The sequence below is a fragment of the Pontibacter sp. LHS2 genome (genome assembly GCF_058932845.1).
In genome coordinates this window covers 1-230686 of sequence record NZ_JBZYWG010000002.1, presented here as the reverse complement: position 1 = coordinate 230686, position 230686 = coordinate 1, and the positions used below count along the sequence as shown (strand labels likewise).

Here is a 230686-nt window from a genome sequence, read left to right as displayed (position 1 = left end):
CTGTTCCGGGCACACCCGCTTGTTTGTCCCACATACCGATGGCAGGACCGGCCCCGTGTCCGTGGTAGCCGATTGGATGGGAATAGATGCTGGCCACAATATTCTCCTGCTTTGCCTGTGTTAGTGTCGCCTTCAAAGCCTCATTACCGGTTCGGCCAGGTTTCATGTGGCTGGTCAGGATATCCTGTAGACGGTTGCCGGTGGCCAGAGCTTTCTTAAGGTAATCCGGCGCATCGGTTTCTCCGGGTTTGAGCACGTAGGATAGTTGCTGTACATCGGTGTTGAGTTTGAGGTAAGTGATGCCCAGGTCACAGTGTACCAGATCGCCGGGCATAATCGTTTCCTCCGACGGTCGCTGGGCAAAAGAGCGTTCCGAGTCACCGGCTCCTGCATTAGCCCGTTGCACATCCACGGTCGGGTGAAACCAAGCTTCCAGCTTCAGTTCCGCGATGCGTTCCCGAAACCACCACACTACATCATCGGTCGTGGTCGTGCCAGGCTTGATCACCTTCTCAGAGAAACCTTCCGCAATAATACTGTGCCCGATCTGGCTGATCTGTTCATACAGTTCCAGCTCCGTTTCGGTGCGTACCTGCAGCCAGTCCACCGCAAGCTTTTCGGCCGACACGACACGTTTCTGTTGTGCTTTTGGCAGAGCGCGTATCAGGTTGTCCCATTCTGTTTTTGCCAGCCCATCAGCATGGCCGAAGTGAGGAGAGTAGTTCAGCCCGATCTTCTTCGGATTGCGCTCGGCAATAAGGGCCGCAAGCCGCATCCACTGGTCAGGCTCCTGCTCGGGGTTCCAGGCGCCTTTGAACAGGTTGCCAACATCGTAGCGGGCCACAGCCAGGCGCTCCACCGTTTTGCCATTATCAAAGAAGAGCAGAATCGTTCTGCGGCGGGCTGCCAACCAGGTGGCGGGCAACATGGTTTTGATCACCGGGTCTTCGTTGTATTCCCGCGCAATGATCAGCCACATGTCTATACCTTGTTTGCGCATCAGAGTGGGCAGTAGGTTGTCGAGTCGTTCCTGTAGCAGTTTGTCTTCCAGGGTGGCCCGTTCCTGCAGGGGCAGTATAGCGGGCATCTGTTGGGCGAAAGAGGGAACTGCCAAGCTTAGGAATAGGAGGAGGGGTAAAAGCTTTCTCATAGATGGGCTTCATTAAGGCTACTAACAAAGATAAAAGAATTGCGCAGATTTGAATTGAGTAATCACAGTTCTCTGCCTGGATGTAGTAGATATCAAGTATGAACGTCCGCTAAATAACAAAGGCAGCTCTGTTCGAACTGCCTTTGCATTAGGTATAGTATTTTCGATCAGACCATGATCAGTATGAACAGCCATTTATGAACTTAGTGTGATACCATCACCATCTGGCGTTTTTCAAGGTCAGGCCTACAGCCGCCAAACGCTGCCCATCATGGAAGCTTTGAACGGAGCCTCTGAGTCCGAAGGTAAGGTGCTGCTTGGCTTTCACATCCAGGTTAAGCGCTAACATATAGCCTGCCTGCAAACCATTTCTGGAGCGCATTTCGGGCTTAAAGTCTGTGATGCCGCCCTGCCCATTGTACTGAATGGAAAGACCGTACAGTTCCCGTTCGCTGGCATACCTTAGCACCGGACCTACAGCCGGGTAAATCTGGACAGGACCAGCATTGATAAACAGGTTATAAGCTGCTTCAAGCGCTACACCATTTGACTTTTGAAAGGTCTCGTATCCCGTACCCCAGCGACGGGTCTGCTCAATGTAAGTGCCTGTTGCCAGTATCTCAAAACCTGAGCGATTCGTGATTTGCGTCTGAATACCACCAATAAACCAGTGACCGGGGATGTCGCCGTTTCCGGCATACACCGTGCCGTAGCCAACTTTGGGAGTCCACTTGTCCTGTGCCATTGCAGAAAAGGAGAAGCTGAAGAGAAGTGCGAGCAGTAGAAGTTTGATTTTCATAAGCTTGAATTTTAGGTAAGCGTTAGAGATGAAAAGAATGTTACAGGACCTGCATTCAATATATAAAATATTATATAATTTTTTATAACAATATATGTGCCAGTATAAGTGCGAATTTAAAATTTGCAGTTAGAATGATAGGTATAAAACAACAAAGGCAGCCCCTAAGGGCTGCCTTTGCAATTGTTATAGCAGTAGTTAAAATTAGCTTCTCGTTCTGCGCTCCGGTGCTTTGAGCGTAAAATCCGAAGTAGCCTTGCCGCCATCGGCTGTCTCTACTTCCACGGTGTACTTTCCTGGTTGTAGGTAGATCGTTTTGTTATCGGCAGCTTCTACTTTCACGGCTTCTTCACCGTCTTTCTTGCTGCCGTTCAGAGCGGTTTCGTAGGCTTTGGCATTGGTTTCATCTACTGAGAAGTTGTAGCTCACGTAGTTGAGGCCACGCTCATTCTCATCCTTTAGTTCTTTCAACAACTGGCCTTTATCCGTTTTGATGCGGATGGTCGTCGTGCCTGCCTGGGCAGTGTAAAACGGAATTTCGAGGGAGCTTTCGGCAGTTTCACCCCAGGCACCCCACGACTGTCCCCAACGCGGGTTGTAATTGGTTGGCTGGAAGGCGAACAAATGCAGCTTCTGGTTCTGAATTTCTGGTGTCAGTTGCTGCAGGTGCTCTACGTTGGCAATGTAGATGGAGCGGCCATGCGTGCCCACGATCAAGTCGTTGTCGCGTGGGTGTACCACCACATCGTGTACCGACACGGCTGGCATACCGTTGCGCATCTGCATGAAGGTTTTGCCGCGATCAAGCGAGATGTACAGACCATGGTCGGTGCCTACATACAGCAGGTTCGCATTTTTCGGGTCTTCTTTTACCACATTGATAGCTTCGGCTGGCAGGTTCGTGCCGAGGCGCTCCCACTTCTTGCCATTGTCCTCCGACACGTACAGGTATGGGGTGAAGTCATCCCAACGGTAACCGTTCAGCGAGGTATACACGCGGTTTTCGCTGTGGTTAGATGCCACTACGGTCGACACCCACATGTTCTGCGGCAGCTTCCTGGAGATATTCTCCCAGTTGTTGCCACCGTCTTTAGACACATGGATCGCACCATCGTCCGAGCCGGTATAAAGCAAGCCGAACTTCAGCGGAGACTCGTCAATAGACGTCAAGGTGCCGAAGCCCACGTCGCCTTTCAGACCACCGTTGGTCAGGTCGCCGGAGAGAGTTTGCATCTCTTCACCCTTTTTCATGGAGCGGTGGAATTTGTTGGAGCCGAAGTACAGGATGTCCTGGTTGTGGCGGCTCAGGTGAATCGGGCTCTCCCAGTTAAAGCGGAGCGGCGTTTCGCCCAGTTCGTGCGTTGGCTTCACGGAAACACGCTGTCCAGTGCGTTTGTCCACACGAGCGTAGTTACCATACTGCGAACCCAGGTATACCGTGTTGTTGTCGCGGGTGTCGATCTGCACCATCATGCCGTCACCGCCGCCTAAGCGTTGGTACGGATAGCGGCCGTTCTGTGTCCAGGAGGTGCTGGCCTTGTAGTTACTCGGACCATACCAGGTACCGTTGTCCTGCAGACCACCATACACATTGTAAGGTTTTTCCATGTCCACGGCTACTGCATAAAACTGCCCTACTGCCGGGGTATTAGCAATCGCCCAGGTCTTGCCATCGTCATACGTGATGTTCAGGCCACCGTCGTTGCCGTTGATCAGGTAACCAGGCTTGTCTGGGCTCACCCACAGGGCCTGGTGGTCAGAATGCACGTTGTCACCTTCAATATTGCGGAACGTCTTGCCACCGTCATCCGACGTCAGGATCGGCACACCCAGAATGTAGATCTTATCCGGATTATGGGGCGCTACACGCACTACCCCAAAGTAGTAGCCGTAGCTCGAGTACATGTCGTCGATCGGCTTTTCGTGTGTTTTCTTCCAGGTTTTGCCAGCGTCGTCGGAACGGTATACCTCAGCGCCTTTCACAGGAGCTTCTGTCGTTACTGCCAGCGGGTCTTCCAGGTAAGCAGCCAAAGCGGCTGGTTTGATCTTGCCACTTTTCACGTCGGCCTTCACAGTCTTGGCCGTGTATTTAGAAGGGAAACGGTTGCTATCCAAAAAGCTGTTCAGGTCCTTATCGTCCAGGGCCAGGAAAGCATCTGTCGTCATCCCTTTGAACTGGTCTTTCTGCAGTTCACCTGCTTTCGGCTCCTTTTTCTCTACCTGACGCAGGTCCTGGTTGTCGAGGAAAGCGTAGATGATGTTCGGGTTACCCGGGTGAATGTCGAGACCGATACGGCCTACGCCAGCGGAGGCCGGAAAGCCGCTGCCTTCGGTGCTCACGCGGGTCCAGGAGTTACCACCATCTGTTGACTTATGGATGCCGGAGGTCTTGCCGCCTTCCACAAAGTCCCAGGCGCGGCGCTCGCGGTGCCACATGGCTGCATACACGTTGTTGGGATTCTTCGGGTCGATTACCAGGTCAATGGCTCCTGTGTTATCATCGATGTACAGGGTCTTCTTCCAGGTCTTGCCGCCATCAGTGGTTTTGTAAATTCCGCGGTCTTTGTTTGGCGAGTACAGGTGACCAACGGCCGCTACCCATACCGTGTTCGGGTCAGTCGGGTGCAGGATGATGCGACCAATGTGGTGCGTGTCGTCCAGGCCCATGTGCTGCCAGGTTTTGCCGCCGTCGGTGCTCTTGTATACACCCACGCCGGAGTAAGACGAACGGCTGGAATTGCTCTCGCCGGTACCGATCCAGATGGTTTCGTTATTCTTCCAGTCCACGGCAATATCGCCGATGGTCATCACCGCCTCGTTATCGAAGATCGGCTCAAAGGAAATACCATTGTTGATAGTCCGCCAGAGACCACCCGAAGCATAGGCCGCGTAAAAGTTGCTGGGATCTTTCGGGTTTACATCCAGATCGGTGATGCGGCCGCTTTGTACGGTGGGGCCCACATTGCGGAAGGCCACATTGCGTGCCAGGGAATTTTGCTCGAGTTGCTGACGCTTTTCTGTTGTCTGCAGCCTTTCTTTGGCAGGTGTGGAGGCCGGCTGCTTGGGTGCTTTCTTCTGTGCCTGCACAGCGCCCCCGCTCAGGGCCACTAGCAGCGCTACAGAAAGTATACGCTTTTGCATTGTGTAGATGTAAGTATAGTTTAGAGTAGATTATTTGAGTTTCTAAAGCTAAGGAATTGTACCGGATTTTGGAAGGACTCGAAGAGCTGTAAAACATTTGTTATATTGGATACTGAATATTCTTAATCCATCACAAGAAAGATTTAAGTCCCATTCGGGCCTATAGCAACTGGTGACAAGGTCAAATTCTCTGATAGGTTATACCTAAAAAATAAGAACTATATAAATTGTTTGCCAAATGAAAGTCAACTTACGGGTTTATGTTCTATTGCTGTTAGTAATAGGTAGTTTCCAAGCCTGCGACCAGGCAGATAGTTTCTCGCGCGCACAGACTGAGGCAGAACCTTCACGCATCCTTGTCTTTTCCAAAACAGCGGGATTTCGGCATGCGTCCATCCCATATGGCAAAGCGGCTCTCCTGAAGCTAGGGAAGGTGCATCAGGTAAATGTGGATACAACCGAAAACGCAGCCTATTTTGTGGCTGATTCACTTAAGCAATATCAGGCTGTAGTCTTTCTGAATACGACCCTGGATGTTTTGAACCCTGAGCAGCAAGTGGCATTCGAAAATTATATTCGTAACGGGGGCGGCTTTGCAGGTATACACGCTGCCTCGGATACGGAGTATGACTGGCCCTGGTACACGAAGCTGGTCGGGGCTCAGTTCGAGAGTCATCCTGAAGTGCAGCGGGCTGTGGTTGCTGTCGTTGATAAGGATCACCCTGCAACCAGCACGCTATCTGACAGGTGGGAGCGTACCGACGAGTGGTATAACTTCAAGAACATGAATTCAGAGGTGCAGGTATTGGCCAAACTGGATGAATCAACATATGAAGGCGGTAAGAACGGGGAGCATCACCCGATTGCCTGGTACCATGCCTATGATGGCGGCAGGGCTTTTTATACGGGCCTGGGCCATACTGTAGAAAGTTACAGCGAACCAGCGTTTCTGCAGCATATGTGGGGCGGCATTGCTTATGCCATGGGGAAAGAGAACGATTAAATTCATTCATCTTACGTACTAGTAGTCTCTCATAAACATCAGCACTCTGCTTTCATCACAACCAGGCACGTTACAGTGAACAATACCCTAGACATACTCATAGTAGGCGGTGGACCCATCGGGCTAGCCTGCGGACTGGAGGCAAAAAAAGCCGGATTGAGTTACCAGATCATTGAGAAAGGTACCATTACCAATTCCCTTTTCAACTACCCGCTTAACATGACCTTCTTCTCAACGGCAGATCGGCTGGAGATAGGCGGTTTTCCTTTTCCATCTATCCATTCAAAGCCCAATCGCAGTGAGGCGCTGGAGTATTACCGACGCGTGGCTGATAATGGCGAGTTGAACATCCGACTGTTCGAAGAGGTGACAGGTATAAGCCGGGAAGGAGAGCTATACCTGACGAGCACCAGCAAGGATACTTACCAGTCGCGGTACGTGATCCTGGCAACCGGCTTCTATGACATTCCCAATATGCTCGGTATACCTGGAGAGGAGTTGCCTAAGGTGAAGCACTACTATTACGACCCGCATTACTATTACAAACAAAAGATCGTGGTGGTAGGCGCCAACAATTCTTCCGCCGATGTGGCCCTGGAAACCTGGCGGAAGGGGGCCGAGGTAACGATGGTGATAAGAGATGCGGAACTTGGCCGCATTAAGTACTGGACCAAACCGGACTTGGAAAACCGCATTGCCGAGGGCAGTATCAAAGCTTATTTCAGTTCTTCCCTAACCGAGATACGAGAGCTCGAAGTTGATATCCAGACGCCGGATGGGAAAGTGACGATCCCCAACGACTTTGTGATGGCCATGACCGGCTATCAGCCCAACTTTGCATTTCTGGAGAAAGTCGGAGTGAAGCTGTCCGATGATTTTTACCGGCACCCTTTCCATAACCCGGAGACCATGGAAACGAATCTGCCTGGCCTATACCTGGCGGGTGTGGTATGCGGAGGAATGGAAATGCATGTGTGGTTCATCGAGAACTCACGCGAGCATGCCGTGAAGATTATACAGGATATCGTCAATAAATAGCTTATCGGTCAATCCGCTTTTTGCGGCTGGAGTTATTGCGGCTATCATAATGCCTGCCACCTGTGCTTTTCGGGGAGCCGCCTGTTCGCTTTGGTTTGCTACCGGTTCCAAAGCTGCTTCCCGCGATCAGGCTTTTCAATTTTTCTACTTCCTCACCTGTCAGTTCACGATATTCACCAGGCTGCAACTCACCCAGACTAAGCGGACCGATGGCCGGACGGATCAGGCGTAGTGTCGGGAAGCCCACAGCGGCTGTCATACGACGTACCTGCCGGTTCATGCCCTGCGATATTTTGATCTCTACCCAACTTGTAGGTATTTCTTTTCGGAAGCGGATCGGTTTGGAGCGTTCCCATACCTGCGGTTCTTTCTCTAGCAAATTGGCTTTCGCCGGGGCTGTCTTTATGTTTTTGATCAGCACGCCACGACGTAGTTCTTCCAGCGCCTCTTCGGTAGGTAGACCATCCACCTGCACCCAGTAGGTCTTCTCGATCTTGAACTTCGGGTCGGAGAGACGGTGCTGCAGGGTTTTGTCATCGGTCAGCAGCACTAGCCCTTCACTATCATAGTCCAGGCGGCCAACCGGGTAAATGTTAGGGACAGGCACAAAATCTTTGAGCGTAGCACGGCCGGCTTCGTCCGTAAACTGAGTCAGGACTTCGTAAGGCTTGTTGACGAGGATGTATTTCAAGGGAGTTTAGGAGTTTAAGAGTTGAGGAGTTAGAGAGTTCTTTGAGTTATTAATGTAAAAAGTATAGCTTATACTGTCATCTCGAAAGCATTGAGAGATCTGGATTATTACAGGGCAACGGACTATTTTAGATTTCTCCTAAATAGAGGTGCCCCTACCTCGATCGAAATGACAAATAAACCTTAATTTGATGGCATTTGGTTGTGAACTGGACAATTATGCACTAGCAACCATCAACAATTTAGCCATTCAACCCAATTGTTATTTATACCTTCTCAGGCTGATGAATCTGATACTGAAGGTTCCAAATAGGCTTGAGGCGGTCATAGTCTGAGCGGATAATGGAATAAAGAACAGAGTCTTCGTTGATGCCATCGACAACATAATGCTCCCGGATCACACCTTCCAGCTGCATCCCAAACCGCTTGAGCAGCTTAATGGAGGGAGTGTTGTAGTCAGCGGCCATCGCTTCGATGCGACGCAGGCCCATCTCCTCAAAACCATAGGCGATAACGGGACCCAATGCTTCGGTCATGTAGCCTTTTTGCTTGTAGCTGTCGTCGAAAAGCACATAGCCTACCTCAGCCCGACGGTGACTCATAATCCAGGTGTGATAGCCGCAGCGGCCCAGCACAGTAGCGGTCAGCTTGTCTATGATCCGGAAGTTCCTGAAGCTATGGAAATACGTGGTGAGCCCTTTGCTGAATTTGTCTTTTTCTTCGGCCAGCTCCGCTTTGTTCTTCAAGCCAAGGTATGCCATGATTTCCTCGTCGCTGCTGACTGTAAAAAGGTGCTGGTAGATAGCAGGTGTCAGTGCGCTCAGGTATAAGCGCTCTGTCTCTATAACTACGGGATGGGGGAAGTCCGGATTTTCCATAATACGACATCTAAGGCTAATAACTTCCATTATACTTCCGCACAAACCACTCTGTACAAACCAGCGCCAGAATCACAAAGAACAACCATTTCAGGTCTACCAGGTCATTGAGTGACTCGGAGCTATAGATCAGATCCTTGTGCTCAGCCTGCAGGATGTCCTGCTCTAGTTGCTGCAGCTGAGTCGGGTAATACAGCTTAGAGCCGGTATTGGCGCCTAGTTGGTATAGCAGGTTGTGATCAGCCACGGCGTGCAAGGCTTCCAGTTGTTGCTCCTCCACCACAAACTCGCCCTTATCCTGCTGCAATGAGCCATTGATGCGGGCAGAGGCTGTGTAGGTATAGCGGCCGCCTGGCAATGTGCCGATGTTCACGCCGGACTGATTCTCGCCATTGGCAAACTCAAAGGACTTTTCGGCTCCTTCGGCATCCTGTATTTTAAGGGTAATGTTCTGTCCGTAGATCGGCTCAAGGGCTTCGTTATAGGCCTCGGCCGCAAACCGAATTTCGTCGGAGCTGCTGTACTCGTTTAGTTGCGGGTATACGTTGAGGCGCTTCTTATTGCGCGGCGCTGTGAGCAGCTGCACCAGATTCGTGATCAGCTTGTCGTACACGGCGGCGTTTTCGTGGTTGGCTGTTTCGGTGAGCCGCCACTGCCAGGTACCGGATGCCAACAGGGCCGCATTGCGTTTGTCACCCACGGTCTGCACGGTAAGCAGTGGTTTGTTTGTGCGGACGCGTCCTACTTGCTGATAGAGTACGGTTTCAGTGTTAGGCGTGAGCTGATAGTCGCCATAAGGTACAGAAGCTGGCGGGTACTGCTGCAGACGCTCGGTGGCTTCTTCTGCTACTTTGAACGTGCTGAAGTTCGGGTTGATCACACTAGTCACTTCGTCGGACTGTCCCGGCGTATTGATGCGGATACCCACATTGAGGCGGTTGAAATTACCAATGTCGCTCTGCGGACCTATTATATACAGGGCAGGCAGGTTTTTCTGGCGCACCAGGTTAAGGGCAGCCTCGCCTCCGGCTGTGCGACCCGGTAACTGGTGCAGCACCGCCACATCATAGTCCTGCTGCTTGAGGGTGGTCAGGCCAGGTATAAACAGTTCCGTTTCGTAGTTCTCGTTCGATTCAATGGCAGCACGTAGTGCCTTGATATCCGGGTGAGGCGAAGCGGCGGCCACGAGCACTTTTATCTTGCCTTTCACAACATCGATGTAAGCACTGCGGGCGTTGTTGAGCTCTGTGAATTCGCCTTGCTGCGGAATTACCTCCACTTCATAGTGGCGCTTCCCCAAACCATTGGCCATTACCTGAAAAGGTACCTGCTGTAGTGGCTGTCCAGCTTTGAGCGTCACAGTTTTGCGGTCGATCACCTTCTTGTTTTCCTTCAGCTGCACCGTAACGGATGCACCGTCAAAGCCCTGCTGCTGCAACTCTGCCTCCAACGGGAAACGGTTGCCGCTGTAGTTTACCTTGTTGTAGCGCAGCGAAGCCATTACGATGTCTTTCTTTGGCACGGTATCGCCTACAGCTACCGGGTATATGGTATAGTTGTAATTGGCATAAGTAGGAGAGGTGCCCTGATTCACAATGCCGTCCGAAAGCAGCACGACGCCAGCCAGATTTTGCTGCTCAAAGTCACGCTGCACATTTGCAAGCAGTTGACTCAGATTGGTCGTTTCAGCCTCGTACTGTAGCTCACCCAGGTTCTGTGGCGCATCGGATTCACCCAGTACACGCACCTCGGTCTGTATACCTTGCTCCTGCAGTTTGTCGCGCATTGCCTGCAAGCCTTGCTGTGCCTGCCGGAGCTGCACCGAGTCTGAGAACAGCGCCACCGACTGTGAGTTGTCTACCGCAAACACGATAGTAGGCGCCTGTGTGCTGTTGCTTACATACCGCACCAAAGGCCCGAGCAGCAGAAAGCACAGAAAACTCACCACTACAAAACGCACCGCCGCCAGGGTATAGTTGATACCTGCAGTCCAGGGCGTGCGCTTGCTGTACAGCAGCCAGGCGTAAAGCGCACCAACGGCCAGGCAAGCCAGGATCAGCCAGGGTGAATAAGTCGTTATGAGGCGGAAGGAATCCAAAGAAGTTTAGGAGTTAAAGAGTTTGAGAGTTTTAGAAGTGCTACTTCTAAAGAATCAAATAATTTCAGAATTAAAGATAAAAGAAAAAGACCAATGCTACTAACGTAAACGCTAAAGCATTGGTCTAATATTATAATTGAAAGTCTGGGGCGAGTGAGCAATTAACTCTCAAACTCCTACACTCCCAAATTCTCAAACTTATTAGGTTAGCATGCCGCCATCTACCTGCAGCACCTGGCCGGAGATGTACGACGACTGGTCAGATGCCAGGAAGGCTACGGCATTGGCCACGTCTTCCGGCGAACCGCCGCGCTTCAACGGAATTGCCTTTCTCCATTCATCTACCACTTTCTGGTCGAGTTCGCCCGTCATTTCTGTTTCGATGAAGCCAGGGGCGACTGCGTTGCATCGTATGTTGCGTGAGCCAAGCTCCAGTGCCACAGACTTGGTGAAGCCGATGATGCCTGCTTTAGAAGCAGAGTAGTTGGCCTGGCCGGCGTTTCCTTTTATACCTACCACCGACGTGATGTTGATGATCGAGCCGCTCTTGGCACGCATCATGTGCTTGGTGGCACCTTTTGTTAATGCAAACACAGATTTCAGATTGGTATTGATCACCGCATCCCACTGCTCTTCGGTCATGCGCATCAGCAGACCGTCACGCGTGATGCCGGCGTTATTCACCAGGATGTCGATCTTGCCAAACTCAGCTACTACATCCTCGATCAGCTTTTCAGCCTGCGCCATGTCAGAGGCGTCAGAACGGAAGCCTTTGGCTTTGCCGCCGTTGGCAGTTAGCTCCTGCTCCAGGGCCTGGCCTTTTTCTACGCTTGAGAGGTAGGTGAATGCTACCTGTGCGCCCATCTCTACCAGTTTCTCGGCGATGGCGCGACCTATACCTTTTGATGCCCCGGTTACAAGGGCTACTTTTCCTTCTAGTGCTTTCATAGGGGCCAAAGTTATAAAAGATTTTTTTATTCAGAAGAGCCGCTGCATCCTCCTGTTTTATTTAACCGCAATTTTCTGATTTTAAGATGGTTAAGTTGTAAGCTGTATGCTAATGTGCAATTGCGGTTTAGCCTGATAAGCGCCTTTGGTGCTATATTATGTTTCTGAAATAGGATTGCAACATATTTATAATCTGAATATTGTATTGTGAATGATTTTTATTTCTATCGGTTAAACCATATTTTCGTGCCATTCTTCCAACCAAAGGTACCTTGTAATGTTCAAACGTAGTGTCGGACTAGCCATCCTGATCGCGGTGTCGATGTTCGTGTTTATCACGGCAGCGCAAACAATAAGCTTTAAGAATTTCAATTTTTCGACAGAAGAAAAATCAGACGAACCGGAACCCGAACCGGAGGTCACAGTTAAAAGACCAGCCCCTGTTATCTTTGGTATTCCCACCGACACACTCGAAATAGTAGAAGGTACTGTAGAAAGAGGGGAGAACCTGTCGCAGATCCTGGCAAGCTTCAACATCTCGCCTGTCACCATCGACCAGCTGGCCCGCAAATCAAAAGAAGTATTTGACGTGCGTCGCATCAATGCCAAGCGTGACTACATCATTCTGCACGCCCAGGACTCCGCCCAAACAGCCCGTTATTTTATCTATGAACCAAACGAGGTGGAGTATGTGATCTACGACCTCAACGGTGAGTTAGACGTTCGCCTTGAAAAGCGTGAAGTTGAAGTTGTGGAGCGTGCGATTGCCGGCTTTATTGAGCATTCCCTGTTTGAGTCCATTCTGGCTGCCGGCGGATCACCACAACTGGTGAACCACTTCGCCGACATCTACGCCTGGCGCCTCAACCTAAGCCGTCTGCAGCCCGGTGACCATTTCAAGCTTATTTATGATGAGAAGCAGGTAAACGGCAACGTGATTGGTTTCGGCAAGATCAAGGCTGCTTACTTTGAGCACGAAGGCAAGCCGCTCTACGCCATCGCTTTTGAGCAGGAAGGCCAGAAAGCCGGTTACTACGACCAGGACGGCAAGAGTCTGAAGAAAGCTTTCCTGAGAGAGCCGTTGGAGTACAGCCGTATCAGCTCCCGCTTTACCATGAACCGCTTCCATCCGGTGCAGAAGCGCTACAAGCCACACCTGGGCACCGACTTTGCTGCCCCGCGTGGCACACCGATCAGAACAGTAGGTGATGGTGTGGTACTGGAAGCCGCCTATACCCGAGGCAACGGCTACTTTGTGAAGATCAAGCACAACAATACCTATACCACCCAGTACCTGCACATGTCCAAGTTTGCGAAGGGCATCAAACGCGGTTCTCGTGTAAGTCAAGGTCAGACGATCGGCTATGTGGGCAGTACCGGCCTGGCAACCGGACCGCACCTGTGCTATCGCTTCTGGAAAAATGGCAAGCAGGTTGACGCGCTGAAAGTGCAACTACCATCTGCTCACCCAATTGAGAAAAAATACCGAACTGCTTTTGAAGAAGTGAAGACGGAACTGGAAGGCAAGCTGATGGCAATAGAGCCAAAAGGTGTAAAGCAGGATTTGCTCGCCTCCGATCAGAAAAATAAAAGAAACGAAGACGAGGTATAACGTTTATTATATGTGAAAAGAAAAGGGACGCTGCAAAGCGTCCCTTTTTTGTATGTGTTGTCGAGATTTTTATTTAAGTTATATCTAAAGATAACTGGTTCAGGTATAGAAGGAGCAGCTTTGTCGTCGCTCGCGTTTTGCGAGTTTCCCATATCGAGATATACAAAAACAAACCCCTGTCCCTCTTGAGAGCAGGGCTGTTTCATTCTAACACATGCTTAAAGTATTCTGTCATTCTGTAAAGAAACTTGGTTGAAAGGGAGGGTCCCGACCCCCTGGAGGTTAAGCCGATGCTACTTGCGGGGGTAGGGGCCCTATTTACAAAGATCCTGACAGGATGACAATCGTGAACGGCAGCAAGAGTACAGCCCAACATCTCACATTCGCGGGGCACGATCGAGGCTTATAGTGTCTGCTTACTTAGCCGGTTTCGTAGAGGAAACCGAGTTCTGTCCGCAATACTCTTTCAAATACGCTTCTGCTTCTTTCACGCCCAGGTTATTCGCTTTTACCCAATCTTCGCAGGCGCCGCTTACATCACCGCTGGTATAGCGAGGTGCTCCCCGGTTATAGTAAGCTTCTGCGTAGTCGGGCTGCAGGGTGATGGCGCGACCATAATCAATGATAGCGCTGCGGTAATCTTTCAGGGCAAAGCGCACCAGACCACGGTTGTTGTAGGTGCGAGCCTGCTTTTGGTCAATCGAAACGGCATTATTGAAATCGATCAGCGCACCTTTGTAGTCCTGTAGGTTGTACTTCGAGAGGCCACGGCTTACCCAGGCTTCCACATATTTGGGGTCGAGCGCCAGGGCTTTGTCAAAGTCAGCAATGGCACCACGGTAGTCCAGTATGCGGTCGCGGGCAATACCACGATTGGTCATGGTTACAATGTGCTCGGGCTCCTGCTTCAGCACTTCGCTGTATTCTTTTATGGCCTCAGTATACTTACCCGACTTAAACTTTTGGTTACCTGCGTTGAAGTGTTGCAGTGCCGTTTTCTGTGGGGCAGACTGTGTCGCAGCCTTCTGGGAGAAAGCCGGGAGAGCAAAAAATACAGCTATGATGAGTTGTAAAAGTGTTTTCATGCAGTAGGGGTTACCTCATGTTATGGCGCGCAAAATACAACAGTTCAGTCCAATACGGAATAGGTATGCGTTTTTTTGTGGCGATTCTTAGTATTGTGAAGGAATAGACTTTGTATAGTACCACTCAGAATACAGATAACGTTGAGGCAGAAGTGGTTTTGTGAAGTTGGGATTATCGTTTAATTTTGCTCAGCATTTAAAAAAGAGAACTATGGCATCAAAATACGATTTGGTAGTGCTGGGTAGTGGCCCAGGCGGATATGTGGCGGCCATCCGTGCGTCGCAACTGGGTTTGAAAGTAGGCGTGATCGAGCGTGAGTCGCTGGGCGGCATTTGCTTGAACTGGGGTTGTATCCCGACCAAAGCATTGCTTAAGAGCGCGAACGTGTTCGAGTACATCAACCATGCATCAGATTACGGCATTACAATCGGAGAGGCCTCTGTTGACTTCAACGCAGTGATCAAGCGTAGCCGCGGTGTAGCTGACGGCATGAGCAAAGGCATTCAGTTCCTGTTCCGCAAGAACAAGATCGACGCCATCATGGGTACCGGTAAAGTGGTTGCGAAGGGCAAGATCGAAGTGACGGATGCAGACGGCAAGAAAGACACCGTAGAGGCGGATCACATCATCCTGGCGACAGGTGCCCGTTCACGCGAGCTGCCTAACCTGCCAATTGATGGCAAGAAGATCATCGGTTACCGTCAGGCCATGGCCCTTGACAAGCAGCCGGAGAGCATGGTAGTAGTAGGTTCTGGCGCCATTGGCGTGGAGTTCGCTTACTTCTACAACTCTATGGGTACGAAAGTAACCATTGTGGAGTACATGCCGAACATTGTGCCGGTAGAGGACGAAGAAGTATCACGTCAGCTGGCCAAGTCTTTCAAAAAGGCAGGTATCAATATCATGACCGATTCTTCTGTAGAGTCTGTGGACACGAGCGGTGACATCTGCAAAGTGAAAGTGAAAACAGCCAAAGGCGAAGAAACCCTGGAAGCGGAGGTTGTACTTTCTGCGGTAGGTATACAGACTAACCTCGAGAACATCGGTATCGAGGAGCTGGGCATCAAGGTGGACAAAGGCCGTGTGATGGTAGACGAGTACTACAAAACCAACGTGGACGGTATCTATGCGATTGGTGACATTGTGCCGGGCCCTGCGCTGGCGCACGTAGCGTCTGCCGAAGGCATCATCTGTGTGGAGGCGATTACAGGTCACGATCCGGAGCCTTTGAACTACGCGAACATACCAGGCTGTACGTACTGCTCTCCTGAGATCGCTTCTGTTGGTCTGACCGAGAAAGCCGCCCGCGAGCAAGGTTTGGATATCAAAGTTGGCAAGTTCCCATTCTCAGCTTCTGGTAAGGCAAGTGCCGCCGGTGCGAAAGATGGTTTCGTAAAAGTGATCTTTGACGCGAAATACGGCGAATGGCTGGGCGCGCACATGATCGGTGCCAACGTAACGGAGATGATCGCTGAGGTAGTAGTAGCCCGCAAGCTGGAGACGACTGGACACGAGATCATCAAGTCGGTGCACCCGCACCCGACCATGAGCGAAGCCGTGATGGAAGCCGCTGCTGCTGCTTACGACGAAGTAATTCACTTATAATTTATAAGAATAGCAACCTGATTAAGAGGCTGGCCATCAACATGGTCAGCCTCTTTTTTTTGGTGTGTTACAGGGGATTTAGTGTTCCTTGCAGCCCTTAGTGCCGTTTTGGGGTCTATCTTCTATATCGTATAACTTAATCCCAACCAACTATGAAGAGGATTCTCCTTTTAGCCATTGCCACACTCATCACGTCCTATGCAAGCGCCCAGACCGACACCCTAAGGGTCACATCCAAACATTTGAAAGTAAAGCAACTAAAACCAGGAACAAGGCAATATTTAGTCACTGTCCAGACGCCAAAGAACCCCAAGGTGCTCAGGCAGAGTCTTTGGACCCGGAATGTGAGCTTTGAGGAAGTGGCGGGCAGGGAACAGCTGGTCATACGGCAAAACTGGGTAGGGGCAGATACCCTGACCAACAGGCAACTTTACTCTATCTGCGAAAAGGACTTCAGACCTGTTTTCCATACAGGTACCTCAGCCAGAGGTACGGCGGCCTTTAATTTTGAGCCAGATAGAGTTGTCGGAGCCGATACTGTATTAAACAATGGCTTCAAAGGATTTAGTATAGCTGCTGAGGCGGCTACATTTAACTGGGAGCTGGATATGGAGACTTTCGAGAGCCTGCCATTGAAAGCGAACACCGTATACCTGATTAATTTTTACCACCCGGGCAGCAGAACCGCACCGCAATATTACAGTTACAAGGTAACCGGCTCAGAAAAGCTGCTCACAGTCAACAACACCTCCGTCGACTGCTGGATGCTTCGGATAGATTACAGCGATACCAACTACGGCACCTTTTGGATAAGCAAGAAGACGCATGAAGTGCTGAAGATGGAAGAACTCTTTGATGGGGTGAAACGCTTCAAAATAAAGCTTGGAACGATAGTTCAGGTATAGGCCTGGCAGATAATCAAGTGCCAGTAAGCCTGACCGGGAATTATCTGGTCAGGCTTTTTTTGGTTCTGTTGATCAATACTTATAGAAATTTCAGGTCTTTTATATAATTCATTTTCGAAACCCAGTATTATCTGAATTTATTTGATAATGACTATATTGCAATCTTAAACAAGAAAATAAATCCTGCGTTTTTCAATTTATGAGAACAATAGGAAGCTGAAGTCGGCAAATCATGAGCTGAGGTTTGGCAACAGAGCATCTGAACTTTAATACACCAGATTCTCTTTTATATAAATATCCTCGATTCGCTCTCTGTGCCCTGCTGCCCCTACGCGTGAGTTTTGATTTATCACACAACATCCTAGAACTATGAAGCTGCAAAGCAAAGTCAAATTTGTCAATAAAGATAAAAGTCTTTTCTTCCCGACCCTCCGGAAGCGTGTAGATGCCTACTTCGCTGAAAACAATATCCCAAGAACCGCCAATACAACCATGATCGTGAAGAGTGTAGTGCTGTTGCTAGCCTACATTTTGCCATTTTTGGCACTGCTGGCTTTTCAACCGGCTTTTCCGCTTAGTCTGCTGCTGTGGTTCGTGATGGGGCTGGGCGTGGCAGGTATAGGCATGAGTGTGATGCACGACGCCAACCATGGCGCCTTCTCCAGCAGCAAGCGGGTCAACGATTTGATGGGCCATACCCTGAACCTGGTGGGCGGCTCCGCTTTTAACTGGAAGCTGCAGCATAACATCCTACACCATACCTATACCAACGTGGTGGAAATGGATGAGGACATCCAGGACCGTCTGGTGCTGCGTTTTAATCCCCATAGCAAAGTGAAGTTCTTTCATAAAATACAATGGGTATACGCTTTCGTGTTCTACGGTCTGCTGACGCTTTATTGGGTGGTGGCAAAAGACTTTGTGCAGTATGCGCTTTTCAAAAAGAACGGCGTGAACAATAACTCACCTGCCGAGAACCGCACATGGCTCGCCAGGCTGATTGCCATGAAGGCCCTTTACTTTTTCATCGTACTCGCTATACCATCACTGTTCTTCGGAATTCCGTTTTTAGAGGTGCTGCTTGGCTTTTTCATCATGCACTTTGTGGCAGGCATTGTCCTGACAGTTGTATTCCAGTTGGCGCATACGGTGGAGGGTACGAGTCACCCGAGACCAGATGAGCACGGCGTTATTGAGAATGACTGGGCCATACATCAGATGAATACAACGGTGAACTTCTCCCGTCATAACAAGATCCTTTCATGGTATGTGGGCGGTCTGAACTTCCAGATCGAACACCACCTGTTCCCGCGTGTTTGCCATGTGCATTACCCGGCTATCGCGGATATTGTGAAAGAGACCGCAACAGAATTCGGTATACCTTACATGGAGAATGAGACATTTGGGAAAGCCGTGCGCTCGCACATAGCTACGCTGCATCGCTTTGGCAGACTACCGAGTCTGAACGAGGCCATTGGTTAAAAAAATCAAATAGGCACCAAAAGCTGATAGTATCCCGTTTCCCTCTATATTTGCACCCCAATTACGTATATGCGTGCTTACTTTATCTTCTGAAAGTTTCAAATTGCTGAAACAAAAAGAGATGCAACCTGCTTTTAGCTAAGCTCGCCTAAACACATGACTTGCTGAGTCGTAAAACAATTTTTGGAGTGTGCGTACTTTTTTAGATTATCAAGTAGATTAAATGAAGCTTAAAGGCAAAGTAAAATTCGTTAACAAAGACAAAAATTTGTTTTTTCCGACGCTCCGCAAACGTGTGGACGCTTATTTTTCAGAGAACAACCTGCCCAAATATGGGAACACCAGCATTATGGTAAAGAGCATTGTACTGCTCTTGCTCTATGTAGTGCCCTTTGCGGCCTTGCTCACCTTTACTCCGAATATCGCGATAAGCCTCGGGCTGTGGCTGGTGATGGGTATAGGCGTGGCTGGTGTGGCCATGAGCGTGATGCATGATGCCAATCACGGTGCTTTTTCCAAAAGCAAAACCATGAACTACCTGATGGCGCATTCCGTGAATCTCTTGGGAGCCTCTGCCTTTAACTGGAAATTGCAGCACAACATTCTGCACCATACCTACACCAACGTGGTAGACATGGACGAAGACATCGACGACATGGTCGTGCTGCGTTTTTCCCCACACTCAGAAGTGAAGTTCATCCATAGGTTGCAGTGGGCATATGCCCTATTTTTCTACGGCCTGCTCACACTTTACTGGGTAATTCTGAAAGATTTTGTACAGTTCTTCAAGTACATCCGGAATGGGGTAAACGCCAATTCCAAATCAGCCAACACCGTTGCTTTCTCTAAGATAGTAGCCTTTAAAATACTCTATTTCTTCTCGATTCTGGTAGCGCCGACGCTTATATTCGGTATACCTTTCTGGGAAGTACTGGTAGGTTTTCTGCTGATGCACTTTGTGGCGGGCATCATCCTATCCACGGTATTTCAGTTGGCGCACACGGTGGAGGGGACGAGTCATCCGCTGCCATCCGAGGGCGGCATCATTGAAAACGACTGGGCCATACATCAGCTGAGCACTACCGCGAACTTCGCCCGCAAGAGCAAATGGCTGTCGTGGTACGTGGGCGGTCTGAACTTTCAGATCGAACACCACTTGTTCCCGCGCATCAGCCACGTACACTACCCGGCCATCGCGGATATCGTCAAGCAAACTGCTACAGAGTTTAACCTCACATACATTGAGAGCAAAACCTTCCTGCAGGCTGTGCGCTCGCACTTGAATACCCTGCACCGATTTGGTAGATTACGCTTGCCGAACCTGAATGAGGTGATGGCTTAGAAAAGAAAAGATAAATTGAGAGCCTGCTCGAAGAAAATTCGGGCAGGCTTTTTTTATATGGTTTAAAAATATATTAAGCATAGGTTTTATTTAATATTTGGCACAGTACTTGATTATGCGATGAAAATTGCGGCGATTAAACCTGTTTGGTTCAGTGAAGCAGCAACGTGCTATACCAGAATACACTTGTCAAATAAATAAAACTATGAAAAAATTACTCCCTTTTGCGCTTGTAACTTTAGCGCTTGCGTCTTGCGACAAAGAAGAAAGAACAGTAGAACCGATTGCTATTGAGCATGTAACCATTAACCAATCTTTTAAAATTGATGAGCCTCTTTATCTGGATGTGAACAAGGATGGAAGAAATGACTTTGCGTTCAGTAACGTGCTTGTATCTGATGACCGTGGGGTGCACAATCTGTTTTACATAAACTCCCTGGACGGTAACGAAGTACTCTTAGACAAGCAACCCTTAAAGCCGCATATCGGACACTGGCATGTAGGTCTGCAGGAGGGCGAGACAGTGCTCGAAGACAAATCTTCAAACCATGTGTGGAGCTCTGACAAAGCCTATCTATTGGATATTCGAAAGCCAGATGAAGTGTTTACTTACTTTGAAGGTCCGGCAGCCAGCGAAACCACCCCGTATGTTGCCATCCGGTTAAAAGATGGCGATGGCTATAAGTCAGGCTGGATTAAATTGAAGTACGAGACAGGTGATGATAAGCTTCAGGTGATGGAGGCAGGGATTTCCAAAATTGAAAACCAAGTACTCAAAGCCGGAAAGGGGAAATAGCTTCGATTGAAAATTGCAAGAAAGGCAGGTGCTATACCTGCCTTTTTGAGTTTAAGGGTGGGTGGGTTTTAGGAACTGAATAGGCATAGGTCTACTTTTGCAGCAAAACCATTTTTCAGAAGATAAGCGTATTTAACGAGCTACTTCAGCTTTGCTCTGATTATTTCAGTTTTAGAAGAGTAAGCGAGACAGAATTATGATTTCATTTCCCAACACCGCATTTTGCGCATGACATTCCACGACCTACACCTAATTGCTCCTGTCCTGCAGGCGCTGGAGGAAGAAGGCTATACCCAGCCCACACCCATCCAGATGCAGGCTATACCTGAAGTGCTGCAGGGCCGCGACCTGCTGGCCACCGCCCAGACAGGTACGGGCAAAACAGCGGCCTTTGCTATACCTATACTGCAGCTCCTGCATGGGCAAGCTATACCTGAGCCGCGAGCCGTTCGGGCACTGATTCTCACGCCCACGCGTGAGCTGGCCAGTCAGGTAGGGGATAGCTTTGCGGCTTATGGCAAGCATGCAGGTTTGCAGCATCTGGTAGTGTATGGCGGCGTGCCTTACAAAGTACAGACGGAGGCGTTAGCGGCAGGTATAGACATTCTGGTAGCTACGCCCGGTCGCTTACTCGACTTGCTGGACCAGGGGTTTATCAATTTGCAGCAGGTACAAGTACTGGTGCTAGACGAAGCCGACCGCATGCTCGATATGGGTTTTCTGCAGGATATCCGGCGTGTGCTGCAGGCTATACCTGAAAAACGGCAAACCCTGTTCTTTTCGGCTACCATGGCCCCGGAGGTAAGCAAGCTGGCCAAGAAGATATTGACGGACCCGGTAAGTGTGGAGGTTACACCTGTTTCGTCAACGGCGGTTACCATCAGGCAGGAGCTCTATTATGTAAGAAAAGCGAATAAAACACCTCTGCTGCTGCACCTGTTACAGCACGCAGGTATAGACCGCACGCTGGTGTTTATGCGCACTAAAGAAGGAGCCGACAAACTGGCCAAAGAAATCAACACAGCAGGTATAGCCGCCGAAGCCATCCATGCAGACCGGGCCCAGCGCGACCGTGAGCGGGTGCTGGAGAGCTTTAAGAGTAAAGAAACCAAAGTGCTGGTGGCAACCGATGTGGCTGCCCGGGGCATTGATGTGGAGGCACTCTCGCACGTGATCAATTATGAACTGCCTTTTGAGCCCGAAACCTATGTGCACCGCATAGGCCGCACAGGCAGGGCAGGAGCTGCAGGTGTAGCCATCACCTTTTGCGGCGCCAGCGAAACGCCGCTGCTGATCGCCATCCAAAACCTGACTGGCAAAGCTATACCTGTAGTAGACCAGCATCCATTTCCGCTCACCGCTCAGGATTTTATGGAAGCGGCTGCCTCGTCTGCAACTAAAAACGGGAATAAGAAAGGTTCAGGAAGAGGCGGCAAAGGAAAGCGTGGGAGGAGATAAACTTAGACCTCACAGTGTCTTCCAGACCTGTGAGTGTCAGTTCGACTGCTGCAGAAGCTCAAGCTCTAGCACACGAGCGGTAAAATCCGGGAAAGTAAGATAGGAAGGTGAATGCGGTTCCAGGATAAGCAAGAGCTACAAGGCAAGATAAAAGAACAGGCTGTCGGTTTTCCGACAGCCTGTTCTTTTATTCCAGTCAGGTATGCTATACCTACCGCTCGAGTTGGTCGCGATTTTCGCGGTTATCCCGATTTCGCTGTCGCTCTTTCTTTTTGTCTTTTTTACGGCCAATGGCACCGCCGCCCACTGCACCGGCCGCACCACCTATCACAGCACCTGAAGTGCCACCCACGGCAGCACCTGTTGCGGCACCTGCAGTGCCGCCTATCACGGCGCCTTTCTTTTTACTGCTCCAGTTATCTGAACCAGCACAACTACCTAGTAGAAATGCTGATAATATTGCAAAGGATAATATTCTTAAGTGTTTCATAAGTTGTTGATTGTAAGCGAGTATTATACGGTTTAGGAGATGGTGATGTTTGCGAAGTGCTTTAGGTGAGTACAATTCTGGGTCGTAGAAAATACCTGATTCACAGTGATTTGAAAACTGGCTGCTGATTGGGATTAGAAATTTAATGGCATAGTCAGCACAAAAGCAGCGTCGCAACAGTATATAGGCAAAAATAAATTTCAATTTCCAACGATACATGACCGATATTGCCATTACGCCCTGCACACTTGCAGACTTATCTGAATTGCACGACATCGCAGTAGAATCCTATAATGACCACTATACCTACCTTTGGCACGATGGGGGGGAATGGTACGTGAACAGATGCTTCACCGAGGAGGCCTTGCGCGATGATATGGCTAACCCTAATTCCGTTTATTTTCTGATCCAGTACAAAGACGAGTCGGTGGGGTTCATGAAGTATAACAGGGACCAGGCGCTGGAGGGCTACACCGATGCTGAATGCATCGAACTGGAGCGGCTATACCTGGTGGACCGGGCCTCCGGTATTGGAATCGGGAAGTGGGCCGTGGACTTTACGGTGCAGTATGCGCTGGAGAGCGGCAAGCGCATCATCTGGCTCAAAGCCATGGACAGCAGCCGTTCCGTGGATTTTTACAGGCAAAACGGCTTTGTAGATTGCGGCACCTACGAACTTGACTTTGAGCAGATGAAGGAAATGTACCGCGGCATGGTTGTAATGAAAAGAGAACTAGCCTGATGCGCCAAACCGATTCTCTTTATAACTTTGGGTTTGACAAAACCACACTACATGAAGCTTCGCCTTTTAGTTGCCTTATACCTGTTCGCGCTCACGGCCTGTAATCAGCAGGAAGAAGAGCAGTATGAGCGAATTGAGCAGGGAAACGCTACTTATGACCTGAACAGTTGGGTGAAAGCAGACCTGCAATGCGAGGAGATCCAGAATGCTGACGAGGATAATCCATTGTCAGTGGTATACCTGAGTCAGATGGAAATGCAGTACGTGCTCGACACGATTTATACCTGCTCCGTGATCGCTCCACAGATGTACACCTCCTTTGGCGTGCCGCGTCAGGCCTTGTCAGCCTGTGGCGGCTGGTGGGGTGGAAAAGGAAACTTCTACTACACGCTGCACGAAAGCGACAGCATTACCGTGATGCACGCCAGACCCGTGCAGAGCGACACCGTGGACTTCAGCTATACCTTGCTGCGCCGTATACCTATCGTGCAAAGCACGGCCGATCTTCCTGAAGAAAGCTATATGCCGTAGTCCGAAATACTTTAGGCCACTTTCTGCGCCACATGCTGTTTGGTTCTGCTTACCAGGTATACACCCGCGAATATCAGGAGCGCATAAAAAGCTTTTTGTAGAGTGAATACGTCTTTGCCCACCCCAACCGCGATCAGGATAGCCATAACCGGCTGCAGGTAAATATAAGCGCCTACCAGGGAGGGATTGGCATAACGCAGTGCCCAGGTATTGAGCAGGTAGGCGATGATCGTAACAGCGAATACCATGAATAGAATTGCCAGCCAGATAGACATTGGAAAGGCGCTGTAGTCAGGCGTCATAAGTTGCTGCCAGCCAAAGGGAATCACCAGCACGGCCCCTACCGTGAAGATGCGGCTCACAATCGTGATGGCCTGGTACCGTTGCATGAGTGGCTTGACCAGCACCAGGTATAGGCCAAACGAAGTGGCATTCAGAATGATCAGGAGGTCACCCCACAGATTACCAGTAGCCTGCTCTCCTCGAGAGGAATAAATTAGCATAAATGCACCTGCGCAAGCCAGGGCTATACCTGACACTTTCCGCTTGCCGATGCGCTCCCGCAGCAGCAAGGCCGAAAAAACGAGCACCACTACCGGTACGATGACCATCAGGAGCGCCGCGTTGATAGGAGCGGTGAGGTTCAGTCCGGCAAAGAAGCACAGTTGGTTCACGGCTACTCCGGTTATCCCACAGAGTATCACCCGGATATTGTCGGCACGTCCTACTATCTTCTCTTTCACGACCAGGCGGGCAAATATGCCAAAAAACAGCGCCGCCGACACCACCCGAATCACGATCAACCCGAAAGGACCAACGTATTCCGGCATCACCTCCTTCGCAATACTGTAATTGCTTCCGTAAATAAGTGCCACCAAAAAAAGTGAGGCATGCACCTGTATTTGTTTACTCATGCTGCAAAATTACGTGCTTATTCGGTTTGTGCCGTATAAGGAGATGCAATTAAAACCTACACGCTCAAACTACTTTATTGCATGAATCAAATGCCAATCACGGTCCGCCGTGCCATTGAGGTCACAGGACTCTTTTTTCTGGGCTGGATCATTGTATTGGGGCGCGACTTGCTGGCTCCATTACTTGTTGCCTTTTTCATCAGCATCATGCTGCTGCCCATCTACCGCTTCTTCCATAAGCGCAAGTTCCCCGACGCTGTGTCCATTGGCATCAGCCTGCTCACACTGATTGTCATACTGGGCGGCATCATCTGGTTTTTTTCTTCCCAGATGCGGGTGCTGATTGAGGACTTTCCAATGATCCAGAAGAACGTGATGAAACACCTGACCGCCCTGAGTGAGTGGGTCAGTAGTAAAACGCCTTTCTCGACAGCAGAGCAAACCAGCTTCATCAAAGAGCAAAGCAACAACCTGCTTACCTATGCGGGCAATCTTTTAGGCGGCGTGGCAGGTGGCGTAACGGGCACGGTGGTTTTTCTTGGCTTGCTTCCCATCTACATCTTCCTGTTGCTGTTTTACAAAAACCTGCTGCTGCGCTTCGTATTTCTTTGGTTCCCGCGGGAAAAGCACGAAAAAGTGGAGGAGACCTTGAGTGAGATGCAAGTCATCATCAAAAGCTATCTTTTCGGACTGCTGATACAGATCACGTACATGACCGTGCTGCTGGGCGGCCTGCTCATGATTATCGGGATCAAACACGCACTGCTCATCGGGGTGATCTTCGCCTTCCTGAACCTGATACCTTATGTGGGCGCTTTACTGGGCAACATCATCGGTGTGTTGCTTACCCTGGCATCTTCTGAAGAACTCTGGCCTGTACTGGCCGTACTGGGTACCATCGCCGCCGTACAGTTTCTGGACAACAACATCCTGATGCCCCGGATTGTGGGTTCCAAAGTGAAGATCAACGCATTGGCAACGATCGTGGGCGTGATCGTAGGTGGGGAGATAGCAGGTATAACAGGTATGCTCTTGTCGCTGCCCATTATTGCCATGCTCAAAGTAGTGTTCGACCGCACTGACCAGTTTAAGCAATGGGGTGTGCTCTTCGGTGACGAGCGGCCTGGCCTTAGCCCCATGGCTATACCTGTGCTGCGGTGGAATACCAAGGAAGTTCGCCGGAAACTGGAAGAGGAAAATGACATAGAGCCGCCACATGAAGGTGAGGAAGGGGAGAAGAAGGGGGAAACACGCTAATTCCCTGCTTCGGCTTTGCCCTCAAATTCGTAACTTTGTTTAGACCGACTTCTGAAGAGAGATATAGAGCAGATGATTCACCCAAACATACCTTTGGCCGAGCGCATGCGGCCACATAACCTGGATCAATATTACGGACAAAAGCACCTTGTAGGGCCTGACGGTATCCTGCGTCGCTACATCGAGGGCGGCGTGATACCCAGCATGATCCTGTGGGGACCTCCGGGCGTGGGTAAAACCACGCTGGCCAATATCATTGCCAACCAGATGAAAGTGCCTTTTGTAGCCTTGAGTGCCATCAACTCTGGTGTGAAGGACATTCGTGAAGTGATCGATCAGGCCAAAAAGCGGCAGGGTACCGTGTTGTTCATCGACGAGATCCATCGCTTCAACAAATCGCAGCAGGACGCCTTGCTGGGAGCTGTAGAGAAAGGTACCGTCACGCTGGTGGGCGCCACCACCGAGAACCCATCTTTTGAAGTGATCTCGGCCTTGCTGTCCCGCTGCCAGGTATACATTCTCAAGCACCTTACCAAAGACGAACTCATCGAGTTGGTGGACAAGGCACTGGAGCAGGACGAATGGATGCGCCACCGCAAGGTGCGCATAGAGGAGTACGAAGCCCTGCTGACCATTTCAGGTGGTGATGCCCGCAAGCTGCTCAACCTGCTCGAGATCGTGGCCGAAGGTATAAAAGCCGATGAAGTGGTCGTGACGAACGAACTGGTGAAGCAGGTAGCCCAGCAGAACATCGTGATGTACGACAAGTCGGGCGAGATGCATTACGATCTGGTGTCGGCCTACATCAAGTCCATCCGCGGCTCTGATCCCAATGCGGCTGTCTACTGGCTGGCCCGCATGATCGAGGGCGGCGAAGATCCTAAGTTCATTGCCCGTCGTTTGCTTATCGCTGCTTCTGAAGACATTGGCTTGGCCAACTCCAACGCCCTGCTTATGGCGACTTCCTGCTTTCAGGCGGTGCAGATGATTGGCTACCCGGAGGCGGAGATCATACTCTCCCAATGCACGGTATACCTGGCTACTTCACCAAAGAGTAACGCCAGCTACAAAGCCATCAAACAGGCCCGCCAACTCGTGCAACAGACCGGCAATTTGCCCGTGCCACTACACATTCGCAACGCCCCGACCAAGCTGATGAAAGAGATCGGCTATGGCAACAACTACAAATACGCCCACGACTACGAAGGCAATTTCGTGGCGCAGGAGTTCATGCCACAGGAACTCACCAACACCGCTCTTTACCAGCCCGGCAATAACGCCCGCGAACGCGACATGCTCAAGCAATTGCAGGCGCAATGGGGCAAGAAGTATCGATATTAGTTAGTTAGGGAATTTGAGATTTTAGGAGTTTAAGAGTTATAGAAGAAAGAAGTGAATAGAACTGTTTATGTGATTTTATTGGTGCTGCAAGTTGTATTCTTCTTCATTTGGCGGCACTTGGATTACAATTACGGTGGGGCGTATGTTTTTCTCTCAGGAATCTTGCTCATCTATTGCCGCAGACGCTTTCTGAACATGAAGCCATATTGGGGCGGCGATCTCAGTGATATTCCTAAGTACTTCATCAGAAAGTGAAAACCAGAGACCAGACAGGTAAAGCAAGGAATAAATTCTTCTTTGATAAGCGTTGCTCAATTTCCGGCTAACGCCTTTGTGAGCAGTCTGTCAGACTTTGGCATCTTTTTTTATACCTGCCGGCACAAGTGGAAGGGCGCCACTGGGTGGCTCATACTCGCGGGGCATAAGCGAAGGCTACGGGGAGAAGCAAAGTTTAAAGCCTGGCCCGGATAGACCGTAATCTTTCTAGATAAACCGTAACCAACAAAACACCCTAAACTTTACCTTTTTGACTTTATAACTCCTCAACTCCCAATCTCTTAAACTCATAAACTCCTTCGTCTATGAAATGGACCGATTGGTCGAAATTGCTGTTTATTGGGGTTCGGTATTGAACTTTAAGCGCTATTTTTGTTTATTGTATGCAGGGACCTATATTTTAGTGACCTTAAAAAAAGAACCTTAACCCTAACTAGAACCTATGTTGAATTTCCTCCGATATGTGCTGGCTACCATTCTTGGCCTGTTCATATTTTTCTTTCTGGGCTTGCTTATCATGGTCGGCATTATTGCCGCATCCGCCTCCAAAGGCGACATAACAGTATCTGAGAATTCGGTGCTGGAGCTCAAGCTAGACAAATCGATTGTAGAACGGGAGCAGGAGAATCCTTTTGGTGATTTCTCTATAGGCTTCTTCTCTATGAATAGCAGCGACGGACTTGACCAGATCAAAGCGTCTATTCGCCGCGCCAAAACAGATGATAATGTAAAAGGCATCTTCCTGAACATGCGCTTCGTGGATGCCGGTATGGGCAAGCTGGAAGAGATTCGCAACGAACTGATCGACTTCAAAGAGTCAGGGAAGTTCATCGTTTCTTATGGCGACATGACAAACGAGAAGGCCTACTACCTGTCTTCCGTAGCCGACAAAATATACCTGAACCCTATGGGTACACTGGAGTTCAATGGCATTAGCTCTGAGGTTTTCTTCTTCAAAGGCACACTGGAGAAACTGGACATTGAGCCGACGATCTTCAAAGTAGGTGAGTTCAAGAGTGCGGTAGAGCCTTTCTTCCTTGACAAGATGAGCGATGCCAACCGTCAGCAAATGACCTCATTCCTGAACTCGATCAATGACTACCAGCTGCGCAAGATCGCGGAGGCACGTGGTAAGACCTACGAAGAGTTGAAAAAAGTATCAGACGAAGTGCTCGTGCGTGAGGCCGAAGACGCTAAGACCTACGGTTTGGCCACAGACATCGGTTACTACGACGAGGCCGTTAATTACATGAAAGAGCAGCTGGGAGTTGAAAAAGACAAAAAGCTGCAAATGGTTAGCCTTGCGAAGTATAAGAATGTGAAGGACTCTGCAAAGAGTGGTTCCGCTAAAAACCGCATCGCTGTGATCTACGCCGAAGGTGATATCGTGGATGGCGAAGGTGGTGACGACGAGATCGGCAGCATGCGCTATGCAGAGGCCATCCGCAATGCCCGCATGGACAAGAACGTGAAAGCCGTGGTGCTGCGCATTAACTCTCCGGGTGGTAGCGCACTGGCATCAGACGTGATGTGGCGCGAGATTCAGGAGACGCGTAAGGTGAAGCCTGTCATCGCTTCTATGTCTGATGTGGCAGCCTCTGGCGGCTATTACATGGCCATGGGCTGTGATACCATCGTGGCACATCCAAACACTATCACAGGTAGTATAGGTGTATTTGGCATCGTTCCAAACTTTGAGAACTTCTTCAAAAATCAACTGGGTATCACTGTGGACCGCGTTAGCACAGGCAAGCATTCTGACCTGCCAACTGTTACACGTGCTATGACGCCGTTTGAGAAAGAGATCGTGCAGCGCGAGATCAACAAGATCTACGAAGTGTTCACGCAGAAAGCAGCCGACGGCCGCGGCATGTCACAGGACCAGCTGAAGGAATACGCCTCAGGTCGTGTGTGGTCAGGTATAGAAGCCAAGGAGCGTAACCTGGTAGACGTGCACGGTGGCCTGGAAAAAGCCATCGAGATTGCCGCTGCCCGTGTAGGTATAGAAGATGATTACCGCATCAAAGAACTGCCACGCCGCAAAACTTTCTTTGAAGAGATGTTTGGCGAAGCTGGTTCGCAGGTAAAAGAGCGTGCCGTGAAGGCAGAACTTGGACAGCTGTACCCTGTGTATAAGATGTACAAGAAAGTGGAGAACATGCAAGGTATACAGACTCGTATGCCGTTTGAACTCACGATTCAATAAGGACGAAAAGCAGGTATAGCCTGCTACGGATTTAATAGCTGAAAGCCCGCTGGTGCAAACCTGCGGGCTTTTTGTTTTAGGTCCGTTTCTTTTTTTGCAAATTGCGGAGGTGAGTAATGTATAAAGTTCAAGAGAACACATGATGAAAATCATTTATTCTGTCAGAATAAATAGCCTATTTCGCGTACCAAAAAACAGCGTATAAAACGATGAACAATATGATGCAGCAATTACGAGAGTCCGCCTCTTACATACAGAACCAGACGGGCAACTTCCAACCTGAGTTCGGGATTATCCTGGGCACAGGCTTGGGCGCTTTGATCAAAGAGATTGAAATTGAATATAGCCTCAACTATGCCGACATTCCGCACTTTCCGGTTTCCACAGTAGAGAGCCACTCTGGCCGCTTGGCCTTTGGAACACTGGCAGGGCGTCGTGTGATCGTCATGCAGGGGCGCTTCCATTTCTACGAAGGCTACACCATGAACCAGGTGGTGCACCCCGTGCGTGTGATGAAACTGCTGGGTGTACAGAAGCTCTTTATTTCCAATGCCAGCGGCGGTCTGAACCCAGCCTTCAATACCTCTGATCTGATGGTAATAACGGATCACATTAACTTACAGCCTTCTAACCCTCTGATCGGTCCGAACCTGGACGAACTGGGGCCTCGCTTCCCGGATATGAGCGAAGTGTATGACGAGAAAATGGTGCGTCAGGCCATGGTGATCGCAGAGGATGCCGGTTTCACCTTGCAGGAAGGCGTGTACGCCAGCGTACCTGGACCTATGCTGGAGACACTGGCAGAGTATAGCTACATTGCCCGCATTGGTGCTGATGCCGTAGGTATGTCCACCGTGCCGGAGGCTATTGCCGCCCGCCACATGGGGATGAAAATATTCGGTATCTCGGTGATCACAGACATGGGGACACCGGATCGGATCAAGAAAGTAATTCTGGCTGATATTCTGGAAGCAGCTGCCGTAGCCGAGCCGCGCATGACCCTGCTGATCAAAGAACTGGTGCGTCAGCAATAGTTCTTGAGCCATAAAATCAACGAGTTCACAAACAGGGGCAGCCAAATGGCTGCCCCTGTTTGCTTTAGCACATCTTATAGCGCTAAATAGGTGAGAGCCAGTAATAGGGCGTTAAAAAGGCTGTGTCCTATGATTGCCCAGGTCAGGCTGAAGCGGAGGCGGATATAACCCCAGAACAGGGCACCGATGAACTGTGGCACAACCAGCAAAGGTATCAGTGCAAAGGGTAGGTGCAGGTTGTCGTAGTTAGCCAGGTGTACCAGCGCAAATACAGTCGTGAAGGTATAGAAAACAATCCCGAAATGCGTTTCCCAGAAGCGCCGAATATACCAGGCACGCATGTCTGAGAGTACTACCCAGATAGCCAGCATCAGGGCCACGATCCAGATCAAAGCACTTACAAGCGTGCTAATGCGAAGCATTTCGAGAAGCGTAGGCAGTATAAAAAAGATGATGGTCAGGAAAGCGACGAAAAGCCGCATGCGGGTATAGCGGAGCGGGGCACGAAAGAAAAACTCTTCTATAGCGGGAGCGATTACAGCTATGGCTAAAAACACAAGCAGCGGATTATTATCCTGTAAAAAGTAGCGAAGCCGGTGACTGGCAAATGGATTGTAGCCCATCAGCTTGATCAGGCCAAAGACCAGTGCTGATGCCCCCAGGCCCAGCACTAGCTTAAGCAAAAAGAGTTGCAGAAACGGCTGCCATACCTGAGCGGGCTGTTGATGCAGGGCCTCCAGCTGTTTTGGGGTTTTGATAAAGCGCCAGAATGCCAGCGCAGTTTCTTGTAAAGTGGGCTTTGGGTTTTCTTTAACCCGATCAGGAGGTAAAGGTGCTTCCATCTTCACGGTTTACTTCTCTATTATCACCCTTTTGCGGTTGTAAGAGAGGTTCGTGAATATACCGATTCCTCCTTTCACCGAAGACACAATACGAGAGGGCTGGGCAAAGGGATTACCATTGGCATTTCGTGCATCCGAAATAGAACTCAGGAAGTCGTAATACTGCTTTTCGATGTGGAAAAGTGAAACGATCAGTGTATCGCCTTCCTCATAGTCATAACCTGAGCCGTAAGATACACGCTGTCCATTGGTGAGACGGTCGCTGGACACGAAATCACGCTGGGAGGAATTGGAGAGGCTGTCACGGTGCACCATGTAGCGATAATAGTTCTCAGCATCCGGATCGTCCTGGTAAGAGGTGAGCAGATAGGCTTTGTTTCTCTCATTGAACTTCCATTCTACTGCTTCGATCGGTACTTTGCCTATGATGGTGGTGGTGCCAGTCACGTGACGCCCTTTCTTATCTTTCACTTCCAGCGTGACTACCTCACCGGGCTTGAAATTTAGCTTCTCACTTTTGCGGTGGGTATAGTACTTGCCAGTCTCTTTGTTTTGGATAGGGCTGAAAGGCAGCTTGATCGTTCTGCCCTGGTAGGTGATAAAAACCTCGGCGTCCGGTACAAGCGGTAGTTCAGGATCGTTAAAGTAGCTTACGCTCTCCAGCACGACCGCTCTCAAGGGTTTACCAGCTTCCAGGTAGCACTCTACTACCAGCTGTGATTCATAAGGTGGTAGTTTGATTTCCACTTCCTGCTCCATGTCGCAGGACGCCAGCAAAAGGAGCAAGGGCAACAGGAAGGTATAGATCGGTCGTCTGGTCTTCATCAGAACTTGAAATTATAGGTAACAGAAGGTATAACCGGGAAGAGCGACACTTGCTTGGCACGGAAGCCAAGTGTTTCATTGTCTTCCTCGTCCTTCACCTGTTCAAAATACACAAAGTATGGGTTGCGGCGGTTATAGGCGTTGTAAGCGTTGAAGGTCAGGTCGGCCTCGCCGCGTTTAGGCTTGAGCTTGAGCACCAGGCCCAGGTCCAACCGGTGGAATGCATCCAGCCGGAAGCTGTTGCGGTCGCTGTATACGGGCACCACGGTAGCCCCCTTTCCCTGCACATCCTGAAACGCGAATCGGGCGACAGGTAGCGAGTAGGCATTGCCGGTGCCATACACAAAGGCGCCAGTCAGGTGAATGCGCTTGCTTAGTTCGTGCAGCAGCACCACACTCAGGTCGTGGCGGCGGTCATAGCGGGTCGGGAAGCGGCGGCCATCGTTGATGTCATCGAACTGGCGGTAACTCCACGACAAGGTATAGCCTATCCAACCGGTGGTGCGCCCTTTTATCTTTTCGAGGTATATCTCATTGCCGTAGCTTTCGCCTTTGCCAAACAGGAACTCCCCTTCCAGGTTATCATTCACAAACAGATTGGCCCCGTCACGGAAATCGATCTGGCGGTGCATCCACTTGTAGTAAAGTTCATTGGTGACCATGTAGCGGCCTCCGCCGAAGAGGTGGCTTATACCTGCTGCTACCTGCTGGGAACGCTGTGGTTTTACATAATCATTGGAAGGATACCAGATGTCGGTCGGCAGCGAGGCACCTGAGTTTGCTACCAGGTGGATGTACTGCATCATACTGGCATAACTGGCCTTCAGGGACGTGTTTTCGCTGAGGCTATACCTGGCAGAAGCCCTTGGTTCGAAAGCGCCATACGTTTTGCCTCCGCTATTGAAAGCCGACATGCGCAATCCGTAATTAAGCGAAAGCTGGCTGTTCACCTGGAAGTCATCGGCTACGTATGCAGCGGCTTCCGTGGCTTCGTAGTCATTGCCTGCCCCAAAGCTGATGCGGTCATCGTCTGAGTCGAAGTTGAGCCGGCCGATTGTGAAGTTGTGTCGGGTGGCCATGGCACCGAACTGCAAGGTATGTCCTTTGTCCAGGATAAGGCTGAAGTCGGTCTTGAGAGCAACGTCGCGGATATCAGAGGTCAGGTTGAAGCTGAACACGTCGATCTTATTGCTGACGTTGTATTGGTAACTACTACCTGAGAGTGTTGTGTTTACCTGAAAGCGTGGATTGAACTTGTGCTGCCAGCGCAATGCACCTACCTTATTGCCCCAATCGAAGCCAAACTGAAAGTCTGCATCGTTAAATCCAAAAAAGTCACGACCAAAATAACCACTTATAAACAGTTCGTCTTTCTCACCGAGCTTGTAGTTTGCCTTGCCGTTGAGGTCGTAGAAGTAATAGTCAGGTATAGGATTGAAGTCTTCTTTGCCTTCCTGTATGCGGTTGATCTGGCGTGTGAATACATCAAAATAGGTGCGGCGTCCGGAGAGAACAAACGAGGATTTGTCTTTTACAATAGGCCCATCCACGGTCAGGCGAGAAGCAATCAGGCCGATGCCGCCGGTTACGCCAATGCGCTCATTGTTGCCCTCCCGCATCTTCACATCTACTACAGACGACAGCCTGCCGCCGAACTGCGCCGGGAAGCCTCCTTTATAGAGCTCCACACTCTCCACTGCATCCGGATTGAACACCGAGAAGAAGCCGAACAGGTGAGAGGCGTTATAAACCACGGCATCGTCGAGCAGCACCAGGTTTTGGTCAGGCCCACCGCCGCGCACATACAGACCTGAAGCGCCTTCGCCCCCGGATTGCACGCCGGGCTTGAGCTGAAGCGTCTTGAGCAGGTCGACCTCTCCGAAGATAGCTGGCAAAAGCTTCGCCTCTCTGGTGGTCAGCGTCTCGACACTCATCTGGTTGGCATTGAGTTTCTGCTGGAGCGAGTTAGCCTCGATCACGACTTCGCGCAACTGGCTGTTGGCAGGCAATAAAGCAAAGTTGATGGTTAAGTCACGATCTGTAACCTCGATGGTACGGTCGGCGGTTTCGTAGCCAATATAAGTGGCTTGCAAGGTATGGCTGCCTTCCGGTAGTTGTAGGGTATAGAACCCTTTTGCATCCGTTACAGCGCCTGTGCGTAGCTCAGGAATTGATACGGTGGCCCCGATAAGGGCGCCCTCGCTTCCAGTGCCCCGTACATAGCCACTGATGGTGTAAGTGCTCTGAGCAAACACATCGGCGGCAAAGAGGCAGAGTAAACTGATAAAGGATACAGCAAAAGCTGGTAAGCGCATCTAACTAAAATTAAAACCGGGGGCTCTGAAAATCAGGCACAAAGTTACACACAATAAACCTGAACTGCCCTTATAAAACGATCATTGTCAGATCATTTAAGCAGAAATTATTTTAATGAAACAGCGCTGTTCTTAAATTGTTCCTTCAGGCCTTAGATTATTAAGGCATCGTTTCGTTTAGCCAGGCGGCACGCAGGCGAAGCTGCCGTTCAGAAGGAGATGCTACTGGCTCGAGCAGGTGAAGGACTTCCCGTTTGACAGCAGTCACTTTACCATTCAGCTGTTTTGGCTTTACATTGCCCTTCGCGTCCTTACGACCTACAGTGATCTGTATTTTACTGCCTGGCTTGGCCTGTTGCAGCTCTTCGCCTATGATTTCCCGGATGTTCATCGGAGTTACTTCTTTGCCGTTGAAGGCTAGCAACTGGTCACCTTCCTTAAAGCCCATTTGCTTCCCGAACTCGTCCATATCATCCGCCTCGGCCACTGTGATCTTGTCGGCCTCTCGGTCATAGCCGGGCACAAATCCACCATAAGAGTTGACCAGCTGTTCTGAAACCGGCTCGTATTTGACACCTACTTTGTTGAACAATTCTCCTAAAGGCAGCCGCTCACTGCCCTCCACGTAGCGGGTAAAGAAGGTCCGCATTTCGGGGTAGGTAAGCTCGGTTATTTTGTCGAACAGTTCATCGTCTTTGAAAGGACGGCCTTTACCGTAGGTCTTCGCCAGATCCTGCATCAGGTCTACCAGCCCGTACTTGCCATCTGACAAGTCGCGCAATTGTATGTCGAGTGCCATCCCGATCAGGGCGCCTTTCTGGTACACATTGCCATATTGATTTTCATACTCGTCCAGCACCTTAGCGCTCATCTCTGTGAAGGGCAGGGTATCGTTAAAGGCCATCGAACTGAAAATATACTCCCGGATCTTCTGCATGAACTCGTCTACCGGAATGAGGTTTTCGTGCACCTGCACATGCGAGGCAAAGTATTCTGTCACCCCTTCGTACAGCCACAGGTGCTTTGACATGCGGGGATTGATGAAGTCAAAATCGTGGATCTCCTCAGACTGAATGGAAAGCGGTGTCACGATATGAAAGAACTCGTGGGCCGCTACGTCACGCATTGTGCTGTTGAAACGCTCCTCCGGCATTTCAGGCAGGTAGTAAACCGACGAGTTGGAATGCTCGAGCGCCCCATAAGAGCCTGATTTGCCCGGTCGCTCCGGCACGTAGATCAAAAAAGCATACTTATCGACGGGTAGGGTACCGCCCAGGTAGCTGCGCTGTGCTTCCAGAATATCACGGATGTTGTCGGCGATGGGCTTGGAAGTAACCCGACCGGTAGGGGAGTAAACAGAAACCAGAACTTTGGTTCCGCCCAAATTCAGTACCGTTGTGTCAGGTTGGTTGTACATCAGCGGCGAATCGGCCAGCTCTACGTAATTTGGCACCAGGTACGTGTCAGCAGTGGCAGTGCTCGAAGTGGCTTGTAGCGCCGTAGAGCCATAAAAACCGGTAGGTCTGGTAACGGTAAGCTCGTAAGGTACCTGCTTGAGTCCGTCAAAATAACCCACGAAGCCGAATGTGTTGAGGAGGTAGTTCTTGCCTTCTTCGATATTGGTACCACCCGGCTCAAACACCACATCCTGTCGGCGGGCTGCGTCGAAGGTGTCGTCCACCCAATATGTGATCCGATCCAAGTTCTGGGCCTGCATGATACGCCAGCGATTGGTGTCGATCCGTTCTACGGGCAGTGGCTTGCCCTGCTTGTCCAGCGCCTGAAACTCTGACACGAACTTGCCAAAGTCAGACACGGAATAAGTGCCGGGCACAATCTTGGGCATGTTGTAAATCGCTTCGCCTTGCTTAATGGCTGGAGGGCGCAGGCTTACCGGTACCTTATCACCTTTTACCTGAGTGAGGTCGATCGTGACGGCATAGCGAGGTTCTGAACTCGACTGTGTAGCAACCGAAGAGCATCCGAAATGCAGACTGAACAGCAGCAACAGAATGATTTTGGTTAATTTCATGTAGTGCGGACGTGAGTTAACAACTAGTTAACGGTCACAGGCTGCTTTTGGGTTTGTACTTGCCTTTTCTCTATCAAAGAATCGACAGAAAGGGGGCCTGCACCGTTGAACAGGTAAAAGAAACCTGCGAAAATAAGCTCAGCAGCCGGATAGTATTGCGGAAACGACTGTCCGATGTGCACAATCACGATAGCAGCCGTGAAATTGATGATCAGTAGCAGACCGGCGATCCGGACACCCCAGCCTAGCAGGAGCATCAAGCCAATCAGAAACTGGGTATAGACCGACAAGTGAGCCGCCACCAAGGGATAGGGTACTCCATGGGCCTGCAAAAAATCCCGGAACTCCAGCATTCGCTCCCAACTAAATACATTGTCCTGCACGCCATAGATCAAAAAAATCCCCATGGCAAAGCGCAGGAAAATGACACCATAAGCTTTATGGCGGCGGAAAAAGGCAAAGGGAGTCCTTGTCATCGGCTAGCGAAGGGCACTGATGACTTTGTTCTTCTCGTAATCAGAGCCAATGGTATTAGCTGCTTTCTCCACCTCTGCACGCAAATCTTTATTATCGGCAGGTATAGCACTGGCAATATTGCGGAGCACTTTGCCTTTCTCGTAGTCAGAGCTTATGCGGCTTACGACCGGCAGCAGCTCTTTGTACTGGGCCTGTGACAGTTTGTGGTTCTTTACAACCGCGTTGATGATTTTCGCCTTCTCGTAGTCTGATGAAAATTTATCGATGATGGTAAAGGTCGGTTTGTAGTTGTGCTGGATGAAGTCAGACTGTTTGGAGAGCTGCTGCAGTACTTTGGCTTTTTCATAGTCCGAGGATATTTTGCCAGTTTGCTCCAGCGCCATGGCCATACTCTCTTTGCTCAGATCCGGTGTCTCCAGCCAGTAAAGCAGGGCCTTGCGACGCTCGTAGTCAGAATTGATCTTGGCGCTCACCTGCAGGTAGCTGCTTACCACGTCCTTGTTAGTCAAGTGTGAGGTTGTGACAGTGCCCAGCGCTTTGCGACGCTCATAGTCGGAAGATACGTGCTTGTCCACAAACTGCAGCGACTGTTTCACATCAGCAGGTTTTAGGCCAGGTTGCTGAAACAGATGATTTACAAAGCGCATCTTCGCATGATCGCTAGCTGCTTTTTCAGCTTCAGCTAACACTCCTTTTGCGCCAGCCTTACCATAAAGGTCTTTTACCAACTCGGCTATACCTATGCCCGTGTTGGCCATCAGGTCGGGCATCACCTGCTGCAGCCACTCTCTGCCAGCCGGCTCATAAGCCACCTTCTTGCCGTTTTCCGTGTAAGTACGGGTCAGGTTGCCGTTCGCATCGCTTGTGATCTCCAGTCGCCTGGTGTCGTCATTAACCGAGCGCATGTACTTGAGGTAGCCGTTCGGGGAGATGCTTTTGATGTCCTTCAGGTCATCGGTGAGGGTGACAGTGCCCTGACGTTTCAGTTCCTCCCGCGTGTTGTTATCTGTGTTGATGTATACCTGCTCGCCATCCTTACCGTCCTTTGCCTTGCCACCCACCTGAATCCGGACGGTCTCGTTCTTCTTCTTTGTCTTCACGGTATCCTGCTGCATTACCTCTACACCGGTTATGAGGCGCAGACTGGTAGAGGCGGCAGGGCGCAGGTCAAGCATGCTCAGTACGCCAGCGGCAAGTGAGGCAAAAAAGATAGTAGATGGCTTTGTCATAGTTTTTATCTTCAAAGATGCTTTTTGTTGAGAAAAGGATGCTTCAGCGGGTATCTTTTTTTGACAACCCGCTGAATTCACCTTCAATTAACAATACAAACACAAACTCAATTATATTACTCCGAACGCAGGGCCCTTATGGGGTCTGCCAGTGCTGCCTTCATTGCCTGATAGCTGACTGTGGCCAATGCTATAGTCATGGCGGCCAATCCAGTTGTCACAAATACCCACCAGCTAATCTCGATGCGGTACGCAAAGTTTTGCAGCCACTTATCCATGCCATACCACGCAATAGGTATAGCCACTACTATGGCAATAAGAACCAGCAGCGCAAAGCTTCTGGATAGGAGTAGCACGATTTCTGACACCGATGATCCTAACACGATCCGGATTCCTATTTCCTTTGTCCGTTGCTCTGCCATGTAGGCTGATAATCCGAACAAACCCAGGCAGGCAATGATTATCGTCAGGATGGCGAAATAGGTGAAGATGATCAACATCTTTTCTTCTGCACGGTACTGCCGCTGAAAACTCTCGTCCAGAAACTGGTATTCCATCGGGAATTCCGGGAAGTGTTTCTTCCATATTTTATCCATATCCGCTAGCGTGGCAGAAAGATTAGCGTTGGTATTTACACGTGCCAGTAATTTTCCGAAGTGCGGATCTAATCGGATGATGAGAGGCTCAATCTTGCTATGCAGCGATTTATAATTGAAGTCCTTAACAACCCCGATCACCTTGTTGGTGAGTGTGTCGTCTGGAAATTTAATGCGTTTACCCAATGCATCTGTCCAGCCAAACTCTCTGGCGGCAGCTTCATTTATAAGGTAGCTATGTGTTGCATCTGTGCGAAAGTCACGCGAATAGTTGCGCCCTTCGGCTAATTTTATTCCCATCAGATCTATATAGGCATAATCGACACTAATATTATTAATGGACCTGGTGACCATCTTGTGATTAATCTCCACCTGAAAGTCAAATGGTAAGACTTTATCACCAGGCAGTTGCTGGGCACTGGAGGTATAAGAAACCTGGGGCAACTCAAGCATCTCCTTCTTGAGGAGAGCCAGCTTTTCTTTCTGTCTCACCCAGCCAATAGATGGGATATTAACAGAAATGACTTGCTCTTTGTCGAAGCCAAGATGCACGTTTTTTAAGTGCTGCATTTGGTTAAACACCACCACTGTGCCAATAATCAGGATAAGCGATATGGTAAACTGCAGCACGACCAAAGCCTTACGAAGCCTGGCAGTGCTGCTGCTGGGAGTAGCATTTGCTTTAAGCGCTTCAACGGGTTTGTAATTGGACAGATAAAAGGCCGGATATCCGCCTGCCAGAAAGCCTACACAAACAACGATGCCGAGTATGAACAAACCTACTTCGGGTTTCAGGATGAAGATCGTGTCAATGTTTCTTTCGGTCAGGCTATTGAACAACGGGAGTATTAACTCGACAATGGAGAGCGCCACGAAGACAGCAATCAGAGTAAGCATGAAAGACTCAGCCAAAAACTGCTTGACTAACTGACTGTGGGTGGCTCCGATGGTTTTGCGGAGGCCCACTTCCTTAGCTCGTTTGGCAGATCGTGCTGTAGCTAGATTTATGTAGTTGATGGCAGCGATGAGCAGAATGAACACCGCTATCACGCCGAAGATATAGATGTAGGTGATATTGCCTACTTCTCCAACCGGATACTCCAGGTCTTTATCCAGGTAAGCGTCTGTAATAGGTTGAAGGTTGTAGGCGGTAACAATAACACCATCCGCCTGTTGGTTTGGCTTTGCTTTTCGGTTGTACAGTTCTTGCAATTTTGACTGAAGTACCCCAGCCTGCTCAGCCTTATAGAGTTTAACATAGGTATAGCCACCCACCATCTGCCACTGATTCAACATGTATTCTGTGTTGGAATCAAAATGCAACGGTAAAACAGCTTCGATCTGTAGGTGTGACGGCCGTGGATGTGAGATTACTCCCGTAATCAGAAAAGTGCTGGCGATATAGGTAAGTGGTTTGCCTAATGCAGAGTCGGCACTTCCAAAATACTTTCGGGCCAGCTCTTCGGTGATAACAACCGAAGATGGGTTTTGCAGTGCTGTAGCGGGATCGCCAGCTACAAAGGGGAAAGGCATTACTTTAAAGAAATTACTATCCGCGTAGTAAATGCCTACAGTAAAAGCATTTTCTGTTGAACGGAGGAAATTCTGGCCCATATCCAGTAGAAAGGTGGCTTGCTCTACCTCTGGATACTCTTCAGTTAAGGTCTGGGCCAAAGGGCCATGGCTGAGGGCTGTTTTCTTAGCCTGTCCGTCTCGGCTTCGATCGCTTGTAACTCTATACAGCCTGTCGGCATCACTAAATCTCTGATCGTAACTCAGCTCATGTTGCAGGAACAGGTATATGAGTATGCAGGAAGCTATACCTACAGCCAAACCAATGATATTGATGGCAGCATGTGTCCTGTTTCGTGTTATGTTGCGCCAGGAGGTAAGCCAGTAATTCTTGATCATGCTAAAGTGTTAAGGATGCACTGTTTATACCTGTTGTGCCTGACAAGTCATGGTCAGCGCATTTGCATTCATATACTTCAATTAATTACTCCGTGCGCAAGGCCTGCACCGGGTCCTCCAGGGCGGCACGTGTGGCTTTGAAACTCACGGTCAGGATAGCTATGAGCAGCGCCAGCAGACCCGATACAATGAATACCCAGGCACTGATCGGGGTGCGGTAGGCAAAGTCCTGCAGCCACTGTTGCATGCCGTACCAGGCGAGTGGACTCGCGATCAGAATGGCCAGGCACACCAGCAGGGCAAAGTCTTTGGTTAATAGCACCACTATACCTGAGATAGAACTGCCCAGCACTTTGCGGATACCAATCTCTTTGGTGCGTTGCTCTGTTGTAAATGAGGCCAGCCCAAACAGACCCATGCAGGCGATGACGATGGTGAGGAAAGTGAAATAGCCAAATATGGTCAGCATCTTCTCTTCCGCCCGGTACTGCTCATTGAAGCTGTCATCCAGAAAGAAGTAGTCCATCGGGTGTGAAGGAGCCAGGCGCTGCCAAACACTCTCCACATGCGCGAGAGTTGCTTCCATGTTTTCAGGGGTGATGCGTGCCATCAGGTAGCCATTGTTCTGTGGGGCGAGCATGATCACGAGCGGCTCTATCTGGCTGTGCAACGAGGTATAGTTGAAGTCTTTCACTACACCGATCACCTTGGCCCGGGTAGTGTCGGAGCCGCCAATGCGCTTGCCAACAGGGTCAGTCCAGCCCATCACTTTGGCGGCTGCTTCATTCACCATGATGCCGTACTGCAGGTCCGTGCTCATGTCTTTTGAAAAGTTTCTGCCTGCCACCACAGGTATAGCCATCAGGTCGAAGAACTCATAATCCACCCAAATGGTGTTGAAGGTCTTCTCGACCATCTGGTTGTCACGCTCTACATTGAAAATAATAACGCCTGTGCTTGCCCCTGGAATCATGGCGCTGGTAGTCGCGCTGGTGATATTCGGGTGCTTTAGCAACTCGGACTTCACAACTGGCATTTTGTTGACAATGGTCGTGTCGCCGCTGGGAATGTCTACTACCAGCACTTGTTCTTTATTGAAGCCGAGGTCTTGCGTCTTGAGGTAGTGCATCTGGCTGTACACGACCACCGTCCCAATGATCAGGACCAGCGAAATAGTAAACTGCAGGACTACAAGTCCTTTGCGCAAAAAAGCACCACTGCCTGTTGGCATTTTGCCAGTCTTCAGGATGTCAACAGGTTTGAAGTGTGACAGCACAAGCGCTGGATAGCTCCCTGCGATCAAGCCAATGAAAAGGGCAATACCAAGCAGCGTCAGTGCAAATGGAAGATCAAGGAAGTAAGTGCCAGGTATGTTCTTGTCAGCCAGTGCATTGAAAGTGGGCAGCATCAATTCCACCAGCATAAGGGCCAGCAGTACGGCTATCAAGGTCATCAGGACTGATTCGCTGAGGAACTGGGCGATGAGCTGTGAACGGTTGGCCCCCACCACTTTGCGGAGCCCTACTTCTTTTGCCCGCTTCGTAGCACGTGCCGTTGCCAGGTTCATGTAATTGATGGAAGCGATCAGGAGAATGAACAGGCCAACAAAAGAGAAAATGTAGATGTAGGATTTCTTCCCAACCGGAAACGCCTCCCACAGATAGTCGGTATTCAGGTGAATGTCTGGCAAGGCCTGCAGGTGCAGTTTCACGCGTTCTGACGTGTTAGGTCGCCCCGTCGTTACACGACGATCCACAAAGGCGGGTAGTTGTGACCGGAGTGCCGTCACATCACCAGCATTTCTGAGCAGCACATAGGTATAGCTGTTTGTGTTGCCCCAGTTGGTGCGCATGTTATTGCGAGCCTCCGCAGGTATGGTGCTGAAAGAGGTAAGCACGTTGGGTCGCATATGGGCCGCATCCACAGGCTCAAATATACCTGTCACTTTATAGGACTGGCTGCCAATGCGGATAGTGCTGAACATGGCCTCCAACGGATCATTAAAGAACTTCGTCGCCACATCTTTCGAAAGCACCATAGTGTTCGGCTCCATCAGGGCTGACTTAGGATCGCCCTCCAGCATGTTGTAGTCAAAAAGCTGGAAGTAATTACTGTCTGCCCAAAAGGTATGGTCGATGGAGATGGCTTTTTCATCTAAGCGGAGCACCTGCTTGCCACGGTTGATCATGCGGGTAGAAGCTTCCACCTCAGGGAAGTCTAATGCCAGGGCAGGGGCCAGGGCCGCGTGGGTAACAGAGGCCTTCTCTACCTCATCTTCTACAATCAGGTCGTTGACGACGCGGTAAATTCTGTCATGCTTCGAAAAAGCCTTATCATAACTAAGCTCATGCTGCACATACAGGTATATCAGCAAGCAGGACGCTATACCGATGGCCAGACCTACAATATTAATGGCAGCATACACTTTGTTTCGTGTCATGTTGCGCCAGAAGATGAGAAGGTAATTCTTAAACATGGATCTTTACCGCTTTAGTCACTCAATTGATTTGGTCAATAGCCCATAGCTATACCTGCCTCTTCGGTGAGGTATTGCCAACACAGGTAGCAGGAACTTAAAGCAGCTCGGCAGCGTGCTTTCTGGCATTGAGGCTCTCTGTCACGATCTGCCCGTCAAACAGGTTCACGATACGGTGTGCGTACTCGGCATCAGAAGGAGAGTGTGTTACCATCACCACTGTGGTACCTGCGTCGTTCAGTTCAGAAAGCAAAGACATCACTTCTCGGCCGTGTACCGAGTCCAGGTTACCGGTCGGTTCGTCAGCCAGGATCAGACTAGGGTTAGACACCGTGGCACGGGCAATGGCGACACGCTGCTGCTGACCACCGGATAGCTGCTGCGGGAAGTGTGCATGGCGGTGCGCTATACCCATGCGCTCCATAGCTTCTTTCACACGCTTGTCAGCCTCAGCACGTGGAATGCCCAGGTAAGCCAGTGGTAAACCAATGTTCTCCTCCACCGTCAGCTCATCGATCAGGTTAAAGCTCTGGAACACAAAGCCCAGGTTATGCTTGCGAATTTTGGCACGCTGGCGCTCTGAGGCCTGGCTGATGTCCTGACCCAAAAAGCGGAACGTACCGCCCGAAGGACTGTCAAGCAAACCAAGGATGTTCAGCAGCGTGGATTTGCCACAACCGGATGGACCCATCACCGCCACAAATTCGCCTTTGGCAATGCGCAGGTCTACACCCGCCAGGGCAGTCGTCTCAACCGTATCGGTGATGTATTTTTTTTCTAACTGCTGGGTCTCGATGATAAATTCTTCCTTGCTCATGGTATGTTGAATTTTTGATTGCGTATTGTTAGTTGTTAAATTGTTTTAATACTTGATAGTTAAAAGGCCGCTCAGGTGCGACCATTTAACCTTTATTCTACTTCAACTCCAGCCGGTCTATGTCGCCGTAGCTCTCATAAGAGGAGAGGACCACTTTCTCACCCGGCTTCAGGCCGTCAAGAACTTCGTAATGCTTCGGGTTCTGACGTCCCAGTTTGATAGAGCGCTTGGTTGCATGATCGCCCGACTTATCCACCACGAATATCCAGCTGCCGCCTGTGCTCTGGTAAAATCCGCCGCGTGGCAGGAGCACGGCTTTGCCACCATCATTCAGGTTTAGTCTGATCTGGAGCGTCTGACCGCGGCGTATACCTTGAGGAGTGGCATCCTCGGCAAATTCCAGGTCTACCTGGAAAGTACCGGCCTGTACCTCGGGGAATACCTTGGCTACTTTCAGTTTATAGTTCTGTCCGTTGAAGTCGAAGTTGCCCTCCAATCCAGGGTAAATGCGGGAGATGTAGTGCTCGTCAATGGAAGCCCTTACTTTGTAACCGCTCATGTCGTCTACCTGGCCGATGTTCTCGCCAGCGCCTTTAGACTCACCTACCTGGGCTTTCAGCGTGGAGAGCTGACCGGATATAGGAGCGGTCACATACAAGCTGTTCAGCGTGTTGCGGGCCATGTTGATGTTGGCCTGCATCCTTCTGATGGACTCATCCAGCTGGCGCAAGCGGTCATCCAACAGCTTTGCGTCCTGCTTCACGGAGCGGTCGCCAAGGGTCTTGCGTTTTCTGAGGTACTCGTACTGTTCTTTAGATGCCTGGAATTCCTCCTGTGAGATCACCTTTTCCTCAAACAGTACTTTATTCCGGTTGTAGGCCCGCTCAGCTGTGGCCAGGTTATATTCTATCTCAGCTAAATCATTCAACTGCCTGATCTGGTCCTGCTTCATCGTGATTTCAGAGTTCTGACGCTCGTTCATCAGATCGTAGAGCTGCGTTTCACGGGTCATGAAGTCAATCTGGAGCGTCGTGTTGGAAAGCTTCAGAATCGTATCTCCTTTTTCCACCATGCGACCGTCATCGGTATAGATTTTCTCCACACGGCCACCCTCTGATATGTCCAGGTAAAATGTTTTGAGAGGCTCCACCGCACCATCGATGGCGATGAACTCCTGAAACACACCGTTCTCTACTGTGCCCAGGGTAATGCGCTTGCTGTCGACGTTGAGTTTAGAGGAGTGTTCTGCAAAAAGTAAGTTGTATAGAATCACCACCAACAGCAGGGCAGCACCGGCTGCAGCAGCGATTTTCTTAGGAGTGAATTTTTTCTTTTCTATGACGCGATCCATAGTGGGGAAGGAGTTTCTGTGTAATGCTGAAAAGAGATTGCCAATAAATGTGCCATTGTAATTAATGTATTGATTTACAGTGATTTGAAATTAAGTGTATTCATGATTTTGAGCTTAACTGTTCGGTATCGTACACTACTTTGTCTGTATGCGAACACTTGAACACACGAGTAAAAATACTGTGATTTTTTCTTTCTGAATTTCCGGCGGGACACAAGATGATAACTTTTGGTATTCTGAAACAGAAAGTATTTCTTTACCCCGAAGAATTTGTAAAGTCCTTGCAGCTCATGCGGAAAATCGATTGTAAAATACTGGTGGTAGATGACGAAGAGGATATCCTGCTGGCAAGCAGACTGCTGCTCAAGCAGCACTTTGCTACGGTAGTGACAGCTTCGGATCCCTATAGCATTCCGACTTTGCTGCAAGAGTACCGTTTTGATGTAGTGCTGCTGGATATGAACTACAGTACCGGCGCTACCTCCAGCAAAGAGGGACTCCACTGGCTGAAACAAATACTGAAACTGGCACCCTCAGTTAAGGTGATTCTGATGACGGCCTATGGCGATATCGAACTGGCTGTGCGTGCCCTCAAAGAAGGGGCCGCCGATTTTGTGCTGAAGCCCTGGCAAAATGATAAACTCGTGGCTATCCTGAAAACCGCCTGTCAGCAAAATAGGGGAGTAGGGAAACGTGGTGCGGAAACAGCGGAGCAAAACCAGACCGCCTTTCACTACGCCGGTTTTATTGGCGTGTCGCCAGCCATGCAGCGGGTTTATCAGACGATCGAAAAAGTAGCCGGTACAGAAGCCAATGTATTGATACTCGGAGAGAACGGCACAGGCAAGGAGGTGGCAGCACGTGCCCTGTACCGTAAGTCCAAACGGGCCGATAAGATCTTTGAGAAGGTGGACCTGGGTGCCATCAGCGAAACACTTTTTGAAAGTGAGTTGTTCGGTCACGCCAAAGGTGCCTTTACCGATGCCAAGGAAGATCGCATGGGACGTATAGAAGCTGCGAATGGCGGCACACTTTTCCTGGACGAGATTGGCAATCTGTCGCTGCCGCTACAGGCGAAGCTTTTGTCAGTACTGCAAAACCGCCAGGTGATTCGACTAGGTACCAACAAGCCACGCCCCATCGATATCCGCCTGATCTGCGCGACCAACATGCCGCTGTACGACATGGTGCGGGAAGGCACTTTCCGGCAGGACCTGCTGTACCGGATCAACACCGTAGAAATACACCTGCCTCCCTTGCGGGAGCGACGGGAAGATATCCGGCTATTAACCCAGCACTTCCTACGCGTGTATAGCCAGAAGTACGAGCGTGAAGAGCTAGGTATAGCGCCGGACACGATTCGCCGACTGACTGAGTACCGCTGGCCTGGCAATATCCGGGAGCTCGATCATGCCCTGGAGCGGGCCGTTATTCTCTGTGACCAGCAGGAACTGCAACCGGAGGATTTTTACTTCGCTCCGGGGGACGTATCGCCTAAGGCCACCGGTAAAGAGCCTGTTTTAGAAAGCGACTATACCTTGGAGGCACTGGAAAAAATGATGGTGCAGAAAGCCCTTGTTAAACATGCCGGCAACATTACCCATGCAGCAAAAGAACTTGGCATCACCAGAACGGCACTTTACCGCCGCATAGAAAAACATGGTTTATAACCGCTTCAGAACGAACCTGCTGCTGCGGGTGGCGCTGTTGATCATCAGTATTATCGGCATCACCCAGGTCCTTTACCGCACCGAATGGTACATGACCGCCGTGTGCATCGGGTTGCTGCTGCTGTTTCAGCTCTACGATTTGGTGCATTTTGTAGAACGCACTAACCGCGATATCTCCAGTTTTCTGGAGGCCATCCGGCACTCAGACTTTACCCAGCGCTTTGCCGTGAAAGAGGGCAACAAAGCATACAAGGAACTTTACCAATCATTCAACGAGGTGACCGATGCCTTTCATGGTATCAAAACAGACAAGCAGGCTCACCACCTATACCTGCAGGCGATCGTGGAGCATGTCGGGATAGGCATTGTTTCTTTTGATGAAAATGGCAAGGTGCACCTGGTGAATCACGTGATAAAGGAAGTGCTGCATATGCCCTATCTGGAGCACATCAACACACTAGACCGTATCAGTGAAGAATTGGTGGAGGTGATGCGCAGTATTGGGAACAACGAAAAAAGACTCGTCACGGTGCAGGTACGCGAAGAGCAGCTTCAGCTTGCACTCCATGCCACTACCCTTGTCTCGCAGGGGCATACGCTCAAGATCGTGTCGTGCCAGAATATCAGGTCGGAGCTGGAAGAGCAGGAGCTGCAAACCTGGCAGAAGTTGATCCGGGTGCTCACCCATGAAATTATGAATACCATCACACCAGTGATCTCCCTCACAGCTACTGTTTCGGATCTGGTGGAAGAGGAGGTAGTCAGGAAGGCTGTTGCCGGAGAAATGCCCGAAGAGGAGGCCCTGGAAGACATCCGGGCTGGCTTACGCACGATTGAAAAACGGAGTACCGGGATGCTGCATTTCGTACAGAACTACCGCCGCCTGATGCGGGTGCCGACGCCGGAAATCCAGACTGTGAAAGTAAAGGACCTGCTCAAAAATGTACAGACCCTGCTGCAGCCTGAAATGGAAACGAAGCGTACGAAGCTCTCAATCTACCTGCTTGATGAAAGGGCGGAGTTGCAAATAGACCCGGAACTGATCGAGCAGGTGCTGATCAACCTGATCAAGAATGGGATGGAGGCGAGTCAGCAGGCTGCGAATCCGAAGGTGGAAGTTGTCGCTTATCAGGAGGAGCAGGACAGAAATCGTTTCCGGATGGACGTGCAGGACAATGGGAGTGGTATTCTCCCGGAAGATCTGGATAAGATCTTTATCCCTTTTTTTACTACCAAAAAGCATGGATCAGGTATAGGCCTTAGCCTCTCCAAGCAAATTATGCGGCAGCATGGAGGCAGCATACGTGTCAGCAGCCCAACTGGCGGCCCCACCACTTTTAGCCTGATCTTTCAGGGCTAAAAGGTAAGCATGCTATCGTTGGAGACTTACTGCCTCCCTACAGATTTTGCTGGATGATTTGGTTGAGCTGATGTCCCGGTACGGCACCCGCCTGTTTCCAGACAACTTGCCCGTTTTTGAAAAGCATAAAAGTAGGCACGCCCTGCACACGATACTGCTGGGCAGCGGCTTGGTTCTTGTCCACATTTATTTTGACGACCTTCAGCTTGCCTGAGAATTCCTTAGCCAGCTGCTCCACCACCGGGTTCATCATTTTGCAGGGGCCGCACCAGTCGGCATAAAAGTCCACAAGTACCGGCATACCCGGGCTTTTGATCAGTTCAGCGAATGATTTCTTTGCCATAGCTCTGTTGTTTAATTGTTTTTACGGGCTGCAAAGCTAAAAGATAAACGCTTCAGACTGAAAATGGCCGTAAGAAACCTCCCTAATAGTACTATTGCAGCTTGCCAAGCACCCAAGCCAAGGCGTTCCTTAGTTACAACATGGAATAGGGTTATATCTTTGTCTGCATGCCGGGAACTATAGACGGCGCGGGTTTATTATGGTAATGACAAGATTCACCCGTACAACATGACGAACCTGAAATATAAGCTGAGACACTGGATCAGCTCCCTGGCAATTGCCGTCCTATTGGTAACAACCACATTCCCGCTCAACTCCTGCAGCAAAAGCGATGCAGCTGTCCCTGAAAATGTAGCAGAGCGCGAACTGCTCGTTTCGTCAGAGAAGGTGGGCACCCTGCCGGCCGCCATGCTCAAGCAACTGGCCGGTGCCTATGCCGGTAGCTTCCAGAACCAGATCAAATACGATGTGGCGATTTACAAAGTAAATTACCGCACCACTTTCCAGGGCCGCGAAACCGTGGCCTCAGGCTTAGTCGCCTTACCCATGAACCTGACGGCACCTGCACCCGTGCTGAGCGTACAGCATGGTACGATCTTCAGGCACGACGAGGCGCCCTCTGCCACAGGCAACGGCCTGACGGGTTTCGAGGTATTTGCCTCCGGTGGCTACATCACGCTTATACCTGACTATCTGGGGTTCGGGGCTTCCAAAAACCTCCTGCACCCTTACTACCACCAGCAGTCTTCAGGTATAGCCGTGGTCGATTTGATCAAGGCTGCCAAGTCGCTGTATGCCCAGGAAGGTATGACTGACAATGGGCAGTTGTTCCTGGCTGGTTACTCTGAAGGAGGCTATGTAACAATGGCTGCACAAAAGGAGATTGAGACGAATCCGCAGCACGGCCTGAAAATCACTGCCTCCGGCGCCGGAGCGGGCGGGTACGACCTCACTGAAATGCTGAACGATGTGAAATCGGGGAAGCCTTATACCTATCCGGCCTACCTGGCTTATGTGCTGATGAGCTATAACAAAACCTACGAGTGGAACCGTCCGCTCACCGACTTTTACCAAGAGCCTTACGCGACCCGACTAACTGGTTTATTTAATGGCCAGCACAGTGGCGGCGCCATCAACAAGGAACTGACTACGCAGACGGAGAATCTGTTTACGGCTACTTTCCTGGAAGGGCTCCGTGGGAATGGTGAGCAAGCGCTCAAGAAGGCTTTGCAAGACAATAGCTTTAACAATTGGGTGCCAAAGAGTCCAACGCGTTTGTATCATGGTACAGCTGATGTGATTGTGCCTTATGCTAATTCCAGGCAGACGTATGATCGGATGAAAGCAGCGGGTGCTCCGAGTTTGGAGCTTATACCTATACAGCATGGAAACCATGGGAGTAGTTTGATTCCGATGCTTACTGATCTGATTCCCTGGATGCAGTCGTTTAAAGCGAATCCGTAGTAGCGGTTCAAGTTACTTCTCTTTCATCTCTATTATTTCTTTGTCATTTCGAAAGAATTGAGAAATCTGGATGATTTCCAAAGTCTTTGAAATGCTTTTGCTGGTGTAGCGACCTGATTTGTTTCATAGCTTGCCCTGGCCGGGCGGGCCTTCCTTTTTTCCTTGATGAAAAAAGGAAGCAAAAAAATCAAGACGCTCCAAACTCGCTGAACGCTCAAACAGTGGAGTGTCGCAAAGTGCACCTGGCAAGAGTTATTTATTTCATAGCTTAAGGGTCAAGTTACCTTTTCAATGCGTGCCAGTGGTATTTGCGGTCTTCGAACTGGCAGTTACTAATTCCCCTCTTGGGAGGGGCAGGGGTGGGTTAAATTAGGGGGATTGTTAAAAAACTTCGACTAAGCACTTATACCTATCAAATAGCAGTTACTGGCTCCCCTCCTTAGATAAGGAGGGGTAGGGGTGGTTGGATCCGGTTTCTGCTGCAGTCACTACAGCACTTATAACTATGAATTGGCAGTTGCAGAAAAGTCCCCCTTCGAAGGGGGCAGGGGGATGACAATCGTGTAAGAAAATCCTGCTAATCCGTGGGGGAAGGGGCCCTATATAAAGATTCAGACAATTTATACTTCTTAATTAGCAGGGACAGAAAGTCCCCTTGTAGTGGGGCTTGCTCAATAAGTAGAATCGCTTGCAAGAAAAAGGCGCATCGTTCAGCCAAACCGGCCAGCGAAGCGCCTTTTTTATTCAACTTGTGCAAGCCCTACACCACCTTAGTACATTTCAAACTATACATCATCGGAATCAGGTTTTGCAAATGCTTGATGCGCCAGTAGCCGTCGGGGCCTTGTACGGTGTGGCTGAAGCAGTTGTAAGGGGAGTAGGGGAACTCGTGGAATAGCTCTAGTTTTAGCCCTTGATTTAGCAGCGCTGTGATCACTTCGCTCAGGCTGTGGTTCCATGAGTATTCTTTGTACTGGATTGGGGCATCCCGGTCAGCGTAGGTGCCTGTGTTTTCTTCCACTATCGGCTCCGGAGTGTTGTGGTAAGGGTACTGCACTTGCGTAAAGTCATTGTCGAACATCCATACCACTGGATGGAACTCTGCCATGTAGAAGGTGCCGCCCGGCTTCAGGAAATGCGCGACCACTTCGGCCCAGCGGTTCAGGTCGGGTAGCCAGCCGATCACCCCGTAGGAGGTAAACACAATATCAAACTGCCCCTGCAGGTTTTCTTTCAGATCATACACATTGGAGCACACAAAGCGTGCGTTCAGCCCAAGCTCGTCGTTCAGTTTCTCCGCCTCTTTGATTGCCTCGTCCGACAGGTCTATACCTGTAGCATCTGCCCCCAGCCTAGCCCAGGAGAGGGTGTCCTGGCCAAAATGGCACTGCAGGTGGAGCAGGCTCTTGCCGGCAACTGGTCCCAGCTCTTCCAGCTCTATGGCATTGAGGCTGGACTTGCCTGCCTTGAAACTGGCGACGTCATAAAAAGCCGAATCTTTGTGCACCGCAGTACGCAAGTTCCAGGCTTGTCTGTTCGCTTCAAAATATTCCTGTTCCATCCCTTCTTTTTGTGAAGTGTAAGATTATTTAAAAGATAAAAATACTATAAATTGCTTAATCTAAAATTCTCTATATTTACATTTAATCTTACCTACGAACAAATTACGATTACATGAAAGTCACAGGAAACGAGGGCGGGCCAATTGACCGTGCTCAGGCAAAGAAATGGACAGCCAACTACAGAGCAAGTGGCCGTGGTAAAACGAACTCACACCTTTTCGGGGCGGATACAGTAAGAGGGCTGCTGGAGCAGGAGGGATGCGTAGGTATGCGGATTTATTATGCACTGGATGATAATGGAGCGCAGCAGTTGCTGCTGGTAGGAACAGATGAAGAAGGAAGTGATATGACAGATGGACAAATTCTGGACATGTCCAGCCCTTGTCCTCCCGATTGTTCAGTAGGTAATGAATTAGCTGGTTAATGGAGTTTTTTATAGGACATATTTATCCTTGGTTAAAGTGGGTAGCTGTTTTGAGTCCCATTTTGCCTTTTGTAATAGGGCTATGGTTAATGCGAAAGCAAAAGGACACGAGATTTAAGCTGCTCTTTTTGTTCATAACCATAGGTGTGATGACAGAAGCAATATCAATGATTACAGTATGGTCTGGTACAAAAAACAATCTTTGGCTGGCTCATTTGTATACCCTGTTCGGCTTCAGTGTGTTGGCAGGTATATTTTACTATAGCTTTGACAATCTCCTGCTAAAAAGAGCCATTATTGGAGCGGTAGTTGGGCTTTGTATACTGATTTATTACGATGCATTCATCACAGACGGAATTACAAAGATGAACTCAGTGTCAAGGGTCGCAGCTAATGCGATGTTGATTATAATGGCAATCACATACTTTTATAAGGTCGCAAACAATGCTAAAATCATTTACCTGGACCGCGATCCTATGTTTTTATTGAGTTGCGTGCTCCTTATTTATTATGCTGGAACAAGTATGTCATATGCCATTTTCAATGAGGCGCTGGCAATTTCATTCGACACAGCACGTATCTGTTTAGCCATCATCATGGTGCTGAATATACTGTTTTACATTAGTCATGCATTTATCTTAAAGAGAATGTCCGCATGATAGAAACCTTAACCCCATTGCTGATTATCACGCCGGTACTGCTAGTGCTGGCCATTGGCATTATCGTGTTTGTGTTTGCCTACCAGCGGCGCATGCTGCAGCATCAGGAGCACCTGCGCGAATTGCAGGAACTGCGCCAGCGGCAAATGCTGGAGGCAGCCCTGGAGGCGCAAGAAGAAGAGCGCCGCCGCGTAGCCCGTGACCTGCACGACGAAGTAGGCGGTATGCTGGCCCTTATCCGACTCAACATCGGTCAGGTAGAGCGCAAGTGTGCTGAAAATGAAGCAGCAGCCGAAACAGCTCACCGGTCCAAAGCATTACTCGACGAGGCAATCCAAAGCGTACGCCGTATTTCGCATGATCTCCTGCCTGTGGTTCTCGATAAGATGGGGCTGGTGCAGGCGATCAATAGTTTGGTGAATTCCGTGCCCCCCGATAGTGGACTAGAGGTGAAGTTCAGCCACAACCTCGAAAAATATAGGTTGGAAGCCCGGCAGGAATTGCTGCTGTTCCGCATCCTGCAGGAACTCGTGAACAATACCCTGAAGTATGCCGAAGCGACACGAATCACGATCGAACTGCACCGGGAAAACGATAAGCTGACCCTGCGTTACTCCGACAATGGCAAAGGATTCAACTACGACGCCACCCTGGATGCAGGCGGTGGAAGCAGTGGTCTGGGCCTGAAAAATCTGCAGAGCCGCGTGGACTTGCTCAATGGCGCTATTAACTTCTTTTCGAAGTTGGGAGCTGGCATAAAAGCTGAAATAGTTATCCCTGTTGCTTATATTCTCGTTATTATTTATAACTTTGGTTCGCTAACCTAAGCTTTACTTTATGGAGCTGCAGCCACTTACACTCGCGATCGCTGATGATCATACCCTTTTCAGGAAGGGCGTAATCGAAATTCTAAAGAATTTTGAGGAGATCACTGTGATAAGTGATGCAGCCAATGGTACAGAACTGCTCGAGAAGATTGAAGTCAATCTGCCGGATATCATCATGCTGGACCTCGAAATGCCCGATATGGACGGCATTGCCGTGTCACGCTATGTGCTCAGCAAATACCCTAAAGTAAAGATTCTGGTCGTGTCGATGTACGGGGAAGAAGAGTTGGTAAGAAAACTGCTCGAAGAAGGCGTACACGGTTACCTGCTCAAGAGCGCCGATCCGGAGGAATTGCGGGAGGTACTCCAACTGCTCCGGAATGGTAAAACACACTACCCGGTCTTCTCTCAGAATTTTTTCACGCTATTACGATAATAGAAAAGCCGCCCTTACGAGCGGCCTTTTTTATACCTGTCAGCCTACCGCCCGGATGCGGCTCACGACCCACACGGCCACCAGTGTCGCCACACTTGCCATGATACCTACCCAGTTGAAATGGGTTAAGGTGCCATTAGCTGTTTCCTGCACAATGAGCCCACTCACAAAGGCGGCTATACCTGCCCCTAATTGCTGTACTGAAGAGTTGATGCTCATGAAGCTGCCGCGCAACTCCGGCTCCACACTGGAGGTGATCAGCGACATAGCCGGCACAAAGCGGGCTCCAAAAAAGATAAAAAAGATCGTAGAAACTGTAAGCGCCAGCACCATACCTACAGGAGGCAGGTTGGTTATCAGCACGATCGGGATAATGGAAAGGATAGCGGCCCACCGGAAAATAAACTGCTTCCCATACTTATCCGCCAGTCGGCCCGCCCACTGGGAGGTAAAGACCGTCGCCAGTCCCCCGAATAAATAGATGTAGCTCAGGTCACGCTCTGTAAAGCCCACATTGGCTACCATGTAAGGGCTGATGAAGGGCACCACCAGGAAGCCAGCCATCGTGAGTGTAACGGTAAGTGCCATGGCCCACTGCAGGTTAGGCTGCACCACCATGGCTCTAAGCGCACGGAACGGATTGCCGGGTCTGGCATTGGTCAGATGTCCACGCATGGCTGGCAGAAAACGTACCGCTACCAGCAAAATAAGCATACTCAGGCCCACAAGCAGGTAAAACGGAGCATGCCAGCTCATCTCACTTGCCAGGTATAGCCCGATCGGTATACCGGCAATAGAAGCCACCGAGAAGGCAGCCATCACACGGCCGGTAGCCGCACCACGGCGCTGCTCCGGTATAGCATCACCGATAATGGCCAGCACCAGCGCACCCAGCACACCCCCGAAGCCGCCTGCCACCACTCGGGCCAGTAGTAAGAGACCGTAGTTAGGGGCAATGGCACAGCCCAATGTACCTATGATAAAACCCAGGTATAGTGCCAGCAAAGCATGCTTGCGGTCGAAGCGGTCGATGAACAGGGCGCTCACAAAACCAGCGATGGCCGCACTGAAAGTATAGGCCGACACCAGCAGGCCGAACTCACGGGGAGAGATGCTGAATACCCGCATCAGCTGCGGCCCCAGCGGCATCATGATCACAAAATCCATCATGTGCGTGAACTGGATCGCCGCCAGCATAAAGATCAGCAGGCCCTCCCGGATCTGCACTTTGGGTACCAAAGGCTCCTGTACGGGAGCGGTTATCGGAACAGGATTACTTTCCTGAAATCTATTCATAGTTTAAACACTGAAATCAAAACAGGGCGCCAATGTACAAATAATTTGCGGACCCTTAAGGCAATTTTATTTCTGTTTACAAGCTGTCATACCAGGGTAATTGCTGCCTTGCTGTTTAAAGAACCTTGTATATACGCGATTAAGAACTTGACCGTCATCCCGATTCTACAGATACTTCACTTGGCAAGTAAACCAGCAAATGAATATAGCTGGCATGGAACAATGGAGGCTGAGCGCAAGGCTTTTAAACCTTGGGAGCGGTATAAATGTTTTAGGCAGAAGAAGTAGAACAGCTATCCCTTCGAAAATAGAGTAGAGGACTTCTACTATAAGTGGTCAGAGGCTATTTTTATAAGAAGCACAAGCGAAGACATGCGTGCTCTATACCTTTGTGACCTTGGTAATGCGGTTTGTAACTGAAAGCTCACGCCCTAAGTAAAAAACCTATGGCAAAGAATGAGGAGGAACTGGTCTGTGAACTGTGCGGCCGGGAGGTGCAGTACCTTACCCGGCATCACCTCGTGCCCCGGGAGGAGGGGGGCCGCTACGGCGCTACGGCCGAACTATGCCAGCCCTGCCATAGCACCCTGCACCTAACTTACAGCAATCGCGAACTGGCCACCTTATACAACTCTATACCTGCGCTGCAGCAAGCCGAGGACCTGCAGAAATACCTGAAATGGGTGCGCGGCAAGCGCATCGAGCGCATCTCTAACAGGCGCGGCCGCAGACGCTAAGGTATAGTCCTGCTAAAGTGCTTGCCGGTCTTTCAGGGCAGTCTCTCCTTTTTCGCGGATGGCCAGTACCAGGTCGGTTTTGAACTGGTGGAAGCCAGTCTCCAGACCAGCCGGATAGCTATGCGGGTTCAACAGTCGGCGGATGCTTTCATGCAGCTTGCTGATCTCTGATTCGCGATGCTTGCGAATAGCTTTTAGGTCAGGCAGCTCCTGTACGAGTTTTCCTTTTTCTAGCACAGGCAGCAACAGGTCTCTGTAAGAAGTACCTTCCGGCACAGATTTGCGACGGGTGCTGTCAAGCGGACTCACAATAAGCACTTTCTCCGGTAGAGGTTCTGCTTCGTTGTAGATCATGTCAGCCACATACCCCTGCTCATCATAAAAGCGGCGCACCTGCTGTATACCTGGGTTGGAAGTTTTTTCGAGTTGCTCAGACAGTTTCAGGCTATAATTCCAATCCCCGTCTTCCTTCTTAAAAGCTGCTAGTTTGTACACTCCGCCCAAGGCTGGCTGGTCATAAGCTGTCACCAGCTGCGTACCGATTCCCCAGACATTTATTTTGGCGCCCTGCTGTTTCAGGCTGCTCACGATGTTTTCGTCCAGGTCGTTGCTGGCGACAATGCTGGTGTCGGTCATGCCGGCTTCGTCGAGTAGCTTCCGGGCCTCTATACTCAGGTAGGTCAGGTCGCCGGAGTCCAGGCGGATGCCGTTGAGTTTAAAACCAGTGGGCTCCAGCTTTTTGGCTATCTCAATGGCTTGCCGCACGCCTTCCAGCGTGTTATAGGTATCCACCAGAAACACAGAGTCGTGTGGGAAGGCCTTGCCGTAGGCTTCGAAGGCTTGCGCTTCGGTCTCAAAAGTCTGTACCCAGCTATGGGCATGGGTGCCTCGCACCGGTATATCGAACAGCTTGCCTGCCAACAGATTGGAGGTGGCATCCACTCCTCCCACATAGGCGGCTCGGGTGGCAGACAACGATCCGTCTATACCTTGGGCACGGCGCATCCCAAACTCAATCACCGTGTCGCCTTTTGCTGCCTCTTTGATACGGGCCGCTTTGGTCGCGATGAGTGTTTGAAAGTTCACAATCGTAAGCAGGGGAGTTTCCACCAACTGCGCTTGCAGGAGCGGGCCTCGTACCCGGATCATGGGCTCACTCGGAAACACCACGCTTCCTTCAGGTATAGCATCCACGTCGCAGGTGAAACGCAGGTCACGCAGGTAATCTAAAAAAGCCTGCTCAAACAAAGGCTCGTTCCGGTTACCAGTCAGGCTGCCCAGGTAGGCCAGGTCTTCCTCTGTGAATTGCAGCTGCTGCAAATACTCTACTGCATGGGCTAGTCCGGCCGCCACGGTATAGCCTCCTTTGAAGGGGGGCTTGCGGAAATACAGATGAAATACTGCTTCACGCTCTGCTATACCTTCTTTCCAGTAGCCATAGGCCATGGTGAGCTGATACAAGTCGGTTAGGAGGGAAAGGGAACTGCGGTATACCTGTTGGAGAGTAGACATGGGATGTGTATGTTGATACTGCTGTATGTAAAACGAAAGCCGGGGCAATTGGATGTACCATGAGTCCGGCGTACCTGCCTTGCTGTGATGAACGCCCGAATTTAAGGGATGATGTCAGATTTAGCTATATTTAGCGCATGATAAAGCGACAGTTTATACCTTTTGGCGAAGTAAAAGAGAAAAAAGCCATCATCGTAGACAGTATGCACCCTAACGGACTGGTGCTTTCGCACTGGCGGGGCGCTCCTGCTCCGGCTGAGGTGCGCGACGATACCAGCGCTGCCATGGTGCTGCATGCCCTGCGACTCAACCTACCCGGCCTGGAGCTGCCTTATGTCACGGCCAACCATTTCGACATCGACGGCTTTGTGGGCGTATGGAGCTTGCTGAATCCTGAGGTGGCGCTGGAGAATGAGGAACTGCTGCGGCTGATGGCCCACATAGGCGACTTCCGCGAACTCGACCTGAATCACCCGCTGGCAGGGGAAGCGCTGAAACTGGTTTGCTGGCTCAATACCCGGGAGCGTGACATGTTTTACGCTCCTTTTGCAGCCGACGAATCCGAAGAAAAAGAAGCGAAACGTTGCGTGGATAAGTTCAGGTATTTCCTGAGGGAGTTTGGCCGCGTGCTCCAGGATCCTGACTGGGAAAAGCCAGTCTGGGAAGAGGAAGTGGCCGATGTGCTGCTGGGCTATCGCGATATGTACAAGCCTGACACCAAACTGCAGCGTTATCCTGAGCTTGGTCTGATCGTGATCGATACACAGCGTCCGGTTCACTACTATGCCCTCTTCAGCCGCACTATTGGTTTCGATATGGTACTGAGCTGCTACGAAGGCAACCGTTACGAACTGGAGTATAAGTATACCACCTGGGTCGACTTTGCCTCCCGGCCAACACTGCCCCGCATCAGTATGAAACCACTGGCCGAACAACTCAATGCCCTGGAAACCTCCGGCTATACCTGGACGGCAGACAGTATAACTGAAACCGGCCCGCTGCTGCGCCTCGAAGGCAAGGACCTCTCACGTATGGAGCGCTACGATCATCCGACCAGCCGCGAGATCTACGCCTCGTCCATACCTGCCGATCAGATGAAGCAACTGGTAGTGGACTACTTCCGGGAGAAGTACGCAGGTATAGCCCCGAAGCGCTACTGGACCTGGGATGAGGTAAAAGGACTGAACAAAGAAATAGGCAAATAGGATAGCAGCTCTCTGCAGGATTGGCCTGAGGCTATGTCATTCTTTTTATTTTATCCTGCAAGGATCTTGGTGATAGAGGGCCACTACCCCCGCAGATAGCAGTGGCTTAATCTCCCGGGGATAAGCCAATGGAGGAGGGGGATTTAGTATGAGGTGATGCAGGTCATTTTTATTGTCGGGATTAAAGCACATTTTTGCTTCGACACGTATACATAGTGAATCCTGGATATAGAAAGTTCAGCCAACCACCAAACGCCATGAAAAAAATCCTTTGCCCGACCGACTTTTCTAAAACAGCTGCCAAAGCGTTAGAATACGCCGTACTGATCGCCCGTCAGTCCGGAGGCCACCTCACGCTGTTGCATGTGGTGCACCTGCCTATTGTTGATACTTCTGAAACGGCACTTGTGGCCAGCGAATTGCTCGGGGAGCAGATGCGGGATGCAGAAGAGCGGCTAATGAACCTGAGTCGCGAACTGGAGGAACGCCATGGGGCAAACAGAGATGGTGAGTTTACCTGCGATTTTATTCTCAAGGAAGCGCTACTGACTGACATCACCGAGCACTTAACCAAAACCAGTGGCTACGACCTGATCGTGATGGGTACGACGGGTGGCGGCAACGCCCTGGAGGAACTGCTCATCGGCAGCAATGCAGAGGCGGTGATGGAACAGGTGAAATGCCCGGTGCTTTCCGTGCCTTCTACGGCAGGTCATCCGCGCATCGATAAGATCGTATATGCATCGGATTATGCCGCTGACGATATAGCGACCCTGCGTGAAGTGCTGGACTTTGCAAGCATGTTCGGCGCCAGGGTTGATGTCATCCACGTCAACAAAGAAGGCCGCACAAGCAGCGACAAGAAAGGCCGCTTTTTGCAGGACCTGGAGCAAGCCTTCCCGGGTGCTCCTATTCACTTTGAAGAAGTAGTGAGCAAGCACCGCACCGACGGTATAAAAGAATACTATGACGCTTCCGGCGCTGACATGGTAGCCATCCTCCGACGCGAAAAAGGCTTCCTGCGTGAGCTTTTCTCACAAAGTCTTGCCGAAAAGATGACCTACCAGGCAGAAGTGCCTTTGCTGGTATTGAAAGGAAGGAAATAAGGTATAGAGCACATAAAAAAAGCGGCAGCCTCTTTCGGGGGCTGCCGCTTTTTTATTTACTGTCAGTTTTCTCTAATTATCGCCAAGTCCTGTTTCCATGCGCACGGCATTTTCATCAAATACGTAAGCCAGATCGGCACTACAGGTTTCGCAGTTGTAGCGGTCAAAGGCCTCCACGGCACGCGGCAGCGTCAGGTTGCGAAAAGTACTCGCGCAGCTAACCAATACCGGGCAGTCGTGCTTTTGGTGAAAAAGGTCATCTGTTGGGTCCATACAAATGTAGACCCGCTTTTTCTCCACTCCCTTAAATGAGTAGTTCTCAGGCTTTGGTCGGGGAGCTCGCTGTGTCGTGTCAGCAACTGCAGTGGTCTCCTGCGCTTCAGTTTGTTCTGTCTGTGCGTTGTCGGGCGACTGGCAGGCAGCCAGTGAGATGAGCAGGCCACACATACCTGCCAGGGTCTTTTTAAACATATAAATGATGTGTTGAATAGAATGCGGAACCTAAATTAGGCGGAATTATTTAGGGCTGCAAGTTTTATCAGCCCGTCGGTTGTGTTGCCGGATCGCTTCGGCTTCTGTAACAGTGAGCACCTGCTCTTTGCAGCGCTTCAGCACGGAGCAGTCTTTGCTATAGTGGTAAACCGAGGAGCCGGAACTGTCGCACAAGTATACCTGGCGCTTGGTGGCACCGGCAGGTATAGCGGCTTTGCTGTTGTCTACAGGTTCAGGCTTCTGCTTCCGGAAATCCCAGGGAGCCACTGGATTGGGGTCCTGCCAAAGCCCTCTTTTGAAACGACGTGCGTCTGCTTCCAGGTTGGCCAGGTTCTTATCTTTAGAATAGGCGGTGTAGTGCCAGGCATAGCCTTCGCGTACCAGCTCTTCGTTCAGGTTGCGGCCATCAGGCAGTATGATGGTGCCCACGGTGCGGCCGTAGCGGTCCTTGTTATGCTCGATCAGGCGCACGTTTTTGCCAAAAGCCAGGTCAGAAGCAAATTGTTTGGCTCGCTGCCCGTAGGCCTGGTTTTTCTCGGGGGTATCTACTCCAAAGAGACGTACCGTGACCGTCTGTCCGTTGCGCAGCAGTTCGAAGGTGTCGCCATCTTTCACCCCTACGACGCGATCGCCAGGTATAACAGGGCTTTCGGCTTCCGGCGCGGCGCGGGTATTGTCTGTTGGAACCACAGCCGGCCGCTCGGGGTCATCGGATGGGGTAGTGGCGGCTGGCTCCACAGGATGCTCAATGGCCCCACGGCGCTGGCGGAATTCCTCACGCGCCTTTTCATTGTCTTGCTTACAAGCTGGAGTGGCCAGCAAACTGGTAAAGGCGAGAAGGTATAAGATGAGCTTGTTCATGGGGCAAAGGTGCTGCTATTCTCTTTTTACCGCAAATAGAAGTATTTGTTTTTATAAGCGCTTACATATAAAAGGCTACCTCTTGTCAGAAGCAGCCATCCTGGAGCTCATAAGGTATAGCCCAATAAAAGACTAGGCTAACTGCAGTTGTTTGATTGCCTTTTCTTCCTGCTCAGGAGGCGTATTTCCTTCCTGATCATTTTTCTCAATGGAGCATGGGAGCGTGAACATGAAGGTACTGCCTATACCTGGTGCGCTCTCCACCCAGATCGAGCCGCCATTGTGCTGCACAAAGTCTTTGCAAAGCGCCAATCCCAGGCCGCTGCCTTTTTCGTTGGCAGTACCCCGGCTGGAATAACTGCTGCCTCCAAAAAGCTTCTGCTGCACTTCCCGTGTCATGCCTATACCTGTGTCTTTTACAGATACCAGCACATGATTGTCCTGCACTCTGGCCGAAAGCGTCACAGTGTCGCCGGCTTTACAGAACTTGATGCCATTGGAGATCAGGTTTCGCAATACCAGTCGGATCATTTCCTTATCTGCATATCCTGTCAGGCTCGGGTCAATCGTATTATCCAGCACGACTTCTTTGCTGCTGGCGACCGGCTGTAGCAGGCGGATGTTCTCGTCAGCCAGTTCCCGCAAGGGCAGCGGTTTTGGGTCGGCTTCGAAGCCCTCCATTTGCGCCCTTGCCCAGTCGAAGAGGTTGTCCAGCATCCAAAGCACATTCTGTTGGCCTTTCACCAAACTGTTAAAGAGTCCTTCCTGCTTATCGGCAGGCACTTTACCCATGGCCATCACGTGCAGCAACCCCTTCAGCGCAACCAGCGGACCACGTAAATCGTGCGCTATAACTGAGAACAGTTTGTCTTTGATGGTGTTGAGCTGTGTGAGTTTTTCCTTCTGTATGTTGAGCTGCTCGGCCTGTTCTGTCAGGGCTTTCTGATGCTGATTCAGTGCCTCGTTCTTATGCATGATCAGTTCATTCTTCTGAGTCAACAGCTTGTTGATGCGGCTCTGGTGCTGCCTTCCTCTAAAAAACACATAGGCCATAGCACACACCAAAAGCAGCAAGGCAATGGTGAAGTACTGTATGATGCTGCGCTGCTCCAGTTTGCGCAGGTTCAACTCCTGTTCTGCGCGGAGCAACAGGTTTTCCTTGTCTTTCTGGGCTGTTTCGTACTTCACACGTTCCTGCGCGATACGATCTGCCGCCCGTTCGTTATGCAAACTATCGTTGTAGGCGGTGTGTAGTGTCAGGTAGTGGTGGGCCATTTCGTAGTTGCCCATGGCAGCATAGATGCGGTCCAGAACAGCGGCATTTTCCTTGAGCACATACTTGCCTTCATAAGCTTTGGCGAGCTCCATGCTGGCTAGAGCGTTGTCAAGGGCCTTTTCGTATTTTTTGGCTTTCAGGTATGACTCCGCTTTGCCGCGCAGCACATACACCTCGTCATGCGGACTGCCCAGTTCATTGGCAATCTGATGGGCTTTGTTGAAGTAGGAGAGAGCTGTCTGATAATCGTTTTTGCCATTATAGGCATCCCCTATATTGATCAGTGAGATCAGTATTCCCTGCTTATCGTCCAGTTTTTCCTGAATGGGAAGTGCTTCGCGGTAATAAACCAGCGCCAGGTCGTACTTCCCCTGGTCCAGGTATACGCCGCCTATGTTGCTCAGGGCACTGCTCATGCGCAGGGTGTCCTGTGCTGTGGTGGCAAGCGAGAGTGATTTTTTGTAAAGTGGGAGCGCCTCTTTGTGGTTGTGCTGGTCGGCATACACGTTGCCGATGTTGTTGTAACTGGCACTCAGGTCTGACGGATCGCCTAACTTCTCGCGGATGCGAAGCGCCATATAGTACAACTGAACGGCCTTGTCGATATCGCCTAGCAGGTAATGGCCTGAGCCGGTTTCGTTGTAAGCCAGCGCCAGTAATTTATCATCGCCGGCCTGTCGCGCCAGAGCAACAGCCTTGTTTCCGTAGGAAATAGTGGTCTTCGGATTGATGCTTTTGTGCACCTTGCTCAGCTCACAGTACAGCTCTATCTTCCGGGTAATATCCTCTGTGTGCTCCAATTCAGCTTTCAAGTCCTGTATGATGACTTTTTGCTGTGGTTGGGCAACAGTAATAAGAAGGAGAATACGAGTCAGGAATAGTAGAAGCATAGGTACCTCTCTACAGTTTTAATTACCGTAATTAATTCAGTATTAGGAAGCAATATAAGTATTTAATGTATAAAAATGCTAATCTGAATTTATGAATATAAAGCCAGTTTAGAAAAATACAATTCGCTCCAAACGGATACGCCGCCATGTCATCACGGGAGTGAACGATCAACAAATTTGAGTGAATGTAGTCCTATGTTATGGCGCGCCCGGCTCAAGGCTCAGGTCAACCCCTTACTCGGATGGAGCTCACGCCGCCTGGCTTTTTGGTGACAACAATCTGCGTGTGGATACGCTCTTTGAGTGCTTCCACGTGTGAGATGATACCGATCGTTTTACCGGCTGCGTGCAGATTTTCCAGGGTCGAGATGGCGGCATCCAGCGTTTCGGCGTCCAGGGTGCCAAAGCCCTCGTCGATGAAAAGCGAGTTGATCTGGGTGCGACGACCGGCCAGATCAGAAAGACCCAGTGCCAAAGCCAGACTTACTAGAAAGCTCTCACCACCTGACAATGTATTCATTGGACGCACGGCCTCTGCCTGGAAGGTGTCTACGATCAGCAACTCCAGGGCTTCGTCCGATGACTTGAGTATGCGGTAGCGGTCGTTAAGCTTCAACAAATGCTTGTTGGCCAGTTCCACTAGCCGGGACAGGGTAAGGCCCTGTGCGAATCGGCTGAACTTGGAACCGTCCGCAGATCCGATCAACTCGGCCAGTTGATTCCAGCGGTGGTATACCTGCTGCTGCAATTTTAGCTTTTCAGCCAGTTCTCTGTTCTTCTCGCGCTGCTGGGCGTCTTGCTCCAGTAATTGCTGGTGGCGTGCGCGCTGCGAAATAAGCTCCCGCTGCTGGGCTGTTTTCTGCTGATGCTGCTCCTGCAGGGCTGCTATACCTTCGTCGGTCAGCTGCTTTTGCTGCAGTTGGGCTAATTCCTGTTGCACGTCGCTCAGGGTTTTGCGCAGCTCGGTCAGGTGCTTTTCGGTCTGTGCCTTCTGGTTGGCAAGGCGGTCGGCCTCGTCACGGTGCAGCAGCATCTGGCTCAGGGCTTCGATGGTCTCAATGCCTTTCTGTTGCAGCACATCCAATAAGCCACGGCGAAGTTCTTCCAGCACTGAGGTATTCTGCTGATGCTTTTGAAGGCACTCCGTCTGGCGGGTACGGGCCTCCTGCAGCTCCTGCTGTTTCTGGAGCTGCATACGCCGGGCCTCTTCGGCCTGCTTAGTTCTTGCGCTCAATTCTTCACTGGCCAACTTGCGTTCCCGATCCGGGTCCTTGTCGCCGAACAGGGTATGGCGCTCGGCCTTGAGTTTCGTCAGCTGTTCGTGCTCTTCTTTCAGCCCTTGCTGTCGCTCTTCCAGTTCTTTCGTTTTCAGCGCTTTGTTGGCAGTCAGGTTTTTGACGAGCTGCTGTAGTTCTATGTATTTCTCGCGCATACCTTCCAGCGCCAGCTGCTTTTGGGTATAGGCTGTTGCCTGCTGCTCCAGTGTTTGCAGCAAGGTATGGCGTTCCCCGGGCTTATACTGGAGATCAAAGGTAGCGGCAAATGACTCGGCGGTTTCGGTGTGGGCCTGCTGCTGCTCTTGCTCGTCGGTGAGGTTGAGTTGGAGTTTATGCAGCTGGGTCTGTAGCAACTTATCAGAGGCCTGCAATTGGTTAAAGGTAGCCTGTGCTTGCACCTGTGTCTCGCGGAGTTGCTGTAGTTGTTGATTTATACCTTCCAATTCGCGACTCAAGGCGCGTGCCTGTGCCAACTGCTGTTGCAATGCCGTTGCAGAAGCCTGTTGCTTCTGGAGTAATTGTGTCAGCTGTTCAGTATCGGCTATACCTATACCCTGCGGTAATTCTTGTGAGAGTTGAGCAAAGGACTCGAGCAGGCGCTTTAACTCGGTATCAACTTCATTTTTGGTGGCAAGGCCCAGCTGCTGTTGCTGCTCCAGTGAATTTAACTGAAGCTGTAGCTGCTGGGCGTTCTGGCTCAGTTCTTTTACCAACTCCTGCTGCTTGTCCCGCTTCAACACTTCTTCAGGCAGGTCGAAGGTATAGCCGTTTTCGGCAAAAGGGTGGTGGATAGAACCGCAAAGCGGGCAAGGCTCGTCCTGAGTTAAGGTATGGCGGGCCTCTTCGTATTGTTGAATCTGCTGCTGCAAAGCCACAAGTTTCTGAAGCGCCTGCAAGTGCTCTTCGGCCTGAATATACCTGGACTGAAACTCCTGAAGCTTAGCTGTAGCTACTTCGCGATGCTGTTGTAATTGTGTTAGTTGCGCGGCTATACCCTGGCTTTTCTGCTGCTGTGCTGCATGCTGCCAGGACAGTTCCTGCAGGCGCTCAAAGCGGGCCAGCAAAGCCGGCTGCGACTGGGCTTCCTGCTCCAGCTCTTCCATGCTTTTGGCAGCCAGTATACCTTGCAGGGCGCTTAGCTTTTCCTCTCTTTGCTTTTGCAGGTGTTCTTGCTGTAGCTTCTGCTTGGATTGCTGTTCCTGTAAGGCTGTGAGTTGCGCTGCCTCATGCCTGCGCTGCTGGTTCAGTTGCTCTTCCTCCTGTCGGATACGGCGAATGCGCTGCTCCACCTCATGCAGGTCGCGCAGCGTGGCTTTAAACTCTGGGAGGTGTTCTTTTAAGTCCTGCAGCTTCGCGTTTTGTGCCAGCCAGTTCTTTATACTTGTCGCCTCTTCTGTGAGTGTGTCCAGTTCCTTTTGCTTCGTCTGCAGTTCTAATTGCTCCTGCTTCAGCTGCTGCTCAAAAGTGACGTAGGCATTTTTGTTTTTGGTGTAAGCATCCCGGATGCTGCCGAGCTGGTGGTCGAGTCGGGTAACCTGCACCAGAATCGGCTCCAACTTGTGGATAGCTTCCTCCTGTTGCTGACAGGCTTTGGTCGCCTCGATGGCTATTTGTCCGGCCGCTTCCAATTCAGTCTGCAGCACCGGCACGCGTTTCTGCAAGGTCGATAATTGCTCCTGCACTTCGGTGACCTTGTTGTTAGCGCTGCGGATTTCGGCCAGCTCACCCACAAACTGATGCGCCTGCTGGTGTTGGGCCAGTTTGATGAAGTCCGGCTGAAGGTTCGTCAGTTTCTGCTCCTGCTCTACCAAGGCCTGTTGGTGCTGCTGCTGTCTGGTTTGTAACTGGGCCACCTGCTGTAGCCACTGCACTTTTGCCTGCAGTTGGGTCAGGTCACCCTGAAGCGCTGTTTCCTGTACGGTCAGTTCCTTGATGCTTTGCTCGTAGGCTTCCCGCTGCTCATCGGGCAATAGTTGTGTGTTCTGAAGCAATTGCCCCAGTCCATCGTATTTCTGTCTTTCCTGTTTGGCTTTCTCAAAAGCGAATTTTGAAATATCGGAGTAGATGCCTGTGTCGGTGATCTTTTCCAGCAGGCTGCTACGGTCTTTTTCGTCTGCTTTCAGGAAGCGTGCAAAGTCACCCTGCGAGAGCATCACCGAACGCAGAAACTGGTCATAGTCGAGTCCGCAGATCTCAGCCACTTTACCCGGTACCTGACTGGGTTTCAGGTCAAATATTTCGTCGTTCTGCGCATCATAAAGCTCCATGTGCACGGCCTGAATTCGGCCATCCACTTTACCGCGACTGCGACGCAGGTGCCACTTGGAGCGGTATACCTTGCCACTGGCCTCAAACTCCACTTCCGAATAACACTCCGCGGTGTGGCGGGTCATCAGCTCCAGCGGACGGTCGTTGCTGTGCCGGTGTGCCAGCCCATAAAGTCCCACCGTGATCGCATCCAGAATAGTGGTCTTGCCCGCCCCGGTCGGACCGGTAATCGCAAACAGCCCCGCATCAGCCAGCGGACTCTGGTCGAAACGGATCTCATGCTCACCCTTCAGCGAGTTCAGGTTCAGGAAACGGACAGCGAGGATTTTCATAAGGGAAATGAGAGTTAATTACTACTAGTTGCCTTCACTTGTAGACGTCATCATAGTTTCATTTACAGTGAGGAAGTGAGGAATGTACAGATTATTGTTCTTTTGAGATGCCGTCCAGTAATAGAGGTAAACAATTATACCTGACAAATACACAGCAGATACTAGAATATACGCAGTTATAAACCTATCATCGCCGAACCTGTCGATCATTGATAGACTTAACATGATCATGAACAGATACAGCCACCAGCATCGACGGAGCCTATTTTCGACTAAAACCCTAAAGTAGATTTTGGAGGATAAATTATAAGTAGAAGTTTGGATCATTTTGGAGTCTTTCTAAAGGCTCATTCATTCCTTTGGGTAGTGTAGAGAAAATATCTGAGGATGTCTTAACATCACTAACTCTCAGCTTCCTCCCGCATCAGCTCCAGCAACTCCGAGAAAGTAGTCCGCAGCTCTGTATGATCACTTTCCGGGAAGGCGCTTTCGCAGCGTTTCAGGAACACGTCTTTCTCAGTCAAAGTATGGAGGTCCACTTCTTCGCGTACCTGCTGCTCCAGTGTTTGACGGGCTGTTTTGATGATAGGCGGACGATGAATCAGCAGTTGCAGTTCGTCGCTTTTCAAATTTAGAATTTCTTCCAGTTGCTGGTTGAGGTCAGGTATAGGCGCTTCCAGCTCTACCTGCAGTTCGGCCCAGGCCGGCAAGGTATAGCTGCTGTTATCATATACCGCGATTTTCTGTTTGATCGCTTCCAGTTCGCCCTTAAAGCGTACCAGTTTGCGGCAGACAGGTATAGCGATCTCTTTCAGGTCGGTGAGTTTTCCCTCCTCAAAGTCCAGCACATAGACTACTTTTTTGTCGGCCACTTCGCTGAAGCTAAGCGGAATAGGGGAGCCGGAGTAGCGGATGTGGTGTGACTTGTTGACCTGCTGCGGACGGTGCAAGTGACCGAGGGCCACGTAATCGAATTCCTGCGGGAACTGATTAGCGCCGATCTGGCCAAGGTTGCCCACGTGAATCTCCTTTTCACTGTCAGAAGCGGAGCCACCAGCAGCAAATAAGTGACCCATCGCCACGACAGGTATAGCTTGTGTTTTGTAGGGCTGTACATGCGGCACAAAGGCAGCGTAATGCGCAGCTATACCTTGTTTGATGCGCTGCTCCCGCTCCTCGTAGCTTTCGCCTGACACGGAGAGGCGCACGTCGCGGTCGCGCAGGAAAGGCACGGCGCAAACCACCATTTCCAACTCTCCTTTTTTATCGCGTAGTTCGATCAATTCGTCCAGCAAGTCAGTCGTCGCGCCGCCTATCACTTTTATGTTAAAACAGTCGAGGAGTTCCTTGGGTGCATTGAGCGTGGAAACAGAGTCGTGGTTGCCGCCCGTGATAATAATGTGGCGACAACAGGTAGCGCATACCTTTGTCAGGAAGTTGTAATATTGCTTAAGAGCGGTATTAGAAGGAGCACCCGTGTCGAATACATCGCCGGCCATCAGGAGCACCTCAACTTTTTCGGATTCAATGGTTTGCAGGAGCCAGTCCAGGAAATGCTGGTGTTCTTCGGTTCGTTCGAGGTTGACGAGTCGCTGGCCGAGGTGCCAGTCTGAAGTATGTAGTACGCGCATATCCCTAATCCTTTCTCCTTTGCACTTACAAATTACATTAAGGTATACCTATACTGCAAGTTTATTATATAATTTTTTCTTGATAAGGTATAGAGGTTTTGCAATATTAGGTCGGGAACAAGGGGATTATGAAGTCTTGCGCGATCTTCCACTTGCAGATCAAACCTTATCTAAATGCTGTCATTCTGCTTGAGAATGAAAAAGGCATAAGTTTCACCCAAGCAACTAAGCCGGAAGCTTTAAAACGATAAAAAAGAGAGGATAGGTAAAGTGATCTTTCCTTATTCGTTTATCCAGATGAGGGCTTCTTTCTGACTGGAGAAGTTTCTGAATAAAAACTTATTAATATTCTGTGCTTCTGCACGGGTAGCAACTGCTTCCAGGGCCAATTTTGAGAAAAGGCTGTCAGGCAATACGCGGGCTAGTTTCTGAAGGGGTGTTTTAGAAAGCAATTCGTAAAAAGTCGTCGACATCCATTCCTTGGTAGGAGCGTCCAGCATAACAAGCCGCTCTCCATTGGCCACTGCTCTCGTGATGCCCGTATCACGCAGCGCCTCGTACAGTTTAGTGCCTCCTATAATCATCTCCTCTTTACTTACCGACCTTTGCCATTCTGCTAGCAACAGATTGTTCTCCTGATCAACTTCTATTTTGTAGAAATCAGAAGAGTAGATGGTTTGGAGAGGGCTGGTTTGTAAGAGCATGCTATCAGATAAATCATGTAAAGATACGCATAAATACCCACTATCGGACAAGCTGCTCCGTGTATTTAGCAAACTATTCTACTATAGGCAGTCCGGCTGCTTTCAGTTCCTGGTAACCGCCAATGTTGTATACCTGTTTAAAGCCGGCTTCTTCCATCAGTTTGGCCGCTTTACCGCTTCTGTTGCCGCTGGCACAATACAGGTAGTAAGTTTTGTCTTTGTCCCAGTTTTGCATTTCCTTTTCGAATTCCCCGCTTAGGAAGTCGGCGTGCTGCGTTTTTTGGAGGTGTCCTGCTTCAAACTCAGCAGGAGTGCGCACATCAACCAGCATAACTTCTTGGTTGTCGATTTTTTCATGGTGGGCTTTATATTCTGTAGCTGTGATTGTTCTGACTTTTGCATCGCCCTGCTGTGGGCTGGTGCAGCTCATCAGGCTGGCTGCTAAAAGGGTCATCAGGAATAATTTCATATAAATAGCGGTTAACCTTTGTTATAATAAACGTAAGCACATTGGTTTTGGTGCCTCAGAAACTGGAAGGTCCGATACCAAAAGTAATGATATGAAAATAATTTCATTTTTATATACATGCTTACTGCACAGGTTTGCAGCCTTTGATGCACTCAATGATATTGGAGATGCTGGAGTCCGTTAGAAAATAGAACACATTTTTGCCCTGACGGCGTGTTTCCACCAGACCCTTGTCACGCATGTTGGTGAGGTGGTGGGACAGCAGAGACTGTTCAATTTCTAGCACTTCCTGTAACTGGCTCACGGTGAGTTGGTCTTCTTGCTCCAGCAGATCAATGATACTGATGCGCACCGGATGGGCCACGCACTTGAGCACATAGGCAGTTCTTTCCAACTTCTTTTTGTCTACCCTTACTTTTAGGTCGGTCATGCAGGTTTAAATAATAGGTAATTGCAATACATGAACATTTATTCATGTATAAATTTTAATACAATTTTAATTGGCATTAGGTTCCGGGTATAAAACAGAAAAACCGGCACAGGGCCGGCTTTTCCATAGCACAAAATACAGTGTCAGTATTAGTTAGCGTGTACGGTGCCGCCCGCAAAGGAGCTCACATCCACACCCAATCCCTGCGCAACGCCCAGTCCGAGACCAATGTCTGCGCGGAAGAAGTGACACAGCTGACGGTTTATAATCTCTGCCCGCTTCGGTCCGTCTATACCTTGCATGGCTCCCACGATGTTGCTAATAGTGTTTTTCTTCTCTTCCGGCGTCATCAAACGGAACAGGTCACCCGGCTGGGTATAGTGGTCGTTCTCGCCTTCGGCGTTGCGGTCGTACCAGTCAGCCACCACGTTCGTGCCCAGGTTTTGTGCTGGCTCCTTGTAGCTCTCATCTGCCTTGATGTTGTCGAAAGAGTTCGGGAAGTAGTTTGGTGTACTGCCTCCGTTGCCGTCCACGCGCATGGCGCCATCGCGCTGGTAGTTGTTCACTGCAAACGGACAGCGGTTCACTGGAATCTGCTCGTAGTTGGCGCCGATGCGGTAACGGTGCGCATCCGGGTAAGAAAGAATACGACCCTGCAGCATGCGGTCAGGTGAGAAGCCGATGCCATCCACCAGGTGCGCTGGCGCAAAAGCGGCCTGCTCTACGTGCGCAAAGTAGTTATCCGGAATCTCGTTCAGTTCCAGCACGCCCACGTCGATCAGCGGATAGTCTTTTTGCGACCAAACCTTGGTCAGGTCAAACGGATTCCACTTATAAGAAGCAGCCTCGGCTTCCGGCATGATCTGCACTTTCATAGCCCAGCGTGGGAAGTCACCTTTGTCGATGGCCTGTACAAGGTCGCGCTGCGCCTGATCAGGATCCTGACCTTTCAAAACGGTGGCCTCCGAGTCAGTAAAGTTCTTAATGCCCTGCAGCGTTTTGAAGTGGAATTTCACAAAGAAGCGCTCGTTGTCTTGGTTGATGAACGAGAAAGTATGACTACCGAACCCGTGCATGTGGCGATATGAGAACGGCGTACCACGGTCGCTCATCAAAATCACTACCTGGTGTAAGCTTTCCGGGTTCAAGGACCAGAAATCCCACATCATGGTTGCGCTCTTGGTATTGGTGCGCGGGTCACGCTTTTGGGTATGAATGAAATCCGGAAATTTCTTCGGGTCTTTGATGAAGAAAACCGGCGTGTTGTTACCTACCAGATCCCAGTTGCCTTCTTCGGTATAGAATTTTACGGCAAAGCCTCGTGGGTCACGCTCCGAGTCTGCACTGCCTTTTTCGCCGCCCACTGTGGAGAATCGCAGGAAAACACGGGTCTCTTTACCGATCTCATTGAACAGTTTGGCTTTGGTATACCTGGTGATGTCGTGCGTAACCGTGAATGTACCGTAAGCGCCGGTGCCTTTGGCATGTACCACACGCTCCGGGGTGCGCTCACGATTGAAGTGCGCCAGTTTCTCGTGCAGAATAAAGTCTTCGAGCAAGATCGGGCCACGTGGACCTGCGGTCATGCTGTTTTCGTGCTCGTAGTAAGGTTTGCCAGAGGCGGTGGTTAGTTTCTGATGTGGATTCTCGTTGCTCATATAGCGAAGGGTTTTGAGGTTTCTCCTGAATTGATGCCTCAAAAGTATAGCCTTAAACTATATAGTTCAAATCGATAAATTTTATGATATGATAGCTTTTGTCTATAAGGGTGTATGATTAACCCAAGCCATAAATAATAGCAAGCGATACCGCAGATATGATCAGCCACAAGATAACACCTTGCCAAAACGGCTTTGGACTGATGGCTTGCAAAGCACTTAAGCTAATGTTAGCACCGATCAGAAAAAGGCTAAGCAACAATCCTTTTTTAGCGAGCATGACGATGGTAGGAGAAACAATTTCCATAGCAGGTATAAAAGTGCTGATGACTGATGCCAGCACAAAGAGCAGAATAAAAGCCGGGACGCTCAGTTTCTTTTTTCCTTCCTTGAACATCAGACTGGAAACCAAAACAAGTGGCACGATCCAGAGCGCCCGCGTAAGCTTGAGGGTGGTGGCGATTTGCAAAGCTTCATCGCCGTAGCGGGTCGCGGCACCCACGACCGAACTGGTATCGTGTATGGCGATGGCAGCCCAAATACCAAATTGCTCCTGCGACAGACCCAGCAGGTTGCCAATAGGCGGAAAAATGAAAAGCGCCACTGCATTGAGCACAAACACAATACCCAAGGCCACTGATATCTCCTGGTCTGTGGCTTTGATCGCGGGCGCTACAGCTGCTATGGCACTGCCACCGCAGATCGCCGTTCCCGAAGAAACGAGGTGGGTAAGACGGGGAGGGGTATAGAAAATCTTGCCCAACAACAAGCCGATGACCATGGTAGCGGATAAGGACAAGAGGGTATACACTATACCCATTAGCCCGGTTTCAGCCACCTGGTACAGGTCTATGCCAAAACCCAGACCTACGACTGCTGCCTGCAATAGGTATTTTGAAATCTTACCGGTATGCGCTTTAAATGGATTACCCAGTACAAGTCCTACTACCAAACCAGCTCCCAAAGCCATTGCCGAATTAAGTAGCGGCGTGAAAAGGATCAGGAGTACAAAGCCTACAAATATCGTTTTCTGGAGCAGGGGAGAAGGACGCGGAAACAGCTTGGACATGCTTTGTGGGCGAATTGGCTTATCGCAAGCAAATTTACGTTTCTTTGAGCTTTCTGTATGTGAATTTGTCGCATTTAGCCAGACGATGAATTTGTAAGGCTTTGCTGCAGGTATAACAGGATTAAAAAGCTTCCCCAATCATCACATAAAAATTCACCCCTTCGCGTCCATACCCGATATCTGCCCGGATGTTGAGCTTTTGCTCCGGGTTGAGCGCATAGCGTAAACCTGAGCCGATAGAATATTTGAGTGTAGAGAAGCTGACGTCTTTTGGTTTGTCAAACACATCGCCTATACCTGCAAATGCAGCCATGCCAAAGCGCCAGAACAATGGGAAGCGATACTCCAACTGCGTGCCAGCAAAGTTGTCTTCCAGGAAGCGGTTCTTCGCATAGCCGCGCAAAATGCGGTCCCCGCCGGCCATGGCCATGCGCATGACCGGTATTTCACCGTTGTTGAGGTTGAAACTGGTGTTATGCGCCAGGATATGATTGGGCTTTAGCTGGAAATATTTGCGGAAGTCCAGGTTGAAATTGTTGTAGCCAAAATCCCCCCCGAAGGCACTGCCAAAGCGGTACCCAGACATTTCGAGGTAAGTGCCACTGCTGGCAAAGGCCACATTATCACGACTGTCGAGCAGGAAGACAAGTCCCAATCCACTGTTGACGCCGCCCTGATACCCTGGAATCTGCTGGGTGAGCAGTTGGCTTTCCCGGTCTTCGTTAATGGGGTTGAGTTCTGTGTTGTAGTAATTGGCAATCTGAAAGTCAGGCCCAAGAAAGGTCTTGGCGCCTACTTTCTTCAGAGCAGCCAGACGGGCACTCACATAATCATATTCATAGATTTCCTCATCCGACAGTGGCGTGTCATTACCGATGCCATAAAAGCGGTCGGTATAGACCCGATGCCGTAGTTCGCCGCGCAGCAGAAACTTTTCGTCACGAGTGAATATGGCCCAGTCCAACAGTTGGTCGGTTTGTTTGCGCAAGGTATAGTCTACAATCAGCCGTGCTGTGGAAAGACGGGTATAGCCTTCGCCATCGCTGTTTTGCAGTTTAAAGAAACCTAATAGTGCGGCGCCAAATCCGAGTCTTGTGTCCGGAGTATAATAGAGTACCGGTATCGGAATGACGCCCCGGGTTTTTTCAGCTTTCGGTGGGGTGGTGTCAGGTATAGCGTCGGCTGGTTGGTCCTGCGCCAGCACACGGTTAGCCGTGCCCAGCAACAAACAGAGCCCCAGCAAGCAGCTGGCAAGTACATGTGGTTTCATAAAGCTGAAGGTATAAGGTGAGAGGGGGCAGGTTCTGTGTTATAACAGGTATAAATCAGGACTTTGCCAGTAGAAATGTAGGGAAGTTTAAGGGATATTTACTAGCGAGAGAAGGGATTTTTTTATGGTGTTAGGTTTACATTGTAAATGATGGCTTTTCTAGTCTAGCGCATCTGCAGGAAGGATAACTAAACCCTGAAATCTTTCTTAATTGTAGAAATCCTGCTCCTAAAATGCTTCTCCAATCATCAGGTATACATTGAATCCTTCACGCCCATAGCCTACGTCCACGCGGGTGTTGAGTTTTTGGTCGGGACGGATGGCGTAGCGTAGGCCTGTGCCGATGGAATATTTGAGGGTTGAGAAGCTCACGTCTTTGGGTTTGTCGAACACATCGCCAACACCTGCAAAAGCGGCCATGCCAAAGCGCCAGAACAGCGGGAAGCGGTATTCCACCTGGGAGCCTACGAAGTGGTCGTCGTGGAAGCGGTTACGGGCGTAGCCGCGAAGGAGTTTGTCACCTCCGGCAGTAGCCAGACGTTGTACCGGTACGTCCCCTTCGTTGAGTCGGAGCATGGTGTTGGTGGCCAGCACCCGGTCATTGCCTAGTCCATAATAACGGTTAAACTCCAGGTTGAAATTGTTGTACTGGAAGTCGCTAGTGAAGGTCTTGCCAAAGTGATAGCCCGATATCTCCAGATAAAACCCTTTGCTGGGATAAGCCGTGCTGTTGCGGTGGTCGATCAGGAAGATGGCCCCCAAGCCCACGTTGCGGCCCGTTTTATAGCCCGGAATCTGTTGGGATAGCAGCTGACTGCCTTCTTCTAATTGCACATCATAATACTCTGTGAACTGCAGGTCCGGCCCCAGAAAACTGCGGAAACCCACGTTTTTGAGCACCGCAATCTTCGCGCTGATCATGTCATAGTCATATAGCTCACGATCCTCTTCACGTGTGTCGTTGCCGATGCCATAAAAGCGATCGGTATAGATGCGGTGACGCAATTCGCCGCGCAACATCAGACGCTCTTCCCGGGTGAAAATATTCCAGGACAGCCATTGGTCCGTTTGTTTGTTTAAGGTATAGTCTACTACCAGACGGGCCAGGGAAAGGCGGGTATAGGTGGTATCGGTATAGCTGCGGAGGCGAAAATAGCCTAACAGGGAAGCGCCAAAGCCAAAGCGGGTATCGGGTGTATAGTACACCACAGGAGCGGGAATAAGGCCTTTAACACTTCGTCTTTCCGGATCAGATGGATTTGCCGTCTTCTCTTCGGTAGTTTGCTCCTGCGCCATCACAGGGACAGATTTTAAAGTCAGCGCAGCAAGCAGCAAAAAGGTCAGGTATAGGTATAAGCGCATGCAAAGATTGTTTGTACAACTATTCTTAAAATATCAGGAGTACATACGTAAAGCACTGATTCAGGTCTATGCCAGGTAACAATGACCAGCCGCATGCATGTCTATACATCAATAAAAGCCTTTTTATGGTGAGCCTGAATATTTTAAAGACCTATTGCATGGATATTTAGAGGGAAGATGGCTATATTGTGTGTTTAAACCTAAACTAAACTATACTTCACCTTCACAGAACAATGAGAAAAATCTTAACCATTGCAGCCTGTCTCGCTTTGGGAGCAGCAGGCAGTGCGATGGCGCAGGAGACCTTTCCGCGCAATGGCGTGTATGACGAGCGCACCGGACTGGTGGCACTCACCAACGCCACCATCCACACCGATTACAAAACCAAGATTGAAAACGCCACCCTCCTGATCCGCAACGGAAAGGTGGAGGCCGTGGGCACAAAGGTACAGGTGCCGGCCGGCGCTGTGGTAGTTGATGCCAAAGGCAAGCACATTTATCCGGGCCTGGTTGATATGTTCACCAGCTACGGTTTGCCCGAAGTGAAGGTAGACCGCCGCAATTGGATGTCACCACCACAGGAGGAATCCACCAAGCAGGGGGCTTTCAACTGGAACCAGGCGATTCGTCCGGAAACCAACGCCGTAGAGCTTTTCAAAGTAGATAAGAAGCAGGCGGAGGAAATGCGCAAACTGGGCTTCGGTACCGTATTGGCCGTACACCGCGACGGCATTGCCCGTGGTACGGCTACCCTGGTAACACTGGCTGACAAGCGCGAGAATGAAGTGATCCTGCTCGACAAAGCGGCAAGCGCACTTTCGTTTGAGAAAGGCTCTTCGCCACAAGATTACCCGAACTCACTGATGGGCTCTATCGCCCTGTTGCGCCAGACATACCTGGATGCGCAGTGGAACAACATGAACCCGGGCCGTGAGCAGAATATTTCGCTGGCCGCTTTCACGGGTTCCAATAACTATCCGCAGATATTTGAAGCCAACAGCAAGCTGAACGTGCTGCGTGCCGACAAGGTGGGCGACGAGTTCAAGAAGCAGTACATCATCAAAGGCGGTGGTGACGAGTACCAGATGATCAAAGAGATCAAGGCAACCAATGCTCCGATCATCGTCCCGTTGAACTTCCCGGAGGCTTATAATGTGGAGGACACCTACGATGCCCGTCGTGTGCCACTCGACGCCATGAAGCACTGGGAAATGGCCCCAGCCAACCCGGCGATGCTGCAGAAGGCAGGTATACCTTTTGCCTTCACCACAGCCGACCTGAAAGACAAAAAAGATTTCCTGCCGAACCTGCGCAAAGCCATTGAGTACGGCCTGTCAGAAGAGGAAGCCCTGAAAGCACTGACCGCTACACCGGCCCAGCTTTTGAAAGCCGACAAGCACGTGGGCAGCCTTGACAAAGGCAAACTGGCCAACTTCATCATTACCAGCGGCAACCTGTTTGCCGAAGACAATGTGATCCTGGAGAACTGGGTGCAGGGCAATCAATACAAGATCACGGATGTGCCAGCTGATTACCGTGGTGTTTATACCCTGAAAATCGGTCAGCAGCCAGAGAAGAAACTGCAGATCGCTGGTACACCGGATAAGCCGGAACTGAAAGTAATTGGTCAGGATACGGTGACGGGTAAGATCACCTTCAACGGTAACCTGGTGACGCTTTCTTTCAACAAAGACAAGAAGAGCAAAGAGACCGTGCGTCTGAGTGGCTGGTACGCTGACAAAGCTTTGCAGGGCGAAGGCCAGATGCCGGACGCTACGCCAGTGAAGTGGAATGCGAAGTTCTCCGAGGCCATGACTGAGAAAGCGAAGAAAGACGCTGCCAAAGAGAAACAAGCAATAGAGCTCGGCAACATGATCTATCCTTTCCAGGCTTTTGGTCAGGTAGAGCTGCCGAAGCAGGAGACAGTACTGATCAAGAACGCTACTGTATGGACGAACGAGAAGGAAGGTGTACTGCAGAACACGGACGTGATTTTGAAGAATGGCAAGATCGCCAAAGTAGGTAAAAACCTGTCGGAGTCTGGTGCCCGTGTGATTGATGGCACAGGCAAACACGTCACAGCTGGTATCATTGATGAGCACTCGCACATTGCGCTGCAAGGCGTGAACGAAGGTACGCAGGCCGTAACGGCTGAAGTACGCATGATGGACGTGGTGAACCACGAAGATCCGAACATCTACCGTCAGTTGGCCGGTGGTGTTACTACTTCGCAGTTGCTGCACGGCTCTGCCAACCCGATCGGCGGGCAGTCTGCCATCATCAAACTGCGTTGGGGTAAGAGCCCGGACGAGCTGTTTGTTGAAAATGCAGATGGCTTCATCAAATTCGCTTTGGGTGAGAACGTAAAGCACTCTAACCGCCCTCCAGCGCACAATGTTCGCTTCCCGCAGACCCGTATGGGCGTGGAGCAGGTATACGTAGACGCTTTCCAGCGTGCCAAAGAGTATCAGCAAACCTGGGCGAACTACAACAAACTATCCAAGAAGCAGAAAGCCGCCGCCGGCAAGCCTCGTCGAGACATCGAACTGGAGACATTAGTGGAAATCCTGAACGGCAAGCGCCACATCACCTGCCACTCTTATGTGCAGTCTGAGATCAACATGATGATCAAAGTGGCCGACCAGATGGGCTTCAAGGTGAACACCTTTACACACATTCTGGAAGGCTATAAAGTAGCTGACAAAATGCGTGACCATGGTGCAGGCGGTTCAACGTTCGCTGACTGGTGGGCTTACAAGATGGAGGTAAAAGACGCCATCCCGCAGAACGCCGGTATCATGCACAAGCTGGGTGTAACAACTGCCATCAACTCTGACGATGCCGAAATGGCCCGTCGTCTGAACCAGGAAGCGGCCAAGAGTGTAAAGTATGCTGGTGTGAGCGAAGAAGAAGCCCTGAAAATGGTGACCCTGAATCCTGCTAAACTCCTGCACCTGGACAACCGCATGGGCAGCATCAAAGTGGGCAAAGACGCTGACGTAGTGCTCTGGAATAACCACCCACTGTCGATCTATGCTCGTGCAGAGAAGACCTTCGTGGATGGCATCGCATACTACGACCTGGAACGAGACAACCAACTGCGCACTGACCTGGAAAAAGAGCGTATGCGCCTGATCCAGAAAATGCTGCAGGCCAAAACGTCTGGCGCCAGAACACAGGCTCCTCCAAGAACTAGAGCTTCTGTGGTACACTGCGAAGATGTAGAGCATCACCAGGAAGAAGAGTATCTGGCTTACTAAATTGTTAAATTGTTTAATGGCTAAATTGCTGTTTTGAGGATTGTGAAAATCGCGCTGCGAACCAACAATATGACAAGGCAGTAATGCAACATTTAAAAAGATGAAAATTCACAAAAGATATATTTCAGCGATCGTAGCCTTTATGCTGAGCGTCCCTGCCTTTGCGCAGGTGCCGGTACCAGCTGCGAAGCAAAGCAAGCCGATATTGCTGACGGGCGCTACCCTGCACGTGGGCAACGGCAAGGTAGTAGAGAATGCCGCCGTTGGTTTCGACAATGGCAAGATCACGTATGCAGGGCCGATGAATGGCGCTAACCGCAATGGCCACGAAGTAATTGACGTGGCCGGACAGCACATTTACCCAGGCCTGATTCAGCCAAACTCACAGCTGGGTCTGAACGAGATCGAGAGTGTGCGTGCTACCCTGGATATGCGTGAAGTAGGGCAGTTTAACCCAAACGTGCGCGCCGTTGTCGCTTATAACACTGACTCAGATATTGTGCCGACCATTCGTGCCAATGGGGTTCTATTAACGCAGGTAACGCCGGTAGGAGGTACTATTTCTGGTTCTTCCTCTGTCGTGAATCTGGATGCCTGGAACTGGGAGGATGCCATCGTGAAAGCGGATGTAGGTATTCACCTGAACTGGCCGAACATGATCATCAACACAGGTGGCGCTCCTAATCCGCGTATGGCTACTATGGGCCAGCAGCGTGAAGAAGCGATTGCGGACCTGGGTCAGCTTCTGCGCGATGCGTCTGTATACAAGCAAGCCAAGAACGAGAAAGAAAACCTGAAGCTGTCTTCGCTGACCGGTCTGTTCGATGGTTCACGCAAGCTCTACATCCACGCTAACTACGGCAAAGAAATCATTGAGAGCGTAAACTTCGTGAAGCAACACGGTGTGAAGGACATCGTGATCGTTGGAGCAGGCGACGCTGTTGCTGTTGCTGACTTCCTGAAGGCCAACAATATTGCTGTCATTTACTCGGGTGTGCATGCGCTGCCTTCCCGTTCGGATGAAGATGTGGACATGCCGTACAAGACGCCATACCTGTTGCAGCAAGCTGGTATACCTTTCGCACTGGACTATGACCTGAGTACGCATGGTATCCGCAACCTGCCTTTCATAGCAGGTACAGCCGTAGCGCATGGTCTGGACAAGGAGCAGGCACTGGCTGCTATTACCTTGAATACTGCCAAAATTCTGGGTATAGACCAGCAGGTAGGTTCAGTTGAAGTGGGCAAAGATGCCACCATCGTAGTTTCTGCTGGCGACATTCTGGACATGCGTACGAATAATGTGACGCACGCTTTCATCTCTGGTCGCAAGATCGATTTGAATGACAAGCAGAAGTATTTGTACGAGAAGTTTAACGGGAAATACCAATCTGAGGAACCTGCAACTACAGGTCCTAAAGCTCAGAAATAAGAATTTTTACTATCTCACCTTAAGCAGAAAGCGCTGTCATGTTGTGACAGCGCTTTTTTTTGTGTCGCACCTATGGTGGGAGCGTCTACGCTTGTGACGGTTATAGAGGGGCCTTTGGCCAAGGTATAGCTGCTATACCTACAGTAACCTGACTTGTTCTATAGCTTCGCCTGTGCGGCGGGCACCTACTTTTTTCCTTGATGAAAAAAGTAGGCAAAAAAATCAAGACGCTCCAAACTCGCTGACCGCTCGAACAGTGGAGCGCCGCAATGTGCACTTGGCTGAGGTGATCTGTTTCATAGTTGAAGGGGCGAGTAAGTATTTCGATGCGTGCCAGTGGTATATTTATTCGCTGAACAATCAATATAATGCTTACACCTGTGACTAGTAATATCAGGGAAATCCCCTCTCGGGAGGGGCAGGGGTGGGTTCATTTGCAAGGAGTATTATGAAACTTAATCAACGCAGCAGCACCTGTTAAATAGCTGTAGCCAAATAAAAACTCTCGCGAGGGGCAGGGCTGTGTCAATCATGCACGGGAATCCTGTCAATCCGTGGGGGTAGGGGCCCTCTTTAAATCCTGAAAATCCTGATTCAGACAAGCCACTACAACTCTACCACTAAGGCCCCACGTTCCGCCATATCATAATACACAATACCTGCCTCGGCCAACTGGGGCTTTAATCGTTGTAAATACCAAGGCGCATTAGACGCGTCGAGGATTAGTTGCTTAAACCGGAATAATTGAAGCTCTTCGGGCTTGATCCGCACGTTCTGTGTGAGCAGCAGATAGTCTACCTCAAAATTTTGTGAGGGCTGCATCTTGATGGGTTTTGAAACGACGAAGAAACGTTTGCCTTGCCAGACATACAAATTGTTGCTGTCAGGTAACAGGGCGTGACTGATGCCTGCAACAGGCGCATCCATAAGCGTATATTGCTTGGCTTGCTGCACTCCTTTGTGCCAGAGATAAGGCTGTATATTGTAGGTATAGTTTTGCGGAGCCAATGGCTGATTGCTCACAACCGTCGCCCGTTGCCCTTGCAGGAAGCTGAGAGCGGTGGCGTTTCGCATATTGTATACCACCAGGCTTCGCTGATTTTGTTGAGCTGCTATTTCCATGATCTCCTGTGTTGCCAGTATGGCCACCACAGCAGTTGCCATCCCAAAATAGCGGAGCTGCTTGTAGGCGAAGAACAGGATTAGCAGCAGCAACAAGGTATAGAGTAGCCAGGTTTGGGAGATACTGATGTCGATGCCGTTGATCACAGCTTGCGGCAACTGGTTAACCCACAAATTAAACTCATTCATACCCCAGGTAATGGCGAAGTGAAGCTTGAACAGCACAGTGCTGAGCAGTGGCACCCAAGAGAAGAACAGGGCGGCAACACCAGAATAAAGCACCAACGTAGCGGCAGGAACTACGAGCAGGTTAGCCAACCAGAAATATACCGGGAACTGGTGGAAGTAATACAGCCCTAGCGGAAAGGTGCCTAGCTGTGCAGCCAATGCCGCTGTGAAAAGTGCCCAGCCTTTGTCAAGAATTCTGTTGTCAAATTCGAGCAATTTATAGAATCTTGGCTGCAGGTATACGATGGCGAGCAGCGCCAGAAAGGAGAGTTGGAAGCCGACTTCCAGTAGGAAATATGGGTTATACCATAACAGCACGAAAGCGGCAATGGCCAGTGTGTTATAAATGTTGTGTGGCCTCTTGGATACCATGGCCACCGTGATCAGGCTGAACATGAAAGCGGCACGAAGCACAGAAGGAGAAAGGCCTGTGATGAAAGCGTACAACCAGAGCACACCTAGCATCACGGCGGCATAAACGATGCGCTGTTTGGTGGTTCGCTTGAAGCCAGCCAGCAGAAAGGCCAGTATCCCATAGATCAGTCCAACATGCAGACCCGACACAGCCAGCACGTGCATGGTGCCCGTTTGGGCATAAGCATCGCGGATGGAGTTGTCGAGTTCGTCTTTCACACCCAAAATCAATGCAGAGGAAATGCCGTACTCCCGTCGCTCATTAATAGATTCTTTTAACAAGGCATCTAATTGGCGTCGTAAGTAAATGCTGAAATACAGTACCGGATTCGTCGGGTCCGAATCGATTTTTAGGAACTGGTGCGCCTGCAGAAAATGGCGATGATGGACCTGCTTGTTGGCTAGAAAAGCGCGGTAGTCGAACTGGTTTGGATTGGCAGGTGGAGGTACAGGTATAGCAGCTCCTTTAATCAACAAGCGGTCACCATAGCCTAACTCATACGTCCGTTCTGAGTCATGTGGAACCGAGATTTGTACCTTGCCTTCGACTGCTTGCCAATGGTCGTTAATCTTTACTTGCTCTACCTGCAGTACTGTGCGCTGGTAGCCTGACTTTTGTATGACATAGTCATCAACCACACCCACATAGTGTGTCGGAATACCTGTGAGGTTGTTTAAGTGGGAAGGATGGTGGGCAGCCGTGTGCAAGTCCGTGGTCCATATACCTCCGGCAGCGAAGCACAGCAGGCCGGCTATACCTGCCAGTGTGTTGGCTTCCACTGATTTCAACTTGCGTGCTGTAAGGTATAGCACCAGGTATAGGGCAACAAAAAAGGCAAAGAGCTCAAGGCTATACCTGAACTCTTTGCCTGTGTACAGGTACACGAGTATACCTGCTATAAAGCTAAGGGCTATGCGAACAAAAGGGTAGGGAGCCCACCGTTTCATCAGCCCTTATAGACCATCTTATAGTGCTGTATGTCGCACTCCGTGAACATGTCGCCCTCGGGTATGAAGCCATGGCGCTTATAGAAGTTTACGGCCGGCAGCTGTGCGTTCAGGTATACCTTGCTATTGGCATGATCGTGTTGCACATCTTGCAGCACGGCTTGCAACAGCGCAGCACCTACCTGTCGGTTACGGTAGTCAGCCAGCACAGCAAAGCGCTCCAGTTTGACACCCTGGTCCGTCTGGCGCCAGCGGGCAGCACCGCAAGGTATACCCTCGCAGGTAGCCAGGTAGTGGCGGGCAGTCGACTCAAACTGGTCACGTTCCGCCTCACGGGGTACCTGCTGCTCTTCTACAAAGACCTGTTCACGTATGTTGAACGCGGCAGACCTATCCTGCTCGCGTTCAGCACGTATTACCTCAATCATCCTGTGTTACACGCTCTCTGGTTAGACCTTCTTTGTGCGGCCGTTCACTTTCACAGGCGTACCTGCTTCAGCAGCTTCGGCTTCGAGTTTGGCCGTCTGACGTGCCTCGTCTGCCTGGGTATAGGCATCTACGATGTCACGTACCAGGCGGTGACGCATCACATCCTCCGGCTGCATCTCGATAAAACCAATGCCTTTTACATTACGCAAGGTATGCAGGGCATCGATCAGGCCAGACTTCTGTCTGTGCGGCAGGTCAATCTGCGAGCGGTCACCGTTGATCATCACCTTCGAAGTCGGGCCCATACGGGTCAGGAACATCTTGATCTGGGCTGGCGTCGTGTTCTGTGCCTCATCGAGCAGCACAAAGGCATTGCTCAGGGTACGTCCACGCATATAGGCCAGCGGCGCGATCTCAATAATCTTGCTTTCCTGGTAGTATTTGAGCTTTTCCATCGGGATCATGTCTTCCAGGGCATCGTAGATCGGGCGCAGATACGGGTCTACCTTCTCCTTCATGTCACCCGGCAGGAAACCCAGGTTTTCGCCGGCTTCCACCACAGGGCGGGAAATGATGATCTTCTTTACCTCTTTGTTTTTGAGGGCGCGCACAGCCATCGCCACCGAGATATAGGTCTTGCCGGTACCTGCAGGTCCCAGCGCAAACACCAGGTCATTGTTCTCCACCAGGTCCACCAGTTTTTTCTGGTTAGGCGTTTTGGCTTTGATGATACCTCCTTTACTGCCATACACAATCACGTCTGGCGAAGTCACGATCACATCCTCATCCGTAAAAGGATCAGAAGAAAGGTATCTATTTACGCTGTTATGCGTAATCTTCCCGAACTTGTGATAGTGGTCGATCAGTGAAGAAAGGATCTCATGTATCTTGGTGATCTCAGGCGTTTGGCCCTGAATCTTGATCTCGTTGCCTCTGGATATGATTTTACTGCTTGGAAAAGCAGCAGCCAGTTGCTTGATATTCTGATTCTCTGTCCCCAGAAAATCTATCAGAGAGATATTCTCTAAAGTTATTACTTTCTCTACCAAATGTTTATGTTATATATAGTACGTTGGTAATATATTCTGTAAATTAGCTAAAATTGTTACATATAGATTACAAATCTACTCAAATTATAGTTCGCTCTATGGCTGTAATTACATTCACTTCCGACTTTGGTTATACGGACCATTATGCGGCTGCCGTAAAGGCTGCGATGCTGTCACTGCAGCCTCAGGCTACTATTGTAGACATTTCCCATGGCATTGAGCCGTTCAACATCCCGCAGGCGGAGTACGTGATCGGGTCTGTGTTCCGGGAGTTTCCGGAAGGCACCGTGCACCTGATCGCCGTAGACACCCACGGTTGTAAACAAGGCAAATACCATGCTGCAAAATACAAAGGGCATTACTTCCTGATGGCCGACAACGGGTTGCTATCGCTTATCACCGATGGGGAGGCTGAAATCGTGGTAGAGTTGCAGACTGATGAAGAAATGCTGCCTTTCCCGGCTAAAGAACTACTGGCTCCTGCTGCGCTCTTCCTGGCGAAGGGCGGTGACATTGATGTGCTGGGCGAGCGCACGACCAGCTACAAGCAGCTCCTGAACCGGCAGTTGCGCCTCAATGACCACTCGATAACAGGGCACGTCATTCATGTGGACCGCTATGGCAACCTCATCACCAACATAACCAAAGACAGCGTGGACACCATTGCCCATGGCCGTACCTATACCGTGCACTTCGGCCGTGAGACCGTGGGACGCATCCATCAGAACTATAGCCAGGTAGAAGACGGCGACTGCTGCTGCCTTTACAATCACTTGGGGCAGCTTTGCATCGGCATCAACAAAGGCAATGCCGCCGAACTGCTCGGACTAGGCTTCGACTCGCAAGTGGATGTTCGGTTTTATCCGGGAGCTTAGTTTTGGGTTGCGTGAATGAGTGATCAATTTATTTTTGAAGGAGTGGATGAGTGATTAATTTTGACTGAAAATTCAGTCAGTTATCAGCAATCCAAAATTCTCTTATTGAGAACTCACTGAATCACTCATTTACTAACTCAAAACTAAATACTATGCTCATTCGCATCGTCCGCATGACCTTTCAGCCGGAAAAGACCAACGATTTTCTGGAGATTTTCCGTACGTCCAAAGACAAGATTCGCGCTTTTGAAGGCTGCAACCACGTAGAGTTGCTGCAAGATCTCAACCATCCCAATATCTACAGCACTTACAGTCTCTGGGATTCCGAAGAACACCTCAACAATTACCGCGATTCTGAGCTTTTTGGTCAGGTATGGAAAGCCACCAAAGCTTTATTTGCCGATAAGCCACAAGCCTGGTCCCACCGCTCAGTTGACATCTAAACAGCCGTTCAGCTTAGTTAACACAGAGCTATTGAATTTACTAAAGTGGAATACAGCAAGAGCAGAAAGAGAAATCGGCTTTTTCTGAAACTAAAACTCCGGGATATCTAAAATTAAAATTATTCTAAGTTAATCTTTTAAGATTAAAGGTAATGCGCTGTTAATTACCAAATTACCTTTTAGGCAATTTGTTATTTTTCAAAAGATGGCTACCTTTTTACAGAAGTTGTAAGTTGATTATCTCAAGCTTATTTAGAATTAGTTTAAATAATCAATACTTTTGCACGAGTAAATAAGATTAAGCTTTGGATACGGAACTCTGGGAGAAGATAGCGCAAGGTGATCAAGAGGCATTTTTGAAATTGTACCATAGTCAGTATCAAAAATTGTATGCGTTTGGTTGCCGGGTATGCACTGATCGTGAAGTAGTAAAAGATTGCATTCACGAAATGTTCTGCGAACTGTGGACCAAGCGTCATCAGGTGCAGAAAGTTGAAAACAGCCGTGCCTATCTGTTTACCTACCTCAAACGAAAGCTCCTGAAGGAACTGCAGCGGGTGGGGCAAGTCGCACCTGCTGAGAATCCAGAGCCAACAGGCCCGAAACTCTACGAGCTTTCTTATGAAGAGATTCTGGTGAGGTCGCAGGCTGATGAACACACCAAGGCAAAACTGCGCGCCGTACTACAGCGGTTGACCAAAACACAGCTTGAGATCATCGAACTCAAGTTCTACCGCGAACTTAATTACAACGAAATAGCCTCCCTGCTCTCGCTGCAGCCCCGTACGGTGTACAACCAGGTATACGAAGCCCTGAAACAGCTCCGCAAATACATGAAGGTGTTCTTGCCCATCGGATTGAGCGCTACAGAGTTATTTAAAATATTTTTGAAATAAATCCGGTAAAAATCCGGGAATCCAGACACTGCTATTTAAAGACCTTATAGCATTCCTGGATCAGATGGATTACACCCTTTACAAAGCAGAAGATTTTGCGGCAGACGAATCATTTGTCAGGTACTACCTCGGTACCGATCCGGACGCTATCGCCTTTTGGGAACGATGGATCAGCCTGCATCCGCATCTGTTGGACGAGGTCCTGACAGCAGAACATCTGATTGATTTGATGCAGGTACGCCTGCCGGAGGAGGAACTTCAGCAGGAAACACAGCGACTGAAGTCCTTCCTGAAGCAGCCTGAACAGACACCTGCCTCCCCATTCGGCAACGATAATTCTGAGGCTATACCTGCCGTTAAGCGGCGTGCTAACATAAGCCGTATGGCTATCGCGCTGAGTTGCTGCCTCGCACTGGCTTTCGGCTTTATCTTCTATTTCCAGACAAAAGACACACCATCACAACAAGCCCCGGTAGAATGGTTGTCTTCCTCAAACCCAGTGGGGCAGCGAAGCATTCTGGAGCTGAGCGACGGCTCTAAGATTACCCTGAACGCGGGGAGTACCCTGTCTTATCCGGAGACATTTAGCGATACGCTGCGGGAAGTGGTGCTGGAAGGAGAGGCCTATTTCGAGATTGCAAGCAACCCGGACAAGCCTTTTGTAGTGCGTTCTGGCAATCTGCTAACCACGGTGCTCGGTACCAAATTCAATGTGAAAGTGCTTCCGGATGCAGGGCAAATACAGGTGGCGCTGGTAGAGGGCAGCGTGAAAGTAACGGGACTTGAGCGGAAAGAGGGCGTGATGCTGGAGCCAAAGCAATTGCTGACTTATTCGGAGAAAGATCGCACGGTGACCACTTCTACATTTGATGAAGAAGAACTGTTAGCCTGGAAAGACGGTGTACTGCTGTTCCGCCATGCCTCCTTCGAGGAAGTGGCCGCCAAACTATACCAAACCTATGGAATCACACTACGCAACGAGAGCCAGCAGCAAAGCTGGAGTTACAGCGGCCAGTTTAAGCAGGCAGACTACCTGACAGTGGTTAAGAGTATCTGCTTTGCAAAACGCCTGACTTATGAAGTGAAACAGGATACCATCATTTTCAGATAAGATATGGGAGTTTTTACAGACCAACTACTCCGACTAAACAGATACTCGCTCATAGCAGGTATATGCTTTTGTGTGTTGCTTTGTCAGCCCGCCAATGCACAGGTGCGTGACTGGAAAAATGTGAACGTACAGGTTGCGGCAGAGGGTAAGCCGCTGCGCGACATAATAAAAGAACTGGAAAAGCAGGTCGGCTCGGAGTTCAGCTATGACGAGTCGGAGCTGAATCTGGACCAGCGAATCTCCTTTCGATTTGAAGGCTCCCTGCATCAGGCCTTTCAGGAGCTAGGCCGACTGGCTAGTCTTGATTTTTTGCAGACCTCCCAAGCCATTACCATCCGACACCGCAGAGCCACACTGAATGTGACAGATGCCCGCATGATCAATGGTATAGTATACGATCAACAGGACAAAAGCCCCCTTCCTGGTGTGACTGTGATCGTGAAAGGCACTAATAAGGCCACCATGACCAACATGAACGGAGAGTTCGCTTTTCGGTTGGTGAAAGAGAATATACCTGCCACAGTGCTCGAGTTCCGCTTTCTGGGCATGCGGCCAAAAGAGGTACTGGTCGGCAGCCAGAGCAAGTTTGAAGTTGGGTTAGAACAGGCAACTAACGCTATCCAGGAAGTAGTGGTAACAGGCGCCTACACCGGTGAGCGCCGCCGCGAAGAGGTGGTAGGCAGTATCAGCCAGCTGACCAGCCGTGAGCTGCAGGTAGACCGCCCGATCGAAAGCTTCGACAAAATGCTGGAGGGTATGGTGGCAGGTGTGCAGGTGGAGACAACCACGGAATTGAATAAACCTGTGAAGATCAACATTCGGGGTCAAAACTCGCTGACCAGTATTGCTGGTGGGAGATCTACTTCTACGCAGCCCCTTTTTGTGGTAGACGGCGTGCCCATGTATGAGCAGCAGAAAGGTGACGGAGCCGGCAACTTTAACAATGAAACTTTACTGAACCCGCTTTCCAATATTAACCCACAGGATATTGAGTCCATCTCAGTGCTGAAAGATGCGGCTGCGGCAGCACTCTACGGTGCCGATGCAGGCAATGGGGTCGTGATTATCACAACAAAAGCGGGTGTGGCAGGTAAGACCAAGATCAATGTCGATTACCGCTCAGGGGTGTCCATGTTCATCAACCAGTTTCACTACCTGAGCGGGCCGCAGTACCACGAGCTGCTCCGCGAAACCCTGATAAATAGCAACAGAACAGAAGCTCAAGCAAATTTGCTGGCAGGAAGCAGTACCATCGACACAGACTGGTTTAACCTGATTAACCGCAACGGCACCTATCACAGCACCAATTTCCAGATGTCGGGCGGTAAGGACGGTACCACCTTCCGGTTCTCCGGTGGTTACATGGATCAAAAGGCCAGCTCTATCGGGAACGATTTGCAGAAGCTAAACTTCCGTCTGCGCATCGACCATGCAATCAGTGACAAGCTGAAAGTGGGAGTGAACCTGAGCCCGTCTTTTAACTGGCAGAACGCGCTGAACAACTTTGGTGGCATTGTGCTTCCGCCAAACATTGAACCTTACGATAAGGATGGAAATTTCAACGAGTTCCTCAATGTGTCGAATCCCTTGGCAGAGCTTAGCCAAAACGAAAACTACCACGAAGGCATGGCCTTTACGGGCTCAACCAATGCACGCTACCAGTTAACGGACGCCATCAGCTTTTCCGGCACAATCGGTTCCGACTTTTATACCAACAGACAGACCCGCTTCGAGTCGGCGCGGAATGCCAGCGGGCGCACCGCTAACGGCAGGCTGAGAATATACGACAGAAAGAACATTGGCTGGATCGGATTTGTGCAGGGTATGTATGACAAGACATTTGTGGAAAGACATACCATAAACCTGCTGGCTGGCACGCAGGTGCAGGACCAAGCTACGAACCTGCTCTACGGGTCGGGCAGCAACTTTTCATTTGACAGGATTCGGGAGCTTAGACAGGCAGGGACCCGTGACGCTGCTTCTTCCAAAAACGAAAGCGCCACAGTGTCCTACTACTCACAGCTCGGCTATGACCTGGACAAAAAGTACTTCCTGAACGTGAATGTGCGCGCAGACAAGTCCTCCATGTTTGGCGGCGACAAGCAGGTGGCTATGAACGGTTCCGTCGGCCTGGGCTGGATCCTGACCAAAGAGTCTTTTCTGCAACCAAATAGTGTGCTGAATCACCTTCGCCTGCGCACCAGTTACGGCTCAACAGGCAACTCCCGTATCGGTTCTTATGCGGCACGCGGCCTGTACCACTTCCGTACTAACTACAACGGTAATACGGCCTCTCTGCCCGAAAACACAGGAGCACCGAATCCAGGTTTGGGATGGGAGACCTCGCTGAAATTTAACTTCGGCATGGATATGACCTTGCTGAACCGCATTAACATCACGGCGGAGGTATACCGCAATACGATTAAGGACCTGATCACTTCGGTGAATGTGCCGCTAGAAACTGGTTTCGATAAGATTTCGGCGAACACCGGTACCATGCAGAACCAAGGCTTCGAGCTGACCATCCATAGCGCCAATATCGAAACACCCGACCTGCGCTGGAACACGACACTGAACTTCGGCCTCAATCGCAACAAAATCACCGCCTTGAATTTGGCCTCTACGGGGATGTATTCAAGTGCTGACGATGCCGCTGTCACACGGGTGGGCATCAGCACGGGCAGCATCTGGGGATTTCAGTGGGCGGGTGTAGACCCGATGACCGGCGTAGAACTCTTTTATGACAACAATGGCAACATCATTAGCGCCGACCAAGCCCGAGCGCTAGCAATTACAGAAGGTACCGTGCTGGGCGACAGACTACCGAAGTTTGAGGGCGGTTTCATCAACTCTTTCGGGTATAAAAACCTGACCCTGACGGCCAATCTGGTTTACTCTTACGGCGCCAGTTTATTGGCCTCCTATACCAAGCATGCAGACGGCAGAAACCTCGACCATAGCAACCAGAGCGTGAACTTGCTCGACCGCTGGCAAAAAGAAGGTGACGTGACGAACATGCCGAAGCTGCAGGTCTCGAGCAAAATCTTGCGTAACTCGTCTCGTTACGTGCACGACCTGACTTACATCAAGCTTTCGAATGTGTCACTGGACTACCAACTGCCCGAGAAACTGACAAAAGCCGTGCGCTTGGACAGGGTTTCCATTTTCGCCAATGCCACCAACCTGCTGTACTGGTACCGCGAAGAGAGCCCGGAGGGCCGAAACGGAGTAGCGGAACTACGATTTACATATCCGGAGATGATGAATATGACCGGTGGTGTGAGAATAGGCTTTTAAATAGAGAATCATGAATCTGAGAAAATATACCCTGTTACTGCTTATACCTGCTTCCTTGTTCGTGCTTACCGGCTGCGAGGATATATTGGACAAAGAGCCGACGGACAAACTTTCGCTGGAGGAGACATTCAAAGATCTGGAGGGTGCCAAAACAGCTCTGCTGGGCAGTTACCGTTCGCTTGTACAGCTCGATCACTACCTGCACAAGATGATGGCCTACCCAGATTTGGCAGGAGGGAACATTAAGTATGGCCGTGAAAGGTTTTTACCGCTGGAAGACTTGTACAACTATGCGCAGACAGCCGAAGACGGCTCGATGAACAATACCTACAAGCAGCTATACATCACGTTGAACAACCTAAACAATGTGATCGAATACACGCCAAATGCACTGCACGGTACCCAACAGGCCAAAAACAGATTGATGGCTGAGGCGATGGCCTTGCGGGCGCTTCTTCACTTTGACCTTGTACGGCTGTACGCGCAACCTTATGGCTTTACGCCGGATGCCTCGCATCCGGGCATTGTGCTCAACCTGAAGCCCCGCCTGTATACCGACCCGCTGCCCAAGCGAGCCACTGTAGCCGAAACCTACGAGGCTATCACCAAAGACCTGACAGAGGCGATGGCGCTTTTTGACAACAGTACGGCAGTGTTCAGCGGTGGGAGCAGCAAAACTTATATGAGCAAAAACGCTGCGAAGGCGCTCCTGGCTAAGGTATACCTCTACAAAGGCGATTGGCAGCAGGCTTATAAACAGGCTGATGAGGTGATCAATTCCAGGCAGTATACCTTGCTAACAGCACAGCAATATATGGCCAGCTGGACAACGCGCACGCCAAGTTCCGAATCCATTTTTGAACTGGCACTGGAGACGAACTTCTCTGGTACCAGTCTGGGAAGTTTCTATGACCTGACCAGCGGCGAACTGGCCTACGCTGCAACTGAGGACCTGCTGACCACCTATTCCGAAACTGACATCCGAGGCCGCGGAAATCTGTACAACACCAAAGTAGTGTTAGGCAGCACTTATTACTTCACGAAGAAATACGCAACCGGCGGCACGGCCTCCACCAATATCAAAATACTCCGCCTCTCCGAGCTATACCTGATCCGGGCCGAAGCTGCCGCTGAGTTGGGCAGTTTGGAGCAGGCAAGCCAAGACCTGAACACCATTCGCTTGCGTGCGGATGCGGAGCTTATACCTGAAGAAGGGATGAACCAGTCTGCCTTGCGCGATGCCATCCTGCTGGAGCGGCGCAAAGAGCTGGCCTTCGAGGGCAACCTGTACTTTGACCTGCGCCGCCGCATGCTGCCCATCACCCGCACTGACTGCACGGCACAGGTATGCAGCTTGGAGCCAACAGACCGGCGGCTGGTGCTGCCGCTACCCAAAGCCACCACCGATGTGAACCCAGACTTAAAACAGAACGACGGATATTAACTGATACTTAAACCTAATCTTTACCACCTTTAAAAATTACATTATGATGAAAAGAATCAACTCCTTAGTGTTGCTACTTGCCGTTCTGTTCACGGCTACTTCATGCGAGAAAGAAGAAGGACCTGAGCCTGTCAAAAGTGTAGGTATAGCTTTTGCAAAAGATGGTGACGCGATTGACCTGAACACGGCCGAGCGCACCGTAACAGTTGAAATTTTAGTAAATGCCGATATCACAAAAGAAGAGCTGGAGCAGCGCCTGAAACTGAAGCACGACTCTGAGACAGCCAAAGAAGGTGTCGATTATAAGATCAAAAGCACTACATTCAGTGAGAATCCGCTGAAGGCGACACTGGAGATCGAAGTGTTGCCAAGCCTGGCCCGTGAAACGCAGGTAGTCGAAATCTCTTTTGACCAGAGCATGCAGCCGATCACACTGGGCGCAATCAGTACCTATACCTTGACCATCGAGCCATACTCACCGGTAAGAACCTGGCACAAAGATGAAGCTTACCACCAGCCAAGCGTTTACTTCGACAACAAGGAAACAGGCAAGTGGCAACTGGTAGGCGGGCACTTCTCAGTGGCCTCCGAAGACGATGCTGCCGTGATGGGCTTCGTAAACAATTATGTAGCCGAGAGTGGTGTGCCTTTGTTCAACATGCACAGAATCTACAGTGAAGAAATCGGATCAAGCAATGCCAAGACGGCCAAGATCAATGTAGACGAAGTACTGGAGTTTATACCTGCTGCAGCGGGTGCTAAGCGTGGTGTTGTGAAAGTGATTCCACAGGATGTAACCGTTACACGTTCTGACGCCTCCACTTTCAAAATCGGCATTAGCGGTCAGGGCACTTACGACGAAGAAACCGGCCTGATCGATCTGGTAGTCGACTTCAATGAAACAGCTATAGGTGGTCCTGCCAAAGTATCGCATACCTACAAACTGAGCAATGTAAGGCTCACACTGTAAGGCCTATGAAGAAATTCTCAAAAGTAATTCTACTGGGGTTGACGGTGATCTCGATGGCCACCGCTTCCTTCGTAGTGATCGACAAAGAACCTGCTTATACTCTGGAAGACCTGCGGCGCATCTACAGTGGCGGTGACCAGAGCAAGTGGCCGAAGCCTGACCTTGACCCGCAGGCGGCCAAGGGTTTTCAGGATATTGGAAAGCTGGGCGATATGGAGTACCCGGCCGAAAATCCTTACTCCAAAGAGAAGGAAGCGCTGGGCAAGATCCTGTTTTTTGATCCGCGCCTGTCACTGTCCAGGCAAATTGCCTGTGCCTCCTGCCACGACCCGGAACTGGGCTGGGGCGATGGTCGTCGCGTAGCCTACGGGCACGACCGCCAGACGGGCAAGCGCAACTCCATGACCATTCTGAATGTGGGTTACTACAAAACATTCTTCTGGGACGGCCGCTCGCCTAGCCTGGAGGATCAGGCACAGTTCCCGGTGAAAGACCCGGTAGAGATGGCCCAGAGTCTGGATGCCATGGTATCCAACATCAGCGAGATAGAAGGATATAGGCAGTACTTCAAAGAGGCTTTTGGCTCGGAAGAGGTGACGCTGGACCGCATCCAGAAGTCCATTGCGACCTTTGAGCGCTCCGTCACCAGCAAGAGCAGTCGTTTCGACTCTTTTGTGTCGGGCAACAGCAAGGCATTGAATGATCAGGAGCTGAAAGGCCTGCACCTGTTCCGCACCAAGGCCCGCTGCATCAACTGCCACAACACGCCGTTGTTTTCGGACAACCAGTTCCACAACGATGGCCAAACGCTGTACGGCTCCAAAATGGAGGACTTCGGCCGATATAACGTGACGAATAAGAAAGAAGATATCGGTGCTTTCAAGACGCCTTCGCTACGAGAAACGGCACTGACCGGCCCGTGGATGCACCACGGTAATTTCCCGTCGCTGAAGGATGTGGTGGAGTATTATAACTTGGGCAATCCGGCCCCGATCCAGCGGCACGTGCAGGTGGACGAAGCCATGCGCCCTGTCACCTCACCTATGCTGCGTAAGCTCAACCTTTCACTGGAGGAGCAACGTGACCTGGAGGCTTTCCTGGGTGCTATCAGTACCAGGACGCAGCGCGTGAACCCGCCAAAGCTGCCGATCTAGTAAAATAATGCTGTTTGTTTACTACAGCCGCCGTCATGCGCTCAGTATGTCTGCGGCTGTTTTTATCTGTAATAGCCAACTCCCCTAAACAATCCGTCCGCTTTTCCTGTACCTTTGCTAGGTATACCTGCTATTTGATTACTATGACTATGAATTACTTTGAGTTTTACCATATACCGGAGAGTTTCCAGCCAGACGAGAAGGCGATCAAGCGCCGTTACTATGAGCTGAGCCGGGAGTACCATCCGGACTTTTATGCCAACGAGGACCTGGGCACCCAACAGAAGATTCTGGAAATGTCTACGCTCAATACCAACGCTTATCGTACCCTGAGCGATCCGGATCTGCGCATGCAGTATATCCTGAAAGAGCACGGCTTGCTGGAAGAAGGAAAGAACGAACTGCCGGGTGATTTTCTGATGGAGATGATGGAGCTGAACGAGGAGCTGATGGAGCTGGAGTTCGATTTTGACGCTGCCAAACTGCATGAAATAGGGGAGAAGAGCACCGGAATTATGGCGCAACTCGAAAATGATGTTTTGCCGGTGCTGCAGCGATACCCTGAGCTTCATGGAGTTACCAAAGAAGAGGCCCTGCAGGAGGTAAAAACCTATTATCTGAAGAAAAAATATCTTTTGCGTATTCAGGAAACTTTATCTAAGTTTGCAGCACGATCCTGATAGTCGATCAGGAGTGAAGTAATGCCTTGGTGGCGGAATTGGTAGACGCGCTGGTCTCAAACACCTGTGAGGTTACACTCGTGCCGGTTCGACTCCGGCCCAAGGTACATTTAAATAATATAAACCCCTGTAAATTAAGCTTTTACAGGGGTTTATTGTTTTTAGGGGACGGTATAGGGGACGGAATGATTAAATATTATTGCATGTAACGCTCCTCGTGTAAAATGTGGGCAAGGCGCAACCGAAGCCTATATTATAAACTTTGTTGTGTGAAGAAGTTCTTTAAATTACTTCATTTTGTTCACATATTTGAATTAAACGCCCGTGTTTGTCAAACTCAAGAAAGTAGTAGTCAATTGATCTGTGTCTCCTATATGCTATGACTTCTACAAAGTAGCTTTCACCAATCTGTTTTCTGGGGAGAACGAATACTTTAATCCTATTTGACTTTTTCCTTATCTTTTTTACCTGAATATCTGACTTTGGAAACTGTAAAACTTTAGGTTGACCAATGGGTTGCGTAAGGACTGCTATTCTTTTTTCTTCATCCCATTGATTACATGTCATCAAAATTCCAGAGTAATCTATCGTATCAGTTTTTGTAGCAAACTCTGCTGTTTTAAGCTCTGGATACTTTTCAGTTATGATATTCTTAAAATAGTAATTTGCTGCCAGCTGCTCAAAGTTTGGTTCTGTTCCAAACGCAAATAGAGCAAATAGTAGATGTACAACTAACAGCTTCATTTCTTATTATATTATTTTACAACGTTACTGGTATATGAGGTGAGCGAGGCGCAGCCGAAGCTTTACTCATGTGCTGTGTTACCTGTTGTTTTATTTAATTTTTGCAAATTGGTGTATATTCTTTTCAATATAGTCAGCCATTTTTTTGAAGTGGTTTTTCTTAAACTCTTTATTATAGTAATAGTCTTCAATTCTCTCTGCTGAGGGAAGTTCTTTTTTCCCGTCCTGAAATGCTTGACACCTTTCTTCCCATTGTAAACTTTCATTCTCGAATATTTCCCTTGAAGATTTATATCCTTTAGAATTTTCAAGCAGTTCATCCAAGACCCGCCTGTAATCATTAGCTAACTTTTCTTCATCTAATTCCTCCCACACTTCGAGTGCTGAGAGAGCGTGTTGTGGTTTATTGAAAAAGAATTGGTAAACACCGCCATTGTCCGTATCACCGCCAAAGGCTAAGAATGACCAAAAAAGTTTTTGGCTTCTATTAAGCTTGGTCCATAGTTCTTCACTCGTCTGTGCATTCGACTTTTCTACGACATCATCGAAAAGTTTATACATATACTCGTACATCTTGTTATCATACACATCAAATTTATCCCAGCTATACTTTTGATTAAGTGAATCTAACCAACCTTGATTTATTTCTGCATAATAGATTAATTCGTTTTGGTTTCCTTGGTTTAAGCTGTACATAGTTGTTTTGCTATTGCTTTGACAAAAAGATTGAAGTGGTAAAGTAAACAGAAGAATAAATAAAGCTTTCATTTTGAATGACAGGTAACTACCGGCTAAACGTGAACATACGCTTATCTGCACTATGTATGGAAATGGTTTAGCCTGTTCTTCCGTCGTTTTATAGTACTTGCTAATATTAGAAACCATATTCTTATATAGGCTTATTTTTTAAATAAAGAAAAGAAAATTGGTTGTGGCACCTAATAAAGCTAATAATATGTACTTCTCCTATTTAGAAAGGTAGAAAACAGAAAAACCGGTGTTACCCGGTTATTCTATTAAAACTCTTCTGTCGTTAGTATTGCTGAATACTCCTCGCAGCTGGGACAGTAGAGAATAAAATCTATTGATTCCTGTATCCCTGTGCTATCCCAATGCAGCTGCTCCTCTTTCGGTAGGTCATCATATTCAAACTTATCTCTAGGCCTTCCGCATTTCCTGCAATTATTAAACTGCAATTCAAATAGCTCATGTATGCACATTGGATGTGCTATACTAGGCTTAAAATTGTTATTATGCTTGTTCTTCTTTTTTCTATTTCTTGATACTGGCATAACCTTATTGATTTAAGTTCTTCAATGTTTGTCTATTCTTGTTCTCGAGTCTGTCATAAAACCTTATCGTAGTTTTGTCTAGTGGTATAAGGTAAAGCGTACAGAACTCAAGTGGTACTTCCTTAATCTCATCTTGCTTTAGCCTCTGTAACCCCTCTAAAAAGTCGTAATCAGTGTAGAAGTCAGTATAGAGAGCCGAGATAGATTTAGAGCAATTCCATACTTGGCATTTAAATTCAGCTTTGTTCTTTGTGACATACTTAGTGAGATATACACCCACTTGTTTTGGGTTTTTGGTATCTACTTTCTTAACATCAAATGCAGAGGAGGCCTTGAAGCTTTCATCTCTGGGAACAATGCCGTTCCTCTTTTGTAGGTCAAGCCAGTAATTCCAAGTCTTCTGTATATCCCAGTACTTATTGGTGATCATGTGGAAGTGAATATTGTCAGGAAAGATTTTATTCTCTGTCTGTCTCTCAGCCACCCACAGATATTGGAAGTTTTTACTTCTCTTCTTTGTATTATCAATAAACTTCCTGAGTACCTTGATTGCTTGCTCATCAGTAACCTCATTTACAAAAGTGAGTGTAACAAATGTTAAGCGTTTATTGAGTCGGGAGAAAGCAAAGAGCTTCTTTCTGATTTTAGCTTTTGTCCGACCAGACATAACCCGAACCTTATCAGAAGAGTCTTTTTCCTCTTCCTGCTCAGGAGATTCTTTCTTTTTAGACTTGGGTTTAGTTTGCTTCTTTCTGTCCAGAGACGAGCCCGAATACTTAGTATAGAATAGCCTTTTGGTTAAAGTTGTGCCTAGCACAGCGCTGCAACCATACGTGTTCTTCACTAGCATGGAATCTGAATCGTTGCAGTATTATTAAAACCATAAAGGAGGGTGTAATGAAGGTTTAAAATACTAAAGGTTAAAAAAAAGGCAACGGTCAGAAAGTTTGGTATGTGCTGTTCCCTGTAGAAACGTCTGATGAAATTCCCGTTTCTTCTATCATACACATTCATGTATCTCCAAGAAGGGTGTTTCTTGTTTAAGAACAGGGAGAAGCCGTATAGCTTATGAACATAAGTCCATCGTTTAGGCTTTGTATCATCAGAGAAGAAAGCAATAACGGAGTAGTCATTCTTATGCGCCATGACGAGCTCCTTTCCTCTTTGTAGAGTAGTTTCTTTCCTGTAGTGCGCTCTCTATGTCAGAGGGCTTGTAACGCACATTAGAACCAATCTTATAAGATGATATGATACCTCTCTTTGTGTAGTCATTAAGAGTAGGCAGAGAGATTTGCAGAAGCTTGGCAGCCTCAACTCTTGTTAGGTATGTAGAATTGTCTTGTGAAGAATTACAAGCGCCTAATACCTTATAAACTGAACTTAGGTGTTCAGCAATTACCTCGATAAGCAGCTCCTTGAGTTGCTCAGTCGTTAATCCATTTAGGATGATCTGTGACATAATTTTTTGAATTATTATGCCACAAAAGAATCCTAACCCTCAGCGAGTAAGGGGTAATAAAGGGGTTACTTTCTTTCGTATTTTATTCTATCTTGCTCTATCTTAAGGTTTTCTAAATCTAGTTTCAATTCATCTGCTTTCTTATTTAACCCGATCTTACTGAAGTGCTTAATTAGGAAGTTCAGGTTACTCTCAGTCCAAATTTCATTACCAACTCTATCTCTATATAAATCTAGGAATGCTTCTTTTATTGTATTGGGGCTTCTATTTAGAAGAACTGATAAGAAAGTGTCTCTATCCTTCTGTTTCCAGTCATCAAAATGCTTTAGAATACCAGTAAAGCGAAGCATAAGAAGTTGTTGCTTAAGAGTTGTTTCCACACCTTTCTTAATGCTAGGATTTCCCTTCCTTCTTTCAATATGCTCTTTAAATTGAGCTATAGCACATCCATTATGAACAGCCACTAGAAAAGGAGTGACACTATTCATTAAAGAATACTCTACCTCATGACCTCTATAATAATAGTCATTGTAACCCCTCAGCCAAGCATCTTTTATGCTGTTACTATAATGTGTTTCGGGGGCAAAACCATGTTCTTTCTGATTGTTCTTTTCTATCAACTCATTAAGCTTTTTTAGTTCGTCATTTAAAATCTCTTTTGGCCTTACTGAGTCAATTATTTTCTCATCAATTCCTGTTTTCAGCTCATCTATATCCAATAACTTTTTGTTCCTTCTTATGAGATCCATTTCTTTGACCTCGCTTAAAATAAGTTTGTTAAGTGACTCAGTTTCGTTTCTATATGTAGTATGGAAGGACGGCTTAATATAGAACTCGTTTAGGTTTTGTTCAAAAGCAGTGTCAGCCTTATCCCAATAAGCTAACTCTGACCATAAAGAATATCTGAACCCGATTCTAGTACGCCAAAAGTTTATTCTTTCTTCTACTGTTTTAAGTGCCTTAAATTCAGTTTTAAACTGAGACAATTGCTCGGGAGTAAAGCTTATCTTATTCATTAATTAAAGAATGGGTGATTAATAAGTTTGTCTGCATTTTCTTCTTGAGATAAGCGAATGTACTTCATAAATGCTTTCTCTGTCTTATGGCCTGTTATTTTCATGATTGTAATAGCAGGTATGTCAGCCAAGTATAAATTAGTAGCAAAACTTCTTCTAGCAGTATGGGTTGAAACTAGCTCATGTTTAGCATATAGTTTCTGTTCTCTTTTACCGCCTCTTGTTATACTGATCAGAACTTTGTCATCAATCTTGGCAAGTTCAGCTACCTCCTTAATGTAATCATTCATTTTCTGGTTACTAATTGAAGTAGGTAGTACTCCATCATATTTATCATAAACCTGCTTTACAAACTTATGGACAGGAATAACAACAATTCCCCCTGTTTTCTGAGTTTTCACCCTTATCTGCTTATTATCTTTAATGAAGTTGTCTTTCCTAACATACTCCAAGTCGGAAAACCTTAGCCCAGTAAAACAGCCAACAATAAATAAGTCTCTTACTTTATCCAGCCTTTCATTTTTGGAGAGATCAAGTTCATATATCTTTTTAAGTTCATCTTGAGTCAGGTATATGGTATCGGCATGTTCTTCTACTACCTTAAATTTTTTATTTAAGTTTTCAAGATTCTTATTATACCCTCTATCAGTTGCTTCATTCATAAAGGCTTTGATGTTTCTAATAAATCCTGCTATACTGTTTATAGAAAAGCCTCTGCCTTGTAAATACTTAGTAAATTCAGAATAGAAATTGAGGTTTATGTCATCAAAGTCTAAAGGCTTTCTAGTAGCGCTTCTAAAATCATTAAGCTTAACAAGGGCCTGTTTATAGTTCCTAACAGTGTTAGGCTTTTTCGAGGTAGTACGGATTAATTCCTCAATAAACTTAATCAAGCTCACTGCTTTTACTTCCTCTTCCTCATCAAGTAGCTCTTTAATCAAGCCTTCTTTCAGGTTTGCGACAGTAGGAACAACCTTATCATTTATAAGCCTTCTATAAACAGTTCTAATAGCTGATTCACAGTTATCCAGACGAGCATTGAACTCGGGATAATCTGAAAATTGCTTTGTTTCTTTTGCCCTCTGCTTATCTGGATTCCAGAACTTGGGAAGAATCTTCTCACTTGTAGAAAACTTAAGCCTCTTATTGTTGAACCGAAAGAGTAGATATACAAGTGTTTCTTCTTTAGAATTAGGTTCTTTCAGAACGAATGCTGTGCTAGCCATAGGAAGAATTTTATGACTCCAATATAGCTAAAAATTCTACTGATTGAAAAGTGGGGGACGGGTTAGGGGACGGTTTTTGTTGATTTATCTTAATTTATCTTAATCTATTTTAACTCTAAAAAGTGCGTTTAAATCCAGTATAGGCACTTTTTGATAATATGTGATTAAGGCGTGAAAAGAGTAGATACCCCGGCCCAAGGTACAAAAGCCCTGTAGATGAAAATCTACAGGGCTTTTTTGTTTCTTTAAAATCCGAAAAATATCAATTAGCTAAAGTTACTTTCACTCCAAACTCCGTTTCATCACATAGAAAGTACAGCTACTTCCTTCATAAACCCTGGGATAGGTATCGACTAATTTCCAGCCTTTACCATTCATGTAGTTCAGAGCCGCCATAGGGGATATAAAATCGATATTGCTTCCTTGAGCGTCTTTCAATACCTCTTCTCCGTTGCCGAAATCAACGTGCGCGTGCACTTTAGTGCTGAAAAGAGCTTTGGGAAAGAACCTGATCTCGCAGTACGCTTCAGTTCGTGGAGTAGGTGTAACAAGGGAGACGGTTACAGCCTGTGCATAACTAGAGGCACACAGCAGGATGAAAAGTGCGAACAGTAGGGATAATTTCTTCATAGGAATGATACATAAGGTCCAGTTAAATATTAGCAAAAACCTATCCAAATGAAGGATTGTGTATACCTGTACTAGCTATTACAAGCTCATTAGTTTGAAATCCGTAATTTTTTGGAGTGCCTTCTCACAATAAACTATCTCAACACAGCATGGTTACGAGCACTTTGCACCCCTGGCGTAACCCTCAGCATCTTAAAGGATTACTCTTCAGAAAGCTTACATGAAAGTAAGTGTGACAACATGGAGCGATTGTTTTTTTCAGGTGATAACAACGAGTGCTCTTGATAAAATCTTCTGCCTAAAATTGACTAAGCTATCTAAACTCTATATATTAGTTTTCTTATTTTTAGTATTATGATGCGTTTTGAAGAAACGAAAAAGCTGCTGGAGAACTCCACCTTCTACTACATTATTACCACTAACATGGAGGGAAGGTATACCTATGTAAACAACTGCTACAACAATGCCTTTCGGGACATCCATGGGTGTATTGTGGGGCAACCCTACGAAGTGACCATGCACCCGGATGATACCAAAGTCTGTGCAGAAGTTGCTGCCAAATGCTTTGCGCACCCCGATAGCACTTTCCCGGCCACTATCCGCAAGCACGATGGCAAAGGAGGCTACCTGATCACACAATGGGAGTATAAAGCCATGTTGGATGAAGCCGGTCACCCTGCCGGTATGTTCTGCCTGGGTTATGATATAACCGATTATACAGCATCCCACGAGCAACTCAAGGACGCAAAATCCTTGTTGAAAGAGATTGCATTTTACCAGTCCCATATAGTTAGAAGACCGCTGGCAAACATCATGGGGCTCGCCAAGGTGCTGGAACGTATGGATTTGGATCAGAACCTTCAGAATATCTGCAAAATGCTCCTTGATAACTGTCAGCAATTGGACGCTGTGATCAAAGATGCCGCATCAAAGCAAAATAATAGCTAAGGACGCCTGGATTGCCTTCAATTTTTCTGGTCTAACCCGCACCTCTTGCCACAATCCCATTTCTTTCGCTTAAATTAGGATCTTGTAAAAGACTGCTCTGGCTCATAATCCGTACAGAGTAGGCAGTACAAACTCACCTTATAAATTAGAAAAAACTATGGCGACAGGACTTCTTGCGCTTTTAGACGACGTGGCAGCGCTGGTGAAAGTCAGTGCGGCAAGCTTGGATGACGTACCCACACAGGTAGCAAAAACCACCGGTAAAGTATCCGGTATTGTAATCGATGACACAGCCGTGACACCCAAGTATGTGGTGGGGCTCGACCCGAAGCGGGAGCTTTCCATCATCTTCCAGATCGCTAAAAAGTCACTCATCAACAAAGCGATCTTTCTGGGACCGGCCGCGCTGGTGCTTGGCTACTTTTTGCCCGTCGTTATACCTTACCTGCTGATGATAGGGGGTGCTTTTCTGTGCTTTGAGGGCTACGAGAAAGTACACTCCATGTTCAGCAAAACCCATGAACCCACTGACGAGCCCACAGAGGAAATGGATATCATCACCCCACAGGAACTGGAGAAACAGCGGGTGAGCGGTGCAATTCGGACAGACTTTATACTTTCAGCAGAGATCATGGCTATCGCGTACGCTACCGTGGCTGAGAGTCCGCTGATGAACCAGATCGTGGTGCTGTTTGCTGTGGCAATCTTCATCACCATCGCCGTGTATGGCTTTGTGGCCCTGATCGTGAAAGCGGATGATATTGGGGTGCACATGGCGCAGGACAAGTTCCATCCAACCACTCAGAAGATCGGACGCGGCATTGTGAAGTCCATGCCGAAATTCCTGACCATACTTGGTTATGTAGGTACCGCTGCTATGCTGTGGGTAGGAGCTGAGATCATCGCGCACGGACTGCCGTTTATGCACCACCCTATGGAGGCACTGGATCATTTGTTCCCCGACATACCTGCCCTGGGCTGGCTGGCAAAAGTACTGGTGCTGGCACTGGGCGGTTTGCTGCTGGGAGCTGTAATCGCTCAAATAGTGACTCTTGGCAAAAAGCTATTCAAGCGTCCAGCCGAAAAGGTAGCACACTAATATAAGCGTTTTATTAAAAGCAGAAAGGTCGCCTTGGTAGAGGCGACCTTTCTGCTTTTCTGGATAGATGTTCAGGTTATCAAGCTCTGGCCGTTTTGGCTAGCTTGGGCTTTTCCTGTCCATCCTTCTTCTTTGGTTTCTTCTTTTTATTCCACCACACCAGGAAGCCGGTGATTGGGAGACTGGCGCAGATCAGGCTGATGAAGAAGGCCAGAATCTTACCCGGCAGGCCCCATACGATGCCCACGTGCATGTCGTAGTTGAGCATGACCAATTGGTCTGCCAGGCTAGCCTCTGAGTACCTGTCGCCTTGTACGCGGTACAGCTCCAGGGTATGCTGATCGTAATAGTATTCGTTGCGGTTATACCAGCTACCAAAGTCCTGATAGGCTGTGAGCTCTATGGCATCCTCTTCATCTTCCAGGATCGGGGTCATGTACCAGCCTTGTGCATTGGGCTCCAGGGCCAGCGTCTTGTACCAGGCTTTGTCCAGCATCGAAACGGTATCGTCGGCAAACATACCTGCTTTGGAAACATCAGAGTGCGGATGGTGATGATCAGGCTTTTCCTTTCCACCAGAAGTGAGGTAGTACAAGCCATCTCCAAACCATTCAAAGCTCCACACCAAACCTGTTACGGCCAGCACGAAAGCCAGGATCAGGCTGTAGAATCCGACCACATTGTGCAGGTCGTAGTTGACCCGTTTGAACTTACCATTCCATTTGATCTTGAAGCTTTTGTCGATGTTCGACTTGTTCCACTTCCGGGGCCACCACATGACCAGGCCAGTAATAAGCAGCACTACAAAGATCAGGGTAGCTATACCTACGATTGGTCGGCCGATCTCGTAAGGCAGCCACAGGGCGCGGTGCCCGTCTATGATAAAATGAAAAAAGTCAAATTGCCCGTCCCCACTGGTTTGCTTTTTTAAAAACTCGCCTGTATAGGGGTTAATAAAGATAGCGGTGAAGCTCTTGCCTCCATTTTCGAACCCCATGTAGCCGACTGCGGCGGCCCCTTCTTTGTTGCTGTAGGTGAGTCCGGTAGGCTTCTGCCCGGGCATGTAGGCCTGGGCTGTATCCAGCAACTGACTCGGTGGTACGAAGGGCTTATTCTGCGCTTCTACAAAGCGCCAGGGCTCCAAGGCATCTTTGATGTCCGGCTCAAAAACATAAATACAGCCCGTAATGCTCACGATAAACACCACAATGCCAGAAGCAAGACCTAGCCAAAGGTGTAGCCAGTCATTGATTCGTCTCAGGGCGCTTTTGCTGCTGTTCTTTTTGCTTTTCATCTTACTAATTGGGGAAAAGTAGAAAATGCCCGCTTTGCCAGGTTATGACAAAGCGGGCAGAATAATCTGGTATAAACTAGAGTTTAGAGATACCTGCCACAAAGCTGGCCTGCACCTGGGCACCTTTTGTAGCAGTATAATTCTGCGTATCAATTCTGTAGATATGGATAGCCTTGCTAGCATCAGGTACTGCCAGGTATACATAGTTGCCATCGTGCAGGGCACTTAGTCTGCGGCCAATGCCAGCATGCTCCGGTATGCCTTCAATGTAATTGATCGTTTTGTTGTTCAGGTCAATCACAGCAGATCTTAACGGGCCGTCAGACCACTTAGCCTGCTGCCCACGCGCTACTGTATTTATCTCTACAAACACTTTTCCGTTGCCCAGGTATAGCATGTGGGAAATAGTCTTGCCTCCTGTTACAGCTGCCACATCAAACAGATAGCTCTGGTCAAACTCCGTCTGTCCGTTCTTGATGCGTATAATGCCAGCCGGTTTTGTAGTTTGGCTGTAGCCATTAGCCGGATTGGAGTGAGAAACTGCATACACATCGCCTTGCTCTGTTTTGATCAAGCCTGATTTTGTGTTGAAACCACCGATTGGACCGGTCCGGGTGTCTTCGATTAGCTTCTGGAACTGCAAGCCTGGGTAAGAGTATACCGCTATCTGTGCTTTGTCAGTGTGAGGTGTGTTGAACGTATTCGGGTCGCTGATGTAGTAGCTCAGGAATAACCGGTTACCGCTAACGCGCATGCCAGCGTAGGCAGGGGCTTTCTGGGTAGTAATGTCTATAACCGGGTGCTGTTTGGTACCTGTTATGGTCAGTGTGTTGGAGTTGATCGTATGGAATTTCACCACATCAGAAGTGCCTGCCATCTCCACCGCAACCAGTGTGTTATCGTCTGCCTTCACGATGTCTGCGAGAGGATTAGTAAACGAAACATTGCCGATTCGCTTCAAATCTCCGTTCGCGTCTCTGGCTATACCTACCACATTCACATCATCTAAGCCACCGATGCTGTACACGGTCTGGTCAATCTGTGTGAAGTCAAAGTAACCAGGCTGCTCTATACCTTTCCCAACCGCGGATAATGTACCTGTCATAATATCATCAAACGGTACGGTATAATAGGTAAAGGAAGCATCGTTGCCCTGTATACCGAGCGACACTACAAATTGCTCTGCTTCCGAAGGATCAGGACCGGAGGTATCGTCATCGCTGCATGAGGTGATGACTGCTGTTGCAAAAAGGCCCAGTAGTGGGAGAGCCAGTCGGTTTCTAAATTTAGCTAAGGTCATTGGTATCATTAAATTTAAGTGAGTCAATGTTTAAAGGACGTATCGAAGCTTCAGGTAAAAAGCGCGTCCAGGTTTTTGCAGGAAAAATTTATCGTAAAGTCTTGCGTCTGTCAGGTTGCGGCACTCAGCTGAGATATTGTACTTGCCGTTTGCCAGGCTCAGGAATACTTCCAGGTTATGAGCGGACTGCCTTGGGATGTCTGATTTGTCTTCGTTTCTATAGCCGTTTTGCGCCCAGGTTAGGAAGTAACGCTCCACGAAGTTGTAGTAGTAGTTAAAACCCAGTACAGATTCAGGGCGCAGCAGGTCTTTGAAGGTAAGGCCGGCATTGGCATTGGCAAACAGGTATGGCTTGTTTGGTTGGCGAAATCCTTTGTTGAAGTTCGTTGTCCAACCACTGTAATCATTGTAAAGAGAATCTGCCTGATCTGTTATGTTCTGATAGGTAACATTAGCGCCCATGTTCAGGATCTCTTTCCATTGATACCTCATGCTTCCTTCCACTCCCAGCGTGCGGATATCACTCAGGTTACCATAGGTGGTCAGCGGACTGTTAATTCTTACATTCTGGTGAATCAGGTCTTTCGACTCCCGGTAGATAAAGCTGCTTTCGAGGTTAAACTGGTGGTCTTGTGAAAGCGTAAAGCCATAGGCTGCTCCAATATTGTAGTTATCGCTTTGCTCTGGCCCCAGGTCAGGGTTAGGGTCGATGAACTGGCCATCGCCGAAAACCTCGTTGGCATTTGGCAAGCGATACGTTTGTTCATAGGAAGCTTTTAGCTGAAGTGACGGCAACAGGAAGTAGGTACTTGCCAGACCGTAGCCAAAATTTTCATTCGCTACTATATGTGCATCAATTCGACGGGTGTCTTGTCCAAAATCAAACTCTTTGCTGGTCTCGGTACGCAGAAAGTATGCTTTACCAAAAACCGTGGTAGTCCACTTGTCAAAAGGGTCAAACTTGTAAGCAAGTCCCAACACCTGCTTGCGCAACGCTTTTGGGAGTTTATTTTCAGGGCGTTCAGGATTTTCAGTGTCAAATGCCTTGCGGTGGAAATCTGAATAGGCGTAATTGAAAGCCAGCGAATGCTGTGGGTTTATTGTATAACCCACATTAAGCTGGCTGTTGAACTCCGTGTCGTCCATGGTGTTGAACATGCGCATTTGCTCGCCGTTACGGGAGCCAGGGGTTCTGTTAGCCTCTCCCAACCAGTTGTAGGTGACACCGCTCAACGTGTCAATTGCTTCGGTCTTGGTGTAGTTCAGGGCCGTGTTCAGGCTCACATTCAGGCCTTCGGTAAACAGGTTGTCCTTACTGTACTTAAAAGTAGGGACAACAGACTCGCTGTTACGCATAACGCCTCCAAACACTCTTGCCATGGTGGAGCCTGTCTGTACCTGCTTGTCATTGCCAGAGGCGATCACGCCAAATAGCAGGTTATCGGCAAATCTGCGGTTCACCCAGCCGGTTTCCAGCTTTACAGTGCCGGATCGGTAGCGGTCATGAAAGCGTTCCACTTCAGCGTTTTCTGCTGCACCATTTCTGACAACAGGCACCCATACCTTGTAGTTGTTATCGGAGTAGTTGTAGTTCACATTGCCCCGCACCGTAAAGCCATTGCGGGCATTGGTGCTTGCACCGTTCAAGGACAGGCGGTGGGTGTTGAAGGAGCCAAAAGAGTAGGAGGCGTCCAGGAAATTGGCTTTCCGGTTGGTGATGATATTCACTGCCCCACCCAGTGCGTCAGTTCCCAGCCATACCGGTACAACACCCTTGTATACTTCGATCCGGTCGATGGTATTGACAGGTATGTCGCTCAGCTGAAGCGAAGAACCGAAGTTGTCCATCGGGATGCCATCGAGGAAAAACTTAACCTGATCGCCAGAAAAACCATTGAGTGAAAAACTAAGGTTAGAGCCCAGGCCCCCTTCTTCCATCACGCGCACACCGGCTACCCGATTTAAGATCACCCTGGCATCAGAGGTGCTGTTCTGAAATTCCTTCGTAGATATGGCGGTAACGGCATATGGCTGCTCGTTCACCTCCCGGGTAGCTGATTTGCCAATGATCTCTACGCCTTTCATCTCAAAAGACTTTTCTTGGAGAGCCGTGTTTACTTCAAGGGTTTGGGAAGGCTTGAGGCTGATGCTTCTTTGCTCTGTTTCAAACCCGATAAAGCTAAAGAGAAGGGTATAGTTGCCCGGAGCAATGTCTTTGAGTTCAAAACGGCCATCAGCGGCTGTGACAGTACCTCGCTTCGCTTCCTGCAGTACCACACTAACACCTGTAAGCGGCTCACCTGAAGAGGTACGCACTGTTCCTACAACACTTGCTTGTGCCAATTCCTGCCCCCAGGCTGAGCTATCGAGGCAGACCAACGCCAGCAAACAAATAACTGCTCCGATGATTTTGATTAACTGCTGCAATGCCTGATTTATTTAGAATCGTTTTAAATTGTGGCAAAGCTATAACAGAAATGTCATCAGTCAAAATTATTTAGACTAATTCTAAACAGATATAATGTGTTATTCCTAACTAGAGCAAGACAACTGAGTGAATAGAATGAAAGCTTATCAAATTAGCCTAATGCGATCCCAATTATACAAGGGGGTAGGACGCTTGAACTGCGTTTTCAGGAGATAATGGGTCAAACCAGGTACAACAGCCAATACCTCTTACCCCAGTTACGTTCTAAAAAATGCCAGAGGTTCAGGTATAGGCAGTGTTATAATAGGAGAGATGGAGGTAATCAGGTATACCCATTGGCTTTATACCTATAAAGTCACAGGTCTTGAGGAGTTGCTATGTAGGTTTAATTTATCGAATGACTGTCAATATTTAGTAGCGATTTCCAGCACGAGCTTCAGGATGTTTTTGAGCACAGGGCTGTTGTCATTTTTACGCCAGGTCACATAGAGGTTCATCTTATAAGGAAGCGTTATGAAGCGCACATTGGGCAGGGAACTGAGTGAGTAAGAGTAGGGCAGGATGGTTACTCCCAGCCCTTTGGATACGAGCCCCAGCACCATACCTCCAAAGTCCGTCTCAATGCGCACGTCGGGCGTAAAGTGGTGATCCTCGAAGATCTGACGAAGGCCAGCGGTATAGAAGGTAGTCTGAGCCAGGTTCGATAAGATGAATTTCTCGTTTTCAAGCTCGTGCAGACCGGTATAGTTGTGCTCAGTAAGGCGGTGACTTTGCGGAACGGCCAGCGCATACGGCTCCGAGTAAAGAAACTCTGACTGCAGGGCCGGGTTCTCGGCGGGGTCTCGCCTGAAAGCCATGTCCATTTGGTAATTGAGCAGCAACTGCTCAAAGCTGATGTCTGTAGGTTCGACCAGGTCCACCTTAAGCTCAGGCAGGGCACGTGATATGCCGGTAATGAGGTCCGGCATGAACCCATAAACGATAGAGCCCGGGTAACCGATCCGGACAGTACCGGATGCTCCCTCGTGTATTTTCCGGGCCTGCAGATGCACACGGTTGATCTCATCAAGCAACGGTATCCATTGGTCGCGCAGGAAAACACCTGCCTCAGTCAGCTTCACGCTTCGCTTGTTTCGTTCAAAAAGCTGTACGCCAAGCTCGTCTTCCAGGGCTTTGATTTGCCGGCTCAGGGCAGACTGCGTGATGAACATACGTTCCGCTGTATTCCAGAAGTGCAGCTCCTGCGCTAGTGCCAGGAAGTACTTGATCTGCTGTAGCTCCATCCGCTGTGATTCATTTTTTGCATTAGTCAAGCGAATAAAAGCATTTTTAAGGCCATTTGCACCTATTTACTTTGCATTAATAAATTAATGTGAATCAAACGATGGCTACACTACGCAAATACATGGGAGAAGCAATTGGCTGGGGAGGGGCTTTCTTCTCACTTACGGCCTTTAGCATGAATAGCATGGGACTCACACATGGGCAGTCGGTCGAGTATTTGGGTATGAACATCATTGGGTGTCTGCTCCTGATCTTTTATGCCGTGTCCAAAAAGGCCCACGCCAATTCGGTGCTGAATACGATCTTTCTGCTTATCGCCGTAATCGCCCTGGTCAGGGCTTACTTCATGCAGGTATAGCCCGACTCTTATAATGGACAGATACCAGGAAGCTCCTCAGAGCAAGTGATCCCTGTAGATGAAAGTCTGCAGGGATTTTTTTTTGCCCATGGATTCGTGCGATCTGCCTTGCTTACCTTGGCCACATTCTTTGGTGTAATCAAATGATAAGTCGCTTTTTATGTTGATTAACAGTGTATTACAATCGTAAAAAAAAGAAGTGATCTGCTGAATTTTTATAAACCCGGAGGCAACCCTTTTGATGCAAAGTGCGTGATGGGAGCGCAAATTCTGGAACAGTGAGCAAAACAGAAGGCAAAGTATTGGACATGCTGCTCCACCAGTGTCTGAAACAGGACCGCGGAGCGCAGAGAGAGCTGTACCGGCTCTTCTTCGGCTACGCTATGAGTGTTTGTGTCCGGTACTCTCAGAATGCAGAAGAGGCAAAGGATGTGCTCAATGATGGGTTTATGAAAGTGTTTACCAAATTAAAGCAGTATCATCCTCCCAAGCCATTCAAAGGGTGGGTGCGGCGGATCATGATCAATACGGCTTTAGACAATTACCGACATAACCTGAAAACCTATCACCTGCAGGACATCGACAAAGCAGAGCCTGCGTCCGATCCGTTTGATGTGGTGCAGCAACTGAACTACGAATACCTGATCTCCCTGGTGCAGCAGCTATCCCCAGCCTACCGGACGGTTTTTAACCTGTATGCAATAGACGGCTATACCCATGAAGAGATAGCAGAAATGCTAGGTATAGCAGTAGGCACGTCGAAGTCGAATCTGGCCAAGGCAAGGGCAAATTTGCGAGTGGCATTAGAAAGAAGCAAGATCGATGAGCACAAACAATATGTCTGACGAGGAGCTGGACCGCCTGTTCAGGAAATCAGCCGAGCAATACGACGCTCCTTTTGATGAAGCGGCGTGGAAGGCGATGGACCAAAAGCTGGACAGAGCGCAGGGCGGATTGACAGGTATAAAACGCTATCTGCCTATCGTGCTACTGGCCTTGTTAGTGACAGTAGGCACTGTGTGGAAGTTGATGGACCGCGAAACACCGCTTCAGGAAAACGTTGCTATTTCTGCAAAACAAGGATCGAGTCACAGTGAAGCAAGCGTTGCTATACCTGAGCAACTTAAAAGAGAAGAGCATACTACCTTACCGGAGCCTAGTTCATCTGCTGTGCTATACCCTGCTGTGCAGCCAGGTTCCGGTGCAGGAATTCGCTTAACAGAAAACTCAGGGCGGGAGGGCAGCGCTATACCTGCCAGCCGGACCATCATAGTAGAGGAGCCATTGCAAACAGTAGTAACAAGGCTGCCGTGGCCCCGACTGAACGCACCACAATTTGTAACAGTTATAGCCAGGCAAGCAGCTGCACCACTTATACCTGTCAGTACACCTATACCTGCTGACAGTGGCCAGGCATTCGAGAAAGAAAAGCGGGTGTTTCTGCAAAGTGTTAAAGTGACGCTGGTTGTGGCGCCGGATATCACCACTGTGCGCTTCAGAGATCGGGACGCATTGAGTGCCAATGCCGGTGTACTGTTAAGCGTGCCTATCACCAAGAGACTCAGTTTAGTGACTGGTGGAGTGTGGGCAAACAAACTTTACAATGCCACGCCCGCAGACTACAGTCCCACTCCGGACTATTGGGACGGCAAGCGGCAGCCGGATATCATTACCGCGAACTGCAAGGTGTTGGATATACCTGTCAACTTGCAGTACCAGGTGCTGGGCTGGGGCAGGAACATGCTCAATGTTCAGGCGGGGCTATCGAGCTACCTGATGCTAAACGAAGCCTATACCTATACCTATCATTACAATGGAAGAGAACCCTACAGTAAAACCCGGGAATTCACAAACGAAAACCGACACTGGTTCGGAATACAGAATTTGTCTGTAGGCTATACGCGTCAACTGTCTCCTGCCATCTCAATCGGAGCTGAGCCTTTTGTCAAAATACCGCTAGCAAGTATTGGCGAAGGGCGTGTGAAGCTTACAAGTGCAGGGGTGTTTTTTACGGCCGGCTATACTTTCAAATAACAAGATCGAATAATTACGGGAGTTTAACACACCACGATATGACGCAGCTGCGGCTGTGTCAGGAAGAATCTCTATGCTTTTAAATTATTGAATCACTTCAATTAAATTCTGATGAAGATGAAAACGTATCGAATCAATTTTGGAATACTGCTTGGCGCGTTGCTGAGCATGTCACTTGTGCTGACCAGCTGTGACGACGATGATGACAACACTGTTATACCTGATGATGAGATTGTGACCCTCAACGAGGTCGCCCTGTCCGGTGCTAACGAAGTACCGGCTGTCAACACACAGGCAACTGGTACTTTCAGGGGTACTTATAACATGGATACCAAAGTAATGAACTACACTGTCTCGTTCCAGAATATAACGCCAACTGCCATGCACTTTCACAGGGGCGCAGTAGGAGTGGCAGGACCGATCACGATTCCGATTAATCCGGGTAGTGATCCATACTCCAGTAACAACCCTTATGTAAGTCCGCTGGTAGGGTCCACTCCACCGCTCACTAGTGCACAGGAAGCAGAACTACTGGCAGGCGAGTGGTATATTAACATACACAGCGACCAGTATCCTGATGGCGAGTTAAGAGGCCAAATCACCAGATAAGTCAAGGGTATAGGTGCTCGGCTGTTGTGCTCACTGGCAGCTGAGTGCCTATTCTGCTTTCCTGGCAACATAGGTTCAATTTAAACAAGGGATGCTCTCAATAGTTAATAACTTTTTCTTTAAATTTATAACTTCATTAAAACCAGCGGCTTTTGGCATTTAGGAAATCCGCAAATCAGAGAAGAGGCTTTTCTATATGATCGATATCCAAGACAACCTGCTTAAAGACTTGGAAGCTGTAAAGCAAATCCCCGTCGTTCCAACCATGCTCGAAACTATTTGTCAGATCACGGAGATGGGCTTTGCCGCCGTCGCTCGTGTAACAGAGGACAGGTGGCTGGCCTGCAGCGTGCACGATCTGGTACAGTTTGGGCTGAAGGAGGGTGGCGAACTGGAAGTGGCCACGACCCTGTGCAACGAAATCAGGGATCACCGGCAACCCATCGTTATCGACAATGTAGCAGAAGACCCCACTTACAAGGAGCATCACACCCCTCGGATCTATGGCCTCAAAAGCTACATTTCTGTTCCTATCATACTCAAAGACGGCACATTTTTCGGGACACTCTGTGCTATAGACGCAAAGCCGGCAAAAGTCAATAATCCCAAGGTGATAAGCACCTTCAAGATGTTTGCTGATCTGCTGGCCTTCCATCTTCAGTGTGTCAGCATAATGGAGCGCAGCCAGTACATTAATACGGAACTGCAGCGTAAAAACAATGCCTTGCGTAACGCCAATTTTGATCTGGACAGCTTTGTCTATACCGCTTCACACGATCTGAAGTCGCCTATCGCCAATATCGAGGGTCTGATCTCTATTCTTTCGGATGCTATCCAGAAGGAGGAACTGGACCGGAAGGAGATCAAACAGATCACCGCCATGATGAAGTCCTCCCTCAAGCGGTTCTCTACTACTATCAGAGACCTGACAACCATTGTAGAGATCGACAAAACAGGTGAAGACGAAGAGCCAGCGGTACTAGACCTTTTTGAGATTGTGGAATCGGTGAAAGAAGACCTGCAAAACCTCATAGCTGAGTCTTGTGCGCAGATTGAAGTAATCGCTCCGGATAGTCATTTGTCAGGATTCACGCTTAAAAACTCTAAAAGCATTATCAATAACCTGATCAGCAACGCGATCAAATACCGCTCACCTGAAAGAGCGCCCCATATAACCATCAGGCTGGAGAAGCATGATGACAAATCACATTTATCCGTGCAGGATAATGGACTGGGTATACCGTCCAGCAAGCAGGACAGTATCTTCACCATGTTCAAGCGCTTTCATGACCATGTGGAAGGCAGCGGCATTGGGCTTTATATTGTAAAGAGAATGGTGGATAATGTGCGTGGCGAAATCAAAGTGGACAGTGTGCTTCATGTAGGCACCACTTTTACGATTATCTTTTAAAATACCTTTCTAAGCTAGGTATAAACTGGCAGGATGGACAGACTTACTAGTGAGCCGGAGAAGCAGCATCCCAAAGAGTATGGGATTGTGGCAAGCTTTCTAATGAGGGCCAAAGAGGAAAGAGTGGTGACACAAATTCTGGAGCAAGAGTAAAGAGTATCGCATATAAAAAAGGGTATTGATCTTTCAATCAATACCCTTTTTTATGGCAGACAACCTGTAGACTAGCTGCCCAGGTTAGGCAGGATTACCTTATCGATCACATGCACCACACCGTTTGTAGCCTGTACATTCAACAGGGAAGGAACCAGGTTGGCTACTCTGTTCTGTGTATCCGTTATGGTCAGGTTGCTGGTGTTTACAAAGAACTTATCGCCGTTCACAGTGCCCACCTTGCCAGTGCTCAAGTCAGAGGAGTACACACGCCCCTCTACCACGTGATACAGCAGGATTTGTCTTAAAACATTGTCAGGCACATCGTCCAGACTCGCGAAACCCAGCTCTGCCAAAGCGGCTATGAACGCGTCATTGGTTGGAGCAAATACAGTATAGGGACCGCCAGTAGCCAATGTTTCGGCCAGGCCAGCTTTTATGACTGCCTGCACCAGTATCGAAAACTCAGGATCAAAACTCAGGGCCAGTTCCACCAGGTTTTGTGTAGGTGGCATCAGCACCTGATCGATCACATGAATCACTCCATTCAGGGCACGGGCATCAGCCAAGATAACGTTGGCATCGTTCACTTGAACGCCTCCATTCAACGTGATGTTCACGGCTGCACCGTTAAGTGTAGGTACATAGCCAGCTGTTAAGTCTGCGGCATATACTTTGCCTGCGACAGCATGGTAAAGCAAGATCTCTCGCAAATTAGGCACATTGCCAATGTTATTAGGATAGAGTCCCAGTTTAGCGAAAGCTTCATCTGAAGGGGCAAACAAAGTGAGGTGCTCTTTAGCCACTGTAGATGTCAGTCCTGTTTTAGCCAGGGCAACTAGCAATGTACTGAAGGTAGGTTTGCGCTCCTTCTGCTGTCGGGCCTTTGCATGTGCGGGCGCTTTGCCTTTCATCAGATCTGTTCTTTCGAGCACAGTAATCAAATCTTCAGTAGAAGAGAGCAGGTCGGTCTCAGGTTGAGCATCTTCTTGCTTCTCACAACCCGAAAATGCAAAAAGCAAGGCCATCAGGAAAGCCAGTGAACTGAGCTTGTACCGAAAAATTGGAAGTGTTGGTGTTTTTTTCATGGTTTTGATTTTTTTTAGTATGTGTTATACTTTTCTACTGAGATCAACCAGCTGTTATGCCGAATGTTTGAGCGTGTGGAAAATATTTTTAGATGTTATTGTTTTGATAAACAGTAACATAGGTTGAATTATGGTTGGCGTTAGCGTGGCAGTACCCTTAAAGCAAAGCGAGCTGCCCCAATTGGGGCAGCTCGCTAAATTTTAGAGTAGTGCTATGGTGCTAGAATCAGCTCTGGTGCTGCACAGGATTAGCAGCCTTTCCTGAGGCTATCAGCATAGGCATTTGGCAACTCAGAGTCCTCCACTGCTTTGGCAGCTTTTTCAAAATCATAGGCGAAGCGTATAAATTCAACGGTTATACTTTCCTTGTTCAACACAGAGCTCTGTTCATCGATGGTTAGCATGACATAGCCACCCCGGTTGTTGGCATCTTTGGGCTTGCCTACTGATCCAATGTTGATTGCATGACGATAGTGGGGCTCATCTCCTTCAGCCGAGTTCAGGATGCGATGGTAAGGCTTGTGCGTATGTCCGAAGCACATGATGTCGGCATCGGCGTCTTTCATGATTCGGAGCATGCTTTTCTCATCGCGGTCCTCAAACAAATACTCGTTGATCTTGCGGGGACTGCCGTGTACCAGTAACAGGTTTAGCTTATCATTATTCAGCTGGAATTCCACCTTGATATGAACGGGAAGCGTGCGAAGGTAACGGCGCTGCTCAGGCTTGATGGCCTTGTTTGTGAAAGCGATCGAAACCGCACCATTGGCCTTTTCCTGATCGGTTTTGTAAGCACAGCCGCAATCGTCACTTTCCCTGCCTATGCCGAAGTCATAATTACCCGCAATAGTCGGGATGTTGCGCCTCCGGATCGCGTCGATCACTTCATTTGGCCAAATGTTATAACCCACCAAGTCACCCAGGCAGTAGATGAAGTCAGGTTTGCGGGTGTCCACATCGGCAAAGAAAGCCTCCAGGGCAGGTAAGTTGGCATGTATATCGCTGAAAAGAGCTATTCGGGTCATTGCTATTGCGAATTAGGAATTAAATGATTGCTGCTGATTATAGCAGCAGTAAGCCATTAAAGCTTTATGATTGCAATATTACGATTAAAGCTGAGTTCCTACAACAGGTCCGTATTACCGAATTGTTACGGATGAGATAAAATAGTTTTAGGGCTTTGGCATCGCGTTTAGCCGCGCTCCACTACGATATACCTGGCAGCATATCCGTTTTGTTTGTAGAGCAACTGAAGAGCGGTGATAAGCGAAGCTATACCTGTGGTTTTGGACTGATTGCCGCCCAAAGGCCGTAAATAGTTATGAAACCCACTGCCAGGCAAGCGCATCACGACACGTCTGGCGTCAGATTCTTCTACATCAGTCAGAGCTTTGGCAAACACTACTTGCCGCATGTAAGGGAGTGCAGACTTCATGCTGCGATAATCCGAGAAGGCATAAAGGCGACAGTAGGAACTAAGCTTGATAGAATTCACGCTTCAAAAATAGCGCATTATACCTAAAGTAAATGGACTAATGGACTGCAAAAGCTCAGCTCAGGTACTGCTCAGTAATTCGGGCGGTTTCTGATGTAAAAAATGATCAGGAAAATGAAAAGTGAAATCAGGGATAGCGGGATAAGAATTGAACCAGCTAATCCTGCAAAGACCATGGTACTGGTATAGGGCCAATGATTGATCTGAAAGAGTAAGCCTATCACATACAGGGCAATGCCTATCATTAGGACGGCAATATTTATCCGAAAGAATTTATTCATTTTTCTGATTATACCCACTAAGAAAAAAATAGGGTGGATGATGTTAAAGCTGTCAGGTATAACGTGATGCTTCCATAGGAAGATACAGTTTACCAGCACATCATATCGATCAGGTTGATTTTGTTAGTATAAGGCTCAAGGGCTCGTTTCGTAGCCAGGCCTCTGATCAGCCCAATAAAGTTTGTATCGGGGTTGCTCCACACCTCTGCAAAAAACTCACCCATATCATACAGTTGAATGCGATAGCCACGACGTCCCCGTTCGGCCAGAAAAGTCCCATGTGCCCATATCATCTCTAATCTACCGGCTATTGTATGGGTGTTAAAAAAATTGAGACTCATAGTATGCTAAGGGTGTTCTTCGGGTGAAAAAGCAGATTTAGTCGCTGCAAGGATCGTCTGGGTTGTCGTAATCCCAATAGACTTCGATAGTAGAGGGCTTGTCCAGATAAGCAGGGATAGGGGTGTAAATGATCAGTTCCCACCCGGCCTTTTGCATGTCTTCCCGGTGCAAACGCCTCGCCTGCCACATCAACCGCTCATGAATTTCCTGACCGATCGGGCGATGGCTTCCCACATACGGGCTACCCTCCTCAAATTTGAATGTGGTTGTATGCATAAACTACAATTTTTACAGCTATACCTTATACTACGTAAGTTGTTATGATTTGAGGTTCAGATTTTTAAAGATTTTCTATCGGGTTGGTGTATATGCAAATGACCGGCTATTTCTTATACAGATTTAAGAAACGAAATATAGGGTTGTCTTTAATTAGAACAATAAAATATATGAAACGTAATAGGGTGCTAGCGACCTTTATCCTGCACTGCGAAATCCTACAATAAAGCAAAGGAGATCACCCTATGATTAGAATCTTAACCCTCATTGTATTTATACTTGGCGTTACTCCCTCCTTTGCTCAGTTCAGTTCAGTTACACCTTTAAGTCAAATTCCCATAACAGTGAATACCGGTGAAAAGCCACAATCAAAAGTTTGGGCACATGCCGGCACTTTCTGGACAGTACTGCCAGACGAAACCGGAACACATGTCTGGAAGCTGAATGGAACAACTTGGGAAAATGTGCGGACTATCTCCCTTAAGACTACTTCAAAAGTAGATTGCAAAGTTGTAGGGAATGTAACGCATGTTTTGCTTTTTCATGAATCTGCCAGTCTAAATCAGCCTGCTTTTTTTGATATCGTGTCTTTGGAGTATGTGCCTGAGACTAAGAGCTATTTAAATCACAATGCAGCTTCTGATCTATCACTTGGGGACGGTGTCGAAACAGCAACAATCGATATAGACGGACAGGGTAGAATGTGGCTGGCCTATACCAGGTCAAACGGTGTAAGAGTAAGATGGAGCGATTCACCCTATAGTAATTGGAGCAGCGAAACACGGCTTGCCACAGGGTTGAAAAATGATGATATATGTGCTGTCATCTCGCTACCAGGTAAAACAGGTGTATTTTGGTCAAATCAGAATACAAAAAAATTCGGTTTCATGACTCACGAGGATGGGAGCCCCCCCAACAGCTGGTCATCGATAGAGGATGTAGTTCACCAAACTAATGGGAGTGTAGCCGGAGGTTTGGCAGATGACCATATGAACATGGCAGTAGCAACTGACGGTACACTATACTGCGCAATTAAAACCAGTTATTCTAATGAACATCAGCCACTTTTAGGGCTCTTTGTGCGGCGACCTGCGGGTGTATGGGACAATCTGTATACTATTACTAAAGTTGGCTCAAGAACGCGACCTATTGTTATTCTAAATGAGGTGGAGGAAGTTGTTAGAGTCGTCTACACGGATAACGAGAGAGGAGGCAACATTGTCTACAAAGAGTCTTCACTTGATAACATAGACTTTGAGACCAATGAAGAAAGCTTAAATGCCTCTGATCAGCGAACGTTTAATAGAGAGCATATTCTGATAGAAGGATTTTACAACAACGTAACCAGTACCAAAGACAACTTCACCGATGAGATTGTCATCATGGCCTCTTCCTCAGATAATGCAACCGGCCCCCGGTTTGCTGTCAGTGTCTTGGCAAGCTCGGAAATTATCCCTCTTCCAGTCGAACTGGTCAGTTTCACTGCCAGGCTGGCAACTGACGATGCCATTTTAGAGTGGAAAACAGCATCAGAGCAGGATAACGAATACTTCAGTATTGAATCGAGTACAGATGGGCGTACTTTTACTCCAATCGCAAAGGTCGCTGGCAATGGAACGACGCAATTGCAAAGGCACTATACCTTCACTGACAGGAATATATCCAGATATAGGGCAGAAGGCATTTACTACAGGCTCAGACAAGTGGACTACTCTGGCAAGTTTGAGTTTAGCCCCATCAGGCATGTACATGCTCCGGGCCTTCCGGATGTCATCACACTCAAGGCGTTCCCAAATCCATTCGATGACTACTTACAGGTACAAATCTCTTCCAATGCTGAACAAGCAGGCTCTGTTATCCTGTACAATGCGCAAGGCCGCATCATCCAATCTGAGAAAGCTGACCTGAAAAGAGGGGTCAACACCATAGTATTAACAGAACTCAACCTGGCAAGCGGTATTTATTTCCTGAAAGTCATAACTGTTGATCAGCAGAAAGTGCTTAAATTGATTAGTGAGTAACTCCTTGCCGTATTCCCTGAAGTTAGAAGATTTATTGCTCGTTACCAGGCTCTTCAGCCTTCTCGAATAACAAAAAATGCTGGATCGGCAGGAAGTCTTCCCGTCTCTGCAAACGGAAACCATTTGCTTCCAGCTCTTTTTTGACCTGCTCTGCCGTCATCTTGTGCAGTGCTTTGATCCTTACGTCCGGGTCTTCGGCCTTGTACTCAAGCAACAGGAGTTTGCCACCCGGCTTTAAAGCACGGTGGATAGACCGCAGTATTTCCTTAGGGTAGGAAAGTTCATGGTATACGTCGACCATCAAAGCGATATCCACTGAGTTGGCTGGCAGGTTTACCTCCAGGCTGTCACCTTTCACAATGGACACGTGATCGGCTCCTTCTTTTGCCTTGCGAGATTGCAGTGATTCGATAAACCGGTCCTGCACTTCTACTGCGTATACCTTGCCGTTCGGGACTTTAGGGGCAAGCTGAAAGGTATAGAAACCTGTGCCAGCACCAATGTCGGCAACGATACTGTTAGGCTGCAGCTCCATGTTCTCTATGGTGCGGGAAGAGTTCTCTTCTTCCTGCCGTGTATCCCGGTCCAGCCAGTTGCCACCCGTGGCGGTCATGATCGCGGCGATCTCCCGGCCCATGTATACCTTGCCGGTGCCTCCTGACGAAGGCTTTTTGTAGGTATAGCTTTCCTGGGAAACTGCAATAGGCTGTTGGGCCTGGCAGGCGTGGCAGCCACTCAGGCATGTTGCCATGAAAGCAAGGATAATAACACGACTGTTGAAGCTTGGCCGTTTCGTCATATTGTGAATTTTTCCAGTCGCTCAGTCAGATCGTCTATCAGTTGCTCCGTCCATTTCTCCGCGACAAGTTCATAATCGGCATTATCCCAGTTTTGCAGGTATTCCTTTTCCAGCCATACGTTATCCTGGTTGGGGCCAATGGTATAGAAGTTCCGGTCCAGCTTAAGCAGTAGATCTTTGGTCAGGTCGAAGTTGTCGGCACCCACCCGCTGAAAACCTTCCAGGCGTAATCTTAATCCCATCTGATTGACATTACCCTTGTCCAGGCTGATTTCAGTTGCGCCATCTGCACCAGGTTCACGTGTCCAGGTATCGACTAGCTTTTCTAATTTGAAGTCGTGAAAAAGCGGAATGACATCAGCCAGATGCTGGTGTATATGCTGCGCCAGTTCGGGCAGAACGGTGTCATAGAGCTTACGTAAAGCCTGCTTGTCTTTGATTGGGGATTCTTGCATGGAAAAAGGAGTATTCAGTCCTTCTTATACGAGCGGACCAGTGTTTTTGCCACTCTGCCGGAAGGATACTTTACAACGTATTTACTTGGTAGAATCGGTATAGGGATCAGCATAAATATTGCATGGTGGGGCATATGGCCAATTTTTTGTATCTTGTGCTGAAATTTTCTCATTCATATAAAACTCTATGAAAGACCAAATCATATTAGCCGGTAAGGCTTCCGGACTCGCTGTCCTGTTGGCGCTGGCAAGTTGTACCTCGTCGCAGACGCCTCAGACTCAGGATACTCAGGTTACGGCGCAACAGCAGCAGGCCGTTGAAACCAACCCTTTGCTGCAGGAATGGACAGGCCCTTATGGCGGTGTGCCAGCCTTCGACAAGATGGACCTGGCCGACCTGAAGCCGGCTATGGAGAAAGCAATGGCCCTGAACCTGGCCGAAATCGAAAAGATCGCCAACAATACACAGCCCGCTACTTTCGAGAACACGATCGAGGAGATGGAGCGTGCCGGCGAGGAGCTGAACCGCGTATTCACCTACTACGGCATCTGGAGCAGCAACGTGTCTACACCGGAGTTCCGTACCATTCAGCAGGAGATGGCGCCGAAGATATCTGAATTCAACTCCAAGATCTCACAGAACGAGAAGCTTTTCCAGCGCATCAAGGTTGTGTATGACAATGCCCAGAAAAACCCGCTGCCAGCTGATCAGCAGCGTGTAGTGGAGCTGGTGTACAAAGGCTTCGAGATGGAAGGCGCAAACCTGAGCCCTGAGCAGAAAAAGCGTTATGCTGAAATCAACAAAGAACTTTCGACACTGTACACAAAGTTCTCTAACAACATTCTGGCTGACGAGGAGAAGTATGTGGTATACTTTACAAAAGATCAGCTGAGCGGATTGCCGGAATCATTTGTGAAAGCTGCTGCCAAAGCTGCCGCGGATAGTGGCAAGCCGGGCCAGTACGCGGTGACCAACACACGCTCCAGCATGGACCAGTTCCTGACTTATTCTGACGAGCGTGCGCTGCGTGAGAAGGTATGGAAGAACTATTACTCACGTGCTGACAACAACGACGCAAACGACAACAAGCAGAACATCGTGGACATCCTGAAATTGCGCCGTGAGCGCGTGCAGCTGATGGGCTACGACAACTATGCGCAGTGGAGACTCCAGGATCGCATGGCCAAGACGCCAGAAGCGGCGATGGACCTGATGATGGCGGTATGGCCTTCAGCTATTGCCCGTGCTAAGCAGGAAGTTGCCGACATGCAGCAGCTGGCCAACAAGACGAGCAAGACGAAAATCTCGATCGAGCCTTGGGACTACCGCTACTACGCTGAGAAAGTACGTCAGCAGAAGTACGACCTGAACTCCGATGAGGTGAAGCAGTACCTGGAACTGGGCAACCTGACGCAGGCGATCTTCTTCACGGCAGGTGAGCTGTTTAATTTCAAATTCACGCCAGTAGCAGAAGGTTCTGTACCTGTGTTCCATGAAGACGTGAAGGTATGGGAAGTAACGGACAAGACTACGGGTGATCACATCGGTCTGTGGTATCTTGATCCGTTTGCGCGTCAGGGCAAGCGCTCTGGTGCCTGGGCTACCACATACCGTGCCCACACAACATTTGACGGCAAGAAGACCGTACTATCTTCTAACAACTCTAACTTCGTGAAGCCTGCTCCAGGTGAGCCGGTGCTGGTATCATGGGATGATGCCGAAACATTCTTCCACGAGTTCGGCCATGCGCTGCACTTCCTGGCTTCCAACGTGAAGTACCCAACCCTGAATAGTGGCGTGCGTGACTACACCGAGTTCCAGTCGCAGTTGCTGGAGCGCTGGTTGTCTACTGACAAAGTGATCAATCAGTTCCTGAAGCATTACAAGACCGGTGAGCCGATGCCGAAAGAACTGATCGCCAAAATCGAGAAAGCTTCTACCTTCAACCAAGGTTTTGGCACTACGGAGTTCCTGGCGTCTGCCCTGATGGACATGCACTTCCACCTGGCTGACCCGAACAACCTGGATCCAGACAAGTTTGAGAAAGAAACACTGTCTAAACTAGGTATGCCGAAGGAGATCGTGATGCGTCACCGTTCACCACACTTCGGACACGTGTTCTCAGGTGAAGGCTACGCTACCGGTTACTACGGTTACCTGTGGGCGGACGTACTGACGTCTGATGCAGCGGAGGCGTTTGCTGAAGCCCCAGGCGGATTCTACGATGCTGAGGTTGCTGCCAGACTGGTGAAATACCTGTTTGCACCACGCAACTCCATGGATCCGGCTGACGCTTACCGTCAGTTCCGTGGCCGCGATGCCAAGATCGATGCGCTGATGCGTGACCGAGGCTTCCCGGTACCAGGACAGCAAGGCAAGAAATAGCCTTAGGCTTTTCAGTAGCAAAACAAAAAGCGCCCTGCAGGTAAATCCTGCAGGGCGCTTTTGTATTAAATTATGTGGCGCTCCGGATGCCTTTGTTAACTTTCCAGTTGTCAGGATCTTTCTGCCAAATCATCACATACATGCCTTTCTTTAGCAAAGGGCCGTTTTACCACTTTTTGCAATTGCTGTATCTGAGCTTTTAGGGTGAGGAGTGCATTGTAGGTAACTTTTATAGCCTCGACTCGTCAATAAGTAGTGTTGTACAAAATCAGCAGATTCTATTGATCAAAGCTCTACGATACTGTATACTTATTTTGCTTCCATTGCTGCTTGTCGTGAATGAGGAAAGCCTGGCACAGGCACCTGAGGAGAAGCCAGAGGACAAACCCGTGCTTAAGCTTGGAGGAGCTGTGCGTTTCAACTATAACCTCTCCACCTGGAAGAAAGATCAGTTGGAGCGGGGAGGTGATTTTGGCTTTGACCTCTTTCGCATCAATGCAGAAGCCGCCTATAAGGGCATAAAACTTAATGCAGAATTTCGGCACTACTCTCAGGCCTTTGGCGGTGCTTTCCTGAAGCAAGGCTGGTTCCAGTATGATTTCGATGAAGGCTCCCAGCTACAGGTCGGTTTGAACCAGGTACCCTTCGGTATCCAGCAGTACAACTCCAACAACTGGTTTTTTAACATGACCTATTACGTCGGCTTTGAAGACGACCACGATATGGGCGTGAAGTACATCCGCGACAACGGTCTTTGGAGATGGCAGGCGGCTTACTATAAAAGTGCGGAAGAGTTCGTTTTTGGCCTTTCGGAGCCGAGCCCTAACCGCTATTCTTATGACGTGACAGGCCGTAACAAAGAAAACAACCAGCTTGACTTTAAACTGGTGCGACGGCTTGGCGATAGTCTGGCCCACGAGATAGGTTATTCTCTACAGGGTGGCTTGCTTTATAACATCGACACAGAGCGAAACGGAACCCGCTATGCCGGTGCGGTGCACTATGAATACAAGGCCTCCCATAGTCCCTGGAACATCAAGTTGCAGGCCATGCTCTACCGCTTTCAGCCAGCCTATGCAGCCGATGCCGACCTCGACTTTGTAGAAATGGGTGCCTACGGCGCCAACTACAATGTGGCAAACCGTGGGGAGATCTACACGGCAGGTATAGCCTACCATATACCCATCGAAACCAAGCTTTTGCAAGGTATAGAAGTGTATAATAATTACGGCTACTACAACAAGCGGGTAAGTGGCTATGAAAATTCCCACATGAACGTATTGGGTGCTCTGTTTACAGCCGGGCCCATGTACATCTACACCGACACGGCATTCGGATATAACCAACCTTGGCTGGGTCCGGAATGGACGAATGCCTTTACCACTGGCACCCCGGACGATACAAAGTGGCACATGCGCTTTAACATCAACATGGGGTATTACTTCTGATCTTTAAAACAAACAACATGAGTAAGGTTAAAAGCGACATTAAGAAATCTTTCGGGTTGGAAGTGAACGGACCTGTGTTCTGGTCATCGATCGTAATCCTGATTATCATTATTGTGCTTGTACTTGTTTTCAGGAAGGGGGCCGAAGAGTTTTTTGCGTCAGCCCAGACAGCCGTGACCTCTAATGCTGGTTGGCTTTTTATATTGAGCGTCAATATTTTTGTCGCCTTCTGTTTTTTCATAGCCTTCGGAAGATTTGGCAGAATCAGGCTGGGAGGGAAGGATGCCAAGCCGGAGTTTTCGACTTCCGCTTGGTTTGCAATGCTTTTTAGCGCCGGTATGGGTATAGGTTTGCTGTTCTGGAGTATAGCTGAGCCGATCAACCACTTCCAGACACCACCGATGGGTGACCCCGGCACACCGGCCGCTGCGCGTCAGGCTATGAACTTTACTTTTCTGCACTGGGGGCTGCATGCCTGGGCCATCTATGCGCTGGTCGCGCTGGCTTTGGCATTTTTTACTTACAACCGGCAACTGCCGCTCACGGTACGTTCGGCCTTCTATCCCTTTCTGGGTGAGCGTATCCACGGCATTATCGGTCACGTGATCGATATTTTGGCTGTGATCGCTACTTTGTTTGGTCTGGCTACTTCGCTGGGGCTAGGCGTAAAGCAGGTGGCAGCCGGTCTTAACCACGTGTTTCCAGTCATCACAAACGACATCACGACCCAGATCATCCTGATCGCCATCATCACAGGTATAGCCACTGTCTCGGTAGTCACAGGCGTGGACAAAGGGGTACGTATACTCAGTGAGTGGAACATCCGGATCGCGCTCCTGATTTTGGTAGCTGTACTTGCGCTAGGTCCTACTGTATTCATTTTGAGCTCCTATGTGCAGAATACCGGGTACTACCTGGGTAATTTCCTGCAGCTCTCATTCTGGAACGAAGCCTTCTCAACCAACAACTGGCAGGGCTCCTGGACGGTGTTCTACTGGGCCTGGTGGATCTCCTGGGCTCCTTTTGTGGGCATCTTCATCGCGCGTGTGTCCAAGGGGCGTACGATCAAGGAATTTGTACTCGGTGTCCTAATAGCTCCGTCGCTGCTGTCGTTTCTGTGGATGACAGCTTTCGGAAGCACCGCCCTGCGCGATATCCTTGCTGGGAACAATGCCATTGCTGAAGCGGTGGCAGCGGACGTCTCGACTGCCCTTTTTGTGTTTTTTGAGCAGCTGCCCTTCTCGACTGTACTTTCAGTGATTGGTATTTTGCTGATCGCGGGCTTTTTCGTCACCTCCTCTGACTCCGGCTCACTGGTGGTTGTCAGCCTGACTTCAGGCGGTATCCCTAACCCTCCGGTGGGGACGCGCATCTTCTGGGCGCTTTCAGGAGGAGCCATCGCGGCAGTGTTGCTGTTGGGCGGCGGCTTGCAGGCTTTGCAAACCGCTGTTATCATCACCGGGTTGCCGTTTGCCATTATTTTGCTCCTGATGTGCTACAGCCTCTATAGGGGCCTCAACGAAGAGTTGCAGGAAGAACTCAAACTGGGCCAGGCAAGCGAACGCAAGGCCTATCAGCAATTGGTTGCCGAAATGCTCGCCAAAAGGGCCCAGAAGCAAAACGTACCTAAAACTTCAAAAGAAAGCGAAACCCCAACCAAACCATTAGAATAAAGAAGCGCTATGATTGCAATTAATGCCATGATGGTCTGCCTGGACCTCAGTGAGATAGATGAAAAGCTGGTTGCTTTTACACGGGCGATTTGTGAGCGTCTACCGGTTAGTAAGGTCTACTTTGTGCACAACATCAAAACCTCGGAGCTTAGTGAAGACTTCAGAGAGTGGTTTGGGGAGGTGGATCTGGCCAGCGAGATTGAGGGAAACATAAGTGATATCGTGGGAGAGCACTTTGCTGATGCCGCTCCCTATGAAATCCTGGTTAGTGAAGAGCCGAATACTGAAGTCATATTGGCTGATCTGGTAAAACGCTATAAAGTAAATCTGACCTTGTTGGGGAAAAGAATGAAAGGCAAGAGCACCAATGCACTGGGGACCAAATTGCTCCGCATTTTGCCTTGCAGTATACTGGTGTTTCCGGAAGATAGTATCTTCAACATCCAAAAAGTGCTGGTTCCTATCGACTTCTCCAACACTTCTGTGTACGCACTCCGTCTTAGTAAGAGCCTGTCTGACCATTTGGGCTTGCAACTTGAGATCATGCACGTGTATCGTCTGCCGAGTCAGTTCTTCCCTCTGATCTCGGAGGAGAAAGCTGTTAAGAAAGCAGAGGAGCTTGTAAAGGGAAAGTTTGACGCTTTGCAAAAGCAACATCCTGAAATAGTCGGTATACCTTATACCTTGGTAAGAGCGGCCAACAAGAGTGTAGCAGAGCGCATCAGCCTGAATCTGGTAAAAGGAGGTCATGGCATGCTGGTGCTAGGCTTAAAAGGCAATAACCCGATCCCATCGCTGAGTCTTGGAAGTGTACCGACCGAGATCTATAACTTCGATATCAATGTGCCGTTGTGGCTGGTGTATTCAGAGGAGGTGATCAAGTAAAATTGTAAACTATAGATGGCTCTAAAGGCTTATAACAGTTGTATAGAAAATAATTGTAGAAATTATGATTGGTCTCGTAACCTTTCGAAAACATACTCGTAATTCTTGAGATTGATAAGTATAATGGATTTTAGCAAAACTGGATATTTTGTCCAAGTTTGATCCAATTGCTTCCAGATTACCGATTGCCTATTATGGATGAATTCTCTCTATTTACCAGCAAGCTTCAAACTTGTGATTTGATCGTATTGACAGAAGCGGATGAAACCCGCACTTATTGTCGTTTTTATGCGAATGGCCTTTATCAGGACAGAATGTTTATTTCGGATGTCTCGATGAAAGAAAACCTGACGCTACTAAGCAGTGAGGAAGATGTGATCGATTGGAATGGTGTGCAAAATCTTCGGAAAAAGTACTGTGATGCAGTACACACGGAAGGAGATTTGAGTGCAAAAATATCAAAAGAACCCGTTTAGCCTTTCTCCCCGGAAAGCTTTCAGAAAATCCTGTAGGAAACAGACGTTGATCCGGAGTTTCCTGATAGAGGATGCCCTATAAAAAGCAAAGGCTCCTTTGTGAGGAGCCCTGCTTCTTCAAAGGATTGCCCAAAGGCAACCTTCAACTTTTAGCCACTGCAAATATAGAGATAATAATACCTATAATTAGTACAGTTTGTCAAAAATATTTATTTTTTTGAACTTTCTTGTAGGAGTATTATTTAATCTGGCTTCAATGATGGCGGATTTGTCATATTTGTATCATCAAAACAAGGATTGACTTATAACATAAAACAGAAAGAGGGAGCCGACCGGCTCCCTCTTTCTGTTTCTAATGTAGAATATTGGACGCTTCTTACTTGTCGCTCTGGTAACCAACCAACTTGATCATCTTGTTGTAGTTACCTAGCAGTAAGAATGAAGGAGCCCACTGTCCAACGAACAAAGCTTCTTCGTCTTTCTTCATAATTTTCAATGTTGCTGACACGGCCATTGAACCCAGTGCCGCCCATAAGAATACATCTGATGGGATACGGGAAGTATAATCTTCGATAGCTGCTGCTATAGGTCCTTCTTTATGCTGTGGGTTAGTTCGGTCAGCTTTGTTTTTCAAATCCTGTGCGTCTCTTTTAAGATCTTGTGTGTCCATAGTTCTTATTTTGTTTAGATGGTACAATACCATACAAAACGAAATAGACCTATGATTGTTTGCAAAAATTGAAAAATATGGGGTATGTATGGCCCGGCAAGGCGATCAGACTCTATATTATTGCTACAATATATGTAAATTGGCGCCCTGAAAAGGAGGAAGGCCTCAGGCTATCCTCTATTTGAGACTGAACCCCTAGACAGCCAATATTTTGGAGCTTTCCGCACTTCTTGAACCGCTGGCCGGCACGCCCCAAACCACACTGGCGTTGGTGGTGCTCCTGTTGCCGCTCTTCGCTTTTGCGGTGCTATACCTGGCGGGCAAAAAGCTACCCCGACAAGGCGACTGGCTGGGGATCGGTGCCACCGGGCTCGCCTTTGCACTTTCGATCTACCTCTTTACCCAAACCTGGAACACAGAGGTCTACCATAGCCGAACAGTTTGGTTTAATTTGCCTGGCAGTTTTGTCGCTGACTTTACAGCAGGAATACTACTTGATAACCTGACGGTGCTGATGCTGGTAATCGTTACCTTCATCTCCATGCTGGTGCAGCTCTTTTCGGTGGGCTACATGCACGGTGATAAGGGGTATAGCCGCTATTTTGCCTATTTGGGACTCTTTACCTTTAGCATGCTGGGTATTGTGCTGGTCGATAACCTGCTGTTGCTCTTTATGTTCTGGGAGCTGGTGGGTTTGTCTTCCTATCTGCTGATCGGCTTTTGGTATGAGCGCCCGGCTGCCATTGCGGCCAACAAAAAAGCTTTTTTAGTGAACCGGGTGGGTGACATTGGCCTGCTGCTTGGTTTGTTTGCCTTCTATACCTATTTCCGGACCTTTGACCTGGAAGCCTTGCGCACCATGGTGGGAGCAGGAGAGTGGCTGAACGGGACCTTCGTAACAGGCTATACCTTGCAGGGAATGGCCTGGTCTGTAGAGTTGAGTCCCTTGTTTCTGACGCTGGCCGGGCTTGGCCTGTTTATGGGCTGTGTGGGCAAGTCGGCGCAGTTCCCGCTGCAGGTATGGCTGCCCGATGCCATGCAGGGCCCGACACCGGTGTCCTCGCTGATTCACGCTGCGACCATGGTAGCGGCTGGCGTATACCTGGTGGCACGCTGCTACGCTTTCTTTACAGTGGATGCTCTTACGGTTATTGCCATCGTTGGTGCCATCACGGCACTGCTCGGTGCCGTTGCGGCACTCACGCAATATGACATCAAAGCGGTACTGGCCTTCTCTACGATCTCACAACTGGGTTACATGGTGATGGGGATGGGCACCGGGGCACACGATGCTTCGCTGTTTCACCTGACCACACACGCCTTTTTCAAAGCGGCCCTTTTCCTCAATGCCGGTATCATCATCCACGCCATGCACCGGGGGATGCACCATGCGCACCTGCCAGTTGGAGTCGATCCGCAGGATATCCGCAACATGGGTGGCTTGCGCAAAGCCATGCCGCTTACCTTTTATACCTATTTGCTGGCAGCTGCCGCGCTGGTTGGTTTGCCGCTGTTTTCAGGATTCCTTTCCAAAGATGCTATCCTTTCCGGCAGCTGGGCCTGGGCACAGACCATGAGCCTGGCCAATGGCAACAGCCTTTACTTTATAGTACCGGTGATCGGCTTCACAGTCGTGCTGCTCACCGCCTATTACATGGGGCGGCACCTGTGGTTCATGTTCTTTGGTTCGTTCCGACTTCCTTTTGATATGCGGACACTTCGTTTGTCGGTGAGTCAGGAGGTGGAGCGGGTGATGCTTATACCTGTAGTCTTATTGGCGGTGTTGTCGCTGGGTTTCTTCTTTTCGCTCAACCCCTTGTCCTTTGCCGGAAGTTGGGTGATGCAGGGAATCAGCCTGACACAACTCTCACAGGATGGCGCTCTGCTCGCCAGCAGTCTGATAAAGGCCGTGACGGCGCAGGATGCTGCCAACGGAATAGCTCACTTATTCATTGGGATTTTCTCGGCTCTGCTAGGTATAGCAGGTATAGCTTTGGCTGTTGGCAGGTATAAGGGCAATAGCAGCGAAGCGCTCCTGCAGGAAAGACCAAACGGGGCACTGGCACAACTTTCTTATCATCATTATTACCTGGATGCAGTGTACGACCGGCTGCTTGTGAAACCAGTACTTTGGATGTCCCGCATGCTCTATCGCTTCGACAAACGGGTGATTGACTATACGCTTGAATATGCCAGCAAATGGCTGGTGGTGTTCTCCAAGATCGTGAAGTGGTTCGACAAGTGGGGTGTTGACGGCAGTGTGTGGCTGATCGGAGCAATGGCAAAAGTGCTGGGCCGGTTCGGGCGGGGACTTCAGAACGGGAAGGTGCAATCTTACTACGCTTACTCCCTTTTCGGATTTATTCTGATAATACTATACATCATGCTGAATTGATGTTAATTTCGCAGTCAGGTTGTTGGATCTTGATAGATTGGATGAAATAAAGGGTCGCTGTCCGTAGTTTGTACAGGATCTAAAAAAACTGTTCCGCATTATTTTGGTTTGCTTTCAGATTTTGGGAGCAGGTCAAGCGAATCTAAACCCGTGCTCAGTAGGAGCTGTGGCTGAAAACAAAACTAGTCCCGGTTTAACATTGGGTGAGTAATTAACTAGTAACAGATGCGCAGTCGTGTGTCGTGATACGTGATACTTGTGTCGTAACATATTGATGAATTATACTCTTTCCAGCCTTATTTTTCTTCCCCTGGTGGCAGCACTTATCGTGTTGCTCCTGCCGACACGCATGCAGCGGGGTATAAAAGCCGTAACGCTGGGTGGCACGTTGCTGCAGCTGGCCGTGGCCGTGTGGCTATACCTGGGCTTCGATGGCGCTTCGCAGGCAAACGGGCAGACAGGCTATCAGTTTATGGAGAAGCTAGACTGGATCGGTTTCTCGCTGGGTAGTCTGGGTCGTTTTCAAATCGAGTATTTTGTGGGCGTGGACGGTATCAGCATCGGGATGGTACTGCTCACAGGTATTGTCGGGGTGATCGGGGTGATCTCATCCTGGAACATTACCAAGAATGTGAAAGGCTACTTCCTGCTCTACCTCTTGCTCATGACCAGCGTGATGGGCTGCTTCCTGGCCCTGGACTTCTTCCTGTTCTACCTCTTCTTTGAGTTCATGCTCTTGCCAATGTATTTCCTCATTGGTATCTGGGGTGGTCCGAAGCGCGAATATGCCGCACTTAAGTTCTTCATCTATACCCTGATCGGATCGCTTTTCATTTTGGTTGTGATGATCGGGCTCTATACCTCCGTGATCGATCCGGAGGCGACGGCACAGCAAATGGGCCTTATAGGACAGAACGTGCCAGCTAGTCTGGACCTGATCCGGCAAGTGCAGCAGATGCTGCAGCAAGGCGTGATCAGCCAGGCAGACATGGTACGGACCTTCAGTATACCTGCTATGATGGAGCCAGCCAACTTTATACCCGGCAGTTTGCTGCATGTTTTTTCAGGCGTCACGCTGTTTGATCTTCCGATTCGCTTTGTAGCCTTCTTGTTAGTGCTGGCAGGCTTCCTGATCAAGGTGCCGTCTGTGCCCGTGCATACCTGGTTGCCCGATGCGCACGTGGAAGCCCCTACACCTATATCCGTGTTGCTGGCCGCAATCCTGCTGAAGGTAGGAGGTTACGGTCTGATCCGGATCGTATACCCGGTTTTCCCGGATGCGGGTGCCTACTTCTCTACTTTCGTTGGCGGATTGGGGGTACTCTCTATTATCTATGGGGCTCTTTGTGCACTGGCCATGAACGATCTGAAAAAACTGATCGCTTACTCGTCGGTATCGCACATGGGCTTTGTGCTGCTCGGTCTGGCTTCGCTGACAAATGAAGGTGTGAACGGTGCGATCTACATGATGTTCAGCCATGGTCTGATCTCGGCTATGCTTTTCCTGGTAGTAGGGGTAATCTACGACCGGGCGCACGACCGCATGATCCTGAATTTCCGCGGGCTTGCCAAACGCATGCCGGCTTATACCGCCTTTGTGGTGATCGCCTTTTTTGCTTCGCTGGGACTGCCAGGCTTCTCAGGTTTTATCGCCGAGTTGCTGGTGCTTTTGGGCAGCTTCAGTGCGCCAGAGGCGACAGGTATGCTGCCCCGCTGGATGGCAATAGTGGCTGTGATTGGCCTGCTGCTTTCGGCGGCTTATTACCTGTGGGCACTCCAGCGCATGTTCTTTGGCAAGTTCTGGCTATTCCCGGAGTTGCGTGGCAAAGCCTCCATGACTGATCTGTCTGGGCGTGAGTACCTGATGCTGGTGCCGCTGGCGATACTGGCGCTGCTATTCGGCATATTCCCACACCTGCTCTTGGACAAGACAGGTATGTCGGTGACGGGCTTCACGGAACTGGTGCTGCGAAACGGACAGGAACAGCTGAACATTTTACAAGCGATTTTAATAAAATAACAACTGCCTCTGCTGAAGTTTTGTCTTCTCAGAGGCTTTATACTTTACCTTATACCGACACGTGGAAGAACAGGCAGCTCAGCTCACCCAGGCCATCGACAGCATATTAGCTGGAGCAGGAACGCTGCTGCCCGAACTACTACTGGCCCTCTTCTTCCTGTTGCTAGTCACGCTTGACCTGTTCAAATCTAAAACAATAAAGCGATTACTGCCCTGGGTAGCGCTAACCGGATTGTTCTCGACACTGGTGCTACTGGTACTGGGCCCACAAGACAGCGATGGGGTGCAGTTTCTGAACCTGCTGCGCTCCGATGGCATAGCACGTTATGCCAGCATCCTTTTCAGTCTGACGGGCATCTGTACGATCCTGCTCTCGCTCCAAAATCCGAAAATAGAAAAGCGCAAGCAAGGAGAAGGCCGTGGTGAATACTATGCTTTGATTCTGATACTCGTGCTGGGCCTCAACCTAATGGCTAAATCGGTCAATCTGCTGATGGTTTTCCTGGCGATTGAGGTGGTTTCCATTGCCTCCTATATCCTGACACTTACCCTCAAAGAAGAAAAAAGAGCCGTGGAAGCAGGCTTGAAATATGTGCTCTACGGCACTCTGTCAGCTGGAGTGATGCTCTATGGCATGTCCTTTTTCTATGGCCTGACCGGCTCGCTGGACTATACCCTGGTTTCGTTCTGGCGCAGCTTACTTGATGCCAGCCCGCTGATGGTGACGGTGGCAGCCATCCTGGTATTCGCGGGTTTCCTCTTCAAAATTTCCGCAGCCCCTTTTCATTTCTGGACGCCGGATGTGTACCAGGGAGCACCCATGCCGATCGTAGCCCTCTTTTCTACCGGACCCAAAATGGCAGGCATCATTGTGATCATGCGCTTTGTGGCGGCCTTCGCCGACCCGACCATTTCCAATGCTTTCTCCGATGTGCAGCTTTTCTTAGGTATAGCCGCATTGGCTACGCTGGCCATCGGCAATTTCACAGCTCTTTGGCAGCGCAGTCCGCGTCGCCTGATGGCATTCTCATCGGTATCGCATGCGGGTTTTCTGCTGATGGCGTTGCTGGCCTTTGGCAGCGACTATACGGTGAGCGTGCTGTTCTATATGACAGTACTGCTCTTTATGAACTTCGGCTTATTCCTGTTCCTGCAGATGGCTGAAGAAAACTGGCAGGTGCGCACCCTCGAGGATTTTCAGGGAATGGGCGCTCGGATTCCTTTTGCCGGTATCATGGCGCTACTCTTTTTGCTTTCGCTAACGGGGCTTCCGCCATTGGCTGGCTTCATGGGCAAGCTGCTTGTTTTTAGCAATGTGTGGGAGGCCTATACCTATAATGGACAGCCCTTGCTACTGGTTCTACTGGTGGCTGGCGTCCTGCTTACCGGGGTGGCTTTGTTCTACTATATCAAAATACCTTATTACCTTTTCCTGAAAAGGAATCAAACTGCCGAAAATTTAGTTATTTCACTGTCAAATAAGCTGCTGCTGGTTTTTTTCGCCTTGCCGCTGCTGGTCTTCTTTTTTAAACCCGACCTGCTGCTGCACTGGATAGAAAAACTGCTGGCCTAGATACTTTTACAACCCTATGAGCGATTCAATTAAGCACGAATGCGGAATAGCCATGATCAGGCTCCGAAAACCAATCGAATATTACGTTGAAAAGTATGGCACTCCGATGTACGGTGTCAACAAACTATACCTGCTGATGCAGAAGCAGCACAACCGCGGACAGGACGGTGCAGGTGTAGCGAGCATTAAAATAGATGCCGGTCCAGGCATGGAGTACATCAGCCGTTTCCGCTCCGTAAAAACCCGTGCCATCGACAGTATCTTCGGGAAGATCGGCAAGGAATTTAAGAAGCTGAAAGAAGAGAAACCTGAGTTGGCGCTCGATACAAATTGGGTATGGCAGAACCTGCCTTTCCTGGGCGATGTATACCTGGGTCACCTGCGCTACGGCACACACGGTATCAACACCGTGGACAACTGCCACCCGATGGTGCGTGAAAACAACTGGCGCAGCCGTAGCCTTGCCGTAGCCGGTAATTTTAACATGACCAACGTAGACGAGCAGTTTCACAAACTCATCGAACTAGGTCAGCATCCAAAGCAAAAGTCCGACACCATCACAGTACTCGAAAAGATCGGACACTTCCTGGATGAAGAAAACCAGATGCTGTTCGAATCTTACAAAGACGACTACTCCAACAAAGAGATTACTGCCCTGATCGAAGACAATCTGAGTCTGCAGCGTGTGCTCAAGCGTGCCTGCAAGGATTTTGACGGTGGCTACGCTATGGCAGGTCTGACAGGGTATGGCGCTTCCTTTGTGGTGCGCGACCCGAACGGTATCCGTCCGGCTTACTACTACATGGACGACGAAGTGATTGTGGTGGCCTCTGAAAAACCTGCTATCAAGACCGCTTTTGATATTGAGTATAGCGAGATCCGGGAGATCACACCGGGCCACGCCTTAATCGTGGACAAAGCCGGCAATGTAGACCTGAAAGAGATTCTGCCGCAACTCGAGAAAAAGTCCTGCAGCTTTGAGCGCATTTACTTCTCCAGGGGCAATGACCCGGAGATCTATGAAGAACGCAAGAACATGGGTCGCCGCCTGTGTCCTCAGATTCTGGAAGCGATCGAGTATGACCTGAAAAATACGGTATTCTCTTACATCCCGAATACGGCTGAAACATCCTGGCTGGGCATGATGAAAGGTATCGAAGATCATCTGCGTGCCTACCGTAAGCAAGCCATCCTGAACCAGGAGCTCAGCGAAGAGCAACTTGACGAGATTCTGCAGTTCAAGCCACGCGCCGAGAAGCTGGTGATCAAAGACGTGAAGCTGCGTACTTTCATCACCGACAACGACAGCCGCGACGACCTGGTGACGCACGTGTATGATACGACTTATGAGGTAGTAAGGAAAGGCATCGATACGCTGGTTGTGCTGGACGACTCGATTGTAAGGGGTACGACGCTGGAGAAGAGTATCATCAAGATGCTGGACAAACTAGAGCCGAAGAAGATCATCATCGTGTCCTGCGCACCGCAGATTCGCTACCCGGATTGCTACGGCATCGATATGTCCCGTGTAAAGGAGTTCGTTGCTTTCCGCGCCATGCTGGCCTTGCTCAAAGACCGTGACATGTATTATAAAGTTGACGAAGTATACGATAAGATTCAAGCCGTTCAAGGTACACCGGCTATCATGGAGACTAACTATGTAAAAGAGTTGTTCGACCTGTTCACGCACGACGAGTTGTCTGCCAAAGTATCGGAAATCGTGAAAGCACCTGAGGTAAATGCCGAAGTACAGGTGATCTACCAGCGGATCGAAGACCTGCACCTGGCCTGCCCGAACCATAAAGGCGACTGGTACTTTACGGGTGACTACCCGACTCCAGGTGGTACCCGTGTGGTAAACCGTGCGTTCATGAATTTTGTGGAAAACAAAGCCGTTCGCGCTTATTAATGAGAGTTGAAATGAGTTTAAAGGCCTGTTCTGTAAAAAGGACAGGCCTTTTTATTTGATCTGAATGGAGCCCTACATCGAAACAGCCAGGAGCACCGCAATCTATTGCTTTAAACAATCCAAAGGCCTTACGCTTTAACCTAAACAGTCCCTCGCCGTTATTCTAATGCGGCCTTTTATAGCGGAAACCTAACATTTATGGAGCACAAAGCAGGCTTTTGGAAAAAGACTAAAGAAATACTGATAGACTCTTACAAGAACTTTCAGCAAAACGAGCCTATTGTATACAGTGCGGCCATAGCGTTTTTTACAATTTTCTCGCTGCCCGCCATCCTGATCGTGCTTACATTGGCGGGTTCAATCTTTTTCTCAGAAGAGACGGTGCAGGCTGAGATCGTCAAGCAGATGGAAGATTTGATGAGCGACGAGGTAGGTAATCAGGTAAACGCTCTGCTGGATAACGTGACACAGATACCTGTGGGGTTCTGGAGTATTCTGATTGGGGTAGCCGTCGTAGTGAAAAGCGCAACGATCATTTTTTTCATCATCCAGAAAGCTCTGAACTCGGTTTGGCAGATCCGGGTAAAGCATGATGTGAACTATCTTAAGCTGCTACGCCATCGGCTTGTTACCCTGGGTATAGTAGCCGGGCTGGGCTTTCTGCTGCTATTGAGTCTGGTATTTGACGCTGCACTGATGGTGTTTAGTGACCAACTCTATGATGTCCTGGAGGAACATTTAACCTCAGCTATTAAACTAATCAAGATTGTTTTCTCAATTATAGTCGTGCTTGTTTTTTTCACGGCTATTCACAAAATACTACCTGATGCCACTGTTCAATGGCGCGACGCAATGGCTGGCGGCATTATCACTTCCATTTTGTTTCTGATCGGAAAGGAATTGATCGACTTTATCCTGAGTAGCGTGAAAGTAGTTGGCTTCTATGCTGCCGCGGGATCGTTTGTGGTGGTGCTACTATGGGTGTTTTACTCATCGGTCATCCTGATGCTGGGCGCCGAAGTGACCAAAGCCTACGCCAATAACCATGGTCGTGAGGTTGAGCCCTCAGAGATAGCAGAAAAGTATGATAAGGTGAATGGCGGTAGGAGCTAAAAAAGGTGCTCTTCTTTTGAAGGAGCACCTTTCTTAGTGTTGGATTTATTATTTTTTAGTTTCCTCTCTGGGCCACTCTTGGTCCCTGGCTTCCAGTGTCGAATCTTGGAGCACCATCAGGCTTAGTGGTACGGATTGGTCCCATTCTATTAGAGATCATGACAGGAACTGCGCCCTGCTTGACTTTGCCATCTTGAATATCAGACTGCTTAAACAGCGCAACTGTAAACCAGTCATCGACATAGGCTTCATCTTCAAATGTAAAGCAATCCATGAAGGAAATGGTGTTGGTAGCTGCATCCAGCATACCTCTTTTAAAGTAAGTAGTGGGCGCAGATTGACTGGCAAACTGAAACTCCCCTTTCACATCAATGAAATACTTACTCAGGTCGATGTTAGAGTCGTATTTGATAACGAAATCATACTCATAGCAACTACCATTAGATCGAAGCCTTTTGGGTTTCACAAGGGAGCCCGTCTGTGCCAGGCTTAGTTGAGGCCCTTTAGCTGAGAAGGCAACTGTGTTGGCCGGGCAGTCGCTATGGTTTTTAACAGTAGCCTGCACTTTTCCATTTTCCTGACCATACACCCAGTTAACTTCCGCTATACCCTGGGCATTTGTACTAGTAGTATTCGTGTTGATCGTACCACCGCCTTCTACCACTTCCCAGCTAACCTGGGCGTTAGAAACCGGTTTGCCGGAGGCATCTGCCACCCGAACCTGCAATGGGGAGGCCATGGCTTCACCTGGCATGCCAAGTTGGTCATTACCTTCGTGCACTGCAATGGTGTTACATGCAATTGGATCGTCGTCGTCACAGCTGGTGAGGGAAGCACATAAAATCAGGATAAAAGTGAATCTTATGCTGTTTAAAATCTTCATGAAAGATAATATTGGGGGTGAAAGAAAGGATAGGAAAGCCAGGTAAACACAAAGCTAAAAGAAGCGCCTTGAGTGGAGTGTGCCTATAAATACGGTTTCATCTTTTTATTGTTATATAATATTAATTAATTTATTCTTAAAGTATGATTAAGTTGGATATGGGAGGGTTATTTGGATAGGTCAGCAATTGCCATGATGGCAAACGCTACGGTGCCGCCGTAAACGGCAAATTTGGTAATAGGGGAGGCATTAGAAAGAAAAGCGGTGTGCTGGTTGTATTTGATAATACCCATAAGTGTGAGCGACAGGTATAGGAATAGCGCCAATGGGATAATGTTGAAAAGAATCTCGAAGATGTCGTTTGCCATGGGGATGCGCTAGATTTTCGATGGGTGCCGTGCAAAGATAGGTATAAATTGCAGGCTGGCGTATCTTTGGCCTGAACAATACTACCAACTTAACCCTGTACGACCGCTATGGCGCTTACCAAAATCTGCAAAGCCTTTCAGGAACTGACTCCAAACGAACTGTATGACATGCTCCGGTTGCGGAGCGAGGTGTTTGTAGTAGAGCAGACATGTATCTTTCTGGACATGGACGATAAAGATCAGCTTTGCCACCATGTGCTTTTCTACAATGAAGATCAGGTGTTGGTCGCTACTGCCCGCCTGGTGCCGGCTGGGGTATCTTATCCGGATATGATGTCGATTGGGCGCATCGTGACAAGCCCACTGGTGCGTGGCACGGGAGTAGGTAAACAGTTGGTCGAGCTGTCAATTGAAGCCTGCTATCGTTTATTTGGCAAGAGCCCGATCCGGATTGGAGCACAGCTCTACGCCAAAAAGTTTTACGAGAGTTTTGGCTTTGAGCAGTCCAGTGAGGTATATGACGAGGATGGGATTGACCACATCAAAATGGAGAAGCAGGTATAGCAACTGGTTGAAATATAGTGGTTTTTCATTATCTTGTTTCATCATCCCTCTACGCTATGAAAACAAGACTTATCAACCGGTATGGGTTATTACTTGCGCTGGTCTGCTGGCTGAGCGGCTGTGTAAAAGAAGAAGATGACTATGTCAGTAAATACTGTCCCGGTTCCTGCACCGAGGTAAGTGGACAAGTGCTGCGCTCCAGTGGCCAGCCTGTAGTCAATATGCAGATCATGGCCACCTGGAAAAATCTGGAATACTTGAGTGGCGGCACGATTCGGAAAAAAGCAGTGGCCTATACCGACACACAGGGTAACTATACCCTGCGTTTTCTTCTTAGAGACGATGAAATGCAGGTGGGGTACATCAACATTGAACCACAGGGGAGGGCTTGCAATGGATCAATATGCCCGTCTTACACCATGTATTGGGACGAACTGAAACGCGACACAGCGTATACCCATACTTTTCTGATTAATATGTAAGCCATATCTCAAAACGGCACTGCCAACCATATGCTTAGCCCACTGCACAAATTTTGCTATGTCACAGCTTTGCTGCTATGCCTGGTCCTGAGGGCGCAGGCACAGCATACCCAGCGCATTAGTTTTCGGATCGGGAGCGCCACACCTATCGGTGACTTCAAGGCAGACCGGTTTGAAGACGAGTACCCACCTCTAGCAAAGCAGGGGATTAACCTGGAGGGAAACTATCGTGTGGATCTAAAGCCATACCTGGCGGTGGGCGCTACAGCCGGCTGGCGATTTCAACGCTTCGATTTGGATGCCTTTGCTTCGCCCGATGATGAGCTGGTGACACACCGGGAAGCGAGCGGCTGGAAAAGCACCTACGCCTTGGCCGACCTATACCTGCAAAGCGCACCTGGCAGCTTTTTTGGCTTTGTGAAAGGTTCTCTGGGAGCTGCTCACAATAAATCGCCGGAGGTAAAAGTAGACACGTCATACGGCCCCATCCGTCGCAGCGCTGACACGGCAGTTGCTCTGGCGTATGGTGTAGGAGGTGGTTTTGGAATAGTGGCTGGTCGTGTTCTGTTTACCCTGGAGATAGGCATACTCGCCACCGAACCTACTTTTAAAATAACGAATGCGCAGGGTCAAAGCTATACCTTGCGGCAACCTATGCAAACGGTCAACTCTATACTGGGCCTGAGCTATACCTTATAAACCTTGCTATACCTGAGTTGCCTGAGAAAAAAAAAGGCTCGGGTTGTGCTCCCGGGCCTTTTTGCTTAGGCGATATACTCTGTTTAAATGACCATCACCAGTTTTGCAAATGCATCCACTAGCTGCAACAGTCTGCTTGTAAGCGCTACTTTCTGTTCCTCCACCTGCTCCTCCAGGTTAATGGTAGTTTGCGCAGTTGCTGCATTTGGGTTCAAGACGATAGTCGCTTCACGTTTCAACGGGCATACCATCTCCTCTTTATTATGAGAGCTTGCAGCGCATGTGGTCTGGTTTGCAACGCTGGTGTTGCCTCCATGCGATAGGCTCATGAAGAGGAGCCCGGCAATCAAGATCAGTCCTGTCTTTTTCATAGCAATACAGGTTTTTACTTGCGTAAAATCGTCAGTGATTCACCGGAAAGCTCTACCTGAGCCTGCTCCGAAAAATTGAACCGCAACGCAGGTATAGCAACATCCTGCAGAGAAAGGTAGCTGCGGTTGCGGACATCAAGGTTCGCGTGCTGTATCTTATTGTCTGTCAGGATGCGCAGCTTTGGTTCACTTTCAGGACTTGTGCCTGTAACCGCATACAGGTGCACCAGCTCGTTGTTGTGCAGCTGTACATGCACGCCATTGTCAAGCTCCAGCCTGAGACTATCCTGCCTGAATCCTATCAGGGAAGTATTCAGGAAATTGGTCGCACTTATAAGCTTGACGTTAGTTATCGGCTCTCCATTAAAAGAATGCGTCGCGTTGGCTCGGAGTGTTTTCAGCATCGGGGTTTTGATGATCAGGTGAGGAGTGCCCCAGCCTTTAACCCTTTGCTGCTTATCATTTGTTGCCAGATCGATCTGCAATGTTTTGCCTTTCTGACTGATTTGCAATACTTCTTCATTGCCTTTGTGCAGGTATACTTCGTGGTTGTCGCCCTGCTCAATCTGCACGGTCATCTTATCGCCCGGATTTACCACAATTTCATCAAAGCCATTAAAATCATGAGCAATGTAGTTGCGGTAAGGGTTCTGGTAAGATTTGGTGTTGAACTCTGCTTTCAGCGCAATATTATACGTTGCCAGTCCACTTAGCAGAAGGACTAAAGCGAAAAGTAAAAGTTTATTACTGGTTTTCATGATTTCTGCTCGATTTCTGATTCGTAATTTTCTGTTTTATACACGTCATAGCGCTTCTGTATCTCGTCCAGGTCTATTTCCAGCAAAAAGAGGTTTCTGAAAAACTCGGGCAAATCCTGTTGTAGAAAACGCTCCTTGCGTTGGGCTTTTACCTTTTTGACGGCATCCGGCGTCACAAAAAAGCCAATGCCACGCTTGTTGTAGATCACCTCCTGATTCTGAAGCTGCTCATAGGTGCGCATCACCGTATTGGGATTCACCTGAAAAGTCACTGCCAGATCACGCACCGAGGGGATCTTGTCTTCTGCGGCCCACTTGCCCAGCAGAATCTGGTCGCTCACGTGCGCCGCAATCTGCAGGTAGATGGGTTCGTTTTCTTTAAATTCCATTTGTTTCCTCCCCGCTAAACTTGCTTTTCCTTTATTTTGAAATAGGCCACTACCCAGCTTATAAGCGCCAGTGCTATTGGCAGCAGTATAATTAGTGGCTCATTACCTTCGTAGGCACCTACCTCAAATTGCTTATCATTTTCCATGAAATAGGCTGACGAGAATGGCCCCGCAGATGTCAGGTCACGTCCCAGCAGTACTTGTACAACCTGCTTGTTCAGGTTATACAGCAGGATGATGGCCAGAAAACCTATGAATGCCGCTTTGATAAAATGATTCTTGTTAAAATAAGCCGAGCCCACCAACATCAGCGCATTAAACAGCGCATAGAAGATCAGAATCATGTACAGTGGCGGTTCGGAGGTCAGTATGTTGATCAACTCAGGATCGGATCCCACACGTGGATCGAGATGGAGCAGAATGGTTATGATCAGGTAAAACGAAGGTATAAACAGTAGCAGGTAGATGGGAAAGGAGTACAGCCACCCGACCAGGTATTTCTCCAGTTGTGAAGCAGGCAGGGTCAGGAAAGCGATCGCCTTTTTATTGTCACCTAGCTGCGCAAACACAGTGCTCGAAAACACCATACCTGCCCCGATCATGAAGAACAAGAAAAAGATGGACTGCTCAGTAACTGACATAGGTCGGGATGCCAGATAGCTGGCTGTGGCCATGATCAGAAACATAGCGCCCAGCAATACGCCCAGCGACATCAGATAGGTTTTATAGTGCTCCACTGTATGCTTGCGAAACAGTAGCGCAAAGCGGCTCTTATTAAAGTGATTGTTCATATTGAGATCTTTGAAGAATTTCGGTTACAGATGTGTTGCCGCTGGTAATGGCATTGAAAAGTAGTTCCATGTCCACCTTGCTGTAGTTGCCCATGACATTCGGTAAGATAGCCTGCTTGCCCCGCAATGCATCTTCGGTGTAAATGGCGGTGTGAGCTTCCGATTCAGGTATAGTAGTAAAGGTGAGTCGCTCACTGATCGCATCCAGGGATTCATTCAGTACGATCTCCCGGTTATGCACCACCACCAGCGTATCAATCAGGCTATCGAGGTCGCGTACCTGGTGCGTGGAGATGATGATGCAGCGGTTTTCGGTGAGGGCTGAGGCGATAATGCGGCGAAACTGCACTTTGGAAGGTATGTCCAGGCCATTGGTTGGCTCGTCCATCACCAAGGCACTTGTATTTGTGGCTAGCCCAAATGCAATAATAGCTTTCTTCTGCTGACCGAAAGACATCTTGTTGAGAACGGCATGCTGCGGTACTTCAAATTCTGATAAGTACCGGTAAAAGGCGTCCTCATCGAAATAAGGGTAGAAAGGGGCAGTGTTTGCTACAAACTGTTTTGCCGTGAGGGACGGCATGTAGATTTCCTCCGGAATGAAATAGAGATTCTCGAGCATGGACGGCAGGCGCTTGTGTGAGTCAATGCCGTTTACCTGGCAGCGGCCTTCTAGTGGGAAAACAAGCCCCACCATGTTTTTAAGCAGTGTGGACTTGCCTGCGCCATTCTTGCCGAGCAACCCATAAATATGGCCCTCCTGCAGCTTCAGGCTCAGATTCTGGAATAGCAGCGACTTGCGGCTATACCCGAAACTAAGGTTCTCGATCTCTATCATATCTGTTTGTTTTAGTGTATTAGTTACATAGTACACTACAAATGTAGATATTGTTTTACCAATACCAAATTATTTTTAAAAAATATTTAGATAAAGGTATATAAGCTTATTTTCAGGTAGATAGCCCCTGTGAGAGTTTCTTTTAAGAAATAGGCTCAGACTTAATTAAGAGGAATAACGGATAGTTATAGAGAGGGTAGGACAAAGAATGAGGCGCAGCTATACCTTATTGATATGGTCTGAAAGAGCCAGGTATACCTGCTCTGCGTCCTGCTTTTCGAATATCTTCTGTGATGCTCCGAAGTCAAGCACGAGTTTGGCGGTTTGTTGTTCAGTCTCCGGTTTGAAATAAGAAAAGCACAGTTTGCTCACGTCCAGGATAAAAACGGCACGTGTGTCTCCGCTGCCGAGCGAAATGGTTACAAAGTTACTGTTTACAGGCTGCATGGCTATACCTTGATCTGCTCAGGTATACGTCAGTTCCTGAACTTCTGCGTGATCATCAAACCATGACTGCGACTCTGCAGCACGGCTATACCTACCCGCCCGAACCGCACGTGCAGGATATTGGCCCGGTGGCCCGGAGACTCCATCAATCCTTTGTGGGCTATGTTGAGGGTAGGGGCAAGTGCCAGGTTTTCGCCAGCGGCTCTGAATGGGATATTGGCCGCCCGTATTCTGTCTGCTGCGCTTGCCCCCTCAGGTGTTATGTGGGAGAAGTAACCGCGCGTGAACATGTCGGCCGCATGTAGCCGGGCCACCGTGGTGAGGGCGGTGTCCGCTTGCAAAGGCTGCAAGCCCTTGGCGATGCGCTCCTGATTTACCAGCTCCAGCATACGCGCCTCCAGTTCTGGCTGTGGCTGGTAGTCATCTGAGGTAAAAGGCAATTCGATATACTGTCCTGACTCTGGCGCAACCGTGAATTTGTTGAGGGCGCGCTTTACGACACGGTCAAAAACGGGTGCCAGTTCATCTTCCGCCAGGTGAGTATAGGTCTTGAACCTGCTTGCCACACTGCTGTCCTGCACATAGGTTTGAAAGCGCTCCGGAAACGGAAACGACAGCAGTAGAATAGAGAGGATCGCAATGGTAATAATGCCACTCAGCAGTCCGGGCAGGGTGCCCAGTGCTTTGTTGACGTGGTGGGCATGTAGTTCTTCTGAAAACTGATTCAGGATCAGAGAGCCGATAAACTGGATGAGCATGCTGGAGAGTACCGCGATAATAAAAAAGGAGATAGGCGGTATCCAGTACACACTCCAATCAGTGGCGCGGCTGAGCCAGTCGGCAAGCGATGGGTATAGCCGAAAGCTCAGGATCAGCGTGCCCACCCAGCGTACCAGGTCCAGCAGACTGAAGGCAAAACCACGTCGCCAGCCCATGTAGGCACTGAACAGCACGATCAGGGTGAGTAGGATATCTAGGGCGTTCATTCCAGATCTTTTTGAATTAATACGGACAGCCGCGGCTCAAAGATGACGTAGCGCTCGGTCCTGTGTAACGTTTGGTTGACAATAAATAAGGTAGGACGCTACTCTTTGGCAGCTTTCTGCGTAGATGAAGAAGTCCTGAAAAGGATTCATCAGATATCTAATTTACAAAATCCTTATGAATATTACTGTATACCCTGGCAGCCCTTATCCGCTGGGTGCCACATGGGATGGAGAAGGCGTGAATTTCGCCTTATACGCTGACAATGCAACAGGTGTAGAGTTATGCCTTTTTAACTCGACTGAAGACGAAAGCGAATCGGTGAAAATAAAGATGACCGAGCGTACTCACCAGGTATGGCACGCCTATCTGCCCGAGATCCGACCGGGCCAATTGTACGGCTATCGGGTGTATGGACCCTATGAGCCGTCCAACGGGCATCGCTTCAACCCCAACAAACTTCTGATCGATCCTTATGCGAAAGCCATTTCGGGAACGATCAACTGGCACGACTCCCTCTTTGGCTACGAAGTAGGTAATCCGGAGGAAGACCTGAAAATGAGCACACTCGACAGCGCTCCTTTCATACCGTGCAGTGTCGTAGTGGATGCCAACTACGACTGGGAAGGTGTGAAAGCCCCGAAAATTCCCTATCACAAATCGGTCATTTACGAAGCGCACGTCAAGGGGCTAACCAAACTACACCCTGATATACCGGAAGAGATCCGTGGCACATATGCGGCCATTGGCCACCCGGTTACCATCAAGTATCTGCAGGAGTTGGGTATTACGGCCATTGAACTGATGCCGGTGCACCACTTTATTACCGATCGTCACCTGGCCGATAAAGGGCTCACCAATTACTGGGGTTATAATTCCATCGGCTTTCTGGCACCGGATGTACGCTACTCGAGCAGTGGTACATTAGGGGAACAGGTAGTGGAGTTTAAGGACATGGTCAAGGCGCTGCACCGGGCAGGTATAGAAGTGATACTGGATGTGGTGTACAACCACACCGGAGAAGGCAATCACATGGGGCCTACCCTGTCGTTCCGGGGCGTAGACAACGCTTCCTACTATCGCATGGTGGAAGAAGACAAGCGCTTCTACATGGACTATACCGGTACCGGCAATACCCTCAACGCCATGATGCCACCTGTACTGCGCCTGATCATGGACAGCCTTCGCTATTGGATATTGGAGATGCACGTGGATGGCTTCCGCTTCGACCTGGCCGCCACGCTGGCCCGCGAGCTGCATGAAGTGGACCGACTGGGTTCTTTCTTCGATATCATTCACCAGGATCCGGTTATCTCACAGGTGAAGCTGATCGCCGAGCCATGGGACATCGGGGAGGGCGGCTACCTGGTCGGAAAATTCCCTCCGGGCTGGGCCGAATGGAATGGCAAGTACCGTGACTGCATCCGTGACTACTGGCGAGGCGAGGGAGGTACCCTGGGCGAGTTTGCCGAGCGATTCACCGGAAGTTCTGATTTGTACCGCGATGACTGGCGTCGGCCAACGGCCAGCATCAACTTTGTGACGGCGCACGACGGCTTTACGCTGAATGACCTGGTGTCGTACAACGAAAAGCACAACGATGCCAATGGCGAAGACAACAATGACGGCGAGAGCCATAACCGCTCCTGGAACTGTGGAGCTGAGGGACCGACCAAGGACAAAAAGATCATAGAGCTGAGAGAGCGGCAAAAGCGCAACTTCATGACGACGCTGTTCCTGTCGCAAGGTGTGCCCATGCTGGTGGCTGGTGATGAACTAAGCCGTACACAGCAGGGCAATAACAACGCTTACTGCCAGGACAATGAAATATCCTGGATCAACTGGCTTACCGCTGACAAGGAATTGCTTTCCTTCACGCAGCAACTAATAGCGCTGCGTCGCAATCATCCCGTGTTCTGTCGCCGTCGCTGGTTCCAGGGACAACCTATCAAAGGAGTAGGGGTTGAGGATATTGCCTGGTTTCAGCCAGACGGCTCAGAAATGACGGAAGAGCAGTGGAACCACGATGCCGCTAAGTCGCTGGGTGTGTTCCTGAACGGTCGCGGCCTGCACTCGGTTGGTCCAAAAGGGGAGCAGATCATTGACGATAGTTTTTACCTGATCTTTAACGCGCACCACGAGGACCTGGACTATACAATACCTGAAGCGAAGTACGGCACCCAGTGGACCAAAATACTAGACACCCAACTCACGGAGATCAAAGATGATGGGCCAACCTTAGAAGCTGGCGAAAAGGTCCGGATCGGAAGCCGTTCTATTGTTCTGTTGCATCACCCCTCCGGGCAATTAGTAAGTGGGTAAACTCAATTAAATTAAAGCAAAATGGATATCAACATAAAACACGATAAGAAATACCAGCAATTTACCGCCAACATTGGATCGGAAGACGCTGAGCTGGCCTACGCCATTCCCTCTGAGGAAGTAATGGATTTCACGCATACGTTTGTGCCTGAGTCGGCAAGGGGGAAAGGCGTAGCGAATAAGCTGATTGAAGAAGGCCTGTGCTACGCAGAGGAAAACGGGAAAAAGGTGATTGCTACCTGCCCGGTGGTGAAGAAGTTTATTCATAAAAACCCCGACTACCAGAAACTCCTGAAAGAATAAAGTTTGCAGGTATAGACAATGGAGGTATAGATGGCCCTTTCTTAACCGGGGTAGTCTATACCTTTATTTTTGTCATGACTTGTAGCGGGCTATGTAAGTAATGGCTGAGAGAATCAGTGGGTGCTTGGCCTGCATCTGCTCAATCAGCTGCTCCATGACCAGGTAGTCACTCACAGAGGTACTGATCTCGCCGCAGAGCAGCAGGTACTTAAACCGGATAACACTGATGTAACACTTGTCATCATTATGGAGCAGATAATTACAAATGTTCAGGTGTAGCTCCTGAGCAGCCTTGTCGCTTAGCTCAATGTTCAAAGTGTCTTTTATTGCTTTTTTTGCGCTTTTCTTTTGCATGGAAATAGGATAACTGATGCAAACAGGCAAGCCTGATGTATAGATCGGCGATAGAGCCGGATGAAGCAGGAGCAAGGTTACCGGGAAGAAATGCCGGTAGAGGCGCTTGCCGGAGGTTGGTGGGCTAAGCGAACGGGAGTATTCTGAAGGTGCAAATTGTAAAGATTGCTGCGCTGAAGGGAGTGCTAACACCAGCGCAGCTATTTGTTATTGTTTGACGAGCTGTATTTCACAGTGCAGGCGGATCTCATCGCTCACGACTACGCTGCCGGCTTCCGTTACGGCATCCCAGGTGAGGCCGAATTCTTTTCTTTTAATCTTTCCCTCCACACTGAAGCCGGCTTTGGTCTGTCCGTAGGGGTCTACCACCGTGCCGTGATACTCCACATCGAGGGTAATAGGTTTTGTCGTGCCTCGTATGGTGAGGTCCCCGTGTAACTTCTCGAAGCCTGGTTTCAACTCTTCATAGTTTTTACCTTCAAACCTGATCTGTTCATGGTTATCGGCATCAAAGAAATCACCGGATTTCAGGTGGGTATCGCGCTGCTGGTTATTGGTGCTGATGGAGTCGACATCGGCTGTGAACACAATGCTTTTCGTGTCATGAAAATCTTCTCCTTCTGTCTCCACTTCTACATTGAACTTCTCAAAATAGCCTGTCACCGTCGTGATCATGAGGTGACGTGCTTTGAACTGCACTTCACTGTGCGTGGGGTCTACAATCCATTTAGTTGTTGCCATAGGTATAAGTGGTTTTAGCTGATCAAAAATAAATTGTTACCGGTGCCTTTAGCATACTGCAACACCGGTAATATGGTTATAATCTGCTAGTTATTTGGTTAGCGGACTGCCGGCATATTCGGTTCGGCCCCCGCCCTAAAAGTGGCTACAGCCGTGTTTTGGTAGAAAAGGGTGAGAACTTCGCCCGCAATCCGGTATGAGTCTGCTTTCTCGAGCACGGCCATTAGCAGATTTTCCTGCTCTATGATGGGGCACATGGCCCGTGTGGTGCTGAGGCCTGTAAGCTGTAAGGACCCATTGCTCAGGCTATACCTGCCCATCAGCCGGTTACAGCCGGTATACCCTTTCAACTCGTTATCTCCCGCCTCAAAGCGGATATAAGCCGTGCGGGTTTCAGGGGTATCATCAAACTGCTGATCCTGCAGCGAAAGCAGTATCCAATATGAGCTTTGAAGAGCCGTGTCTCCCTCCCCGTACTGCCTGTTTTTCTCGCTGAGGTTACAGGCGGTCAGGCATATGCCTAGCAGCAATAGCCAACTGTAGCGTAATATGTTTTTCATTTTATCTTTATTTAAGGGCTTTGGCTATACCTGTGATCAGGTATAGGTATGGTGTGCATACGGATTAGCCCCGAATAAGGTAGGTTTGCGCAGTAAAGCAAGAAGTCCACCAGGTAGGTGGACTTCGCTTTTAGGTTTACTTCTGATAGCCTCTTACACCTGGGCCGTAGTTGGAAATTGGCGAGTTAGCCGAATAATCCGGTCCCGACTGATAGCCATACCCACGTGGGCTGCGGCTCGGTGAATCATCGTGGTCACGGTCGCGAAAGCGACGTGTTTCATAGTTGTCGTTGCGGCCTTCACGATCCTGGTTGCGGTGATCGTAGTTGCTGCCATACTGGCGGCCATAGTCGTTTTCGCTGCTGCTGCGGCTATGCTCACCGCGGTCAATGTAGCGGTCGTCCAGGCTTTGGGGGTCGGATACACTGCGGCGACCATCCTGCTCGCCATGCGCATAGTTATAGCGCTCGTCCTGACCGTACTGGTCGAAGCGACGCCCGTGGCCAGTCTGACGGTAGCTGTTCTCCTGACGCTCATAGCGGCGATTGGCATGGTCTACACCTTCACTACGCCAGCCAGTGCCTCGGTCGCGTTCATAGCCCCCCTGGCGCTGGTAGTTCATGTATGGGTTCGGGTCACCGTAACGGTAGTGGTCGCCCTGCGAGCTGCCACTGCTACCTGAGCCGTAGTTGTCTCTGTCTCTGCTTCCGTAGGAGCTGTTTCCGCCCCATTCGTTCTGGTGCATTTGCCCCTGGGTATGGCGGTCGCTTTGATCGCGGTTGCTGCGCCAGCTGTTGGCTCCATAGCCACCCACCGGGCCATCAGAACCATAGCTTGTATTGCCTTGACTGCTTACGTTGCGGTACTCATGTCCCTGGTCAGGCATGCCGTAGTAATTGCCTCTGTTCTCATAGCGGCTCTGGTAGTTCGATAGATTATCACGGTCACCGGAGCGGCTGCCACGGTTGCGATTGTCTCTGTCGTAATTTCTTTCGTTGTATCTCATAGTTTTTCGGTTTTGGGATGATGTTCCATTATGCCTTTTTAAACGAGCATTGAGCGACAGTGTTTACATGGCTGGTCAATAGAAGCGGAAGCCGAATCATTCGGGGAAAACTTTGCAGGTAGAAGCGAAGAGCCAATAAAACACATTTGCTATACCTGATACAATCTCATGGCAACTACAATCTTATGGACGATTGGCTATAAGATAAGGTATATGCAGGTGAAGGTGCTTCATGTTATTGGGATAACATTATATGGATGCGTTGGTTGTTATTTAAGTAGAAATCAATGATTTGACTTAAATCAATCAACTCTTGTGTATTGGTTTCGTTAAATACTATCTGAAAATCCATCAAAAGTCAGCAAGTCATGAATAAAAACGAAAGCATGAAAGGCAATGGCCAGTCCAAGTCCAAATACGCCAAAGCCGATAAGTCCCGCAATGCCAGCAAAGGCACTACCCTTACCACCCGCCAGGGACACCCTGTTACCGACAACCAGAATATTAGAACGGTAGGAAACCGGGGCCCTGCCACTATGGAGAACTACCACTTCATCGAAAAGATATCGCACTTTGACCGCGAACGTGTGCCGGAACGTGTGGTGCATGCCCGGGGAGCCGGAGCGCACGGTGTGTTCCAGGCATATGGTACGGTGGGCAACGATTCTGTTGATAAATTTACACGCGCCAAAGTGTTTAAGAAAGGAAAAGAGACACCGGTTTTCGTACGCTTCTCGACGGTAGGTCACGGGACGCACTCACCAGAAACACTACGCGACCCACGTGGCTTTGCCGTTAAGTTCTACACCGAAGACGGGAACTGGGACCTGGTAGGCAATAACCTCAAAATTTTCTTTATCCGGGATGCGATGAAATTCCCGGACCTGATCCACTCACAGAAACCGGATCCGGTAACGAACATACAAAGTGCTGAGCGCATCTTTGACTTCTTTTCGGGCACACCGGAGGCCACTCATATGATTACATTCCTGTATTCTCCCTGGGGTATACCTGCCAACTACCGACAGATGCAGGGCTCAGGCGTGAATACTTACAAATGGGTGAACGAAGACGGAGAGGCTGTACTGGTGAAGTATCACTGGGAGCCGGTGCAGGGTATCCGAAACCTGACCCAGAAAGAGGCGCAGGAAATACAGGGCAAGAACTTCAACCACGCTACCCAGGACTTGTAAGAAGCCATTGAGCGGGGAGACTTTCCGGAGTGGGAGCTTAATGTACAGATCATGAGTGATGATGACCATCCGGATCTGGACTTCGATCCATTGGATGACACCAAACTATGGCCACAGGACCAGTTTCCTTGGCATCCGGTAGGTAAGATGACACTGAACCGCAATCCTGTGGATTATTTCAACGAAGTGGAGCTCTCCGCATTTGGTACAGGTGTACTGGTAGACGGACTTGACTTCTCGGATGACAAAATGCTACAAGGTCGTACTTTTTCATACTCTGACACGCAGCGCTACCGTGTAGGGGCCAATTACCTGCAATTGCCAATCAACGCACCGAAAGTGCATGTAGCCACAAACCAGCGTGGCGGTCAAATGGCTTTTGACACGGACTTTGCTGAAGGACAGAACATACATGTGAACTACGAGCCATCTATTCTGGGAGGACTGCAGCAGGCCGACAAGCCGAAGGAGTATTCACCGCGTTACGAGGCTAACCTGGTTCGTCAGCCAATCGATCGGCCGAATCCGTTCGGTCAGGCCGGTGAGACCTACCGCAACTTCGAGGATTGGGAGCGCGACGAGTTGATCAATAACCTGGGCAATGACCTGGCAAAATGTGACACGCGCATTCAGGACAAGATGCTGGAGTACTTCACACAGGCCGACGAAGACTATGGTCGCAGGGTGAGAGAAAGCATCGACCGTGCCACGAAGGAAATGAAAAAGATGATGATGGAGCACAAAAAGATCGAGGGGATGGATGGCCCATCAGGCAATACTACTGGCGAAGAAGGTGTGCAGGACGCCAAAAAGAAGTCCCACAAAGCGAAACCATACTAAGCTGTATTTAGATCAGGTATAGAAAAGCCGTTTCTGAAAGGGAACGGCTTTTTTGATGGCTTTTTGCGGGGTTATTCCATTACCCTCGCTCGCGTCCCGCGAGTTTGCGCTATCGGGCGGACTCTGGCCGCTTCAGTTTATGCGTGTAGGCCCTAGTGGCGGGACACCACTAAAAATCTCACATCCTTGTCCCGCGAGCGAGGGCGGAATGAAAAAGGGCGTAACTCTCTTTTAAGAATAGGGCACCCGAAAGAGCGGCTTTTTTCGTGCATTCCCACATCTCCCGAATTTTAGCTAATTTTGCAGCACTGTGAGAAAGCAAAAGAAGAAGATCAATTTCGAGATACTCGAAAACATACGAATAGAGGAGATGGTGGCCGAGGGCAAGTGCCTCGCCCGTCATGATAACATGGTCATATTTGTGGGCGGCGTGGCTCCCGGCGACGTGGTGGACCTGCGCATTACCCGCAAAAAGAAGAGCTTTATGGAAGCCGAGGCGGTGAACTTTCATGCCTACTCGGACGTGCGCGTGCAGCCTTTCTGTGAGCACTTTGGTACCTGCGGCGGTTGCAAGTGGCAGCATATCGGCTACGACACCCAACTGTACTACAAGCAAAAGCAGGTGCAGGACAATCTCGAGCGCATTGGTAAAGTAGCACTTCCGCTGTTCGACCCGATTCTGGGCTCTGCCAAAGACAAGTTTTACCGCAACAAACTGGAGTTCACCTTCTCCAACTACGGCTGGCTGACCAACGAACAGATCAAGTCGGGGGAGGAGCATGAGCGCCGGGCACTGGGCTTCCACATGCCGGGCCGCTTCGATAAGATCCTCGACATCCAGAACTGTTACCTGCAGCCGGAGCCGTCCAATAGCATCCGACTGGCCGTGCGCGACTATGCCCGCGCCAACAATCTGGTGTTTTTTGACAAGCTCCGCATGACCGGCTGGTTGCGCAACCTGATCATCCGAACAGCCAATACCGGCGAACTGATGGTGATCGTGCAGGTATACCACGAAGATCAGGAAGCCATCACAGGTATAATGGACTATCTGTCAGCAGAATTTCCGCAGATCACCTCGCTGCATTATATCGTGAACGGCAAAGGCAATGAGACTTTCCATGACCTGGAAGTGGTGTGCTACAAAGGCCTGCCTTACATCCATGAAGAAATGGAAGGTATACGCTTTAGAGTAGGACCAAAATCATTCTACCAGACCAATGGTGATCAGGCGTATGAGCTCTACAAATTGACCCGCGAGTTTGCTGGCCTGACCGGAAACGAGCTGGTTTATGACTTATACACTGGGGCTGGTACCATCGCCAACTTTGTGGCTCGCCAAGCACGCGAAGTCATAGGTATAGAATATGTGCCGAGCGCTATAGAGGATGCGAAGATCAACTCGCAGATTAATGACATTACTAATACTACCTTCTACGCCGGCGACATGAAAGACATTCTTTCGGATGAGCTGATCGAGCGCCACGGCAGGCCGGATGTTGTGATCACGGACCCGCCGCGAGCAGGTATGGACGAGAAGGTGGTAGCGAAACTCCTGCAGGTGCACCCGAACCGTATTGTGTATGTAAGCTGTAACCCGGCCACACAGGCGCGTGACCTAGAGTTGCTCTCCGAGAAATATGACGTTACACGTGTGAAGCCGGTGGACATGTTCCCGCAAACGCACCACGTAGAAAATATTGTTCTGTTAACAGCTAAATAAAAGCGAATGGAAAACGATCCTGAATTAAACGGTAAATACCTTGGGACCATCTCCAGAGACTTTGTGGTGGTAGCCGAAACGTTGCGTGAGGCATCGTATCAGGTGCGCAAACGCGACATATCTAAGTACCCGATCTTTGTTTTTGCCCGGACGGAGGTGCCCATTGGTTCACTTTTTCTGGCTAAGGAAGAGTTGGCGCTTGAGTGGAATATCAACGCTTCTTACTTAGAGGATTTCATTAAGCATAAATTGGTGGATGAAGAAAGAGTTGCGGACTTCGCAGCTGCCTACAAAGACCCGGACGAGTTTTGCTGCCTCTTTGTGGTGGACGGCGAGAGCTTCACCAACTTTGTGTTTATACCTTATCCGGAAGATTAGAACGACAGCTTGATATAAGTCGATGAACCATTATCGATTTGAGCAAAACAAAAAGAGAAGCACTTGTGCTTCTCTTTTTGTTTATCCATATACAGTGGAATCCTGCTTCATCTAAAAATAGATGCCCTTAAAAATGCTGCCAGCCCTGGGCCTGGAGTGGGAAGGATTGTCCGTGCTTGTTGGCCAGGTTGATGCCTTCGCTCTTATCAGTGATCTTACCGATAATGCTGATGTCCGGGTGGTTTTTCACCTTGTCGTAATCTGAAATGGGCACTGTGAACAGGAGTTCATAGTCCTCGCCACCGTTGAGGATGCAGGTGATCGGGTCGAGTTTAAACTCCATGGCTGCTTCCAGCGTCTGCTCATCTACAGGCAGGTTGTCTTTGTAGATGGTAGCACCCACCCCTGACTGTGCACAGATATGGAACAGCTCGGAGGCTAGTCCGTCAGACACGTCGATCATGGAGGTTGGTTTGATGTCACGCTCCTTCATGTCGTGAATCACGTCCATGCGGGCCTCAGGACGCAGCTGACGACCAATGATATATTGCTTGTCGTCGAGTTGCGGCTGCATCTCCGGGTCTGCCATGAACGCCTGCTTCTCGCGCTCCAGGATCTGGAGTCCGAGGTAGGCAGCTCCCAAGTCACCGGTCACGCAGATCAGGTCGTTTTCTTTGGCACCGCTGCGCAGCACGGCATTGCCTTTGGCTACTTCGCCGATGGCCGTGATGCTGATCACTAGCCCAGTGCGGGAAGAAGTCGTGTCGCCACCAACCAGGTCCACATTATAGTTTTCGCAGGCCAGGCGCATTCCTTCATAAAGCTCTTCTACTGCTTCCACGGTATACTTGGCACCCAGCGCGATGTTCACTGTAATCTGGGTAGGTTTCGCATACATGGCCGCAATATCCGACACATTCACAGCCACCGCTTTATAGCCCAAATGCTTTAGAGGACAGAAAGTAAGGTCAAAGTGCACGCCTTCCAGCAGCATGTCACTCGTCACCACGATCTGTTTTTCACCTGGCTCCAGAATAGCCGCGTCGTCGCCTATGCCTTTGATGGTAGAAGGCTGATTGAGCTCGATCTTTTCATTCAGGCGCTTGATCAGGCCAAACTCGCCCAATTCACTTAGTGAGGTATAGTTACTCATGTTGTTTCTGCTTTATACCTGCAAAGGTACGCAATTTATAAGGTATAGGCGTAATGTAGCCATTGCGGAATTCCTAACTGATATTTAGCGCAGAAGTAGTAGTTTTGCATCTGATTCCTGCTCCATGTGGGAAGCTATCTGAATAAGTTGTCTGTGAAGTGAAGCAGACAAAGTATAAGCTGATTTGACAAAGATGAAAAATAAAGTAGTGCTCGTTACAGGCGGTACATCAGGTATAGGCAAGGCGCTGGTGTTCGCTTTTGGACAGGCTGGAGCGAAAGTAGCCTACTCAGGTCGTAACCAACAGAACCTCGACCAGACCGCTCAGGAATTGACGGCGGCAGGTATAGACAATCTAGCTATCAACGCAGACGTAAGTGTGGAAGCCGACTGCGAGCGGATGGTAGCTGAAACTGTGAGCAAGTTTGGGAAACTGGACATTCTCATCAACAATGCAGGTATTTCGATGCGAGCGCTTTTTGAAGACCTGGACCTGGACGTGCTGCGCAAGGTGATGGACATCAATTTCTGGGGCACAGTATACAGCAGCAAGTTCGCGCTACCTTACATAAAGGCGGCAAAAGGTTCGATCATCGGCATCTCCTCTATTGCCGGTTACCGTGGGCTGCCTGCCCGTACAGGCTATTCAGCTTCTAAGTTTGCGATGCATGGCTTCCTGGAGACGCTCCGCACCGAGTTGCTGCACTCTGGTGTGCATGTACTGATTGCCTGCCCAGGCTTTACAGCCTCCAACATCCGCAACACGGCCCTCGCTGCTGACGGCAAACAGCAAGGCGAAACCCCACGCGATGAACAGAAAATGATGAGCGCCGAAGAAGTGGCCGACCGCATTCTGCAAGCTACTATAAAACGCAAGCGTGACCTCGTGATGACCACACAAGGCAAGATGGCGGTATGGGTCAACAAACTCTTCCCAAGCCTGGCCGATAAGCTTGTGTATAATGTGATGGCAAAGGAGAAGGATTCTCCACTGAAAAAATAGAGTGCAGACTGATTGAAAAAAGACAGAGGGATTGCAATGGCTTCTGCAGAAAACAAAAGAGAAGCTTTCGGGCTTCTCTTTTGTTTTTATATCAGACTGAAGGATTCTTCTTCAGGCAGTCCTTTTTTTAACTGGCCTTTCGACAAATAATCCGTGATCCCAGGACTAGGGAAGCTCCAGCAGATTGTGTTTGCGTACGTAAGCTTTCTCGCCTTTCCAGCGGATCTCGTACCAGATATCCTGCTCACCTGTGATAGGTACTTTATGCCCCTGCGAAACGGTGGCTACCCACGTGGCACCGGCCGAGGGTGCTGACATGATCGCTACCTGATCATTGCGGATGATACCTTCGTCACCCAGGTTGAGAAAGTTGATGTAGTACAGGATAAAAAGCAGGTATAGCACAAAGCCTACCTTAAAGGTTTGGCTGAACCGGTGCCCTTTGCGCCAACTCACAAACATGACCGTAACGGTTACCACAGCCACCAGAAGCATCAGCTCCAATATGCGCATGTAGTGTTTGCTGAACTGGGTTTTGAAGAACTGCAGGTCATTGTACTCGTAGCCGCTCAGGCGATGCGTCTGCCCCAACTCCTCCATCTTCTTAAGAACCGAGCGACTAGGCTGCTTCTTGTAAAAAAGGTGCAGGTAATACATAGCCCCGGTATAGTCACGCACGCTTTCTTTGATGTAAGCCATTTTGAGGAGCATCTGCGGGCTGTATACCTGCTGGTGCTGCAGCAGCGAATCGTAGAGCGTAAAGGCCTCAGTATATTGGAGGTTGTTGAAGAGGGAATCAGCCTGAGAAAGCGCTTTATTATCTGTCTGACTATAAACTGGTTCGGTGTTCAGCGCCAAAAAAAGGAGCAAAAAACCAGAGAATTTGAACCAAAGATTTTGCATTTAAACAGATAGCTATTACTTTTGCAACGCAATTAAGGGAAACGTCCTTGAGAATGCAAGTTAGTAAAAGATTCTGTAGCTCAGCTGGTAGAGCAATACACTTTTAATGTATGGGTCCTGGGTTCGAATCCCAGCGGGATCACAAATTACAGCTCTTTATTTAGGTAGAGAGCTTTTTTACAAACTAACACATAGTGCCGATTCTGTAGCTCAGCTGGTAGAGCAATACACTTTTAATGTATGGGTCCTGGGTTCGAATCCCAGCGGGATCACTTAAGAAGCCTCAAACCTATGTTTGGGGCTTTTTTATTTCTCTTTTTGCCACATAGAAACTCTTTGGACAGTTTCGAGTTTAAATGGCCATAGCTTACCTAAAGTCTATCAATGGAAAACTTTGTCAAGATTCAGGTGCCAGTAACCATTTCTTATCCTGCTTTGGAGAGTGTGATGAAAAAGCAACTGGTGGGGGAGTACATTCAAAAGCCCTCCGGAGACCCCAACGCATCCCCTTACGCCCAGATACTGGATGTTGGCCTGGCAGGTAGCAGCTCCGGTGACGGCGACCTTATCCTGAAGGTCAGAATCCGGATACTGAGGACGATCCTCAAGCGCGACAATGTCGATCTGTATGTGCGTGCAACTCCCGGCTACGACAATGCCACGCAACAGGTGTTCATCCGCAAGTTCAACATGCAGGCCCAGACCTCCAGCCGCTTTTATAACTCTTCCCTTGAAGTGCTGGTGAACAAGGTCGCTTACAATCAGATCATTCAGAAGGCCAGGGTGAACCTGCAGCAAATTATTGCGGGTGAACTCACTAAAGCGAACGGTATGCTGGAATCAGGTATGGAGATGAAAGGACTTAAACTCAATGGCGCAGTAGAAGAGGTGCGGGTGCAGGATATTACGCCAAAACCTAACCGGATGTTCCTGAACCTGGAGCTACAGGCGAAAGTGGAAGTAGATGTGTATGATTTAAGCGAACTGCTCCCTGCATAGTTTCACCCTAATTGAGCATTAACGGTGTTGCAGGTTTGTAAATAGGTATAGACACACAGATTTTTTTCTTAAAAATAAAAAAAAGAGCAGTCCCTTAACGTGTTGATGCTTAGTGATATTAAACTAAAATAGAGTACTAGCGTTGAAGACAGATACCTTCAGGTATGCGAATAAATGCAGTAGGTTTTGCGAATTAAGGAATAATCCCTACTTTTGCACTCCCATCACGGGAAACATTTAGTACTGATTCTGTAGCTCAGCTGGTAGAGCAATACACTTTTAATGTATGGGTCCTGGGTTCGAATCCCAGCGGGATCACTAAAAAGAAAGAGGCTGTTTACGCAAGTAAGCAGCCTCTTTTGTTTTATCCGTTTTCCCATGTATTACAAGTCGGTGCTAGTCGTGTTTAGATTAACCCGCTGTGTGCTGTCATCCTTCTTCCCAATGCGGTTTTGCTCTACCTGCTCGAGGTACTTAACCAATTCCAGTGTCTTGCCAATGATCTTACTATCGGGTTTATATACCTGTTCGTCCGGCGCCACCTGTCCCTGTGGAGATATTTTAATATGCAGTGCTTTCAAGTAAGTAATGTAGCTGTCTACCTGGCTCCCGATATAGGTATAGAAATCGGGGTTCTCGGTGGCTTGGTCCAGGAAGCCAGCCTTCTGGTTCTCAGCGTCACGGATTTCAATGTAAATGGCTGAAGTAACCTCTTCTTTGGAAAGGTCTTTGGCCTGCAGGTTGGCTAAAAATTTATCGTAATTGAATTCCATAATAATCGCAACCTGTAGGTTGGTAGTGCAGGTCACTGCTATGACAAACTGATGGGCTGCATAGTTCGTTTCGATCTCCGAAAAGAGCTGATTCCTTTTTGCTATTACAATGCTGTGTAGATAACGTCTTAAAGCACTGTGTTCGGAGTTTGTGCTTAACCTACAAAGGCCGCCGCCAGGAGGCAGGTATACGCTGGAAGAAGTAAAATACAGCTTAAACCAGTAGGGCTGGAAGGTGATAAAACACAAAGCCCCAGGCTTGTTAAAAACCTGGGACTTTGTGTTTTATCGCATCATCCGCTTACTCGGTTTTATAGAGCGTTTCAAATAGCTTGTACTTAAACTCCTTGTACTCCTGCAGTACTGCGACCATGGCAAACAAAGTTAGCACTATCACGATCGGGTATACCATGTACAGCATTGGGTGCAGCAGCGGTAAAAATAGCAAGCCCAGTAGTAGCATGGATAAGAAACTGTACAGGTATGAGGTTTTAGCGCTGAAGCTCAGAATGCCACCCTTCACCATCTTTGGACTTGTGAATGAGGCGATAATGCCGATAGGCGTCAATACCATTACAGCGGCGCTATACATCAGCAGAATAAAAGTCGCCTGCTCGTGGTTGAACAAAGCCACATAGAGCACCACGATGGCCGCATCTATCAATATAGGCATACGCAGCGGCAGCAGACTGGCTCGTAGAAACTCTTTGTAGTTTCCTGTAGCACGCTCTGTCGTCAGCCAAAGATTTTTGTAAAAGCCCCACACGTTGTTGAACACATAGGTATAGATCACAAGCGGACCCACAAACAACCAGAGCGATGCGTTCTTGTCGAGCATGTGGATACCCTTGGCAGAGTAGACCGTCGCATCGATGCCAAGCATCAGCACTTTAAAGCCCAGGCCAAACAAGAGCAGCTGCTTTGCCATTTTGTGGTTTTTGAATAGTCGCCAACCAAGACTGCGCCGGGCATCGCTGCTGTAATTTACCGTGCGTCGTTTAGGCTCGTAGGCCGCTTGTTCTAATAGGTAATTGGCGAGTAGGAAAGAAGCCAGCGACAGCAGGTGCACTACCAGCATCATAACCGAACTTACAGGCTTAAACATAGGTGCGCGGGCCTCGAGTGCCACAAAGGCACCTACCATGATCACGGCACCCCAAAAGGTGCTGCTACGCCAGTTGATGCGACGTTCAATAAATACCTGCAACGTACGCCTGGTGATGTGTGCGGTCAGGAACACAAGGAAACTCTGCCCCAGGTGAAGCGCAGTATAATCCGACGACATCATGAAGAGCAAAAGCAGGAAGTTAAGCAGCACGAAGTAGAACGGCGATACCAGTTCTACCACCAGCTCAGTCCAGAAGCGCTTGAGGGGCTTGATAGGGTAAATGCGATTAATAAAATCCGCTTTGGGGATATAGGCCGGGAAAAAGCCACGCAGTATTGTAAAGGCCAGCAACAGCAGGTTCGTATAGCCGAGCATCTGGTTGACATCCATATTCAGTCCGCCTTCACGGGCTTGCTGCAGCAGGTATGTGATCAGCCAGGCATAAAAAGCCGACAGCACAATACCAAGCGCAAGCAGGAGCGCCCGTTGTGTCTTCTTTTGCCGGAAATAGCTATTCAGTCTTGCCTTGCAGGAATATAAAATAAGATCCATTTATTCGAGTTTAGGAGTTTGAGAGTTGGGGTGTTTAGGAGTGCACTTTAATCTCAAACTCCTAAACTCTAAAACTCTAAAACTAATTCAACATCCAGTCCATGTCAGCATCTGTGGTAGTGTGATGCGGAAGCAGCAACTGGAAGAGGGCTTGGTCGATCAGGGCCTCACCGTTCATGGTAAATTCTTGCACCGAACCATTGTACATCAACTGTCCGTCATTAAGAACCCCGATGTGTGTGGCCACGCGTTCTACATAGTTGAGGTCGTGCGACGAAATAAGCACCACGCGATTTGGTGTGCTGTAGTTACGGATCAGTTTCACAAGCAGCTGGGCAGCGATTGGGTCTAGGCCCGTAAATGGTTCATCGAGGATAAGCACACGTGGCTTGTGCAGTATGGCAGCTACAATGCCCACTTTCTTTTTCATGCCGGTAGAATAGCCCGCTATGTTCTTGTTCAGCGACTCACGCTCCGAGAAAAAGTAATTAGTCAGGCTCGTGATTCGCTGCTGCGCCTCTTCTTCGGGCAGCTTGTATAGTTTTGCCACGAAGTTAAGGTACTCTATACCTGTAAACTCTTCGATCAGGGGATTGTCTTCGCAAAGGGCGCCCAAGTCCTGCTTCACTTCAAGAGAATTGGTAAGATAGTCTTTGCCATAAAGAGATATGGTGCCATCGTCTGGCTTGATGAGATCGAGAATGCTGTTCAGGAAAGTACTTTTGCCGACACCGTTTTTGCCGAGCAGACAGTAACATTGTCCTTGTTCTATGGTCAGGTCAAGCGCCTGCAACACATGTTTGTTGCCATACGCCTTAGATAGTCCTTTTATCTCGATGCTCATATTCTTCCCCTGGCTAAATATAGTAATATAACTATTCTTAATAAAGGTATAAATTTAGTTATACCCCCGAAATAGTCCAAACATTATGCGCGAAACTTAAGCTCAATGCCAACGGCATCCCTAAAATCTTATGCGCTACTATGCTAAAGCAACATTGTTATCTATGCATAAGGTTTCTGCACTTCCGAAATGTTTATGAATTTTTTAGTGCCTCTTGTGCAAATCATTCAGTGCCAAAACTTTGCCAATATCTCAATGCCTGAACAATCAATTATGTTTAATGTTTTTAGATTAGTCTAAAATTTTAAATACATAAATCTAAACTTTTGTTTAAGTTTGTCTCGTAGTAATCAAAGTAAGCTTAAGTGATAAAAATGAAGAGTCTATACCTCGTCTATTTGATTTTGATAATCCCCTTCCTGGTATCTGCGCAAAGCGGTAAAGTGAAGGGATGGGCAATGACAGGAGATTCACCTGCTGCATATGCCAGCATTGGTCTGGTAGGAAGTAGCATAGGGACTACCGCTGATGAACAAGGTTATTTTGAATTAGCGCAGGTACCAACAGGTATACAAAAGCTGAGTGTATCTGCAATCGGTTATAGAGCCCAGGAACTGACAGTTGATGTAAAGGCAGGCGAAGAAAGTGTTGTCAAAGTGGTCCTTCAGCCACAGGATGCTCGTCTGCGAGAAGTAGTGGTATCAGGTACCATGCGCGAAACCTATCTGCTTGAATCACCTGTGCCTGTGGAAATCTATACCCCTAAATATTTTCAGAAGAATCCGACCCCGGCTATTTTTGAAGCACTCGAAATCGTGAATGGGGTGCAGCCTCAGATCAACTGCAGCGTCTGCGGCACGGGCGACATCCATATCAACGGCATGGAAGGTGCCTATACCATGGTGTTGATTGATGGCATGCCGATCGTGAGCGCCCTGTCTACGGTCTATGGCCTAAGTGGTATACCTAACAGTTTGATTGAGCGGGTTGAAGTAGTAAAAGGGCCGGCCTCTACCTTGTATGGCTCTGAAGCGGTGGCGGGACTTATCAACATCATCACTAAAAGTCCTGCCTCAGCACCCCGTCTTTCTGCCGACCTGTTCTATACCTCACATCGGGAGTTGAATGCTGACATCGGCTTTAGCAAGCGCTGGAACAAGGCATCGACCATGTTAAGCACTAACTATTTTCGATTTGATGACAGGCGGGATGTGAACCGGGATAACTTTACGGATATTCCACTGCAGCACCGTTTTTCTATCTTCAACAAGTGGAGCCTGAACCGTAGTCAAAATCGTGTCGCCAACCTGGCAGCCCGCTATTATTATGAAGACCGCTTTGGAGGGGAGATGCAGTGGCAACCGAAGCACAGAGGCGGCGACCAGGTATACGGAGAGTCCGTGTATACAAGTCGCTACGAAGTACTGGGAAGCTACCAACTGCCCGTGCCTGAAAACATTTTATTCAGCTTTTCCTACAACGATCATCAGCAGGATGCCGCATACGGCGAGACAATTTATAAAGGGCGTCAGCGTGTAGGTTTTGGGCAGCTGGTATGGGATCAGAATATAGGAGCTAAGCAGAAGCTGTTGTTGGGCGGCACCTACCGCTATACCTGGTACGATGACGATACACCCGCCACGCAGCAGGGAGAAGGAGTAGAGACTGAGAACCATCCGGATCAGACCTCACTGCCGGGAGCCTTCGCTCAACACGAATACAAGGCTTCTGATCAATTTACATTGCTTTCAGGTTTGCGCTACGACTATCACTCAGCACATGGAGGCATCTTTTCTCCTCGTCTGAGCATGCGCTGGGGACCAAACGAAGACAATACCTTTCGATTGAGTTTGGGTAACGGCTACCGGGTGGTCAACCTCTTCACCGAAGATCACGCTGCTCTCACTGGCGCCCGCGAAGTCGTCATCCGGAATGAACTGAAGCCAGAGCAGTCATACAATGCCAACCTCAACTACCAGCGCTACATCCCGCTTGGCAGCGGTTTTCTGAACCTGGAGGGAGCGATTTTCTATACCTATTTCACCAATAAGATCATCGCTGACTTCCTGACCAACAATACGCAAATTATTTACGATAACCTGAGCGGACACGCCATCTCTAAAGGTGTTGCCTTGAACACGGAGTTAGCCTTTACTTTCCCGCTGCGGCTGCACACAGGTATCACGTTAATGGATGTGTACCAGGTGGAGAATACAGGGGAGGGGCAGCGGGAGCGCATTCCGCAGTTACACGCACCCCGGTTTTCAGGTACTTTCACGGCATCTTATCAGTTCAAACAGCTCGGCCTTACGCTAGATTACACAGGCAGTGTTAAAGGTCCCATGTACTTACCGGTACAGGAAAATGACTTTAGGCCGGAGAAGTCCCCTTGGTTCAGTTTGCAAAACCTGCAAGCCACCAAAACGATGGGAGAGGGGCTGGAGCTATACGGTGGCGTGAAGAACCTACTGAACTTTATGCCCAAACATCCCCTGATGCGACCATTCGACCCGTTTGACCGGCAAGTTGGAGTGAATAATCCGTATGGCTATAGCTTTGACACGGAGTATAATTATGCACCGATGCAGGGCCGTCGATTTTTCCTGGGCATGCGCTATACCTTGCCGCAATAGCTATCGGTCTGACTGTTTGAGGTATAGACAAGAAGCAATGATCGGGAAGCTTGTCCTGTGTTAAAAAAATGCCTTTGACGTGGCTTGGTTGTTGCAATTCTCAATTCTGCAGTATACTTTTGCAAACCTCTTTACCTGCGCACGTGGTGAAATTGGTAGACACGCCATCTTGAGGGGGTGGTGCCTTCGGGTGTGGGAGTTCGAATCTCCCCGCGCGCACTCTAAAAGCTCTGTTCATAACTGGACAGGGCTTTTTTGTTGGGTTTAGTTTGACTAAGCTAGCTTTATGGCTTAGCTAATAGGGAAGTAATATGGCGCGAGCGTCTACGCTCGTGTCTATTATGGTGGGGCCTCTGGCCTAGGTATATGGTTTAGCTAGTAAATTGTTTTATATCTTCTCCTGTGCAGCTGGCAAGTAGTTTTATAGGTACTGTTGTTGCAGGGATAGCGACCTGCCTTGTTCTATAGTTTCGCCTGTGCGGCGGGCACCTACTTTTTGTGTCAAGACAAAAATCGAGGGCCCCTACCCCCAGTAGGCAAAAAAGTCAAGACGCTCCAAACTCGCTGACCGCTCAGACAGTGGAGCGTCGCAAAGTGCACCTGGCTCAAGTGATCTACTTCGTAGCTAATGTGCAAGTTAGTCTTGCTATACCTGCCAGTGGTAAGTAGTTTAATTACAAGGCTTAAACTTGTGAATTGACAATGGCATAAGAGTCCCCCTTCGAAGGGGGCAGGGGGATGACAAGCGTGCACATAAACAACGCAGCTACACCTGTCAATTGGTAGTATCATGATCCCCTCTTGGGAGGGGCAGGGGTGGGTTAATCGTGCACAAATTCTTGCAAATCAAAATGGGAGAAGGACCTCAAATCCTGATCCTAACTTATACCTTCCGCTCAAACGGGTTCTCTGGCTTCACCAGCATCACCTGTTCCCTTTCCACTACTACTGCTCCGGCAGGGGCGCCTTTGGGCTTGCGCACCCACTTTTTAGGAGTGTAGAGCACAGGGCAGAGTGAATCGCTTTTACGTTTGCTGTAATAGGCTGCCAGTTGCGCGGCTTTTTCGAGCACGGTGGTAGGTACTGTTTTACCGGCCTGGTGCTTGATCACCACATGCGAACCCGACACGTCTTTGGCATGCAGCCAGATGTCCTCTTTGTAGGTATGGCGTTGCGTGAGCAGGTCATTATTCTGAGCACTCTTACCCACCAATATCTTATAGCCCTCGGTTTCGAACAGACGGAAAGGCGCTTCTTGCTGGGCTTGCTGCTTGGTGGTGAGCAAGTGACTGTACTCTTTCAGGTACGGCTTAAGTGCCTTGTAAGTCTTTACTTCTTCCAAAGCTTGCAGCGCATCTTCCAGCATGATGGCTTCCTCAAGTTTGCGCTCCTGTCTTTCTTCCTGCTGACTAATCTCGACGTGCTGTTTCTTGGCTTTGCGGTATAGGCGCTCGGCTTGTTTCTGGGGTGTTTCGTTGGCCTTGAGTTTGAACTTGCGCTGGCGGTCTGTATAGAAGTCGTAAAGCTCTACTTCAGTGGAGCGGGGCGGAATATTGGTCAGGTTGGCCATGATGATGTCGGCAATCTGGGAGTAGGAGCGTCCGTGACGCAATTCGTGCAGTCGGGCCTCTGTCTGCTCCAGTATCGCCTGCGTGGCACGTTGCTTCTTAAGGAGTTGTTGCTGCGTCTGTTCATAGAGCCGCTCAAAACCAGTCTCGCTCAGGTAGCTCCTCGTAAAGCCATTCAGGGCTTCCATCGGATTATCGTATACCTGCACCACCTCGCCCAACTGGAGTAATGAAAGCCGCAACTTGCCGTTCAACCTGATCAGATAATAGGCCTCAGGTGCTTCAAGTTGCTCGAGCATGGCCTGCACCAGTTCCCATTTCTCCTCTAGTGCGAGCTTGCTATACCCTTGTTGCTCCAGGTATAAGGCAGGCAGATCACCAAAAGTCGGATATACCTGGCGGAGATTGCCATCAGCTGCTGCAAAGGCTTCAAAATTTTGGCGGATGGGCCTGTCCATCTGCATCGGATCCAGCTCCAGATCGGCTCCAAATTTCTTGTGAAACAGTTTGAGTGGTTCTTTCCCCTGATACAACACAATGTTAGAGCGGTTACCGAAAAGTTTGAACAGCAAGGTATAGCCACTGCTCAACTTCAGGTAAAAGCTGCGCTCATTCAAATGTTGCACCACATCCTGCACGGTTTGTCCCAAAAGCTCCCCGAACAGATTAACTGTATTAGCCTTGGCACGCTTAAACTCAGTTGGAAAAGAAAGTGAAGCAAAATGAGCCGTGAGCATAGCGCGGATATACAATTCACGCTCCCCATCAGCCAGACCTATCACCAGTTCATCTTTATTCTGACTAAAGCAAGTAATCACTTCCATCCCCACCAGCTGACTACGAAGCTGCTCAGAAAGTTGCTTTAAAAAGTAATAGTTCTGGTGCATGGGTTAAATTAAGGCAAGAGATTGTTTGACTAAGGGGAAAGTCCACAGGAAAATACATGCCGGATAAGCTATAGCCTTTTAGTAAGCTAAAGTCTATACTTCCAGCTGCAAACCGTCGTAACCGAGTCGGATAAAGTCGGGGAGGGTAAGCTCTACTTCGCGGTGAAGGCCCAGCAGGTGACTGATATGGGTCAGGTAGGCGCGCTCGGGTTGCAGGTCCTCAAGCAAGTCGATTGCTTCCTGAAGAGAAAAGTGCGAAATATGCGGCTCCTGGCGCAGGGCGTTGAGCACGATTACCTTTGAGCCACGTACTTTTTCCTTCTCTGCTTCCGAAATGTAATTGGCATCTGTAATGTACGTGAAGTCACCTACACGGTAGCCAAACACGGGCAGCTTATAGTGCTTCACCCGGATAGGGGTAAACTTAATCCCTTCTACCTCAAAAGGCTCCTCCGTAATCGGGTTTAACTCCACACGAGGGATGCCGGGGTACTGTATACCTGAAAAGATGTAGGCAAATTCCCGCTTAAGCTGTTCCAACACACGCTGCTCACCATAAAGGGGCATGTCTTTGTGCTGTGAGAAGTTGTAGGCACGGATGTCGTCGAGGCCAGCAGTGTGGTCTTTGTGCTCGTGGGTAAAGACCAGGGCATCGAGCGTACGGATACGTTCGCGCAGCACCTGCTGGCGAAAGTCGGGACCGGAGTCGATGATGATGCTCTTACCCGCTACCTGCAAATGTACCGAGACCCGCAGGCGCTTATCCCTGTAATCAACAGAACGGCACACTTCGCAGGAGCAACCGATTACCGGTACGCCCTGCGAAGTGCCCGTGCCTAAAAGCGTTACTTTCAATTGGTTCTTTCCTGGTTGCGGATGAGCTGATAAAGCTGGCGGTTCTTTTCGGTCAGCAGGCTTTCATCCACCGTAATGGTTCTCAGAATGTCGTAAAGGCAATTGATCTTTCCCTCAAGACTGAAGTACTTGTTCACGACAGCTACCTTCATGTCTTTGAGCACACAATAACCCGCTTTAAAATTCCCCTTCTCGTAGCGCAGTACAAAATCCGACTCCGCAAAAATATCCTCCAGCTTATTTAAAAATGGCCGCGTGTACTTTAGCTCCATTTACAACTCTCCGGTGTGCTTCTTTACAGTCTGTACCAGCATGTCAAAATCAAGTGGCTTTGGCAGGTACTCATTGATGCCCACCTCCTTGAAGTCTTCCATGGTATAGTTGTTGGCGTTGCCTGTTACCGCAATGATCGGAATGTTGGAGATCTGCTCGTCTTTGTGCGCGCGAATTTCCTTAGAGCACTCCATACCGTTTTTGATCGGAATGTTCAGGTCCATCAGGATAGCGTCGATCTTGTTGTTTTCCACTTGCTTGATCACTTCGCTGCCGTTCTTGGCAGTCAGGATTTTGTAGTTCTGAAGCTCTAGGATTTTCTTAGTCAGGTTCAGGATCACAGAACTGTCTTCTGCAATCAGGATGGTCTTGTTTTCTGCCATGGGATTAATAAACTATATAATGATCTCTTTATAAGTTTTGCGGTAGTTTTCGTATTGGGCCAGCAGTTTCGTAAAGTTATCATCTACGTTATCGTACTGGTCGTGTTTAATATCGTGCTCCAGGATTTTGGCTAGCTCGGCCACCTGGTTGATACCAAGTGTAAAGCCGGTGCCCTTAAGCTGATGCAATGTACTTAAAATACTTTTGTATTGTTGTGCATCCATCTCTTTTTTGGCCTCCTCCAGCAATTCGCCGGCTTCCTGCTCAAATTCCACATACAATTGATGGGCAAACTCCACTCCGCCAATTTCTATGAGCTGCTCTGTTATGGACAGGTCAATCACAGGTACTGCCTCGACTTCGGACTCCTCAGCTATCGTAGTAGTCATCCCGCCGGTGCTCCGTTTCCAGCTCTGTTCGTGCCACTTCATGATCACTTTGTAGAGGTCAGAGCTCTTGACTGGCTTCGAAATGTAATCGTCCATTCCCTGGCTCATAAACTTCTCTGCGTCTTCGCGCATGGAGTAAGCGGTCATAGCTACTACAGGCGGACAGTCCTTGCCCAGTTTTTCTTTGATAATGGTTGTGGCTGTCACGCCGTCCATCTCTGGCATCTGGATGTCCATGAACACCATGTCATAACCGTTGTTAAGGGCTCTGTCGATGGCTTCGTATCCGTTTGAGGCAACATCAGTTCGGCAACCCAGACGCTCCAGCAGCTTGAAGGCCACTTTCTGGTTGATCTGGTTGTCATCCACCAGCAGCACATAAGGCGAAAAGTCCAATACCTCAGCCTCTGCGTTCTGCAGCTGCATACGCTGGAGTTGTGCTTCCACCTCCTCACTGTTGGCTTTCTTCACTTTTATGGTAAACCAGAAAGTACTTCCGTCATTAGGCTTAGACTCTACACCTATATCTCCACCCAATAAGTGAGTAAGTTGTTTCGAGATGGCCAGACCAAGGCCTGTACCGCCAAAGGTTTTGGTGGATGAGTTGTCAAGCTGCGTAAAGTCGGTGAAAAGAAGCTTCTGATCGCCTTCTGTTATACCTATACCTGAGTCTTTCACGCGCACCTTCAGAATATACTCCTGTCCTTTTTTTACAGGCTCTGCGTCCACGTGTATGCTTACTTCACCCTCATTGGTAAACTTGATGGCATTGGAAGTAAGGTTGGATAATACCTGCAGGAAACGCGTCTCGTCGGTGAGCACGTAGCGTGGTGTTTCAGGTGTTACAGTATAGGTAAAGTTCAGATCTTTCTGTTGGGCACGGTTCGCGAAGAGTGAGTGTATCTTGTTGAGCGTGTCGTGCACGTCCATGCCACTTTCGTGCAGCACCAGCTTGCCTGCCTGCATTTTAGATAAGTCCAGAATGTCATTCAGGATCGCGAGCAGTGCATCCGAGGATTTGCGCAGCGTATCGATGTACTCTTTCTGCTCCTCGTCGTTTACGATCTGGCTCAGAAGGTCGATCATACCGATAATGCCGTTCATCGGTGTGCGCAGCTCGTGGCTCATGTTGGCCAGGAACTGTGTTTTCACCTTGAGCAGGTTTTCGGCTTCTTCTTTTGCTTTGAGCAGGGCAACCTGTGTGCGCTTCAGTTCCGAAACGTCACGCAGCACACCTTCCATACCTGCCGGATTTCCTTCCTGGTCATACGTCAGACGGGCATCAAGCAACACGGTTTTAGTAGAGCCATCCTTGCAGATCATCTCTATTTCAAAGTCACGAATGCTTTCCTGCTCCAGTACCCGCTCTTTAACCAACGAGCGGTCGGCGACATTGGCATACAGATGCTCGGATGATATGCGCTGCACCTCGTCTTCATTATAACCCAATAAGTTATAGATAGATGGGCTGACCAGTTCAAAGGCGCCGCCCATTGTGGTGCGGTAGTACACGTCCTGGAAGGATTCGAAAATGCTACGGAACTTCACCTCACTTTGGGCGAGTGCCAGCTGTGAGCGCTTCTTGTCGGTGATGTCGAGCGCTATACCTGAGATCTCCTCAAAGCTACCATCCTCCAGGTAGATCGGGTTCAGGTAAACCTCACGCCAGCTTTCCGGATTGTGCAGGTGTATCTCAAAGTGCTGCGGCTGTCCCTTAAATGCCAGCACATACTTTTCTTGCCAGAACTCAAAGGAGTTTTCATGGAAGTTCACCACATTATCGTCGTTCAGCCTGGTATAAAGTTCCAGTTCCTGGCCGCTGCGGTTAAAAAAGGCGGTCGCAAAGTTTTTGTTGAAAGAAGTAAGCTCAAAGTCACGGTTGAGGGACCACATGTGGTGGGTTCCGGATTCAAATATGGCATTGAGGCGTGCGTTCTGGTTGTTGATCTGCTCTTCGTTGCGCTTTCGCTCGATGGCGAGTGCCACCTGATTTGAGATAAAGTGCAGAATCTCAATGTCAGTATGCACATAGGCATTCGGGTCCTGATAATCCTGCAGCGTGATCACCCCGATAATGCGGTCGCCGATGGCCAGCGGAGAGCAAAGGATCACTTCAGGTATAGCACCGTGTATGGTAATGTCCTGCTCTTTGGCCAGGTCCAGCAACTCCGCTTTCTGCATGTACAGCGGCTTGCCCGTATCGATGATATACTCTGACAGACCGTGTGAAAACTGCCGGCGCATCTGCGTTTTAGAGGACTTGTCTACAAACTGGTCGACCAGGTAGGCAAAGTGCAGGTGACGGTGATCATCGTCGCAGAGGGCAATGTAAATATTGCGTGTCTCGATGATCTTGCTCAGTTCACGGTGTATAGCTGAGTAGAGCGAGTTAAGGTCCTTGCTGCTGATGGCCAGGTTAGCGATACTGTAATATACCTTCTGCAGGCGCTCGGCCTTGATGCGGTCGGTAATATCGTGCAGGATGGCGCGTGTCGCCACCGGACGTCCGTCTTGCCAGCTGCACGTAATGGAACCGATCAGGTGCACCGGCTTTCCGGCCTTGGTCAGGAACACGGTTTCCATCTTGTTCACGTTCTCGCCCTTGTACAGGTTGCGCAACTGATAGATCAGCTTGGCTTTGTAGTACGGGTGCACAATATCGTTGAGCGTGAGCGATTCAATATCGTGGTCGGTATAGCCCAGGCGGTCTTTCCAGGCCTTGTTCACGAAGATGAACTTGTTGTCGACCGAAATATTCTGGATCAGGTCATGGGCATTGTCGAAGAGGTCCTGCAGACGGATCTTGTTGTCTTTGAGGGCCTCCATGGCAATGCGCTTGTCCGTCATGTCCTTGCCCACACTGGTCAGGCCAATCAGGTCACCCTCCGGGCCGTACTCAAACATGCAGTTCCAACGCACAGTCTTCACCTGGCCTGACTTGGTGATTAGGTCACGCTCGTAGTAGGAGTTCAACTGCCTGGTTTCGATTGATCGTTTGAAATCAGTAAAGCGTGTCTCACGGTCTGGCTCAGGCACCAGCAATTCGTAGAAATTCTGCCCGATGAGCTCTTCGCGTGAATACTCCACATAAGTCAGGAAGTAATCATTGGCGTAGGCGATGTTGCCGTTTTTATCGAGGCTGTAGTAAATCAGGTTTACTTTCTCCAGGAAGCTGCGGAAATGGGACATGGACTCCCGCGCAATCTCCTCACGGCGCTTGGAATTCTGGACCTGCTTGCGCTGGGTGATATCACGCTTAAACACCAGTATGTGGTACTTGCCATCGATCATCACCCGGTTCAGGTTCAGCTCGGTGTCCATGGTGGTGCCGTCTTTGCGGATATTTTTCCATTCCACAGTGATTGGCTTTCCGCTTGCCATCAGCTGATCGATCAGCATGGTGGTCTTCTCAGTCGACCGCATACCATCAGGCTGATACTCCGGCGAATAATCTGTCGGGGACTTGCCTATCAGGTCCTCCCGGTTACAGCGGAAATACTCCAGTGCCTTTTCGTTACACTCCACTACTATGCCATCGCGGAAGAGCATGATCGCGTCGTAGGTAGACTCGAACATGATCTTGTACTTGTTTTCGGTATGGGACAGCTTGAGCTGCAGGTCATGCTTAGCGATGTAGTTGCCGATGGCACCCCCGATGAAGTCAAGCAGCGATGTAAAGGACTGCGTTATTTTTGCGTCATTTCCAGGCCAAATCAGCAGGAGGGCTGTCAGGCCGGCTTCGGAGCTAACCGGAAGCACTGTCAGGTGCTGGCCCAGCAATTCCTCCATTTTCTGGATAGTATCTTGAAGCGCTTCGCGGCGATCAGGCTCTATCAGTTGCTCAGCCTGCGCAATCGGCATTGTGATAAACGTAGGCAGGTCGCCTGAAGGTGTTTCGCCTGTAGCGTGAGAAAGCAGTAATCTGCCAGAGGCGGCATCATACGTGTAAACGGCTCCGCCTATAATATCGGTCTTGTCCAGCAACTCCTTTAAGGTATAGCGCAGCACGTCTTCACGACTCTCAGAACCCGACAGGTTCGTGATCAGGTGATTGACAAACTCGAGCTGGTGATTTCGGAAGCGCACGTTGCGCTCAGCGCCAACCGCTTCGTAAAGGTTTTTGGCAGAACCAAAGATCACGGTAGAGCCGTTGAAATTCCCTTTTTTGAGTGAGATCTCCACCGGCATCAGCTCCTGATCTGTTTCGCGAAGCCACCACTCAAAGCGCTGCGGTTCCCCCTTTAAGGTGAACTGCAGTTGGTTGCGCAAAGCGACACGCTCGAACAGGTTGAGCTCAAACTGCTTAAAGAGCGACTTTCCAATAATATCCTCTTTGTTCAATTGCACCAGATCAGAGGCGCTCTGATTAATGTCGATAAATACACCATCGCGATCCAGGATAAAGAGCGGCTCAGCACTATCATCGAACAGGTTATGGTAACTGGCGTCGTCGGCATCTTCCTTCACGCTATCCGGAAGTTCGAAGCACAGGAACGTCTCTCCCTGAAACTGCAACTGCTGACAGTGGAAGGTATAGAGGTTGCCTTGCTGATCCTTTATATCGCCTGACACTTTATCTGTTTGTGTCAGAGAAACCTTGAAGGCTGCAAAATCATTTTCATTAGCAAGACCAGCCAGAGGTCTTAGCGCTGTGCCAGGCTCCACGGGGAGTATCGTTTCGGCTTTTGAATTGGCAGCCAACAGCTCTCCTGCAGTAGAAGCAACAAGCAAGGCGCGGTCTGCCGGATGTAGCTGGCTAAGCACTTGCAGCAGGTTTTCGGCCAGTGTTGTCAGATTATCAATGGTTTGTCGGCTAGGTATCAGTGGCATCTGGTGTAGATCAGTTCTCGTTTAAACCCATAAATTAATAAAAAAACAAAAGCAAAGGCACTTTTGCTTCCTGAATAACAAGAAAGGGAGTTAATTTGTGGCATATTCACGAAGTATATTGTTACGCTCACCCATGTCTGCAGCTCAAGCATCCCGTTTTTTGATAGTGGTAGTAGGTCCCACTGCTGTGGGCAAGACAGACCTGTGCGTGCGTCTGGCGCAGCATTTTGGTACCGAAATCATTTCAGCGGATTCCCGCCAGTTCTACCAGGAGATGACGATCGGCACGGCCAAACCAAGCCCGGAAGAGCAGCAAGGTATACGGCATCATTTTGTGGATTCGCACCCGATCACGGAGACGTACAATGCGGGAGCCTACGAGCAGGATGTACTGACCCTGCTCGGGCAGCTCTTTCGGCAACACCAGTCAGTGATCCTGACAGGCGGATCAGGATTATACGTGCGGGCAGTCACCGACGGCATGGACGAAATGCCTGAGACGGACCCAACTGTTCGGGCGAAGCTAACGAACCGCTTACAACAGGAGGGACTGCAGCCCTTGCTGTCACAGTTGCAGCAACTCGACCCCGCCTATTATAAGCAGGTAGATAAAGCCAATTCGCAGCGTGTTATACGGGCACTGGAAGTATGCCTCTCAAGTGGACAACCTTACTCGACTTTCCGGAAAGCGGGTACACGGGAGCGGCCTTTTCATATCATCAAAATTGGTCTGACGCGCGACCGGCAGGAACTTTACGAGCGCATCGATCGCCGCATGGACCTGATGTTAGCGCAGGGGCTGCTGGAGGAGGCAAAGGCGCTGTACCCATACCGTAGCCACAATGCCTTGCAAACAGTAGGCTACAAAGAGATATTCGACTTCCTGGACGGTCACTACGATTGGGAAGAAGCAGTACGGCTCCTGAAACGGAACAGCCGGCGGTACGCCAAACGACAGCTTACCTGGTTTCATAAGCACGCTGACTATACCTGGTTTCATCCGGATCAGTGGGAAGAGCTACTGGCTTTTATCGGTCAGCAAATGCGGGAAGCTGCGCAGGACAAGGTATAAAAACAGCGAAGCCGGCTATTGTGGTAGCCGGCTTCGCTGTTTCTGTCAGTTGATAATCTTATACCGATAGGATATCCACCATTTTGGTGAAGTTCGGGTTAATCAGTTTCTGCTTGGTAATAGTTTCGATGAAAGGGGTATACACCAATTCTTTGTTGATGATACCGGCCATTTCATTCGTGCGTCCTGCCATGAGGCCTTCCACGCAGGCAATGCCCAGTTGGCTGGCCAGCATACGGTCGGCTGCGGTAGGGGCACCGCCACGCTGCACGTGACCAAGTATCGTTACACGCGCATCCATTTGCGGGATGATGCTGGACACCTTTGCAGCGATCTCGGTCGCGCTTCCTTCTTCATCGCCCTCTGCCACGATCACGATAAAGGAAGTCTTGGAACGTCTCCAGCCTGCCCTTAACTGATCAATGACATAATCAATGGACGTGTCAGTTTCCGGAATCATCACGATCTCGGCACCGCCGCCGATAGCACAAGGTATAGCGATATAGCCTGAGTCACGACCCATCACTTCCACAAAGAACACCCGCTCGTGGCTGTCAGCCGTGTCACGGATTTTGTCGATGGCATCGAGGGCAGTGTTCACGGCTGTGTCGTAGCCAATAGTGTAGTCGGTGCCATAAAGGTCGTTGTCAATGGTGCCGGGTGCTCCGATGGTAGGGATGCCAAACTCTTCGTAGAAGATGTTAGCCCCGGTGAAAGTACCGTCACCGCCAATGGCTACCAGGCCTTCAATGCCGTGTGCCTTCAGTTGCTCGTAAGCTGCCTGCCGCCCTTCTTTGGTTGTGAACTCCTTGCTGCGTGCCGACTTCAGTATCGTGCCGCCTTTCTGTATGATATTACTTACTGTCAATGACTCCATTTTGAAAATGTCGCCTTTGATCATGCCGTTGTATCCTCTTCTGATGCCGTAAACTTCCAATCCGTTGTAAACGGCTGTGCGCACGATAGCCCGGATGCATGCGTTCATGCCCGGGGAGTCGCCTCCTGATGTAAATACTCCAATCCTCTTCATAAAGAGTTGCTGTTAAATGTGTTCCCTGTAGAAGCCAGGTGCTGACTTCTTTCGATTGATCGCCGCTGTATACCTTGCGGCTTAATTGAATCTGCAAGGTATACATTTGCTAATTTAAGTGGAAATAAAAAAAGAATGCAAAAGCATAACTAATAAGATAGCAAAAACCGTATGTAATAGCACGATCGTCTGTTGATTGTAAACAAGAGTAAAGCGTTTCTTAGTTAGCTTCTGCAAAATTAGCTGCCTGAGTATAGCAATACTTAGTGCATTCGTTATTAATTTGTTACGAAATTATAAACTAGTCAAAAGGGAGCTGTATGTTTAGTTTTTTTGAAAGCGAGGCAGAAAAAAAATTAAAAAGCCACATCACGAATCTTGGTGCCCTCGCCAAGGCGGATGGTCATGTGGATCCGACCGAGATGGATTTTATTATCGCTATCGGTGAGCGTCATGGGCTGAAATCCAGTGATGTGCGCGACCTGCTTTCGAATGTGCAAGCCATCAAACCGCAGTTGCCATCCAACGATACCGAGCGCTTTGACCAGATCTACGATTTGGTAGAGATGATGCTGGCCGATGGTATAGTGGATGAAAATGAAATGGAGTTCTGTGTCAACATGGCTGTACGGCTCGGTTTTAAGAAGTCCATTGTCGGGGTGCTGGTTCGCAAAATCTCCATTGGAGTGAAAGACGGGCTCTCCCGCGAACAAATACGTCAGGATGCTCAGGCGTTCCTGAATTACTAAAATTTGAGCTCATGAAAAATCTGCGCGTATGGAACGGAGCCATACTGGGAACTTATGCGCTGGCACTTCTGCTACTGGCTTACTTCTTTTTCGCGCACGAACTGCACCTCATCTCCTACGAGGCCACTTTCCTTTCTGAAGATTTTATTTTACGCTTCCTTTCCTTCTGGTTTATCAGCTTTCTGCTGACAATCACGGTATACTTGCTCAATACTAGCCTGAACTACTTGTGGCTACCCCGAGGCGAAAAAATTATAGCCATGCAAGCCGGAAAACTGATCCTGGCCATGGGACTGTCTGCCGCTTTTTTTGCCATAGTTATCGTTGCGCTTAGCGGTTTGCGCTAAAGCTCCTTACATAGGCCAGAAGACAGGTACCAGTACCAAAATCACAATAATGAGCAGTAAAGTAAGGGGCGAGCCTATTCGTATGAAGTCCCAGAAGCGGTACTTGCCCGGGCTGTAAACCAGAATACAAGCTGGCTCAAAGGGCGTCACCAGGGACACGGAAGCGCCTAGCATAATCGCAATGGCAAAGGCGCGCGGATCAGCTCCCAACTCCATCGCAGCACGTAAGGCCACAGGTATCACCACCAGGGCTGCCGCCGCATTCGACATGGGCTGTGTGAGAAGCACCGTCAGGATGACGAAGCCCGCTAGTATACCTGTCTTTCCACCAATCGGCTCCATTACCTCTACAATTCCCTTTGCCAAAAATTCAGCCGCACCGGAGTTTTCCATTGCCGCCCCAAAGGCCGTCATGCCACCTATCAGGATGAGCAGGCGCCAGTCAATGGCATTGTAGGCTTTTTCGGTACTGATGGCCCGCAGCAAAATACTCGCGACAGCCGCTGACAGGAAAGCGATAGAGAGCGGAAGCACTTGCAGCGTACCTGCCAGTATAGCCAGTGCAAAGCTGATGATCACGATCAGGCCTTTCTTCTTTTTGAAGAGCACTGGTTCAAACTCGTCGAGCACAGCGATGTGGTTCGAGTTTCGGACCTGCTCAAAGCGCTCGGGTGCACCCTGCACCAGCAACACGTCACCCATACGCAGACTGATACTCCCAATCTTGCTCCTTAACGTTTCGCCATGCCGTGATACCGCCAATACCACTAAGCCAAAGCGCCGCAAAAACTCTGATTCCTTAATCGTGCGATTGATCAGGTTAGACTGCCGCGTGATCATGATCTCCGCCAGCCGGATATTCTCTGTTTCAAGGTCTTCGGAGATGAGGGCATCTGCCATGATCTGGAGGCCTTTTGTTTCCTTCACCTTCATGAGGGTATCTACATCCCCTTCCACCAGCAGAATGTCATTGGGCCGGATACGGGTCCTAAAGTCAGGCAAAAAGTTCTCTTTGGCGCGGATGACATTGAGCATGCGCAAGTTAAGTGTTGTGAGGTCAGAGGCGAAAACCAGCTGCCCAACCAGCGGAGAGTCAGGTAATACCACCACTTCCGTCACGTACTTCTGCAACTTGTACTCCTCGGCCAGTTCCTGATCGGCGTGGCTTGGTAACATACGTTGCCCGACGGTCATCATATAGATGATACCCACCACAAAAATGATAAAACCTATACCTGATATCTCAAATAAACCGATCGGCTCCAAGCCTGCTTTGGCAATATAGCCGCTCACCGCTACGTTGGTAGAGGTCCCGATCAGGGTGCAGGTACCGCCCAGAATAGCCGCATATGCCAGGGGCATGAGTAGTTTGGAAGAGCTCATGTTAATCCTTTTGGAGAGGCCTACCAGTGGCGTAATGAACATAGCCGTCACGGTCGTGTTGTTCATGAAGGCCGAAACTACCCCAGTGACGAGCATGATGGTAAAGAGCATCAGGTTGTTGCTCTGCTGCGCCAGCCGCACGAGCTTGACCACCGCAAAGTCGAGTATACCCGTTTCTTCGAGAGCGGCACTCAATATAAAGATGGAGGCGATGATGATGATGAAGTCGCTGCTGAACCCGGCAAAAGCTTCATCGGGGCTGATGATGCGTAAACCGGCCAATATGATCAGCATGAGGAGCGTGACCAGTTCGATGGACACCTTTTCGGTTGCGAACAGCACAACCGCTATCACCAGCAAGGTCAGTACAATAGCTATTTCCATAGAGGACGATTGGGAAGATACACCCAATATAAGGGGTAGCAACGGCTTTTACGTTACAAAGCCGTTCCCGATAGTCACTCCGAAGAAAATATTTACAGCTCGCTTATTCTATACCTGATTTTGAAAGTATGGAGGCACACCAATAAGGTATAGAAAGCTAGGCCAATGCTTCATCAATTGACCGCAGAATAATTTCACAAGCTTCGTGGATCTGCTCTTCGGTGATGGTCAGTGGCGGTGCAATGCGCATGGAGTTATCACAGAACAGGAACCAGTCAGTAAGCACGCCATTTTGGATTGCCTTATCGATAACGGCTTTCAGTACCTCAAACGACTCAAACTCGGCTGCCATCATGAGGCCTTGGTGGCGAATCTCTTTAATACGGGGGTGCACCAGCAACTGCTTGATGAGCTCTGCCTTTTGCGCTACGCCTTCCAGTAGGTCCTCTTCCTGAATAACCTGTAGGGTGGCAAGAGAAGCAGCGCAACTCACCGGATGACCACCAAAGGTAGAGCAGTGACCCAGGATAGGCTCTGTTTTGAAAACGGCCATAATCTCTTGTGATGAGATAAAGGCACCGATTGGCATACCGCCTCCCATCCCTTTGGCGCATACCAGAATATCAGGCTCAATACCAAATTGCTCAAAAGCCCAGAAGGTGCCCGTTCTGCCGAAACCGCATTGTATCTCGTCCAGAATCAGCAACGTGCCGGTTTGGGTACAGCGCTCCCGCAGTTGCTTCAGATAATCTTTAGACGGCACTCTTACACCGGCCTCTCCCTGCACTGTTTCTATCAGCACAGCTGCCGTGCGCTCGGTAATCAATTCGAGGTCTTCAACACTATTGTAGTGAATATGACGCACGTCAGGTAGCAGTGGACGGAAAGCATTTTTAAAACTTTCGCTGCCGTTCATAGAAAGTGCGCCTTGTGTAGAGCCGTGGTAGGCATTGTAGCAAGAGATCAGTTCGGTACGGCCGGTGTAACGTTTTGCCAATTTCAGAGCGCCTTCCACAGCCTCGGCTCCAGAGTTGAGCAGGTAGGTATTGTTAAGACGTTCTGGTAAAGTGCTGCTGATAGCATGGGCTAGCTGTACTTGCGGCGCCTGCACAAACTCGCCGTAGACCATCAGGTGCATGTACTTGTCCAGCTGATCATGTATAGCTTTAATTACCCTCGGGTGGCGATGTCCCACATTACTCACGCCTATACCTGATATCAGGTCAATATAACGGTGGCCTTCGCTGCCGTACATGTAAATCCCCTCTGCCTTCTCCACCTCAATCATCAGCGGAAAGTCACTTGTCTGTGCCTGGTGCTGCAAAAACAGCTGTCTCAATGATACCATGCCGCAATTTAGGTAATTTTACAGCTATCGCAGCATGGCACTCATACCTCCGTCCACAATTGTGGTTTGACCTGTTATATAACTTGCCGCATCTGAGCAGAGCCAAAGTATCGTGGCTGCAGCTTCTTTAGGATCTGCTATTCTCTTTTGAGGTATATAGGAGAGGTACATCTGCTCGATTTCAGGCAGCCTGTCCTGGTCCCCGTTCACTTGCGACTCAAATGCCTTTTGCAGCAAGGGGGTACGGTGTGCGCCCGGTGCAAGAACATTGATCCGAATATTTGAGGTAGCCACTTCCTGAGCAGCGGATTTTGCCAGAGCGATAATGGCTGCTTTTGCTGCTGAGTACAGCGAGCCCATCGCGGCACCACCCAAACCATTGACGCTGGCCACGTTGACTATAGCGCCTCCAGCTGGTTTCTGTTCGAGCATCAGCTTAATTTCCTGCTTCATGCAAAGCCACACCCCACGAAGGTTAGCGCCCATGGCATCTTCGTATTCGTGTGGCTCAAATTCATGAAGTGGCTTGCCTATACCTGACTCCTGAGCGGCATTGTTCACCGCTATATCCAATCGTCCGAATCTGTTTTGTATTTCATGGAAGAGCGCAAAGATCGTATCGTTGTTGCTGTTGTCGGTTTGTAAGTAAATGGGCTGTAGAGGAGATGAGGGCAGTGCCGACAGGGCGGCGTCACCACGTTCTTTGTCGCGGCCGGTCACGATGACCTGCGCACCGGCCTCTACCAAAAGTTGGGCTGTGGCTAGGCCTATACCTGATGTCCCGCCAGTTACGAGCGCAATCTTGTCTTTGAAGTTATACTGTACCTGTTCCATAGCTTTTTTTCTTTCATAACGAGAATTAACCACAATAGCTGCAGATAATGCATATTCATAATTGCCCGCCATACGTACAATGAGTGAAGCCGGAAGGTAAAATCCGGCGCAGAATGTTGAACTTAAAAAAGGAGGATAAGATGCCACAAGGAGATAAATCTTCATACACAGATAAGCAGAAACGCCAGGCAGAGCACATCGAAGAAAGCTATGAAAAGAAAGGCGTGAGCCAAGAGGAGGCCGAAAAGCGAGCCTGGGCAACTGTGAACAAACAAGACGGGGGCGGTAAGAAAAGCGGCTCCGGTAGAGGAAAATAAAATAAATAACTCAAATCAGAGGTATAAAAGAAAGGCCGGAAGTGTTTGCTTCCGGCCTTTCCCGTCTATGGGTAATTGTTGGTGTGTGCATGCGGATCATCCTCCTCCAGGGTCGCAGGCACCGTGGGTGGTATACCCTGTAGTGGCCTGTTGTGCGAAAAAGGACGCTCCCGCATCGCCTTGTCATGCTGCCTACGGTTGTTGCCTTTGCCGGATTTTCTGGCGTAGGCAACCAAGGCGATGCCAGCCAGTGCAACAAGACCAGTCGCTGCTATCACTTTGGGTATTGTGTTGTCAGTAGCCGGAGGTACTGAGAGCACGCCCTCTTCATCGGCAATGGCAGGCTCATGCACATAGCGCCCATGATCTGGTACCGCTATTGACCAAAAATCTTTCACCAGACCTTCCAGCTGACGTGATAGCTGCGCTCCCTCCATCGGTAGCCCGTGGCCGGTTGCGGCTATACTTGGGCTGAGCTCCATCAGTTTCTCTACAGAGCGGTGCGCCGACCCCCAGTCGGAGGTATAGTACTTGGGCGGACCATGCACACCCCGCTTCTGCGTCATCACCGCCAGCATAGACTCCCCATCGCGTGTAATGAAGGCATCACCTGCCAGCAAGACACGGTCGCTCTCCCGGAAGAAAGAAACGTGACCGGCTGTGTGGCCAGGTGTATGGATCCAGCGCCAATCTGGCAGACCGGGAACAGAGCCATCAGTTGGTAGCAATTCCAGGTACTGGTGTACATCAATCGGTTTTTTGGGGTACAGAAATGACATGTAAGCCATACCGCCACCGCCTACACTTGGGTCTGGTGGGGGGTAAGATGATTTTCCATTCAGGTAGGGCATCTCAAGCGGATGCGCATAAACAGGTACGTCCCAGTCCTGTGCCAGCTCCTTCAGGGCGCCGATGTGGTCAAAATGGCCGTGCGTGAGCAAAATGGCTTTGGGGCGACTGCCACCAAACAGCTCGTCAGCTGCCTTCCTGATCTTGTCAGCGGCACCATACACGCCGGCATCTACAAGCACCCACGAGCCATCAGGTGTGGCCACAAAATACAGATTGACAAATACGGTCTTGAGTCCCCAAACACCCGGTGCAACCGCAAAGGTATGCTTGCTATCGTGGGAAGAGGTACGATTAGTAGTTTCCATAGGCATTCACTATGTTATATTTCCTAATGATTACGGGCGGAATATAATAGTACGGCTGTTGACACAATTGGCTACAATTAGCTGGTATATTCAGCACTGGCTTGGCTAATTGTCATTAAGGAGGGGTGGGCGGTTGCTTTTGCTGACAAAATGTTGCCATGACCAGGCAGCCCATAGTTCGGTTAATACCTCCTAACAAAGGCACACTTTTTGTGTTATAACTTGTGATTACACCTACTAAATTTAATGCATACAATGTTTCCTGATTGACAGGAATTATTTATCTTTCTGAAAACGTTACATACACATGGTAAATTTATTTGTTCCCCCAAGCTATATGGCTGTCTTCGCAAAGTGTGTCGATGCGTCGTTGCCGGCTTTTGAACCGGAAGAGTGGATAGAGGAAGGGAGAGTGTATCCTGTGAAGCACTTTACCGAGCCCCTCAACCAGGGTGACGGCTTTGCCGTGACAATTATGGATGAGGACGGCGTGGAGATCCATCCATCTTCTTCCCACTGGAGCTTTGCCTCCACCAGGTTTGAATTATACACCCTTCATTTGAATTAATATCAAAACCGCTGATATTTTCGTTAACCAAAAGGCTGCCCCGGCAGCCTTTTTTCTTTGCCAAAGTATGGAGTAGATTTTTATGTTGAATATTGCCGAGTTTAATTTGCTTTCGCCCCGGGAGCAAGCCACCATGGTACTGGAGCAGGGGCGTTACTTACATCACATCATTCGCGGGTGGTGCAAAATTGATCTGTACTGGTTTCACAATTATTATGTGGAGGTCTGGTTTCTCTATGATCTTAAAACCATTGGTCTTGTGCGCGCACTCACCAACAAAGCCTCCCTGGACCCTTACCTCGAAACGATCAAGCTTAAAGTGAAGACCTGAGAGGCTTGCTACAAAGTTAAGTAGGTTAAGCTGGTGAGATTTACCTTCCGCGCAGGTATAGCAATAAAAAGGAGGGAAGCTGAGGTTTGCTGAAAATTGATAATTTTGCAGGTATACGCGACCCGTATCATTCTTAATACATACAAATGAAGAAAGCCTTACCAAAGAAAAATATTCTGTTAATAAGTACCTCTACTACCCATGGTACCGGCTACCTGGAGCACTGCCAGCAAGAGATAAAAGAATTGCTCGGTGACCGTAAGAGTATCCTGTTTATACCTTATGCTCGTCCGGGAGGAATCTCCCATAAAGACTACACAGCCAAAGCTCGTGAAGCATTTGAAGCGATGGGTGTTCAGTTAAGCGGCGTACACGAAGCGGAGAATCCGGTTGCGGCTGTGGAGCAGGCAGAGGCAGTGTTTATAGGGGGAGGCAATACGTTTTTGCTGCTTCGTCAGCTTTATGCCAACAAAATAATCGAGCCATTGCAGAAGCGTGTCGAGCAGGGCATGCCCTACATGGGCACCAGCGCGGGCACTAACGTAGCCGGCAAAACGATTGGCACCACCAATGACATGCCGATCGTGTTCCCGAAGTCATTTGACGCATTGCAGCTCGTGCCTTTCAACATCAATCCGCATTACCTTGACCCGCTGCCTGACTCTACGCACATGGGCGAAACACGAGAGACCCGCATACAGGAATTTCATGTGCACAATCAACAGCCCGTAGTAGGCTTGCGTGAGGGCAGTATGCTGCAAATAAAAGGAGACCGTATCAGCTTGTTGGGACCTCATTCAGCACGCATCTTTTTGCAGGGGAAGCCAGCCATGGAGTTTAAGCCAACCGACGACATTAACTTTTTGCTGGAAGCTTACTAACAGGAAGGCAGAAAAATCAAAAGCCCCTGCTATTGGTATAGCAGGGGCTTTTTGGTGAAAAAAACAAGGCAAAATGCCAGGTCCTTTTGCTGTTCTCACTATAATTCTCTATTCGAAAAAAACTACTGTGCTTTGTTGTTGGCCTCCAGTTTTTTAAGGAGAAGCTTTGTAAACTCACGCTCACTGCGATAGAGTTTGATGATCTGGTTTGAGGACAGCACACGCTGGTAGCGCGCAACATATTCCTTTTCCAGTTCCAGTTCTTTTTCACGTGTGCTGAACATGCCGTCCAGTCTTGCTTTGGCCTCCTGATCACTCAGTTGGTCCACGTCTTCGCGGTAGCCACTGCGGTAGGAACGTACCAGTTCGCGGCGCTTGGTTTCGTACTCGTTGTAAAGTGGCCAGAACTTCTGCGACTGTTCGGCAGTCAACTCCATCCTGTCAGTCAGAAAGGCCACTTTGGCTGCTTCCACGTTCTTGTCCATCGGGCGGCCCGACTGTGCCATGGCAGTCGTGCTGCCAAACGTGATTGCGCAAAATAAGAGTAAAATAAAGGGCAATCTTTTCATGTGTGATTTAGTAGTCAATTGTATTCAATTGGTAGTATTCGAGTTCTTCTTCAGCAGCCTTTGGGCTCACATTCAGAAACTCTGCTGTCATGTCGGGGTTTGAGAGCGAGCTCATCTCAGCAAAATCTGAGCTCTCGAGCACAGCATAGGTGCTCAGGTAATCCATGATCGCCTCGTCGCCTACTGTCGCCAGTACCACGCCTGCTTCCTCTTTTTCCTGGCGCAGTTGCGAGAAGTACACGACGCCAACCACCAATAACAAAAGTAGAGGGGCTATGGCCAACTTGAGCGGCTTCCAGGCTGCGGCATACCAGGGGGCAGGGCTATACCCGGCGCCAGCGGTGCGCTCCATGATCTGCGCAGGCAGCCTGTCGAAGTACTTTTCCGGTACCTCGTAGATGTTGCGCTTGGGCAGGTCGCTTAGTTTAAAATCGTTTTTCATATTCAATGTACTTATCAGTTAGATAGCGGTAGCGCTCTATAGTTTAATCTTGTTTAATAAATTCTTCAATTTTTTTTACGGCGTGGTGATAAGATGCCTTTAAAGCGCCTACGGATGTACCCAGAATCTCAGAGATTTCTTCGTACTTAAGCTCGTCGTAATACTTCATGTTGAAGACCAGTCTTTGCTTGTCCGGCAGTCTCAGCAGGGCTTTTTGCAACTTGAGCTGTATCTCGTCCCCGCTAATGTCCGGCGATGAATCGATCTTCTCGGTGAGCTCTGCGGCTACATCATTAATTGGTAAAAAGAATTTTTTGCGCTTACTCGAAAGGAAGGTAAGACACTCGTTGGTGGCGATACGGTAGAGCCAGGTATAAAGCTGCGCATCCTGCCGGAAATTCTCCAGATTCTTCCACACCTTGATGAAAACCTCCTGCGTGAGGTCATCGGCGTCGTCGTGGTCAATCACCATCTTCCGGATGTGCCAGTAGATCTTTTGCTGGTACTTCCGGATAAGCTGGTTAAAGGCCAGATTACGGCTGTCAGGGTCGGCGAATTTTTCTAAAATCTCTTTGTCTTCCACGAGTCAGGTAGCAAGAGCAGGTCGGTCGGACCTGTCTGAATATGCAATATAGTCCATAAAAATAAAAGAGGCCGCAATTGCGTGCGGCCTCTTTTATTTTTAAGAAAAGCGAAGGTATAGTTCCGTCTTATTTGCGGTTCATTACACGTTCAGCGGCTGCCACAATGTTCTCGGTGCTCAGGCCATACTTCTCCATCAGCTGGTCTGGCGTGCCAGACTCACCGAAGGAGTCATTCACAGCTACCATTTCCAGTGGAGTAGGCAGCTGGCGACCCAACAGTTGTGCCACAGAATCACCCAGACCACCATTCATCTGGTGCTCTTCGGCAGTTACCACGCACTTGGTTTTGCCAACTGATTTCAGGATAGCCTCATCGTCAAGTGGCTTGATCGTGTGGATGTTGATGATCTCAGCATTAATGCCTTTCTCAGCCAGCTTGTGACCTGCTTCGATGGCTTTCCATACAAGGTGACCTGTAGCTAGAATGGTTACGTCGGTACCTTCGTTCAGCATCACCGCTTTGCCGATTTCGAACTTCTGATCAGCAGGCGTGAAGTTAGGAACAGCCGGACGACCGAAACGCAGGTATACCGGACCTTCGTGCTCAGCGATGGCGATGGTAGCGGCCTTGGTTTGGTTGAAGTCACATGGGTTGATCACGGTCATATGTGGCAGCATTTTCATCATGCCCACATCTTCCAGAATCTGGTGCGTGGCACCGTCTTCGCCCAGTGTCAGACCAGCGTGCGAAGCGCATATTTTCACGTTCTTGCCAGAGTAGGCAATCGACTGACGGATCTGGTCGTATACGCGGCCAGTTGAGAAGTTCGCGAAGGTACCTGTGAAAGGAATCTTGCCACCAATGGTCATACCTGCTGCCAGACCCATCATGTTGGCCTCGGCTATACCTACCTGGTAGAAGCGCTCCGGAAACTCTTTTTTGAAAGCGTCCATTTTAAGCGAACCGATCAGGTCAGCGCAAAGGGCTACTACATTCGGGTTGGTGCGGCCAAGCTCCAGTAAGCCTACGCCAAAACCAGAACGGGTGTCTTTTTTCTCTGTATATGTATACTCTTTCATTTCTGTGTGTTAAAGCTTAGTAATCTGAAGCAGCCTCTACGGCTAATTGCTGAAGCGCTATTTGTAGCTGTTCATCGTTCGGTGCTACGCCGTGCCACTTGTGTGAGCCCATCATGAAGTCCACGCCGAATCCCATCTCAGTGTTCATCAGGATCATCACAGGTTTACCATTTCCGGTAGCTTTTTTAGCGTCTTCCAAAGCAGGTAGCAGCAACTCGAAGTTGTTACCGTCAGCCTCCAGCACATGCCAGCCGAACGCCTCGAACTTCTGACGCAGGTCGCCCAACGCCAGCACTTCTTCCGTACCGCCGTCGATCTGCTGATAGTTGCGGTCCACAGTTGCAATCAGGTTGTCCACTTTGTTGTGGGCAGCATACATGGCCGCTTCCCATACCTGACCTTCGCCCAGTTCGCCGTCGCCCATCAGCACGTACACCAGGTTGTTGTCATTGTTCAGTTTCTTAGTCTGTGCGGCACCAACTGCCACAGAAAGTCCCTGACCCAGTGAGCCAGAAGCAACACGAATGCCTGGAAGGCCTTCTTCAGTAGCCGGGTGGCCTTGCAGTCTTGAGTTGATCTTGCGGAAAGTAGCCAGTTCTGACACCTCAAAGAAGCCGGCGCGAGCCAACACACTATACCATACCGGCGAGATGTGTCCGTTAGACAGGAAGAACAGATCTTCGCCTTCACCGTCCATGTTGAAAGGTTTTGCCTTGTAGTTCATCACCTGGAAGTACAGCGACACGAAATAGTCCGTGCAGCCGAGTGAGCCGCCCGGGTGGCCGGAATTTACCGCATGCACCATGCGCACGATGTCACGGCGAACCTGTGACGCAATTTGCTTCAGCTCGTCGATGCTTTTGTTGTGTGGGTTCACGTTTTATTAATTATTAGATTGTTGATTACAAAATTTGTCAAACCGATGCCTGTTCAATCGCTCAATAGCTTGCATAAGCAATATGTCAGTGCATCTCTCTTCAAGACTTGGACTTATATACCTACCATTGTAAAGTAGGTATACGATCATCCGATTGATAACTCTCGTGTTGTTGGCTAGCCTTTGATTGCTACCAGTTGACAAGAGGAGTCTTGAGTACCTTCTACGTCTCAAATATACGAAAAACGCAGCTGCCCATGTGGACAGCTGCGTTTGAGTTTACTTTTTCAGGATTTGGGCGGCGTGGTCGGCCGTTTTCACTTTTGTGATGATATCCTCGATGGTGCCCTCCTCGTCTATGACGAAGGTATAGCGCATCGTGCCCATGTACTTGCGGCCATACATCGATTTCTCTTGCCAGACCCCATATTGCTCCACCAGTTTCTTATCGGTGTCGGCTAGCAGTGTGAAAGGCAGGTCGTACTTGCCTATGAATTTCTGATGCGACTTCTCTCCGTCGATGCTCACGCCAAGCACTTCGTAGCCTTCCTGCTGTAGTTCGCTGTAATTGTCGCGCAGGTTGCAGCTTTGGGCAGTGCAGCCGGAAGTGTCATCTTTCGGGTAGAAATACAAAATCACTTTCTTGCCGCGGTAATCACTTAGTTTAACTGTGTTACCGTTTTGGTCTTTTGACTCAAACTCCGGGGCTTTATCTCCGATTTTCAGTTCCATGGGTTTCTGTTTAACCGCTGGTGCCACAGGTATAAGCTATACCTTATATTGCCAGCTTTTCAGTTTATCCGGTACTTGTTGTTTTGCAAGCAGTCTTTTATCCAGCATTATAGTATGTGGCAGTCCGACACTAGATGGTTGTCGTAAACTCCGCCTCGTTTCCGGCATTGTCTTTTACCTTCAAGACTACTTTGCCCGACAAAGGTATGCTTTTATCTAATTTTTCGGAGTATATGGTCGCAGTTTTATGCTCGTATTTCATCAGCACCCATTTTCCATTCACCTCACAGCGGAAAGAGTTGATGCCCGACAGGTCATCGCCGATTCTGAACTTGATCTGGGTCGGGCTTTTGCTGAGCAGTTTGATGGTTGGAGCTTTGGTGTCTTCAAACACTTTGAACTTGCCCATGCTGCGGGTAGAGAAGGTGATGCTGTTGCCGTCCCACACGCCACCCATCATGCCACGGCCTTTGCCTAAGCCCATATAGTAGACGGCGGCTTTGCTCTTGTCAGTTACTGGCGTGCTCGGCGTAATCGTCACTTTAATAGCCTTGTGCAGCGGCGTGAAATAATCACCAATGGTGTACACGTCGCCTTCTTTTTTAGCCTGCAGGTAGAGCGTGTCGTACAGACTCTCCTTATCGAAGCGGATGGTCATGTCGCGGTTGCTGAAGCTGTGCTCCTGACCCGAAGGGATAGCAGCCTGCAGCTCGAGTGGGGTAGAGGTGCCGCAGTACTCCAATGAGGCAGGTAATCCGCCGCGAAGGTCATACAGGCTCACCGAGGCAGCGCCTTTGGTATAGCTTGGCACCAGTGTCAACCGCTGGTTATTGACTACCATTTCTACGTTGCGCGGGGTAGCGGATGTATCGGAGGCGTTTACTTTCAGGATGTTGCCAATGATCTCATAGCTTAGTTGCGGTTTAGTCACCTTGCCGTTTGCAGCCTGCGTGAAAGTCGGCTTCTGACCCTTTACTATAAAGTTCAGGGTAGAGGCATTGTTGTAGGTGTCTTTCGCAACAAGTTGGATGTGGTAGACCGAGTCGGCCTGCACATTGAGCCTGCCCCGGTTTTGTGGCGCAGTATAAAGTGGCAGGTCGTTGCCGTAGTCCACGTAGGCTTTTTGGAAAGTGCGGCCTGTGCGACGGTATACGTTGTAGTTCACGTGCTGCGATACTTGCTTCGACAGCTCAAATGGTACGCGGTCGATGTGGTGGTTGTATACCTGTTTGTCGTTCACATACACGGTCACGTCCTGGGTGCCGTTGCGGTTTTGGGTATCGTCGTAACGGTCGATGGTCTGCAGCTCAAAGCCGATCAGGCCATGGGCAAACACCGTATCCGGCAAGGTATGGACGCCATTGGTCTTCTTCGGAGTATACTCCCGACGGGCAAATTCCTGGTTGATGCGGGCATAGATGTTGAGTGGCTGTATGCCCAGCCCCAGCAAATCGGGCGGCGTGGTATCAATGATCTCCTTAAAGCCCCAGCGCAGCGGGTTATAGAGACGGTCTTCCGAGTCGCGGATCTCAAAGTGCAGGTGCGGACCGCCGGAGCCTCCTGTGTTACCGGACAAAGCGATGATCTGCCCTTTCTTGACCGGAAACAGGTTCTTCTCCGGGAACAACTCCAGTTCAAATGTTTCCTTCTCATACTGTTTCTGCAGCACGTAGTCAGCCAATGGATCATAGAAGGCCAGCAAATGCGAATAAGTGGTGGTGAGTCCGTTCGGGTGCGTCACGTAAATGATGTTGCCATACCCGTAAGTAGACATCTTCACACGCGAAATATACCCGTCTGCGGCAGCGTAAACCGACAAGCCTTCCCGCTGGTCGGTCTTGATGTCGAGTCCACCGTGGAAGTGGGTAGAGCGTATTTCCCCCATGGAACCCGACAAGTAGTTGCGCACTCCCGGCTTGATGGGAAACATAAAATAGCCTTGTTCAGGCGCCGGTTGAGCGACCGCTACAAGGGTGGTGAAAACGTAAGCGAAAAGGAGCGCAAGGCGCTTATTTAATTTCAAAATCAAGTAGTTTTTTATCTTCAACATAGCCTTCCAATCTGTCGCCGATCTGCACCGGACCCACTCCCTCAGGCGTACCTGTAAAGATAATATCGCCTTTCTTCAGCGTGATGAAGCGGGAGATATACGCAATAATGTCATCAAAGGTGTTCAGCATCATCTTTGAGTTGCCTTGCTGGCGGGTCTCGCCGTTTACATCAAGTCTGAAGTTGATGTCATGCAAGTCTTCGAACTGGTCGAGCGGCAGAAACTCCGATACCGGGGCAGAGCCGTTGAAGCCTTTGGCCAGCGTCCATGGCAGTCCTTTGGCCTTGGCCTTGGCCTGCAAGTCGCGTGCTGTAAAGTCTATACCTAGGCCAATCGCATCGTAGTATTTGTGAGCAAACTTCTTGTCGATGTTCTTGCCTTCACGGCTGATGCGTAGCAGTAACTCCACCTCGTGGTGAATGTCCTGACTGTACTCCGGATAGTAAAAAGGATCGTTATTGCGAAGAATAGCCGTGTCAGGCTTAAAAAATATCACCGGTTCGTCCGGCACTTCGTTCTTCAATTCAGCTATATGATCGGCGTAATTGCGGCCGATGGCTACTATTTTCATAAAAGGGGCAGGGTGTTTTCTTTATCGATACTCAAAAATAGACTATATCCGGTTTTGGTGCAGCATGATTTGCTAAAAAGAATCAATTAAAAGACAATTTTTCAGAATGGCCTTCGCCTTTGGCAGACACAGGCTCTTTTTATACTTTAACAAGAGAAGGCACGCTTTATTGTGCTGAGGGGGACTACAACATTTTATATTAGAGCGTTCGTATACCTATGCAGCTGACAGTTCAGATGGCAACCTGTCATTTCAAGTCAAGTTGCACTTTGTTTTATCAGTTAAAGTATAGTACTTTTAACATATTAAACGATCCTAGCACACCTGACTTTTAAAACTGGTTCAAAATTTGAAATAGCCACTTTATAAAGTCATTAAATTAAAAAACTATGTACAAGAAGTTAATCGCCTTTTCGATAGCGGCAGTAATGATGGTAGCCTGTACAACGGTGCCAATCACAGGTCGCAGACAGCTGAGTCTCGTGTCAGACGCGCAGATGATGCAAATGAGTTATGACGCTTACGACCAGTTCCTGAAAGAGAACAAGCTTTCACGCGACGCACAGGCCACGGCCATGGTGAAGCGTACCGGCCAGCGCATTCAGCGTGCGGTAGAGCAGTATATGGCTGCTAACAACATGTCAGACCAGTTGCAAGGTTTTCAGTGGGAGCACAACCTGATCGAAGATGACCAGGTGAACGCCTGGGCAATGGCCGGTGGTAAGACCGTGACATACACAGGTATACTGCCGATCGCGCAGAACGAAACTGGCTTGGCTGTGGTGATGGGGCACGAGATTGCTCACGCGATTGCCAAGCACAGCAACGAGCGCATGAGCCAGCAACTGGCCCAGCAGTTTGGCGGCCAGACACTTTCTGCCCTGGCCGGTACGCAGCCGGGTGTAGCACAGCAGTTGATCATGACGGCTTATGGTGCCGGTTCTACACTTGGTTTGCTGAAGTACGGCCGTAACCAGGAGAGCGAAGCCGACCGTTTGGGACTGATCTTTATGGCGATGGCCGGTTACGACCCGCAGGCTGCTATACCTTTCTGGGAGCGTATGGAGGCAAAGTCAGGCGGACAGGCACCACCGGAGTTCCTGAGCACGCACCCGAGCGCAGGTACCCGTCGCGCCAACCTGCAGAGCTACATGCCGGAAGCGCTAAAGTACTACAAGAAATAATCACTAACCCGATAAACCTACATGACTGCATCACCCTTAGCCAATGGCCGGCACTTGTTGCTGACCTGCCTGCGCTGGACGCTGGCCCTGACTTTGATCTTACTTGTAGCGGCTGGCTGTACGCGCCGCGAAGCTTTCCCCGAGGAAAGTGAAGAGGAGCCGCTCGACGAAGAGGCCGGCCCCAAGTATGACGGACAGCTGTTGGCGCAGGTGGTGTTGGATGAGATTGACTTTGTGGTGCCGCAGCAGGAGCTGATACAGCCCTTTATAAAGGAGTTTGGAAACGGAACGGTGGTCAATAAAGTGACGATCCATAAGGTGCAGGACAATAAAAAGCTGCCTGCTACCTATTATCTGGTAGGTTTGGGGATACAAAACGGCTCTTTCCGCTCTATGGCACTCGAGTTGGATGTAGCCTCGGATAATAGCTTATACCTGAGCAGCAAGTCGATGAAGCACATTTGCGAAGCCACAGCTGGCTGCGACTTCTGTTACTTCTCTTTCGAAGACAACCGGATAACGGGCTGTCAGTGCTCGATCCGGGCTGCTGGTTACGACTGTCGCCATAAGGTACATGAGGGCAACAACCTGCTGCAAGGCGTCAGACTGAAGAACTCGAGACAGGATTAGTAGTAGGTATGAATCAAAAAAGAGCGGGCTGCCAGTGATCTGGCAGCCCGCTCTTTTTTGCTTGTTAGGATTTAACCAATCTGAAATCTAGAAAATCAATTAATCCTGTAAATCTGTAGAGCAGGGTTCCTATATAAAGACCTAAGAAACACTGCTCTGCATGTTGCGTAGTCGGATGCGGGTCAGGATCTTTTTGGTATAAAGCGGAAAATCGCCTTTCATCATCCAGTCGTAGTAGCTTGGCTCTTTGCTGAGTACTTCCTCAACTGGCACATTGCGGTGCTTGCCAAAGTTAAATACCTCTTGTCCGGCGTTGTTATACACGATGCGACCAGCCAGGTCAGCTGATTTCTCGAACGTGAACTTGTGCAGCTGGCCCATGTCATTCTGGATAGGCGTTTCTTCTATACCTTCAGCCACTTCCACCATCGTGTTCTCGTAGCGCTCCAACTGTGCTTTCAGGATGTGGTAGGTAGCTACTGTATCGGCCTCGGCGCTGTGGGCATTCTCCAATGTCTTGTTGCAGTAATATTTGTAAGCAGCCGATAGCGTGCGTTTTTCCATCATATGGAAAATGCGGCAGGCATCCACCACATGACGGTTATCGATGTCGAAGTCTATGCCTACCCGCAGAAATTCCTCTGCCAGCAAAGGTATATCAAAGCGAACCAGGTTATAGCCACCCAGATCACAGCCGTCCATAAACTGATACAGGTTGCGGGCCACTTGCTGAAAAGTGGGGCAGTCCTTTACGTCCTCGTCGTATATTTTGTGAATCAGACTCGACTCCAGCGGAATAGGTACCGTCGGGTTGATGCGACGGGTCTTGAGGATTTCCTCGCCGTTTGGCTTCACTTTCAACACGCTGATCTCCACGATGCGGTCTTTGCAAATATCGGTGCCGGTCGTTTCGAGGTCAAAGAATACGATGGGACGCTTCAGGTTCAGTTTCATGATAGGGTGGTTTACAGAACCGCTTTTTTGAGCGTCTCCAGGTCAAGGTTTTGATAAGTGCCTGAGCTCATAAGCAGCAGGTTTGCGTTTTGCCAGTCCATCCCGTTCAGGTGTTCAAGCAGGGCAGTTGAGTCAGTGTATACCTGCAGCTGCGGATTGCCGAAAGCGTTGCGCAGGTCTTCTTCTGAAAGCATCTCCATACGCTTATGCTCTACCGTTTTAGGGCTGAAAAACACAATCGGTACATCGGCCTTATCAAGAGCGCCGGCATACTGTGGCAGAAAGTTCTTGTTGAGGCTACTGAAGGTATGCAGTTCCACGCAGGCCACCAGCTTGCGCTGCGGATACTGTGCTTTCACAGCTTCGGTGGTCGCTTTTACCTTGGAAGGCGCGTGTGCAAAGTCACGGAAGAGCACTGAGTGCGAACTTTCACCGAGTCGCTCCAGTCGCTTGGCCGCGCCTTTGAAGGTCTTGAGGGCTTCATAAAAGTCAGGCGCTTTGATGCCGATCTTCTTGCAAACTTCCTTGGCCGCGCTGATGTTGCGCAGGTTGTGTTCCCCGAACAACGGGATCTCTACGTCGCCTTCTTTTTTGGTGTGCAGGATGGTCTTGCCGTCGCGGATGCTGTGCAGGTGCACGGTATAGCCGATGTAAGCAATATCGGCAGGGTTGCGAGGCACTGCCACCAACTGTACCTGCTCGTCGTCCTGGTTATAGATCAGGGTGCCGGCCTTTGGTGTCATCTCCGCAAAAATGCGGAACTGATCCCGGTATATTTCAGAGGTCGGGAACACGTTGATGTGATCCCAGCTAATGCCGCTGATTACCCCGATGTGGTGGTGGTACAGGTGAAATTTCGGAACACGCTTAATCGGGTCGGAGAGGTATTCGTCTCCTTCAATGATAATGATCGGGGCTTCTTCGGTCAGCTTCACCATGCGGTCAAAGCCCTGGAGTTGCGCTCCCACCGCGTAATCGAACAGACGGTTGCAATGCTGCAGCACATGCATGATGATGGAGGTAATGGACGTTTTGCCATGGCTGCCACCGATCACAATGCGCTGTTTGTTCTTGCTTAGCTCGAAAATGAAATCCGGGAAGGAGTAAACCGGTATACCTAGTTCCTGTGCACGAAGTAGCTCCGGGTTATCGGCGCGTGCGTGCATACCCAGAATCACAGCATCCGGTCGGTCATCCAGTTTCGCTGGAAACCAGCCTTCCTCGGCGGGCAGTATACCTGCCGCGGCCAGTCGGCTTTTGGCCGGCTCGTAAATCTCATCGTCTGAGCCAGTCACTCTTATACCCTGGTCATGCAGCGCCAAAGCCAGGTTGTGCATGATGCTGCCCCCTGTGGCGATCAGGTGAATATGTTTAAAATCCGTTCTCTCCATAATCCATGCTATCCATTTAGCGAACCGACAAAATTATAATTCCTTCCCTAATTTAAAATAGCTATACGCTAATATGTGGATATCTTCCGTAATTTGTGGATTACTTGGACGGCTTACTTTTTAAATTTGTGGTATGGAGGAGATGAAAATGAACGTGCGGCCAACTGGCAACCGCGGCAACTGGAGCAAAAAAGCCCCTGCCGTGGCAGAGTTGGGTAAAAAACCGCCGCAGGCACTAGATTTGGAGGAGGCCGTACTAGGCGCTCTGATGCTGGAGAAGGATGCGCTTACCACAGTGATTGACATTCTGCGACCAAGCAGTTTTTACAAAGAAGCTCACCAACGCATATTTAAAGCGATCATCGGTCTGTTTGACAAGTCCGAGCCGATCGATATCCTGACCGTTACCCACGAGTTGCGCGAGAACGGCGAACTGGAACTGGCAGGTGGCGCTTACTATGTCACGCAGCTGACAACCCGCGTTAACTCAGCGGCCAACATTGAATATCACGCCCGTATCATCACGGAAAACTCAATTAAGCGTGATCTGATCTCGATCTCATCTGAAGTGCTTTCCAGCGCTTTTGAAGATACCACCGACGTATTCGAACTGCTCGATAGAACAGAAGCCAAGCTTTACGAAGTATCGGAATCCAACATTCGGAAGAACTTCGACGACATGCGCTCATTGATGCATGCCGCCATCAAGGAACTGGAAGAGAAACGTAAGCAAACTGACGGTCTGACTGGTGTACCAAGTGGTATGACTGCCTTGGATCGTGTGACTTCCGGTTGGCAGAAATCTGACTTGATCATACTGGCAGCACGTCCGGCGATGGGTAAGACGGCCTTTGTGCTTTCCTGCCTGCGCAACGCCGCCGTGGATTTCAAAAAGGGAGTGGCGATCTTCTCACTCGAGATGTCCTCACTGCAGCTGGTAAACCGTCTGATTTCTTCAGAAGCCGAACTTGATTCTGAAAAGATCAAGAAAGGCAGCCTAGAGGATTACGAATGGGCGCAGCTTAACCACAAGATTTCGAAACTGACGGAAGCACCGATCTTTATTGACGATACGCCGGGTCTTTCTATTCGTGAGCTTCGTACCAAGTGCCGCCGTCTGAAGGCGCAGTACGACATTCAGATGGTGATCATTGACTATCTCCAGCTGATGAGCGGCAACGCCGAAGGCAAGGGTGGTGGTAACCGTGAACAGGAGATTGCCTCGATTTCACGAGCCATGAAGATGCTGGCCAAAGAACTGAACGTGCCGGTAATTGCCCTGTCGCAGTTGAGCCGTGCCGTGGAAACACGTGGTGGCGACAAGCGTCCACAGCTGTCTGACCTTCGTGAATCCGGTTCCATCGAGCAGGATGCTGACATGGTGCTTTTCCTGTATCGTCCGGAATACTACGGCATCACCGAAGACGAAATGGGCAACCCGACAGCCGGGGTAGGTGAGGTGATTATAGCCAAGCACCGTAACGGTTCCTTGGAGAACGTGCAGCTCAAGTTTATTGGCAAGTACACCAAGTTTACTAACCTGGACTCCGATTTCGGGGGCGACAGCATGGGCGGCTTCAATGCATTGCCAAACAGTAGCTTCGATACAGAAACGCCAGGTGCTATCAGACTGGGCAGCCGCATGAATGATGGTAGCAATGGTGGGGGAGGATTCCCTGCCTCCGGTTTCGATGAGGAGCCCCCATTTTAAGGTATAGCCCCGAAATTTATAAGATCCTAAGCCAAAGGAAGATTAGCCGCTGTGCTCGAAAGCCAGCGGCTTTTCTATTTACATCCACTCCACTTTTTCTTCCAGCGGTACGATGCGTTTGCCGCCTGTGAACGATTCGTCGCTGTAGCCCAGGTATAGAATACCGAGCACGATATCCTCATTACCCAAGTGAAGCATCTCTTTCATAGCCGGATGATAGGCCATACCGCCGGAGCCCCAGTAGCTTGCTATGCCTAAGGCTGTAGCGCCCAACAGCAGGTTCTGAATGGCGCAGGAGGTCGCGGCTATTTCTTCGAGTACCGGGATTTTGGGCAGGTTGCCGCGCTGCATGTAGGCAACCAACACATGTGAGGCCTTATCACCCATGTGTAGCAGTTTTTCATACTTCTCCTCCATAAATTTTTCCGGGTCGGTCTGCTGCTTGTATAGTTCAGCATGTGTCTGGCAGAAATCCTGCACCTTGTCGCCGGCATATACCTTAAAGCGCCAGGGTTCTGTGTGGCCATGTGTGGGAGCCCAGTCGGCCAGGGCAAGCAACTCTTTTACATGCGCATCAGGTATGCGTTGCCCGTTCATTTTGCCGGGTTTGGTGGTTCTGCGAAGCCGGATGGTTTGGCTTATCTCTGAAAAGGAAGTATTCATAAAGTTGGTAAATTTGATGGGACGAAAGCCTATGGTAAGGACAAAAGCCATTCCCAGGCTTCGACTTTGGTCAGCTTCTGTGTTTCTATTATAACAAGAGTAACAAAAGAGCGCGTCAGGTAGGTACTGAACGCGGTGTAATGCTATTGTTCTGTAAAAGTAAGGTATAGCAGCTTCTTTTCCATATAAAAGCTATGCGCAGGATGGACGGGGATGCGCCATTTGCAAGAAGATAATGCTGCAAAACAGGCTATACCTAAACAAGCAATGAAACAGAACAGGACTAGGTTTACGTAATCCGCAATTGCCGCTTTGCCTTAAGTTCTTCAACCTGCTTTTTATTGAGGAAGAGTAGTGTCCTGCTCATCGGCATCTCGACAAAACGATGGTTATAGCATCTCAGCTTGGTATTTAGTATCTTTAGAAGATTTGAACCTACGATAGTAGTATCCTATGGACTTTACTAGACTATTTAATAAACTACCCGAAGCCGCTGTTGTACTCTCGCCAGCTTATGTGATTGTTGCAGTAACAGATGCTTTTCTGGAATCGACCTTGCGCACAAGAGAACAGCTGATTGGCCAGCATTTTTTGCTGGAAGCCTTTCCGGACATAGCACATAGCTATGAAGACAATCCTGTAAAAAAAGGCCTGGATCGGGTAATACAAACAAAGGAGCCTGTGCGCCTGGATGTCATGCGTTACGATATACAATTGGCAGAGTCAGCTAAGGATGAGTTTGAGGTTCGCTACTGGGAAATCAACCAGGTGCCTATTTTGGATGACGCAGGCAATGTAGAATATATTCTGCAAAAACCACTGGATGTGACCGCCCGCGAAACAACACAAAAGGCGCTACTTGAAAGTGAGGAGAAGTTTAAGTTTATGGCGGACGCAATGCCCCAACTTATTTATACCCTGAACCAGGAAGGCAAACCGACATACTTTAACACCCGCTGGGAAACTTACACCGGTGTAAGCCTGGCAGAATTGTCGCAGCCGCGATGGGATTTGGTAGTGCATCCGGATGACATAAAAGTTGTTTTACCAAAATGGGATAATGCTTTTAAATCTGGTCAGGAGATTCAACTGGAAATTCGCATACGCGACAAGAACGGCAACTACCGCTGGCACCTGAGTAGGTCTATACCTATGAAGGATGCTAATGGGAACGTTGCGATGTGGGTGGGCAGCTCGACCGATATAAACGATACGCGTCAGCTGGTACAGGAACTGCTCGACTCAAACGAACAGATGGTACAGCTCTCGGATCAGGTGCAACATGCCTACGAAATTGCTGAGTCTGAAAGGAAAACATTGGAGAGACTGATCATGGAGGCTCCGGCCATGTTTGTGATTCTGCGAGGTCCTGAACACCGTTTTGAGCTCCTCAATGACCAATATCAGCAGATATACCCTGGGCGTAACCTCATTGGCCAGGCTTTAGGAGAAGCTCTGCCGGATATCAAAGCGCAAGGCTTTATTGATATACTCGATGACGTGTACAATACCGGTAAAACCTTTGTAGCGGAAGGCGTTCCAATCGTGCTTCCTAAGCCGGGTGCCGATGAAACGGAAGAGCGTTACTTTAACTTCTCTTACCAGCCCATACATGAAGGAGATAAAGTGACAGGTATACTGGCTTTCGGTTACGATATCACGAATGAGGTATTGTATAAACGCAAACTGGAGAGCTCCGGTACATTATAAGACACCATGATTATCGAAAATGCAGCAATAGGGATGATAGGTGGATGGAGATAGCCCAGCTTGATTTTCAGCAACTCAGAATAAAGCATATTCTGTATAAGTCGAAGGTACGCTCATTTTTGTATGGCGGCACTTTCGATGCAAGCTTCTTTTCTACTGCAGGGCCCATCGACGTTTGGTTCACCACAGTAGGGAAGGTGCGCTATGCCCATGCTCCTGAAATATTGCAGCTTATGCGCCTTCATCAGAAATTAAATGCCATTGCCCTGAACCTCTACAACCTCTATAGCAATGGCCAGATTGAGCAGGCGCATGATGGCTTAAAAGAAGTGGACCATACATCAGATCAGTTTATCTCCATCCTCTCCGATTTAGACAAGCGACTCTAGCAGGTATAGCGATACTTGCAAGCTGAACACGTCCTAAACAAAATGGCTAAATCGCTGGCAGGTATACCCGCCAGTGATTTAGCCATTTAACAATTTGACAAGTAAGCTTACTTCAGTTTCAAATCAACCAGAATCTGCTGGATTTTATCTTTCAGCTGCTGATCCACGCTGTCAAAGTCTTCCTTCGAAGCCAACGGTTCGTTTACGCTGATGTAGAACTTGATCTTTGGCTCCGTGCCGGAAGGACGGGCTGAGATTTTGCTGCCATCTTCAGTGAGGTATTGCAGCACGTTAGAGCTCTCCAGGTCCAGCTTTGACTCTTCACCTGTTACCAGGTTTTTGCGGGTGCTGTGCTTGAAGTCGCTTACCTCCACTACGTTGGATCCGGCAATGGTCTGTGGCGGATTGGCACGCATGTCGGCCATCATTTGCTGAATTTCCTCAGCGCCGCGCTGTCCTTTTTTGGTGAAAGATACCAACTCCTCTTTGTAGAAGCCATGTTGGGTGTAGATCTCTACCAACATTTCAAACAGGCTTTGTCCTATGTCTTTCGCCACGGCAGCCATTTCAGCGATCAGGGCGCAAGCCGAGATGGCGTCTTTGTCGCGCACGAAGTCACCGATCATATAGCCGTAGCTTTCCTCGCCACCGCCAATGTAGGTTTCCTTGCCTTCCAGTTCACGGATCTTCTCAGCAATGTACTTAAAGCCGGTCAGCGTCTCGTACATGGTCACATTGTAACTATCGGCAATGTCTTGGATCAGGTCAGTGGTCACGATGGTCTTCACGATGAATTCCTTACCAGTCAGTTTGTCGGCCTTTTGCCAGGCCAGTAGGAGGTAGTTCATCAACAGGGCGCCTGTCTGGTTTCCGTTCAGGAGCTCAAACTCGCCTTTGAGGTTTTTAACGGCTATACCTACGCGGTCAGAATCCGGGTCGGTGGCCATCACAAGGTCAGCGTCAATTTCTTTGGCTTTGTTCAGGGCCAAGGTCATCGCCTCCTTCTCTTCCGGGTTCGGGTATACCACTGTTGGGAAGTTGCCGTCTGGCGTGGCCTGCTCTTCTACCACGTGCACGTTGGTGAAGCCGAAGCGCTTGAGCACTTCTGGCACGAGTGTTATACCTGTGCCGTGAATGGACGAGAATACAATCTTAAGATCATGTTGGTTGCGGATGGCTTCCTGCGAGATGGAAAGGCTCTGCACTTTTGCCATGTAAGCCTCGTCCATTTCTTGGCCCAGCATGTGGATGTTACTTGGCTTCGGCTCAAATTTCACTTCGTCGATCGAAGTGATCTTGTTCACCTCTGCGATGATATTTCTATCGTGCGGAGCTGTTACCTGTGCGCCGTCGTTCCAGTATACCTTGTAGCCGTTATATTCTTTCGGGTTGTGAGAGGCCGTTACCACCACACCGCTCTGGCAGCCGAGGTGACGGATAGCAAAGGATAACTCTGGTGTAGGGCGAAGGGCTTCAAACAGGTACGCCTCAATGTCGTTAGCTGAGAAAATATCGGCGGCGATACGGGCAAACACATCAGAATTGTTGCGACAGTCGTGCGCGATGGCCACTTTCACACGCTCACCCGGGAAGTTCTGCTTCAGGTAATTGCAAAGGCCTTGCGTCGCCATACCCAAAGTATAGCGGTTCATGCGGTTGCTACCCGCACCCATGATGCCACGCAGACCACCTGTTCCGAATTCAAGGTCTTTGTAAAATGCATCGGCCAGTGCCTCGTGCTGGTTGCGCTCAACCAAGCCGTTTATCTCAGATTTGGTTGCCTCGTCGTAGTTGCCGCTCAGCCAAGCGTCTATTTTCTGCTGTATAGCTGGTTCAATCATAGTCTTTTTGGTAATGTATGTTGTTGATGTTGTCTTTCTTATGTAGTGCACGATGCGAACGAGGTCGCTCGTGCTATACCTCCAATTCCACAAAAAATCACACCAGCCCTTCGTTTACCGCTTGACGGTTTTAAGAACTGGTGTGATATCGGTATATCAAAATGGTGGTTGCTAACACGGGTTACACCGTGCTATACTTGGCTTGAAGCCTAAAGGTTACCACGTAGCGCCTGCTCACGTTCGATCGCTTCAAACAGGGCTTTGAAGTTACCTTTACCGAATGATTTGGCTCCTTTGCGTTGGATGATCTCGTAGAATACGGTTGGTCTGTCCTCTACAGGTTTCGTGAAAATCTGCAGCAAATACCCCTCATCGTCGCGGTCTACCAGGATGTTGAGTTTGCGCAGATCTGCCATGTCTTCGTCGATGTGGCCGATGCGCTCGATCAGGTCTTCGTAGTACGTTTCCGGCACGTACAGAAACTCCACGCCACGGCGGCGCAATTCTGCCACAGTATGCAGGATATCATTAGTGGCTACGGCAATGTGCTGCACACCAGCACCTTTGTAAAACTCGAGGTACTCGTCGATCTGAGATTTTTTCTTACCTTCAGCAGGTTCGTTGATCGGGAACTTGATGTAACCATTGCCGTTCGATACCACTTTCGACATCAGGGCGGTATATTCCGTGCTGATATCCTTGTCGTCGAACGTAAGCAGAAGCTTGAAGCCCATCACATCTTCATAAAACTTCACCCACTCGTTCATGTGGCCTAGTTCTACGTTTCCTACGCAGTGATCCACATATTTCAGGCCTACCGGCTCGATCTCCAGTTGGCTATGGCGCTCCACATACCCAGGCATAAATACGCCATTGTAGTTCTTGCGCTCCACGAAAGTGTGGATAGTATCGCCATAGGTATGGATAGAAGCTATTTTTACCTCGCCATGCTCGTCAGTGAGCGTTTTGGGTTCCATTGCTGGTTTGGCACCACGTTCCACTGTGCCTCTGAAAGAAGCCTCAGCATCATCCACCCATAGGGCCAGCACTTTCACGCCGTCACCATGCTGGTGCACGTGCTGCGCGATATCTGAATTTGGATCAAGGGAAGTTGTCAGTACCAATCGGATTTTCTCCTGCTGCACCACGTAAGAAGCACGGTCTCTTACACCCGTCTCAGGACCGGCATAAGCAACCAGCTTGAAGCCAAAGGCTGTCTGGTAAAAGTGAGCGGCCTGCTTGGCGTTACCCACATAAAACTCGATATGATCGGTGCCATTAAGTGGCAGAATATCTGTTGCCATAGGTATAGGTATGGTTAAAGAAATGATTTGTGTAAAAATACGGTTTTTATACGTTTATCAAAACCTGAGGAAGGCTGCTGTAAATTATCATTGTTAATTCTTGCAATTACTACGGCATGTTTTCAACTTTGTAAAAAACCGAATGACGCTATGAATGCAAATGCACTGAACAGTTCGCTGGTAACCATCATCAGCAAGAAAGAAGAACTGAATGCGCTTGACTATAACGACGAGCGCTACGATGATATGGAAGAAGAACTTCATGATCTCGAAGACGACTTTAATGAAGAGTACGGAGACTACCTGGAGGATGTACTGGAAGAGGTACACGGCAAGCTGCGCTCCGACGCTGATATACTGCTGCCTACTGCCTACCTGCCTAGTTCCCTGAATGGCGACCATGTAACGCCGGACGGTGAGCGGGAAGGTGTATGGGTAGAGTCAGACGAATTCCCGGGTATAGAAATGCGCCTGGTGCTGACCGCAAATCCTGCCCGCTTCGTGGTGCTGATCGGCGATCAGGAACGTGAACTTTGGAAAGCTGAATAAAGGATTTTCAACTTTTACAGATTCACATTAATAGTAAGCCATAATTTTTAATGGTAGTCAGGTATAGTTGATCTGATTATCTTTTTAAATGTAAAACCGCATCTGCTCTTTTATCATAAGGGCAGGTGCGGTTTTTTTATTACAATTATACTCCCACTTTCAATCAGTAGCCCGCCTTGTTTAAGCAGATAATCAGGTATTCAGCTAAATTATATTATATAATAAAAGTACAATATTTAAATTGGTGCTGCAGCTAGATAGGCTGACAGAAATACTGAATTTAAAGGTGTGAATACTGATGTTATTGTCTTTTTTTGAACAATATCTATAGATAATCGTACTTTTTCTTTAATAAAAAGGGGCAACTGGGATGGATATAGATAATCTTTATTCTTGAATATTCCCTAAAACAGTATTGGTTGGAGCACTGACTCAAATGCCGGTGCTAGACAAAAAAGTATCTGGATACGATAGGGTATCTGGTTTTGGCTTAAACGGCAAAGTGATGGTGCAAAGTGATCATGGGAATCCGTGTTTTCCGGAGTTGTGGGCAGGGCTGGAGTGCACCGTAAATCGTGTAGGAGATAATTACTTAAACCAGTTACAGCTCAGTGGACATGATCAGCGCGATGAAGATATAGCTTTGTTCGCCTCTATTGGGGTAAGGAAGATGCGCTATCCCCTGCTATGGGAGCTCACGGCACCCAGTGGACTGGCTACTGCTAACTGGAGCTGGGCAGACCGCAGAATGAAGATGCTGCAGGACCATAGCATCACTCCGATTATCGGTTTAGTACACCATGGAAGCGGGCCGCAGCACACGAGCCTCTCTGATCCCGGATTTGTTGAAGGAGTAGCAGCATATGCCCGGGCTGTCGCTGAGCGGTACCCATGGCTGGAATACTTTACGCCAGTCAATGAGCCATTGACAACAGCACGGTTTAGCGGACTGTACGGCATCTGGTACCCGCACGGCAAGGATGGCTATACCTTTGGCATCACGCTGTTGCATCAGTGCAAGGCGATCGTGCTGGCAATGCGTGCCATCCGGGAAGTGATACCCCACGCAAAACTGGTGCAAACAGAGGATCTGGGCAAAACCTACAGCACGCCTGCCCTTGCTTATCAGGCAACCTGGGATAACGAGCGCAGGTGGCTTAGCCTGGATCTACTGACCGGTAAACTCACACCTGATCACAGCATGTGGAAATTCTTTGCAGCACATGGTATACCTGAGGCAGACTTGCAATGGTTCCTCGATAACACCTGTCCACCGGATATTATTGGAATCAACCACTATCCCACGAGTGAGCGCTACCTGGATGAGAACCTCGATGACTTTCCAGAATGGTCTCATGGCGGCAACGCATTTCAGCAGTTTGCTGATGTGGAGGCCTTACGGGTCAGGACAGATGAACCAGATGGCCTGTATGCTGGACACAAAGTGCTGCTGCGCGAAACCTGGGACCGGTATGGTTTACCCCTGGCCGTAACAGAAGTACACATTGGCGGTAACCGGGAAGAGCAGATTCGCTGGTTCAAGCATGTATGGGATGCCTGTACAGCATTGAATAGGGAAGGAGTAGCTGTAGTGGGGGTAACTGCCTGGTCTTTGCTCGGTTCTTTTGATTGGAACAGTTTGATGACGCGTTGTGACAAGTGTTATGAACCAGGCGTATTTGATGTACGGGGAGCTGTGCCACGACCTACGGCCACAGCCAAAATGTTGAAGCGGCTGGTAAAAGGAGAAGGTATAGAGCACCCGCTGTTTCAGGTGCCTGGCTGGTGGCTTCGTCAGGATCGTTTTATTTATCCTTTCTCGAAAGAGCCACAGCCTCAAACATTCGGTGCATCATTCTATCACCGCACCCGTCCTGTTCTGATCACCGGGGCTACTGGTACCTTGGGCCAAGCCTTTGCCCGGATTTGCGAGTTGCGCCACATACCTTATCAGTTGCTTAACCGGAAACAGTTGGATATTACGGATCCGTTCTCAATCGGAATGGCAATTGATCGATACAAGCCCTGGGCGGTGATTAATACAGCCGGCTATGTGCGGGTGGATGATGCGGAAAATGATCGGGAGTCCTGCTTGCTGGTCAATGCTCGTGGTGCCACATTACTTGCAGCGGCCTGCCAGATGCGCCATGTACAGTACATGACCTTCTCCTCAGACCTTGTCTTTGACGGACTTAAGCAGGAGCCTTATGTGGAGAAAGACGCAGTAAACCCGCTCAATGTGTATGGAAAGAGCAAAGCACAGTCAGAGAATGACGTGTTAGGGCTGTACCCCAATGCTCTGGTTGTGCGCACCAGCTCGTTTTTCGGTCCCTGGGACAATTATAATTTCCTGACAGTGATGGCAAATCAACTGGGCAATGGCAGTCCGTTTCTGGCATCCGAAGATACAGTTATGTCAGCTACTTATGTGCCGGATTTGGTACATGCCTGTCTGGATCTGCTGGTAGACGAAGAATCAGGTATATGGCACCTGACGAACGAGGGCGAGATTTCATGGGCGGATCTGGCAAGGAGAGGAGCAGAGCGAATGAACCTGAATACTGCGCTGATTCAGGGTGTTGCAGCGAGTGAACTGGAGCATCTGATAGCCCTCAGGCCAAGGTACAGCGCTATGAAAAGTGAACGGGGGCAGCTGCTGCCACCCCTTGACCATGCCATAGGACGTTATGCGGATAACATGAAGCACTTCAGTCAAAGTGCACTCCTTATTTAGCAGATTGCTTCTTCAATACAAGACCCATATGAATTACTAGAGGTACCTTTTGAGCGCCCTGCAATTAAAGTAACTGGCCATTAACCAGAAAAGGTAAAGCATCAGGAAGGATACATTGTATTAGTTCTATATAGTTTGAATTATACTATTACACAGTTGACTTTTTTAAATATAAAGCGTAGATAACTAGTCAGGTTTAAAATCTATTCCTGCCCATGCAGCTTTAAATCCCCTTTAACCCAACTCGAAACAAACTTATGTATAAAGAAATATCAGAAGGGATTGCACAAAATCATCTGAACAATAACAATTCAAGCACAGCAAATGATAGCCAGCACTTAAAGAATGAGAAAAAAAGGGAAGACTCTTATTTAAAAAGTTACCTGCAGCAAGCTCCGGACGTCGTGTGCCTTTCACATTTGCGGTGGGACTTTGTTTACCAGAGGCCCCAACACCTTCTCTCTCGCTTTGCCAGGTATGGACGCGTGTTTTTTGTAGAAGAACCTGTGTTCCAGGATATAGCGGAGCCCTATCTGCATACCTCATTTCGAGGGGAAAACATAACGGTGGCAGTGCCACATGTACCGGCAGGACTGCAGGAAAATCAAGTAGAAGCCATCCAGAGAAGTCTGCTGGATCACTTGTTCCAAAGAGAATCCATTGAAAAACCTGTGCTGTGGTACTATACCCCAATGGCACTGGGATGTTCAAGTCACCTGGAGCCATTGCTGACGGTTTACGACTGCATGGATGAGTTATCTGCTTTTAAGTTTGCGCCGCCCGGCCTAAAAGAACTGGAACAGCAGCTGTTCGAACGCGCTGACCTGGTATTTACCGGTGGACAAAGCCTTTATGAGGCCAAACGAAAGCAGCACCCCCATGTGCACGCCTTTCCCAGCAGCATTGATAAAAAGCATTTCTGGCAGGCAAGAGAAGAACAAGTGCCCCCGGCGGACCTGGCACCTATACCTGAGCCACGCATTGGTTACTGTGGTGTGATAGACGAGCGGATGGACCTTGACTTGTTGGCTTCCCTGGCCGATGCCAAACCGGATTGGCAGATCGTGTTGATAGGGCCGGTTGTCAAGATAGACCCTGACGCCGTTCCAAAGCGGCCCAATATTCACTTGCTTGGTGGCAAACCCTATCAGGAATTACCGGCTTACCTGAGTGGGTGGCAGGTAGCGCTGCTGCCTTTCGCCCTCAATGAATCTACGGCCTTTATCAGTCCTACCAAAACGCCGGAATACCTGGCGGCTGGCAAACCAGTGGTGTCAACGCCCATCCGGGATGTGGTGCGGCCTTATGGAGAAATGAACCTGGTGCACATTGCAGAGACTACCGATCAGTTTATCGTGGCCGTAGAGGCGGCTATGCAACAACAGCATGACAAGGAGTGGAAGCAGCGTGTCGATAGCTTTATGGTTGATATTTCCTGGGACCAAACCTGGCTGAACATGGTCGGGTTATTAGCCGAGGCAGCCATGCAGAAGAAACAGAATGAATAAGCGCTAGAACAGGAGGGGAGGAAGCATGTTTGATTATCTGATAGTAGGAGCAGGTTTTGCTGGAAGTGTTGTTGCGGAGCGTCTGGCTTCACAGCTAAACAAAAAAGTACTCATTATCGACAAGCGTCCGCATATTGCGGGCAATGCCTTTGATCATTATAATGAAGCGGGCATACTGGTGCACAAGTACGGGCCTCATATTTTTCACACTAATTCGCGGGAAGTATTTGAATACCTGTCGCAGTTTACTGCCTGGCGCCCCTACGAGCACCGTGTGCTGGCCAGCGTGGATGGCCAGTTACTGCCGATGCCCATTAACCTCGACACGATCAATAAGCTGTATGGCCTTAGCCTGAGTGCTTTTGAGGCTGATAATTTTTATAAATCTGTAGCGGAAGTGGTGCATACGGTACGTACTTCCGAAGACGTGGTCGTTAGCAAAGTGGGGCGTGAGTTGTATGAGAAGTTTTTCCGCAACTATACACGCAAGCAGTGGGGGATAGACCCTTCGGAGCTGGACAAGTCAGTGACCTCCCGCGTGCCGGTAAGGACCAACCGCGATGACCGGTATTTTACCGACACGTACCAGGCCATGCCACTGCATGGATACACCAGCATGTTTGAAAAGATACTCGCTCATCCGAACATCAAAATCATGCTCAATACAGATTATCACGAGATACTGGATGTAATTCCCTTCAAAGAAATGATCTATACCGGGCCGGTGGACGAATACTTCGATTTCCGGTATGGGAAATTGCCTTACCGTTCGCTGGAGTTTAAGCATGAAACGCTCGATAAGCCCATGCATTTTCCAGTAGCGGTGGTCAATTACCCTAACGAGCACGCTTATACCCGCGTCACAGAGTTTAAGTACCTGACGGGGCAGGAGCATCCTAAAACAAGTATTGTCTTTGAGTATCCGCAGGCCGAGGGTGACCCCTACTACCCGGTGCCCAAACCTGAGAATGCGGTGATCTACAACCAGTATAAGAAGCTGGCCGATGAAACGAAAGGTGTGCATTTTGTCGGCCGACTGGCAACGTACAAATACTACAACATGGATCAGGTAGTGGCGCAGGCACTGACGCTTTTCAAAAGACTGGCAGGGCAGCAGGAGAGCACTGCCGATCAACTCAGTGTAGAAGGAATTGCTTTGAAACTGGAGAAGAAGGAAGGAAAGCTAGCTGGAGTCAGGGCTACGATCAGTAAAAATGGCAATCACAAACCGATGCACTAAACGTCAGCACCTTCCGTTTCTCATTTCGTTGCCTTCTTTTTCTTGGCTCCTTTTTTACCGCCATTTTCATATGGTTTTGAGTGCATCAGTCCGGCAGGTACAGACAGTTCACCGGTATGAGGGTCAATAATGCCATTCCGTTCATCTTCAATGTTGGTGGCCTGTGTATAGATATCGCCGGCAATGGCACGCTTTCGCAGTTCCTGTTTGAAGGTACGTATGCGCGCTGTTCGCTCCTCTGCACCCTGTGGCCCACCATAATCCGAAAAGCCGAAGCCACCCCATTCACTGACGATAATAGGAGTTTGCCCCCGGTAAAAATAAGGATCACCCACAACCAGCGGAAAAGCGGCCACCCCTTCGAGTTGCCCTGCCATCAGTTGATCAAGCATTTCCTGCCACCGGTCGGTTTCAGGCGTGTAAAGGTGCACTGTTAGCAGGTCCGTCTTGAGTTTTCCTTCGAAAGAAATGTGCCGCCAACCGTCATTGTCCACTACCAGGAACTGCGGATGCTTGATCTTCATGTAATGGTAAGCATCCATGATGTACTGCCGCGTCTCAGGGCTGGTTGCGATGTCCTGAGCGCCCCAGTCCTCGTTGTAGAGGCTCCAGATGACGATCGAAGGGTTTGTCTCGATCAAATAGAGCATACGAAGCAGTTCGTCCCAGTGGTTTTTTCGGCTGCGGGGAGTTGAACTGTGTGGACTCGGTACCTCTACCCACAGCAAAAGCCCGATCTCATCGGCCAGGTTATAAATGCGGGGGTCTACACCGGCTATGTGCACGCGCACCAGGTTACAGCCCAGGTGCTTCATGGCAAACATGTGGCGTCTCATCTCCTCATAGGTAGCTGTACCCGGCTGGTATAGGATGCCGTCGATGTATATCTCTTCATTGTTCAGGTATAGATGGTGCCCCCGAGCCTCGAATTTCCTTAATCCAAAGTGCGCCTGAATTTCGGCTGTATAACCATTGGAATCTATCAGTTGGGCAACAAGCTTGTACAAATTGGGATTATCCGGTGACCATAGTTTTGCATCGGGCATGTTTACCACTACATACTGATTTTTCTGTCCCTCTTCCAGGTATAGCAGAAAATCAGCTGTCACGATCGGTTCTTGCTGTTGATCTTCCCGTTCATATATTTTCATGCGGATGGTGTACATGCCAGCGTCGTGAATGCGGGGAGTCACGCTAAACCTGACAATGGAATCTTCGATCACGCTGATCACGCCAATCCGGGTGCGTAGTCGGTTTCGCTCTACGGTTTCAAGCCACACGCTGCGTACGGCACCGGTATACGTCTGGTACCAGATCCCACCGCGTTTGTATACATGCGACTCCTGCTTGCCACGTGGTGTTTCAGCATCCATGGAAGACTCAATGCGCACGGTCAGGTAGTTGACAGGGAGGAGATCATTTTCATCCAGCTCGTAGGAGAACGACGTGTACTCTCCATAATGCACCTCTTCTCCGTTGATGGTGCTCAGCAACCTGCCGTTGAGCCACACACGGGTAGCATAGCCTGAGGCTCCGAACGTGATCTGAAACATAGATGGAGAAGATGAACTACGTTCCGGACGGGAGAAGTCCCGTTCGTACCAGGCTATTACCTTATCCCGCCAGGGGGGCGAATGCAATCCTTTGGCTGCCTCCATATGCGCTTCAACCGATCCAGGCCAGTGTGCAGTATACCTATACCTGTGTCCCAGATACCAGGCCTCCTGCAGGCCACGATCCTCATTGTCCAGTTCAAAGTTCCACTCACCGTCGAGGAGGTAATGTGAATTGGGGCGAAGGACTGCCCGTGGTAGCGGGTTCTGACTTAGATCTGAGATGTGATGCTGCGCAGTGCCTTCGGTTGAATTGAAGTTTTGATGTGTTGGACTCATAGCTAGGAGGGGATTAAGCGCTATAGAAAAGCCTATGCCTCTTAAACGAGATTTCTCTTAGTATAGTCCTGTTAATTCCTTAGAAAAAGTTAATAGCTTCGTTTCCTCAGGGCATCCAGCTTGTAAAGTTTTTTTCTGGATATGTCGTCAGTTAGACACAAGTCCTGAGAATGAATTGGCTTGTAGACAGTTCGTTAATATTGAGCAGTATTATACTAGCCTTTATGCCTTTACAATAGCGCGTGGATTGGTTTTTTTATGATTCGTTGTAAAAGGCTGCCGCCTAGAGGAGCTTTTCACTATTTTAGAGTAACAAAAGGCTATTGTATTAGTATTCAGGATTATAGAGGTGTAGTAGTGTTCTGCTAAAATGATTAAGCCAAACTCTGAAACTTGCGAAAATAAGCATGATCCCACATCGTATTAGTTCGGCTTTAGTGAAATTGAAACTCATAAGCATGAGCTTCTGTGGGATGTTTATCTGTCTCTTGTTTCAAAGTGCTTTTGCACAGCAGCGTATGATTACTTCAGCTGAAAAGGGCGCCGTAGTAGAGCAGGTAGCCGAACTGCTGGATCAAAACTACATCTTCCCAGACAAAGCAAAGGACATGGGCAGGTACATCCGGTCTCAGCACCAGCGAAAGGCATATGAGCAGGTAAGCAATTACCCGCTTCTGGCAGAAAAAATTTCCGAAGACCTTCAAAAAGCACATCGTGACGGGCACCTGAACCTGAAATACAACCCGGGTCTGGTAGCAATGCTGAAAAAGTGGAAGTCAGCCTCAGAACCCGGACCTGAGGTGATGCAAGAGCATTTGCAGATGGCTGCGCGTGATAACTTTGGCTTTAAAAAGGTGGAGCGCCTGCCCGGCAACATCGGTTACATCAACTTCACCCAGTTTTTCCCAGTGAGTGAACAGTCTCGCCGGACAGTGGCGGCTGCTATGGCTTTTGTTGCAAACACTGATGCCGTGATTCTTGACTTGCGCCACAACGGGGGAGGGCATCCTGACATGGTGCAACTGGTGATGAGTTACTTCTTTGATGAAAAACCCATCCACTACAACAGTATTTATGACCGGCCGCTTAACACTACAAAAGAATACCACACCCTGGCAGAAGTGGATGGGAAGCAGATGCCTAAGACAGATCTGTACGTGCTCACCAGTAGCTATACTTTCTCTGCCGCAGAAGAACTGACTTACAACCTGCAGTCGTTAAAAAGAGCAACCATCGTAGGCGAAACTACAGCGGGTGGTGCACACCCTGTACAGCCATTTATCGTGAATGATCAGCTTGTCCTCAATATACCGACAGCCCGGTCCGTCAACGCTATCACTCAGACCAATTGGGAAGGAACCGGTGTGGTGCCTGAGGTGAAAGTGGAGGCGGGTAAGGCACTGCTGCAGGCGCAGGAGCTGGCGCTGAACAAACTGCTGTTAGCAGGCACCGATCCGCAGGCAAAGGCCTCGCTGGAGTGGGAACTGCAGCATGTGAGAAGTGAGTTGCAGCCTGTGCAAGTAGAAAAGAAAGAACTATCGAGGTATGCCGGCAAGTATGGCGAAAGGGAAATAAGCCTGCAAGGGAATGACCTCTATTACCATCAAAAAGACAAAGCACGTCGAAAATTAACCCCGATTACAGACTCCATATTTCGCATTGAAGGGCTACCGCACTTGCGGGTTGAAGTAGTGAAAGATGCAACAGGAAATGTGAGGAAGCTGCTGGAGTTGCGCGAAGGTAGTGGCTTCAGTGAGTTTGCCCGTTCCAATTGAGCCTGCCCAGGAATTAGTGAGAGGTATTTTCTGCTGTTTCAGCATTCCTATCTCAAAAATTTTTCTCGTCTAAACTTTTGTTTAACTTCCATCAGTCATCTTGCTATACCTTTTAAATACTGACTTATGCAACCAATCCTGAATGCGACTGACCTGTCTTCCCTGCTTCGCAATGGTAACCTCGTACTGATCGATGCCCGTTCAGGCGCTAATGCCCGGGCTAAATATGAACAGGAGCACTTAGCTGGAGCCCTGCATGTAGACTTGGATAAGGACATGGCCGACATAAAACCCGACCCTGCCGATGGAGGGCGGCATCCTTTGCCCGATCTGGAGAAATTTGCAGCATTGTTAGGTAACCTGGGTATAGCACACAACAGCCAGGTGGTGGTGTATGATGATATGAACGGAGCCAATGCCGCTGCTCGCTTCTGGTGGATGCTGCGTGCTGCGGGGCATGATCAGGTGCAGGTACTGGATGGCGGTTACCAGGCGGCAGTGGCAGCAGGTATACCTGTAAGCAGCTCAGAAGAAGCCGTGAAGCCAACCGATCCATACCCTTTCAAGGCCTGGCAATTGCCAACCATCCCGATGGAGGAAGTGGCGAAAGCTGCCCATGATCCTAACTGGCTGGTGGTGGATGTGCGTGATGCCTCCCGCTACCGAGGCGAGACGGAGCCAATTGACTTGATCGCCGGCCATATACCGGGAGCTGTTAATATTCCTTTCCAGACTAATCTGGCACCAGATGGCACGTATCTGTCACCGGACGTGCTTCGCGAGAAATACTTAAGTGCTATGAACGGACGCGACATAGAGCATGTCGTGGTGCACTGTGGCTCTGGCGTAACAGCCTGCCACACCGCCCTGGCCATGGAGCAGGCTGGCTTGGGTATACCTACCTTGTATGTAGGCTCCTGGAGCGAGTGGTCCCGTAACGACCGCCCAATTGGTACCGGTGCCTAAAGTATAGGTATAAACAAAAAGCGGCTGCTGAATCATGTTCAGCAGCCGCTTTTTAGTTTGACAGGTATAAAGGCTTAGTAGCCCAGTTTCTGGCGAACGCGTTCCAGAACAGGCGACGCAATGGCTTTCGCTTTTTCAGCGCCTTCCAGCAACTTCTTGTCTATTTCTTCCAGGTTGTTCATGTAGTGGTTGAACAGCTCACGCTCTTTTGCAAACTTCTTGATGATAAGCTCATACAGTGCCTGCTTGGCATGACCGTAACCATAGCCACCATTCAGGTAGTTGTTGCGCATCTGTAGTATTTCTTCCGGCGAGGCCAGCAGACTGTAGAGTTTAAAAGTCGTATCCTCGTCTGGATCTTTCGGTTCTTCAAGCGGTGTACTGTCCGTCACGATGCTCATGATCGTTTTACGTAACGGCTTATCTGCTTCGAATATGTCGATGATGTTGCCATAAGACTTACTCATCTTCTCACCGTTGATGCCGGGCACCGTCATCACTGTTTCGTCTGTTTTGGCCTCCGGCAGCACAAAGGTGTCACCATAGATGTGGTTAAACGAGCTGGCGATGTCACGGGTGATCTCAAGGTGTTGGATCTGGTCTTTGCCTACAGGTACGATGTTCGCATCATACATCAGGATATCGGCCGCCATGAGCACCGGGTAGGTAAATAGGCCGGCATTTACATCGGCAAGTCCTCTGCGGCTCGACTTATCCTTGAACGAGTGCGCATTGGCCAGCATCGGGAAAGGGGCGAAGCAGTTGAGGTACCAGGTCAGCTCGGTAACCATCGGCACGTCGGACTGACGGTATAGAATATGTTTATCGGTATCGAATCCACAGGCAAGCCAAGCGGCGGCTACTGAATAGGTGTTGTGGCGCAGCACCTGTGGTTCGCGGATAGTTGTGAGGGAGTGAAGGTCGGCGATGAAATACAGCGCCTGCTCCTGTGATGCCTTCGAAAGTTCGATGGCTGGGAGGATAGCACCCAGCAGGTTGCCCAAGTGTGGACGGCCTGTGCTCTGAATGCCCGTAAGGTATCGTGCCATAGTCGGGAAAATGGTTTACAGCTGCAAAATAACGCAAATTGCTGAAACACCCGTAGCCCGACTACGACATTTCTATACCTGGCCCTTTAAAGTTTCTTGAGCGAATAGTTTCTGTTGCTCTCTATCTCGTCCTGTGTGCGGTTGAGGAGCTTTACTTCTGTGTCACTTACCTGCAGGAAATACATCGGGTCAATGTCACCGGCAGTAGGTATAAGCTGCAGCACCACGGCATCGGGGTTTTGTTTGTTGCCTTTGGCTAAGAACCATTTACCGCTACTGTTGACAACGCTCTTGTCGGCTGGCTTGCCCATGTAGATCTGTTTCATGCTGAAGGACCCATTGGATCCTTTTGCGCTGGTGTTTAGGGTTAGTTCTGTCTGGATGCCCTGGCAGTCTTGGCAAACCAGTGTGCCCCTGAACGTGCCGCTAGGGGGAGCAAGCACAGGAGCGGCCTCAGGAGTTGGGTCAGCAGCCGGAGCGTCTGCTTTCGCTGTTTTGGCTTTGCTCTTTACAGGCGCTTTAGCTGTTGTTTTCTTGCCACCGGCGCGGTTCTCCTCCAGCCATTCCTGATAGCTTTTGCCAGATTGTGCCTGTACTTGTTGTATGCCCAGGGTGAGGGAGAATAGGACTATTAATGCGATAATTGTTTTCATGTAGAATCGTAATTTGCGGTTCGAGGTATGTATAACAGAAAATATACCAGATTTGCATGCGCCCGTCTCGGGATAGGCTATATCTGATTTAACTGTTGCTAAATATAAATTATTGTGTGTTGAGCGAATAGGTGGCAATAATGACTGTTACGATGCCACATGCCAGGAACAGAAATACGAGAGTGGGGCGACGGGGTTGACTTTCGACGATGCGGTAGGTATAAATTGTATCGTTTTTATGGATACGTGCTACCCATTTCCCTGAAAAAGCAAATGACCAGGCGCTTCACTTAAGAGCATGCACCCAGCCATTCAAAAAAAAATCAAATCAAATCTTATTGTTCAAAAATTACTTTATCATAGGCTAGTCTCTGGTTAAATAAAAAATCAATCAATCTTGTATCGTTTAAGCCGTTGCCAGCTTTTTAGTCTTTTGAGACTGGTATACCCTGTTCAGGTTGCTAACCGTAATGGCCAGCAGAATCAATGCGACCCCAAGCCACTGTACTGTCCATACTTCTTCTTGCAGTACCAGGTATGACATCGCCACAGCCACAGGAAGCTCCGCAGAACTTAAAATGGCACTCAGGCCAAGGCCGGTGCGGGGGATGCCGTAGGCGAAGAACAGCGGCGGAATCACGGTGCCGAACACGGCCAGCAAGATGCCCCATTTGAACAGCCCATCCCCTAGAGCGCCATTTATTAAGAAAACAGGCGGGAAGATAGTCAGTACAAGTATGGTAGCGCCTGTCAATAGCAACGCACTTTTGGTGGTCGGGTGCAGGTCGTTGCCGGCCGAGCCGTTAATCATCAGAAATACCGAATAACAGGCGGCCGCCAGTAGTCCGAAACCTACCCCCACCAAATCAAAATCAGGTATAGTGCCGGAGAATAATCTCCCTGCCATCGCCGTGCCTACCAGCACAAGCAGCACCATCACTACTTGTGAAAGCTGCGGCAGTTTACGCTTCATTACCGCTTCCAGTAATAAACTGATCCAGGTAAACTGCATCAGGAGCAGAATGGCGATGGAGGCCGGTACCGCCTGAACGCACTTATAGTAGAAGATGCTTACCAGTCCTGTACTGGTGCCCATGGCCACCAGTTTGAGTTTGTCCATGGCAGACACACCCAGACTACGACGCCCCATTAGATGACGCACAAACACGATGCTCCACAGGATGACAAAGCCAAAGAATACCTGTGTGCCGGTCACGTCACCCAAGGTATAGCCTTCTTTGTAGGCCAGTTTTACGAATGTGGATAGTATGCCGAAGCTGCACGCTCCGAGAAATACCAAAAGGATGCCTCTGAACATAGATGTCCCTTTTGAAAATAAGCAGTAAAAAAATATGGAATAGGGGTGGGCTACACAGGCCCGCTTGCGGAAATGGGTACTGTTAGAGGTCGTGCAGGACGTACCCCGTAATGAAGATCTGTGTATGTGCTAAGTGTGCAGCCATTTTGTTTTGCAAGGCCGCAAAGATAAGGGCGTATTTATTTTAAAAGCAAATTTATTTGTAACACAGGCTATTCTTTGCTCTCCTCTGCGGCTACTTCGATCATGGTTTCGGCTGTATGGCGACCCAGGTAACCATCTATCAGATAGTGCGCTAGGTATAGCAAGGGGGTAAGGGCGACAGCAATGAAAAATTTATAAATATAATTGATCGCCGCCACCGACATAACGAGTGAAAGGGGCCAGTTTCCGAAAATATAGAAGGCCACAAAGAGCACGACCACACTATCGATGAGCTGCGATACCAAGGTAGAACCCGTCGCCCGAAGCCAGATCTTACTGCTCCCCGTGAAGCCGCGCAGCCAGTGAAACACAGTAGCATCTAAGAATTGCGAGATCAGAAAAGCCACCACCGAACCGATGATAATGCCTAGCCCCTGACGGTAAATGGAGTTAAAGGCATAGTCGATATTAAAGGGATTGCCGGAAGCATCCTGGTTGTTGAGCTCGAGCCAGAAGGGGGCCGGTGGCAAGCCAGTCACAATGGTAATGACGAGGAAAGCATACAGGATCAGAATGACCGTCAGTATACTGACTTTCTTAACGCCTTCCTTGCCAAAGTATTCATTGATAATGTCAGTGGTCACAAATACGACAGGCCAGATGATGACACCCGCCGTCAGGTTAAAGTCAAACTTCTCGCCCATGATGCCGATCTGGGCACCCGACATTCCAAACAGTGCCTCTGCTGAAAAGATCTTTACCCCAATCAGCTCGGCTAGTAGGGCATTGGACAGAAACATACCACTCAGGACAAGAAATAGGTTAGTGCGTTTTTTCTCGAGGGAAGGGTGTGCCGCCATAGGTCGGATTTGCTTAAGGCAGCAAGTTTACAATATCTGGTTGGCTAATTCAAATTGCCTTACGCATCGCTTAGCCCCATACAAACCTGATTAAGCAACTAAAGACAGCGGATTGGAAATGGATAATAGCCTGACTTTTTGTGTATTAACGCAAATGTTGTATGAATCAGGGTATAGTTACAACTTATTCCCGCACGCAGAAAATACTTCCTTCTACGGCCAAATCCGTTTTAGGAAATACTTCTTTTGCCTCTTCTAGTATAGGTGTGAGGTCTTTGTAACGCACCGAGAAGTGGCCCAGAAGCAAGTGGCGTACCTGTGCGGCAACAGCCATTTCGGCGGCCTGCCGGGCGGTGCTGTGGAAGGTATAATGCGCCCGTTCACGCAACTCATCGGTGAAGGTGGCTTCGTGGTAAAGCAGATCAATACCCTTCAGGTAGGGGAGAATGTCGGGCTTATACCTGCTGTCGGCACAATAGGCATAGCTGCGGCTGCGCTTGGGCTCCAGTGTTACCACGGAGTTGCGGACCAGCACATTGCCTTGCTCGTCGCGTACGTCCTCGCCCCACTTCAGGCGCACCAATTGCGGTGGCGACAGGAAGCCGGGCAGGTTCTCTTTAATCAACGGACGTGGCTTAGGCTTTTCACGGAACAGAAAACCACAGCAGGGAATACGGTGCTCCATGGGGATGGTGTGCACGGTGATTTTTTTGTCCTCGTAAATTTTGCGGTAGCTGGTGGTGTCAAGCTCATGAAACGTAAGCTTGTAGCACAGGTTGGTGCCAGAGTATTTGAGCTGAAGGCTGAGAATCTCGGAGAGGCCTGGAGGGCCAAAGAGGTGCAGGGGCTGTTGGCGGCCCTGCAGGTGCATGGTAGAAAGCAGACCTGCCAGACCAAAGTAGTGGTCGCCGTGCAGGTGGCTGATGTAGATATTAGAAATGCGCTGATGCTTTATCTTGTAAAGCATCAGCTGCATTTGGGTTCCTTCTCCGCAATCAATCAGATGAAGCTGATTGTCGATGGTCAGCAATTGGGCGGTATGGTGCCGGTTTGCCGAAGGTGTGGCCGACGAACTACCGAGTATCCTGAGTTCGAAATCCACAAAATAGGTATAACTAGTCTTCTTTGTTAGTCAGATCCTGCTCGATCTCGTGTAGGAACACGCGGTCGATCGCCTCTTCCACTGTAGGAAGGATGTTCAATACAGACTCCAGTTTAGAGATTGTGATCAACTTCATCACGTGGTCCTGCAGGCTGGTCAGGATAAGCAAACCGTTAGACGAGTTGCAAAGTCTGTTAGCGATCAGGATAGAGCTCAGTCCCGAAGAGTCAGTATATTTTACGTTATTGAGGTCAAGAATCAGGTTGGTGATCCCTTCAGCATTCAATTTCACGAACTCAGATTTCAAATCCGGAGCGATTGAAGTATCAAGTTTCTTCTCGTCTATCGTGATAATCGTGTAGTTTTCTTTCTTATCAATCGTGTACTTCATAGATCTACCAGTAAAGGATTTAAACGCGAATGTACCAAAATCCACGTTAATAATTCTAATTTTTGTCGTTAAAAATGTTTTCCACTATGTGATTCTCAATGCGTGAGAGCACATTATCATAACTTTCTTTGTGAAAAGGTTTCCCTGTGAAAACCTCATAAAGCTCGATGTAACGGTCCGAAATGCTGTTCACCACTTCATCGGTCATTTCAGGTATAGCTTGTCCTTCTTTGCCCTGAAACCCATTCTCGATCAACCACTGGCGTACAAACTCTTTTGACAGCTGCTTCTGCGGTTCACCGTTCTGCTGTCGCTCCTGATATCCCTCCAGGTAAAAGTAGCGCGAAGAGTCTGGTGTATGGATCTCGTCGATCAGGTATACCTCGCCGTTGTAGCTGCCAAACTCGTACTTGGTGTCCACCAGTATCAGTCCGCGCTGTGCGGCTAGTTCCGTGCCTCTTGCAAAGAGCGCTCGGGTATAAGCTTCTAATTTAATATATTCTTGCTCAGATACAATGCCTTTCGCCAGAATTTCTTCACGCGAGATGTCCTCATCATGCCCTTCATCCGCCTTTGTGGTCGGGGTGATGATCGGCTCCGGCAGTCTGTCGTTTTCACGCAAACCCTCAGGTAGCGCTACGCCGCATACGGTGCGTTTACCTGCTTTGTACTCGCGCCAGGCATGCCCGGCCAGGTAGCCTCTGATCACCATCTCTACCTTGTAAGGCTCGCAACGGTAACCGATGGTCACGTTAGGGTCGGGCGTCGACAGCACCCAGTTAGGCACCAGGTCAGCAGTAGTTTTAAGGTTTATGCTTGCTATTTGGTTCAATACCTGGCCTTTATAAGGAATGGCTCTCGGAAGCACAACATCAAATGCAGAAATTCTGTCGGTGGCAACTACTGCTAAACGATCCTCAAAATAATAAACATCGCGTACCTTGCCTCTATAAAAACCGGTCTGTCCGGCGAAGGAGAAATTAGTTTCTTTTATGGCCTCCATTAGGTCTGTTAGGTTAGAGAAAGGCAAAGTTAAAATATTTTTGTCGGTGAGAGTTATAAGGTATAAGTATAAATGTAAAATGCCTTTGCAGAGGGGATAAGCATCTGAGTTCAGACATAGTATTATACTCTTAAGTATAGTGATAGTTTTATATTATGAAATCTATTGTTTGTACATTATCGAGAATGTTGCGGAGGAGGCAAAGATTTCTCTGTTAACGGCTCCCGATAATGAATGATGTTATGTGCCATTCCTTTAAAAATAATAAAATGAAACGGAAGCATGGCATACCAGTACAGTCTGCCTGCTAAACCATCTGGCCGGAATGCAGCCAATTGCTCGAGGTAGTTTCCATCCGCCTCCTGGCATATTCTGAACTGCAGCCAAGCCTCGCCAGGGAGCTTCATTTCGGCGTAAAGCAGCATACGTCTCGCCTGGAGGTCAACTGCCAGTACACGCCAGAAATCAATAGAATCGCCGGCTTTAACATCAATTGGGTGTCTGCGACCGCGTTGGAGACCAACCCCGCCCACCATTTTGTCGAGTAGTCCGCGTATCTCCCATAGAAAGTCAGTCTTATACCAGCCGCGCTCACCACCAATGCGCAGGATGTTGTCCATCACTTCTTCAGGTGCTCTGTCAAAGCGCATGCGCTGGCGATCGGTGAGAACGCCATGCTCTGGAATTTGTACAAAATCCATGAAATTGAGTTGGATGGTGCCACTCACCAGCGCATCCTTCCAACTCGACACCACCATGTTTTGCTCCATCTTGGTAAAAGCCAGATTCAGAGCACTCTCATAGCTCAGGCACTTATGGGGGATAAGCTGCTGTATGCTGCTGTCTTTCACCACGGCATCGTTACGCAGACTCTCCACCAGACTGCGGGCTAATGCATAGTTGGTGCTCGTGACAAAGTATAGCCAATAGGAGGAAAGCTTGGGCGTGAGTACTGGCAAGGTATAGATGTGCCGTTTCAAGTTCCGGACTTTGGCCAGCTGCAGCAACATTTGCTTGTAGGTGAGCACATCAGGTCCGCCGATCTCGAATCGTTTGTCATAGCAGTCTTCACGGCCGAGCACGGCAGTCAGGTAAAACATCACGTCGCGTATGGCGATGGGTTGGCAGCGTGAGTTGAGCCACCGAGGTGTGATCATTACAGGTAATTTCTCTACCAGGTCGCGGATGATCTCGAAAGAAGCACTGCCTGACCCAATGATGATCGCCGCCCGAAGTACGGTTAGCGATGCTTTGCCCTGCGCGAGCACATCCTCTACCTGTCGGCGGGAACTAAGGTGTTTAGAAAGGTGCTCGTCGTTAGCGATGCCGCTCAGGTAAATCAGTTGCTTGGCACTGGTGCTGTTAAGGTAGCTGACGAAGTTCATGGCCGATGCTCTTTCAGCCTCTTCAAAGTCTGCCGAGCCAGAGCCCATGGAGTGTACCAGATAGTAGGCAGCGTCTATGTCATGGGGTAAGGCCTGTAAACTTTCCGGCTGGAGCAGATCGCCTTTTACCACCTGTACTTTGTCCTTCAGGCTGTCTGCTACCTCGAAACGGCGGGGGTCCCGGACAAGGCATACCACTTCGTGCTGCCCTTCTATGAGCACAGGAAGAAGTCGTTTGCCAATGTAGCCGTTTGCGCCGGTCAGGAGTATCTTCATCTTAATCTTTAGGCCATCTATACCTGCACAACAGGGATGATCTGATAATGTTATACATGTGCGATTATGCTTATTCAAAGATAGCGAATCTGTAGATATGATGGGTCTCTCTTATAAGGTATGCAATGCCTTGATTTGCAAGGTTATGAAATTGATTTTTCGATGAAACTGAAATAATATAAAATAAAAATTTGGATTATTTGAAATGCTGCCCTAATATTGCAACATCAAGTCTGATATCCCTTTGTGGGTATCGATTTATAAAGAAGCGTGGAGAGACAGGCTCTGTGAAGCGCTAGCAACCAGCCTCAGGCAAGGTGCTAATTCCTGATTCCGGATGTTCGGAAGCATATAAATTGATAACGTTATGGAAAAGGGAACAAAACCAACACCGCTTTTTTTACGATCAACCACGGCAGGCCAACTGCCACAATCTCATCATGCCCTCGCACATGCTGCTGTCATGTGTAACCCCATGTGCATGTGTTGCTGCTGTTGCTAGCGCGACCAACATACTAATCAATTTTTTGCTGCAATAACGTCTAGCCACAGGTATAGCCTGTGAGCAAACGTCTGTAGCCTCCTCTTTCCTCTTGTCTTAGAACAAGCTAATCTATTCTATACTTTTCAAAATTTTAAACAAAACGACTATGTCTAATTCACTTCATTTCGAAACACTTCAGTTACACGCCGGCCAAGAGATTGATCCAACCACCCGTTCCCGCGCCGTGCCGATTTACCAGACGTCTTCATATGTTTTCAAAGACGCGGAGCACGGTGCCAACCTGTTTGCGCTTCGGGAGTTCGGCAATATCTATACCCGCATCATGAACCCCACCACCGATGTGTTTGAAAAGCGCATCGCAGCTTTGGAAGGCGGCGTGGCGGCCGTAGCGGTTGCCTCCGGACAGGCGGCTCAGTTCATTGCGCTCAACAACATCCTGCAGGCAGGCGATAATTTTGTGTCCACCAGTTTCCTGTACGGTGGTACTTACAACCAATTTAAGGTGGCCTTCAAAAGGCTGGGGATTGAGGTACGCTTTGCCGAGAGTGACGATCCGGAGAGCTACGAAAGTTTGATCGACGAAAATACCAAAGCCATCTATACCGAATCCATCGGCAACCCGCGCTTCAATATACCTGACTTCGATGGTATAGCGGCCATAGCTAAAAAACATGACATCCCGCTGGTGGTAGACAATACTTTTGGGGCCGGTGGCTACCTGTTCAGGCCGCTGGAGCATGGCGCCAATGTGGTAGTGGAGTCTGCTACGAAGTGGATCGGCGGACACGGTACCAGCATTGGTGGTGTGATCGTGGATGGCGGTAACTTCAACTGGGGTAATGGTAAGTTTACACAGTTCTCTGAACCTTCGGAGGGATATCACGGCCTTAATTTCTGGGAGGTGTTCGGCACGGACGGACCTTTCGGCAATATCGCCTTTTCCATCAGAGCAAGGGTAGAAGGTCTGCGTGACTTTGGTCCGGCGCTTAGCCCGTTCAACTCCTTCCTGCTGCTGCAGGGATTGGAAACACTCTCGCTGCGTGTGGACCGCACCGTGCAAAATGCGCAGGCGCTGGCCGAGTGGCTGGAGCAGCACGAGCAGGTGGAAAGTGTGAACTACCCGGGACTTTCTTCCAGCAAATACCACGACCTGGCCAAGAAATACCTGAAGCGAGGATTTGGTGGCGTACTTTCCTTTAATCTGAAAGGCGACAAAAAACAGGCGGAAATCTTTGTGAACAGCCTGCAACTGGTAAGTCACTTAGCCAATGTCGGCGACGCGAAAACTCTGATCATACACCCAGCCTCTACTACCCACCAGCAGCTTACGGAAAAGGAGCAGCAGAGTGCGGGCGTAACGCCAACGCTACTGCGCCTCTCCGCAGGTATAGAGCACCTCGATGATATCAAAGCTGATCTGGAACAGGCTTTTGCCAAGGTACGGCAGCACCACGATGAACCTGTATTGAACGAAGCATAATGCCTGAACAATTAGTATTCCATTACCAGAGAAAATTTCAGCTGGAGTCGGGGGCATCGCTCCCTGGCTTCCAACTGGCCTATACAACTTATGGACGACTCAATCAAGACCAAAGCAATGTGGTGTGGGTATGCCACGCCCTCACCGGCAGCTCGGACTTCACCGACTGGTGGGGTGAATTATTTGGCGAGGAAAAACTATACGACCCAGCGGACTGGTTTGTGGTTTGTGCGAACACCTTGGGTGGCTGCTATGGATCCACAGGACCACTTGAAATTAATCCGGAAACGCTGCAGCCCTACTACCACAGCTTCCCGCCACTGACCAACCGGGATATTGTGCGGGCTTTTGACCTATTGCGGCAGGACTTAGGTATAACGCAGGTGCATACGCTGCTGGGTGGCTCGCTGGGTGGGCAGCAGGCACTGGAGTGGGCTATAGAACAGCCCCATTTCTTCCAGAACCTGATCCAGGTGGCTTCCAATGCGCGTCATTCGGCTTGGGGCATCGCCTTCAACGAGAGCCAGCGCATGGCCATTCGGCAGGATCCAACCTGGCAGACCAATACCAAAGAAGCAGGTATAGCTGGTCTTAAAACGGCTCGTGCCATTGCCATGCTTTCTTACCGGCACTATACCTGCTACGAAGCATCGCAGCAGGAGCCGGGCAGTAGCATTACCGATAATTTTCGGGCATCCTCCTATCAGGTATACCAAGGTGAGAAACTGGCACAGCGCTTCAACGCCTATACCTATTGGCTGCTTTCCAAAGCTATGGACTCCCACCACATTGGCCGGGACCGGGGAGGTATAGCCAAGGCGCTGGAAAGGCTAAAAGCCAAGTGTCTTTTTGTGGGAGTGGATACCGACCTGCTCTTTCCGGTAGAGGAGCAGCGTGAGCTGAGCCAACTGGTGCCCGGCTCAGGATTCGCTTTGCTCCACTCAGGCTACGGACATGATGGTTTTCTGGTGGAAACGGCACAGTTGACAGAGGCAATTCGACATTTTTATCAAACCCAACAAGTAAAGCACATACACTATGAAAATACAAAAGTTTAAAAAACGCATTGGGCTGATCGGTTTTGGCTGCGTAGGGCAGGGGCTTTACGATGTGGTGGAAGCTAACCGGCACCTTGGTTGGGAGATTGGGAGTATCTGCGTGAAAGACAGAGAGAAGCCACGCACATTGCCAGCCGCCGCCTTTACCTATGATGTGCAGGAGTTGTTGCAAGACTCCAGCCTTGATATTATTGCCGAACTGATCAGCGACCCCAAAGAAGCGCTCAGTATACTCAGGCAAGCTTTGCAGCAGGGCAGAACCGTAGTCTCGGCCAATAAAAAGGTAGTCGCTGAAAATCTGCCAGAGTTAATAAGCTTGCAGCAGAAACATGGGGGAGTGCTGCTGTACGAGGCGTCTGTGTGCGGCAGTATACCTGTGCTGCGCACACTTGAGGCCTACTATGGATCAGAGCCGCTGGTGGAGGTGCGGGGTATACTCAACGGCTCCTCTAATTATATATTAAGTAAGCTGCACAGCGAGGGTGGTAGCTACCAGTCCGCTTTGGCTCAGGCGCAGGAATTGGGTTTCGCCGAAGCCGATCCCTCTTTGGATGTGGAGGGAACAGACGCCCTGCACAAGCTCTGCATCCTGGCCGCGCATGCCTATGGGGTACTAGTGCATCCAGACGAGGTGCTGCACTTCGGTATCAATCACATCAGTTCAGAGGCTATAGAATTGGCTGCCGCACTAAATTGCCGCATCAAACTCGTTGGTTCGCTAAGAGCAGTGGGTACAGACCGGGTTTCGTTGCAGGTGCTGCCTACCTTGGTACACGAAACCGATGCTCTGTATGACGTGGAAGCTGAGTTTAACGGACTCGAAATAGAGGCGCGGTTTGCCGGTCAGCAATTCCTGAAGGGGCGCGGTGCGGGGAGTCACCCCACTGGTTCAGCGGTATGGGCTGATATCACGTCGGCTGTTCGCGGTTACCGCTATACCTATCCGAAGCTATGTACAAATCAGACTGCTGTCGCGTTGAGCGATAAACCGCTTAAACTTTTGCTGGATAACACAACTCCAATGAGTTCGAGCATATTGGACCTGTTGGAGGCAAAAGTCTTGCATCAATCTGTAGATTTGAAACAAGCTGTAGTTGCAGTACAGTCAGAACAACTGAAGCTTCATCAGCACGCGCTGAAGGAGCAGAAGGTATTTGTAGTTGCTATACCTGAAAGTTTGTCAGTTGACCAGATACGTACTGTGCAAAACAGAGCGGAAGCAATAATTGCCTAAAATAAGCATGTTATCAGTCTAGGTTAGTAAGGATAATTCAGGGAGTGCTAAAAAGGCGGAGTCTTAATTTATGAGAAAAATTCAATTGTAGTATTTATATAATTGTAATTTTTAATTGTACATAAATTTTATAGGTATGTTGAGATGAATTGGATTAGAGCATTTAGAATAGGATTTTAAAATATTTATGTAAATAACGTTATCATTTTCATCTCTTTATGGTTTTACTATCGTACAAAGAATATTTATGGACGATACATAATACCCGACGACAATGAAAACCTATATACCCTGGATAAGCTCTCTACTTCTGATAATTATATTTTCATCCTGTAGAAATGACAATGTTTCACCTATCCGAAATGTGCGTTTCGACCCTGGTTTGCTAAATCCGATGCAGGCAGCCGGTGGCGCACCTTGTGTTTCGCATACCTATTATTATGATGGGGCAGAAAAATCGTTGGGTACGGTTTATAACGGCATGATCCTATTGTCATTTAGTGATGCGCTGAGTCAGGCAGATGCGAATGCTGTGACAGAGCGTTATGGGTTTATAGAGGCGCTTGGACAGCCTGTACAGACTAATTCAGCCCGATTGTATCCGGCTAAATTAGCAGCAGGGTTAAACTGTCAACAGGTAGAGGGGGCTATTTCTGAAATTTCAAAGGATGCGGCTGTGGCTTATGCCGCACCCTATTTTGAAATGGCAGACGGGAAGTTGTTAGGTGTATCGAATGAATTTATAGTAAGTGTACAAGCAGGCCGGCAGTCTTCGGCGCAGGTGTTGAAGCGTTTGAGTGAAACAACACGCACCGAAGTTGTAACTGCTTTGAGTGAAGATACTTTTGTGTTGCGTGCGAGTAAGAGCTCTCGTGGCAATGCACTTGAAATGGCTAATTTCTTTAAGAAGCAGCCACATGTAAAGCATGCCGAGCCAGACTTTGTAATTTCGTTGGCTATGTAAAAACACCTGATTGTGATGGTTTTGGGTTAAGAGTGAGAAAGCCCCGGTTCCTACAACGGAACCGGGGCTTTCTGTTTTATGGATTATGATCGTCTCACCCAAGGTATACGGCAGCCGCTTTGTCGCGCAGGTTATACGACGAGGCCATCACTTCACCATAAGCACCTGCTGTCCGGATGGCAATCAGGTCGCCACGATTCGTCTCAGGCAGTACTACCGCTTTGCCGAAGCAGTCAGACGACTCGCAGATAGGACCCACCACATCATATCGTTCTTCAGTTCCTTTGCTGCTGATATTCTCAATTTTGTGATAAGACTGGTACAAAGCTGGGCGAATGAGTTCAGTCATCCCGGCATCCAAAATGGCGAAATTAGTGGAAACGCCTTTCTTGATGTAAAGCACTCTTGAAATCAGTGTGCCGCTCTGGGCTACCAGTGCCCGACCAAGTTCAAAATGCACTTGTTGGTTCGGGCGCACTTCCAGAAACTGGTTGAAAAGCGAGAAGTAAGCCTCAAAATCAGGTATAGGCTGCTCATCCGGGTTATAGTAATCCACCCCGAGGCCACCACCCACGTTGATATGCTCCAACTGCACCTGCTGTGACTCGAACCAGTCCTGAAATTCATTTACACGTGTACACAGGTTTCGGAAAGCCGAAAGGTCTGTGATCTGCGACCCGATGTGGAAATGAAGACCAATCAGTGACAGATTTGGCAGCGTTTTGAGCAGCGCCAGCACGTCAGGCAGTTCCCAGGCATTGATGCCAAACTTATTCTCTTCGAGTCCGGTTGTGATATACTTGTGCGTATTAGCATTTACGTTCGGGTTGATACGAAGCGCGATACGGGCTGTTTTACCTTTGGCCTCTGCCAGTTCGTTCAGTACGATCAGCTCGTGGCTTGACTCGCAGTTAAAACAGAAAATGTCCTGATCTAACGCATAGTTGATTTCAGCATCAGACTTGCCCACCCCTGCAAACACGACATGGTGCGACGGGAAGCCATTTTCTATAGCACATTTTACCTCGTTGCCACTCACACAGTCGGCGCCAAAGCCAACAGCACGCATTTCGTTCAGTACCGGGCTATTGGTGTTAGCTTTCAGGGCATAATGGACCTGAAAATTATACTTAGCGGCCTCCTGGCTGGCCTGCTGCAGGGTCTGGCGCAACAGGTTGAGGTCGTATACATAAAAAGGAGTAGCGTGCTGCTGCAACTCCTGCACAGAAAGATTAAGCATTGTTGTTGTTCCTTTCAAAGATGCCCTCATTTAAGAGTATCAGGGATCTTTCTTTATCGGTTGTGTTGATCAATAAGCTGATGTTGTTTTTGCTTCCGCCGTAAGAGATCATGCGAAGCGGAATGTCTTTCAGGGCCTCAAATATCTTAAGCCCGGAACCGCTGCGCTCGGCTATGAAATCGCCCACCACACAAATAATGGACTGGTCCTGATCCACCTCAACCTGACCATATTCCTGCAACTCACGGGTGATCTCCGTCAGGAATTTAGGGTTGTCAATGGTCAGTGAAACGGCAACCTCCGACGTTGTGATCATGTCGATCGGGGTCTTATACCGCTCGAACACCTCGAACACACTGCGCAGGAAACCATAGGCCAGCAACATGCGCCCCGATTTGATCTTGATCGCCGTGATGCCATCTTTCGCCGCTACCGCCTTGATGCCGCCTTGTCCGGTCTGAGCCGAGATGGTGGTGCCATGTGCGTCAGGCTGCATGGTGTTGAGCAGACGTACCGGGATGTTCTTCTGCTTAGCAGGCAGTACACTTGACGGGTGCAGAATTTTAGCTCCAAAGTAGGCAAGCTCCGCTGCTTCGTCAAAAGAAAGCTCAGCGATCGGGAACGTGTTTTTAACCACACGCGGATCGTTGTTGTGCATGCCGTCTATGTCAGTCCAGATCTGAATTTCGCTCGCATCGGCAGCTGCTCCTACCAGGGAAGCAGAATAATCAGATCCGCCGCGCTTCAGGTTATCTACTTCACCGAAGGCGTTACGGCAAATGTAACCCTGCGTAATGAACAGTTCAGTGTCAGGGTATTTTTCTAGCTCCAGTTTCAGGTTCTTACTGATATAGGCATTGTCCGGCTCCTCATTCTCATCAATTTTCATGAAGTTGAGGGCTGGCAACAGTACAGATGCTATACCTTGTTCTTCCAGGAAAAACTGGAACAGGGCCGTTGACAGTAATTCGCCTTGCGCTAGCACAGCACGCTCTTCATAAACCGTAAAAAGGTCTAAAGTGAAAGAACGGATATGATCGAAATGTGTGGCGATCAGTTCGAGCGCCTCTTTTTTCTTGTCGGATCTGGTGTAGAGGTCCTCTACAACCTGTTTATATTTATCATGCAGCGCATCGATGAGCGCATTCGCTTCCTGGTTGGCATTCTGGTAGAGCTTTTCAGCAATCTGCACCAGTTGGTTAGTAGTACCCGACATGGCCGAGAGCACTACAATTTTAGGCGAGCCATCATTGATGAGGTCCGCCACCGCTTTCATTCTTTCAGCCGAACCGACAGAGGTGCCGCCGAACTTTAAAACTTTCATCTAATTAGTTTGAAATAAAGGGTATAGTTAGAAGATGGTCAGGTATAGCCTCTTGTAAGGTATAGGATGAACAAAGTCTGGCCGTAAATTTAGTAAATTCGGTGCAGATGTATTATAATCAGCTAAAAAAGAAAAGGCAGCCATGATTGGCTGCCTTTTCTTGTAGAGATATGCGTAAAG

Annotated in this window: 196 protein-coding genes, 5 tRNA genes, 1 pseudogene and 1 riboswitch (1 of these 203 cut by a window edge); of the genes and pseudogenes, 92 read left to right on the top strand and 110 right to left on the bottom strand. The window is 49.2% G+C overall.

The features are described from left to right. The 3 genes from AC5FX6_RS09670 to AC5FX6_RS09660 form a co-directional block, all read right to left on the bottom strand. On the bottom strand, positions 1 to 1150 hold the 5' portion of the coding sequence (locus AC5FX6_RS09670; RefSeq protein ID WP_493596845.1) for a M24 family metallopeptidase. Its footprint begins 209 nt before the window's first position; only the first 1150 of its 1359 coding nucleotides appear in the window; its start codon is at positions 1148 to 1150; the stop codon falls past the left edge of the window. 217 nt (positions 1151 to 1367) lie between these two features. Then, entirely contained in the window at positions 1368 to 1949 is a 582-nt protein-coding gene (locus AC5FX6_RS09665) for a hypothetical protein (RefSeq protein WP_493596844.1), read from the bottom strand. 204 nt (positions 1950 to 2153) lie between these two features. Then, a complete protein-coding gene (locus tag AC5FX6_RS09660) occupies positions 2154 to 5090 on the bottom strand; it encodes a WD40/YVTN/BNR-like repeat-containing protein (RefSeq protein WP_493596843.1) in 2937 nt (978 codons plus the stop codon). A gap of 238 nt (positions 5091 to 5328) precedes the next feature. Here AC5FX6_RS09660 and AC5FX6_RS09655 point away from each other — a divergent pair, with 238 nt between their 5' ends. Next, positions 5329 to 6093, top strand: a complete 765-nt coding sequence (locus AC5FX6_RS09655; RefSeq protein ID WP_493596842.1) for a ThuA domain-containing protein — start codon at positions 5329 to 5331, stop codon at positions 6091 to 6093. 75 nt (positions 6094 to 6168) lie between these two features. Next, positions 6169 to 7131 (top strand): YpdA family putative bacillithiol disulfide reductase, encoded by a 963-nt coding sequence (locus AC5FX6_RS09650; protein WP_493596841.1) that lies wholly within the window; start codon positions 6169 to 6171, stop codon positions 7129 to 7131. Position 7132: 1 nt separating this feature from the next. Here AC5FX6_RS09650 and AC5FX6_RS09645 read toward each other — a convergent pair whose 3' ends face one another. The 4 genes from AC5FX6_RS09645 to fabG form a co-directional block, all read right to left on the bottom strand. Next, positions 7133 to 7822, bottom strand: coding sequence for a pseudouridine synthase (locus tag AC5FX6_RS09645; protein WP_493596840.1), 690 nt, complete (start codon positions 7820 to 7822; stop codon positions 7133 to 7135). Positions 7823 to 8087: 265 nt separating this feature from the next. After that, a complete protein-coding gene (locus tag AC5FX6_RS09640; protein ID WP_493596839.1) occupies positions 8088 to 8699 on the bottom strand; it encodes a GNAT family N-acetyltransferase in 612 nt (203 codons plus the stop codon). 16 nt (positions 8700 to 8715) lie between these two features. Then, positions 8716 to 10797: a vWA domain-containing protein gene (locus AC5FX6_RS09635; protein ID WP_493596838.1), complete on the bottom strand. Its 2082-nt coding sequence runs from the start codon at positions 10795 to 10797 to the stop codon at positions 8716 to 8718. Positions 10798 to 10998: 201 nt separating this feature from the next. Further along, positions 10999 to 11745, bottom strand: coding sequence for a 3-oxoacyl-[acyl-carrier-protein] reductase (gene fabG, locus AC5FX6_RS09630; RefSeq protein WP_007652979.1), 747 nt, complete (start codon positions 11743 to 11745; stop codon positions 10999 to 11001). Positions 11746 to 12022: 277 nt separating this feature from the next. On the opposite strand from fabG, the gene AC5FX6_RS09625 reads away from it, so the two are divergent. Further along, positions 12023 to 13357, top strand: coding sequence for a M23 family metallopeptidase (locus AC5FX6_RS09625; RefSeq protein ID WP_493596837.1), 1335 nt, complete (start codon positions 12023 to 12025; stop codon positions 13355 to 13357). Positions 13358 to 13773: 416 nt separating this feature from the next. Here the strand turns inward: AC5FX6_RS09625 and AC5FX6_RS09620 are convergent, their stop codons facing one another. Beyond that, positions 13774 to 14442: a tetratricopeptide repeat protein gene (locus AC5FX6_RS09620; protein WP_493596836.1), complete on the bottom strand. Its 669-nt coding sequence runs from the start codon at positions 14440 to 14442 to the stop codon at positions 13774 to 13776. Between the two features lie 211 nt (positions 14443 to 14653). Here AC5FX6_RS09620 and lpdA point away from each other — a divergent pair, with 211 nt between their 5' ends. The 6 genes from lpdA (at position 14654) to AC5FX6_RS09590 (ending at position 22031) form a co-directional block, all read left to right on the top strand. Next, a complete protein-coding gene (gene lpdA, locus AC5FX6_RS09615; RefSeq protein ID WP_493596835.1) occupies positions 14654 to 16048 on the top strand; it encodes a dihydrolipoyl dehydrogenase in 1395 nt (464 codons plus the stop codon). A 152-nt stretch (positions 16049 to 16200) separates the two neighbouring features. Beyond that, positions 16201 to 16953 carry a DUF3108 domain-containing protein gene (locus tag AC5FX6_RS09610; protein WP_493596834.1) on the top strand — a complete coding sequence of 251 codons (753 nt, stop codon included), beginning with the start codon at positions 16201 to 16203 and terminating at the stop codon, positions 16951 to 16953. 369 nt (positions 16954 to 17322) lie between these two features. Continuing rightward, positions 17323 to 18435, top strand: coding sequence for a fatty acid desaturase family protein (locus AC5FX6_RS09605; protein WP_493596833.1), 1113 nt, complete (start codon positions 17323 to 17325; stop codon positions 18433 to 18435). Positions 18436 to 18658: 223 nt separating this feature from the next. Then, positions 18659 to 19777, top strand: a complete 1119-nt coding sequence (locus AC5FX6_RS09600; protein WP_493596832.1) for a fatty acid desaturase family protein — start codon at positions 18659 to 18661, stop codon at positions 19775 to 19777. 205 nt (positions 19778 to 19982) lie between these two features. Continuing rightward, positions 19983 to 20573: a hypothetical protein gene (locus tag AC5FX6_RS09595; protein WP_493596831.1), complete on the top strand. Its 591-nt coding sequence runs from the start codon at positions 19983 to 19985 to the stop codon at positions 20571 to 20573. 228 nt (positions 20574 to 20801) lie between these two features. After that, a complete protein-coding gene (locus AC5FX6_RS09590) occupies positions 20802 to 22031 on the top strand; it encodes a DEAD/DEAH box helicase (RefSeq protein ID WP_493596830.1) in 1230 nt (409 codons plus the stop codon). 211 nt (positions 22032 to 22242) lie between these two features. Here the strand turns inward: AC5FX6_RS09590 and AC5FX6_RS09585 are convergent, their stop codons facing one another. Next, positions 22243 to 22521: a YMGG-like glycine zipper-containing protein gene (locus tag AC5FX6_RS09585; RefSeq protein ID WP_493596829.1), complete on the bottom strand. Its 279-nt coding sequence runs from the start codon at positions 22519 to 22521 to the stop codon at positions 22243 to 22245. Between the two features lie 217 nt (positions 22522 to 22738). Between AC5FX6_RS09585 and AC5FX6_RS09580 the strand changes: the two genes are divergently transcribed. Together AC5FX6_RS09580 and AC5FX6_RS09575 are read left to right on the top strand one after the other, a co-directional pair. After that, a complete protein-coding gene (locus AC5FX6_RS09580) occupies positions 22739 to 23263 on the top strand; it encodes a GNAT family N-acetyltransferase (protein ID WP_493596828.1) in 525 nt (174 codons plus the stop codon). 51 nt (positions 23264 to 23314) lie between these two features. Next, on the top strand, positions 23315 to 23794 hold the full coding sequence (locus tag AC5FX6_RS09575) for a hypothetical protein (protein ID WP_493596827.1): 480 nt from the start codon (positions 23315 to 23317) through the stop codon (positions 23792 to 23794). An 11-nt stretch (positions 23795 to 23805) separates the two neighbouring features. Here the strand turns inward: AC5FX6_RS09575 and AC5FX6_RS09570 are convergent, their stop codons facing one another. Then, positions 23806 to 24708 (bottom strand): DMT family transporter, encoded by a 903-nt coding sequence (locus AC5FX6_RS09570; protein ID WP_493596826.1) that lies wholly within the window; start codon positions 24706 to 24708, stop codon positions 23806 to 23808. Between the two features lie 81 nt (positions 24709 to 24789). On the opposite strand from AC5FX6_RS09570, the gene AC5FX6_RS09565 reads away from it, so the two are divergent. The 4 genes from AC5FX6_RS09565 to AC5FX6_RS09550 all read left to right on the top strand — a co-directional run bounded on the left by AC5FX6_RS09565 (position 24790) and on the right by AC5FX6_RS09550 (position 30822). Further along, the gene (locus AC5FX6_RS09565) at positions 24790 to 25965 is read left to right on the top strand and encodes an AI-2E family transporter (RefSeq protein ID WP_493596825.1); all 1176 of its coding nucleotides are present in this window, start codon (positions 24790 to 24792) and stop codon (positions 25963 to 25965) included. Positions 25966 to 26037: 72 nt separating this feature from the next. Further along, on the top strand, positions 26038 to 27306 hold the full coding sequence (locus AC5FX6_RS09560; protein WP_493596824.1) for a replication-associated recombination protein A: 1269 nt from the start codon (positions 26038 to 26040) through the stop codon (positions 27304 to 27306). Positions 27307 to 28024: 718 nt separating this feature from the next. Beyond that, positions 28025 to 29788 (top strand): signal peptide peptidase SppA, encoded by a 1764-nt coding sequence (sppA, locus tag AC5FX6_RS09555; RefSeq protein WP_493596823.1) that lies wholly within the window; start codon positions 28025 to 28027, stop codon positions 29786 to 29788. A gap of 218 nt (positions 29789 to 30006) precedes the next feature. Continuing rightward, entirely contained in the window at positions 30007 to 30822 is an 816-nt protein-coding gene (locus AC5FX6_RS09550; RefSeq protein ID WP_493596822.1) for a purine-nucleoside phosphorylase, read from the top strand. 74 nt (positions 30823 to 30896) lie between these two features. Here the strand turns inward: AC5FX6_RS09550 and AC5FX6_RS09545 are convergent, their stop codons facing one another. From AC5FX6_RS09545 to AC5FX6_RS09500, 10 genes are all read right to left on the bottom strand, one after another. Next, positions 30897 to 31664 carry a hypothetical protein gene (locus AC5FX6_RS09545; RefSeq protein WP_493596821.1) on the bottom strand — a complete coding sequence of 256 codons (768 nt, stop codon included), beginning with the start codon at positions 31662 to 31664 and terminating at the stop codon, positions 30897 to 30899. Between the two features lie 9 nt (positions 31665 to 31673). Then, positions 31674 to 32489 carry a DUF4249 domain-containing protein gene (locus AC5FX6_RS09540; RefSeq protein WP_493596820.1) on the bottom strand — a complete coding sequence of 272 codons (816 nt, stop codon included), beginning with the start codon at positions 32487 to 32489 and terminating at the stop codon, positions 31674 to 31676. Beyond that, positions 32489 to 34804: a TonB-dependent receptor gene (locus AC5FX6_RS09535; RefSeq protein WP_493596819.1), complete on the bottom strand. Its 2316-nt coding sequence runs from the start codon at positions 34802 to 34804 to the stop codon at positions 32489 to 32491. The genes AC5FX6_RS09540 and AC5FX6_RS09535 overlap by 1 nt, the downstream gene beginning before the upstream one ends. 160 nt (positions 34805 to 34964) lie before the next feature. Then, positions 34965 to 36836 carry a M61 family metallopeptidase gene (locus AC5FX6_RS09530; protein WP_493596818.1) on the bottom strand — a complete coding sequence of 624 codons (1872 nt, stop codon included), beginning with the start codon at positions 36834 to 36836 and terminating at the stop codon, positions 34965 to 34967. Between the two features lie 23 nt (positions 36837 to 36859). Further along, positions 36860 to 37312, bottom strand: coding sequence for a DoxX family protein (locus AC5FX6_RS09525; RefSeq protein WP_493596817.1), 453 nt, complete (start codon positions 37310 to 37312; stop codon positions 36860 to 36862). A gap of 3 nt (positions 37313 to 37315) precedes the next feature. Next, complete coding sequence (locus AC5FX6_RS09520; protein WP_493596816.1) at positions 37316 to 38542, bottom strand: hypothetical protein; 1227 nt, start codon at positions 38540 to 38542, stop codon at positions 37316 to 37318. Between the two features lie 116 nt (positions 38543 to 38658). Then, the gene (locus AC5FX6_RS09515) at positions 38659 to 41049 is read right to left on the bottom strand and encodes an ABC transporter permease (protein WP_493596815.1); all 2391 of its coding nucleotides are present in this window, start codon (positions 41047 to 41049) and stop codon (positions 38659 to 38661) included. An 85-nt stretch (positions 41050 to 41134) separates the two neighbouring features. After that, positions 41135 to 43525 carry an ABC transporter permease gene (locus tag AC5FX6_RS09510; RefSeq protein WP_493596814.1) on the bottom strand — a complete coding sequence of 797 codons (2391 nt, stop codon included), beginning with the start codon at positions 43523 to 43525 and terminating at the stop codon, positions 41135 to 41137. 97 nt (positions 43526 to 43622) lie between these two features. Beyond that, positions 43623 to 44342, bottom strand: a complete 720-nt coding sequence (locus tag AC5FX6_RS09505) for an ABC transporter ATP-binding protein (protein ID WP_493596813.1) — start codon at positions 44340 to 44342, stop codon at positions 43623 to 43625. Between the two features lie 97 nt (positions 44343 to 44439). Further along, positions 44440 to 45693 (bottom strand): efflux RND transporter periplasmic adaptor subunit, encoded by a 1254-nt coding sequence (locus AC5FX6_RS09500; protein WP_493596812.1) that lies wholly within the window; start codon positions 45691 to 45693, stop codon positions 44440 to 44442. A gap of 290 nt (positions 45694 to 45983) precedes the next feature. Here AC5FX6_RS09500 and AC5FX6_RS09495 point away from each other — a divergent pair, with 290 nt between their 5' ends. Both AC5FX6_RS09495 and AC5FX6_RS09490 read left to right on the top strand, forming a co-directional pair. Further along, positions 45984 to 47363: a sigma-54-dependent transcriptional regulator gene (locus AC5FX6_RS09495; protein ID WP_493596811.1), complete on the top strand. Its 1380-nt coding sequence runs from the start codon at positions 45984 to 45986 to the stop codon at positions 47361 to 47363. Next, the gene (locus AC5FX6_RS09490) at positions 47353 to 48723 is read left to right on the top strand and encodes a sensor histidine kinase (RefSeq protein WP_493596810.1); all 1371 of its coding nucleotides are present in this window, start codon (positions 47353 to 47355) and stop codon (positions 48721 to 48723) included. The genes AC5FX6_RS09495 and AC5FX6_RS09490 overlap by 11 nt, the downstream gene beginning before the upstream one ends. A gap of 37 nt (positions 48724 to 48760) precedes the next feature. On the opposite strand, the gene trxA is transcribed toward AC5FX6_RS09490, so the two are convergent. Beyond that, the gene (gene trxA, locus AC5FX6_RS09485; RefSeq protein WP_493596809.1) at positions 48761 to 49066 is read right to left on the bottom strand and encodes a thioredoxin; all 306 of its coding nucleotides are present in this window, start codon (positions 49064 to 49066) and stop codon (positions 48761 to 48763) included. 228 nt (positions 49067 to 49294) lie between these two features. Between trxA and AC5FX6_RS09480 the strand changes: the two genes are divergently transcribed. Beyond that, a complete protein-coding gene (locus AC5FX6_RS09480) occupies positions 49295 to 50530 on the top strand; it encodes an alpha/beta hydrolase family protein (RefSeq protein ID WP_493596808.1) in 1236 nt (411 codons plus the stop codon). A 760-nt stretch (positions 50531 to 51290) separates the two neighbouring features. On the opposite strand, the gene AC5FX6_RS09475 is transcribed toward AC5FX6_RS09480, so the two are convergent. Beyond that, positions 51291 to 52091: a class I SAM-dependent methyltransferase gene (locus AC5FX6_RS09475; RefSeq protein WP_493596807.1), complete on the bottom strand. Its 801-nt coding sequence runs from the start codon at positions 52089 to 52091 to the stop codon at positions 51291 to 51293. A 113-nt stretch (positions 52092 to 52204) separates the two neighbouring features. Between AC5FX6_RS09475 and AC5FX6_RS09470 the strand changes: the two genes are divergently transcribed. From AC5FX6_RS09470 to AC5FX6_RS09455, 4 genes are all read left to right on the top strand, one after another. Then, the gene (locus AC5FX6_RS09470; RefSeq protein ID WP_493596806.1) at positions 52205 to 52516 is read left to right on the top strand and encodes a hypothetical protein; all 312 of its coding nucleotides are present in this window, start codon (positions 52205 to 52207) and stop codon (positions 52514 to 52516) included. Between the two features lie 149 nt (positions 52517 to 52665). Next, positions 52666 to 53175 (top strand): hypothetical protein, encoded by a 510-nt coding sequence (locus tag AC5FX6_RS09465; RefSeq protein ID WP_493596805.1) that lies wholly within the window; start codon positions 52666 to 52668, stop codon positions 53173 to 53175. Continuing rightward, on the top strand, positions 53172 to 54002 hold the full coding sequence (locus AC5FX6_RS09460) for a sensor histidine kinase (RefSeq protein ID WP_493596804.1): 831 nt from the start codon (positions 53172 to 53174) through the stop codon (positions 54000 to 54002). The genes AC5FX6_RS09465 and AC5FX6_RS09460 overlap by 4 nt, the downstream gene beginning before the upstream one ends. 10 nt (positions 54003 to 54012) lie before the next feature. Continuing rightward, positions 54013 to 54438: a response regulator gene (locus AC5FX6_RS09455; RefSeq protein WP_493596803.1), complete on the top strand. Its 426-nt coding sequence runs from the start codon at positions 54013 to 54015 to the stop codon at positions 54436 to 54438. Positions 54439 to 54477: 39 nt separating this feature from the next. On the opposite strand, the gene AC5FX6_RS09450 is transcribed toward AC5FX6_RS09455, so the two are convergent. After that, positions 54478 to 55734 carry an MFS transporter gene (locus tag AC5FX6_RS09450; protein WP_493596802.1) on the bottom strand — a complete coding sequence of 419 codons (1257 nt, stop codon included), beginning with the start codon at positions 55732 to 55734 and terminating at the stop codon, positions 54478 to 54480. Between the two features lie 446 nt (positions 55735 to 56180). Between AC5FX6_RS09450 and AC5FX6_RS09445 the strand changes: the two genes are divergently transcribed. After that, positions 56181 to 56471 (top strand): HNH endonuclease, encoded by a 291-nt coding sequence (locus AC5FX6_RS09445; RefSeq protein ID WP_493596801.1) that lies wholly within the window; start codon positions 56181 to 56183, stop codon positions 56469 to 56471. A 12-nt stretch (positions 56472 to 56483) separates the two neighbouring features. Here AC5FX6_RS09445 and AC5FX6_RS09440 read toward each other — a convergent pair whose 3' ends face one another. Next, a complete protein-coding gene (locus AC5FX6_RS09440) occupies positions 56484 to 57983 on the bottom strand; it encodes a nicotinate phosphoribosyltransferase (RefSeq protein ID WP_493596800.1) in 1500 nt (499 codons plus the stop codon). A gap of 137 nt (positions 57984 to 58120) precedes the next feature. On the opposite strand from AC5FX6_RS09440, the gene AC5FX6_RS09435 reads away from it, so the two are divergent. Both AC5FX6_RS09435 and AC5FX6_RS09430 read left to right on the top strand, forming a co-directional pair. Then, entirely contained in the window at positions 58121 to 59188 is a 1068-nt protein-coding gene (locus AC5FX6_RS09435; RefSeq protein WP_493596799.1) for a DUF6687 family protein, read from the top strand. A 257-nt stretch (positions 59189 to 59445) separates the two neighbouring features. Next, entirely contained in the window at positions 59446 to 60294 is an 849-nt protein-coding gene (locus tag AC5FX6_RS09430) for a universal stress protein (protein ID WP_493596798.1), read from the top strand. A gap of 72 nt (positions 60295 to 60366) precedes the next feature. On the opposite strand, the gene AC5FX6_RS09425 is transcribed toward AC5FX6_RS09430, so the two are convergent. The 12 genes from AC5FX6_RS09425 to AC5FX6_RS09370 form a co-directional block, all read right to left on the bottom strand. Further along, complete coding sequence (locus tag AC5FX6_RS09425) at positions 60367 to 60765, bottom strand: hypothetical protein (protein ID WP_493596797.1); 399 nt, start codon at positions 60763 to 60765, stop codon at positions 60367 to 60369. Between the two features lie 45 nt (positions 60766 to 60810). After that, positions 60811 to 61647, bottom strand: a complete 837-nt coding sequence (locus AC5FX6_RS09420; RefSeq protein WP_493596796.1) for a thermonuclease family protein — start codon at positions 61645 to 61647, stop codon at positions 60811 to 60813. A 132-nt stretch (positions 61648 to 61779) separates the two neighbouring features. Further along, positions 61780 to 63813, bottom strand: a complete 2034-nt coding sequence (locus tag AC5FX6_RS09415) for a tetratricopeptide repeat-containing sensor histidine kinase (protein WP_493596795.1) — start codon at positions 63811 to 63813, stop codon at positions 61780 to 61782. Between the two features lie 226 nt (positions 63814 to 64039). After that, positions 64040 to 67690 (bottom strand): AAA family ATPase, encoded by a 3651-nt coding sequence (locus tag AC5FX6_RS09410; protein ID WP_493596794.1) that lies wholly within the window; start codon positions 67688 to 67690, stop codon positions 64040 to 64042. A gap of 401 nt (positions 67691 to 68091) precedes the next feature. Next, positions 68092 to 69321, bottom strand: coding sequence for an exonuclease SbcCD subunit D C-terminal domain-containing protein (locus AC5FX6_RS09405; RefSeq protein WP_493596793.1), 1230 nt, complete (start codon positions 69319 to 69321; stop codon positions 68092 to 68094). A 281-nt stretch (positions 69322 to 69602) separates the two neighbouring features. Beyond that, positions 69603 to 70025: a hypothetical protein gene (locus AC5FX6_RS09400; RefSeq protein ID WP_493596792.1), complete on the bottom strand. Its 423-nt coding sequence runs from the start codon at positions 70023 to 70025 to the stop codon at positions 69603 to 69605. 73 nt (positions 70026 to 70098) lie between these two features. Beyond that, entirely contained in the window at positions 70099 to 70494 is a 396-nt protein-coding gene (locus tag AC5FX6_RS09395) for a rhodanese-like domain-containing protein (RefSeq protein WP_493596791.1), read from the bottom strand. A 121-nt stretch (positions 70495 to 70615) separates the two neighbouring features. Beyond that, positions 70616 to 70924 (bottom strand): ArsR/SmtB family transcription factor, encoded by a 309-nt coding sequence (locus AC5FX6_RS09390; protein WP_493596790.1) that lies wholly within the window; start codon positions 70922 to 70924, stop codon positions 70616 to 70618. A 149-nt stretch (positions 70925 to 71073) separates the two neighbouring features. After that, a complete protein-coding gene (locus AC5FX6_RS09385) occupies positions 71074 to 72582 on the bottom strand; it encodes a catalase (protein ID WP_493596789.1) in 1509 nt (502 codons plus the stop codon). Between the two features lie 118 nt (positions 72583 to 72700). After that, the gene (locus AC5FX6_RS09380; protein ID WP_493596788.1) at positions 72701 to 73651 is read right to left on the bottom strand and encodes a YeiH family protein; all 951 of its coding nucleotides are present in this window, start codon (positions 73649 to 73651) and stop codon (positions 72701 to 72703) included. Between the two features lie 121 nt (positions 73652 to 73772). Beyond that, positions 73773 to 74921, bottom strand: coding sequence for a BamA/TamA family outer membrane protein (locus AC5FX6_RS09375; RefSeq protein WP_493596787.1), 1149 nt, complete (start codon positions 74919 to 74921; stop codon positions 73773 to 73775). A 228-nt stretch (positions 74922 to 75149) separates the two neighbouring features. Next, the gene (locus tag AC5FX6_RS09370) at positions 75150 to 76283 is read right to left on the bottom strand and encodes a BamA/TamA family outer membrane protein (RefSeq protein ID WP_493596786.1); all 1134 of its coding nucleotides are present in this window, start codon (positions 76281 to 76283) and stop codon (positions 75150 to 75152) included. A 233-nt stretch (positions 76284 to 76516) separates the two neighbouring features. On the opposite strand from AC5FX6_RS09370, the gene AC5FX6_RS09365 reads away from it, so the two are divergent. Both AC5FX6_RS09365 and AC5FX6_RS09360 read left to right on the top strand, forming a co-directional pair. Continuing rightward, complete coding sequence (locus tag AC5FX6_RS09365; protein ID WP_493596785.1) at positions 76517 to 79543, top strand: amidohydrolase family protein; 3027 nt, start codon at positions 76517 to 76519, stop codon at positions 79541 to 79543. Between the two features lie 100 nt (positions 79544 to 79643). Beyond that, the gene (locus AC5FX6_RS09360) at positions 79644 to 80975 is read left to right on the top strand and encodes an amidohydrolase family protein (protein ID WP_493596784.1); all 1332 of its coding nucleotides are present in this window, start codon (positions 79644 to 79646) and stop codon (positions 80973 to 80975) included. A gap of 606 nt (positions 80976 to 81581) precedes the next feature. On the opposite strand, the gene AC5FX6_RS09355 is transcribed toward AC5FX6_RS09360, so the two are convergent. The 3 genes from AC5FX6_RS09355 to AC5FX6_RS09345 are packed head-to-tail and all read right to left on the bottom strand — an operon-like array spanning position 81582 to position 85165. Further along, on the bottom strand, positions 81582 to 83687 hold the full coding sequence (locus AC5FX6_RS09355; RefSeq protein WP_493596783.1) for a ComEC/Rec2 family competence protein: 2106 nt from the start codon (positions 83685 to 83687) through the stop codon (positions 81582 to 81584). Beyond that, positions 83687 to 84115: a GNAT family N-acetyltransferase gene (locus tag AC5FX6_RS09350; RefSeq protein WP_493596782.1), complete on the bottom strand. Its 429-nt coding sequence runs from the start codon at positions 84113 to 84115 to the stop codon at positions 83687 to 83689. The genes AC5FX6_RS09355 and AC5FX6_RS09350 overlap by 1 nt, the downstream gene beginning before the upstream one ends. A gap of 21 nt (positions 84116 to 84136) precedes the next feature. Next, positions 84137 to 85165, bottom strand: a complete 1029-nt coding sequence (locus AC5FX6_RS09345; RefSeq protein ID WP_493596781.1) for a PhoH family protein — start codon at positions 85163 to 85165, stop codon at positions 84137 to 84139. Positions 85166 to 85263: 98 nt separating this feature from the next. Between AC5FX6_RS09345 and AC5FX6_RS09340 the strand changes: the two genes are divergently transcribed. From AC5FX6_RS09340 to AC5FX6_RS09295, 10 genes are all read left to right on the top strand, one after another. After that, complete coding sequence (locus AC5FX6_RS09340) at positions 85264 to 86040, top strand: SAM hydrolase/SAM-dependent halogenase family protein (RefSeq protein WP_493596780.1); 777 nt, start codon at positions 85264 to 85266, stop codon at positions 86038 to 86040. A 152-nt stretch (positions 86041 to 86192) separates the two neighbouring features. Then, positions 86193 to 86483, top strand: coding sequence for a putative quinol monooxygenase (locus tag AC5FX6_RS09335; protein ID WP_493596779.1), 291 nt, complete (start codon positions 86193 to 86195; stop codon positions 86481 to 86483). Between the two features lie 305 nt (positions 86484 to 86788). Further along, complete coding sequence (locus AC5FX6_RS09330) at positions 86789 to 87379, top strand: RNA polymerase sigma factor (protein ID WP_493596778.1); 591 nt, start codon at positions 86789 to 86791, stop codon at positions 87377 to 87379. 64 nt (positions 87380 to 87443) lie between these two features. Next, positions 87444 to 88490 carry a FecR family protein gene (locus AC5FX6_RS09325; protein ID WP_493596777.1) on the top strand — a complete coding sequence of 349 codons (1047 nt, stop codon included), beginning with the start codon at positions 87444 to 87446 and terminating at the stop codon, positions 88488 to 88490. A 3-nt stretch (positions 88491 to 88493) separates the two neighbouring features. Then, positions 88494 to 91787 (top strand): SusC/RagA family TonB-linked outer membrane protein, encoded by a 3294-nt coding sequence (locus AC5FX6_RS09320; protein WP_493596776.1) that lies wholly within the window; start codon positions 88494 to 88496, stop codon positions 91785 to 91787. A gap of 10 nt (positions 91788 to 91797) precedes the next feature. Beyond that, positions 91798 to 93231: a RagB/SusD family nutrient uptake outer membrane protein gene (locus tag AC5FX6_RS09315; protein ID WP_493596775.1), complete on the top strand. Its 1434-nt coding sequence runs from the start codon at positions 91798 to 91800 to the stop codon at positions 93229 to 93231. Positions 93232 to 93274: 43 nt separating this feature from the next. After that, the gene (locus AC5FX6_RS09310) at positions 93275 to 94201 is read left to right on the top strand and encodes a hypothetical protein (RefSeq protein ID WP_493596774.1); all 927 of its coding nucleotides are present in this window, start codon (positions 93275 to 93277) and stop codon (positions 94199 to 94201) included. A 5-nt stretch (positions 94202 to 94206) separates the two neighbouring features. After that, positions 94207 to 95355, top strand: coding sequence for a cytochrome-c peroxidase (locus AC5FX6_RS09305; RefSeq protein WP_493596773.1), 1149 nt, complete (start codon positions 94207 to 94209; stop codon positions 95353 to 95355). A gap of 149 nt (positions 95356 to 95504) precedes the next feature. Next, on the top strand, positions 95505 to 96035 hold the full coding sequence (gene hscB, locus AC5FX6_RS09300; protein WP_493596772.1) for a Fe-S protein assembly co-chaperone HscB: 531 nt from the start codon (positions 95505 to 95507) through the stop codon (positions 96033 to 96035). Positions 96036 to 96058: 23 nt separating this feature from the next. Continuing rightward, a tRNA-Leu gene (locus AC5FX6_RS09295) sits at positions 96059 to 96142 on the top strand. A gap of 175 nt (positions 96143 to 96317) precedes the next feature. Here the strand turns inward: AC5FX6_RS09295 and AC5FX6_RS09290 are convergent. From AC5FX6_RS09290 to AC5FX6_RS09260, 7 genes are all read right to left on the bottom strand, one after another. Next, positions 96318 to 96779, bottom strand: a complete 462-nt coding sequence (locus AC5FX6_RS09290; RefSeq protein WP_493596771.1) for a hypothetical protein — start codon at positions 96777 to 96779, stop codon at positions 96318 to 96320. A gap of 90 nt (positions 96780 to 96869) precedes the next feature. Continuing rightward, complete coding sequence (locus tag AC5FX6_RS09285) at positions 96870 to 97664, bottom strand: DMP19 family protein (RefSeq protein WP_493596770.1); 795 nt, start codon at positions 97662 to 97664, stop codon at positions 96870 to 96872. 411 nt (positions 97665 to 98075) lie between these two features. Beyond that, positions 98076 to 98921: a rolling circle replication-associated protein gene (locus AC5FX6_RS09280; protein WP_493596769.1), complete on the bottom strand. Its 846-nt coding sequence runs from the start codon at positions 98919 to 98921 to the stop codon at positions 98076 to 98078. A gap of 285 nt (positions 98922 to 99206) precedes the next feature. Continuing rightward, a complete protein-coding gene (locus AC5FX6_RS09275) occupies positions 99207 to 99530 on the bottom strand; it encodes a helix-turn-helix domain-containing protein (protein WP_493596768.1) in 324 nt (107 codons plus the stop codon). Positions 99531 to 99595: 65 nt separating this feature from the next. Beyond that, positions 99596 to 100546 carry a hypothetical protein gene (locus AC5FX6_RS09270; RefSeq protein ID WP_493596767.1) on the bottom strand — a complete coding sequence of 317 codons (951 nt, stop codon included), beginning with the start codon at positions 100544 to 100546 and terminating at the stop codon, positions 99596 to 99598. After that, the gene (locus tag AC5FX6_RS09265; RefSeq protein ID WP_493596766.1) at positions 100546 to 101772 is read right to left on the bottom strand and encodes a site-specific integrase; all 1227 of its coding nucleotides are present in this window, start codon (positions 101770 to 101772) and stop codon (positions 100546 to 100548) included. Before AC5FX6_RS09265 ends, AC5FX6_RS09270 begins: the two co-directional genes overlap by 1 nt. A 282-nt stretch (positions 101773 to 102054) precedes the next feature. Next, positions 102055 to 102402, bottom strand: coding sequence for a hypothetical protein (locus AC5FX6_RS09260; RefSeq protein WP_493596765.1), 348 nt, complete (start codon positions 102400 to 102402; stop codon positions 102055 to 102057). 354 nt (positions 102403 to 102756) lie between these two features. On the opposite strand from AC5FX6_RS09260, the gene AC5FX6_RS09255 reads away from it, so the two are divergent. After that, the gene (locus AC5FX6_RS09255; protein ID WP_493596764.1) at positions 102757 to 103350 is read left to right on the top strand and encodes a hypothetical protein; all 594 of its coding nucleotides are present in this window, start codon (positions 102757 to 102759) and stop codon (positions 103348 to 103350) included. A 157-nt stretch (positions 103351 to 103507) separates the two neighbouring features. Beyond that, complete coding sequence (locus AC5FX6_RS09250) at positions 103508 to 104449, top strand: DUF808 domain-containing protein (RefSeq protein ID WP_493596763.1); 942 nt, start codon at positions 103508 to 103510, stop codon at positions 104447 to 104449. A gap of 79 nt (positions 104450 to 104528) precedes the next feature. Here the strand turns inward: AC5FX6_RS09250 and AC5FX6_RS09245 are convergent, their stop codons facing one another. The 4 genes from AC5FX6_RS09245 to AC5FX6_RS09230 all read right to left on the bottom strand — a co-directional run bounded on the left by AC5FX6_RS09245 (position 104529) and on the right by AC5FX6_RS09230 (position 110784). Continuing rightward, complete coding sequence (locus AC5FX6_RS09245) at positions 104529 to 105743, bottom strand: PepSY-associated TM helix domain-containing protein (RefSeq protein WP_493596762.1); 1215 nt, start codon at positions 105741 to 105743, stop codon at positions 104529 to 104531. Positions 105744 to 105819: 76 nt separating this feature from the next. Continuing rightward, positions 105820 to 107043, bottom strand: a complete 1224-nt coding sequence (locus AC5FX6_RS09240; RefSeq protein ID WP_493596761.1) for a DUF4374 domain-containing protein — start codon at positions 107041 to 107043, stop codon at positions 105820 to 105822. 30 nt (positions 107044 to 107073) lie between these two features. Beyond that, the gene (locus AC5FX6_RS09235) at positions 107074 to 109470 is read right to left on the bottom strand and encodes a TonB-dependent receptor (RefSeq protein WP_493596760.1); all 2397 of its coding nucleotides are present in this window, start codon (positions 109468 to 109470) and stop codon (positions 107074 to 107076) included. A 405-nt stretch (positions 109471 to 109875) separates the two neighbouring features. Continuing rightward, a complete protein-coding gene (locus tag AC5FX6_RS09230) occupies positions 109876 to 110784 on the bottom strand; it encodes a LysR family transcriptional regulator (protein ID WP_493596759.1) in 909 nt (302 codons plus the stop codon). Between the two features lie 71 nt (positions 110785 to 110855). Here AC5FX6_RS09230 and AC5FX6_RS09225 point away from each other — a divergent pair, with 71 nt between their 5' ends. The 5 genes from AC5FX6_RS09225 (at position 110856) to AC5FX6_RS09205 (ending at position 115167) form a co-directional block, all read left to right on the top strand. Further along, positions 110856 to 111113, top strand: a complete 258-nt coding sequence (locus AC5FX6_RS09225) for a CBU_0592 family membrane protein (RefSeq protein WP_493596758.1) — start codon at positions 110856 to 110858, stop codon at positions 111111 to 111113. Positions 111114 to 111391: 278 nt separating this feature from the next. Further along, positions 111392 to 111958, top strand: a complete 567-nt coding sequence (locus AC5FX6_RS09220) for an RNA polymerase sigma factor (RefSeq protein WP_493596757.1) — start codon at positions 111392 to 111394, stop codon at positions 111956 to 111958. After that, on the top strand, positions 111951 to 113147 hold the full coding sequence (locus tag AC5FX6_RS09215) for a hypothetical protein (RefSeq protein WP_493596756.1): 1197 nt from the start codon (positions 111951 to 111953) through the stop codon (positions 113145 to 113147). Before AC5FX6_RS09220 ends, AC5FX6_RS09215 begins: the two co-directional genes overlap by 8 nt. A 117-nt stretch (positions 113148 to 113264) precedes the next feature. Continuing rightward, positions 113265 to 113756 (top strand): CHRD domain-containing protein, encoded by a 492-nt coding sequence (locus AC5FX6_RS09210; protein WP_493596755.1) that lies wholly within the window; start codon positions 113265 to 113267, stop codon positions 113754 to 113756. Between the two features lie 196 nt (positions 113757 to 113952). Continuing rightward, positions 113953 to 115167 carry a sensor histidine kinase gene (locus AC5FX6_RS09205; protein WP_493596754.1) on the top strand — a complete coding sequence of 405 codons (1215 nt, stop codon included), beginning with the start codon at positions 113953 to 113955 and terminating at the stop codon, positions 115165 to 115167. A 224-nt stretch (positions 115168 to 115391) separates the two neighbouring features. Here AC5FX6_RS09205 and AC5FX6_RS09200 read toward each other — a convergent pair whose 3' ends face one another. From AC5FX6_RS09200 to AC5FX6_RS09180, 5 genes are all read right to left on the bottom strand, one after another. After that, on the bottom strand, positions 115392 to 116408 hold the full coding sequence (locus tag AC5FX6_RS09200) for a fasciclin domain-containing protein (protein WP_493596753.1): 1017 nt from the start codon (positions 116406 to 116408) through the stop codon (positions 115392 to 115394). A 248-nt stretch (positions 116409 to 116656) separates the two neighbouring features. Next, the gene (locus AC5FX6_RS09195) at positions 116657 to 117433 is read right to left on the bottom strand and encodes a metallophosphoesterase family protein (RefSeq protein ID WP_493596752.1); all 777 of its coding nucleotides are present in this window, start codon (positions 117431 to 117433) and stop codon (positions 116657 to 116659) included. Positions 117434 to 117600: 167 nt separating this feature from the next. Further along, positions 117601 to 117843 carry a hypothetical protein gene (locus AC5FX6_RS09190; RefSeq protein ID WP_493596751.1) on the bottom strand — a complete coding sequence of 81 codons (243 nt, stop codon included), beginning with the start codon at positions 117841 to 117843 and terminating at the stop codon, positions 117601 to 117603. A gap of 430 nt (positions 117844 to 118273) precedes the next feature. Continuing rightward, entirely contained in the window at positions 118274 to 118525 is a 252-nt protein-coding gene (locus tag AC5FX6_RS09185) for a hypothetical protein (RefSeq protein ID WP_493596750.1), read from the bottom strand. Positions 118526 to 118562: 37 nt separating this feature from the next. Continuing rightward, positions 118563 to 118802: a hypothetical protein gene (locus tag AC5FX6_RS09180; RefSeq protein WP_493596749.1), complete on the bottom strand. Its 240-nt coding sequence runs from the start codon at positions 118800 to 118802 to the stop codon at positions 118563 to 118565. Between the two features lie 245 nt (positions 118803 to 119047). On the opposite strand from AC5FX6_RS09180, the gene AC5FX6_RS09175 reads away from it, so the two are divergent. After that, positions 119048 to 120823: a T9SS type A sorting domain-containing protein gene (locus tag AC5FX6_RS09175; RefSeq protein ID WP_493596748.1), complete on the top strand. Its 1776-nt coding sequence runs from the start codon at positions 119048 to 119050 to the stop codon at positions 120821 to 120823. A gap of 31 nt (positions 120824 to 120854) precedes the next feature. Here the strand turns inward: AC5FX6_RS09175 and AC5FX6_RS09170 are convergent, their stop codons facing one another. Both AC5FX6_RS09170 and AC5FX6_RS09165 read right to left on the bottom strand, forming a co-directional pair. Then, positions 120855 to 121574 carry a class I SAM-dependent methyltransferase gene (locus AC5FX6_RS09170; RefSeq protein WP_493596747.1) on the bottom strand — a complete coding sequence of 240 codons (720 nt, stop codon included), beginning with the start codon at positions 121572 to 121574 and terminating at the stop codon, positions 120855 to 120857. A 44-nt stretch (positions 121575 to 121618) separates the two neighbouring features. Continuing rightward, positions 121619 to 122077 carry a hypothetical protein gene (locus AC5FX6_RS09165; RefSeq protein ID WP_493596746.1) on the bottom strand — a complete coding sequence of 153 codons (459 nt, stop codon included), beginning with the start codon at positions 122075 to 122077 and terminating at the stop codon, positions 121619 to 121621. A gap of 187 nt (positions 122078 to 122264) precedes the next feature. Between AC5FX6_RS09165 and AC5FX6_RS09160 the strand changes: the two genes are divergently transcribed. From AC5FX6_RS09160 to AC5FX6_RS09140, 5 genes are all read left to right on the top strand, one after another. Continuing rightward, on the top strand, positions 122265 to 124463 hold the full coding sequence (locus tag AC5FX6_RS09160; protein WP_493596745.1) for a M3 family metallopeptidase: 2199 nt from the start codon (positions 122265 to 122267) through the stop codon (positions 124461 to 124463). 314 nt (positions 124464 to 124777) lie between these two features. Further along, a complete protein-coding gene (locus AC5FX6_RS09155; RefSeq protein WP_493596744.1) occupies positions 124778 to 125911 on the top strand; it encodes a hypothetical protein in 1134 nt (377 codons plus the stop codon). Positions 125912 to 125928: 17 nt separating this feature from the next. Beyond that, positions 125929 to 127584, top strand: a complete 1656-nt coding sequence (locus tag AC5FX6_RS09150) for a BCCT family transporter (RefSeq protein ID WP_493596743.1) — start codon at positions 125929 to 125931, stop codon at positions 127582 to 127584. 9 nt (positions 127585 to 127593) lie between these two features. Continuing rightward, the gene (locus AC5FX6_RS09145) at positions 127594 to 128469 is read left to right on the top strand and encodes a universal stress protein (protein ID WP_493596742.1); all 876 of its coding nucleotides are present in this window, start codon (positions 127594 to 127596) and stop codon (positions 128467 to 128469) included. Positions 128470 to 128663: 194 nt separating this feature from the next. Then, on the top strand, positions 128664 to 128945 hold the full coding sequence (locus AC5FX6_RS09140) for a hypothetical protein (protein ID WP_493596741.1): 282 nt from the start codon (positions 128664 to 128666) through the stop codon (positions 128943 to 128945). 376 nt (positions 128946 to 129321) lie between these two features. Here AC5FX6_RS09140 and AC5FX6_RS09135 read toward each other — a convergent pair whose 3' ends face one another. Further along, entirely contained in the window at positions 129322 to 129615 is a 294-nt protein-coding gene (locus AC5FX6_RS09135; protein WP_493596740.1) for a hypothetical protein, read from the bottom strand. Positions 129616 to 129826: 211 nt separating this feature from the next. Here AC5FX6_RS09135 and nuoL point away from each other — a divergent pair, with 211 nt between their 5' ends. The 5 genes from nuoL to AC5FX6_RS09110 all read left to right on the top strand — a co-directional run bounded on the left by nuoL (position 129827) and on the right by AC5FX6_RS09110 (position 138625). Then, a complete protein-coding gene (gene nuoL / locus AC5FX6_RS09130) occupies positions 129827 to 132010 on the top strand; it encodes an NADH-quinone oxidoreductase subunit L (RefSeq protein ID WP_493596739.1) in 2184 nt (727 codons plus the stop codon). Positions 132011 to 132284: 274 nt separating this feature from the next. Then, positions 132285 to 134030, top strand: coding sequence for a complex I subunit 4 family protein (locus AC5FX6_RS09125; protein WP_493596738.1), 1746 nt, complete (start codon positions 132285 to 132287; stop codon positions 134028 to 134030). 61 nt (positions 134031 to 134091) lie between these two features. Beyond that, on the top strand, positions 134092 to 135603 hold the full coding sequence (locus AC5FX6_RS09120; protein WP_493596737.1) for an NADH-quinone oxidoreductase subunit N: 1512 nt from the start codon (positions 134092 to 134094) through the stop codon (positions 135601 to 135603). Between the two features lie 16 nt (positions 135604 to 135619). Next, entirely contained in the window at positions 135620 to 137512 is a 1893-nt protein-coding gene (locus tag AC5FX6_RS09115) for an amidophosphoribosyltransferase (protein ID WP_493596736.1), read from the top strand. Positions 137513 to 137710: 198 nt separating this feature from the next. Further along, positions 137711 to 138625 (top strand): YihY/virulence factor BrkB family protein, encoded by a 915-nt coding sequence (locus tag AC5FX6_RS09110; RefSeq protein ID WP_493596735.1) that lies wholly within the window; start codon positions 137711 to 137713, stop codon positions 138623 to 138625. A 55-nt stretch (positions 138626 to 138680) separates the two neighbouring features. On the opposite strand, the gene AC5FX6_RS09105 is transcribed toward AC5FX6_RS09110, so the two are convergent. Both AC5FX6_RS09105 and AC5FX6_RS09100 read right to left on the bottom strand, forming a co-directional pair. Next, complete coding sequence (locus AC5FX6_RS09105) at positions 138681 to 139508, bottom strand: Ig-like domain-containing protein (protein WP_493596734.1); 828 nt, start codon at positions 139506 to 139508, stop codon at positions 138681 to 138683. A gap of 167 nt (positions 139509 to 139675) precedes the next feature. Further along, on the bottom strand, positions 139676 to 139876 hold the full coding sequence (locus tag AC5FX6_RS09100; RefSeq protein WP_493596733.1) for a hypothetical protein: 201 nt from the start codon (positions 139874 to 139876) through the stop codon (positions 139676 to 139678). Between the two features lie 108 nt (positions 139877 to 139984). On the opposite strand from AC5FX6_RS09100, the gene AC5FX6_RS09095 reads away from it, so the two are divergent. From AC5FX6_RS09095 to AC5FX6_RS09085, 3 genes are read left to right on the top strand one after another with little or no spacing between them, the layout of a single operon-like run. Further along, positions 139985 to 140440, top strand: a complete 456-nt coding sequence (locus AC5FX6_RS09095; protein WP_493596732.1) for a GNAT family N-acetyltransferase — start codon at positions 139985 to 139987, stop codon at positions 140438 to 140440. A 56-nt stretch (positions 140441 to 140496) separates the two neighbouring features. Further along, positions 140497 to 140922, top strand: coding sequence for a carboxypeptidase-like regulatory domain-containing protein (locus AC5FX6_RS09090; protein WP_493596731.1), 426 nt, complete (start codon positions 140497 to 140499; stop codon positions 140920 to 140922). 30 nt (positions 140923 to 140952) lie between these two features. Further along, positions 140953 to 141621, top strand: a complete 669-nt coding sequence (locus AC5FX6_RS09085; protein WP_493596730.1) for a hypothetical protein — start codon at positions 140953 to 140955, stop codon at positions 141619 to 141621. Positions 141622 to 141704: 83 nt separating this feature from the next. On the opposite strand, the gene AC5FX6_RS09080 is transcribed toward AC5FX6_RS09085, so the two are convergent. The 7 genes from AC5FX6_RS09080 to AC5FX6_RS09050 all read right to left on the bottom strand — a co-directional run bounded on the left by AC5FX6_RS09080 (position 141705) and on the right by AC5FX6_RS09050 (position 146201). Next, entirely contained in the window at positions 141705 to 141992 is a 288-nt protein-coding gene (locus AC5FX6_RS09080) for a hypothetical protein (protein ID WP_493596729.1), read from the bottom strand. A 14-nt stretch (positions 141993 to 142006) separates the two neighbouring features. Continuing rightward, positions 142007 to 142750, bottom strand: a complete 744-nt coding sequence (locus AC5FX6_RS09075) for a hypothetical protein (protein WP_493596728.1) — start codon at positions 142748 to 142750, stop codon at positions 142007 to 142009. Continuing rightward, a complete protein-coding gene (locus AC5FX6_RS09070; RefSeq protein ID WP_493596727.1) occupies positions 142747 to 143139 on the bottom strand; it encodes a GntR family transcriptional regulator in 393 nt (130 codons plus the stop codon). The genes AC5FX6_RS09075 and AC5FX6_RS09070 overlap by 4 nt, the downstream gene beginning before the upstream one ends. Before the next feature lie 14 nt (positions 143140 to 143153). Further along, positions 143154 to 143930 (bottom strand): hypothetical protein, encoded by a 777-nt coding sequence (locus AC5FX6_RS09065; RefSeq protein WP_493596726.1) that lies wholly within the window; start codon positions 143928 to 143930, stop codon positions 143154 to 143156. Beyond that, on the bottom strand, positions 143914 to 144768 hold the full coding sequence (locus tag AC5FX6_RS09060) for an ABC transporter ATP-binding protein (protein WP_493596725.1): 855 nt from the start codon (positions 144766 to 144768) through the stop codon (positions 143914 to 143916). Before AC5FX6_RS09060 ends, AC5FX6_RS09065 begins: the two co-directional genes overlap by 17 nt. Positions 144769 to 144987: 219 nt before the next feature. After that, entirely contained in the window at positions 144988 to 145215 is a 228-nt protein-coding gene (locus tag AC5FX6_RS09055) for a hypothetical protein (RefSeq protein ID WP_493596724.1), read from the bottom strand. Between the two features lie 29 nt (positions 145216 to 145244). Further along, positions 145245 to 146201: a CvpA family protein gene (locus AC5FX6_RS09050; RefSeq protein WP_493596723.1), complete on the bottom strand. Its 957-nt coding sequence runs from the start codon at positions 146199 to 146201 to the stop codon at positions 145245 to 145247. Between the two features lie 175 nt (positions 146202 to 146376). On the opposite strand from AC5FX6_RS09050, the gene glgX reads away from it, so the two are divergent. Together glgX and AC5FX6_RS09040 are read left to right on the top strand one after the other, a co-directional pair. Next, the gene (gene glgX / locus AC5FX6_RS09045) at positions 146377 to 148521 is read left to right on the top strand and encodes a glycogen debranching protein GlgX (protein WP_493596722.1); all 2145 of its coding nucleotides are present in this window, start codon (positions 146377 to 146379) and stop codon (positions 148519 to 148521) included. Between the two features lie 21 nt (positions 148522 to 148542). Next, positions 148543 to 148824 carry a GNAT family N-acetyltransferase gene (locus AC5FX6_RS09040; RefSeq protein WP_493596721.1) on the top strand — a complete coding sequence of 94 codons (282 nt, stop codon included), beginning with the start codon at positions 148543 to 148545 and terminating at the stop codon, positions 148822 to 148824. A 72-nt stretch (positions 148825 to 148896) separates the two neighbouring features. On the opposite strand, the gene AC5FX6_RS09035 is transcribed toward AC5FX6_RS09040, so the two are convergent. The 4 genes from AC5FX6_RS09035 to AC5FX6_RS09020 all read right to left on the bottom strand — a co-directional run bounded on the left by AC5FX6_RS09035 (position 148897) and on the right by AC5FX6_RS09020 (position 151485). Beyond that, complete coding sequence (locus AC5FX6_RS09035) at positions 148897 to 149370, bottom strand: hypothetical protein (RefSeq protein ID WP_493596720.1); 474 nt, start codon at positions 149368 to 149370, stop codon at positions 148897 to 148899. 15 nt (positions 149371 to 149385) lie between these two features. Then, positions 149386 to 149919, bottom strand: a complete 534-nt coding sequence (locus AC5FX6_RS09030; protein WP_493596719.1) for a YceI family protein — start codon at positions 149917 to 149919, stop codon at positions 149386 to 149388. A 98-nt stretch (positions 149920 to 150017) separates the two neighbouring features. Continuing rightward, entirely contained in the window at positions 150018 to 150479 is a 462-nt protein-coding gene (locus AC5FX6_RS09025) for an META domain-containing protein (RefSeq protein WP_493596718.1), read from the bottom strand. 136 nt (positions 150480 to 150615) lie between these two features. Continuing rightward, complete coding sequence (locus AC5FX6_RS09020) at positions 150616 to 151485, bottom strand: hypothetical protein (protein WP_493596717.1); 870 nt, start codon at positions 151483 to 151485, stop codon at positions 150616 to 150618. Between the two features lie 368 nt (positions 151486 to 151853). Between AC5FX6_RS09020 and AC5FX6_RS09015 the strand changes: the two are divergent. From AC5FX6_RS09015 to AC5FX6_RS09005, 3 genes and pseudogenes are all read left to right on the top strand, one after another. Further along, a pseudogene (locus tag AC5FX6_RS09015) lies at positions 151854 to 153518 on the top strand (catalase). Positions 153519 to 153828: 310 nt separating this feature from the next. Then, positions 153829 to 155241 (top strand): 23S rRNA (uracil(1939)-C(5))-methyltransferase RlmD, encoded by a 1413-nt coding sequence (gene rlmD, locus AC5FX6_RS09010; RefSeq protein WP_493596716.1) that lies wholly within the window; start codon positions 153829 to 153831, stop codon positions 155239 to 155241. A 6-nt stretch (positions 155242 to 155247) separates the two neighbouring features. Further along, on the top strand, positions 155248 to 155619 hold the full coding sequence (locus AC5FX6_RS09005) for a hypothetical protein (protein WP_493596715.1): 372 nt from the start codon (positions 155248 to 155250) through the stop codon (positions 155617 to 155619). Between the two features lie 127 nt (positions 155620 to 155746). Here AC5FX6_RS09005 and thiL read toward each other — a convergent pair whose 3' ends face one another. Further along, complete coding sequence (thiL, locus tag AC5FX6_RS09000; RefSeq protein WP_493596714.1) at positions 155747 to 156772, bottom strand: thiamine-phosphate kinase; 1026 nt, start codon at positions 156770 to 156772, stop codon at positions 155747 to 155749. 193 nt (positions 156773 to 156965) lie between these two features. Here thiL and AC5FX6_RS08995 point away from each other — a divergent pair, with 193 nt between their 5' ends. Then, positions 156966 to 157775, top strand: coding sequence for an SDR family oxidoreductase (locus AC5FX6_RS08995; protein ID WP_493596713.1), 810 nt, complete (start codon positions 156966 to 156968; stop codon positions 157773 to 157775). A 165-nt stretch (positions 157776 to 157940) separates the two neighbouring features. On the opposite strand, the gene AC5FX6_RS08990 is transcribed toward AC5FX6_RS08995, so the two are convergent. Then, complete coding sequence (locus AC5FX6_RS08990; protein ID WP_493596712.1) at positions 157941 to 158678, bottom strand: SH3 domain-containing protein; 738 nt, start codon at positions 158676 to 158678, stop codon at positions 157941 to 157943. Between the two features lie 69 nt (positions 158679 to 158747). Here AC5FX6_RS08990 and AC5FX6_RS08985 point away from each other — a divergent pair. From AC5FX6_RS08985 to AC5FX6_RS08970, 4 genes are all read left to right on the top strand, one after another. Next, positions 158748 to 158820 (top strand) — tRNA-Lys (locus AC5FX6_RS08985). A gap of 57 nt (positions 158821 to 158877) precedes the next feature. Further along, positions 158878 to 158950: transfer RNA gene (locus AC5FX6_RS08980), tRNA-Lys, on the top strand. Positions 158951 to 159062: 112 nt separating this feature from the next. Then, positions 159063 to 159677 carry a DUF4403 family protein gene (locus AC5FX6_RS08975; protein WP_493596711.1) on the top strand — a complete coding sequence of 205 codons (615 nt, stop codon included), beginning with the start codon at positions 159063 to 159065 and terminating at the stop codon, positions 159675 to 159677. A 245-nt stretch (positions 159678 to 159922) separates the two neighbouring features. Then, positions 159923 to 159995, top strand: a tRNA-Lys gene (locus tag AC5FX6_RS08970). Positions 159996 to 160060: 65 nt separating this feature from the next. On the opposite strand, the gene AC5FX6_RS08965 is transcribed toward AC5FX6_RS08970, so the two are convergent. From AC5FX6_RS08965 to AC5FX6_RS08955, 3 genes are all read right to left on the bottom strand, one after another. Next, positions 160061 to 160450, bottom strand: a complete 390-nt coding sequence (locus AC5FX6_RS08965) for a hypothetical protein (RefSeq protein ID WP_493596710.1) — start codon at positions 160448 to 160450, stop codon at positions 160061 to 160063. A gap of 301 nt (positions 160451 to 160751) precedes the next feature. Further along, positions 160752 to 162110 carry a hypothetical protein gene (locus AC5FX6_RS08960; RefSeq protein WP_493596709.1) on the bottom strand — a complete coding sequence of 453 codons (1359 nt, stop codon included), beginning with the start codon at positions 162108 to 162110 and terminating at the stop codon, positions 160752 to 160754. An 82-nt stretch (positions 162111 to 162192) separates the two neighbouring features. Beyond that, a complete protein-coding gene (locus tag AC5FX6_RS08955; protein ID WP_493596708.1) occupies positions 162193 to 162954 on the bottom strand; it encodes an ABC transporter ATP-binding protein in 762 nt (253 codons plus the stop codon). A gap of 374 nt (positions 162955 to 163328) precedes the next feature. Between AC5FX6_RS08955 and AC5FX6_RS08950 the strand changes: the two genes are divergently transcribed. Beyond that, the gene (locus tag AC5FX6_RS08950) at positions 163329 to 165587 is read left to right on the top strand and encodes a TonB-dependent receptor (protein WP_493596707.1); all 2259 of its coding nucleotides are present in this window, start codon (positions 163329 to 163331) and stop codon (positions 165585 to 165587) included. Between the two features lie 137 nt (positions 165588 to 165724). After that, a tRNA-Leu gene (locus AC5FX6_RS08945) sits at positions 165725 to 165806 on the top strand. Positions 165807 to 166470: 664 nt separating this feature from the next. Here AC5FX6_RS08945 and AC5FX6_RS08940 read toward each other — a convergent pair. From AC5FX6_RS08940 to AC5FX6_RS08920, 5 genes are all read right to left on the bottom strand, one after another. Then, positions 166471 to 168042 carry an NFACT RNA binding domain-containing protein gene (locus AC5FX6_RS08940; protein WP_493596706.1) on the bottom strand — a complete coding sequence of 524 codons (1572 nt, stop codon included), beginning with the start codon at positions 168040 to 168042 and terminating at the stop codon, positions 166471 to 166473. 93 nt (positions 168043 to 168135) lie between these two features. Continuing rightward, positions 168136 to 168897, bottom strand: coding sequence for an MBL fold metallo-hydrolase (locus AC5FX6_RS08935; RefSeq protein ID WP_493596705.1), 762 nt, complete (start codon positions 168895 to 168897; stop codon positions 168136 to 168138). Further along, complete coding sequence (locus AC5FX6_RS08930; RefSeq protein ID WP_493596704.1) at positions 168894 to 169169, bottom strand: hypothetical protein; 276 nt, start codon at positions 169167 to 169169, stop codon at positions 168894 to 168896. The genes AC5FX6_RS08935 and AC5FX6_RS08930 overlap by 4 nt, the downstream gene beginning before the upstream one ends. Further along, positions 169170 to 169553, bottom strand: a complete 384-nt coding sequence (locus tag AC5FX6_RS08925; protein ID WP_303413475.1) for a response regulator — start codon at positions 169551 to 169553, stop codon at positions 169170 to 169172. Positions 169554 to 169565: 12 nt separating this feature from the next. Then, entirely contained in the window at positions 169566 to 174773 is a 5208-nt protein-coding gene (locus tag AC5FX6_RS08920) for a PAS domain S-box protein (protein ID WP_493596703.1), read from the bottom strand. Between the two features lie 133 nt (positions 174774 to 174906). On the opposite strand from AC5FX6_RS08920, the gene miaA reads away from it, so the two are divergent. Next, positions 174907 to 175845, top strand: coding sequence for a tRNA (adenosine(37)-N6)-dimethylallyltransferase MiaA (gene miaA / locus AC5FX6_RS08915; protein WP_493596702.1), 939 nt, complete (start codon positions 174907 to 174909; stop codon positions 175843 to 175845). Between the two features lie 58 nt (positions 175846 to 175903). On the opposite strand, the gene pfkA is transcribed toward miaA, so the two are convergent. Next, positions 175904 to 176875: a 6-phosphofructokinase gene (gene pfkA / locus AC5FX6_RS08910; protein WP_493596701.1), complete on the bottom strand. Its 972-nt coding sequence runs from the start codon at positions 176873 to 176875 to the stop codon at positions 175904 to 175906. A 320-nt stretch (positions 176876 to 177195) separates the two neighbouring features. On the opposite strand from pfkA, the gene AC5FX6_RS08905 reads away from it, so the two are divergent. Both AC5FX6_RS08905 and AC5FX6_RS08900 read left to right on the top strand, forming a co-directional pair. Then, positions 177196 to 177624 (top strand): tellurite resistance TerB family protein, encoded by a 429-nt coding sequence (locus AC5FX6_RS08905; RefSeq protein ID WP_493596700.1) that lies wholly within the window; start codon positions 177196 to 177198, stop codon positions 177622 to 177624. 11 nt (positions 177625 to 177635) lie between these two features. Beyond that, positions 177636 to 177971, top strand: a complete 336-nt coding sequence (locus AC5FX6_RS08900) for a hypothetical protein (protein ID WP_493596699.1) — start codon at positions 177636 to 177638, stop codon at positions 177969 to 177971. 6 nt (positions 177972 to 177977) lie between these two features. Here the strand turns inward: AC5FX6_RS08900 and AC5FX6_RS08895 are convergent, their stop codons facing one another. The 3 genes from AC5FX6_RS08895 to AC5FX6_RS08885 all read right to left on the bottom strand — a co-directional run bounded on the left by AC5FX6_RS08895 (position 177978) and on the right by AC5FX6_RS08885 (position 181920). Then, positions 177978 to 179738, bottom strand: coding sequence for an SLC13 family permease (locus AC5FX6_RS08895; RefSeq protein WP_493596698.1), 1761 nt, complete (start codon positions 179736 to 179738; stop codon positions 177978 to 177980). A gap of 157 nt (positions 179739 to 179895) precedes the next feature. After that, entirely contained in the window at positions 179896 to 181086 is a 1191-nt protein-coding gene (locus tag AC5FX6_RS08890; RefSeq protein ID WP_493596697.1) for an aspartate aminotransferase family protein, read from the bottom strand. Between the two features lie 24 nt (positions 181087 to 181110). After that, positions 181111 to 181920: an SDR family NAD(P)-dependent oxidoreductase gene (locus tag AC5FX6_RS08885; protein WP_493596696.1), complete on the bottom strand. Its 810-nt coding sequence runs from the start codon at positions 181918 to 181920 to the stop codon at positions 181111 to 181113. A 113-nt stretch (positions 181921 to 182033) separates the two neighbouring features. Here AC5FX6_RS08885 and AC5FX6_RS08880 point away from each other — a divergent pair, with 113 nt between their 5' ends. After that, complete coding sequence (locus AC5FX6_RS08880) at positions 182034 to 182237, top strand: hypothetical protein (RefSeq protein ID WP_493596695.1); 204 nt, start codon at positions 182034 to 182036, stop codon at positions 182235 to 182237. A 65-nt stretch (positions 182238 to 182302) separates the two neighbouring features. Here the strand turns inward: AC5FX6_RS08880 and AC5FX6_RS08875 are convergent, their stop codons facing one another. Next, positions 182303 to 183394, bottom strand: a complete 1092-nt coding sequence (locus tag AC5FX6_RS08875; RefSeq protein ID WP_493596694.1) for an MBL fold metallo-hydrolase — start codon at positions 183392 to 183394, stop codon at positions 182303 to 182305. A gap of 307 nt (positions 183395 to 183701) precedes the next feature. Here AC5FX6_RS08875 and AC5FX6_RS08870 point away from each other — a divergent pair, with 307 nt between their 5' ends. The 3 genes from AC5FX6_RS08870 to pepE all read left to right on the top strand — a co-directional run bounded on the left by AC5FX6_RS08870 (position 183702) and on the right by pepE (position 185174). Then, positions 183702 to 183962: a hypothetical protein gene (locus AC5FX6_RS08870; RefSeq protein WP_493596693.1), complete on the top strand. Its 261-nt coding sequence runs from the start codon at positions 183702 to 183704 to the stop codon at positions 183960 to 183962. 82 nt (positions 183963 to 184044) lie between these two features. Beyond that, the gene (locus AC5FX6_RS08865; protein ID WP_493596692.1) at positions 184045 to 184293 is read left to right on the top strand and encodes a hypothetical protein; all 249 of its coding nucleotides are present in this window, start codon (positions 184045 to 184047) and stop codon (positions 184291 to 184293) included. Between the two features lie 146 nt (positions 184294 to 184439). Next, the gene (gene pepE / locus AC5FX6_RS08860) at positions 184440 to 185174 is read left to right on the top strand and encodes a dipeptidase PepE (protein WP_493596691.1); all 735 of its coding nucleotides are present in this window, start codon (positions 184440 to 184442) and stop codon (positions 185172 to 185174) included. A 122-nt stretch (positions 185175 to 185296) separates the two neighbouring features. On the opposite strand, the gene AC5FX6_RS08855 is transcribed toward pepE, so the two are convergent. From AC5FX6_RS08855 to AC5FX6_RS08820, 8 genes are all read right to left on the bottom strand, one after another. After that, on the bottom strand, positions 185297 to 185743 hold the full coding sequence (locus AC5FX6_RS08855) for a hypothetical protein (protein WP_493596690.1): 447 nt from the start codon (positions 185741 to 185743) through the stop codon (positions 185297 to 185299). A 7-nt stretch (positions 185744 to 185750) separates the two neighbouring features. Further along, positions 185751 to 186185, bottom strand: a complete 435-nt coding sequence (locus AC5FX6_RS08850) for a hypothetical protein (protein ID WP_493596689.1) — start codon at positions 186183 to 186185, stop codon at positions 185751 to 185753. A gap of 43 nt (positions 186186 to 186228) precedes the next feature. Beyond that, entirely contained in the window at positions 186229 to 186768 is a 540-nt protein-coding gene (locus tag AC5FX6_RS08845; RefSeq protein WP_493596688.1) for an RNA polymerase sigma factor, read from the bottom strand. 127 nt (positions 186769 to 186895) lie between these two features. Then, entirely contained in the window at positions 186896 to 187849 is a 954-nt protein-coding gene (locus tag AC5FX6_RS08840) for a transketolase family protein (protein ID WP_493596687.1), read from the bottom strand. A 16-nt stretch (positions 187850 to 187865) separates the two neighbouring features. Next, positions 187866 to 188726, bottom strand: a complete 861-nt coding sequence (locus tag AC5FX6_RS08835; RefSeq protein ID WP_493596686.1) for a transketolase — start codon at positions 188724 to 188726, stop codon at positions 187866 to 187868. A gap of 279 nt (positions 188727 to 189005) precedes the next feature. Beyond that, the gene (gene bcp / locus AC5FX6_RS08830; protein WP_493596685.1) at positions 189006 to 189458 is read right to left on the bottom strand and encodes a thioredoxin-dependent thiol peroxidase; all 453 of its coding nucleotides are present in this window, start codon (positions 189456 to 189458) and stop codon (positions 189006 to 189008) included. A gap of 130 nt (positions 189459 to 189588) precedes the next feature. Continuing rightward, positions 189589 to 191481 carry a M23 family metallopeptidase gene (locus AC5FX6_RS08825; protein ID WP_493596684.1) on the bottom strand — a complete coding sequence of 631 codons (1893 nt, stop codon included), beginning with the start codon at positions 191479 to 191481 and terminating at the stop codon, positions 189589 to 189591. Further along, positions 191468 to 192079, bottom strand: coding sequence for a fumarylacetoacetate hydrolase family protein (locus AC5FX6_RS08820; protein WP_493596683.1), 612 nt, complete (start codon positions 192077 to 192079; stop codon positions 191468 to 191470). Before AC5FX6_RS08820 ends, AC5FX6_RS08825 begins: the two co-directional genes overlap by 14 nt. A 389-nt stretch (positions 192080 to 192468) precedes the next feature. Between AC5FX6_RS08820 and AC5FX6_RS08815 the strand changes: the two genes are divergently transcribed. Together AC5FX6_RS08815 and AC5FX6_RS08810 are read left to right on the top strand one after the other, a co-directional pair. Continuing rightward, a complete protein-coding gene (locus AC5FX6_RS08815; protein ID WP_493596682.1) occupies positions 192469 to 193263 on the top strand; it encodes a M48 family metallopeptidase in 795 nt (264 codons plus the stop codon). A gap of 21 nt (positions 193264 to 193284) precedes the next feature. Next, positions 193285 to 193893: a hypothetical protein gene (locus tag AC5FX6_RS08810; RefSeq protein ID WP_493596681.1), complete on the top strand. Its 609-nt coding sequence runs from the start codon at positions 193285 to 193287 to the stop codon at positions 193891 to 193893. A 141-nt stretch (positions 193894 to 194034) separates the two neighbouring features. On the opposite strand, the gene AC5FX6_RS08805 is transcribed toward AC5FX6_RS08810, so the two are convergent. Together AC5FX6_RS08805 and AC5FX6_RS08800 are read right to left on the bottom strand one after the other, a co-directional pair. Continuing rightward, the gene (locus AC5FX6_RS08805; RefSeq protein ID WP_493596680.1) at positions 194035 to 194847 is read right to left on the bottom strand and encodes an exonuclease domain-containing protein; all 813 of its coding nucleotides are present in this window, start codon (positions 194845 to 194847) and stop codon (positions 194035 to 194037) included. 11 nt (positions 194848 to 194858) lie between these two features. Beyond that, complete coding sequence (locus AC5FX6_RS08800; RefSeq protein ID WP_493596679.1) at positions 194859 to 196238, bottom strand: UDP-N-acetylmuramate--L-alanine ligase; 1380 nt, start codon at positions 196236 to 196238, stop codon at positions 194859 to 194861. A gap of 133 nt (positions 196239 to 196371) precedes the next feature. Here AC5FX6_RS08800 and dnaB point away from each other — a divergent pair, with 133 nt between their 5' ends. Beyond that, positions 196372 to 197949, top strand: coding sequence for a replicative DNA helicase (gene dnaB / locus AC5FX6_RS08795; protein WP_493596678.1), 1578 nt, complete (start codon positions 196372 to 196374; stop codon positions 197947 to 197949). A gap of 78 nt (positions 197950 to 198027) precedes the next feature. Here dnaB and AC5FX6_RS08790 read toward each other — a convergent pair whose 3' ends face one another. Next, positions 198028 to 198612, bottom strand: coding sequence for a nitroreductase family protein (locus AC5FX6_RS08790; protein WP_493596677.1), 585 nt, complete (start codon positions 198610 to 198612; stop codon positions 198028 to 198030). A 453-nt stretch (positions 198613 to 199065) separates the two neighbouring features. Between AC5FX6_RS08790 and AC5FX6_RS08785 the strand changes: the two genes are divergently transcribed. After that, positions 199066 to 200322 carry a PAS domain-containing protein gene (locus tag AC5FX6_RS08785; RefSeq protein ID WP_493596676.1) on the top strand — a complete coding sequence of 419 codons (1257 nt, stop codon included), beginning with the start codon at positions 199066 to 199068 and terminating at the stop codon, positions 200320 to 200322. Positions 200323 to 200366: 44 nt separating this feature from the next. Further along, a complete protein-coding gene (locus tag AC5FX6_RS08780) occupies positions 200367 to 200711 on the top strand; it encodes a histidine kinase (RefSeq protein WP_493596675.1) in 345 nt (114 codons plus the stop codon). Positions 200712 to 200818: 107 nt separating this feature from the next. Here AC5FX6_RS08780 and AC5FX6_RS08775 read toward each other — a convergent pair whose 3' ends face one another. Continuing rightward, a complete protein-coding gene (locus tag AC5FX6_RS08775; protein ID WP_493596674.1) occupies positions 200819 to 202552 on the bottom strand; it encodes a phospho-sugar mutase in 1734 nt (577 codons plus the stop codon). A gap of 209 nt (positions 202553 to 202761) precedes the next feature. Beyond that, a complete protein-coding gene (gene hppD / locus AC5FX6_RS08770) occupies positions 202762 to 203856 on the bottom strand; it encodes a 4-hydroxyphenylpyruvate dioxygenase (RefSeq protein ID WP_493596673.1) in 1095 nt (364 codons plus the stop codon). A gap of 150 nt (positions 203857 to 204006) precedes the next feature. On the opposite strand from hppD, the gene AC5FX6_RS08765 reads away from it, so the two are divergent. The 4 genes from AC5FX6_RS08765 to glf all read left to right on the top strand — a co-directional run bounded on the left by AC5FX6_RS08765 (position 204007) and on the right by glf (position 209887). Next, positions 204007 to 204405, top strand: coding sequence for a hypothetical protein (locus AC5FX6_RS08765; RefSeq protein WP_493596672.1), 399 nt, complete (start codon positions 204007 to 204009; stop codon positions 204403 to 204405). 415 nt (positions 204406 to 204820) lie between these two features. Beyond that, positions 204821 to 207139: a family 1 glycosylhydrolase gene (locus AC5FX6_RS08760; protein WP_493596671.1), complete on the top strand. Its 2319-nt coding sequence runs from the start codon at positions 204821 to 204823 to the stop codon at positions 207137 to 207139. Positions 207140 to 207396: 257 nt separating this feature from the next. Further along, positions 207397 to 208647, top strand: coding sequence for a glycosyltransferase family 1 protein (locus AC5FX6_RS08755; protein WP_493596670.1), 1251 nt, complete (start codon positions 207397 to 207399; stop codon positions 208645 to 208647). A gap of 25 nt (positions 208648 to 208672) precedes the next feature. After that, complete coding sequence (gene glf / locus AC5FX6_RS08750) at positions 208673 to 209887, top strand: UDP-galactopyranose mutase (RefSeq protein ID WP_493596669.1); 1215 nt, start codon at positions 208673 to 208675, stop codon at positions 209885 to 209887. Between the two features lie 20 nt (positions 209888 to 209907). On the opposite strand, the gene AC5FX6_RS08745 is transcribed toward glf, so the two are convergent. Beyond that, on the bottom strand, positions 209908 to 211779 hold the full coding sequence (locus tag AC5FX6_RS08745) for a glycoside hydrolase family 2 TIM barrel-domain containing protein (protein WP_493596668.1): 1872 nt from the start codon (positions 211777 to 211779) through the stop codon (positions 209908 to 209910). A 518-nt stretch (positions 211780 to 212297) separates the two neighbouring features. Between AC5FX6_RS08745 and AC5FX6_RS08740 the strand changes: the two genes are divergently transcribed. Then, positions 212298 to 213554, top strand: coding sequence for a S41 family peptidase (locus tag AC5FX6_RS08740; protein WP_493596667.1), 1257 nt, complete (start codon positions 212298 to 212300; stop codon positions 213552 to 213554). 126 nt (positions 213555 to 213680) lie between these two features. After that, positions 213681 to 214520 carry a sulfurtransferase gene (locus AC5FX6_RS08735; RefSeq protein ID WP_493596666.1) on the top strand — a complete coding sequence of 280 codons (840 nt, stop codon included), beginning with the start codon at positions 213681 to 213683 and terminating at the stop codon, positions 214518 to 214520. Between the two features lie 74 nt (positions 214521 to 214594). Here AC5FX6_RS08735 and trpS read toward each other — a convergent pair whose 3' ends face one another. From trpS to AC5FX6_RS08695, 8 genes are all read right to left on the bottom strand, one after another. Then, positions 214595 to 215569 carry a tryptophan--tRNA ligase gene (gene trpS / locus AC5FX6_RS08730; RefSeq protein ID WP_493596665.1) on the bottom strand — a complete coding sequence of 325 codons (975 nt, stop codon included), beginning with the start codon at positions 215567 to 215569 and terminating at the stop codon, positions 214595 to 214597. Positions 215570 to 215655: 86 nt separating this feature from the next. Beyond that, a complete protein-coding gene (locus AC5FX6_RS08725) occupies positions 215656 to 216222 on the bottom strand; it encodes a copper resistance protein NlpE N-terminal domain-containing protein (protein ID WP_493596664.1) in 567 nt (188 codons plus the stop codon). Positions 216223 to 216628: 406 nt separating this feature from the next. Continuing rightward, the gene (locus AC5FX6_RS08720) at positions 216629 to 217540 is read right to left on the bottom strand and encodes an EamA family transporter (RefSeq protein WP_493596663.1); all 912 of its coding nucleotides are present in this window, start codon (positions 217538 to 217540) and stop codon (positions 216629 to 216631) included. Positions 217541 to 217752: 212 nt separating this feature from the next. Continuing rightward, positions 217753 to 218544 (bottom strand): queuosine precursor transporter, encoded by a 792-nt coding sequence (locus AC5FX6_RS08715; RefSeq protein ID WP_493596662.1) that lies wholly within the window; start codon positions 218542 to 218544, stop codon positions 217753 to 217755. A gap of 184 nt (positions 218545 to 218728) precedes the next feature. Beyond that, positions 218729 to 219646, bottom strand: a complete 918-nt coding sequence (locus AC5FX6_RS08710; RefSeq protein ID WP_493596661.1) for a ribonuclease Z — start codon at positions 219644 to 219646, stop codon at positions 218729 to 218731. 13 nt (positions 219647 to 219659) lie between these two features. Beyond that, entirely contained in the window at positions 219660 to 220037 is a 378-nt protein-coding gene (locus AC5FX6_RS08705; protein ID WP_007657896.1) for an STAS domain-containing protein, read from the bottom strand. Positions 220038 to 220092: 55 nt separating this feature from the next. Then, a complete protein-coding gene (locus AC5FX6_RS08700; protein ID WP_493596660.1) occupies positions 220093 to 221040 on the bottom strand; it encodes a phosphoribosylaminoimidazolesuccinocarboxamide synthase in 948 nt (315 codons plus the stop codon). 176 nt (positions 221041 to 221216) lie between these two features. Then, positions 221217 to 222701: an SDR family oxidoreductase gene (locus AC5FX6_RS08695; RefSeq protein ID WP_493596659.1), complete on the bottom strand. Its 1485-nt coding sequence runs from the start codon at positions 222699 to 222701 to the stop codon at positions 221217 to 221219. Positions 222702 to 222956: 255 nt separating this feature from the next. After that, a riboswitch (SAM riboswitch) is annotated at positions 222957 to 223059 on the top strand. Positions 223060 to 223351: 292 nt separating this feature from the next. Here AC5FX6_RS08695 and AC5FX6_RS08690 point away from each other — a divergent pair. The 4 genes from AC5FX6_RS08690 to AC5FX6_RS08675 all read left to right on the top strand — a co-directional run bounded on the left by AC5FX6_RS08690 (position 223352) and on the right by AC5FX6_RS08675 (position 227942). Continuing rightward, complete coding sequence (locus AC5FX6_RS08690; protein ID WP_493596658.1) at positions 223352 to 224686, top strand: O-acetylhomoserine aminocarboxypropyltransferase/cysteine synthase family protein; 1335 nt, start codon at positions 223352 to 223354, stop codon at positions 224684 to 224686. After that, a complete protein-coding gene (gene metX, locus AC5FX6_RS08685) occupies positions 224686 to 225744 on the top strand; it encodes a homoserine O-acetyltransferase MetX (protein ID WP_493596657.1) in 1059 nt (352 codons plus the stop codon). The genes AC5FX6_RS08690 and metX overlap by 1 nt, the downstream gene beginning before the upstream one ends. Next, on the top strand, positions 225725 to 226978 hold the full coding sequence (locus AC5FX6_RS08680; protein WP_493596656.1) for a homoserine dehydrogenase: 1254 nt from the start codon (positions 225725 to 225727) through the stop codon (positions 226976 to 226978). Before metX ends, AC5FX6_RS08680 begins: the two co-directional genes overlap by 20 nt. Positions 226979 to 227252: 274 nt before the next feature. After that, positions 227253 to 227942: a hypothetical protein gene (locus AC5FX6_RS08675; protein ID WP_493596655.1), complete on the top strand. Its 690-nt coding sequence runs from the start codon at positions 227253 to 227255 to the stop codon at positions 227940 to 227942. A 94-nt stretch (positions 227943 to 228036) separates the two neighbouring features. Here the strand turns inward: AC5FX6_RS08675 and lysA are convergent, their stop codons facing one another. Beyond that, positions 228037 to 229182 carry a diaminopimelate decarboxylase gene (gene lysA, locus AC5FX6_RS08670; protein ID WP_493596654.1) on the bottom strand — a complete coding sequence of 382 codons (1146 nt, stop codon included), beginning with the start codon at positions 229180 to 229182 and terminating at the stop codon, positions 228037 to 228039. Beyond that, positions 229175 to 230506, bottom strand: coding sequence for an aspartate kinase (locus tag AC5FX6_RS08665; RefSeq protein WP_493596653.1), 1332 nt, complete (start codon positions 230504 to 230506; stop codon positions 229175 to 229177). Before AC5FX6_RS08665 ends, lysA begins: the two co-directional genes overlap by 8 nt. Positions 230507 to 230686: the final 180 nt, after the last annotated feature.

Bases quoted from the DNA above. Each gene is read 5' to 3' on its own strand.
- AC5FX6_RS09665 (WP_493596844.1), bottom strand. From the start codon at position 1,949: ATGAAAATCAAACTTCTACTGCTCGCACTTCTCTTCAGCTTCTCCTTT.
- AC5FX6_RS09660 (WP_493596843.1), bottom strand. From the start codon at position 5,090: ATGCAAAAGCGTATACTTTCTGTAGCGCTGCTAGTGGCCCTGAGCGGG.
- AC5FX6_RS09655 (WP_493596842.1), top strand. From the start codon at position 5,329: ATGAAAGTCAACTTACGGGTTTATGTTCTATTGCTGTTAGTAATAGGT.
- AC5FX6_RS09640 (WP_493596839.1), bottom strand. From the start codon at position 8,699: ATGGAAAATCCGGACTTCCCCCATCCCGTAGTTATAGAGACAGAGCGC.
- fabG (WP_007652979.1), bottom strand. From the start codon at position 11,745: ATGAAAGCACTAGAAGGAAAAGTAGCCCTTGTAACCGGGGCATCAAAA.
- AC5FX6_RS09625 (WP_493596837.1), top strand. From the start codon at position 12,023: ATGTTCAAACGTAGTGTCGGACTAGCCATCCTGATCGCGGTGTCGATG.
- AC5FX6_RS09620 (WP_493596836.1), bottom strand. From the start codon at position 14,442: ATGAAAACACTTTTACAACTCATCATAGCTGTATTTTTTGCTCTCCCG.
- lpdA (WP_493596835.1), top strand. From the start codon at position 14,654: ATGGCATCAAAATACGATTTGGTAGTGCTGGGTAGTGGCCCAGGCGGA.
- AC5FX6_RS09610 (WP_493596834.1), top strand. From the start codon at position 16,201: ATGAAGAGGATTCTCCTTTTAGCCATTGCCACACTCATCACGTCCTAT.
- AC5FX6_RS09605 (WP_493596833.1), top strand. From the start codon at position 17,323: ATGAAGCTGCAAAGCAAAGTCAAATTTGTCAATAAAGATAAAAGTCTT.
- AC5FX6_RS09600 (WP_493596832.1), top strand. From the start codon at position 18,659: ATGAAGCTTAAAGGCAAAGTAAAATTCGTTAACAAAGACAAAAATTTG.
- AC5FX6_RS09595 (WP_493596831.1), top strand. From the start codon at position 19,983: ATGAAAAAATTACTCCCTTTTGCGCTTGTAACTTTAGCGCTTGCGTCT.
- AC5FX6_RS09590 (WP_493596830.1), top strand. From the start codon at position 20,802: ATGACATTCCACGACCTACACCTAATTGCTCCTGTCCTGCAGGCGCTG.
- AC5FX6_RS09585 (WP_493596829.1), bottom strand. From the start codon at position 22,521: ATGAAACACTTAAGAATATTATCCTTTGCAATATTATCAGCATTTCTA.
- AC5FX6_RS09580 (WP_493596828.1), top strand. From the start codon at position 22,739: ATGACCGATATTGCCATTACGCCCTGCACACTTGCAGACTTATCTGAA.
- AC5FX6_RS09575 (WP_493596827.1), top strand. From the start codon at position 23,315: ATGAAGCTTCGCCTTTTAGTTGCCTTATACCTGTTCGCGCTCACGGCC.
- AC5FX6_RS09570 (WP_493596826.1), bottom strand. From the start codon at position 24,708: ATGAGTAAACAAATACAGGTGCATGCCTCACTTTTTTTGGTGGCACTT.
- AC5FX6_RS09565 (WP_493596825.1), top strand. From the start codon at position 24,790: ATGAATCAAATGCCAATCACGGTCCGCCGTGCCATTGAGGTCACAGGA.
- AC5FX6_RS09560 (WP_493596824.1), top strand. From the start codon at position 26,038: ATGATTCACCCAAACATACCTTTGGCCGAGCGCATGCGGCCACATAAC.
- sppA (WP_493596823.1), top strand. From the start codon at position 28,025: ATGTTGAATTTCCTCCGATATGTGCTGGCTACCATTCTTGGCCTGTTC.
- AC5FX6_RS09550 (WP_493596822.1), top strand. From the start codon at position 30,007: ATGATGCAGCAATTACGAGAGTCCGCCTCTTACATACAGAACCAGACG.
- AC5FX6_RS09545 (WP_493596821.1), bottom strand. From the start codon at position 31,664: ATGGAAGCACCTTTACCTCCTGATCGGGTTAAAGAAAACCCAAAGCCC.
- AC5FX6_RS09540 (WP_493596820.1), bottom strand. From the start codon at position 32,489: ATGAAGACCAGACGACCGATCTATACCTTCCTGTTGCCCTTGCTCCTT.
- AC5FX6_RS09535 (WP_493596819.1), bottom strand. From the start codon at position 34,804: ATGCGCTTACCAGCTTTTGCTGTATCCTTTATCAGTTTACTCTGCCTC.
- AC5FX6_RS09530 (WP_493596818.1), bottom strand. From the start codon at position 36,836: ATGAAATTAACCAAAATCATTCTGTTGCTGCTGTTCAGTCTGCATTTC.
- AC5FX6_RS09525 (WP_493596817.1), bottom strand. From the start codon at position 37,312: ATGACAAGGACTCCCTTTGCCTTTTTCCGCCGCCATAAAGCTTATGGT.
- AC5FX6_RS09520 (WP_493596816.1), bottom strand. From the start codon at position 38,542: ATGACAAAGCCATCTACTATCTTTTTTGCCTCACTTGCCGCTGGCGTA.
- AC5FX6_RS09515 (WP_493596815.1), bottom strand. From the start codon at position 41,049: ATGATCAAGAATTACTGGCTTACCTCCTGGCGCAACATAACACGAAAC.
- AC5FX6_RS09510 (WP_493596814.1), bottom strand. From the start codon at position 43,525: ATGTTTAAGAATTACCTTCTCATCTTCTGGCGCAACATGACACGAAAC.
- AC5FX6_RS09505 (WP_493596813.1), bottom strand. From the start codon at position 44,342: ATGAGCAAGGAAGAATTTATCATCGAGACCCAGCAGTTAGAAAAAAAA.
- AC5FX6_RS09500 (WP_493596812.1), bottom strand. From the start codon at position 45,693: ATGGATCGCGTCATAGAAAAGAAAAAATTCACTCCTAAGAAAATCGCT.
- AC5FX6_RS09495 (WP_493596811.1), top strand. From the start codon at position 45,984: ATGCGGAAAATCGATTGTAAAATACTGGTGGTAGATGACGAAGAGGAT.
- AC5FX6_RS09490 (WP_493596810.1), top strand. From the start codon at position 47,353: ATGGTTTATAACCGCTTCAGAACGAACCTGCTGCTGCGGGTGGCGCTG.
- trxA (WP_493596809.1), bottom strand. From the start codon at position 49,066: ATGGCAAAGAAATCATTCGCTGAACTGATCAAAAGCCCGGGTATGCCG.
- AC5FX6_RS09480 (WP_493596808.1), top strand. From the start codon at position 49,295: ATGACGAACCTGAAATATAAGCTGAGACACTGGATCAGCTCCCTGGCA.
- AC5FX6_RS09475 (WP_493596807.1), bottom strand. From the start codon at position 52,091: ATGGAACAGGAATATTTTGAAGCGAACAGACAAGCCTGGAACTTGCGT.
- AC5FX6_RS09470 (WP_493596806.1), top strand. From the start codon at position 52,205: ATGAAAGTCACAGGAAACGAGGGCGGGCCAATTGACCGTGCTCAGGCA.
- AC5FX6_RS09465 (WP_493596805.1), top strand. From the start codon at position 52,666: ATGACAGAAGCAATATCAATGATTACAGTATGGTCTGGTACAAAAAAC.
- AC5FX6_RS09460 (WP_493596804.1), top strand. From the start codon at position 53,172: ATGATAGAAACCTTAACCCCATTGCTGATTATCACGCCGGTACTGCTA.
- AC5FX6_RS09455 (WP_493596803.1), top strand. From the start codon at position 54,013: ATGGAGCTGCAGCCACTTACACTCGCGATCGCTGATGATCATACCCTT.
- AC5FX6_RS09450 (WP_493596802.1), bottom strand. From the start codon at position 55,734: ATGAATAGATTTCAGGAAAGTAATCCTGTTCCGATAACCGCTCCCGTA.
- AC5FX6_RS09445 (WP_493596801.1), top strand. From the start codon at position 56,181: ATGGCAAAGAATGAGGAGGAACTGGTCTGTGAACTGTGCGGCCGGGAG.
- AC5FX6_RS09440 (WP_493596800.1), bottom strand. From the start codon at position 57,983: ATGTCTACTCTCCAACAGGTATACCGCAGTTCCCTTTCCCTCCTAACC.
- AC5FX6_RS09435 (WP_493596799.1), top strand. From the start codon at position 58,121: ATGATAAAGCGACAGTTTATACCTTTTGGCGAAGTAAAAGAGAAAAAA.
- AC5FX6_RS09430 (WP_493596798.1), top strand. From the start codon at position 59,446: ATGAAAAAAATCCTTTGCCCGACCGACTTTTCTAAAACAGCTGCCAAA.
- AC5FX6_RS09425 (WP_493596797.1), bottom strand. From the start codon at position 60,765: ATGTTTAAAAAGACCCTGGCAGGTATGTGTGGCCTGCTCATCTCACTG.
- AC5FX6_RS09420 (WP_493596796.1), bottom strand. From the start codon at position 61,647: ATGAACAAGCTCATCTTATACCTTCTCGCCTTTACCAGTTTGCTGGCC.
- AC5FX6_RS09415 (WP_493596795.1), bottom strand. From the start codon at position 63,813: ATGCTTCTACTATTCCTGACTCGTATTCTCCTTCTTATTACTGTTGCC.
- AC5FX6_RS09410 (WP_493596794.1), bottom strand. From the start codon at position 67,690: ATGAAAATCCTCGCTGTCCGTTTCCTGAACCTGAACTCGCTGAAGGGT.
- AC5FX6_RS09405 (WP_493596793.1), bottom strand. From the start codon at position 69,321: ATGCGCGTACTACATACTTCAGACTGGCACCTCGGCCAGCGACTCGTC.
- AC5FX6_RS09400 (WP_493596792.1), bottom strand. From the start codon at position 70,025: ATGCTCTTACAAACCAGCCCTCTCCAAACCATCTACTCTTCTGATTTC.
- AC5FX6_RS09395 (WP_493596791.1), bottom strand. From the start codon at position 70,494: ATGAAATTATTCCTGATGACCCTTTTAGCAGCCAGCCTGATGAGCTGC.
- AC5FX6_RS09390 (WP_493596790.1), bottom strand. From the start codon at position 70,924: ATGACCGACCTAAAAGTAAGGGTAGACAAAAAGAAGTTGGAAAGAACT.
- AC5FX6_RS09385 (WP_493596789.1), bottom strand. From the start codon at position 72,582: ATGAGCAACGAGAATCCACATCAGAAACTAACCACCGCCTCTGGCAAA.
- AC5FX6_RS09380 (WP_493596788.1), bottom strand. From the start codon at position 73,651: ATGTCCAAGCTGTTTCCGCGTCCTTCTCCCCTGCTCCAGAAAACGATA.
- AC5FX6_RS09375 (WP_493596787.1), bottom strand. From the start codon at position 74,921: ATGAAACCACATGTACTTGCCAGCTGCTTGCTGGGGCTCTGTTTGTTG.
- AC5FX6_RS09370 (WP_493596786.1), bottom strand. From the start codon at position 76,283: ATGCGCTTATACCTATACCTGACCTTTTTGCTGCTTGCTGCGCTGACT.
- AC5FX6_RS09365 (WP_493596785.1), top strand. From the start codon at position 76,517: ATGAGAAAAATCTTAACCATTGCAGCCTGTCTCGCTTTGGGAGCAGCA.
- AC5FX6_RS09360 (WP_493596784.1), top strand. From the start codon at position 79,644: ATGAAAATTCACAAAAGATATATTTCAGCGATCGTAGCCTTTATGCTG.
- AC5FX6_RS09355 (WP_493596783.1), bottom strand. From the start codon at position 83,687: ATGAAACGGTGGGCTCCCTACCCTTTTGTTCGCATAGCCCTTAGCTTT.
- AC5FX6_RS09350 (WP_493596782.1), bottom strand. From the start codon at position 84,115: ATGATTGAGGTAATACGTGCTGAACGCGAGCAGGATAGGTCTGCCGCG.
- AC5FX6_RS09340 (WP_493596780.1), top strand. From the start codon at position 85,264: ATGGCTGTAATTACATTCACTTCCGACTTTGGTTATACGGACCATTAT.
- AC5FX6_RS09335 (WP_493596779.1), top strand. From the start codon at position 86,193: ATGCTCATTCGCATCGTCCGCATGACCTTTCAGCCGGAAAAGACCAAC.
- AC5FX6_RS09325 (WP_493596777.1), top strand. From the start codon at position 87,444: ATGGATTACACCCTTTACAAAGCAGAAGATTTTGCGGCAGACGAATCA.
- AC5FX6_RS09320 (WP_493596776.1), top strand. From the start codon at position 88,494: ATGGGAGTTTTTACAGACCAACTACTCCGACTAAACAGATACTCGCTC.
- AC5FX6_RS09315 (WP_493596775.1), top strand. From the start codon at position 91,798: ATGAATCTGAGAAAATATACCCTGTTACTGCTTATACCTGCTTCCTTG.
- AC5FX6_RS09310 (WP_493596774.1), top strand. From the start codon at position 93,275: ATGATGAAAAGAATCAACTCCTTAGTGTTGCTACTTGCCGTTCTGTTC.
- AC5FX6_RS09305 (WP_493596773.1), top strand. From the start codon at position 94,207: ATGAAGAAATTCTCAAAAGTAATTCTACTGGGGTTGACGGTGATCTCG.
- hscB (WP_493596772.1), top strand. From the start codon at position 95,505: ATGAATTACTTTGAGTTTTACCATATACCGGAGAGTTTCCAGCCAGAC.
- AC5FX6_RS09290 (WP_493596771.1), bottom strand. From the start codon at position 96,779: ATGAAGCTGTTAGTTGTACATCTACTATTTGCTCTATTTGCGTTTGGA.
- AC5FX6_RS09285 (WP_493596770.1), bottom strand. From the start codon at position 97,664: ATGGTTTCTAATATTAGCAAGTACTATAAAACGACGGAAGAACAGGCT.
- AC5FX6_RS09280 (WP_493596769.1), bottom strand. From the start codon at position 98,921: ATGCTAGTGAAGAACACGTATGGTTGCAGCGCTGTGCTAGGCACAACT.
- AC5FX6_RS09275 (WP_493596768.1), bottom strand. From the start codon at position 99,530: ATGTCACAGATCATCCTAAATGGATTAACGACTGAGCAACTCAAGGAG.
- AC5FX6_RS09270 (WP_493596767.1), bottom strand. From the start codon at position 100,546: ATGAATAAGATAAGCTTTACTCCCGAGCAATTGTCTCAGTTTAAAACT.
- AC5FX6_RS09265 (WP_493596766.1), bottom strand. From the start codon at position 101,772: ATGGCTAGCACAGCATTCGTTCTGAAAGAACCTAATTCTAAAGAAGAA.
- AC5FX6_RS09260 (WP_493596765.1), bottom strand. From the start codon at position 102,402: ATGAAGAAATTATCCCTACTGTTCGCACTTTTCATCCTGCTGTGTGCC.
- AC5FX6_RS09255 (WP_493596764.1), top strand. From the start codon at position 102,757: ATGATGCGTTTTGAAGAAACGAAAAAGCTGCTGGAGAACTCCACCTTC.
- AC5FX6_RS09250 (WP_493596763.1), top strand. From the start codon at position 103,508: ATGGCGACAGGACTTCTTGCGCTTTTAGACGACGTGGCAGCGCTGGTG.
- AC5FX6_RS09245 (WP_493596762.1), bottom strand. From the start codon at position 105,743: ATGAAAAGCAAAAAGAACAGCAGCAAAAGCGCCCTGAGACGAATCAAT.
- AC5FX6_RS09240 (WP_493596761.1), bottom strand. From the start codon at position 107,043: ATGACCTTAGCTAAATTTAGAAACCGACTGGCTCTCCCACTACTGGGC.
- AC5FX6_RS09225 (WP_493596758.1), top strand. From the start codon at position 110,856: ATGGCTACACTACGCAAATACATGGGAGAAGCAATTGGCTGGGGAGGG.
- AC5FX6_RS09215 (WP_493596756.1), top strand. From the start codon at position 111,951: ATGTCTGACGAGGAGCTGGACCGCCTGTTCAGGAAATCAGCCGAGCAA.
- AC5FX6_RS09210 (WP_493596755.1), top strand. From the start codon at position 113,265: ATGAAAACGTATCGAATCAATTTTGGAATACTGCTTGGCGCGTTGCTG.
- AC5FX6_RS09205 (WP_493596754.1), top strand. From the start codon at position 113,953: ATGATCGATATCCAAGACAACCTGCTTAAAGACTTGGAAGCTGTAAAG.
- AC5FX6_RS09200 (WP_493596753.1), bottom strand. From the start codon at position 116,408: ATGAAAAAAACACCAACACTTCCAATTTTTCGGTACAAGCTCAGTTCA.
- AC5FX6_RS09195 (WP_493596752.1), bottom strand. From the start codon at position 117,433: ATGACCCGAATAGCTCTTTTCAGCGATATACATGCCAACTTACCTGCC.
- AC5FX6_RS09190 (WP_493596751.1), bottom strand. From the start codon at position 117,843: ATGAAGTCTGCACTCCCTTACATGCGGCAAGTAGTGTTTGCCAAAGCT.
- AC5FX6_RS09185 (WP_493596750.1), bottom strand. From the start codon at position 118,525: ATGAGTCTCAATTTTTTTAACACCCATACAATAGCCGGTAGATTAGAG.
- AC5FX6_RS09180 (WP_493596749.1), bottom strand. From the start codon at position 118,802: ATGCATACAACCACATTCAAATTTGAGGAGGGTAGCCCGTATGTGGGA.
- AC5FX6_RS09175 (WP_493596748.1), top strand. From the start codon at position 119,048: ATGATTAGAATCTTAACCCTCATTGTATTTATACTTGGCGTTACTCCC.
- AC5FX6_RS09170 (WP_493596747.1), bottom strand. From the start codon at position 121,574: ATGGCAACATGCCTGAGTGGCTGCCACGCCTGCCAGGCCCAACAGCCT.
- AC5FX6_RS09165 (WP_493596746.1), bottom strand. From the start codon at position 122,077: ATGCAAGAATCCCCAATCAAAGACAAGCAGGCTTTACGTAAGCTCTAT.
- AC5FX6_RS09160 (WP_493596745.1), top strand. From the start codon at position 122,265: ATGAAAGACCAAATCATATTAGCCGGTAAGGCTTCCGGACTCGCTGTC.
- AC5FX6_RS09150 (WP_493596743.1), top strand. From the start codon at position 125,929: ATGAGTAAGGTTAAAAGCGACATTAAGAAATCTTTCGGGTTGGAAGTG.
- AC5FX6_RS09145 (WP_493596742.1), top strand. From the start codon at position 127,594: ATGATTGCAATTAATGCCATGATGGTCTGCCTGGACCTCAGTGAGATA.
- AC5FX6_RS09140 (WP_493596741.1), top strand. From the start codon at position 128,664: ATGGATGAATTCTCTCTATTTACCAGCAAGCTTCAAACTTGTGATTTG.
- AC5FX6_RS09135 (WP_493596740.1), bottom strand. From the start codon at position 129,615: ATGGACACACAAGATCTTAAAAGAGACGCACAGGATTTGAAAAACAAA.
- AC5FX6_RS09125 (WP_493596738.1), top strand. From the start codon at position 132,285: ATGAATTATACTCTTTCCAGCCTTATTTTTCTTCCCCTGGTGGCAGCA.
- AC5FX6_RS09115 (WP_493596736.1), top strand. From the start codon at position 135,620: ATGAGCGATTCAATTAAGCACGAATGCGGAATAGCCATGATCAGGCTC.
- AC5FX6_RS09110 (WP_493596735.1), top strand. From the start codon at position 137,711: ATGGAGCACAAAGCAGGCTTTTGGAAAAAGACTAAAGAAATACTGATA.
- AC5FX6_RS09105 (WP_493596734.1), bottom strand. From the start codon at position 139,508: ATGAAGATTTTAAACAGCATAAGATTCACTTTTATCCTGATTTTATGT.
- AC5FX6_RS09100 (WP_493596733.1), bottom strand. From the start codon at position 139,876: ATGGCAAACGACATCTTCGAGATTCTTTTCAACATTATCCCATTGGCG.
- AC5FX6_RS09095 (WP_493596732.1), top strand. From the start codon at position 139,985: ATGGCGCTTACCAAAATCTGCAAAGCCTTTCAGGAACTGACTCCAAAC.
- AC5FX6_RS09090 (WP_493596731.1), top strand. From the start codon at position 140,497: ATGAAAACAAGACTTATCAACCGGTATGGGTTATTACTTGCGCTGGTC.
- AC5FX6_RS09085 (WP_493596730.1), top strand. From the start codon at position 140,953: ATGCTTAGCCCACTGCACAAATTTTGCTATGTCACAGCTTTGCTGCTA.
- AC5FX6_RS09080 (WP_493596729.1), bottom strand. From the start codon at position 141,992: ATGAAAAAGACAGGACTGATCTTGATTGCCGGGCTCCTCTTCATGAGC.
- AC5FX6_RS09075 (WP_493596728.1), bottom strand. From the start codon at position 142,750: ATGAAAACCAGTAATAAACTTTTACTTTTCGCTTTAGTCCTTCTGCTA.
- AC5FX6_RS09070 (WP_493596727.1), bottom strand. From the start codon at position 143,139: ATGGAATTTAAAGAAAACGAACCCATCTACCTGCAGATTGCGGCGCAC.
- AC5FX6_RS09065 (WP_493596726.1), bottom strand. From the start codon at position 143,930: ATGAACAATCACTTTAATAAGAGCCGCTTTGCGCTACTGTTTCGCAAG.
- AC5FX6_RS09060 (WP_493596725.1), bottom strand. From the start codon at position 144,768: ATGATAGAGATCGAGAACCTTAGTTTCGGGTATAGCCGCAAGTCGCTG.
- AC5FX6_RS09055 (WP_493596724.1), bottom strand. From the start codon at position 145,215: ATGCAGCCTGTAAACAGTAACTTTGTAACCATTTCGCTCGGCAGCGGA.
- AC5FX6_RS09050 (WP_493596723.1), bottom strand. From the start codon at position 146,201: ATGAACGCCCTAGATATCCTACTCACCCTGATCGTGCTGTTCAGTGCC.
- glgX (WP_493596722.1), top strand. From the start codon at position 146,377: ATGAATATTACTGTATACCCTGGCAGCCCTTATCCGCTGGGTGCCACA.
- AC5FX6_RS09040 (WP_493596721.1), top strand. From the start codon at position 148,543: ATGGATATCAACATAAAACACGATAAGAAATACCAGCAATTTACCGCC.
- AC5FX6_RS09030 (WP_493596719.1), bottom strand. From the start codon at position 149,919: ATGGCAACAACTAAATGGATTGTAGACCCCACGCACAGTGAAGTGCAG.
- AC5FX6_RS09025 (WP_493596718.1), bottom strand. From the start codon at position 150,479: ATGAAAAACATATTACGCTACAGTTGGCTATTGCTGCTAGGCATATGC.
- AC5FX6_RS09020 (WP_493596717.1), bottom strand. From the start codon at position 151,485: ATGAGATACAACGAAAGAAATTACGACAGAGACAATCGCAACCGTGGC.
- AC5FX6_RS09005 (WP_493596715.1), top strand. From the start codon at position 155,248: ATGGAAAACGATCCTGAATTAAACGGTAAATACCTTGGGACCATCTCC.
- thiL (WP_493596714.1), bottom strand. From the start codon at position 156,772: ATGAGTAACTATACCTCACTAAGTGAATTGGGCGAGTTTGGCCTGATC.
- AC5FX6_RS08995 (WP_493596713.1), top strand. From the start codon at position 156,966: ATGAAAAATAAAGTAGTGCTCGTTACAGGCGGTACATCAGGTATAGGC.
- AC5FX6_RS08990 (WP_493596712.1), bottom strand. From the start codon at position 158,678: ATGCAAAATCTTTGGTTCAAATTCTCTGGTTTTTTGCTCCTTTTTTTG.
- AC5FX6_RS08975 (WP_493596711.1), top strand. From the start codon at position 159,063: ATGGAAAACTTTGTCAAGATTCAGGTGCCAGTAACCATTTCTTATCCT.
- AC5FX6_RS08965 (WP_493596710.1), bottom strand. From the start codon at position 160,450: ATGGAATTCAATTACGATAAATTTTTAGCCAACCTGCAGGCCAAAGAC.
- AC5FX6_RS08960 (WP_493596709.1), bottom strand. From the start codon at position 162,110: ATGGATCTTATTTTATATTCCTGCAAGGCAAGACTGAATAGCTATTTC.
- AC5FX6_RS08955 (WP_493596708.1), bottom strand. From the start codon at position 162,954: ATGAGCATCGAGATAAAAGGACTATCTAAGGCGTATGGCAACAAACAT.
- AC5FX6_RS08950 (WP_493596707.1), top strand. From the start codon at position 163,329: ATGAAGAGTCTATACCTCGTCTATTTGATTTTGATAATCCCCTTCCTG.
- AC5FX6_RS08940 (WP_493596706.1), bottom strand. From the start codon at position 168,042: ATGCACCAGAACTATTACTTTTTAAAGCAACTTTCTGAGCAGCTTCGT.
- AC5FX6_RS08930 (WP_493596704.1), bottom strand. From the start codon at position 169,169: ATGGAGCTAAAGTACACGCGGCCATTTTTAAATAAGCTGGAGGATATT.
- AC5FX6_RS08925 (WP_303413475.1), bottom strand. From the start codon at position 169,553: ATGGCAGAAAACAAGACCATCCTGATTGCAGAAGACAGTTCTGTGATC.
- AC5FX6_RS08920 (WP_493596703.1), bottom strand. From the start codon at position 174,773: ATGCCACTGATACCTAGCCGACAAACCATTGATAATCTGACAACACTG.
- miaA (WP_493596702.1), top strand. From the start codon at position 174,907: ATGTCTGCAGCTCAAGCATCCCGTTTTTTGATAGTGGTAGTAGGTCCC.
- pfkA (WP_493596701.1), bottom strand. From the start codon at position 176,875: ATGAAGAGGATTGGAGTATTTACATCAGGAGGCGACTCCCCGGGCATG.
- AC5FX6_RS08905 (WP_493596700.1), top strand. From the start codon at position 177,196: ATGTTTAGTTTTTTTGAAAGCGAGGCAGAAAAAAAATTAAAAAGCCAC.
- AC5FX6_RS08900 (WP_493596699.1), top strand. From the start codon at position 177,636: ATGAAAAATCTGCGCGTATGGAACGGAGCCATACTGGGAACTTATGCG.
- AC5FX6_RS08895 (WP_493596698.1), bottom strand. From the start codon at position 179,738: ATGGAAATAGCTATTGTACTGACCTTGCTGGTGATAGCGGTTGTGCTG.
- AC5FX6_RS08890 (WP_493596697.1), bottom strand. From the start codon at position 181,086: ATGGTATCATTGAGACAGCTGTTTTTGCAGCACCAGGCACAGACAAGT.
- AC5FX6_RS08885 (WP_493596696.1), bottom strand. From the start codon at position 181,920: ATGGAACAGGTACAGTATAACTTCAAAGACAAGATTGCGCTCGTAACT.
- AC5FX6_RS08880 (WP_493596695.1), top strand. From the start codon at position 182,034: ATGTTGAACTTAAAAAAGGAGGATAAGATGCCACAAGGAGATAAATCT.
- AC5FX6_RS08875 (WP_493596694.1), bottom strand. From the start codon at position 183,394: ATGGAAACTACTAATCGTACCTCTTCCCACGATAGCAAGCATACCTTT.
- AC5FX6_RS08870 (WP_493596693.1), top strand. From the start codon at position 183,702: ATGGTAAATTTATTTGTTCCCCCAAGCTATATGGCTGTCTTCGCAAAG.
- AC5FX6_RS08865 (WP_493596692.1), top strand. From the start codon at position 184,045: ATGTTGAATATTGCCGAGTTTAATTTGCTTTCGCCCCGGGAGCAAGCC.
- pepE (WP_493596691.1), top strand. From the start codon at position 184,440: ATGAAGAAAGCCTTACCAAAGAAAAATATTCTGTTAATAAGTACCTCT.
- AC5FX6_RS08855 (WP_493596690.1), bottom strand. From the start codon at position 185,743: ATGAAAAGATTGCCCTTTATTTTACTCTTATTTTGCGCAATCACGTTT.
- AC5FX6_RS08850 (WP_493596689.1), bottom strand. From the start codon at position 186,185: ATGAAAAACGATTTTAAACTAAGCGACCTGCCCAAGCGCAACATCTAC.
- AC5FX6_RS08840 (WP_493596687.1), bottom strand. From the start codon at position 187,849: ATGAAAGAGTATACATATACAGAGAAAAAAGACACCCGTTCTGGTTTT.
- bcp (WP_493596685.1), bottom strand. From the start codon at position 189,458: ATGGAACTGAAAATCGGAGATAAAGCCCCGGAGTTTGAGTCAAAAGAC.
- AC5FX6_RS08820 (WP_493596683.1), bottom strand. From the start codon at position 192,079: ATGAAAATAGTAGCCATCGGCCGCAATTACGCCGATCATATAGCTGAA.
- AC5FX6_RS08815 (WP_493596682.1), top strand. From the start codon at position 192,469: ATGTACAAGAAGTTAATCGCCTTTTCGATAGCGGCAGTAATGATGGTA.
- AC5FX6_RS08810 (WP_493596681.1), top strand. From the start codon at position 193,285: ATGACTGCATCACCCTTAGCCAATGGCCGGCACTTGTTGCTGACCTGC.
- AC5FX6_RS08805 (WP_493596680.1), bottom strand. From the start codon at position 194,847: ATGAAACTGAACCTGAAGCGTCCCATCGTATTCTTTGACCTCGAAACG.
- AC5FX6_RS08800 (WP_493596679.1), bottom strand. From the start codon at position 196,238: ATGGAGAGAACGGATTTTAAACATATTCACCTGATCGCCACAGGGGGC.
- dnaB (WP_493596678.1), top strand. From the start codon at position 196,372: ATGGAGGAGATGAAAATGAACGTGCGGCCAACTGGCAACCGCGGCAAC.
- AC5FX6_RS08790 (WP_493596677.1), bottom strand. From the start codon at position 198,612: ATGAATACTTCCTTTTCAGAGATAAGCCAAACCATCCGGCTTCGCAGA.
- AC5FX6_RS08785 (WP_493596676.1), top strand. From the start codon at position 199,066: ATGGACTTTACTAGACTATTTAATAAACTACCCGAAGCCGCTGTTGTA.
- AC5FX6_RS08780 (WP_493596675.1), top strand. From the start codon at position 200,367: ATGGAGATAGCCCAGCTTGATTTTCAGCAACTCAGAATAAAGCATATT.
- AC5FX6_RS08775 (WP_493596674.1), bottom strand. From the start codon at position 202,552: ATGATTGAACCAGCTATACAGCAGAAAATAGACGCTTGGCTGAGCGGC.
- hppD (WP_493596673.1), bottom strand. From the start codon at position 203,856: ATGGCAACAGATATTCTGCCACTTAATGGCACCGATCATATCGAGTTT.
- AC5FX6_RS08765 (WP_493596672.1), top strand. From the start codon at position 204,007: ATGAATGCAAATGCACTGAACAGTTCGCTGGTAACCATCATCAGCAAG.
- AC5FX6_RS08755 (WP_493596670.1), top strand. From the start codon at position 207,397: ATGTATAAAGAAATATCAGAAGGGATTGCACAAAATCATCTGAACAAT.
- glf (WP_493596669.1), top strand. From the start codon at position 208,673: ATGTTTGATTATCTGATAGTAGGAGCAGGTTTTGCTGGAAGTGTTGTT.
- AC5FX6_RS08745 (WP_493596668.1), bottom strand. From the start codon at position 211,779: ATGAGTCCAACACATCAAAACTTCAATTCAACCGAAGGCACTGCGCAG.
- AC5FX6_RS08740 (WP_493596667.1), top strand. From the start codon at position 212,298: ATGATTACTTCAGCTGAAAAGGGCGCCGTAGTAGAGCAGGTAGCCGAA.
- AC5FX6_RS08735 (WP_493596666.1), top strand. From the start codon at position 213,681: ATGCAACCAATCCTGAATGCGACTGACCTGTCTTCCCTGCTTCGCAAT.
- trpS (WP_493596665.1), bottom strand. From the start codon at position 215,569: ATGGCACGATACCTTACGGGCATTCAGAGCACAGGCCGTCCACACTTG.
- AC5FX6_RS08725 (WP_493596664.1), bottom strand. From the start codon at position 216,222: ATGAAAACAATTATCGCATTAATAGTCCTATTCTCCCTCACCCTGGGC.
- AC5FX6_RS08720 (WP_493596663.1), bottom strand. From the start codon at position 217,540: ATGTTCAGAGGCATCCTTTTGGTATTTCTCGGAGCGTGCAGCTTCGGC.
- AC5FX6_RS08715 (WP_493596662.1), bottom strand. From the start codon at position 218,544: ATGGCGGCACACCCTTCCCTCGAGAAAAAACGCACTAACCTATTTCTT.
- AC5FX6_RS08705 (WP_007657896.1), bottom strand. From the start codon at position 220,037: ATGAAGTACACGATTGATAAGAAAGAAAACTACACGATTATCACGATA.
- AC5FX6_RS08700 (WP_493596660.1), bottom strand. From the start codon at position 221,040: ATGGAGGCCATAAAAGAAACTAATTTCTCCTTCGCCGGACAGACCGGT.
- AC5FX6_RS08695 (WP_493596659.1), bottom strand. From the start codon at position 222,701: ATGAAGATACTCCTGACCGGCGCAAACGGCTACATTGGCAAACGACTT.
- AC5FX6_RS08690 (WP_493596658.1), top strand. From the start codon at position 223,352: ATGTCTAATTCACTTCATTTCGAAACACTTCAGTTACACGCCGGCCAA.
- metX (WP_493596657.1), top strand. From the start codon at position 224,686: ATGCCTGAACAATTAGTATTCCATTACCAGAGAAAATTTCAGCTGGAG.
- AC5FX6_RS08680 (WP_493596656.1), top strand. From the start codon at position 225,725: ATGAAAATACAAAAGTTTAAAAAACGCATTGGGCTGATCGGTTTTGGC.
- AC5FX6_RS08675 (WP_493596655.1), top strand. From the start codon at position 227,253: ATGAAAACCTATATACCCTGGATAAGCTCTCTACTTCTGATAATTATA.
- lysA (WP_493596654.1), bottom strand. From the start codon at position 229,182: ATGCTTAATCTTTCTGTGCAGGAGTTGCAGCAGCACGCTACTCCTTTT.
- AC5FX6_RS08665 (WP_493596653.1), bottom strand. From the start codon at position 230,506: ATGAAAGTTTTAAAGTTCGGCGGCACCTCTGTCGGTTCGGCTGAAAGA.